The organism is Salegentibacter sp. BLCTC, assembly GCF_015143665.1.
GTDB lineage: Bacteria > Bacteroidota > Bacteroidia > Flavobacteriales > Flavobacteriaceae > Salegentibacter > Salegentibacter maritimus.
Window position 1 is genome coordinate 1 of the sequence record NZ_WYEW01000001.1, and the last position, 230,686, is coordinate 230,686.

General features: G+C 35.3%; 202 protein-coding genes, 3 tRNA genes and 2 pseudogenes (1 of these 207 cut by a window edge). 97 read left to right on the forward strand and 110 right to left on the reverse strand.

Annotation, left to right across the window (positions count from 1 at the left end; translation table 11 throughout):
* Nucleotides 1–249: 249 nt before the first annotated feature.
* Complete coding sequence (locus GUB10_RS00005; protein ID WP_193709402.1) at nucleotides 250–582, reverse strand: hypothetical protein; 333 nt, start codon at nucleotides 580–582, stop codon at nucleotides 250–252.
* A gap of 245 nt (nucleotides 583–827) precedes the next feature.
* Between GUB10_RS00005 and GUB10_RS00010 the strand changes: the two genes are divergently transcribed.
* Complete coding sequence (locus tag GUB10_RS00010) at nucleotides 828–1,121, forward strand: hypothetical protein (protein ID WP_193709403.1); 294 nt, start codon at nucleotides 828–830, stop codon at nucleotides 1,119–1,121.
* A 120-nt stretch (nucleotides 1,122–1,241) separates the two neighbouring features.
* Here GUB10_RS00010 and GUB10_RS00015 read toward each other — a convergent pair whose 3' ends face one another.
* From GUB10_RS00015 to GUB10_RS00055, 9 genes are all read right to left on the reverse strand, one after another.
* Nucleotides 1,242–1,919, reverse strand: a complete 678-nt coding sequence (locus tag GUB10_RS00015) for a hypothetical protein (protein ID WP_193709404.1) — start codon at nucleotides 1,917–1,919, stop codon at nucleotides 1,242–1,244.
* Complete coding sequence (locus GUB10_RS00020; protein ID WP_193709405.1) at nucleotides 1,916–2,398, reverse strand: hypothetical protein; 483 nt, start codon at nucleotides 2,396–2,398, stop codon at nucleotides 1,916–1,918. The genes GUB10_RS00015 and GUB10_RS00020 overlap by 4 nt, the downstream gene beginning before the upstream one ends.
* Nucleotides 2,399–2,498: 100 nt before the next feature.
* Complete coding sequence (locus GUB10_RS00025) at nucleotides 2,499–3,065, reverse strand: GNAT family N-acetyltransferase (protein ID WP_193709406.1); 567 nt, start codon at nucleotides 3,063–3,065, stop codon at nucleotides 2,499–2,501.
* Nucleotides 3,066–3,234: 169 nt separating this feature from the next.
* Nucleotides 3,235–4,422: a PD-(D/E)XK nuclease family protein gene (locus GUB10_RS00030; protein WP_193709407.1), complete on the reverse strand. Its 1,188-nt coding sequence runs from the start codon at nucleotides 4,420–4,422 to the stop codon at nucleotides 3,235–3,237.
* A 167-nt stretch (nucleotides 4,423–4,589) separates the two neighbouring features.
* Nucleotides 4,590–5,354 carry a hypothetical protein gene (locus tag GUB10_RS00035; RefSeq protein WP_027885614.1) on the reverse strand — a complete coding sequence of 255 codons (765 nt, stop codon included), beginning with the start codon at nucleotides 5,352–5,354 and terminating at the stop codon, nucleotides 4,590–4,592.
* Between the two features lie 217 nt (nucleotides 5,355–5,571).
* A complete protein-coding gene (locus GUB10_RS00040) occupies nucleotides 5,572–6,321 on the reverse strand; it encodes a hypothetical protein (RefSeq protein ID WP_193709408.1) in 750 nt (249 codons plus the stop codon).
* 57 nt (nucleotides 6,322–6,378) lie between these two features.
* On the reverse strand, nucleotides 6,379–7,557 hold the full coding sequence (gene xerA, locus GUB10_RS00045; protein ID WP_193709409.1) for a site-specific tyrosine recombinase/integron integrase: 1,179 nt from the start codon (nucleotides 7,555–7,557) through the stop codon (nucleotides 6,379–6,381).
* Between the two features lie 67 nt (nucleotides 7,558–7,624).
* Nucleotides 7,625–8,050, reverse strand: a complete 426-nt coding sequence (locus tag GUB10_RS00050; protein WP_193709410.1) for a DUF4268 domain-containing protein — start codon at nucleotides 8,048–8,050, stop codon at nucleotides 7,625–7,627.
* Between the two features lie 122 nt (nucleotides 8,051–8,172).
* Nucleotides 8,173–8,841, reverse strand: a complete 669-nt coding sequence (locus GUB10_RS00055) for a ZIP family metal transporter (RefSeq protein WP_193709411.1) — start codon at nucleotides 8,839–8,841, stop codon at nucleotides 8,173–8,175.
* Between the two features lie 126 nt (nucleotides 8,842–8,967).
* Here GUB10_RS00055 and GUB10_RS00060 point away from each other — a divergent pair, with 126 nt between their 5' ends.
* Nucleotides 8,968–10,125: a class I SAM-dependent RNA methyltransferase gene (locus tag GUB10_RS00060; RefSeq protein WP_193709412.1), complete on the forward strand. Its 1,158-nt coding sequence runs from the start codon at nucleotides 8,968–8,970 to the stop codon at nucleotides 10,123–10,125.
* A gap of 514 nt (nucleotides 10,126–10,639) precedes the next feature.
* Here the strand turns inward: GUB10_RS00060 and GUB10_RS00065 are convergent.
* From GUB10_RS00065 to rlmD, 3 genes are read right to left on the reverse strand one after another with little or no spacing between them, the layout of a single operon-like run.
* Nucleotides 10,640–11,344 (reverse strand): DUF6048 family protein, encoded by a 705-nt coding sequence (locus tag GUB10_RS00065; RefSeq protein WP_193709413.1) that lies wholly within the window; start codon nucleotides 11,342–11,344, stop codon nucleotides 10,640–10,642.
* On the reverse strand, nucleotides 11,310–11,837 hold the full coding sequence (locus GUB10_RS00070) for a DUF6452 family protein (RefSeq protein WP_193709414.1): 528 nt from the start codon (nucleotides 11,835–11,837) through the stop codon (nucleotides 11,310–11,312). Before GUB10_RS00070 ends, GUB10_RS00065 begins: the two co-directional genes overlap by 35 nt.
* Entirely contained in the window at nucleotides 11,838–13,247 is a 1,410-nt protein-coding gene (rlmD, locus tag GUB10_RS00075; protein ID WP_193709773.1) for a 23S rRNA (uracil(1939)-C(5))-methyltransferase RlmD, read from the reverse strand. It lies immediately after the preceding gene.
* Nucleotides 13,248–13,426: 179 nt separating this feature from the next.
* On the opposite strand from rlmD, the gene rocD reads away from it, so the two are divergent.
* Entirely contained in the window at nucleotides 13,427–14,707 is a 1,281-nt protein-coding gene (gene rocD, locus GUB10_RS00080) for an ornithine--oxo-acid transaminase (protein ID WP_193709415.1), read from the forward strand.
* 367 nt (nucleotides 14,708–15,074) lie between these two features.
* On the opposite strand, the gene GUB10_RS00085 is transcribed toward rocD, so the two are convergent.
* The 4 genes from GUB10_RS00085 to GUB10_RS00100 form a co-directional block, all read right to left on the reverse strand.
* Nucleotides 15,075–15,821: an NYN domain-containing protein gene (locus tag GUB10_RS00085; RefSeq protein ID WP_193709416.1), complete on the reverse strand. Its 747-nt coding sequence runs from the start codon at nucleotides 15,819–15,821 to the stop codon at nucleotides 15,075–15,077.
* Nucleotides 15,822–16,245: 424 nt separating this feature from the next.
* Entirely contained in the window at nucleotides 16,246–17,394 is a 1,149-nt protein-coding gene (locus tag GUB10_RS00090) for a hypothetical protein (RefSeq protein WP_193709417.1), read from the reverse strand.
* A gap of 101 nt (nucleotides 17,395–17,495) precedes the next feature.
* Complete coding sequence (locus GUB10_RS00095; protein ID WP_193709418.1) at nucleotides 17,496–18,377, reverse strand: cation diffusion facilitator family transporter; 882 nt, start codon at nucleotides 18,375–18,377, stop codon at nucleotides 17,496–17,498.
* Nucleotides 18,378–18,470: 93 nt separating this feature from the next.
* The gene (locus GUB10_RS00100; protein WP_193709419.1) at nucleotides 18,471–19,301 is read right to left on the reverse strand and encodes a DUF1853 family protein; all 831 of its coding nucleotides are present in this window, start codon (nucleotides 19,299–19,301) and stop codon (nucleotides 18,471–18,473) included.
* A 291-nt stretch (nucleotides 19,302–19,592) separates the two neighbouring features.
* On the opposite strand from GUB10_RS00100, the gene hemN reads away from it, so the two are divergent.
* Nucleotides 19,593–20,948, forward strand: a complete 1,356-nt coding sequence (gene hemN, locus GUB10_RS00105) for an oxygen-independent coproporphyrinogen III oxidase (protein ID WP_193709420.1) — start codon at nucleotides 19,593–19,595, stop codon at nucleotides 20,946–20,948.
* Nucleotides 20,949–21,170: 222 nt separating this feature from the next.
* Here hemN and GUB10_RS16010 read toward each other — a convergent pair whose 3' ends face one another.
* The 10 genes from GUB10_RS16010 to nhaA form a co-directional block, all read right to left on the reverse strand.
* Nucleotides 21,171–21,308, reverse strand: coding sequence for a hypothetical protein (locus GUB10_RS16010; RefSeq protein ID WP_255527994.1), 138 nt, complete (start codon nucleotides 21,306–21,308; stop codon nucleotides 21,171–21,173).
* 17 nt (nucleotides 21,309–21,325) lie between these two features.
* Nucleotides 21,326–22,027 carry a sulfite exporter TauE/SafE family protein gene (locus GUB10_RS00115; RefSeq protein WP_193709422.1) on the reverse strand — a complete coding sequence of 234 codons (702 nt, stop codon included), beginning with the start codon at nucleotides 22,025–22,027 and terminating at the stop codon, nucleotides 21,326–21,328.
* Nucleotides 22,028–22,474: a FixH family protein gene (locus GUB10_RS00120; RefSeq protein WP_193709423.1), complete on the reverse strand. Its 447-nt coding sequence runs from the start codon at nucleotides 22,472–22,474 to the stop codon at nucleotides 22,028–22,030. It lies immediately after the preceding gene.
* Between the two features lie 12 nt (nucleotides 22,475–22,486).
* Complete coding sequence (gene ccoG / locus GUB10_RS00125) at nucleotides 22,487–23,902, reverse strand: cytochrome c oxidase accessory protein CcoG (protein ID WP_193709424.1); 1,416 nt, start codon at nucleotides 23,900–23,902, stop codon at nucleotides 22,487–22,489.
* Nucleotides 23,903–23,926: 24 nt separating this feature from the next.
* Nucleotides 23,927–24,808 (reverse strand): cbb3-type cytochrome c oxidase N-terminal domain-containing protein, encoded by an 882-nt coding sequence (locus tag GUB10_RS00130; protein WP_193709425.1) that lies wholly within the window; start codon nucleotides 24,806–24,808, stop codon nucleotides 23,927–23,929.
* A gap of 2 nt (nucleotides 24,809–24,810) precedes the next feature.
* Nucleotides 24,811–24,993 (reverse strand): CcoQ/FixQ family Cbb3-type cytochrome c oxidase assembly chaperone, encoded by a 183-nt coding sequence (locus GUB10_RS00135; RefSeq protein ID WP_193709426.1) that lies wholly within the window; start codon nucleotides 24,991–24,993, stop codon nucleotides 24,811–24,813.
* Nucleotides 24,994–24,995: 2 nt separating this feature from the next.
* Nucleotides 24,996–27,197: a cytochrome-c oxidase, cbb3-type subunit I gene (gene ccoN, locus GUB10_RS00140; protein WP_193709427.1), complete on the reverse strand. Its 2,202-nt coding sequence runs from the start codon at nucleotides 27,195–27,197 to the stop codon at nucleotides 24,996–24,998.
* A 2-nt stretch (nucleotides 27,198–27,199) separates the two neighbouring features.
* Entirely contained in the window at nucleotides 27,200–27,394 is a 195-nt protein-coding gene (gene ccoS, locus GUB10_RS00145) for a cbb3-type cytochrome oxidase assembly protein CcoS (protein WP_193709428.1), read from the reverse strand.
* A gap of 69 nt (nucleotides 27,395–27,463) precedes the next feature.
* The gene (locus tag GUB10_RS00150; protein ID WP_193709429.1) at nucleotides 27,464–29,857 is read right to left on the reverse strand and encodes a heavy metal translocating P-type ATPase metal-binding domain-containing protein; all 2,394 of its coding nucleotides are present in this window, start codon (nucleotides 29,855–29,857) and stop codon (nucleotides 27,464–27,466) included.
* Between the two features lie 72 nt (nucleotides 29,858–29,929).
* Complete coding sequence (nhaA, locus tag GUB10_RS00155; protein ID WP_193709430.1) at nucleotides 29,930–31,255, reverse strand: Na+/H+ antiporter NhaA; 1,326 nt, start codon at nucleotides 31,253–31,255, stop codon at nucleotides 29,930–29,932.
* 277 nt (nucleotides 31,256–31,532) lie between these two features.
* Here nhaA and corA point away from each other — a divergent pair, with 277 nt between their 5' ends.
* Together corA and GUB10_RS00165 are read left to right on the forward strand one after the other, a co-directional pair.
* On the forward strand, nucleotides 31,533–32,609 hold the full coding sequence (corA, locus tag GUB10_RS00160; protein ID WP_193709431.1) for a magnesium/cobalt transporter CorA: 1,077 nt from the start codon (nucleotides 31,533–31,535) through the stop codon (nucleotides 32,607–32,609).
* Nucleotides 32,610–32,622: 13 nt separating this feature from the next.
* A complete protein-coding gene (locus GUB10_RS00165) occupies nucleotides 32,623–33,744 on the forward strand; it encodes a lactonase family protein (protein ID WP_193709432.1) in 1,122 nt (373 codons plus the stop codon).
* Nucleotides 33,745–33,977: 233 nt separating this feature from the next.
* On the opposite strand, the gene GUB10_RS00170 is transcribed toward GUB10_RS00165, so the two are convergent.
* From GUB10_RS00170 to GUB10_RS00195, 6 genes are all read right to left on the reverse strand, one after another.
* Nucleotides 33,978–34,898, reverse strand: a complete 921-nt coding sequence (locus GUB10_RS00170) for a succinylglutamate desuccinylase/aspartoacylase family protein (protein ID WP_193709433.1) — start codon at nucleotides 34,896–34,898, stop codon at nucleotides 33,978–33,980.
* A gap of 107 nt (nucleotides 34,899–35,005) precedes the next feature.
* Entirely contained in the window at nucleotides 35,006–36,055 is a 1,050-nt protein-coding gene (locus GUB10_RS00175; RefSeq protein ID WP_193709434.1) for a glutathione synthetase, read from the reverse strand.
* Nucleotides 36,052–37,899 carry a flavohemoglobin expression-modulating QEGLA motif protein gene (locus tag GUB10_RS00180; RefSeq protein ID WP_193709435.1) on the reverse strand — a complete coding sequence of 616 codons (1,848 nt, stop codon included), beginning with the start codon at nucleotides 37,897–37,899 and terminating at the stop codon, nucleotides 36,052–36,054. The genes GUB10_RS00175 and GUB10_RS00180 overlap by 4 nt, the downstream gene beginning before the upstream one ends.
* A gap of 345 nt (nucleotides 37,900–38,244) precedes the next feature.
* A complete protein-coding gene (locus GUB10_RS00185; protein WP_193709436.1) occupies nucleotides 38,245–39,306 on the reverse strand; it encodes an endonuclease/exonuclease/phosphatase family protein in 1,062 nt (353 codons plus the stop codon).
* Between the two features lie 294 nt (nucleotides 39,307–39,600).
* On the reverse strand, nucleotides 39,601–40,911 hold the full coding sequence (locus GUB10_RS00190) for a mechanosensitive ion channel family protein (protein WP_193709437.1): 1,311 nt from the start codon (nucleotides 40,909–40,911) through the stop codon (nucleotides 39,601–39,603).
* Between the two features lie 3 nt (nucleotides 40,912–40,914).
* Entirely contained in the window at nucleotides 40,915–41,199 is a 285-nt protein-coding gene (locus GUB10_RS00195; protein ID WP_193709438.1) for a DUF3817 domain-containing protein, read from the reverse strand.
* A 154-nt stretch (nucleotides 41,200–41,353) separates the two neighbouring features.
* On the opposite strand from GUB10_RS00195, the gene galE reads away from it, so the two are divergent.
* The gene (gene galE / locus GUB10_RS00200; RefSeq protein ID WP_193709439.1) at nucleotides 41,354–42,391 is read left to right on the forward strand and encodes a UDP-glucose 4-epimerase GalE; all 1,038 of its coding nucleotides are present in this window, start codon (nucleotides 41,354–41,356) and stop codon (nucleotides 42,389–42,391) included.
* Between the two features lie 70 nt (nucleotides 42,392–42,461).
* On the opposite strand, the gene GUB10_RS00205 is transcribed toward galE, so the two are convergent.
* The 4 genes from GUB10_RS00205 to GUB10_RS00220 form a co-directional block, all read right to left on the reverse strand.
* On the reverse strand, nucleotides 42,462–42,620 hold the full coding sequence (locus GUB10_RS00205; protein ID WP_193709774.1) for a YqaE/Pmp3 family membrane protein: 159 nt from the start codon (nucleotides 42,618–42,620) through the stop codon (nucleotides 42,462–42,464).
* Between the two features lie 89 nt (nucleotides 42,621–42,709).
* Nucleotides 42,710–43,486, reverse strand: coding sequence for a DUF1206 domain-containing protein (locus tag GUB10_RS00210; protein WP_193709440.1), 777 nt, complete (start codon nucleotides 43,484–43,486; stop codon nucleotides 42,710–42,712).
* A gap of 77 nt (nucleotides 43,487–43,563) precedes the next feature.
* Entirely contained in the window at nucleotides 43,564–44,181 is a 618-nt protein-coding gene (locus GUB10_RS00215) for a YqaA family protein (protein ID WP_193709775.1), read from the reverse strand.
* Nucleotides 44,182–44,365: 184 nt separating this feature from the next.
* Complete coding sequence (locus tag GUB10_RS00220; protein ID WP_193709441.1) at nucleotides 44,366–44,740, reverse strand: hypothetical protein; 375 nt, start codon at nucleotides 44,738–44,740, stop codon at nucleotides 44,366–44,368.
* A 282-nt stretch (nucleotides 44,741–45,022) separates the two neighbouring features.
* Here GUB10_RS00220 and GUB10_RS00225 point away from each other — a divergent pair, with 282 nt between their 5' ends.
* The 8 genes from GUB10_RS00225 to cysM all read left to right on the forward strand — a co-directional run bounded on the left by GUB10_RS00225 (nucleotide 45,023) and on the right by cysM (nucleotide 53,398).
* Entirely contained in the window at nucleotides 45,023–45,733 is a 711-nt protein-coding gene (locus GUB10_RS00225) for an SDR family oxidoreductase (RefSeq protein ID WP_193709442.1), read from the forward strand.
* Nucleotides 45,734–45,930: 197 nt separating this feature from the next.
* Nucleotides 45,931–46,263, forward strand: a complete 333-nt coding sequence (locus tag GUB10_RS00230) for a helix-turn-helix transcriptional regulator (RefSeq protein WP_193709443.1) — start codon at nucleotides 45,931–45,933, stop codon at nucleotides 46,261–46,263.
* A 173-nt stretch (nucleotides 46,264–46,436) separates the two neighbouring features.
* Nucleotides 46,437–47,486 (forward strand): ACR3 family arsenite efflux transporter, encoded by a 1,050-nt coding sequence (gene arsB, locus GUB10_RS00235; protein WP_193709444.1) that lies wholly within the window; start codon nucleotides 46,437–46,439, stop codon nucleotides 47,484–47,486.
* Nucleotides 47,486–48,544 (forward strand): ArsO family NAD(P)H-dependent flavin-containing monooxygenase, encoded by a 1,059-nt coding sequence (locus GUB10_RS00240; protein ID WP_193709445.1) that lies wholly within the window; start codon nucleotides 47,486–47,488, stop codon nucleotides 48,542–48,544. Before arsB ends, GUB10_RS00240 begins: the two co-directional genes overlap by 1 nt.
* Nucleotides 48,545–48,764: 220 nt before the next feature.
* The gene (locus GUB10_RS00245; RefSeq protein WP_227740259.1) at nucleotides 48,765–51,008 is read left to right on the forward strand and encodes an FUSC family membrane protein; all 2,244 of its coding nucleotides are present in this window, start codon (nucleotides 48,765–48,767) and stop codon (nucleotides 51,006–51,008) included.
* Complete coding sequence (locus GUB10_RS00250) at nucleotides 51,009–51,521, forward strand: DUF6155 family protein (protein ID WP_193709446.1); 513 nt, start codon at nucleotides 51,009–51,011, stop codon at nucleotides 51,519–51,521.
* Nucleotides 51,522–51,725: 204 nt separating this feature from the next.
* Complete coding sequence (gene epsC, locus GUB10_RS00255; RefSeq protein ID WP_193709447.1) at nucleotides 51,726–52,514, forward strand: serine O-acetyltransferase EpsC; 789 nt, start codon at nucleotides 51,726–51,728, stop codon at nucleotides 52,512–52,514.
* Complete coding sequence (gene cysM / locus GUB10_RS00260) at nucleotides 52,514–53,398, forward strand: cysteine synthase CysM (protein ID WP_193709448.1); 885 nt, start codon at nucleotides 52,514–52,516, stop codon at nucleotides 53,396–53,398. The genes epsC and cysM overlap by 1 nt, the downstream gene beginning before the upstream one ends.
* A 157-nt stretch (nucleotides 53,399–53,555) precedes the next feature.
* On the opposite strand, the gene GUB10_RS00265 is transcribed toward cysM, so the two are convergent.
* The gene (locus GUB10_RS00265) at nucleotides 53,556–54,119 is read right to left on the reverse strand and encodes a hypothetical protein (protein ID WP_193709449.1); all 564 of its coding nucleotides are present in this window, start codon (nucleotides 54,117–54,119) and stop codon (nucleotides 53,556–53,558) included.
* 118 nt (nucleotides 54,120–54,237) lie between these two features.
* Complete coding sequence (locus GUB10_RS00270) at nucleotides 54,238–54,933, reverse strand: Crp/Fnr family transcriptional regulator (protein ID WP_193709450.1); 696 nt, start codon at nucleotides 54,931–54,933, stop codon at nucleotides 54,238–54,240.
* Between the two features lie 160 nt (nucleotides 54,934–55,093).
* Between GUB10_RS00270 and GUB10_RS00275 the strand changes: the two genes are divergently transcribed.
* Entirely contained in the window at nucleotides 55,094–56,608 is a 1,515-nt protein-coding gene (locus GUB10_RS00275; protein WP_193709451.1) for a DEAD/DEAH box helicase, read from the forward strand.
* Nucleotides 56,609–56,784: 176 nt separating this feature from the next.
* On the opposite strand, the gene GUB10_RS00280 is transcribed toward GUB10_RS00275, so the two are convergent.
* Nucleotides 56,785–59,082, reverse strand: a complete 2,298-nt coding sequence (locus tag GUB10_RS00280) for a penicillin-binding protein 1A (RefSeq protein ID WP_193709452.1) — start codon at nucleotides 59,080–59,082, stop codon at nucleotides 56,785–56,787.
* 885 nt (nucleotides 59,083–59,967) lie between these two features.
* Here GUB10_RS00280 and GUB10_RS00285 point away from each other — a divergent pair.
* The 3 genes from GUB10_RS00285 to GUB10_RS00295 all read left to right on the forward strand — a co-directional run bounded on the left by GUB10_RS00285 (nucleotide 59,968) and on the right by GUB10_RS00295 (nucleotide 62,290).
* Nucleotides 59,968–60,825 carry an SdiA-regulated domain-containing protein gene (locus GUB10_RS00285; RefSeq protein WP_193709453.1) on the forward strand — a complete coding sequence of 286 codons (858 nt, stop codon included), beginning with the start codon at nucleotides 59,968–59,970 and terminating at the stop codon, nucleotides 60,823–60,825.
* A gap of 5 nt (nucleotides 60,826–60,830) precedes the next feature.
* A complete protein-coding gene (locus GUB10_RS00290; RefSeq protein ID WP_193709454.1) occupies nucleotides 60,831–61,541 on the forward strand; it encodes a TVP38/TMEM64 family protein in 711 nt (236 codons plus the stop codon).
* 296 nt (nucleotides 61,542–61,837) lie between these two features.
* The gene (locus tag GUB10_RS00295) at nucleotides 61,838–62,290 is read left to right on the forward strand and encodes a cold-shock protein (protein WP_193709455.1); all 453 of its coding nucleotides are present in this window, start codon (nucleotides 61,838–61,840) and stop codon (nucleotides 62,288–62,290) included.
* A 188-nt stretch (nucleotides 62,291–62,478) separates the two neighbouring features.
* On the opposite strand, the gene GUB10_RS00300 is transcribed toward GUB10_RS00295, so the two are convergent.
* Both GUB10_RS00300 and GUB10_RS15915 read right to left on the reverse strand, forming a co-directional pair.
* Nucleotides 62,479–63,408, reverse strand: a complete 930-nt coding sequence (locus GUB10_RS00300; protein WP_227740260.1) for a PorP/SprF family type IX secretion system membrane protein — start codon at nucleotides 63,406–63,408, stop codon at nucleotides 62,479–62,481.
* A 62-nt stretch (nucleotides 63,409–63,470) separates the two neighbouring features.
* Entirely contained in the window at nucleotides 63,471–68,381 is a 4,911-nt protein-coding gene (locus GUB10_RS15915; protein WP_227740261.1) for a gliding motility-associated C-terminal domain-containing protein, read from the reverse strand.
* Between the two features lie 314 nt (nucleotides 68,382–68,695).
* On the opposite strand from GUB10_RS15915, the gene GUB10_RS00310 reads away from it, so the two are divergent.
* The gene (locus GUB10_RS00310) at nucleotides 68,696–69,829 is read left to right on the forward strand and encodes a hypothetical protein (RefSeq protein WP_193709456.1); all 1,134 of its coding nucleotides are present in this window, start codon (nucleotides 68,696–68,698) and stop codon (nucleotides 69,827–69,829) included.
* Nucleotides 69,830–69,838: 9 nt separating this feature from the next.
* Nucleotides 69,839–70,495 (forward strand): hypothetical protein, encoded by a 657-nt coding sequence (locus GUB10_RS00315; protein ID WP_193709457.1) that lies wholly within the window; start codon nucleotides 69,839–69,841, stop codon nucleotides 70,493–70,495.
* A 161-nt stretch (nucleotides 70,496–70,656) separates the two neighbouring features.
* Here GUB10_RS00315 and GUB10_RS00320 read toward each other — a convergent pair whose 3' ends face one another.
* The 8 genes from GUB10_RS00320 to GUB10_RS00355 all read right to left on the reverse strand — a co-directional run bounded on the left by GUB10_RS00320 (nucleotide 70,657) and on the right by GUB10_RS00355 (nucleotide 76,061).
* Nucleotides 70,657–71,064: a hypothetical protein gene (locus GUB10_RS00320; protein WP_193709458.1), complete on the reverse strand. Its 408-nt coding sequence runs from the start codon at nucleotides 71,062–71,064 to the stop codon at nucleotides 70,657–70,659.
* A gap of 45 nt (nucleotides 71,065–71,109) precedes the next feature.
* Nucleotides 71,110–72,015 (reverse strand): hypothetical protein, encoded by a 906-nt coding sequence (locus GUB10_RS00325; protein ID WP_193709459.1) that lies wholly within the window; start codon nucleotides 72,013–72,015, stop codon nucleotides 71,110–71,112.
* Between the two features lie 54 nt (nucleotides 72,016–72,069).
* Complete coding sequence (locus tag GUB10_RS00330; protein ID WP_193709460.1) at nucleotides 72,070–72,453, reverse strand: hypothetical protein; 384 nt, start codon at nucleotides 72,451–72,453, stop codon at nucleotides 72,070–72,072.
* Nucleotides 72,454–72,462: 9 nt separating this feature from the next.
* Nucleotides 72,463–73,068 (reverse strand): SIMPL domain-containing protein, encoded by a 606-nt coding sequence (locus tag GUB10_RS00335; RefSeq protein WP_193709461.1) that lies wholly within the window; start codon nucleotides 73,066–73,068, stop codon nucleotides 72,463–72,465.
* Between the two features lie 10 nt (nucleotides 73,069–73,078).
* Nucleotides 73,079–73,405 carry a DUF4870 domain-containing protein gene (locus GUB10_RS00340; protein WP_193709462.1) on the reverse strand — a complete coding sequence of 109 codons (327 nt, stop codon included), beginning with the start codon at nucleotides 73,403–73,405 and terminating at the stop codon, nucleotides 73,079–73,081.
* A 177-nt stretch (nucleotides 73,406–73,582) separates the two neighbouring features.
* Nucleotides 73,583–74,689: a YCF48-related protein gene (locus GUB10_RS00345; protein ID WP_193709463.1), complete on the reverse strand. Its 1,107-nt coding sequence runs from the start codon at nucleotides 74,687–74,689 to the stop codon at nucleotides 73,583–73,585.
* A gap of 73 nt (nucleotides 74,690–74,762) precedes the next feature.
* Nucleotides 74,763–75,338, reverse strand: a complete 576-nt coding sequence (locus GUB10_RS00350) for a hypothetical protein (RefSeq protein WP_193709464.1) — start codon at nucleotides 75,336–75,338, stop codon at nucleotides 74,763–74,765.
* Between the two features lie 177 nt (nucleotides 75,339–75,515).
* Nucleotides 75,516–76,061 carry a hypothetical protein gene (locus tag GUB10_RS00355; protein WP_193709465.1) on the reverse strand — a complete coding sequence of 182 codons (546 nt, stop codon included), beginning with the start codon at nucleotides 76,059–76,061 and terminating at the stop codon, nucleotides 75,516–75,518.
* Nucleotides 76,062–76,304: 243 nt separating this feature from the next.
* Here GUB10_RS00355 and GUB10_RS00360 point away from each other — a divergent pair, with 243 nt between their 5' ends.
* The 4 genes and pseudogenes from GUB10_RS00360 to GUB10_RS00375 all read left to right on the forward strand — a co-directional run.
* On the forward strand, nucleotides 76,305–76,757 hold the full coding sequence (locus tag GUB10_RS00360; protein ID WP_193709466.1) for a DUF1569 domain-containing protein: 453 nt from the start codon (nucleotides 76,305–76,307) through the stop codon (nucleotides 76,755–76,757).
* A 179-nt stretch (nucleotides 76,758–76,936) separates the two neighbouring features.
* The gene (locus tag GUB10_RS00365; RefSeq protein ID WP_193709467.1) at nucleotides 76,937–77,632 is read left to right on the forward strand and encodes a hypothetical protein; all 696 of its coding nucleotides are present in this window, start codon (nucleotides 76,937–76,939) and stop codon (nucleotides 77,630–77,632) included.
* A gap of 219 nt (nucleotides 77,633–77,851) precedes the next feature.
* On the forward strand, nucleotides 77,852–78,760 hold the full coding sequence (locus GUB10_RS00370; RefSeq protein ID WP_227740262.1) for a polysaccharide deacetylase family protein: 909 nt from the start codon (nucleotides 77,852–77,854) through the stop codon (nucleotides 78,758–78,760).
* A 27-nt stretch (nucleotides 78,761–78,787) separates the two neighbouring features.
* Nucleotides 78,788–78,901: pseudogene (locus GUB10_RS00375) on the forward strand (transposase); the annotation flags it as partial.
* Nucleotides 78,902–79,034: 133 nt separating this feature from the next.
* Here GUB10_RS00375 and GUB10_RS00380 read toward each other — a convergent pair.
* The 3 genes from GUB10_RS00380 to GUB10_RS00390 all read right to left on the reverse strand — a co-directional run bounded on the left by GUB10_RS00380 (nucleotide 79,035) and on the right by GUB10_RS00390 (nucleotide 80,757).
* Nucleotides 79,035–79,109: transfer RNA gene (locus tag GUB10_RS00380), tRNA-Pro, on the reverse strand.
* Between the two features lie 180 nt (nucleotides 79,110–79,289).
* Nucleotides 79,290–79,372, reverse strand: a tRNA-Ser gene (locus tag GUB10_RS00385).
* Between the two features lie 146 nt (nucleotides 79,373–79,518).
* Nucleotides 79,519–80,757, reverse strand: coding sequence for an NAD(P)/FAD-dependent oxidoreductase (locus GUB10_RS00390; protein ID WP_193709469.1), 1,239 nt, complete (start codon nucleotides 80,755–80,757; stop codon nucleotides 79,519–79,521).
* Between the two features lie 120 nt (nucleotides 80,758–80,877).
* Between GUB10_RS00390 and hutH the strand changes: the two genes are divergently transcribed.
* The 17 genes from hutH (at nucleotide 80,878) to GUB10_RS00475 (ending at nucleotide 98,156) form a co-directional block, all read left to right on the forward strand.
* Nucleotides 80,878–82,410: a histidine ammonia-lyase gene (gene hutH, locus GUB10_RS00395; protein ID WP_193709470.1), complete on the forward strand. Its 1,533-nt coding sequence runs from the start codon at nucleotides 80,878–80,880 to the stop codon at nucleotides 82,408–82,410.
* A gap of 46 nt (nucleotides 82,411–82,456) precedes the next feature.
* A complete protein-coding gene (fabG, locus tag GUB10_RS00400) occupies nucleotides 82,457–83,188 on the forward strand; it encodes a 3-oxoacyl-ACP reductase FabG (protein ID WP_193709471.1) in 732 nt (243 codons plus the stop codon).
* A gap of 3 nt (nucleotides 83,189–83,191) precedes the next feature.
* Nucleotides 83,192–84,070, forward strand: a complete 879-nt coding sequence (locus tag GUB10_RS00405) for a lipid A biosynthesis acyltransferase (RefSeq protein WP_193709472.1) — start codon at nucleotides 83,192–83,194, stop codon at nucleotides 84,068–84,070.
* 11 nt (nucleotides 84,071–84,081) lie between these two features.
* Nucleotides 84,082–84,531, forward strand: coding sequence for a hypothetical protein (locus GUB10_RS00410; RefSeq protein WP_193709473.1), 450 nt, complete (start codon nucleotides 84,082–84,084; stop codon nucleotides 84,529–84,531).
* 2 nt (nucleotides 84,532–84,533) lie between these two features.
* A complete protein-coding gene (locus GUB10_RS00415) occupies nucleotides 84,534–84,953 on the forward strand; it encodes a thioesterase family protein (protein WP_193709474.1) in 420 nt (139 codons plus the stop codon).
* Nucleotides 84,953–86,092: a beta-ketoacyl synthase N-terminal-like domain-containing protein gene (locus GUB10_RS00420; protein ID WP_193709475.1), complete on the forward strand. Its 1,140-nt coding sequence runs from the start codon at nucleotides 84,953–84,955 to the stop codon at nucleotides 86,090–86,092. Before GUB10_RS00415 ends, GUB10_RS00420 begins: the two co-directional genes overlap by 1 nt.
* The gene (locus tag GUB10_RS00425) at nucleotides 86,093–86,713 is read left to right on the forward strand and encodes a hypothetical protein (RefSeq protein WP_193709476.1); all 621 of its coding nucleotides are present in this window, start codon (nucleotides 86,093–86,095) and stop codon (nucleotides 86,711–86,713) included. It abuts the gene before it with no gap.
* Nucleotides 86,688–86,945: a phosphopantetheine-binding protein gene (locus GUB10_RS00430; RefSeq protein ID WP_193709477.1), complete on the forward strand. Its 258-nt coding sequence runs from the start codon at nucleotides 86,688–86,690 to the stop codon at nucleotides 86,943–86,945. Before GUB10_RS00425 ends, GUB10_RS00430 begins: the two co-directional genes overlap by 26 nt.
* Before the next feature lie 3 nt (nucleotides 86,946–86,948).
* Nucleotides 86,949–88,139, forward strand: coding sequence for a beta-ketoacyl-[acyl-carrier-protein] synthase family protein (locus GUB10_RS00435; protein WP_193709478.1), 1,191 nt, complete (start codon nucleotides 86,949–86,951; stop codon nucleotides 88,137–88,139).
* Nucleotides 88,129–89,187: a beta-ketoacyl synthase N-terminal-like domain-containing protein gene (locus GUB10_RS00440; RefSeq protein ID WP_193709479.1), complete on the forward strand. Its 1,059-nt coding sequence runs from the start codon at nucleotides 88,129–88,131 to the stop codon at nucleotides 89,185–89,187. Before GUB10_RS00435 ends, GUB10_RS00440 begins: the two co-directional genes overlap by 11 nt.
* 193 nt (nucleotides 89,188–89,380) lie before the next feature.
* Nucleotides 89,381–89,947 (forward strand): polysaccharide deacetylase family protein, encoded by a 567-nt coding sequence (locus tag GUB10_RS00445; RefSeq protein ID WP_370591064.1) that lies wholly within the window; start codon nucleotides 89,381–89,383, stop codon nucleotides 89,945–89,947.
* Entirely contained in the window at nucleotides 89,934–90,554 is a 621-nt protein-coding gene (locus GUB10_RS00450; protein ID WP_193709481.1) for an outer membrane lipoprotein carrier protein LolA, read from the forward strand. Before GUB10_RS00445 ends, GUB10_RS00450 begins: the two co-directional genes overlap by 14 nt.
* 67 nt (nucleotides 90,555–90,621) lie before the next feature.
* A complete protein-coding gene (locus GUB10_RS00455; protein WP_193709482.1) occupies nucleotides 90,622–90,993 on the forward strand; it encodes a hydroxymyristoyl-ACP dehydratase in 372 nt (123 codons plus the stop codon).
* A gap of 59 nt (nucleotides 90,994–91,052) precedes the next feature.
* Nucleotides 91,053–92,252: a DUF2062 domain-containing protein gene (locus GUB10_RS00460; protein WP_193709483.1), complete on the forward strand. Its 1,200-nt coding sequence runs from the start codon at nucleotides 91,053–91,055 to the stop codon at nucleotides 92,250–92,252.
* Complete coding sequence (locus GUB10_RS00465; RefSeq protein WP_193709484.1) at nucleotides 92,253–95,228, forward strand: MMPL family transporter; 2,976 nt, start codon at nucleotides 92,253–92,255, stop codon at nucleotides 95,226–95,228.
* The gene (locus GUB10_RS00470; RefSeq protein ID WP_370591065.1) at nucleotides 95,229–96,899 is read left to right on the forward strand and encodes a C45 family autoproteolytic acyltransferase/hydolase; all 1,671 of its coding nucleotides are present in this window, start codon (nucleotides 95,229–95,231) and stop codon (nucleotides 96,897–96,899) included.
* Complete coding sequence (locus GUB10_RS00475) at nucleotides 96,900–98,156, forward strand: phenylacetate--CoA ligase family protein (RefSeq protein WP_193709485.1); 1,257 nt, start codon at nucleotides 96,900–96,902, stop codon at nucleotides 98,154–98,156. It abuts the gene before it with no gap.
* Nucleotides 98,157–98,159: 3 nt separating this feature from the next.
* Here GUB10_RS00475 and GUB10_RS00480 read toward each other — a convergent pair whose 3' ends face one another.
* Nucleotides 98,160–98,909, reverse strand: a complete 750-nt coding sequence (locus GUB10_RS00480) for a C40 family peptidase (protein ID WP_193709486.1) — start codon at nucleotides 98,907–98,909, stop codon at nucleotides 98,160–98,162.
* A gap of 18 nt (nucleotides 98,910–98,927) precedes the next feature.
* On the reverse strand, nucleotides 98,928–100,109 hold the full coding sequence (locus tag GUB10_RS00485; RefSeq protein ID WP_193709780.1) for an acetyl-CoA C-acyltransferase: 1,182 nt from the start codon (nucleotides 100,107–100,109) through the stop codon (nucleotides 98,928–98,930).
* A 115-nt stretch (nucleotides 100,110–100,224) separates the two neighbouring features.
* On the opposite strand from GUB10_RS00485, the gene GUB10_RS00490 reads away from it, so the two are divergent.
* Entirely contained in the window at nucleotides 100,225–102,270 is a 2,046-nt protein-coding gene (locus tag GUB10_RS00490) for an HD family phosphohydrolase (RefSeq protein ID WP_193709487.1), read from the forward strand.
* Between the two features lie 4 nt (nucleotides 102,271–102,274).
* Here the strand turns inward: GUB10_RS00490 and GUB10_RS00495 are convergent, their stop codons facing one another.
* Nucleotides 102,275–102,724 carry a transcription elongation factor gene (locus GUB10_RS00495; RefSeq protein WP_193709488.1) on the reverse strand — a complete coding sequence of 150 codons (450 nt, stop codon included), beginning with the start codon at nucleotides 102,722–102,724 and terminating at the stop codon, nucleotides 102,275–102,277.
* 191 nt (nucleotides 102,725–102,915) lie between these two features.
* Between GUB10_RS00495 and GUB10_RS00500 the strand changes: the two genes are divergently transcribed.
* Both GUB10_RS00500 and GUB10_RS00505 read left to right on the forward strand, forming a co-directional pair.
* Nucleotides 102,916–103,569, forward strand: coding sequence for a hypothetical protein (locus tag GUB10_RS00500; protein ID WP_193709489.1), 654 nt, complete (start codon nucleotides 102,916–102,918; stop codon nucleotides 103,567–103,569).
* Between the two features lie 2 nt (nucleotides 103,570–103,571).
* Complete coding sequence (locus GUB10_RS00505; protein ID WP_193709490.1) at nucleotides 103,572–104,300, forward strand: DUF3307 domain-containing protein; 729 nt, start codon at nucleotides 103,572–103,574, stop codon at nucleotides 104,298–104,300.
* On the opposite strand, the gene GUB10_RS00510 is transcribed toward GUB10_RS00505, so the two are convergent.
* Nucleotides 104,280–104,684: a glyoxalase gene (locus GUB10_RS00510; protein WP_193709491.1), complete on the reverse strand. Its 405-nt coding sequence runs from the start codon at nucleotides 104,682–104,684 to the stop codon at nucleotides 104,280–104,282. The genes GUB10_RS00505 and GUB10_RS00510 overlap by 21 nt on opposite strands.
* Before the next feature lie 189 nt (nucleotides 104,685–104,873).
* Between GUB10_RS00510 and GUB10_RS00515 the strand changes: the two genes are divergently transcribed.
* The 4 genes from GUB10_RS00515 to GUB10_RS00530 all read left to right on the forward strand — a co-directional run bounded on the left by GUB10_RS00515 (nucleotide 104,874) and on the right by GUB10_RS00530 (nucleotide 108,052).
* Nucleotides 104,874–106,232 carry an NAD-dependent succinate-semialdehyde dehydrogenase gene (locus GUB10_RS00515; RefSeq protein ID WP_193709492.1) on the forward strand — a complete coding sequence of 453 codons (1,359 nt, stop codon included), beginning with the start codon at nucleotides 104,874–104,876 and terminating at the stop codon, nucleotides 106,230–106,232.
* Between the two features lie 7 nt (nucleotides 106,233–106,239).
* Nucleotides 106,240–107,115, forward strand: coding sequence for a DUF72 domain-containing protein (locus tag GUB10_RS00520; RefSeq protein ID WP_193709493.1), 876 nt, complete (start codon nucleotides 106,240–106,242; stop codon nucleotides 107,113–107,115).
* Between the two features lies 1 nt (nucleotide 107,116).
* Complete coding sequence (locus GUB10_RS00525) at nucleotides 107,117–107,530, forward strand: NUDIX hydrolase (protein ID WP_193709494.1); 414 nt, start codon at nucleotides 107,117–107,119, stop codon at nucleotides 107,528–107,530.
* Between the two features lie 126 nt (nucleotides 107,531–107,656).
* A complete protein-coding gene (locus tag GUB10_RS00530; protein WP_193709495.1) occupies nucleotides 107,657–108,052 on the forward strand; it encodes an acyl-CoA thioesterase in 396 nt (131 codons plus the stop codon).
* Here GUB10_RS00530 and GUB10_RS00535 read toward each other — a convergent pair.
* From GUB10_RS00535 to tsaD, 6 genes are read right to left on the reverse strand one after another with little or no spacing between them, the layout of a single operon-like run.
* Nucleotides 108,049–109,227: a class I SAM-dependent methyltransferase gene (locus GUB10_RS00535; RefSeq protein WP_193709496.1), complete on the reverse strand. Its 1,179-nt coding sequence runs from the start codon at nucleotides 109,225–109,227 to the stop codon at nucleotides 108,049–108,051. The genes GUB10_RS00530 and GUB10_RS00535 overlap by 4 nt on opposite strands.
* Nucleotides 109,228–109,237: 10 nt before the next feature.
* Nucleotides 109,238–110,326 carry an AI-2E family transporter gene (locus GUB10_RS00540; RefSeq protein WP_193709497.1) on the reverse strand — a complete coding sequence of 363 codons (1,089 nt, stop codon included), beginning with the start codon at nucleotides 110,324–110,326 and terminating at the stop codon, nucleotides 109,238–109,240.
* 12 nt (nucleotides 110,327–110,338) lie between these two features.
* Nucleotides 110,339–110,860 carry a TrmH family RNA methyltransferase gene (locus GUB10_RS00545; protein ID WP_193709498.1) on the reverse strand — a complete coding sequence of 174 codons (522 nt, stop codon included), beginning with the start codon at nucleotides 110,858–110,860 and terminating at the stop codon, nucleotides 110,339–110,341.
* The gene (locus GUB10_RS00550; RefSeq protein WP_193709499.1) at nucleotides 110,860–111,513 is read right to left on the reverse strand and encodes a DUF4159 domain-containing protein; all 654 of its coding nucleotides are present in this window, start codon (nucleotides 111,511–111,513) and stop codon (nucleotides 110,860–110,862) included. The genes GUB10_RS00545 and GUB10_RS00550 overlap by 1 nt, the downstream gene beginning before the upstream one ends.
* A 36-nt stretch (nucleotides 111,514–111,549) precedes the next feature.
* Entirely contained in the window at nucleotides 111,550–112,260 is a 711-nt protein-coding gene (locus tag GUB10_RS00555; RefSeq protein ID WP_193709500.1) for a 16S rRNA (uracil(1498)-N(3))-methyltransferase, read from the reverse strand.
* Between the two features lie 3 nt (nucleotides 112,261–112,263).
* On the reverse strand, nucleotides 112,264–113,286 hold the full coding sequence (gene tsaD, locus GUB10_RS00560) for a tRNA (adenosine(37)-N6)-threonylcarbamoyltransferase complex transferase subunit TsaD (protein WP_193709501.1): 1,023 nt from the start codon (nucleotides 113,284–113,286) through the stop codon (nucleotides 112,264–112,266).
* Nucleotides 113,287–113,379: 93 nt separating this feature from the next.
* On the opposite strand from tsaD, the gene GUB10_RS00565 reads away from it, so the two are divergent.
* From GUB10_RS00565 to GUB10_RS00575, 3 genes are all read left to right on the forward strand, one after another.
* A complete protein-coding gene (locus tag GUB10_RS00565; RefSeq protein WP_370591066.1) occupies nucleotides 113,380–117,786 on the forward strand; it encodes a translocation/assembly module TamB domain-containing protein in 4,407 nt (1,468 codons plus the stop codon).
* Between the two features lie 77 nt (nucleotides 117,787–117,863).
* On the forward strand, nucleotides 117,864–118,850 hold the full coding sequence (pfkA, locus tag GUB10_RS00570) for a 6-phosphofructokinase (protein ID WP_193709502.1): 987 nt from the start codon (nucleotides 117,864–117,866) through the stop codon (nucleotides 118,848–118,850).
* A 3-nt stretch (nucleotides 118,851–118,853) separates the two neighbouring features.
* Nucleotides 118,854–119,219 (forward strand): methylglyoxal synthase, encoded by a 366-nt coding sequence (locus GUB10_RS00575; RefSeq protein WP_057483150.1) that lies wholly within the window; start codon nucleotides 118,854–118,856, stop codon nucleotides 119,217–119,219.
* A gap of 294 nt (nucleotides 119,220–119,513) precedes the next feature.
* Here GUB10_RS00575 and GUB10_RS00580 read toward each other — a convergent pair whose 3' ends face one another.
* Both GUB10_RS00580 and GUB10_RS00585 read right to left on the reverse strand, forming a co-directional pair.
* Nucleotides 119,514–119,897 (reverse strand): Rid family detoxifying hydrolase, encoded by a 384-nt coding sequence (locus GUB10_RS00580; protein WP_193709503.1) that lies wholly within the window; start codon nucleotides 119,895–119,897, stop codon nucleotides 119,514–119,516.
* Between the two features lie 19 nt (nucleotides 119,898–119,916).
* Nucleotides 119,917–122,646, reverse strand: coding sequence for a putative LPS assembly protein LptD (locus tag GUB10_RS00585; protein ID WP_193709504.1), 2,730 nt, complete (start codon nucleotides 122,644–122,646; stop codon nucleotides 119,917–119,919).
* Nucleotides 122,647–122,784: 138 nt separating this feature from the next.
* Between GUB10_RS00585 and GUB10_RS00590 the strand changes: the two genes are divergently transcribed.
* From GUB10_RS00590 to bshA, 7 genes are all read left to right on the forward strand, one after another.
* Nucleotides 122,785–123,897, forward strand: a complete 1,113-nt coding sequence (locus tag GUB10_RS00590) for an N-acetylmuramoyl-L-alanine amidase (RefSeq protein WP_193709505.1) — start codon at nucleotides 122,785–122,787, stop codon at nucleotides 123,895–123,897.
* Nucleotides 123,898–123,956: 59 nt separating this feature from the next.
* Nucleotides 123,957–124,913 carry an MlaD family protein gene (locus GUB10_RS00595; protein ID WP_193709506.1) on the forward strand — a complete coding sequence of 319 codons (957 nt, stop codon included), beginning with the start codon at nucleotides 123,957–123,959 and terminating at the stop codon, nucleotides 124,911–124,913.
* A gap of 6 nt (nucleotides 124,914–124,919) precedes the next feature.
* Nucleotides 124,920–126,260, forward strand: a complete 1,341-nt coding sequence (locus tag GUB10_RS00600) for a (Fe-S)-binding protein (protein ID WP_193709507.1) — start codon at nucleotides 124,920–124,922, stop codon at nucleotides 126,258–126,260.
* Nucleotides 126,261–126,347: 87 nt separating this feature from the next.
* Nucleotides 126,348–127,139, forward strand: coding sequence for a (Fe-S)-binding protein (locus GUB10_RS00605; protein ID WP_193709508.1), 792 nt, complete (start codon nucleotides 126,348–126,350; stop codon nucleotides 127,137–127,139).
* 295 nt (nucleotides 127,140–127,434) lie between these two features.
* The gene (locus GUB10_RS00610) at nucleotides 127,435–127,920 is read left to right on the forward strand and encodes an ABC transporter ATPase (RefSeq protein ID WP_193709509.1); all 486 of its coding nucleotides are present in this window, start codon (nucleotides 127,435–127,437) and stop codon (nucleotides 127,918–127,920) included.
* Nucleotides 127,920–130,847 carry a glycoside hydrolase family 3 N-terminal domain-containing protein gene (locus GUB10_RS00615; RefSeq protein ID WP_193709510.1) on the forward strand — a complete coding sequence of 976 codons (2,928 nt, stop codon included), beginning with the start codon at nucleotides 127,920–127,922 and terminating at the stop codon, nucleotides 130,845–130,847. The genes GUB10_RS00610 and GUB10_RS00615 overlap by 1 nt, the downstream gene beginning before the upstream one ends.
* A 209-nt stretch (nucleotides 130,848–131,056) precedes the next feature.
* Nucleotides 131,057–132,193 carry an N-acetyl-alpha-D-glucosaminyl L-malate synthase BshA gene (gene bshA / locus GUB10_RS00620; protein ID WP_193709511.1) on the forward strand — a complete coding sequence of 379 codons (1,137 nt, stop codon included), beginning with the start codon at nucleotides 131,057–131,059 and terminating at the stop codon, nucleotides 132,191–132,193.
* 105 nt (nucleotides 132,194–132,298) lie between these two features.
* Here the strand turns inward: bshA and GUB10_RS00625 are convergent, their stop codons facing one another.
* Entirely contained in the window at nucleotides 132,299–132,802 is a 504-nt protein-coding gene (locus GUB10_RS00625; protein WP_193709512.1) for a hypothetical protein, read from the reverse strand.
* A 140-nt stretch (nucleotides 132,803–132,942) separates the two neighbouring features.
* Between GUB10_RS00625 and GUB10_RS00630 the strand changes: the two genes are divergently transcribed.
* Nucleotides 132,943–135,861, forward strand: a complete 2,919-nt coding sequence (locus GUB10_RS00630) for an FAD-binding and (Fe-S)-binding domain-containing protein (RefSeq protein WP_193709513.1) — start codon at nucleotides 132,943–132,945, stop codon at nucleotides 135,859–135,861.
* Here the strand turns inward: GUB10_RS00630 and GUB10_RS00635 are convergent.
* Nucleotides 135,858–136,655 carry a UDP-2,3-diacylglucosamine diphosphatase gene (locus tag GUB10_RS00635; RefSeq protein ID WP_193709514.1) on the reverse strand — a complete coding sequence of 266 codons (798 nt, stop codon included), beginning with the start codon at nucleotides 136,653–136,655 and terminating at the stop codon, nucleotides 135,858–135,860. The genes GUB10_RS00630 and GUB10_RS00635 overlap by 4 nt on opposite strands.
* 175 nt (nucleotides 136,656–136,830) lie before the next feature.
* Here GUB10_RS00635 and aroC point away from each other — a divergent pair, with 175 nt between their 5' ends.
* Together aroC and GUB10_RS00645 are read left to right on the forward strand one after the other, a co-directional pair.
* Nucleotides 136,831–137,895: a chorismate synthase gene (gene aroC / locus GUB10_RS00640; protein ID WP_193709515.1), complete on the forward strand. Its 1,065-nt coding sequence runs from the start codon at nucleotides 136,831–136,833 to the stop codon at nucleotides 137,893–137,895.
* Between the two features lie 28 nt (nucleotides 137,896–137,923).
* The gene (locus GUB10_RS00645) at nucleotides 137,924–139,270 is read left to right on the forward strand and encodes a dicarboxylate/amino acid:cation symporter (protein WP_193709516.1); all 1,347 of its coding nucleotides are present in this window, start codon (nucleotides 137,924–137,926) and stop codon (nucleotides 139,268–139,270) included.
* Here GUB10_RS00645 and GUB10_RS00650 read toward each other — a convergent pair.
* Both GUB10_RS00650 and GUB10_RS00655 read right to left on the reverse strand, forming a co-directional pair.
* Nucleotides 139,267–139,680, reverse strand: a complete 414-nt coding sequence (locus GUB10_RS00650; protein ID WP_193709517.1) for a thiol-disulfide oxidoreductase DCC family protein — start codon at nucleotides 139,678–139,680, stop codon at nucleotides 139,267–139,269. The two genes, GUB10_RS00645 and GUB10_RS00650, sit on opposite strands and share 4 nt — an antisense overlap.
* Before the next feature lies 1 nt (nucleotide 139,681).
* On the reverse strand, nucleotides 139,682–141,868 hold the full coding sequence (locus GUB10_RS00655) for a DNA mismatch repair protein MutS (RefSeq protein ID WP_193709518.1): 2,187 nt from the start codon (nucleotides 141,866–141,868) through the stop codon (nucleotides 139,682–139,684).
* Between the two features lie 46 nt (nucleotides 141,869–141,914).
* Here GUB10_RS00655 and GUB10_RS00660 point away from each other — a divergent pair, with 46 nt between their 5' ends.
* Nucleotides 141,915–142,580 (forward strand): uracil-DNA glycosylase, encoded by a 666-nt coding sequence (locus GUB10_RS00660; protein ID WP_193709519.1) that lies wholly within the window; start codon nucleotides 141,915–141,917, stop codon nucleotides 142,578–142,580.
* Between the two features lie 2 nt (nucleotides 142,581–142,582).
* Here the strand turns inward: GUB10_RS00660 and GUB10_RS00665 are convergent, their stop codons facing one another.
* From GUB10_RS00665 to ppk1, 3 genes are read right to left on the reverse strand one after another with little or no spacing between them, the layout of a single operon-like run.
* Nucleotides 142,583–143,131 (reverse strand): hypothetical protein, encoded by a 549-nt coding sequence (locus tag GUB10_RS00665; RefSeq protein WP_227740263.1) that lies wholly within the window; start codon nucleotides 143,129–143,131, stop codon nucleotides 142,583–142,585.
* Between the two features lie 59 nt (nucleotides 143,132–143,190).
* On the reverse strand, nucleotides 143,191–144,042 hold the full coding sequence (locus GUB10_RS00670) for a substrate-binding domain-containing protein (protein ID WP_193709520.1): 852 nt from the start codon (nucleotides 144,040–144,042) through the stop codon (nucleotides 143,191–143,193).
* Entirely contained in the window at nucleotides 144,039–146,093 is a 2,055-nt protein-coding gene (gene ppk1, locus GUB10_RS00675) for a polyphosphate kinase 1 (RefSeq protein ID WP_193709521.1), read from the reverse strand. Before ppk1 ends, GUB10_RS00670 begins: the two co-directional genes overlap by 4 nt.
* 352 nt (nucleotides 146,094–146,445) lie before the next feature.
* On the opposite strand from ppk1, the gene GUB10_RS00680 reads away from it, so the two are divergent.
* Nucleotides 146,446–148,023, forward strand: coding sequence for a hypothetical protein (locus GUB10_RS00680; RefSeq protein ID WP_193709522.1), 1,578 nt, complete (start codon nucleotides 146,446–146,448; stop codon nucleotides 148,021–148,023).
* 150 nt (nucleotides 148,024–148,173) lie between these two features.
* Here the strand turns inward: GUB10_RS00680 and GUB10_RS00685 are convergent, their stop codons facing one another.
* The 4 genes from GUB10_RS00685 to GUB10_RS00700 are packed head-to-tail and all read right to left on the reverse strand — an operon-like array spanning nucleotide 148,174 to nucleotide 151,307.
* Nucleotides 148,174–149,043, reverse strand: coding sequence for a nucleoside phosphorylase (locus GUB10_RS00685; protein ID WP_193709523.1), 870 nt, complete (start codon nucleotides 149,041–149,043; stop codon nucleotides 148,174–148,176).
* Nucleotide 149,044: 1 nt separating this feature from the next.
* Complete coding sequence (locus GUB10_RS00690; RefSeq protein ID WP_193709524.1) at nucleotides 149,045–149,977, reverse strand: DUF1835 domain-containing protein; 933 nt, start codon at nucleotides 149,975–149,977, stop codon at nucleotides 149,045–149,047.
* A 25-nt stretch (nucleotides 149,978–150,002) separates the two neighbouring features.
* Nucleotides 150,003–150,353, reverse strand: a complete 351-nt coding sequence (locus tag GUB10_RS00695; RefSeq protein WP_193709525.1) for a translation initiation factor — start codon at nucleotides 150,351–150,353, stop codon at nucleotides 150,003–150,005.
* Nucleotides 150,354–150,356: 3 nt separating this feature from the next.
* Entirely contained in the window at nucleotides 150,357–151,307 is a 951-nt protein-coding gene (locus tag GUB10_RS00700) for an isopenicillin N synthase family oxygenase (RefSeq protein WP_193709782.1), read from the reverse strand.
* Nucleotides 151,308–151,451: 144 nt separating this feature from the next.
* On the opposite strand from GUB10_RS00700, the gene GUB10_RS00705 reads away from it, so the two are divergent.
* The 8 genes and pseudogenes from GUB10_RS00705 (at nucleotide 151,452) to GUB10_RS00735 (ending at nucleotide 159,651) form a co-directional block, all read left to right on the forward strand.
* Nucleotides 151,452–153,440 carry a thiamine pyrophosphate-dependent enzyme gene (locus GUB10_RS00705; RefSeq protein ID WP_227740264.1) on the forward strand — a complete coding sequence of 663 codons (1,989 nt, stop codon included), beginning with the start codon at nucleotides 151,452–151,454 and terminating at the stop codon, nucleotides 153,438–153,440.
* Between the two features lie 129 nt (nucleotides 153,441–153,569).
* Nucleotides 153,570–153,731, forward strand: a complete 162-nt coding sequence (locus tag GUB10_RS00710) for a DUF1328 domain-containing protein (RefSeq protein WP_070055250.1) — start codon at nucleotides 153,570–153,572, stop codon at nucleotides 153,729–153,731.
* Between the two features lie 106 nt (nucleotides 153,732–153,837).
* Nucleotides 153,838–154,317 carry a lipocalin family protein gene (locus tag GUB10_RS00715; RefSeq protein WP_193709527.1) on the forward strand — a complete coding sequence of 160 codons (480 nt, stop codon included), beginning with the start codon at nucleotides 153,838–153,840 and terminating at the stop codon, nucleotides 154,315–154,317.
* 15 nt (nucleotides 154,318–154,332) lie between these two features.
* The gene (locus GUB10_RS00720; RefSeq protein WP_193709528.1) at nucleotides 154,333–155,031 is read left to right on the forward strand and encodes an OmpA family protein; all 699 of its coding nucleotides are present in this window, start codon (nucleotides 154,333–154,335) and stop codon (nucleotides 155,029–155,031) included.
* A 363-nt stretch (nucleotides 155,032–155,394) separates the two neighbouring features.
* Nucleotides 155,395–155,599, forward strand: a pseudogene (locus tag GUB10_RS15920) (3-oxoacyl-[acyl-carrier-protein] synthase III C-terminal domain-containing protein); the annotation flags it as partial.
* The gene (locus GUB10_RS00725; protein WP_193709529.1) at nucleotides 155,593–156,387 is read left to right on the forward strand and encodes an SDR family oxidoreductase; all 795 of its coding nucleotides are present in this window, start codon (nucleotides 155,593–155,595) and stop codon (nucleotides 156,385–156,387) included. The pseudogene GUB10_RS15920 and the gene GUB10_RS00725, both read left to right, overlap by 7 nt.
* Nucleotides 156,388–156,635: 248 nt before the next feature.
* Nucleotides 156,636–157,352 (forward strand): hypothetical protein, encoded by a 717-nt coding sequence (locus GUB10_RS00730; RefSeq protein ID WP_193709530.1) that lies wholly within the window; start codon nucleotides 156,636–156,638, stop codon nucleotides 157,350–157,352.
* 274 nt (nucleotides 157,353–157,626) lie between these two features.
* Nucleotides 157,627–159,651 carry an aconitate hydratase gene (locus tag GUB10_RS00735; RefSeq protein WP_193709531.1) on the forward strand — a complete coding sequence of 675 codons (2,025 nt, stop codon included), beginning with the start codon at nucleotides 157,627–157,629 and terminating at the stop codon, nucleotides 159,649–159,651.
* A gap of 96 nt (nucleotides 159,652–159,747) precedes the next feature.
* Here the strand turns inward: GUB10_RS00735 and GUB10_RS00740 are convergent, their stop codons facing one another.
* On the reverse strand, nucleotides 159,748–160,053 hold the full coding sequence (locus GUB10_RS00740; protein ID WP_193709532.1) for an HPF/RaiA family ribosome-associated protein: 306 nt from the start codon (nucleotides 160,051–160,053) through the stop codon (nucleotides 159,748–159,750).
* 277 nt (nucleotides 160,054–160,330) lie between these two features.
* On the opposite strand from GUB10_RS00740, the gene GUB10_RS00745 reads away from it, so the two are divergent.
* Nucleotides 160,331–160,825, forward strand: coding sequence for a DUF4251 domain-containing protein (locus GUB10_RS00745; RefSeq protein WP_193709533.1), 495 nt, complete (start codon nucleotides 160,331–160,333; stop codon nucleotides 160,823–160,825).
* 488 nt (nucleotides 160,826–161,313) lie between these two features.
* On the opposite strand, the gene GUB10_RS00750 is transcribed toward GUB10_RS00745, so the two are convergent.
* Genes GUB10_RS00750 through GUB10_RS00765 form a run of 4 tightly spaced genes read right to left on the reverse strand, consistent with a single transcriptional unit; the run spans nucleotide 161,314 to nucleotide 167,701 of the window.
* On the reverse strand, nucleotides 161,314–163,026 hold the full coding sequence (locus tag GUB10_RS00750) for a hypothetical protein (RefSeq protein ID WP_193709534.1): 1,713 nt from the start codon (nucleotides 163,024–163,026) through the stop codon (nucleotides 161,314–161,316).
* Nucleotides 163,027–163,041: 15 nt separating this feature from the next.
* Complete coding sequence (locus GUB10_RS00755) at nucleotides 163,042–164,199, reverse strand: DUF4249 domain-containing protein (protein WP_193709535.1); 1,158 nt, start codon at nucleotides 164,197–164,199, stop codon at nucleotides 163,042–163,044.
* Nucleotides 164,200–164,213: 14 nt separating this feature from the next.
* On the reverse strand, nucleotides 164,214–166,967 hold the full coding sequence (locus tag GUB10_RS00760; RefSeq protein ID WP_193709536.1) for a TonB-dependent receptor domain-containing protein: 2,754 nt from the start codon (nucleotides 166,965–166,967) through the stop codon (nucleotides 164,214–164,216).
* The gene (locus tag GUB10_RS00765) at nucleotides 166,964–167,701 is read right to left on the reverse strand and encodes a hypothetical protein (protein ID WP_193709537.1); all 738 of its coding nucleotides are present in this window, start codon (nucleotides 167,699–167,701) and stop codon (nucleotides 166,964–166,966) included. Before GUB10_RS00765 ends, GUB10_RS00760 begins: the two co-directional genes overlap by 4 nt.
* A 277-nt stretch (nucleotides 167,702–167,978) precedes the next feature.
* Between GUB10_RS00765 and deoC the strand changes: the two genes are divergently transcribed.
* From deoC to mgrA, 3 genes are all read left to right on the forward strand, one after another.
* Nucleotides 167,979–168,629 (forward strand): deoxyribose-phosphate aldolase, encoded by a 651-nt coding sequence (gene deoC, locus GUB10_RS00770; protein WP_193709538.1) that lies wholly within the window; start codon nucleotides 167,979–167,981, stop codon nucleotides 168,627–168,629.
* A 1-nt stretch (nucleotide 168,630) separates the two neighbouring features.
* A complete protein-coding gene (gene deoD, locus GUB10_RS00775) occupies nucleotides 168,631–169,329 on the forward strand; it encodes a purine-nucleoside phosphorylase (protein ID WP_193709539.1) in 699 nt (232 codons plus the stop codon).
* Nucleotides 169,330–169,580: 251 nt separating this feature from the next.
* Nucleotides 169,581–170,576 carry an L-glyceraldehyde 3-phosphate reductase gene (gene mgrA, locus GUB10_RS00780; RefSeq protein WP_193709540.1) on the forward strand — a complete coding sequence of 332 codons (996 nt, stop codon included), beginning with the start codon at nucleotides 169,581–169,583 and terminating at the stop codon, nucleotides 170,574–170,576.
* Nucleotides 170,577–170,694: 118 nt separating this feature from the next.
* Here the strand turns inward: mgrA and GUB10_RS00785 are convergent, their stop codons facing one another.
* From GUB10_RS00785 to GUB10_RS00800, 4 genes are all read right to left on the reverse strand, one after another.
* Nucleotides 170,695–171,666 carry a type I phosphomannose isomerase catalytic subunit gene (locus GUB10_RS00785; protein ID WP_193709541.1) on the reverse strand — a complete coding sequence of 324 codons (972 nt, stop codon included), beginning with the start codon at nucleotides 171,664–171,666 and terminating at the stop codon, nucleotides 170,695–170,697.
* Nucleotides 171,667–171,764: 98 nt separating this feature from the next.
* Nucleotides 171,765–173,405, reverse strand: a complete 1,641-nt coding sequence (locus tag GUB10_RS00790; protein ID WP_193709542.1) for a glycosyltransferase family 39 protein — start codon at nucleotides 173,403–173,405, stop codon at nucleotides 171,765–171,767.
* Complete coding sequence (locus GUB10_RS00795; protein WP_193709543.1) at nucleotides 173,389–174,018, reverse strand: lipid-A-disaccharide synthase N-terminal domain-containing protein; 630 nt, start codon at nucleotides 174,016–174,018, stop codon at nucleotides 173,389–173,391. The genes GUB10_RS00790 and GUB10_RS00795 overlap by 17 nt, the downstream gene beginning before the upstream one ends.
* Entirely contained in the window at nucleotides 174,011–174,727 is a 717-nt protein-coding gene (locus tag GUB10_RS00800) for a glycosyltransferase (protein WP_193709544.1), read from the reverse strand. Before GUB10_RS00800 ends, GUB10_RS00795 begins: the two co-directional genes overlap by 8 nt.
* A 290-nt stretch (nucleotides 174,728–175,017) precedes the next feature.
* Between GUB10_RS00800 and GUB10_RS00805 the strand changes: the two genes are divergently transcribed.
* The 3 genes from GUB10_RS00805 to GUB10_RS00815 all read left to right on the forward strand — a co-directional run bounded on the left by GUB10_RS00805 (nucleotide 175,018) and on the right by GUB10_RS00815 (nucleotide 177,981).
* Nucleotides 175,018–175,091 (forward strand) — tRNA-Arg (locus GUB10_RS00805).
* Between the two features lie 383 nt (nucleotides 175,092–175,474).
* Entirely contained in the window at nucleotides 175,475–177,271 is a 1,797-nt protein-coding gene (locus tag GUB10_RS00810; RefSeq protein ID WP_193709545.1) for a hypothetical protein, read from the forward strand.
* Nucleotides 177,272–177,369: 98 nt separating this feature from the next.
* Nucleotides 177,370–177,981 (forward strand): thioredoxin family protein, encoded by a 612-nt coding sequence (locus tag GUB10_RS00815; protein ID WP_193709546.1) that lies wholly within the window; start codon nucleotides 177,370–177,372, stop codon nucleotides 177,979–177,981.
* Nucleotides 177,982–178,141: 160 nt separating this feature from the next.
* Here the strand turns inward: GUB10_RS00815 and GUB10_RS00820 are convergent, their stop codons facing one another.
* Nucleotides 178,142–178,603, reverse strand: a complete 462-nt coding sequence (locus GUB10_RS00820; protein WP_193709547.1) for a universal stress protein — start codon at nucleotides 178,601–178,603, stop codon at nucleotides 178,142–178,144.
* 87 nt (nucleotides 178,604–178,690) lie between these two features.
* Nucleotides 178,691–179,308, reverse strand: a complete 618-nt coding sequence (locus tag GUB10_RS00825; RefSeq protein ID WP_193709548.1) for a hypothetical protein — start codon at nucleotides 179,306–179,308, stop codon at nucleotides 178,691–178,693.
* 267 nt (nucleotides 179,309–179,575) lie between these two features.
* Here GUB10_RS00825 and upp point away from each other — a divergent pair, with 267 nt between their 5' ends.
* Together upp and GUB10_RS00835 are read left to right on the forward strand one after the other, a co-directional pair.
* Nucleotides 179,576–180,235, forward strand: a complete 660-nt coding sequence (gene upp, locus GUB10_RS00830) for a uracil phosphoribosyltransferase (RefSeq protein ID WP_193709549.1) — start codon at nucleotides 179,576–179,578, stop codon at nucleotides 180,233–180,235.
* A 78-nt stretch (nucleotides 180,236–180,313) separates the two neighbouring features.
* Nucleotides 180,314–181,327 carry a zinc-binding alcohol dehydrogenase family protein gene (locus GUB10_RS00835; RefSeq protein WP_193709550.1) on the forward strand — a complete coding sequence of 338 codons (1,014 nt, stop codon included), beginning with the start codon at nucleotides 180,314–180,316 and terminating at the stop codon, nucleotides 181,325–181,327.
* A 77-nt stretch (nucleotides 181,328–181,404) separates the two neighbouring features.
* Here GUB10_RS00835 and GUB10_RS00840 read toward each other — a convergent pair whose 3' ends face one another.
* A complete protein-coding gene (locus GUB10_RS00840) occupies nucleotides 181,405–183,675 on the reverse strand; it encodes a BamA/TamA family outer membrane protein (RefSeq protein WP_193709551.1) in 2,271 nt (756 codons plus the stop codon).
* A gap of 94 nt (nucleotides 183,676–183,769) precedes the next feature.
* Nucleotides 183,770–188,755 carry a translocation/assembly module TamB domain-containing protein gene (locus tag GUB10_RS00845; protein WP_193709552.1) on the reverse strand — a complete coding sequence of 1,662 codons (4,986 nt, stop codon included), beginning with the start codon at nucleotides 188,753–188,755 and terminating at the stop codon, nucleotides 183,770–183,772.
* Between the two features lie 358 nt (nucleotides 188,756–189,113).
* Between GUB10_RS00845 and GUB10_RS00850 the strand changes: the two genes are divergently transcribed.
* Complete coding sequence (locus tag GUB10_RS00850; protein ID WP_193709553.1) at nucleotides 189,114–189,941, forward strand: OmpA family protein; 828 nt, start codon at nucleotides 189,114–189,116, stop codon at nucleotides 189,939–189,941.
* 518 nt (nucleotides 189,942–190,459) lie between these two features.
* Here the strand turns inward: GUB10_RS00850 and GUB10_RS00855 are convergent.
* Complete coding sequence (locus GUB10_RS00855) at nucleotides 190,460–190,876, reverse strand: DoxX family protein (protein ID WP_193709554.1); 417 nt, start codon at nucleotides 190,874–190,876, stop codon at nucleotides 190,460–190,462.
* 257 nt (nucleotides 190,877–191,133) lie between these two features.
* On the opposite strand from GUB10_RS00855, the gene GUB10_RS00860 reads away from it, so the two are divergent.
* The 7 genes from GUB10_RS00860 to GUB10_RS00890 all read left to right on the forward strand — a co-directional run bounded on the left by GUB10_RS00860 (nucleotide 191,134) and on the right by GUB10_RS00890 (nucleotide 200,584).
* Nucleotides 191,134–191,634 carry a DUF4402 domain-containing protein gene (locus GUB10_RS00860; RefSeq protein ID WP_193709555.1) on the forward strand — a complete coding sequence of 167 codons (501 nt, stop codon included), beginning with the start codon at nucleotides 191,134–191,136 and terminating at the stop codon, nucleotides 191,632–191,634.
* 176 nt (nucleotides 191,635–191,810) lie between these two features.
* Nucleotides 191,811–192,299 (forward strand): DUF4402 domain-containing protein, encoded by a 489-nt coding sequence (locus GUB10_RS00865; protein ID WP_193709556.1) that lies wholly within the window; start codon nucleotides 191,811–191,813, stop codon nucleotides 192,297–192,299.
* Nucleotides 192,300–192,390: 91 nt separating this feature from the next.
* Nucleotides 192,391–192,885 carry a DUF4402 domain-containing protein gene (locus GUB10_RS00870; protein ID WP_193709557.1) on the forward strand — a complete coding sequence of 165 codons (495 nt, stop codon included), beginning with the start codon at nucleotides 192,391–192,393 and terminating at the stop codon, nucleotides 192,883–192,885.
* An 83-nt stretch (nucleotides 192,886–192,968) separates the two neighbouring features.
* A complete protein-coding gene (locus tag GUB10_RS00875) occupies nucleotides 192,969–193,787 on the forward strand; it encodes a molecular chaperone (protein WP_193709558.1) in 819 nt (272 codons plus the stop codon).
* A gap of 11 nt (nucleotides 193,788–193,798) precedes the next feature.
* Nucleotides 193,799–197,470, forward strand: coding sequence for a T9SS type A sorting domain-containing protein (locus GUB10_RS00880; protein WP_193709559.1), 3,672 nt, complete (start codon nucleotides 193,799–193,801; stop codon nucleotides 197,468–197,470).
* A 9-nt stretch (nucleotides 197,471–197,479) separates the two neighbouring features.
* Complete coding sequence (locus GUB10_RS00885; RefSeq protein WP_193709560.1) at nucleotides 197,480–197,998, forward strand: DUF4402 domain-containing protein; 519 nt, start codon at nucleotides 197,480–197,482, stop codon at nucleotides 197,996–197,998.
* Nucleotides 197,999–198,016: 18 nt separating this feature from the next.
* Complete coding sequence (locus GUB10_RS00890) at nucleotides 198,017–200,584, forward strand: hypothetical protein (protein WP_193709561.1); 2,568 nt, start codon at nucleotides 198,017–198,019, stop codon at nucleotides 200,582–200,584.
* Nucleotides 200,585–200,593: 9 nt separating this feature from the next.
* Here GUB10_RS00890 and GUB10_RS00895 read toward each other — a convergent pair whose 3' ends face one another.
* Entirely contained in the window at nucleotides 200,594–201,091 is a 498-nt protein-coding gene (locus GUB10_RS00895; protein WP_193709562.1) for a GreA/GreB family elongation factor, read from the reverse strand.
* A 135-nt stretch (nucleotides 201,092–201,226) separates the two neighbouring features.
* Here GUB10_RS00895 and GUB10_RS00900 point away from each other — a divergent pair, with 135 nt between their 5' ends.
* Nucleotides 201,227–203,038 (forward strand): SLC13 family permease, encoded by a 1,812-nt coding sequence (locus GUB10_RS00900; RefSeq protein ID WP_193709563.1) that lies wholly within the window; start codon nucleotides 201,227–201,229, stop codon nucleotides 203,036–203,038.
* Nucleotides 203,039–203,161: 123 nt separating this feature from the next.
* Nucleotides 203,162–204,427, forward strand: a complete 1,266-nt coding sequence (locus tag GUB10_RS00905) for a glycosyltransferase (protein ID WP_193709564.1) — start codon at nucleotides 203,162–203,164, stop codon at nucleotides 204,425–204,427.
* Nucleotides 204,428–204,482: 55 nt separating this feature from the next.
* Here the strand turns inward: GUB10_RS00905 and GUB10_RS00910 are convergent, their stop codons facing one another.
* The gene (locus GUB10_RS00910) at nucleotides 204,483–205,820 is read right to left on the reverse strand and encodes an aspartate kinase (RefSeq protein WP_193709565.1); all 1,338 of its coding nucleotides are present in this window, start codon (nucleotides 205,818–205,820) and stop codon (nucleotides 204,483–204,485) included.
* Between the two features lie 130 nt (nucleotides 205,821–205,950).
* Between GUB10_RS00910 and GUB10_RS00915 the strand changes: the two genes are divergently transcribed.
* A complete protein-coding gene (locus GUB10_RS00915) occupies nucleotides 205,951–206,595 on the forward strand; it encodes a hypothetical protein (protein WP_193709566.1) in 645 nt (214 codons plus the stop codon).
* A 31-nt stretch (nucleotides 206,596–206,626) separates the two neighbouring features.
* Here the strand turns inward: GUB10_RS00915 and GUB10_RS00920 are convergent, their stop codons facing one another.
* The 4 genes from GUB10_RS00920 to GUB10_RS00935 form a co-directional block, all read right to left on the reverse strand.
* Nucleotides 206,627–207,499, reverse strand: coding sequence for a hypothetical protein (locus GUB10_RS00920; RefSeq protein WP_193709567.1), 873 nt, complete (start codon nucleotides 207,497–207,499; stop codon nucleotides 206,627–206,629).
* A 270-nt stretch (nucleotides 207,500–207,769) separates the two neighbouring features.
* Nucleotides 207,770–208,840, reverse strand: coding sequence for a transporter substrate-binding domain-containing protein (locus GUB10_RS00925; protein WP_193709568.1), 1,071 nt, complete (start codon nucleotides 208,838–208,840; stop codon nucleotides 207,770–207,772).
* Nucleotides 208,837–209,238 carry a 3D domain-containing protein gene (locus GUB10_RS00930; protein WP_193709569.1) on the reverse strand — a complete coding sequence of 134 codons (402 nt, stop codon included), beginning with the start codon at nucleotides 209,236–209,238 and terminating at the stop codon, nucleotides 208,837–208,839. The genes GUB10_RS00925 and GUB10_RS00930 overlap by 4 nt, the downstream gene beginning before the upstream one ends.
* Nucleotides 209,239–209,324: 86 nt before the next feature.
* The gene (locus GUB10_RS00935) at nucleotides 209,325–210,791 is read right to left on the reverse strand and encodes a Gfo/Idh/MocA family protein (protein ID WP_193709570.1); all 1,467 of its coding nucleotides are present in this window, start codon (nucleotides 210,789–210,791) and stop codon (nucleotides 209,325–209,327) included.
* A 283-nt stretch (nucleotides 210,792–211,074) separates the two neighbouring features.
* Here GUB10_RS00935 and GUB10_RS00940 point away from each other — a divergent pair, with 283 nt between their 5' ends.
* Together GUB10_RS00940 and GUB10_RS00945 are read left to right on the forward strand one after the other, a co-directional pair.
* Complete coding sequence (locus GUB10_RS00940) at nucleotides 211,075–211,506, forward strand: peptidylprolyl isomerase (protein ID WP_193709571.1); 432 nt, start codon at nucleotides 211,075–211,077, stop codon at nucleotides 211,504–211,506.
* A gap of 149 nt (nucleotides 211,507–211,655) precedes the next feature.
* On the forward strand, nucleotides 211,656–212,069 hold the full coding sequence (locus tag GUB10_RS00945) for an OsmC family protein (protein ID WP_193709572.1): 414 nt from the start codon (nucleotides 211,656–211,658) through the stop codon (nucleotides 212,067–212,069).
* Nucleotides 212,070–212,334: 265 nt separating this feature from the next.
* Here the strand turns inward: GUB10_RS00945 and GUB10_RS00950 are convergent, their stop codons facing one another.
* From GUB10_RS00950 to GUB10_RS00960, 3 genes are read right to left on the reverse strand one after another with little or no spacing between them, the layout of a single operon-like run.
* On the reverse strand, nucleotides 212,335–213,027 hold the full coding sequence (locus GUB10_RS00950; RefSeq protein WP_193709573.1) for an N-formylglutamate amidohydrolase: 693 nt from the start codon (nucleotides 213,025–213,027) through the stop codon (nucleotides 212,335–212,337).
* Nucleotides 213,024–214,244 carry a glutamate-cysteine ligase family protein gene (locus GUB10_RS00955; RefSeq protein WP_193709574.1) on the reverse strand — a complete coding sequence of 407 codons (1,221 nt, stop codon included), beginning with the start codon at nucleotides 214,242–214,244 and terminating at the stop codon, nucleotides 213,024–213,026. The genes GUB10_RS00950 and GUB10_RS00955 overlap by 4 nt, the downstream gene beginning before the upstream one ends.
* A 2-nt stretch (nucleotides 214,245–214,246) precedes the next feature.
* Nucleotides 214,247–215,698, reverse strand: a complete 1,452-nt coding sequence (locus GUB10_RS00960; protein WP_193709575.1) for a RimK family protein — start codon at nucleotides 215,696–215,698, stop codon at nucleotides 214,247–214,249.
* 171 nt (nucleotides 215,699–215,869) lie between these two features.
* Here GUB10_RS00960 and GUB10_RS00965 point away from each other — a divergent pair, with 171 nt between their 5' ends.
* Complete coding sequence (locus GUB10_RS00965; protein WP_193709576.1) at nucleotides 215,870–217,159, forward strand: dipeptidase; 1,290 nt, start codon at nucleotides 215,870–215,872, stop codon at nucleotides 217,157–217,159.
* A 79-nt stretch (nucleotides 217,160–217,238) separates the two neighbouring features.
* Here GUB10_RS00965 and GUB10_RS00970 read toward each other — a convergent pair whose 3' ends face one another.
* The 6 genes from GUB10_RS00970 to GUB10_RS00995 all read right to left on the reverse strand — a co-directional run bounded on the left by GUB10_RS00970 (nucleotide 217,239) and on the right by GUB10_RS00995 (nucleotide 223,836).
* Nucleotides 217,239–217,787: a type 1 glutamine amidotransferase domain-containing protein gene (locus GUB10_RS00970; protein WP_193709577.1), complete on the reverse strand. Its 549-nt coding sequence runs from the start codon at nucleotides 217,785–217,787 to the stop codon at nucleotides 217,239–217,241.
* 127 nt (nucleotides 217,788–217,914) lie between these two features.
* Nucleotides 217,915–218,925, reverse strand: coding sequence for a YihY/virulence factor BrkB family protein (locus tag GUB10_RS00975; protein ID WP_193709578.1), 1,011 nt, complete (start codon nucleotides 218,923–218,925; stop codon nucleotides 217,915–217,917).
* Nucleotides 218,922–219,470, reverse strand: a complete 549-nt coding sequence (locus tag GUB10_RS00980; protein ID WP_227740265.1) for a DinB family protein — start codon at nucleotides 219,468–219,470, stop codon at nucleotides 218,922–218,924. The genes GUB10_RS00975 and GUB10_RS00980 overlap by 4 nt, the downstream gene beginning before the upstream one ends.
* On the reverse strand, nucleotides 219,448–222,021 hold the full coding sequence (locus GUB10_RS00985) for a phosphoenolpyruvate carboxylase (RefSeq protein WP_193709579.1): 2,574 nt from the start codon (nucleotides 222,019–222,021) through the stop codon (nucleotides 219,448–219,450). The genes GUB10_RS00980 and GUB10_RS00985 overlap by 23 nt, the downstream gene beginning before the upstream one ends.
* Before the next feature lie 96 nt (nucleotides 222,022–222,117).
* A complete protein-coding gene (locus GUB10_RS00990; RefSeq protein ID WP_037314044.1) occupies nucleotides 222,118–222,597 on the reverse strand; it encodes an Lrp/AsnC family transcriptional regulator in 480 nt (159 codons plus the stop codon).
* A 75-nt stretch (nucleotides 222,598–222,672) separates the two neighbouring features.
* Entirely contained in the window at nucleotides 222,673–223,836 is a 1,164-nt protein-coding gene (locus GUB10_RS00995; protein WP_193709580.1) for a M14 metallopeptidase family protein, read from the reverse strand.
* A gap of 278 nt (nucleotides 223,837–224,114) precedes the next feature.
* Here GUB10_RS00995 and GUB10_RS01000 point away from each other — a divergent pair, with 278 nt between their 5' ends.
* Nucleotides 224,115–224,525, forward strand: coding sequence for a helix-turn-helix domain-containing protein (locus GUB10_RS01000; RefSeq protein WP_193709581.1), 411 nt, complete (start codon nucleotides 224,115–224,117; stop codon nucleotides 224,523–224,525).
* Nucleotides 224,526–224,573: 48 nt separating this feature from the next.
* Nucleotides 224,574–224,948 (forward strand): DNA topoisomerase IV, encoded by a 375-nt coding sequence (locus GUB10_RS01005; RefSeq protein WP_193709582.1) that lies wholly within the window; start codon nucleotides 224,574–224,576, stop codon nucleotides 224,946–224,948.
* Between the two features lie 106 nt (nucleotides 224,949–225,054).
* Here GUB10_RS01005 and mscL read toward each other — a convergent pair whose 3' ends face one another.
* The 5 genes from mscL to GUB10_RS01030 form a co-directional block, all read right to left on the reverse strand.
* Nucleotides 225,055–225,510 carry a large-conductance mechanosensitive channel protein MscL gene (gene mscL / locus GUB10_RS01010; RefSeq protein WP_193709583.1) on the reverse strand — a complete coding sequence of 152 codons (456 nt, stop codon included), beginning with the start codon at nucleotides 225,508–225,510 and terminating at the stop codon, nucleotides 225,055–225,057.
* Nucleotides 225,510–228,158 carry a DNA gyrase/topoisomerase IV subunit A gene (locus GUB10_RS01015; RefSeq protein WP_193709584.1) on the reverse strand — a complete coding sequence of 883 codons (2,649 nt, stop codon included), beginning with the start codon at nucleotides 228,156–228,158 and terminating at the stop codon, nucleotides 225,510–225,512. Before GUB10_RS01015 ends, mscL begins: the two co-directional genes overlap by 1 nt.
* The gene (locus tag GUB10_RS01020) at nucleotides 228,158–228,640 is read right to left on the reverse strand and encodes a hypothetical protein (RefSeq protein ID WP_193709585.1); all 483 of its coding nucleotides are present in this window, start codon (nucleotides 228,638–228,640) and stop codon (nucleotides 228,158–228,160) included. The genes GUB10_RS01015 and GUB10_RS01020 overlap by 1 nt, the downstream gene beginning before the upstream one ends.
* The gene (locus GUB10_RS01025; protein WP_193709586.1) at nucleotides 228,637–230,499 is read right to left on the reverse strand and encodes a DNA topoisomerase IV subunit B; all 1,863 of its coding nucleotides are present in this window, start codon (nucleotides 230,497–230,499) and stop codon (nucleotides 228,637–228,639) included. Before GUB10_RS01025 ends, GUB10_RS01020 begins: the two co-directional genes overlap by 4 nt.
* 118 nt (nucleotides 230,500–230,617) lie before the next feature.
* A protein-coding gene (locus tag GUB10_RS01030; RefSeq protein WP_193709587.1) for a response regulator crosses the window boundary here: on the reverse strand, nucleotides 230,618–230,686 show its end. It continues 360 nt past the right edge of the window; only the last 69 of its 429 coding nucleotides appear in the window; the start codon falls outside the window, past its right edge; its stop codon occupies nucleotides 230,618–230,620.

Genomic DNA, 230,686 nt, shown 5'->3' on the forward strand with positions numbered 1-230,686 from the left:
CATAAGTGGATTCGTAAAATTCAATTGCTGGTTTTGGAGTATCGCAACTGCAAGCAAAACCTTTAATTGAAAATAATAATATTAGTAGTAAGTATTTTGTTCTCATATTAGGGCTAACGTCTCGTATAAAAACTGTGCGAGCTGGCGCGCGTGATTGTCCGCAGGACAGTCCGCTAAGCAAGCGAGCACGGAATTTCGGATTGAGACAGTTTTTAGCATTGTTTTTATATGTTGTTGTACGTAGTTTTACTACCAGAAGTAAAAAATCAAATAAAATAAAAGAGCAAAACTTACAATGGGATATACCCAACTTAAAATTATATTATAGATTTTATGTTTATCCGTTACCGGTTCTTTTTTATAGCGTTCAATTATCTTTTTATGTCGCTGGTCATAAGTGAAATAAAAATAATTGACCATTAAGAAAAAAGTCGGAAGAATTACTCCTTCATAATCCGCAAAACTATATTTAAACCCAAAAAGATAATAAGTAATAAATTCTCTAATAACTATAAAATTGAGCATTTGTAATGCCGCAAGATATATTACAGTAGCATAAAGAGGCGGAGCAACTTCATCCATATTTTTATAACTGGAATAATACGAATATTGCCTATAAAACAAATAATTATACCACATAGTTTACCTTTTATAGTTGATGCTCAGCTTTATTAAATTCCTTTAATTCCAATTCTGTCAAAATATTTTTATATCGAAGTCGGCAGTTTCAAAACTCTAAAGTATTCTTCTAAGGATGTTATAAATTACGTACAACGGTTTGTGTATGATTAGTAGCGTAAAAACAGAAATAACTTAATAAATAAGAAATGAACAAATTACAAATTAAATTAGAAAGACTAGAATTGATGTTAGTTGAAGATGGTTATAATACAAGCAATATTGTTTTACAAACCTTAATAGAAGCACAGAAAGAAGCTATTAATTATACACCTTGTTGTACACAGTTAAAAGATAAAGAAACACCAAGTTTTGAAGATTGGTTAATAACTATGCAGATACAGAAAAAAGGTAGACTTTACTTTGCAAAAGATGGAATAGAGCAAGATTTTAACGCTTTACATCGTAGGTATGTACAGACGTTGCAAGAACAATACTTTTAATTGCATACAACGGTCTAGTATAAGAATAGTAGCGGATTTACACGCACTAACTTTTCGGTTAAGCACAGACCATTTTTATATTTACTTACTTTTGTTTTAGCGACTAAACCGCTATTATTTTTATACATTGTTGCCAGTAGTTTTTTCTTTCAAGGTCATTAAATCGACTTCTTTTCCGTCATATTTTATTGTTAAATGGCGACATAATTTATTCGCTGGATTTTCGACAACTGAAACTTCTTCCAAATCCATTTTATGAATTTCTCGAACACATAATTGACCTTTATACATTTTCCCTTTCATATGCTCACAGTCTTCATAATCTTTTTTGCAAATACTACATTTTGTTTCTCTAAAAATTCCTCCGACACTTGCAAACATCATTTTTGGAAATAATAATTTTTCGTATAAATCTAACCTCTGAATATATCCATTTAGATACTCGCCATTTGTAGGGTGATTTCTAGCCACAATAGAAATATTATTTTGAGCAGTGACTAAACTAGCCCAAGCAGCTTCCATTTCATTATTTTTCAGACTAATTAAAAAAGATAATTCTAGTTTGATTGTTTCAGCACTTATTATCAAACATAAAATTAGGTTCAATTCTGGTTCTGAATAATTCTCCAAATTTTTAGTCTTAAGACTTTCAGCTTTTTCACAAAAGTTATCTAACTTATCAATCTCCTTTTTTTGTAATTCAATATCACGAACAAATATTGCAAGGTTTTGGGATTTTTCAATAACCTCATTAAACTCCTCAAAAAGCTCTTTTACTTCTATTGATTGAATTATCATTTTTTAAGCTTATTAATAACCTTTTCTAGTTCTGCTATTCCTTCAACATTTCCCTCGTAATTTATTTTCTGAAACTGCTTTTTCTTCTTGTCTTCTAGGACAATATCGAATTTCACTTTTTTATCTTTTGTAGTACCTTTAAATATGTCGTATAAATAACTTGATAAGATGTTAAATGTAATTCCTATTAAATGAGGGTTTTCAGTTAGAATTGTTGCTCCAATTAAAATCGTAGGACCAAACCAATCTGCACTTTTTCTTGCTCGCAAAAGAGGTTTGTCTTTTGTTAGATAATCAATTTGTTGCTTACCTTCAAATACTTTTCTTAAATCTGTTGTAGTTTCAGAGTAGATAAAGTCTTTAGAATTTTCAGCATTATCAATATTTTCTGGTATAAACAATAAACCAGTTGTTTCAACAATCTGAAATTTGTTGAATAAGTCTGATAGTTCGTTATATTCTTTTATTTCGTAGTTCAATGTATTTTTAAATTACTGGCAACGGTCTCGATTATCGCAAGTTGCGGGAGTAGGGACGCGGACTTGTCGGATTAATTATTTTCTATCCTGGTCTCTAAAATTACACTTTTTCCGGATTACCCGTTATTTGCGATGAATCGTTGTTAGCTGCTGGCCTATATAGTTCGAATATTCTATTATCCTCATTGTCTTTATCAAATCGTTCTTTGTTCAATTGAAATTGATTATTAATTAAAAGACTGATTGAACTTTTATTTTGGTTTTGAGTAAAGGCTTCTATTTTCTCAAGGTTTAATTTTCGAAATCCAAAATTCAGAACCGCAATCATGGATTCATTCATAATTCCTTTTCGCTGATATTTTGGATCTAAATCATACCCGATTTCTGCAACTTTTCTATCCTCTGAGAAATTCCACAAAGAGATCGAGCCTATCATTCTCGTTTCATTTTTCAGAGTAATGCACCAGTAAATTAACTCATTGTTGGATATTTTCAAATTTGTGTTTAGAATAAATTCGAGCGCTTTTTTCTGAGTGTCAGCCTTTTTTCTCTTGACAAATTGATTTACAATTTCATCAGAGCGCAAATACAAGACAGTTTCCCAATCAGATTCTTTGAGTTTTTTCAGAACTAATCTTTCCGTTTTTATAATGGGAAATGGGTTCATATTTAGTTGATTACATTGAATTAGGCTTGCAGCTAACGGTCTTGTATAACAATCAGTTGCGGGTTAGTTAAAAACTAAGATAGCTAAAATTCCCGACTTTTATGCTTGCGCGGTTGTGTCCGCAGGACACAAAGCCGCAATTGTTGTTATACGTTGTTGCCAGCTGGCTTTATTCTAAATGTTGTTGGAATTCAGCTTTATGCTTTAACAATTCAGTTTCTACTTTTTTGACAATCTCTGTGATTTTCGACCACTCTCTGTTCAATATTTTCAAGACATCATCTTTATCAACTCCAATTAAATCATCCGTTTCAAATTTCCAAGAGAGCATAAAATGAACGAGCCATTTACTTCCGCGAGGTTTTTTATGACCGTCGATATTTGTCATTGCCTTTTTAAAAATCTCTTGGATTTCTGGTTCGCTTGGCGGGACAACTGTTTTAAAAACAGCTTTTTTCTTTACCCAATAATAATCTATCTCGAAAAGGAAATTTTCTTTTTCGGGCCAGCCTTTTCCTTTATTCGGTATAATTTCCTGAAGTGCAGGCGTTGTAAATCGAGCGTAGCCTTTATGTTTTGAACCCATTACCCACCCACTATTTTCAATCTTTTCTACAAAAATCGGATATATTTCTGAAGCAATATCTGACTTATGCTCAAAAACAAAATCAATGAGTTCTCGATGGTTTTTATAAATTTTATCAGCCAATTCGTTCAGCTCATCGTTTTTCATAAGTTCTCTTTTTATTGTGGTTAAATAGTCCGAAATGTATTGGTAAACACTCTTATTAAGTGATTTACCGTGGATTTTTAAAATTCTATCTGATTGTTCAATTACTTCTTGATACGAATAGATTGCGTAATGTTCCCTTTCCGCCTGTACAGTTGGTAATTCGCCTGTTGGTGTTAGGTAAACAAAGACTTTTTTTCTTGATTTAAAATTAGCTTTTACGATTTCTCGGTATTTAGCGAGTTGGTTTGAATGGTCTTTACTGTCAATTTTGTTCTCAATACAAATTACCAAAGTATCGAATATTAAAAGTAGGTCAATATTTTTCCACTCTCGTCTTAATTCTACATTATTGAAATTGAGTTCTTCGATGTCAAACTCATCAAGTTCGGTAGCGATTTCTGAAGTAGAAATTCCACGCAGAAATTTGGTCAAAAATAATTTTCCAAGTCCGTGATTTGCATTAGGGTCAAGTAACCAACCTAAAAAATTCGAGTGTCTGATTTCGGTTCTCGCAACACTCAAGATTTGAAATATATTTGGTGTTTTTAACCCAAGTTCGAGTTTGTCGAAGTCTATATCATTCAACAAATTTCGGTATTTTTCTCTTACTTCTATTTCTGTCACGGTCTTTTTTTTAGCTTGCTGGCAACGGTCTCGGCTATGAGTAGTTGCGTGTGTAAGTTACAAACTTTGCAAGTACACACCAAACTGAAAATCCGCGAGGATTTTCAGAAGTAGGCGAAAACAAGCAATTACTTATAGCCATTGTTGTGCAACGTTTTTTATTTTCTTTACCACGAATGAAAGTAATACATAAAACTTCCATCGTTTTTTAAATATAGTGTAAATCTTTCTCCTTCTGAATACATATGAGCAACAGTCGCAACAGAATTATATTCCATTGGATTTTCGGTAAAATGTAATTCGGTTAAATTTCTGTCCGACAGTCCAGTAATTGACTTCTGCCAAATTGTGTTTCCGTTTTTATCTTTACTCGCAAGTATTGTTTTATCATCAGCTTTTGAAACAACTAAAGTTCCAAATTCAGTTTCCTGGGTTTTGATTGGTTTTAATTCCGATTTTTCTGTGTAGTCAACTCCGTAAAAAGGTCCGTCATCAAAAGTTGCTGTCATTTTCGGCAAATAATCCACATTTTCGACTTGCGAATAGAAGTCAGCACGCAAAAAGTCAATCTTTTCAGCGATTGATTTTTTTAGAAATTCGGTTGAATCAATTTCTCTAATTTTTAAATAGATTTCTGAAATTTTATTGAAATAATTTGTGTCAATATTTTGATTGCAATTCGGATGATATTCAGCTAATTGGTAAACAATCATCGGAATTATAAAGTTAGTCTTAATTTCAGATTTGCCTCTGTCTTTGGCAAAATCCATTTTGGATAATCCTTCAAGTTCAGATTCTGGCCATTTTATAATTTCCATTTTGTCCAAACCAAAAAAGTCGAGATACTTTATTTCATAACAGTCTTGAGCATCTTGACCGAATAAAGTCAGATTTATAGCTAAAAATAATATTGTTAAAATTCGATTTTTCATTTTTTGGTCAAATGTTGCACAACGGTCTTGTATATGGCTCGTAGCGTGCAAATTAGAAAATTATTTTCGGTTGAGCACAAGCCAAATTTTTAAATTTTACTATTTATCTTTTTTTATTGGAAATCGTCAAAATTAAAAATTTGGCGACTTTCCAAAAATGCCTTAACTTCGATTAAGCAACTCACTAGCTATGAGCCATATACATTGTTGGCAGCAGTTATTTTGGTAAATATCTACTTAAAAATAAATTAAGTACATATTCAACTATTTCATTTTCAGTATTCAATTCGTTCAGCTTAACATTGTCGATTTCTATATTCAGAAAGTGGTCAAAAAAATCTTTTAATATACTTGGTGATTTCACAAACATTGAGATTTGTAATCCTAAAATCATTTTCATTCCCGTTTCTAGATCTTTTATTCTCAATTGAGTTTTCGGTCGTTGTTTACAAAACTCTAGATATGAAATAAAAATGTCTTGTGTTTTAATAATCTCCTGATAAAAAATTGAATTGTCCTCAAGAATTTCTGAAGGCAATAATTCTCTTAAAGCTGAAGTATATGATTTGTAAGGTGCTGTCTTTTTTAGCGATATTTTTTCTGCAATATGCATTCCGTGACAAGTCGCAAGGTTAAGATGAAGTTTGTTTTTACAAGCAGAATTTATTTTAATCAAGTAAGTTTCTAATTCGGTCCATTTAATCAGTTCATAGTTGCCAAACTGCATTTCTTCATTTCCTCCGTGAGCCTCAATATGAATTATAATCTCATCTTCTCCTTTTGTATTCTTTAATATACTTTCTAATTCATTTAGAAATTCAATTTTAGATTCAGTAAAGACGTAGTTATGTTCGATTTCTTTTTGTTCTGATAGAATATTTTTCTCGATAATATTTCGATACAATTTTTCGCCAGTCAATTCATCACTCGGTCTTAAACTCTCAATTATGTAAATTTTATTAATCAATTCGGTTCGTTCGGTTTAATTGCTGCCAACTCGTTATATCCTTCACAATATACTTATTTAATCAGAAATATTTCGGGATAAACGCAGGTTTTCATCACTTTTATCAGAATTTGATATGGCTTTTAAACTCACATCTAACGGACTCTTAATCTTCATTAGGTCTTTCTGGGTAACATGCGTATAAATCATAGTGGTTTCTGGTTTAGAATGTCCTAGTAAACTCTGTATATGCCGTAAATCTATTCCGTTTTCTAACATATGGGTGGCAAACGAATGCCGTAAAGTATGTGGCGTTACCCTTTTCTTAATATGAGCCAATTTGCAAGCATGATGTAAGGCCGCTCTTATACTCGAAGAACTGTAAGGACCGCCCTGCGGACTCTCTACAAAATAAGTTCGGGGCCGGTAGGTGCCCAGGTAGTTTAAAAGTAGCGGAATAAAACTTTCGGCCATAATTACTACCCGGTCTTTTCGGCCTTTTCCTGAACGTATGGTAATTTGTCTACGGTCTATATCTATATCTTTTTGCTGTAGGTTAATAGATTCCCCAACTCTAAGCCCCGAAGAATATAACAAGGCAAAAACTGCCCGGTGCTTTAAATTTCTTGTGGCTCTTAAAAGGTCTATCACTTCTTCTTTAGAAAGCACTACCGGTAAATATTTGCTTTTTCTAGGACTCGAAATTTGCTCAGCTTCTAATTCGGGAAAACGATGTAAGGTGGCAAAATGCTTTAAAGCACTTACACATTGCCGGTGTGTACTAATAGCGTAATTTTTCCCGGCAATTTCTTTTTCAATAAAAAGCTCAATGCTACGATTGGTAATGGTATCTAAATTGTCTTTTTGAAATTCTAGAAACCGTTGTACAAAGGTGTTGTAGGTTTTTAAGGTGCTTTTGCTTAATCGCTGTCCCAGCAAGTAATTCTTAAATTCCTCCAGGATATCCAATTGTTGGGCATTTAAATTTGAACTCTTTTCCTCAGGCGCTGCTATTGCCGTTACTTTAAGATTTTTTAAGGCCGAATAATCTATAATAGACCCTATTTTTTTTAAATTATAATAAATACGTTTTTTATTGTTGACCGAATATGGTAAATAAAAGCAAGAGTAGGTGCGGGACCAGCGCATGCCTTCCATATTTTTAATGAACTCATTGAGCTCAAAATCAAATTTGTAAGTGATTCCAATTTGTAGTTCGTCTCTATGGTGAAACGGAAAAAGCCTAATAGTTCTCATAAGTCTATTTTAAACAAATAAGAAACTAAATTAGTTGGGTGAAAACCCTAAAAATTATGAAGAAAACTTAGCGAAAAAGGTCTTTATATTCCATAAAAAAGTCCTCCATTTTCTCCATGCTATCATTTAAGAACTTCATAGCTTCAGGCCATTGGTTTCGGTTATGTATGCTAACATTATCTAGTTGCACATATACCCGGGAAACAACTTTTCCTTCCGGAAGTTCATAGGCTTCGTCAAAAATTGCTTCAGGTAAATATTCAGAAAGTAGAATGTTTTTTAAGGAGAGTAGCTTTTCGAAATAATAGGCTCTAATTAGCGGGTCTTCATCCAAAACATCTATAGAAACCTGGGCCAATTTTCGGTTAAAAGTAAATTTTAGCTGAAGTTCTTTTATGCCGGTATTATAAAGTACCCATTTTCTTCGGAAAACAATACCAAAACTGGTCCAGAACTGTTGCCTTAATTTTTTACTTTCAGCTTTGCTAAACATAGTATACCAATTTAATTTTGTACAGTCGCATAGAAAGCGAAGTTGCTTTTTTGTTCTATGAGCAAGGAAATAGAGCGGAAAATGAACGAGTTTGAATGCGGCATTAGATTGTTAATTTGGTATTAGATAAAATAAGCCAGTAAAATACCACCAACAATTACCGCAAGTTTAGAAATATTGAATTTATGGTTTTTGGAGGCTTCAAATAGAATGGTGGTAGAAACGTGTAAAAAAATACCAATTACCAGGGCATTAATGTAAACTGAAAGGTCCTTAAATACACTAAATTCAGATTTAAAAAAGCTTCCTAAAGGTGTCATTAAAGCAAAAATTGCCAGGAATACACCAACTTTTATCTTGCTTAAGTTAGAATGAATCAGGAAAACTGAAAGTATTGTGGCCACCGGGATTTTGTGTATTACAACGCCGTGTAGTATATGGTCGCCTTCATCCATAGGGAAACCTTCTAAAAAGGCATGAATGCTTAAACTTATTAAAAGTAGTATTGGGAATTTATTCATAGACTCCTGGTGGTGTAAGTGCCCGTGTTCTACCCCTTTTGATACAAATTCCAGGATAATTTGTAATAGTAGCCCCAGCATGATAAAGATTCCCACTTCGTTTGTGCCGTTTAAATAAACCTCGGGCAACAATTCAAAAACAGTAACGGCCAATAAATAGGCACCACTAAAACTAAGTAGTAATTTAAACCCCGTAGAAGAGGAGGGATTTAAGAAAGTAGCAATAAGGTATCCGGCAAGAACAGAAACAAGGGGTAAAATATAGATCATTAATTACGTAAAAATATTATTAGAAAACCTAAGTCGTAAAAGCTTTTAGAATATTTCAGTATCCAAAGCCGGCAATACTATTATTCAGCAAAATTACCCTATTTTTGTGGACTGTAAAAAACCAATATGGAAAATAATTTTAAAATGATCGCTAAGACCATGTATGGTTTTGAGCCGGTTTTGGCTAAAGAACTTCTGGCTCTTGGCGCGATGGATATAAAAGAAGGAACCAGAAATGTAAGTTTTGTGGGAGATACCGGGTTTATGTATAAAGCCAATCTTTGCCTTAGAACTGCTATAAAAATCCTGAAACCTTACCGGAGTTTTAAAATATATTCTGAAGAAGATCTTTATAAGCAAATCTATGAGTTGCCCTGGGAGGATTTTATGGACGTAGACGATAGCCTGGCAATAGACGCTACGGTACATTCCGATACGTTTACACATTCTAAATATATTTCCCTTAAAACAAAAGATGCTATTGTAGATCGTTTTCGCGATAAGTTTGGCAGGAGACCCAATGTAGACCTGGATTTCCCAACTTTGCGGCTTAATATTCATATTGAAAAGAATTTTTGTAATGTTTCTTTTGATTCCTCTGGGCAGTCGCTTCATAAACGTGGATATAAATCGGCTACCAATATTGCCCCTATAAACGAAGTTTTAGCTGCCGGCCTGTTATTGCTTTCCGGTTGGGATGGGCAATCTGATTTTATGGATCCTATGTGTGGTAGTGGTACTATTTTAATTGAAGCCGCTATGATTGCCTGTAATATTCCTCCTAATTTAAACCGAAAGGAATTTGCGTTTGAACGTTGGAAAGATTGGGATGAAGATTTATTTGAAAAAATAGAAGCTTCGGTATTAAAAAAAATGCGGGAATTTCATTTTAATATCAAAGGTTACGATACTTCGCCATCGGCAGTACATAAAGCCATAGATAATATTGAAAATGCAAATCTATCTGAATTTATAAAAGTAGAAAGGCAGGATTTCTTTGCTTCACAAAAGGAAGGTGAGCGGCATTTGCATATGTTGTTTAATCCGCCTTATGGAGAACGATTGGAAATAGATATGCCAAAATTTTATAAAGAAATAGGAGATACCTTAAAGCAATCTTACCCGGGGACTGATGCCTGGTTTATAACTTCTAATCTTGAAGCAATAAAACACGTTGGCCTAAGGCCTTCCCGAAAAATAAAACTTTATAATGGAGCTTTAGAATCGAAATTGGTAAAATATCAGATCTACCAGGGATCAAAAAAGGCAAAGTTCCAGGAATAGGATTCGGGAATCGGGAGTGATTGATTCGTTGCTTTGATGGGGAGATTGCTTCGGTTGTACCTCCTTCGCAATGACTTTGTTTCAAAAGGAATTGTCTTTGCGAGACCCAATACAAAATTTGAAAAACGCTGGTATTGACGTTTCAAAGCAGCGCTTTGGAATCTTTTTCCGCAGTATAAGTTTTGTTTTACGTGAAAAAATCTAGAAGCCTTGGAAAGATTTTAGCAAAACAAAACTGGTTTTCAGCTTTGCTGAAAAATACCTTGGAAAAAGCGCCTTTTGTTTCGTTTTCTTTGAGCGAGCAAAGAAAATGAAAGTTAGAATGCTTAAAGTCTTTTGTTAAGTTGCTGTTATTTAGATATTTAGTAAATAACGTTAATGATAGCGACACCGCAGCCCGGCAATCTCGCCCCGTCTTTGCGAGGAGCGCAGCAACGCGGCAATCTGTTGTTGGTTTTCGATCTGTCGATTCAAGTTTGTAAAACCAGTTAATGCAGTTTAATTTTCAATTCCCCTATTTCTTATAAAAAGGAATTAGATAACTAATAGTGTATCCATAACCAACTCCAATATTACTATCGTCGTAAGTACGGTTAAAACCGGGTATAGCCAGGTTATCAAAATTATTTGGGGCAGACTGAAACAACCTGCGCTTTAATTGAACATTAACCGAGAGGTATAAATTATTCAATACTTCAACCTTAATCCCTGCAATTAACTCTATCCAGCTAGCGGTTAGACCGGAATATTCAATATTATCGGTTCTAATATCAGGTTCAAAAAAAGGATTAGTGGTGTAGATTTGGTATTCTTCAATTTCCTGGGTAAAAGTGGCAAAACCATAGCGCGCACCTACAAAAATAAGATTCTGCATTCCAGTCCAGTTTTCGTAAGCATTGTAATCGGCTCCCAGTTTTATATAGCTTCCTCGGGAAGTTAGTCGAATATTGTCTTCTTCATAACCTATACTCTCATTACCCAATTCGGCTGCAGCATAGTAATTTTTATAAACCCTGTAATCTCCAAGAATTTCAAAACCTGAATAATCTTCCTGAAAAGCCGTTCTTGCCAGTTTACTAAGATCTGTGCCCACGCGTAATCCAAATTTTTCGCGCTTGGCAAGGCTATCCTGTACTGTTGTTTCCTGGCTAAATAGGGGAGAAGCCAAAAACAGAAAGAAAAGACTAATAAAATATACTAATATGTGCTTGTGTTTCATCTTCAATGTTGGGTTCTTCAATAATATAAGAATCAATCCATTGTCCCTCTTCACCGCCTTCAATGGTTAGCTTTAAACTATTATAAATTACTTTATAAGCACAGGCGCGGTTTATATATACCTCTTCGGTGCCGTAAGTAAATGTTAAGGTGTCGGTATTTGGCGTAAATTCATCATCTTCCTCTTCTTCGTTATCCGAATCAAAAATAGTGAAGGAATAGGTAGTGGCGTTTTGGTTTGTCCTTAAGGGAATTACAATACTATCCTGATTTATTCGTCTGTACAGGGTCTTAACAGAGTTGTTTACAATAGACCTGATGCTTAAATTGGTGGGCCTGGCAGGTTCATCACGATCACTTGCATCATAAAACCGCATGACCATCATTGGGGTGGTTTGCGTTGCTTCAGCGCATATATCGTCTCTTTGGCAGCTTGAAAAAAGCATTAGCAATCCACCGATTAAAAAGAGGTTTTTAAGATATTTTGTATTCATTTATTTTCTTTCTAAACAAACAACATTTTCTACGTGATGTGTTTGTGGAAACATATCTACTGGCTGTACTTTAGTTACTTTGTAATATTCGTCTAGCAAAGAGAGGTCTCGCGCCTGGGTAGCCGAATTACAACTCACATAAACAATACGCTCTGGCAATATACCAATTATTTGAGCAACTACATCTTTATGCATACCGTCCCGGGGAGGGTCGGTAATAATAACATCGGGCTGGCCATGTGTATTGATAAAAGATTCAGAAAAAACCTTTTTCATATCGCCTACAAAAAACTGGGCGTTGTTAATCTGGTTTCGTTCCGCATTTTCTTTAGCGTCTATAATAGCTTCCGGTACCACTTCAACACCTATTACTTTCTTTGCCTTTTTCGCCACAAATTGTGCAATGGTTCCTGTCCCGGTATAGAGATCATAAACAATTTCGTCTCCCTGTAAATTGGCGAAATCGCGGGTTATTTTATAAAGTTCGTAGGCCTGTGCCGAATTGGTTTGGTAAAAAGACTTGGCGTTTATTTTAAACTGAAGTCCTTCCATTTGCTCAAAAATATGATCGCGGCCTTTATAGCAAATTACTTCCTGGTCGTAAATAGTATCGTTGCCTTTTTCATTGATCACGTACTGAAGCGAAGTGATCTCGGGAAACATTTCTGCTACCGCCTCTAATAGTAATTCACGCTTTTCCCTGTCTTCATAAAAAAACTGGATTAAAACCATAAGCTCACCGGTAGAGGAGGTCCTAATCATTAAAGTTCTTAAGAGGCCTTCCTGTCTACGGGCATTAAAGAAACTAAGCTTATTATCGGTTGCGAATTCTTTTACAAAGTTTCTTATAGCATTACTGGGATCTTCCTGTAGATGGCATTTTTTAATATCCAGAATTTTATCCCACATTCCCGGAATATGAAATCCCAGGGCATTCTTATTGTCAAAATCCTGTCCGCTGTTTATCTCCTCGGGGGTTAACCAGCGGCTATCGCTAAAAGAAAACTCCATTTTATTACGGTAAAAATAGATTTCATTACTTCCTAAAATGGGAGTAACTTCAGGTAGGTCAACTTTCCCAACACGAATAAGATTATTTAAAACTTCGTCCTGCTTATATTCCAGTTGATATTTATACTCCATATTTTGCCATTTACAGCCTCCACAAGTTCCAAAGTGCTGGCAAACAGGTTCTGTACGTTTATCTGAATATTGATGAAAATTTACAGCTGTTCCCTGGTAGTATGATTTTCTTTTTTTTGTAGTTTTAATATCGGCTATATCGCCGGGTACTACATTATCTATAAAGATTATTCGGCCATCTGGAGAGTTCCCGATTCCTTTTCCTTTTCCACCGGCACCGGTAACTTCAACGGCCTCAAATACCTTGTTTTTATTCCTTCTTCCCATAGCGCAAAAATAAGATAATTGTAAAGATTTATTCCCTGAGTTGCTTAAAATTTCGGCAAACATTTAGTAATTTGCCAAAACTTGAATTTTGGATGATTTCTCTCCCTTGCTGCCTGAGTTTTTAAATAATTGGGAGCAAAAGAAGGAATTGTGAAAATTAACAGTTAAAAATTAAATGAATGCCATTAACAGAAATTAAATCCTCAGAAGAAGCTATTAACCTGGAAGATAAACATGGTGCCCATAATTACCATCCGCTTCCTGCTGTTTTAAGTAAAGGGGAAGGAGTTCATGTTTGGGACGTAGAAGGAAAAAAATACTACGATTTCCTTTCTGCGTATTCCGCGGTAAACCAGGGCCATTGTCATCCTAAAATTGTAAATGCTATGTATGAGCAAGCCTCGAAATTAGCACTTACTTCCCGGGCTTTCCATAACGATGTGCTTGGTGCTTATGAGAAATATGCCACCGATTATTTTAAATTCGATAAACTTTTGCCCATGAATACAGGGGCAGAAGCTGTTGAAACCGCTATAAAAATTGCCAGAAAATGGGCCTATGAAAAGAAAGGGGTAAAAGAAACAGATGCACAAATTATTGTTTGTGAAAATAATTTCCACGGAAGAACCACCACCATAATTTCTTTTTCGAACGATGAAGGCGCCCGTAAAAATTTTGGGCCATATACCCCCGGGTTTATTAAAGTAGCTTATGACGATCCTGATGCACTGGAAAAAGCCATCACAGATAATGATAATATTGCCGGCTTTTTAGTAGAACCCATTCAAGGGGAAGCAGGAGTTTATACCCCGGCAGATGATTATATGAAAAAAGCCAAAGAAATTTGTAATAAGCATAACGTTCTTTTTATGGCAGATGAGATCCAGACAGGAATCGCCAGAACAGGTTCTTTACTGGCTGTTTGTGGAAATTGTACTTGCGAAGGCCATTGTGAACGCCAGGAGACTTATACCAGGCCAGATATTCTAATTTTAGGAAAAGCACTTTCTGGAGGTAACTACCCGGTATCTGCAGTACTGGCCGATGATGAGGTAATGAATGTAATTCAGCCCGGTCAACACGGCTCTACTTTTGGAGGAAACCCTGTAGCTGCTGCTACAGCCGTTGCCGCTTTAGATGTTGTGCGAGATGAAAAACTGGCCCTTAATGCCCGTAAACTTGGAAATCTTTTTAGAAGATTAATGAACGATTATATTCAGGATTCTAATATTGTAGAATTGGTAAGAGGTCGTGGGCTATTAAATGCCATTGTTATTAATGACTCAGAAGAAAGTTCTACCGCCTGGGATATTTGTATGGCTTTAAAAGAAAACGGACTTTTAGCTAAACCAACTCACGGGAATATAATTCGTTTTGCGCCACCACTGGTAATGAACGAAGAACAGCTTAAAGATTGTGTAGATATTATTATTTCTACATTAAAGGAATTTGAAAAATAATTTTCTCTAAAATGCATAAAGAAAGAGGCTGTCTGAAAAGTCTATTCTCGTCAAGCTGAACTTGTTTCAGCTTCTAACATGTTTTTAATTACCAACATGTTAGATCCCCGATAAAGAATCGGGGCAGGCTCTGGAATAAATTCAAGATGAGAGTTTTAAAACCTTTTCAGACAGCTTCTTTTATGTTTTAAATAGCTTGTAAAAGCTAATAATTTTTGGAAAATGAACTCTTTTTAAGCTTTATCCCGAATTTCTCTCGTAGTATGATAAAAGGCTTTTAGAACTTTTTAATGCAATTGTTTCTTATTCGATAATAGAGATTTTTATGGCTACTTATCGGCACTTTGAGCTGCAAAGGGTTAATTCCTTAAGCCTCTTTATTTTTAACGTAAATAAGTTTAAACTTACTGTTTTGGTTGGTTCGTGATTCAATTTCAAATTTGTCTATAGAATGAATCATGGGGGTTAGTTTTTGAAAGCCGTAATTACGAGAATCAAAATTGGGTTGCTTTTTCTGGAGTAAACTTCCTACATCTCCCAAAAAAGCCCAGCCATCTTCATCGGCCACGTCTGAAATAGTTTGTGATATAAACCGAATAACCTTAGGTGTGATCTTGTCAACATTTTTCTTTTTGGAAGCTTTTCCACCCTTACCGTTATTTTGATCGCTATCTTCTTTATCTGTATTCTTTAAAATTTCAATATAAATGAATCTGTCGCATGCTACAATAAATGGTTCAGGGGTTTTCTTTTCGCCAATACCAATCACATTTTTGCCTGCTTCGCGCAGCCTTGTTGCCAATCTTGTAAAATCGCTATCACTGGAAACCAGGCAGAACCCATCTACTTTATCTGAATATAAAATATCCATCGCATCAATGATCATGGCCGAATCTGTTGCGTTTTTTCCCTGAGTATAGCCGTATTGTTGAATAGGATTAATAGCATTTTCTAGCAGTACATTTTTCCATTTTGCTAAATGGGGTTTCGTCCAGTCACCGTAAATTCGCTTAATCGTTGGATTGCCGTATTTGGCAATTTCTTCCATCATTTCTTTAATATAGGCCGAAGGGATATTATCGCCATCAATTAGTACCGCGAGGTTAGTTTCCATAGAGTTTTATTTGAGGTAAATATACTTGTTTTACTCGATAATCGAGGTTTATCCCAATCGTTTTCGGGACTTCGAGGCTAGTCTCGAAATAATTAAATATTTTCATTTAATTGCTACCTGGCTTGCCCCGATTTAATTTATATAAAAAAAAGGCTGTCTGAAAAGTTTATTCTCGTCAAACTGAACTTGTTTCAGCTTCTAACATGTTTTTAATTACCAACATGTTAGATCCCCGATAAAGAATAGGGGCAGGCTCTGAAATAAATTCAAGATGACGGTTTTAAAACCTTTTCAGACAGCTTCTTCCTTAATTGACTTACTTTATTGGCAACGCCAAAGGGTATAATACCCCGAGGCTTGCCTCGAAATTAAAAATTTGTTTCCAACGAATGCCTCGTGGGCTTGCCCCGAGGTAGTTTACTAATTAAAATCTATAAAGTGCATTCATTTTTGAATTCTTATCTGGCATTTGTGCTTCCGGTATAAGAAACACATGTCCACCTTGTTTTAGAACTTCCCTGGCACCCCAATTCATCAATGAATAAATTCCTTCTTGTTGTGCGTCATCAATAGTAACGTTCATATTATCGGAATTATAGGTACCCCAAATTTCACTTCGGTTTTCCAGAAACAGGCTGTCTACTTTTCCCTGTTGAATTGCAGGAAGAATATCGGTAACTGAAGCTCCGGTATTGTTCAGTTCATTAAATTTTTTAATTCTTTCCTTCTTGATCTTTTCCAGTTCAGGTTCTAAAACCTGTACGGCTTTCTCGTGTAATCCAAGCATATCACTCTCTGATGGGTTACCCGGAATCACTGTTTTGATTAGATGCTTATAGGTATTCACTTTTTCGTAAATAGGAAATAAATAATCTTGGGTAGCCACTACCAACGGAACGCTTTCACTATTTAACACCGTTTCCAGACCTTTGTCTATAGCTCTAAAATATTTGTTGATTTCTTCTTTGCGTACTTCATCACTGGTACCTCCATGCCCGTGGAAAATGGTGTTTTCCCCGCCTGAATTTTGTGTTTTAAAATCCAGGTGTTTCTGTTTATAATCAAAACCTACCCTTTCTTCCAATTTGGAAGGAACAAGATCGTCTACCACAACTTTACCTATACTATATCTGGTTGCTTCATAAAGCGCTACATCTTCCAACTGAAGTGCCAGCACATAAAAGCGGCTGTCTTCATTAAACATGGGAACCAGTGGTTTTATATAAAACTCTTCTGAAATATAAGTATGCGCATCAAAATTTACGGGAAGGGTGTATTTTTCAAAGAAATCTTCTGCCGCAAAAATTGCCAGACCGTCGCTTTGGTGTCGCCAAAAAGATTTTTCATTGAGTAAAGCTTTAATAGGTTCTCCTATTTTTTCAATCTTACCTTCGGGTACCGCTTTTTCTTTTAGTTTTGTAGCGACTTCTTCCCAAAGGGATTTTAGATGTGTTTTATTTTTTTCTTCCAAAACTTCCTTGCCTGCACGTTGGGTAGGAATAAAAATAGAGACACAGGTAGTGTCTTTTACGTTGGTTAATTGCTCCAAATCCTTTTCATTTATCAAACTCATAATATCATTATTTTGGTTAATTACTAATGAATATAAGTTGATTTTAATGGATCCCAATAGGGTTTAGCAGCGCTTTAACGCTAAATCTTTCTTAAAGAATTTTATTCATATTCCACATTTGGTTCTACGTGAATAAGAACATCAAAAATTTCGGGAAGGTGGGTGAGAAGCTCGTTTTTTACCCGGTGGGCAATATCATGTCCCTCTTTAACACTAATGTGTGCATTTACAATAATATGAAGGTCTACATGGTAAATCATTCCTGTTTTACGCACATAGCATTTTTCGGTATCTAAAACTCCGGGCACCTTAATACTTACTTTACGAATATCGGCAATCATATCATCATACATATGTTCGTCCATAATTTCTCCCAGGGCGGGCCTTAGAATAAGATAAGCGTTATAAATAATAAAGCCAGAGGCAAATAGAGCCGCCCAATCGTCTGCGGTTTCATAGCCCTTTCCCATAAAAAGAGCTATAGAAATGCCTATAAAGGCCATTAAAGAAGTAATTGCATCGCTACGATGGTGCCAGGCATCAGCCTTTAAAGAAGTGCTTTTGGTTTCGGTTCCTTTTTTAGAGACCTTTCTATAAAAATATTCTTTAATAATTACAATTGCTCCCAGTACTATAAGCGTATAGGGTTCCGGTACTTTATGCGGAGTTTTTATATGCTGAATGCTCTCGTAAGCAATTACAGTTGCTGAAACTATTAAAAAACCTACCACGGCAAAAGTCATAAGGGGTTCAGCTTTTCCGTGACCATAGGGGTGATTTTCATCGGGTGGTTTACTGGAATATTTGAGCCCCAATAAAACCAGAAACGATGAGAATACATCAGTGGTAGATTCTATGGCGTCGGCAATAAGGGCATAGGAGTTTCCAAATATTCCGGTTACAAATTTAGCGACGGCCAGTACAGCATTTCCTAAAATGCTGAGCCAGGATGCTTTTATCGCTTCATTTGTGTTTTGGTTCATAGAGAGCATTTTATTAGAAATGTAAATTTAAAAGTAATAATATGATTTCCCGGAATAATTGAACTTTAAAAATGTTTAGAAAGCCGTTTATGTTTACCACCAAACTACAAACAAACGCTCATAATTGTTCCCCGGTTTTTTTACCCATAATAATGGTGCTTTTTTATTACTAAGCACTATTTCTATCTGTTTTATTATTTCTGAATGGCTAAACCAGGTTGTGCCGTGTTTTGGTAATATAGGCCAATCTTGTTTTTTAGGGGCATAATAATTAAAATCTCGATAAGCAGAGGTATTAAAATCTTTAAAATGCAACCAGGTACCGGTTATACAGCTATTGTTTACTTCCGGAAGTTGTTTAAATTGAAATTCCCTGGGAATAAAAAGATTTGCCTTAAAACAAGTTTGTTGAATAATTTCTTCTGATTTTAAACTTAAATCTCCCAAAAGATTTTCTGTTTCGGGGCTAAACAGCAAAGGAAACTGTTTTTCCTTTAGCTTTTCAATTTTTTGCAAAAGACTGTCTTTTCGGTTTGGGCCAATCCAACGCTCAGCTTCTATGGAAAAAGAAGGATCGTAAATATAGAATTTGTAAACCATTTCTATGTGATACACATACTTTTGGGTAAGCTCTTTTAGTAGAAAATCGAGTTCCCCCAGGGTGATTTTGTCCCGACTTACCTGAATGTTCCCGGCCAGTAATTTATAAGTTGGGTTCTGCTGAATAATCCATTCAAAAAATCGCTCAACACGTTTACCCATCACAAAATTTTCTGCAAGGGAAGGCAGTTGTGCTATTGTAGGTTTTTGTTGAGAGGCATTTACTTTGGGTAATTGAAACTGTTGTATTTCCTGAAAATCTTTTTCCCATAAAGGAGGCGTATTTAAGAAACCTTCAAATTGTTTTGTGATACGATTTTGCATTATAAAAATTCAGATTAACTGCTTTCAACAATCGAAAATAGACATTTACTAAAGCTGTAACCAATAATATTTAAAAAGGTTTATATACTAGACGCTGTAAGTTTAAACTATTAAAAATCCCCCAAACTTCTTGTCGTTATTACTAATATAGACCTTTATTGATATGAAGCTCAGTATTTATGAGTATACTTCATTGAAATAACACTATTTGAATAAGATTTATAAGAACCTGATCTCCCTCATATTAATTAAAAAGTAACTGAAATATTTTTGTAAAAAATTACATTGTCTATGTCGTTGAACCTAATAAGTAAATATAATGTGCCGGGACCAAGGTACACAAGTTATCCTACCGTTCCTTACTGGGAAGACAATAGCTTTTCTATGACTGCCTGGAAAGAAAGTTTAAAGCGTAGTTTTAGCGAGAATAAAGAAGTTAGCCTGTACATTCATTTACCTTTTTGTGAGAGTTTATGTACTTTTTGCGGCTGTAACAAGCGAATTACAAAAAAGCACGAAGTAGAGTCTCCTTATATTGAAACCCTTTTACGAGAGTGGGACCTTTATCTGGAAATTCTTGGAGAAAAGCCCACAATTAGAGAGGTACACCTTGGCGGGGGGACTCCCACTTTTTTTGCTCCTGAAAATCTTAAGTTCTTATTAAATATGATTTTCCGAAAAGCCAATCGGGATTGTGATACCGAATTAAGTTTTGAAGGCCACCCCAACAATACAACTAAAGCACATTTAGAAATGTTTTCAAAATTGGGTTTTAAACGTGTAAGTTATGGGGTGCAGGATTATAGCGAAAAGGTGCAAAAGGCAATTCATAGAATCCAACCCTTTGAAAATGTAAAAAAAACTACAGAAGAGGCGCGGAAAGCCGGTTTCACCTCTGTGGGGCACGATATTATTTTTGGTTTACCCTTCCAAACCAAGAAAGATATTATTGAAACCATAGAAAAAACAAAATTGCTAATGCCAGATCGTATTGCTTTTTATAGCTATGCACATGTACCCTGGATAAAAGGAAATGGGCAACGCGGCTTTAAAGATTCAGACCTTCCAGTTGCAGATGTAAAGCGCGAGATGTATGAAATAGGCAAGCAAATGCTGGAAGACGCCGGTTATGTAGAAATTGGGATGGATCATTTTGCATTAAAAACAGATTCTCTTTATAAAGCTTTACAAGAAAAAAAATTACATAGAAACTTTATGGGTTATACCACATCTTCGGGGGCTTCCATGATTGGTCTAGGCGTTTCGGCCATAAGTGATAGTTGGTATGGCTTTGCACAAAATGAGAAATCGGTAGAAGCTTATCAAAGTCGTATCGCTGAAGGAATTATCCCTGTTTTTCGCGGTCATATTTTAAGTGAGAAGGATTTGGTGATACGAAAGCACATTCTAAATTTAATGTGCCATTTGGAAACCAATTGGGTGTCTTCTGATGATTATTTTGAAGAATTACCTGAGGTGCTTGCTAAATTGCGGGAAATGGAAGCCGACGGACTCGTAAACTTTTTTGATAAGGGATTAAGGCTTCCAGAAAAAGGGAGACCATTTGTGCGTAACCTTTGTATGGCTTTTGATTTAAAAATGCAGGACAGAAAGCCTGATACACAACTTTTTTCAATGACGGTTTAGCTAAGCTATAGATTCTAAATTATCTCCTGGTAAGCCCAGGAGGTATTAAATTTCGATATTTAAAAAAGTCCGATAGGAAGATTCCCTATCGGTTTTTTATTGTCTTTTAAATTATGAGATAAGGCTTTATTGGCACCGCCAAAGGGTGTAATACTCCGAGGCTTGCCTCGAATTTAAAAAATTGTTTCCAACGAATGCCTCGTGGGCTTGCCCCGAGGTAGTTTACTCTTTATCCTTTCTTTCGCTGTTCATCATTTTTAAAACAATGAGTACCAGGCCGACGCAAACAACGCCAAAAATAGCAATAAGGAAACTTCCCATTTCCCAATTTACCAATGCAATTTTGTTTAATAATGTCATAATTAGTGTGTTTTTGGTTAGTGGCAACTTTGTGTTGCAGTAATTTCCGGAGTTATTTCCATAGGGGAGAGGTAAGGAATCCCAAGCCCCATTCCTCTAAGAATAAACAGCAGGCCCATAAGAATTACAAAAGCAGGAACCGCTTTTCTAATTTTAGATCTAATATTAAGATTTATAAAATTCCCCAAATAGATGGCGGTGGTCATTAACGGGATTGTTCCAAGCCCAAAGAGAGCCATATACAAGCTGCCTTCCAGGGCAGTCCCCGAAGCCATAGCACCAAAAACTGCCATATAAACCAGTCCGCAGGGGAGAAAGCCGTTTAGAAAACCAATGGTATAAAAAGTGTCTGGTGATTTTTGCTTTAATTGTTTACCAAGATTGCTTTTTATTTTTGAGACAATTTTAAAAATTTGTTTTGATCCATTATACCTGGAAAACTTTTTATAGGGGAGAAGGATCACCAAAATCATTAAAGCTCCTACCAGGATAGAAAGTTGCTGCTGAAGCCCAAAAAGGCTAAAGCTTTTGCCAAGTAACCCGAATAAAAGCCCAATAATAGCATACGAACTTAGACGGCCAAAATGATATAGGGAAATTTGCCCAAGCTTTTTAGCATTGTTTTTATGATCTACCGGCAATAAAAATGCTATAGGACCACACATTCCTACGCAATGAAAACTTCCCAGAAGTCCAAATATTAGTGCCGAGATTAACATTTAATAAACTATTTCGTTTTTATATAAATACGGTGTATTCTCGTATTCCCAATGAATGTTAATGTTCCATCTGCCATCTACTAACTGCTCATCTTTAATAAAAATTTGATAAGATGTTAGTTTTAATGGTATATTAAAATCTAATTTTTGATTAGACGGTCGATAAAAATGAAGGTTTCCTGAGATTTTTGAAAGTTCCAGGTTTTTAGGAAACTCTATAAGCCAACCCCCTTTAACCCTTCTGTCCTTAATGTTTTCTTCTAGCGAAAAAGCATTGGTTTCGGCATCAATTTCCTCCTGATAATGTAGTTCTTCCTGATAATATTCTTCAGTCACCAGGTCGTGATCAAACTTCGAATCGGTAAGCATGTTTATCACTAAATACATAATGAAACTAATAAAAAGTGCCATACCAATAACAATTCCTGTTCCCCAATTAAATTTCATAAATTCCTTTTTTTAGTTAAAACTACGCGGTCCCATAAACATAGTGCTGGTAGTTTCTATTAAACGATCACCGCTGTAAATACCAATTTTTAATTTTTCCTTTTCATCTTCCAAAGCAGCAGTGTGAATTTCTATAAACAAGGTACCTTCAGTTAATTCCTGTCCGGGTACTGTAATATTTGATTGTTTTACCGGTTTTATTTCCCCCTGGTGCGATAATAACTTAAACTCGATATTCTCAAAATCGGCTGTTGTTTTATTCACTAGTTTATAGGTAAAAACATTGCTCACAATATTATCGGCCTTTTTTTCATATAACTGTCCCGGTAACCTTAATATTCTGGCTTCAACCTCACTTCTAATAAATAACATTCCCACCAGGACAGCGGTTAGAATTCCCAAAACTATGCTATAGCCTTTTAATCTTGGGGTAAATTTAAATTTGGCCTTTTTTTCAATATTTTCCTCACTGGCATATCTAATTAAGCCTTTAGGCAGATCTACCGCCTCCATCATATCGTCACAGGCATCTATACATGCAGTACAGTTTATACACTCCAGTTGGGTACCGTTTCTAATATCTATTCCTGTAGGACAAACCTGTACGCATTGAAAACAGTCTATGCAATCACCTTTTCCGGTGGCAGCCCTATCTTCATGCTTTTTAAACTTTGCCCTGCCTTTTTCTTTTTCTCCACGCTTATGGTCATAGGCAACAACTATAGATTTATTATCCAGCAATACACCTTGAAGCCTACCGTAGGGACAGGCAATAACACAAACCTGCTCTCTAAACCAGGCAAAGACAAAATAGAAAACCGCAGTAAATATTAATAGCGATATAAAAGTGCTTAAATGGTTAAATGGGCCATCGGTTATATACTGTATAAGACGGTCACTTCCCATTAAATAGGCTAAAAAAACATTTGCTATTAGAAATGAAATTATAAAGAACAGGAACCATTTTAGGCCACGTTTTCTTATTTTTTCAGCATTCCATTTTTGTTTTTCTAAACGTATTTGTTTTCCGCGATCTCCTTCAATCCAGTATTCAATCCTGCGGAATACCATTTCCATAAAAATGGTTTGTGGACAAAGCCAACCGCAAAAAATCCTACCAAAGGCGACGGTAAAAAGAATGATAAAAACCACTCCAAGTACCATCATTATTACGAAAATATGAAAGTCTTGTGGCCAGAAAGGAAATCCAAAAATATTGAAACGCCTTTCCAGGATATTGAACATTAAAAACTGATTGCCGTTTATTTTTACAAACGGGGCGGCAAAAAGAAATATGAGTAATACATAACTTACATATTTTCTATACTCGTAAAACTTACCTGATGGCTTTTTAGGAAAAACCCATAGTCTTTTACCCTCGTTGTCTGCCGTGGCTATTTTATCCCTGAATTTTTCTTTATTTTCCAAAACCTTTGTGTATAACTATTTTACTTATTCTGTTTCAGGCTCCCAAACCTCACCCTCTGGTGCTTTTGCATCGGGAGGGTTGGTTCCTTCCAGGCTTATAACATAACTGGAAACCTGGGCAATTTCCTGGGCACTCAATTCAGATTTCCAGGCAACCATTCCTTTTCCGTCACGGCCTCCTTCAGATACTGTTTGAAAAACATTGCTAATACCACCTCCCAATATCCAATGTTTATCGGTAAGGTTTGGACCAATACTACCACCACCATCGGCTTTATGGCAGGCCATACAGCTGGTCATAAATATTTGTTCTCCTGCTTCAAGATCAGAAGCCTCGGTTAAAAGTTCTACCGAAGAAGCATCTATAAGGTCTGGGTTCGCTTTTTTATAAGCTTCAATTTCCTCTTTTGCCTGGGCTACCTCGGCAAGGTATTCTTCTGTTTGAGTTTCTCCATCAAAAATGTGGTAATATCCCATGTAAACAAATGCGAAAATGATACTCACGTAAAAGCCATATAGCCACCAGGAAGGAAGATCGTTGTCCAGTTCTTTGATACCATCGTAATTATGGTCCAGAAGAATTTCATCTTCTTTTTCCATAGGTTTCTGGTTCAGCATCTTTTTATATAATCTCTTTATACCCGAAAATTGCTTTTCTGAATTTTCAGCTTTAAGATTTTTATAGCGTTCCTGTGCATCTGGCTTTAAACTGCGGAAAACCATATTCTCCAAAGCCGTAATTGAAACTTCTATAGCGATAGCAATTACCAGTACAATGGCAAGAATGCCCCAAATAACCGGATATTGTTGAAATGCCCAGTCGGTTTCTGCCTCTATGGTTAATTCTATTAAAACCAAGGCAAGGATTAAGAATCCAGCTATTCTTAAATATGAGTTAGTTTTCATAATTATTTAATTTCCTGGTTAGTGTCTAGTGGTAATTGGCTTACCTCTTCAATATCTTTCTTTTTTGCGGTAATTACCCATAGGAAAAGCACTACAAAGAAGATGAAGAATATAAGCAAAGAGATAAGCGGATATATCATAACCCCGTCTATGCTTTCCATATGGCCTTTTACAAATTTAAACATGCTTAATTGTTTTTAGTATTTGAAACTTCTACATCTTTAGCTTTAATATCTGTGCCCAGTCTTTGCAGATATGCGATAAGCGCTACAATTTCTCGATTTCGCATTTCTACGAATTCTTTCCCATTTTTAGCGGCGAATTCTTTTTCGGCTTCATAGGTTTCAACAAAATCGGGATCTGCATAAAGGTTTTTCTCTATTTGAGTTCCCTGCTCAGTCATCCATTGTTGCGCATTGTCAATTTCCTCTTGGGTATAGGGTACACCAAGGCTACGTAGGGCTTCCATTTTCGATTCGGTGTCGCCTTTGTCCAGCTCGTCTGTGATTAGCCATTTATAAGCCGGCATAATAGAACCTGCTGAGGTACTTTGCGGATCGTACATGTGGTTTAGGTGCCAGTTATCAGAATATTTGCCACCAACCCTCATAAGGTCTGGCCCGGTACGTTTACTACCCCATAAGAAAGGATAATCATACACATACTCTCCGGCTTTTGAGTATTCGCCGTAACGTTCAACTTCGCTTCTAAATGGTCTAATCATTTGCGAGTGGCAGGACACACAACCTTCTCGTATGTAAATATCCCTACCTTCGAGTTCTAGTGGGGTATAGGGTTTTACGCTCGAGATTACCGGTACATATTCATCTACCATTAATGAAGGCACAATTTGTACTATACCACCAATTAAAATTGCGATTGTGGCAAATATGGTAAGTTTTACAGGTCTTCTTTCCAACCAAGAGTGGTAAGCTTCTCCTGCGGTTCTCTTACGAGTTACTTTTTGTAGTGGTGCAGCTTCTGCTAATTCATCTTCAACTTCACTTCCCTGTCTAACGGTTTTTACTATGTTATAAAGTAAAATAAAAGCTCCCACAATATATAATGTACCTCCAATGGCACGCATCCAGTACATTGGAATAATTGAGGTTACTGTTTCTAAAAAGTTTCCGTAGGTAAGTGTCCCGTCTGGATTAAATTGTTTCCACATAGAAGCCTGTACAAAGCCTGCTACGTACATTGGCAACGCATAAATAATAATACCAAGTGTTCCTATCCAGAAATGGGTATTTGCCAATTTGGTAGAATATAGTTTTGTTTTAAATAACCTAGGTACAAGCCAGTAAACCATACCAAAAGTAAGGAAACCATTCCAGGCAAGTGCTCCCACGTGAACGTGTGCAATAATCCAGTCACTAAAGTGTGCAATGGCGTTTACGTTTTTAAGAGAAAGCATTGGCCCCTCAAAAGTTGCCATCCCGTAGCCGGTAATCGCTACTACAAAAAACTTAAGTACGGGGTTTGTTCGCACTTTATCCCATGCACCACGCAGGGTTAAAAGTCCGTTTATCATACCACCCCAGGATGGGAACAATAGCATTACAGAAAAGGCTACCCCAAGGTTTTGAGCCCAGTCTGGTAAAGTTGAATACAATAAATGGTGTGGACCTGCCCAGATATAGATAAATATAAGCGACCAAAAGTGTATAATAGAAAGCCTATAGGAGTATACTGGCCTATTAGCTGCTTTTGGTACAAAATAATACATTAAGCCCAGAAAAGGCGTTGTAAGGAAAAATGCCACTGCATTGTGTCCATACCACCACTGTACTAAAGCATCCTGAACCCCAGAATAAAAAGAATAACTTTTTAATGCAGTAACAGGTATTTCAATATTGTTTACAATGTGCAATACAGCAACGGTTACGAATGTAGCAAGGTAAAACCAAATGGCCACGTATAAGTGACGTTGTCTTCTTTTAATCATGGTTCCAATAAGGTTAGCTCCAAAAGCAACCCAAACCAAAGCAATTGCAATATCTATTGGCCATTCTAATTCAGCATACTCTTTAGAACTGGTGAAACCCATAGGTAAGGTAATGGCCGCTGCTACAATTATGGCCTGCCACCCCCAAAAGTTGAAATTACTTAAAAAATCGCTATACATTCTGGCTTTGAGCAAACGTTGGGTAGAATAATATACCCCAGCAAAAATTGCGTTTCCAACAAAGGCAAAAATCACCGCATTGGTATGTAATGGCCTTAAACGACCAAAGCTTAACCATGGAATACCATCGGTTATGTTAGGGAATAAAAACATAAATGCGAGCAAAAGCCCTACACTCATACCCACTATACCCCAAAAAAGGGTAGCCATAGTAAACTTTTTTACGATTTTATTATCGTAATGAAACTGTTCTACTTCCATAGTTAATTAGATTTCTTGTTTTTGGTGGAACTGGATTTACTTGATTTTGGTTTTACTAATTCATCGTCAAATAACATTCTTACTGAGGGTGTGTAGACATCGTCATATTGTCCTTTTTTTACTGAAAAAATAAAAGCGACAAAGAAGATGAGGGCTACCAATACACTTAAAGCCAGTAAGAGGTAAATGATATTCATGTTAATTCAATTATTTAGCAAACTTAAAAATGTGTTAAAGTCTAAAATATGATTTAAATCAGGTTTAGCCTAATACCGTCTTAATTTTTTTCCCGCCAGGTTGGTTGCCAATGTTGCAAAAGCCACTATGCTAATTGAACTTAAAGGCATTAATATAGCAGCAATAACGGGCATTAAATTACCGGTTACAGCAAAAGCAAGGCCTATTGCATTATAACATAAACTTAATACAAAGCTCCATTTTATGATTTTTATTCCTTTTGCCGAAAGTTGAAAATATTTGCTTAATTGAGGAAGATTTAAAGCTTCTAAAATGCCATCACAAGCCGGGGAGAAAACGTTAATATTTTCTGAAATAGCAATCCCAACATTGCTTTGTGCCAGTGCGCCGGCGTCGTTGAGTCCGTCGCCTATCATCATAACCAATTTGCCTTCTTCCTGAAGTTTTTTAATAAAAGCAAGTTTATCGTCCGGTTTTTGGTTAAAGTAGAATCTGGTCGTTAAAGGCAACATTTTTTCAAGCCTTTCCTTTTCACCATCATTATCTCCCGAAAGAATAAACAACTTTTTGGTTTGGCCCAGTTCTTTAAAGAGTTGGGCGAGGCCTTCTCGATAAGAGTTTTTAAAAACATAACAACCTTTATATTCTTCGTTGCTACTAATATGAACGCTTGTTTTATTAAGTTCTTTGGTTTTTGTGGTAAAATCCCTTACAAAAGTCTCAGAGCCAATCTTTATCCTGTTGCCGTTAGTTTCGGCACTAATTCCTTGCCCTGTATATTCCTGAAATTCATCTAAACCCTGTATATTATTTTTATCCAGAATTTGATATAATTGTCTGCTTAAAGGGTGGCTGGAAGCTCTTAAACTGCTACTTAATAAGCTTTGTTCTTCGGTGTTTAATTTTAAGCCTTCATAGAAAATCTCTGTTTTATTGTTTGAGGTAATTGTTCCCGTTTTATCAAAAACTACACAATCTATCTTGGCTATCTGTTCAATAACACTCGCTTCCTTTAAGTAAAATTTATTCCTTCCGAAGATACGAAGCAAATTCCCCAGCGTAAATGGAGTGGCAAGAGCTATAGCACAGGGGCAGGCAATAATTAATACCGCCGTGAACACATTTAAAGCTTTTGACGGATCGTAGATTAACCAAAACAAAGTAGCTGTAAAGGCAATACTTAAAACGCCGGTGGTAAAGCGCTTACTTATTTGATTGATGAGTGTTTGAAATTCGCTGTTTTTATCTTTAGCAAATACTTCATTACTCCAAAGTTTTGTAAGGTAACTTTGGTCTATGGCTTTTATGGCTTCAATTTCCAGAACGCCTCCCTGTTGTCTACCACCGGCATAGAGTGTTTCTCCAGATTCTTTTCTAACAACTTCGGCCTCTCCTGTTACAAAACTGTAGTCTATATTTGCCTGGCCCTTTATTAAAACCGCATCTATTGGTATTAATTCGCCATTTCTTATTAAAATACGATCACCGGCTTTTATTTTATAAACCTGTATTTGCTCTTCTAGGCTTTCATTGGAGTTGTTTTTTGTTAAGCGCGTAACGGCCATGGGAAAATAAGATTTATAATCCCTTTCAAAAGATAGGTATGAATAAGTTTTTTGCTGAAAAAACTTTCCTAAAAGTAAGAAGAAGACCAAGCCCGTAAGGCTATCAAAAAAACCGGTTCCCAGGTCTAAAAGGATCTCTGTAGTACTTCGTATAAAAAGCACGGCAATTCCAAGGGCAATAGGTACGTCTATGTTTAGTATTTTAGCTCTTAATCCTTTATAGGCCGAAACAAAATAACCTGAGCCCGAATAAAAAACCACTGGTAGGGAAAAAGCAAACATTAGCCAGCGAAACAAATGTTTAAATTGCTCAAGCCAAAACTCTTTTACTTCAAAATATTCGGGAAAAGAAAGAAACATCACATTCCCAAAAGCAAAACCGGCAACTCCAAGTTTATAGATTAGACTTCTATCTACTTTATGATCTTTTTCATCGTAATCTTTTAGCGAAATATAAGGTTCATAACCAATTTTACTAAGAAGATAAACCAGTTCCTTGAGGTTTATCTTTTCGGGAGAGAAACTTATACGTACAGTTTTTTTTGGAAAATCTACTTGAGCCGATTTAACCCCGTTGTTTAGTTTTCCAAGATTTTCTAAGACCCAAATACACGAGCTACAGTGCATAGAGGGTACCAGGAAATTTACAATTTGTGTATTGCCTTCATTAAATTCTAATAACTTTTCAGCTATTTCCTTATTGTCAAGAAAATCGAATTTACCTTCTGAAGTCACCGGAGAGATCCCCGGTTTTTCCTGAAGATCATAATAATAAGTAAGATCGCTTTCGTTTAAGATTTCATAAACAGTTTTACAACCATGGCAACAGAAATCTTTTTCCTGAAAAACAAGGTGCTCATTTTTACATGCTTCACCACAGTGAAAACAGTTTTTCATACAAACCGAATTTTAATTGCAAATTTCGTGAAATTACGACCATTTAATATGACCGGAATCAGGTTTAACTAACTAATTGCTATTGCTAACTTTTCGTAAGTAAAAATAACCAATTATTCCGGCAAGTAAAGAAGCCAATAAGATTCCAATTTTTGCCTGAGACATGTAACTTTCGTTTTCAAAAGCAAGGTCGGTAATAAATAAGGACATAGTGAAGCCAATGGCCGCTAAACAGGCAACACCATATACATGCTTCCATTTTACCTTTTGGGGCAGTGCTGCAATTTTAAGCCAAACCATAAGTTTTGAGAATAAAATTATTCCGGTTAATTTTCCTAAAATAAGTCCGCTAACAACGCCAATCAATACAGGACTTAAAACAACATCAAAAGAGGTGTCTCCAAGGCTAACTCCTGCATTGGCAAATGCAAATACAGGAAGGATTATAAAACTTACAAACGGGTGAAGTGCGTGTTCCAGCCGTTGTAGAGGGGGAGTGGCATCTTCGGTTAATGAAGAGAATTTTTCTATAGTGTAAGTAATATGTTCTTCAGCTTCTTTAGGATCTTTTTTTCTATTCCTGAATTCCTGCTGAATTTCGTAGCCTAGAAGTTTAGCTTTTCTAAGGAATAGTGGGGTATTAATTTTTTTTGTGTTGGGAATTGCGAAGGCGGCCAGAACGGCAGCTATAGTGGCATGTACTCCTGAAAGTAAAATTGCCAGCCATAAACCTCCAATTCCCATAACTGCATAAAAAAAGGTATTTCTAATGCCAATTAAATTGGCTGCGGCAAGAATTAAGAGAAAAATCCCTGCAATTCCCAGACTTTGCAAGGAGATATCTGAGGTATAAAAAAATGCAATTACCAGAACAGCCCCCAGGTCGTCTACAATGGCAATAGCAGTTAAAAAAACCTTTAACGGTAAAGGAACCCGGTCTCCCAAAAGATAAAGTATTCCCAGTGCAAAAGCAATATCTGTAGCCATAGGAATTCCCCAACCCGATACAGAATCTAGGCCCATATTAAAGTAATAAAAGATAAGTGCAGGAAAAATCATGCCTCCAATTGCGGCTCCTATAGGCAGCATAGATTTTTTTATGCTTGAAAGTTCACCTTGTAAAATTTCCCGTTTTAGTTCAAGTCCAACCACAAAGAAAAAGATAGACATAAGTCCGTCGTTAATCCAGTGCAGTAAATTTTTTCTTATCACAAAATCGTTTATTCCCAAATGAATGTACTGTTTCCATAAGCTATGGTAGGCATCAGCAAAAGGGGAATTAGCTACTATCATGGCTAGTAAGGCCGAAAAAATAAGCAATAAACCTACCGATGTTTTTTTCTCAATAAAATTCTTAATTGGGAGTATAAGATAAATGTCCAGAGGTGATTTTTTCATAGTAAACAGTTGCTAAAAATAGATGTAGAATACTTGATAATAAAGCTATTACCATTTTAGGAATGTAGATATGATAAAACTCAGTTTTTGGGTTATTCCTAAAGTATAAAAATCATGAATCCTAACTTATTTTTTGAAACTACTAAAAACAAAACATTACCCGGTCATTCTGGTTTAATAGTTTAGAGCTTAGCTCGAAATAAAAAAATATTTCCGTTTAATGCCTGTTGGCTTGCCATATGGTAATTTATTACCTTTAGGGCTATAAAGTTTAAATATGGTAAAAAAGCTAACCCAAAGTTTACGCAGGCCTAAAATGAAGTCGGTTAACCAACCTCCCGGAACAGTTACTTATGTAGGAAGAAAAGAGTCTGGTGAAACCAAGCTGGAAGTAATAGATTACAATAAAAATAATTTCGAGAAACTTACATCTTCCACTACCGAAGATGCTTTTAAATTTGAGGCAGAAGACCGTATTACCTGGTTTAATATAGATGGACTAAGCAATACCGAAGAAATTGAAAAGCTTGGTAAGTATTACGAACTGCATCCATTAATTATTGAAGATATAGTAAATACCACACAACGACCAAAGATAGATGAATATGAAGATTATCTATTTATAGTTGCAAAAATGCTATATCACCAGGATGGAAAATTAGTACATGAGCATATAAGTTTTGTTCTAGGCAGTAACTATGTATTAACATTCCAGGAAGCCGGTGGAGATGTATTTGATGGGGTTAGGGGAAGGCTTGAAAAATCGTACGGGCGTATTAGAAGTAATGGCTCTGATTATCTTGTATTTGCGCTTTTGGATGCTATAGTAGACCATTATTTTCTGGTAGTAGATGAGTTGAGCGAGAAAGTTGAAAGCCTTGAAGAACAATTATTTGAAAGTAAACCGGGCGATGATATCACTGCTGAAATTCAGGATCTTAAACGATCTATTTTAAGAGTTAGGCGAGCGGTTTTTCCCCTAAAAGAAGTTATATTTAGGCTTCAAAAAATGGAAAATGAGCTTATAAAAAGCCGCACTAGAAACTATATAGACGATCTACACGATCATATACTACAGGTTTCAGAAAACATAGATCTCTATAGGGAAATGGCCTGGGGACTTATGGATATGTATATGACCACCCTTAGCAATAAGATGAACGAGGTGATGAAAGTTTTAACCATTATGGCCTCTATTTTTATTCCCCTTACTTTTATTGCAGGAATTTACGGGATGAACTTTCAACACATGCCAGAGTTGCAATGGGAGTACAGTTACTATGTGCTTTGGGGGGTGATGGTTGTGATTTTCCTCTTAATGATTTTTTATTTCAAGCGAAAAAAATGGTTATAACTCAAATAATAATATGAAAAAAATTACTTTAATTGGCCTTGCTTTGTCCTTTACGTTAAGTTGTACGGCGCAAAAAACAGAAAACCCGGTTTACATTGGTACTTATACCAAAAAGGAGGGGCATGTAGATGGAAAGGCCAAAGGAATATATTTGGCAATGCAAGACCCTGAAAACGGAAGTTTACAACCCCAAAAAACAGTTGCCGAAATTACGAATCCTAGTTTTGTGAAAGTCTCAAAAGATGGTGAAAACCTGTATGCCGTAAGTGAATTGGGAAGCGGGAATATAGATTCGGTATTTATTTATTCGTATAAAAGAAAGGAAGACAACAGCCTGGAAGAAATAGGAAAAATTTCTACCGAAGCTTTTGCGCCCTGCCATATTGAGATAGACAAAACCGGAGAGTATGTTTTTGTATCGAATTATTTAGGAGGTGTTGTGATGCTTTATAAAAGAGATGAAAACGGAAATCTTTTAAAACAGCAAAAGCTGGAGTTAGAGAACCCAAAAGAATCTCATGCACATTCGGTTTCAATTTCTTCCGACAATAAAACAGCTTATATATCAGATCTTGGGAACGATAAAATATGGATTTATAACTTTAATGAAAAGGAGGGGAAACTAAGTCCTAAAGAGCAGTCATTTGTTGAGTTAGAAGAAGGTTCGGGACCAAGACATTTCGATATTTCTAAAGACAATAATTTTGCCTTTTCGCTGAATGAGATAAATTCTAGCATTAGTGTTTTTAAAATACAAAAAGAGGGTAAACTTGAATTAATACAGAGTATTTCAAATTTGCCTGAAACCTTCAACGGAAATAATTCGGGCGCAGATATTCACGTACATCCTTCCGGAAAATATGTCTATGCTTCTAATCGCGGCCATAATAGCATTGCGGCTTTTAAAATTAACCCAAATTCAGGAAAAATAAGCGTAATTGGCCATTACCCAACCAAAGGGGATACGCCAAGAAATTTTGGGATTTCCCCAGATGGAAAATTCCTGTATGCTGCCAACCAGGACACTTCAACTATTAGCAGTTTTAAGGTGAATATGGAAACCGGCGAACTGGAAGAACACCTACTGCCTGTTGAGGTTATGTCTCCCGTTTGCGTAGAGTTTGCTGAAGATTAATCATTACAAAAAAAAGCTGTCTGAAAAGTCTATTCTCGTCAAGCTGAACTTGTTTCAGCTTCTAAGATGTTTTAATTACCAACACGTTAGATCCCCGATAAAGAATCGGGGCAGGCTCTGAAATAAATTCAGAATGACGATTTTTAAGAACTTTTCAGACAGTCTCCTTTTAATTCTAAATGCATATATTTTGAAATGAATTCAGATTGATTTAAAGTTAAAATAGGTTTCAATTATTTTACATCCACTTCTTCTATTACAAAAAAGCCATCGTTGCCCTGTGCCTGGTACAGGGGCATAAAAATTCTGGCTTCCCATTTACTTTTAACTTCCTCACCGTTTTGTATCGCCAACACTTCTCCTTTTTCAATTTTTTGAAAATTTTCATAGCCCGGTTGCATTTTAAAAGAATCTGAATCTTTTAAACCGTGCCTATGTATCAGCTCAAAAGTTTTTTGTTCCGGGGCATTCTTTTTAGCAAAACGATCTACACATTCGGGATAGGTTTCAATTTTGGATAAATCCAGCTTACAGGCTTCTTTTAAAGCAAGCCAAATTACTCCCTCGTGATTTTCAACCGAAGTTTTATCTTCATGCTGCCCGGCTTCAAAAACAAAGCCCGTCATCCCTATTCGGCTTAGATAATGATCTATATCCCCGGTTATAATATCACTAAACCCGCGTACTATAAAAGTTGGGAAGTTATGTGCCCAGGCGTCATTGTCGTTCACTTCCTGTACAGAAACATAGGGCAAACTTGGCGATGAGGTAGTATGGCAATCCAGAAAATATCGTTTAGTATACTTCTTTTGCGGGTATTGATTTAAAATCTCAATGATTTCCCACATTTCTTTTTGTTCATGGGTACGCTTCTTTTTTTGTTTGATGTTTTCTTCGGTCCAAACCCTGTTTAAGTGCTCATCTATATAACGTTTGTTTTGATTTAAAGCTTTATGGTTTCCGGAAACTCCAACCAGGGTTCCTTGAATTGTGGGATTTGTCTTTTTTAATTGTTTAAAAACTTCTTCCAGAGCCTTTACACCACTGGGTTCATTGCCGTGGATTCCCGCGGTAACAAAAAGTAAAGGTCCTTCTTTATTACTGCTATATTCTCCAATTATCCTGGGAATATTTTTATTTGGTTTGTTGCTCATAACACGTGGCTTTTTATTGGCACCGCCAAAGGATAAATTACCCCCGAGGCTTGCCTATAAATTAAAAATTTGTTTTTACCGAATGCCTTCTCGGCTTGCCCCGAGACTTATTCCATACAGGCAATTTCCCTGTTGGTAAATTGATGTCCATAAAGGTTTTTGTACTCAACTTTGCGTTCTATCGCCTCAATTACTACATCTGAGAATTCCGGTAATCCTATATCTTTAAAATGTTCCATCCCACCGGGACTTAACACATTAATTTCAATCAATTTATCTTTTACAACATCAAGGCCCACAAAGAAAAGTCCGTCGCGAATTAGTTTTGGGGCAGTAAGATCTACAATTCGTTGCATCTCGGGGGTAAGGTCACTGCTATCGGCAGTGGCGCCCAGGGCAAAATTACTTCTAAATTCACCTTCCCCACTTACTCGCCTAATAATAGCTTGTTTACCATCTTTAACCATTACACGGCCGTTCATTAAAATTATTCTCACATCACCATCTTTGACGGCCGGCAAAAATTCCTGGGCAATAACATATCCCTTCTGGCTAATTGTTTCAATTATCTGATTAATGTTTTTTTCGTTTTCATCTACCAGAAAAACATTTTGCCCACCTGAGCCTTCCAGTGGTTTTAAAACAATTTTTTTATTGTTATTTTCCCAGAACGCCAGGATATCCTCTTTTTTTCGGGTAATAAGCGAGTTGGGTTTAATTTCTGCCGGAAGCTCTTCAAAGTATAACTTATCGATAAATGCATTAGAAAGAGCATAAGCATCGTTTAGTACCAATACCCCTTGCTGTTGCATCATTCTTCCAAAGGCAACCCCGGCTTGTTCTGCCCACTTTCGACCAGATTCTTCTTCGGTGGGATTATTTCTAATAAATAATACATCTAAAGTCTTTGCTGTGATCTTTCTTTTTCTGGCTTTAGAGCTTTGTAAAGCTTCCAGAAATTTTTTTGGCGATTTGGTTTTGGTATTCTTGGGTACCTGCGTGCTGTTTATGCTTATAGGCGCATCGTGGTGAAAATTAAAATCTCCCACTCCCATAGCATATACTTCGTGACCTCTGGAATGGGCCATAGTCATTAACATTACGGAAGTTCCGCAACTTTCGGTTTCAATATCGTTTAATACAAAGCAAATTTTCATTGGGTTATCATTTTTGAAAGGGGAAGTCCCTCCCTGATTAGGTTTAATTTATTGGTAATATTTTCGGTTAATAAATAACTGGGGCGCAACGCGCTTGTTTTTAATACTTTCCTTTCGGTTAGTTCTTCAATAATTTTGGTATGTTCTAATCCAAATTTTCCTGCTAGTAAAGGCTCATATTCTCCGCCATTTTGTAAATAATCACGGAGTTGTACCAAACCTTTTAAATAAATTATATCCTTTAGAAATCCGCCTCCCTGCATAATCCTGGAAGTAATATTAAAAGCCCTGGATGCAGAGAATCCGTAATCCATTTTTAATAGTCTAAATAACTGTGGAAATTCTGCTCCCTCAATTAAAGCAGAGCCCGCTATTACACGTCCGGCCAGTGTTCTAAGTCTGTTTGCTGTTAATCCATCTACTAAATACTCAGACATTACGGCCAGGCCTTCCTGTAGCGGATCATAATCGGCAAGACCACTACTTAAAAGTTGCAAAGGCTGCCGGGTTCCGTTGTAATGGGTAAGCACATGGGTACCAACTTCGTGCTGAATTAAGGCCATTGCTTCGGTTTTATTCATTTTATAATCTGCCGGAACATAAAGCTCACCATTATTAACCATCATAATGTTCACATCTTTGCGAATATGAACTTTACTTTTAAAGTTTTCATCCTGTTCGGCGAAATAATCGAATTCTCTACGAGCCAAACTACTAAAGCCTTTGGCATCAATAAACTCGGCATTTTCATCTTCTTCTGTTTCATTAAGCTCTCTTAAAATTGTTCCTGCTTCTTCGCTTAATTTCGGACTTAAGCCTTTGTAAAGTCTAATACTGTTATAGAAAAAATTTGATGTACCTCGTTCGCTTAACATGGTAATTTGCTGATCCAGTTCTTCTCGTTTTTCCCTAAAAATATGGGACATAGCAGGATCGTCTATTTCTTCAATTTTTAAATTATAGAGTTCTCTTTTTAATAGATCGGGATCTATGGGAAGCAACCTATAATGGTAATCCAAAACTTTTTCGTACTTGCTTTCAAAAAACGTGTTTTTTATATCCTGAATATTAGCCGGTGAAATAAGCCATAGAAACTGGTAAGAACGTTCTATTTTTGCCAGGGCTTTGTCTACCTCAAAAACTTTTTCTTTTAAGTGTTTTCTCCCCAATGCAAGATAACTGCCTACACCGCTGGTAGTTTGTACACGCACATAATCGTAGATGGCTTTGTGAATACAGGTTATAAGGTAGTCCTTAAACTGCCTTAAAAAGACAGGATAAATTTTGTTGTCTTTATCGCGGAAAACAGGTGGAATTTCGAGGCCTACAACTACAGCACCTGATTTTTTTGCCTCTTCAATACTCAAAATTTCCTGATCGCCTTCTTTTTGTCTATTTGGGGTGTCTTTTATTTCAGCTTTTAAGTATAATCCACTAAAAACCTGATTGATATCATTAAGCTCTTTTTGTAAAACTTTTATAGAGGTAGGGAGCTTTTCAGCCGGAGCCTTTATGGTAAAACAATCATTGGGCTCACCCGTATAGATTTCAAAAATCATATAAGATTTAAAATCTGTTGAAAGTTTATCTGCTAAAGCATAAATAAGTTTTCGATAGGCCTCAAAAAACTTATCTCCAATTAAAAGATAGGAAGCTTCACTAACAACTATTCGTTCGGTACCTTCATCATCCGGTCTTTTTCTGTATACTATCAGGTAAGGTAAATTGTCTTCTATATGTATTAAACCTCCTCCCGGAAGTGAAGCACTTAGTTTGCCATCTTCTTCCAGGATTGTTAAAATTTTTTTAATCGATTTTTCCGATAAATCAGATATATTCAGCATTTTGGTTTTCTTCTAAAAGTTTACTCGTTAATCGAGATTTATGCTTCGAGGTTTAGCCCGAAATCAAAAAATCTTTTCATTTAATGCCTCGTTGGCTTGCCATGAGGTAATTTACTTGTTCTATGTTACTAGAAAACCACTTTTATGTAGCACTAAATTGAACATATAAGTGGTTAAACTTGAAATAAATTTAGAAAGAAAACCAGTGAATATTAATTTGTAAACCTACTTTGGGTTTTATTTAAGAGATATATAGAAAATTACTTAAAAGCCTTTAAAATTAGCCGAAAGCACTTATTTGAGATAGAATGCCTGATGAAATTTGTTAGTAGGCGAAAATATATTTCACTTTTCCTTTGATTTTTCAACCTGATTACGGGCGCTTTTAATTTCCTCTTTCGTGGCAGGTTTTGGTTTTTGTGCTGCGGCTTTTTCGGGTTCTAGATTGAGTTCTATATATAAAGGCAAATGATCTGAATCTATTTTGCTTCCCAGTTTAAAATCGGATACTCTAAATTCTTCGGTTACAAAAACGTGATCTAAAGACCAGCGCATCCAAAAACTGTTAGCATCGAAAGTGTTATAAAAACCTCGGCCAATCCTGGTATTTAATAATCCGCCAACCTTTTGAAAGAGGGCAGTAGTTGAAGACCAGGCTACATCGTTAAAATCTCCGGCTACTACAACCGGTAATTTAGAGTCTCTGGCCATGAGGGCTACTTTCATCATCTCTGCATCCCTATCGGTAGAAGAAGGGTTATGCTGCGGCATGGGAGGGGTAGGATGGATGGCGTGAAACATTATTTCTTTACCCGATCTTAATTCCAGGACGCTATGAATAGAAGGAATACTATCATCTACTAAATATCGCAGTTGGGGATTTTTGAGTGCTAATTTTGAATAAAGTAACATCCCATAAGTATTATCCAATGGCGCTTCAACTTTATAGGGATAAGAAGCAGTGATGTTAGAAAGATCATTTTTCCATCGGCTATTTGTTTCGGTAAAAAGCAATATATCGGGATTTTGCTTTTTGATATCGGCAATTATCAAATCGGGATTTTCGTTTTCCTGCAACACATTGGCCGAATAAAGGCTAAATTTATTACTGGTATTTTCTGAGGAAACCTGTCCAACCTCGTAGTTTTTATGGGGAAAGTAGGGATATATTTTCACCACCTGAAAAGTAAAACAGGCTATAAGCACCCCCATAAAGATATAGTCTTCAATTCTCTTAACCTCAAACCTAATAAAATAGGCAGCGATTGCGGTAAGGGTAAGCAGGCTTAATTGAATGTGTAAATAATCAAAGATTCTTATCCACCAATAGTCGGCTGCAATTAATGGAACTAAGGTCATTACTACTGCGATACTCCCAAAAACCTGAAGAAATCCTTTTAAAGTCATATTACTTTATTGGTATCGCCAAAGAGTATACCCGAGGCTTACATCGAAATTAAAAATTTGTTTCCAACTAATGCCTCGTTGTTTTGCCTTTGGAATTTTACTAATATTTTGATGAAAAATATGATAAGTTAAATAAAATTAAGCATTTTGATTTCTTTTTAGCCAATAATTGAGAATTAATGCTTAAAAGCTTGCCGATGGATAAAAATCTTTCCATCTAAGGCGTTTGATTTGCCACAAAATAATTTATACGCTATTTGAAATTTAAATAGACTTAGATTGATGCGGGCTAAACTATTTTTTCGCCTTGTTGGTAGATCCACTTTCAATTTGCTTATTTAAATAATCTCTTAAATCATCACCTGATGGAGCCTCAAACAATTGAAGATCAAAAAATGATACCGCGGCTATTACATGATCAAAGATGTCGGCAGTGATATACTCGAAATTTTCCCAGCGTTTATCACGGCTAAAGCATAAAATTTCTACAGGAATACCGTGTTCGGTTGGTTGTAGGTGCCGTACAATAATGTACATTTCTTTATGAACCGCAGAATGATTGTTTAAATAAGTATCTATATATTTTCTAAAAATACCCAAATTGGTTTGGTTTCTTCCGTTTAATGGTAAGCTGGTATCAATTTGGTGACTAGCGTTGTATTCATTAATTTCATCCTGCCTGTCTTTAAGATAAGTAGAAATTAACTGGATTTTTTTATACTTTTCAATGTCTTCAGCGGTAATAAATTTAACCGAATTCTGCTTAATAAAAATCGCCCTCTTAATTCTTCTTCCCGGAGATTCCTGCATACCACGCCAGTTCTGAAAAGATTCAGAAATGAGGCTATAGGTAGGGATAGAGGTAAATGTATTGTCAAAATTCTGAACCCTAACCGTAGCGAGGGTTATTTCGGTTACGGTACCATCGGCTCCATATTTACTAAAAGTTATCCAGTCGCCAATTCTAACAATATCGTTTACACTAACCTGAATGGAAGCTACAAAGCCCAGGATAGTATCTTTAAAAATCAACAACAAAATTGCTGAGGCAGCACCAAGGGAGATAATAAAATTAATAACATCTTTGTCGGTGATTTCAGCTACAATAAAAAGTATTGCAAACAACCAAACAATAATCATCACTACCTGAATATAACTTTCAACAGGTTTGTCGTGAAAAGATTCTAAAGTTCTTAAATAGGCTTTTGTCCCCCTTAAAATGCTTCTTATAATCCAAACAATAAGAAGTATTATATAGATGTCTACTACAAAATAGAACGACTTAATGGCCAGTGGGAAGTCTACCAGGATAAAAGGTACGGTAATGTATACAATGAATATAGGAAGGATTTGCCCTATATATTTTGGAAAATTGGTTTTTATAAGAAAATCGTCAAAAGAGGTTGTGGTTTTATTACTGAAACTTTTAAAAGCTTCTATCACAAAATTCTTTATCAGGTAATTAACCCCAAAAATTATTAAAATAAGAATCAGGATATTTAATAGCAGGTTAAGGTAAAGAGCTACCGTAGTATTTACCCCCTGATTAATTAAGAAATTTTCAAAAAGACAGATAAGATTCTTAAATCCTTCTTCTAGATCCATAGTTTAGAGATATTTTTTTTCAACATAAAAAGGACCAAATGGAACCAGGGAACAACCCAGTATCACAAATAGTTCTTTAAAGTTCCAGTTTAGGGGTTTAAATAACCAAACAGCACCTATAACATAGGCAATAAAAAGTACCCCATGGGCCATTCCTACTTGTTGTACCATTGCTGGCATATCCCAAATATATTTTAGCGGCATGGCGATAAATAACAACAATAAAAATGAAAGTCCTTCCAGGATACTTACATACTTAAAAACCTTTTTTTGCTTTTCTAGAGACATAGTTTAAAATTTAGATTGCAAAGATAGTTTTTATAGAGAATCTGGTAATTTATAATGGCTTTTTCCTTGAAATATTTAGCGGTTAATTTATATTCTATAAGAAGGATTAGCAAATTGAATTTTATTAATTTGCATTTTAATTAAAACAAAAGAAATGAGCTCAAAAATATTGGTAACCGGCGGACTTGGTTTTATAGGTTCACATACCGTGGTGGCACTTCAGGAAAAAGGTCACGAAGTGGTGATTATAGATAACTTGTCTAATTCTTCTATAGATGTGCTTGCCGGAATCACTAAAATAACCCAAAAAACACCGGCTTTTGAAAATATTGACCTTCGGAATAAAAATGAGGTAAAAGAATTTTTTGAAAAGTACCCGGATATTGAAGGGGTTATTCATTTTGCTGCTTCCAAAGCCGTGGGAGAAAGTGTTGAAAATCCATTGCTTTACTACGAAAATAACCTTTCGAGCTTAATCTATTTACTCCAGGAATTACAACAAAAAGAAAGTGCCTATTTTATTTTTAGTTCTTCCTGTACCGTTTATGGACAGGCCGATGAATTACCAATTACCGAAAATGCTCCGGTTAAAAAGGCCGAATCTCCTTACGGAAATACCAAGCAAATAGGAGAGGAGATAATTACCGATACGGCTAAAATCAATAAAAACTTTAAAGCGATTTCACTTCGGTATTTTAACCCTATTGGGGCTCATCCATCGGCTGAAATTGGAGAACTGCCCATTGGTACCCCACAAAACCTTATTCCTTTTATTACGCAAACTGCTATTGGAAAAAGAAAAGAACTTTCGGTATTTGGTGACGATTATCCAACCCCCGATGGAACTTGTATAAGAGATTATATTCATGTAATAGACCTGGCCAAAGCGCATGTTGTGGCTTTAGAACGTCTTCAGCAAAATAAAGAAAAAAGCAACTTTGAAGTTTTTAATCTTGGAACCGGGAAAGGAAGCTCGGTGCTGGAAGTTATTAATTCATTTGAGCGCTCTACCGGAGAAAAATTACCTTACAAAATAGTGGGTAGGCGCGAAGGAGATATCGTAGCAGCTTATGCTGATACACAAAAGGCCAATAAAGAATTGGGTTGGAAAACCGAAAAACATTTAGATGAAGCTCTAAAAAGTGCCTGGGAATGGCAAAAAGAAGTGGTGAAAAGAGAGGAGAATAATTAATTTAACTGATGTATACATAAAAGAGAGGCTGTCAAAATTTAAAACAGCCTTTCTTTGTATTTATAAATACCTACCGTGTACCATTCACAATAAAAGCGTGAATTACCCCCGGAACCCAGCCCAGGGCAGTTAGTAAAAGACTTATTAGAAATGTGACCCCTAAACCATGTTTAAGAAATACAGATAGTGGTGGTAATAGGATATTTAAAATAATGGTTAACATAATTATATTTTTTTGGTTATTACTATCGAAATTACATAGAAATACCAGTCTAATAATTAGATTTAACGAGTTCTTGGTAGGGGTTTAACAAAACATCAGGCTTTAAATTTTCTATATCTGGCCAGCATAAATACATAAATGCTGTAGCATACAAAGCCCGCAGCAACTATGCCCATTAACCACGAGCCATATTGCGATTCCTGTAAGAATGAAAACGCATCAGTAGTACCTTTCATATTAGAGGTATTTGATGCCAGCGCAGCTTTAACAAAAATATAGGCAAGTATACAAAATATGATGCCCCGGGCAATTAACCCAAGATAGCCGGTATTTTTAATGGTTTTTCTTTTCTTTTCGTCACTAATAGAATCATAACCAAAATCCTGTAAAAATTCTTTTGTTTTGGCTTTTTTAAATTGAAAGATACCTGCAATAGCCAGCCCAATACCAATTACAGCAAATACAATTACACCGGCAGTACCCGAAAGTCCCGAACTGGAATTGCCGCTACCAGAAGAAGCAGCATTAATTAAAGTCATAAATGCATAAACAGATAAACCAAGGTAAAGTATAGCACTTATAAAATATGCCAGTCTTTTCGCTTTAGCTTTTTTATCATCACCAATATTTTCTGGATCTTTTAAAGATTGGATAAATCTCCATACCGAATAACATAAAAGTCCAAGACCAAGTAGAATTAGTAAAGCATTTCCAAAGGGCTGCTTTTCCAAAAATTCAATTATCTGTAATTTACTGGACTTTTGCCCGCCCATATTAAAAGCAGCCAAAAAGGTAAGTACTCCTGTGATGCCATACACAGAAGCTTTAGCAACATAGCCAACACGGGCTACATTTTTTAGTTTAGAATCCATATTAAAATTTTAAGGTTAGTTCCTTAAAATTAGTTTTTTGGAATTTAACAGCAGTATTCTTGGGAAAAGTTTAGTGTTTACACCATTTCAAAAATTACCAGGGCATACAAATAAAAACGCACAAACCTAAGTAAACCAAACAATAAATAACTCGGGAATGGAAATTTTATAATACCTGCTGCAATACTTGTCATGGCAAAGGGAATAGGTAGTAATGCTCCTACAATAATTAAAAAGCCACCCCATTTTCTGGTATTTTTAATATGTTGAGCCATTTTCACTTCTATTGCTTCGTGAACAGCCGGGATTTTGGTCATCCATCTTCCCATAAAATAGGAGATCACACCGCCTAAATAAGATACAAGGGCTAATAATGAAAGATATAAAATAGGACTGGCCGATTTACCTGACCAAGCAATAAATAGTTCAGGGGGAATTAAACCAAGCAGGGATTCTGAAGCAAAGAAAACACTAATAATACCCAAAGGGGAATAAGTCTCGGTTACCGTAACCAACATGTCCTCAATATCAAGAACAAACCTATCTATAGCCCAAAGTGCAGCTATAAACAAAACGATTGGTAAAATTGCTTTCTTTATGCTATTCCAAACAAAACTGTAAAAACCGGTATAACTATAATACTGGTGTAACAAGCGTATGCGCGACTTCTTTTTAGATTTCGCATCTTTCTTCATCAAATTCTCCTTTAGCAATTTACTCACTAAGTAAGTTTATAAAACTTCGATATTGTATCAAAAAACTATATTACTCTACTTAATGTCCCGGAACAAACCCGAGATGGTTTCTTATTGAGGTATTCAATAAGATTTGCCCGATACCTTTCAAATATCAGGCCGTAATATTCATAAAAGTTACGATCTAATTCTCTTCTGCATATTCATTGAATGCGTTTACGTATTCACGCAACTCAATTTCATTTACACGATTTGAGGGGTCGGCCATTAGAGAAAGTAAATAATCCAGACTTTCCTGTCCGGTTGTTTCTTCCTGTACCGGTGCTTCCTCTCCTTCTTCTACCGCCTCATCACCAGGAATGGCAATATTAAAAGAATCGTAAGCCTCTACGTGTTCAAAGGTTAACCTAATTACTTTTGCTAATAAAGGCTGCCCTTCTTCTACTACAAGGGGTCTTAAGTCTTTGAGGTCGCTTATCAACGTGTTGGTGATTATTCCGTTGCGCATTAAATCACGCTGAATCTTGTTTAGTAATTTTTGGGCTTTTATATTGTTCAAGAGAAAATAAGTTAATCAGGTTATACTATTTTTTGCAAATGTACTGCTTTCGTCGTTTTATGAAACATTTTTGGAAAAAAATAAGTAGAAATTCAGATAAATATATTTGGAATTATACGACTGCTAATTTAAATAGATGGTTCTTATGGTTTTGATAAACAGATTTTTATATGTTGTTAGTTTAAAGCTTGGTTTAATATTAACAATATCTTAGTCCTTAAGATTTCAGCAAAATAGCATTGTTTAGTAGATTTAACTCAATCAAAAAAAATAAGAAATACTATGAATTCATTAAAAGGAAAAGTGGCATTTATAACCGGTGGAAGTAAAGGTATAGGTTATGGAGTAGCCCAGGCGTTGTTAGATTTAGGGATGAAGGTAGCTATTACAAGCAGATCTAAAGAGGCTGCTGAAAAGGCTGCTAAAGATTTAAGTGCAACCGATGCCTTGGGACTCGAAGCCGATGTAAGAAATTACGAAAGTCAGGAAAATGCAGTAAAAGCAGCTATAGATAAATTTGGACAAATAGATGTGATGGTAGCCAATGCCGGAATTGGGCATTTTGGTTCCATAAGCGAGTTATCGCCAAAACAATGGCAGGAGACGATAGACACCAATCTTACCGGTGTATTTTACAGTGTTAAAGCTAGTTTAGAAGCTCTAGAAAAATCTAAAGGATACCTTATTACTATTTCCAGCTTAGCCGGAACTAATTTTTTTGCAGGAGGAGCTGCTTATAATGCCAGTAAATTTGGCCTAACAGGATTTACACAAGCGGTGATGCTAGATCTTAGGCAAAAAGGAGTGAATGTAAGCACCATAATGCCCGGATCTGTAGCTACTCATTTTAACAATCATACGCCAAATGCTGAAGATGCCTGGAAGATACAACCTGAAGATATTGGCGAGTTAGTAGTAGATCTTTTAAAAATGAATAAGCGTACGCTACCGAGTAAGATAGAGGTAAGACCATCGCAGCCACCAAAAAAATAATTTTTTATTAAGTTATATTAAGAGGCTGTTTTAAAAGGTTATTTTATCCGTTATTCTGAATTTATTTCAAAATCTAAGTTGTCTTATTGAAGAAATCATAGACACAGAAAGAAATTTGGCTTAACGACAATTAAACTTTCCAAACAGCCTCTTTTTTTATCGGTTCATTTATCGTAATATTGCAATAAAAAATTTATATGGGGCTTACAAAATCTGAAATGTTTACAAGGTCGCAAAACGAACTGGCTGGTATCGCTAAAGTACTGGGCCATCCCGCTCGGATTGCAATTTTGCAAGAAATAATAAAATCTAAATCCTGTATTTGCGGTGATTTGGTGCAGGAAGTAGGGCTGGCGCAACCTACCATTTCCCAACATCTAAAGGAATTAAAGAATATTGGGCTAATAAAGGGTGATATAGAAGGTACGCGCGTGTGCTATTGTATTAATACTAAAAAATGGGAAGAGGTGAAGCAGCTTTTTCATAGTTTTTTTGATACGCATATTCCAATGAATGATGATTGCTGCTAATTCACTTAAACTAAATAAGCATTATTATTCTTTCTAAAAATTTTAAATTTTCCTACCAGGTAAATTACCTCTGGGCAAGCCCAGGAGGCATCCGTTGGAAACAAATTTTAATTTCGTGGCAAGCCTCGGGGCATTACACCCATTGGCGGTGCCAATAAAAATTCTATCTGTTTATGACTCAAAAGAAAATGGGTTTTCTCGATAAATATCTAAGTTTATGGATTTTTCTGGCCATGTTTATAGGGGTGGCTATTGGTTATTATGTTCCGCAAAGCGCCGGTGTTATAAATTCGTATAGTGTAGGTGCTACCAATATTCCTATCGCCATTGGATTAATTTTAATGATGTATCCCCCTTTGGCTAAAGTAAATTATAAGTATTTGCCGGGCATTTTTAAGAATATAAAGATCCTTGGTATTTCCTTATTACTTAATTGGATAATAGGGCCTTTATTGATGTTTTTTCTAGCTATCATTTTTCTTCAGGCTCATCCTGAATATATGGTTGGGCTTATTCTAATTGGGTTGGCACGTTGTATTGCGATGGTTTTAGTATGGAATGATCTTGCTGAAGGTAGTAGCGAATATGGCGCCGGTTTGGTGGCTTTAAATAGTATTTTCCAAATATTCTTCTATAGTTTTTATGCCTGGGTTTTTATTACTGTTTTACCACCCTATTTTGGGTTTGAAGCTGCCATTGTAGATATTTCAATAGGGACCATTGCAGAAAGCGTTGCTATTTACCTTGGTATTCCTTTTCTGGCAGGCTATTTAAGTAGGGTGTTTTTGGTTAGGGCCAAAGGCGAAGACTGGTATAAAAACAAATTTCTTCCGGCAGTTTCACCACTTACCCTTATCGCATTACTATTCACCATTTTGGTTATGTTTGGTTTAAAAGGAGAAACCATAGTAAATATTCCGGTAGATATTGTTTTAATAGCTATTCCTTTAGTGATTTATTTCGTCTCAATGTTTTTTATAAGTTTCTTTATTTCGAAATATTTTGGAGCTGGTTATAAACAAAATGCCTCCATTTCTTTTACGGCAACAGGTAATAATTTTGAACTTGCTATTGCTGTAGCTATTGCGGTCTTCGGAATAAACAGTGGGCAGGCCTTTGCAGGTGTGATTGGGCCCTTAATTGAAGTTCCTGTTTTAATAGGCCTGGTTAGCGTGGCATTTTGGCTGAAACAGAAATATTATCCGAAAGAAAAATTAGGCTAATGGCTGAAATCTATGATGTAATAATAATTGGAGGTGGGCAAAGCGCACTTGCCTGTGCTTATTACGCGAGAAGAACAAGCCTGAATTACCTAGTACTTGACGGGCAGGAAACTTGCGGCGGGGCCTGGCAAAAAACCTGGGATTCTTTAAGTTTATTTTCCCCGGCAGAGCACGCTTCGCTTCCGGGTTGGTTAATGCCAAAAGCTAAAGATAAGTTTCCCGATAAAAACCATGTAATTAACTATTTGTGTGCGTATGAAGAACGTTACGATTTTCCAATTAAAAGGCCTGTAAACGTCACAAATGTCGAAAAAGAATTGGCTGTATTCAGGCTTAAAACTTCGGAAGGGGAATTTTTTTCAAAGGCAGTAATTTCGGCTACCGGAACCTGGAATGTACCTTATATACCCAAAATTGAGGGAATGGAAACTTTCCGCGGAAAACAAATTCATTCATCTCAATATAGAAATACAGATAAATTAGAGCATAAGAAGGTACTTGTTGTTGGGGAAGGAAACTCTGGCGCCCAAATTTTAGCCGAAGTTTCTAAAGTGGCACAGACCAGTTGGGCCACTTTAAAAGAACCTGAATTTTTACCAGACGATGTAGACGGTAGCGTGCTTTTTAATGTGGCCACAGCTAAATATAAAGCTGAAAAAGAAGGGAGGGAATTTAATCCCAAAAATTATAATCTTGGCGATATTGTTATGCTTCCTGCCGTTAAGCAAGCCAGGGAAAGAGGAGTACTTGTAAGTAAAGGTAAGTTAAGCGGATTTACGCAAGATGGGGTGATTTGGGAAGATGGAACACAGCAAGTGTTTGATATTATTATTTGGTGTACCGGTTTTCACTATGCTACTAATCATTTAAAAAATATTGCCCATTTGGATGAGAAGGGGAAAATTAAAACTGAAGGGACAAAAGCCAAACAAACAGAAGGACTTTGGCTGGTAGGTTATGGTAGATGGACGGGGTATGCCAGCGCTACTTTAATTGGGGTTGGTAGAAGCGCCCGGGCTACAGTAAAAGAGCTAACCGAATATTTAAAGGGTCTTTAATTTATACCTATACAATAAGTTGAACAACCTAAAAATTTACTGTATTATCGAAATTTCATGCTTTGGCGGTGCCAATAAAAAAGGATTTTTTTTAGGAGGCAATGAACTAAAGATATTGTTCTAATCAGGCTTCTATTATGGAGTAAATGTTATGATTTCTTAAAGAAGTGCGAAAAAACCTATAATACACCGTAACTTTACCGATAAAAAAGCATCAAATTTGCCCAATATTATTCCCAATTACTGGCAGGAATTCCTGAAATACCTTAGAAGTACCGACTTTTCTAAAGCTATGGTGCTTACCTTGTCTATTGGTTTGCCGGTAGGGGTTTCTATTTGGTTGGGGAATTCTGAAATAGGTTCGGTATTGGCAATGGGAGCTTTATTAAGTTCGCCCAGTGATATCCCCGGTAGCTTTAGGCATCGCAATTTTGGAGTTATTATAGCAGCCTTGCTGGCGGGAATAGTTTCGATAATTATGACCTATGCATCAGCTTATCTCTGGCTGGTTTTTCCGCTTTTGGGACTTTTAATGTTCGGGATAGCTTATTTGGCTGTTTATGGATTTAGGGCTTCCCTGGTTGCTTTTGCCGGACTATTTGCCATAGTGTTAAGTTTTGCCAATATTTCTACTGAAATTCTTCCCTGGGAACGCGGACTTCTTATTACTGCCGGTGGAATTTTCTATTTATTATTGAGTAATCTTTGGACTCTTATAAACCCTAAACAGCATACAGAACAACTTTTGGCCGAATGCCTCGAGCTAACTGCGCAATACCTTAAAACCAGGGCACATTTGCTTACTGAAACAGGGGAGCGCGAAAAACTTCAGAAAGAATTATTCTTGCTACAAAGCGATCTTAACGAGAAACACGAAAGCCTTAGAAACCTTCTAATAAATGCGAGGCGGGCTTCCGGAAATTCTAATTATGCACGTAAGAGATTGCTTATTTTTATAGAATTGGTAGATATCCTGGAATTGGCCATGGCCAACCCCGTAGACTATAGTAAAATGGATGAAGTTCTAGGGGAAGACCGGGAACTGCTGCATCGATTTAAAAAATTAATTAAGAAGATTGCTTTTCAACTGGATGAAATTTCTATTGTTATAGAAAAGAAAAAAGAAGCTAGCTCCAAAGAAATTAGGGCGTATTTAAAAGGGATAGAGGAGAACTTTAAGGAAGTTCGTGGGCTTATTGCTTCCGATAATACCGAAAAGGCCTTTTTGCTTCAAAATCTATTTGATTATTTAGAAAAGCAGGGACAAAAAATTAATACCATTATTAGGGTATTGCATAATTTAGATACCCGGGAAACTACTTTGTTAAAAAATAAAGAAGTTTCGCAGTTTATTACCCCACAGGATTATGACCCCAAACTTCTAATTGAAAATTTTAATTTTGGCTCGCCAATTTTTAAACATTCATTAAGGCTTGCTATCGTTGTTTTAGTAGGTTTTGGTATTGGACTATATTTTTCTTTTGAAAATGCTTATTGGATAATTCTCACTATAGTGGTAATTATGCGCCCAAATTACGGGCTTACCAAAGATCGTTCTAAACAGCGAATTCTAGGAACGCTAATAGGTGCCGTTATTGCCCTGGGAATTGTTTTGGTAATTAAAAACCAGGTTGTGTACGGTGTTTTAGGCCTGTTTTCGTTAACCCTTGCATTTTCCTTATTGCAGCGTAATTATCGTACTGCGGCTGTTTTTATAACCTTAAGTATTATCTTTATTTACTCCCTTTTAAAACCCGATGTTTTTAGTGTGATTCAATTTAGGGTGATAGACACTGTTTTGGGGGCCGGCCTGGCTGCGTTGGGGAATATTCTTCTTTGGCCTGCCTGGGAATCACAACATATTAAAAGTGTGATTGCCGAAAGTATAAGGGCCAATAAAACTTACCTGCAAGAAATTGATGCTTTTTATCATAAAAAAGGCAGTTTGCCAACTTCCTATAAGCTTTCCAGAAAAAAAGCATTTCTGGAAATGGGTAATTTAAGTGCCTCTTTTCAAAGAATGACGCAGGAGCCAAAATTTAGACAAAAAGAATTAGGGCAACTTTATAAAATTGTAGGTTTAAACCAAACCTTCCTTTCTGCACTGGCCTCGCTAGGAACTTTTATTCAAAACCATAAGACTACGGCTGCTTCAAAAAATTTCGAGATTTTTGTTTTTCATATTAGCACCAATTTGGAAAATGCCAAAATGGGCCTTGAAGATATCAGGCAACTACAGGATGTTGATCCTACCCGAACTCAAAAAGCAGCTTCAGAGTTGTTTAAAACCTATAAAAAACTACTTCTAGAAAGAGAAAACCAGTTAAAAGAAGAATCGGGAAAAGGTCAAAAAGAGGTGCAGTTAAAATTACAGGAAGCGCAATTAGTTAGCAGTCAATTACAATGGCTGTTGGAGATTTCAGAGAACCTTCAAAAAACTATAGCGAAAACAAAATTCAGCTAAATGAGTAAACGCCAGTTAAAAAAATACCTTCAGGATTTACCAAAAGAAGAATTGGAAGAACAAATTATAGACCTTTATGAGCGTTTTAAACCCGTAAAGGTTTTTTACGACTTTGTTTTTAATCCACGAGAAGAAGAACTTATACGGAAGGCTAAATTAAAAATATCTAAAGAATATTTTCCGGAAACCAGGCGTAAACCTAAAGCCCGTAGATCTATAGCTCAAAAAGAAATAAAGCATTTTCAGCAGCTTGGTGTAGAAGCACATCTAACAGCAGACCTTATGCTTTTTAATATTGAAATTGCCCAAACCTATGCTGATGAAAAAAATAATTTGAAAGAAGCTTTCTGTAAAAGTATGTTTAAATCTTTTGAAGAAGCGGTAAAGTTTATTTTAAAAGAAGGTATCCTGCCTGAATTTAAGCTTAGGATCTTAAAGATTGCTGCCGAAGCCGAAAGACAAAAATGGCCTAATTCCTACAGGTTTGAAAAGATAGAAATGCAATTTCAATAAATACCTTTTATAACTGACTTTTATATTTGAGTGGATATTTAGAGAGAGGCTTTTATAAGTAGAAGAGAACTTAATATTTTTATTTCGTATAGAAATTAAATAGGCTCATTGAAAGCATTTATAATAAATTAGGTAGAATTTGATTTGCTATTGTTTACTTTTGGAATAAAACGAAAAGTACCTTTCTAAAAATTGCAGTTTTAAATGAGCCAGAGTGAAGTTATAGAGAAAATAAAGGCACAAAAAAATTTACCAAATTTAAAATTCAGTATTAAGGAAAAAACTGAAGCCTTTACCAATAACCTATTTTACACGTTGTTTGATGAAGAAACACCTGTAAAAGAAAATATCAAAAAGTTAGGAGAAGATTTTGAAGAACTTGCAGATTTGGTGTGCTGGGAGCCAGATACCCCCTGTAGGGATATTTGGCAGGAATATTTAGATAGATTGCCCGAAATTTTAAAAAAACTGCATAAAGATGCCAGGGCAATTTCAGAGAATGATCCTGCAGCAAATTCCATAGAAGAAGTTATTCTTTCTTATCCCGGTTTTTTCGCTATAGCTATTTATCGTTTTAGCCATGAGTTTTATAAATTCGGTCTTCCACTTGTGCCACGTTTAATGGCCGAGTGTGCACATGCCCTTACCGGAACAGATATTAACCCGGGAGCGCATATTGGTACACCTTTCTTTATAGATCATGCCACAGGAGTGGTAATAGGTGAAACAGCGGTTATAGAAGATAATGTAAAGATCTACCAGGGAGTAACCCTGGGAGCACTTTATGTAGATCGCAATTTGAAAGATGTAAAAAGGCATCCTACCATAGAAAAAAATGTTACAATTTATGCGAATGCCACTATTTTAGGAGGGGAAACAATTATAGGGGCCAATAGTGTGATAGGAGGAAATGTATGGTTAACGGCTTCTGTGCCTAAAAACTCCATGGTTTCACATAATCCACAAATCAATATAAAAAATACGAATAGATAATGAATAATTCTATATTAGATTTAATAGGAAATACACCTTTGGTGAAAGCCCAAACTTTAGTTGAAAACCCAAAGGTGGAACTCTACTTTAAGCTTGAAGGTCAAAACCCGGGAGGAAGTGTAAAGGATCGTGCAGCCTATAATATGATTAAAAGTGCATTAGATAGGGGAGACATAACCCGGGAAACTAAACTTATTGAAGCCACAAGCGGAAATACCGGTATAGCCCTTGCTATGGTAGCTAGGATATTTAAATTAGATATTGAATTGGTAATGCCCGAAAACTCTACCATAGAACGTGTACAAACTATGCGTGCATATGGAGCTAAGGTTACACTTACAGATGCCGAAGGGGGTATTGAAGGAGCCAGGGATTATGCAGAAACTAAAATGGCCGAAGGTGATTATTTTATGATCAATCAGTTTAGTAATAATGATAATTGGCAGGCCCATTATCATACTACCGGACCAGAAATTTGGAACGATACCCGGCATAAAATATCGCATTTTGTTTCTTCTATGGGAACCACCGGAACCATTATGGGAACTTCTACCTATTTAAAGGAAAAGAATAATGAAATTCAAATTGTTGGGGTGCAACCAACCGATAACTCCAGAATTCCCGGAATTAGAAAATGGCCCGAAGCCTATCTTCCTAAAATTTTTGTACCTACAAAAGTAGACCGAATACTGGAGGTAAGTGAGGAGGAAGCTGTTGCAATGACTAAAAAACTGGCCGAAGAAGAAGGGATTTTTGCCGGTATGAGTAGTGGAGGTGCCGCTGCTGCCGCTCTTAGACTATGTAATGAATTAGAGGAAGGTGTTGTTGTTAGTATAGTTTGCGATCGTGGGGACCGTTATTTATCGTCTCATATTTTTGATTAAAATAAATACTCCGGAAATTGAAAAAAAATTTCCGGAGTGAATATAGAACCTATTTAAGTGGCTTTGTTGGCAAAACCAATGGGTATAATACCCTGCTGCTTGCCTCGAAATTGAAATTTGTTTCAATAAATTTCTTTTGAACTTACCCCGAGGTGTTTTACTCTAAAGTAGCTACAGCATAACCTTTGGCGTCTCTAGTAACATTCATTTTTACATTTTTCTTGTTTTTACCATTTTCAAGTTTCACTTTATAATATTCTTTATCAATAGTCCATCCAGACTTTGTAAATGCCAAATGTTTGGTTCCTACAATACTGTAACCTTCATTAGCTCTTAAGATTTTTACAAGGGTTCTATTTGGTAAATTAACGTCTACAAAGCGTTGGTTACTGGAAATAACCTCACCATTTCTATTATAATTTACTTTTAGTTTACCTTTATTGGTAATAAAACTTACGGTATATTTATCGTAGCCTTTATCCTGATTGGCCTCAATAAAATCTTCAATGCTAAAATTTTCTCTTGCATATTTTAAAGGGTTAGCATGAAATTGTCCAACGTAGTCTTCACTAACCTGAAATGTTAGTGTATTTGATGTTTCATCAATTTCCAGAGACTTTGGATTAAAATCCATCCTTAATTCGTCTAGCTTAATTATGCCTTGTGAATACACCATTCCCACAATGGTGAAACACAATAGGCTTAAGATTAACTTTTTCATAATATTTTATTTTAGAGATTAATAAATAATTATATGCCAAAAGTAATCTTCTCTTAAGCCCAATAAAACTACCTAAGTAGCAGTATTTCAAGCTTTAATAGTTTTTAACGGTTGTTTATTAATTAGTTGCTTTCTTTAAAAGTAGTGGTAAGTTAATTACTTCCATTTTTTTTCGGCTTATTTTCAAAATACCTTCCTTTTTAAAATTTTGGAAATGCCTGTTAACTACAGCTCTTGTAGAGCCTATTAAATTTGCTATTTCGTCGTTAGAAAGATCATGTATATACTCTAGCTTTTGAGATTCATGATTCAGGTTTTTTAAAATTAACCTTGCAAGACGTGCCGGAATTTCGAAAAAAGTATGATTAATAGCATAGTCTTCTACGCGTAGAAGCTGTTTCCCTATGTATGTTAGCAGTTTTTCATTAAGCTCGGGATATAATTTTAACCATTTTTGCATGGTAAAGGTAGGGGTCGTTAACATATGTACTTCCTCTAAAGACTCGTAATAAATTTTATGATTACAATTATCAACTAAAGAAATTACATCAAAAAAATCGTTTTGTTTCAGTAAAAACAGGGTAAACTCCCTACCAGTTTCTTTGTTGGTTTGATATACCTTTAAACGTCCTGAAATTATAATATGAAATTTATGCTTTAAATTTTTGCAGTTGCTGCAAGTGCGTGCCGGCCAAATCTCCTTTACAAAGTTAGAGGCGATTTCAGCCAGAGTTTCCTGCTTAAAATCATTAAAAAGAAGGTTATTACCTATAACATCTAAGCCACTCCTGTTTGTACTACCTTTCTTATTCATAATCAAGCAGTTTGAAAAAAAAATGAGTCAACCGGGGAGAGTAGAAATAAGTTCTAAATTTAATAAATTCTTCCCTTTTAATTCGTATTTGTTTCCTAAATATTTCTTTAAACCTAAGAAATCAGCTATTTTTGCAAACTTGCAGATTTGAACAAAAATTATGGCGGTGGAAACCTTTGGAATAGAAGATAAGAAAGTAGATAAACAACTTTATGACTATCAACAAAAAGATATAGACAAAATCTTTGGTGTGATAGATAAGCATCCTGAACATTATAACCTTCTTTATCAGTTGCCTACAGGCGGTGGTAAAACGGTTATATTTTCACAAATGGTGCGGGAATATATTCAACGAACTCAAAAAAAAGTACTTATTCTTACCCATAGAATCGAGTTGTGTAAACAAACCTCTAATATGCTAGATGGGTTTGGGGTACGTAACAAGATTATTAATTCTAAGGTAAAGGAATTACCAGACCAGGAAAATTACATGTGCTTTGTAGCCATGGTAGAAACCCTGAACAATCGTCTACACGACGAGAAATTGGAGATTCAGGACATTGGTTTGGTAATTATAGATGAAGCCCATTATAATTCATTTAGAAAACTATTCAAATTTTTTGAAAAATGCTTTATACTTGGAGTTACGGCTACACCACTTAGCTCCAATATTAAGTTGCCTATGAAAGATAATTACCGCGAATTAATTGTAGGTGATTCTATAGGCTCTCTTATTGAAAAAGGCTTTTTGGCCCGGGCAAATACCTTTAGTTACAACGTAGGCCTTACGAGTTTAAAGGTAGGAATGAATGGAGATTATACCGTAAAATCTTCTGAAGAATTGTATTCTAACATTTCTATGCAGGAAAAGTTGTTAAACGCCTATTACGAGCGTTCCCGCGGTAAGAAAACACTTATTTTTAATAATGGTATCAATACGTCAATAGAGGTCTATGAAACCTTTAGAAATGCAGGTTTGCCTATTCGGCACCTGGATAACACCACTAGTAAACAGGATAGAAAGGATATTTTAAAATGGTTTAAACATACGCCTGACGCTATTGTAACCTCCGTTAGTATTCTTACTACCGGTTTTGATGAACCTACGGTAGAAACTATAGTTTTGAATAGGGCTACAAAATCATTAACCCTTTATTTTCAAATGATTGGTAGAGGATCAAGGGTCTTACCGGGAAAATCTGAATTTAACGTGATAGATTTAGGTAATAACCTCGCAAGATTTGGCGAATGGAGTGCCCCGGTAGACTGGAAACAAATTTTTAGAGCCCCAGATTTCTATTTTGAAAATTTATTGAGTGATGAAGAAATAGAGCGGGAATTTAAATATGTAATGCCTCCCGAAATACGAGAGCAATTTTCTAAATCCGAAAATGTAGATTTTGATGTGGAAGAAGCTTATGATGAGGTTATAAAAAAAGGATTAAAATCGAAGGCGGTTTTAGAATGGTCTATGGAGCAACACGTAAAAATGTGCGTAGAAAATTCTGAAGATGTTTTTGATGCTCGAATTTTGGCCAAAGAACTAAAAGACGATATTGCTTCAAGAATTAAACAATACTCTTATTGTATTAGTAAAAGTACCAAGAATTATCGCGATTGGCTGGAAGAGGATTACTCGAGAAAACTGAGAATGGCCATCAATAAAGAATTTTAGAAGCAAATTACCTCTCCTGGTAAGCTTCAAATGATTAAATCTCGAATATGGAGTGCATGTGCATTATTAATTAAACAATATTTTAAATAAATTGTTTAATTAATAATGCCTTTTTTACAATTTATATCAGCTATGGACCTTTTATAGTACTTTAGTAAGTTTGTTTTCTATAGTATCTAGTCTTTATCTTTCCCACCAAAAAGGCGCTTAAAGAAGCCTTTCTTTTTCTCTTTTTTCTCCTCTTTTTCAGGTTTATCCTTATCGCTTCCACCAAATAAACGTTTAAAAAAACCGTCTCTTTTTACAGGATCGCAATCCAACATTTCACTAATTTCAGAAGAGATAGGAGCAAACCGGGCTTTTGTGATATCGTTAAAGCTGGTATCCATATTCATTTTTTGCATGAGTTTAGCAAAAATTGGTAATGCCGAATTTGCTCCCTGGCCAATATAGGTGTTTCTGAAGCCTATTCTATGGTCGTCGGCACCAACCCAGGTAACTGCAAGTAGGTTGGGGGTAATACCCACAAACCAGCCATCTTTATTGTTTTGTGTAGTACCTGTCTTGCCCGCAATATCATTACTTAATCCGTAAGTGGTTCTTAGCCTGGTGGCCGTTCCCTGGTTTACCGTAGCTTTCATCATGTCTATCATGATTTTTCGGTTGGTCTCGGAAATAGATGGGGCCTCTGAAATTTCAGGCTTAAATTCAGCTAAAATGTTTCCCTGGTCATCTTCAATTCTGGAGATATAAAAAGGCTTACTCGTTTTTCCATTATTCACAAATGGCGTATAAGCCCTGGTTAACTCGGTTAGACTTAAAGAAGCCGTTCCCAATGCGATTGATGGAACTTTGGGGAGTTCAGAATTTATACCCATAGCTTTTGCCTGGTTCACTACCGCTTGAATTCCTGTCTCCATAAGTACTTTAACGGCAATAGTGTTCATGGACTTACTTAGCGCTTCCTTTAAGTTATAATTTATATGCGGATCTTCTTCATCACCTCCTGAATTAGAAGGAGTCCAGCCATTGGCATAACTTACTTCTCTTGCCGAAAAGTAGGTGCATGGATCCATCCCGTTCTCAAGGGCTGCGGTGTAAACAAACGGCTTGAATGTAGAGCCTACCTGGCGCTTACTTTGTGAAACATGATCGTATTTAAAATATCTAAAGTCTATGCCGCCAACCCAGGCCTGTACCGCACCGGTTTGTGGTGTAACGGCCAGCATCCCTGCGTTTAGGAATTTTAAATAATGTGCTACACTGTCTTTAGTGCTAATATTTCTAGTTTCAACTTTATCGTAATCAAAAAGTTCTATTGATTTTTTTCTATTTAAAATTTCCAGAATTTGGTTCTCACTTTTGCCTTCCGTGGCCAGTTTTTTCCAGGCCGAGGTTTTCTTAAGGGCTTCTTTTACTATGTTTTGATTTGTTAACCAGGGGGCACTCTTTCCCCAGGCTTCTTCGTGCTGTTTTTGAAGAGCCCGCAAATGTTCTTTTAAAGCCTCTTCGGCCAAACTTTGCATTTTATAATTTAAGGTGGTGTGTATACTTAAACCATCTCTATAAATATTAAACTTTTTACCATCCTTGTTTTTTAATGTATCCAGGATTTTACTCAAGTCTTTTCTTATTTGCGCCCTAAAATAGGGAGCCAATCCTTTATCGTGACCATAGTTTTTGTAATTAAGAACCAATGCTTTTTGCTTTGCTTCATTTACTTCGGCCTCTGTTAAATAGCCATACTTTCCCATTTGTTCTAAAACAACATCCCTTCGCAACCGACTTCTTTCAGGAAAAATTCTTGGATTATAAGAATGGGATGCTTTTAATGTGCCTACTAAAACGGCGGCTTCTTCAAGATTGATTTCTGAGGTATGTTTCCCGAAGAATTTCATAGAAGCACTCTCTATTCCGTAGGTATTATCACTAAAAGGTACCGTATTGAAATAAAGTTTGAGAATATCTTCTTTTGAATAGATATCTTCCAGCCTTTTTGCGATAATGGCTTCCTGAAATTTATTGACAACAATTCCAAGCGGTCCATAATCTTTTCTTCCGTAGATATTTTTTGCCAATTGAAGGCTAATAGTACTACCACCACCGGAAGAATCGTCCTGAAGTAGAATAGATTTAAAAAGCACCCTTAGAAGACTGCGGTTATCAATTCCGTTGTGTTCAAAAAAGCGTGCGTCTTCAGTTGCGACCAGTGCGTTAATTAAATGACTGGGAAGTTCTTCAAATGTAATGGGTTGCCGGTCAAAAACATAAAATTTCCCAATAAGTTCACCATTATCGGCCAGAACCTCTGTAGCCCTGTTTTGTCTGAGTTCTTTTAATTCGGTAGAGGAAGGGAGTTCACCCCAGGCTCCAAAATAAATGCTGGCAAAAAATATTATAAAAACGCTAAAAAGACTTACCAGAGTTATGAAAGCCCATTTAAGCCAGGGTTTCCTTTTAATTTTATTGAGCATAGTAAATTTTATTGTTACAAATAAACAAATACCATATAAAAAGGGTTTCCTATTTAAAGATTTTTTAAGTTTTAAAAGTGCAGGTTTTCAGGTGTATCTAAAATTGGCTATAAAAAAGCCGGTTACAAATTACATTGTGCCGGCTAAGGAATAATACATTTCATAAAGAATTTATTTTAAGATCAACACATAGGTTGATGGTTTAAATGCCAGTTGTTTCTTGTAAAATTTTCCTGAAATTTAATATTTGGCTTTTTCCCATATAACTGGCAATCTCTTACGCTTCCAAAATTTCGGTTGATATATCCGTGGATTTTCATAATGTTAAGTTTTTTTAGTAACGACGTTTTATATCCCAATTACTACGATGGTTTGATTTTAACTGATTTAAAAAAGGACGATTGTTTTGAAAGGTTTTCATAATTTCTAGGTTTTAGGATTATCTTAAATAGCGTCTTTTACTATTCCAGTTTTTCTTGGTACTATTTTTTTCCTGATTAAAGAATGCTCTGCTAATGGTTTCTGAAGTTTTCATAATTTCTAGGTTTTAGGATTATCTTAAATAACGTCTTTTACTATTCCAGTTTTTCTTAGTACTATTTCTTTCCTGATTAAAGAATGCTCTGCTAATGGTTTCTGAAGTTTTCATAATTTCTATAATTTAAATGTTATACCTAATAGACTGTTAGTAATCTTATTTGTTACAGTACTATGTTATAAATAGTACTAAATTAACTTGTTTTTAACAAATTAGGGGGTTTTTGACGGGTTTTGGACTTGCTTTTTAAGCTAATTTTTAAATTCGTCTGTTAATAATATTTAATTATACAGGCAAAGCTTAGGAATAAACTTACTTTAGGATCTTATTCTAGAAACCTTATGAAAATGAATAGAATAATTTTGGGGATTATAGCTGCAATTTTTATTGTAGCCGGACTTATATACTGGATCTTTAAGGACAATAGTTATATTTCTTTTGATGATGCTAATAAAACCTATTCTATTGAAAAGAAGTGGGAATTACCACCCATTCTAGAAGAAATTTCAGGTATCAGTTATTTAGGAAATAATGAAATGGCTTGTATCCAGGATGAAGATGGTACCATCTTTATTTTTAATTTGGAAACCTCAAAAATTACATCGCGAATTGAATTTGGAGAACCTGGCGATTACGAAGATATTGCTGTTCTGGAAGATACGGCTTATGTACTTAGAAGCGATGCCAAAATTATTGAGGTTAAAAATTTTAGGAGTAAAAGTTTTAAAACGAATAGTTATCAGGTATCGGGATTAGATATAAATGATGTGGAAAGTTTGGAAATAGATAGAGTAAATAATCGTTTGCTCTTTGCTGTAAAAGAATATAATAATCGTAAAGCTATTAAGGAAATTTATGCCTTTAATCTTTCTACTAAAACTGTAGAAGAGCAAACTTTTGTAAGCCTGGATGGTGAAGCTAAAATCTATAAAGATTTAGTAGGGGGGAAGGCATCACAGGTAATTAGGCCCTCTGCCATAAGGTTTCATCCAAAAACGGGAGAATTATATGTTTTAGAAGGAAATCAACCAAAACTTATTATCCTCCAAAAAATTGGAACAGAAAGTAATATTCATATTTTAGACACAGAGACTTTTCCGCAACCCGAGGCTTTAGATTTTGATGAAAAAAACCGCTTGTATATTTCTAACGAAAGCCGAAGACAGCCTGCAAATATTTTAAGAGTTAAACTAAATACCAAATAAGGTTTATGGCCGATTCTATAGAGACCACGTCAGTTAAGAAAAGTAAAGCACCCCTAATAGTATCAGGAACTATAATAATTGCCCTTGTTGCGGCTTATTTTTTTATTCCCGGAGTTAAAGATTTTTTTTCAGAAGCCTGGAGTGTTTTAACCAGTAATGATGAAGAAAGAATAACCAATTGGGTTTCAGAATTTGGATGGCTGGGACCAACAGTTCTTATTTTGGCCATGGTGGCACAAATGTTTTTAATAGTAATTCCATCGGTTGCGTTAATGGTAGTCTCTATTCTGGCTTACGGACCTATCTTTGGAAGCTTAATTATTTTTGCTGCAATTTTTTCGGCCTCCAGTGTAGGTTACTTTATAGGAAGGTATTTTGGTCCTGTGATCGTAAAGAAATTAATTGGCCCAAAGAATGAAAATAAAATAGAAGATTTTATTGAAGATTATGGCTTTTGGGCAGTTATTGTAACCAGGATAAATCCGTTTCTTTCTAACGATGCCATTAGTTTTGTAGGTGGCATTCTTAAAATGGGCTACTGGCGTTTTATTGGAGCCACACTGGTTGGAATCGCACCATTAACTATTTTTATAGCCATTATAGGAAAAAGTACAAGTGGTTTAAAAACCGGTCTACTCTGGGGGTCTATTGTAAGCTTAATAATTTTTATTTTATATGTTTGGTGGGATAAAAATAAACGAGGGAATAAAAATTAGGTCAAGTATTTAAATTTATAAATTATTTACCCGGTAACCCAAATTTAATGCTGAGAGGTTTATCTTGAGACCTGAAAAATCTACTAAATGGTCACCTGGCTTTAGCATAAAATAATTTATCTCCTTCAAATTAAGTATTTTAATTTCTATCACTTATCTTTGTAAAAGTTTAAGCTGTATCCTAACAGGGATTCTTAACTTTCTTTACATATAGATGGTTATTAGCCTTGCCACTACCGGTAATCTCTTCAGGTAATTCCAAGCTTACTCACCTAATTATTAATTAAACATAACTAATGGGCAAATCGCAGCAGACATTTAGTAAAACTGAAAAAGAAAAAAAGAAAATAAAAAAAAGAAAGGAGAAGGAGCTTAGAAAGCAGGAGCGAAAAGAAAACTCAAATAAAGGAGGTAGCTTTGAGGATATGATCGCTTATGTAGATGCAGATGGTAATCTTACTGATACACCACCAGATCCTTCCCAAAAGGTTGAAGTTGAAGCCGAAAGTATAGAAATTGGTATTCCTAAGAAAGAAGATTTACCAGAGGAAGATCCTGTAAGAAATGGAAAGGTCTCCTTTTTTGACCATTCTAAAGGTTTTGGATTTATAATCGACTCAGAAAATAACGAAAAGTATTTTGTTCACGTTACCGGATTAATCGATGAGATTAATGAAAATGATAAGGTAAGCTTTGAACTTGAAAAAGGAATGAAAGGTATGAATGCTGTACGAGTAAAACAGCAGTAGACCTATAGTAACAATAAGGTTTGGTAATGCATATTGCTAAACCTTTTTATTTTTCCCAATCTTTAATAAAAGTTTTAGGCTTTGTGGTGGAATAAATACGAAGTGCTACAGTGTTTATTTTTACATTCAGGAGATTGTAGTTTTTTAGAATTAAAAATTAAGATCAGCTTGATAACGAGCCATTAAAATTAGTTTAGAAACTTATAGGCTACGATAATACCGTGATTATTTCCTAGTATCCCCTTTATTAGGGCGAAGTTATAGTAGTAAACAAACTTAAAATTTTGTAAGGCATAAATTCCACCTAGAAAATTTATAGAATGGCTACTTCTATATCCAGTGCCAATTTCAAACTTATTTTTAAAATTTACGGCAATATTCGCATCTATTTGTAATGGTGCTCCATTTTCATATTTTAAAAGTGCGCTAGGTTTAATCATAATTTCCTGAAATCTATTAGTGAAAAAACGATATCCGAAATAACCATAAAACGGATTACTCAGGTTCAAATCATTTCTTGATGCTAGTTTATCGCCTAAAATATTGGGAGCTGAAACTCCCAGATAAAAGTTTGCCCTATTGTATAGAATACCCACTCCCATTGTGGGAATATTGGCATGTATGTTTTCATCAAACTTAGGATCATTGGTAATGCCCAAATCCAATAAATTTTCATTAAACTGTTGCACGCCAGCGGTAATACCAAAGGACAATACATTCTGATCGTATATTTGCCAATAAGGCCGATTATTCTCCACATCGAAAAATATTTTATAAGAATAGGCCACAAATGCTCTTGTACTGGTGGTTACCCCTATTTTATCGTGCAAAACTGCTGCTCCCAAACCCATTTTATTGTTGTTAATGGGTGTATGGAAACTAAAACTAAGTGTTGTTGGGCTCCCTTCTATATTATTTAAATACCCATAATTGCTTATAGACGCTTCAGGGCTTTCAACAATTCCGGAATAAGCAGGATTTAATATAAAAGGATTGTAATTATATTCCGGGAATAAAGCGGTTTGTTGTGCACTAGAAATATAGGTGCATATAAAAACAATAAAACAAGTGGTTATGGCCGTTTTATATTTTTTAGTCATGTAAACTTTCTGAGCCATTTATTTCTATTTAGTTATTTGAATAGTAACAATCATTTTTCTTAAAAATCCATAGAGGATCTTTAACGCTTTAAGACTAGAAAGCCTTTTAATTTTTTAAGTCGATGGTTTTTAGTGATATTTTCAATGGTAAAGAAATACGTTCCTGAAGGTAAGTTGCTACCTCCAAGTTTGGTTGATTTGTTAGCTATTCCCCTAAAAACATTGTTTTGATTATTATAACCTTGAATACGGAATACAATATCTCCCCAGCGATTATATATGGAAACTATATTGTTAGGATGATTCTCTATTCCCCCAATAACCCAATAGTCGTTAATACCATCATCGTTAGGTGAAAAGCCATATTTTGTTTCGCTTACAATAATATTAGTAGTTTCTGTGGTGAAGCTTATTTCTGTACATCCTGTAGCATTACCAATAGCATTAAAAGGAGTAACCGAAACATAGATTGTGGTGTTTTCAGGGAAGTCGGTTGTAGGGCTAAAACTAGTTGCTGTAAGCTCGGTATTATTTACCAGATCATTTCCCCCTGGAGTTGTCCCGATATTTATATAATATCCATCGGCATTTGGTACAGCATCCCAGCTAATATTTTCACTGATGCTAACCTCGGTTGCACCGTCTAGCGGACTGGTAATTGTAGTACACTCCGGAACGCTCGGATTTGCGAAGCTCTCTGTGGTAAAACTTATTTCTGTACATCCTGTAGCATTTCCTACCGCATTATAAGGAGTAACCGAAACATAGATTGTGGTATTTTCAGGGAAGTCGGTTGTAGGGCTATAAGTTGTTGTTGTGAGCTCAGCATTATTTACCAGGTCATTTCCCCCTGTAGTTGTCCCGATATTTATATAATATCCATCGGCATTTGGTACAGCATCCCAGCTAATATTTTCACTGATGCTAACCTCGGTTGCACCGTCTAGCGGACTGGTAATTATAGTACAATCCGGAACGCTCGGATTTGCGAAGCTCTCTGTGGTAAAACTTATTTCTGGACATCCTGTGGCATTGCCAATAGCATTATAAGGAGTAACCGAAACATAGATTGTGGTATTTTCAGGGAAGTCGGTTGTATAGCTATAATTTGTTGTTGTAAGATTGGTATTATTTACCAGGTCATTTCCTCCAGCAGTTGTCCCGATATTTACATAATATCCATCGGCATTTGGTACAGCATCCCAGCTAATATTTTCACTGATGCTAACCTCGGTTGCACCGTCTACCGGACTGGTAATTGTAGAACAATTTGGAATGCTCGGATTTGCGAAGCTCTCTGTGGTGAAGCTTATTTCTGTACATCCTGTAGCATTACCAATAGCATTATAAGGAGTAACCGAAACATAAATTGTAGTATTTTCAGGGAAATCGGTTGTAGGGTTATAATTTGTTGTTGTAAGATCGGTATTATTTACCAGATCATTTCCTCCTGGAGTTGTCCCGATATTCACATAATATCCATCGGCATTTGGTACAGCATCCCAGCTAATATTTTCACTGATGCTAACATCGGTTGCACCGTCTACCGGACTGCTAATTGTAGTACAATTTGGAATACTTGGTGTTGCGAAACTTTCTGTGGTAAAACTTATTTCTGTACATCCCTTAGCACTTCCTACCACATTATAAGGAGTAACCGAAACGTAGATAGTGGTATTTTCAGGGAAATGGGTTGTATGGCTATAAGTTGTTGTTGTAAGCTCGGCATTGTTTACCAGGTCATTTCCCCCTGCAGTTGTCCCGATATTTATATAATATCCATCGGCATTTGGTACAGCATCCCAGCTAATATTTTCACTGATGCTAACCTCGGTTGCACCGTCTAGCGGACTGGTAATTGTAGTACAATTTGGAATACTTGGTGTTGTGAAGCTCTCTGTGGTAAAACTTATTTCTGCACATCCTGTGGCACTTCCTACCGCATTATAAGGAGTAACCGAAACATAGATAGTGGTATTTTCAGGGAAGTCGGTTGTATGGCTATAACTTGTTGTTGTAAGATCGGTATTATTTACCAGATCATTTCCTCCTGGAGTTGTCCCGATATTCACATAATATCCATCGGCATTTGGTACAGCATCCCAGCTAATATTTTCACTGATGCTAACATCGGTTGCACCATCTACCGGACTGCTAATTGTAGTACAATTTGGAATACTTGGTGTTGCTAAGTTTTCTGTCGTAAAACTTATTTCTGTACATCCTGCGGCACTTCCTACCGCATTATAAGGAGTAACCGAAACATAGATTGTGGTGTTTTCAGGGAAATCGGTTGTAGGGCTATAAGTTGTTGTTGTAAGCTCGGTATTATTTACCAGATCATTTCCCCCTGTAGTTGTCCCGATATTTACATAATATTCATCGGCATTTGCTACAGCATCCCAGCTAATATTTTCAGTGATGCTAACATCGGTTGCACCGTCTAGCGGACTGGTAATTGAAGTACAATTTGGAATAGTAGCAATAGTTTCTGTGGTAAAACTAAATTCTTTACAGCCACTGGCTGTCCCTTCAGCATTGTACGGTAGTATGTTAACATAAATTACCGTATTAGAAGGTAAGTCTGAGGGGATATCGTAAGAGTTATTATTTCCACCGGTAATATTTATATTATTTACAATATCGGTATTTCCTGCACTGGTGCCAACACTTAGATAATAACCATCTGCACCATTTACACGAGTCCATTCTATGTGAGTACTCACAGCCACATCTGCAGCCGATGGTGCTGGCAAACTAAGTTCGTTACATTCAGGAATTGTAATATTGCCTCCGGTGGTAAAGGATTGAATAGTACATCCAGAGTTTAATGGTCCATCAGAGAAATATGGTACCACAATAACATTATAGGTAGTATTAGGAGCCAGATTATTGCTGAAATTGTAATTACTTGTTTTTCCTACATCAATATTGTTTAAAAGGTTATTGGCCTCAGCATTGGTTCCTACACTTAATAGGTAACCACAAGCGCCAAAATCATCTTTCCATTCAAGTCCTGTATTTATAGGGACACCGGTTTCATCATTGGCCGGATTAACCACACTTGTACATGATTTGTTTGTACCCCGAACATCTACAGTAATATCATTTCGTATTAAAAGTAGGTTCTTTCCGTTGGTTCCGGGGGGATTACCATTTTCAAATGGCACCAAATCACTTGTGATTTCACAATGGTATACACCATTATCACATTCGGATACATTATATAAAATTAAATTAGGCTCATTTGGTGCATCGGGAATTGCTGTACCATTTTTAAACCATTGATAGTGATTTTGATTTCCTCTAACTGTAGTATTCAATGTAATAGTGTCATTAACATTGGGAGTATACGATTCTACTGAATTTACTTTTGCTTGTGGAGAGTAGGTATATTTTCTAAAAAGGACAATGGAAGGTATTTTGGTCCAATATGTACTCAATAATTGTACATAGGCATTATGTTCATCTTCAAAATCTCCAAAATGAAAGTGGTTGTTATCAAATTTTAATTCAAAATAATTGGTTTTTCCATCTAAGGCCAATGAAGCAAAATCTGGAATTTTCCCCGACAAGAGATTATAACTTACATCCAGTTCGTCTGAAGCTCTTAAAGCCCCGTTTGTTTGCCAAATGTCGTGATATTGATCTATAATATTGGTTCCGGTAAAGAGGTTGTGGTGTAAAACCAGATTCCCTAGTGAACTATTTTTAGTAATATTAAGTGATTCAATTTGATTGTTGGAAGCATCTAGAGAGCTTAAGGCAATATTCTGTGTTATATCCAGACCCGTACCGGTAAAAAGATTATTACCTATATTAAGATTTTGCAATTCCCTGTTTTGAGTAACATCAAGATTGGCGATCTCATTATTTGAAAGTGCTAGCCTTCTTAGAAGTATATTTTGCCTAACATCAATGTCTGACAACATATTATAAGATGCTGTTAATTCTTCTAAAACTTTATTTTTGGTAACATCTAGTGATGTAAGTTGGTTATTCTGAATATTAATATCGGTTAGTAAACTATTTTGGCTTACATCTATATTGGTCATGTCATTTGAACTTGCCACTAAAACTTTTAATTGTGAGTTTTTTGTGATATCGATATTTGTGGGGGAGGAGCCACTTTTATTTTGAATATATAAAGTCTCCAGCATAGCGGCATTTTCAAAAGAAATAGCATTAATTAAATGATTGCTTATTCGTATGTCCTTAAGCGAATTTGTTTGTGGTAACTGTATTGTTTGGGTGTTTGTAGTTTGGAGTCTTAGCTGTTCTAAAGCAAGAAAATTAGAAACGTTTACATTGGTAATATTTCCGCCCTGGCAGCTTAGCGTTTTTAAGCTGTTTTGGTTGTTTGGGAGTAGGGCATTAATTGTTAATGAATTATTGAAGTTGGTGCTCAAAAAAAGATGTTCTAGGTTATCATAGTCTGAAAAATCTACATTGATATTAGAACGTAGTAGCATATATATATCCCTAACGGTATTTGTATTGGGATATATGACGCTAGATAGATTAAAGAAGTTATATATTTCTATTTCTTCTAAAAGAGTGTTTGAAGAAAGGTCTATAGTAGTGATAGGCGCATTGTTGGTATTGCCATTAGAGCGCGCAATAATTATTTTAAGTTGGGTATTTGCAGAAAGATCTAGATTTGCGAGGGCCATATTACCGCTAAACCTCAATTCTTCTAAATCAGTTAATGTACTTAATGGTAAAGTTGCAAATTGATTTCCGTTAAGGTCTAATGAAAGGATATTTACAAAAGCCTCAAGTCCTGAGAAATCTGTGATGTTGTTCACAGAGACATCTAATGTTGTAACATTAGTAGCATCTGAATTTAAAATATCTCCGGTAGTTCCATTTGTATCTATACCTTCGGCAATTAAAAAAGCTTCGAAATTGGCATCGGGCACAGGCGTAGTTTGTGCAGTCAACATTGTATTAATTATAAGTACAAAAACGGAGCTGAAAATATATTTCATCAAAACAAAACTTATTCAATTCAAATGGTTATTGTTAATTCTAAAAATGTTGAATGGCTTAAACCTTTATTTAGTGCCTAAATGATTGATGTAAAAGTCAACATTAAAAAGAAAATGAGGTCTATTGAAAACGCTACATAGTATCTACTTTATGATTTTTGTATATACATACTATCTACAATTATTTTTAAGTACTGATAAACAGTTCTTTGAAATTAGATACACGATGGAAAAAGAGACCATTTTAATTGCGTTAAGCCTGATTCTTTTCTATTAGTTTCTATTTTTGTAGATACAACGCAGCATATCATTAAATGAGGATTTTTATATTTCTAGCCCTTTTATTATCTGGAACGCTTAGCAGAGCGCAAAATATTTTGGAAAGCACAAGGCAGGCACTCGATTCTGTAGAGTTGCTTCAAATGCAAAATAAGACGCAGGAAGCAATTGAAAGCTTAAAGAATACGATTTATAGAACCAATTCGGCTGACGATCTTGCCTATCTATATGCTTATCAAAGCGGCCTTTACGTTTCCAGAGATAGCCTTTTAATGGGGAAGAAACTATTGGATCTTAGTTTTGAAGCTGCGGAAAAGGCAAAAAATAATACTTCTAAAGCTGTAGCCTATAGGGCCAAAGCTTATCTAAACTATCACCTTAATTTGCCCGATGATGTGGTGAAAGATGCTCTAACAGGCTTGCAGTATCTAGAGGGGAATAATACCGATTTAACAACAAAATACTATCTAAATTATCTTTTATATAGCACCTACAGTAGGTGGGGGGATGAAGAAAAGATGGAAAAATACATCTTAAAATGTAAGAAATATGCTATTGAAGCAAGAGATATCAATTTACAGGTAAATGTAAATAACGGAATGTCCAGTATGTACCTGGCACGTTATAGAGAAACCAGGAAAAAAAAATTGTTAGATAGCACTTTTCAATATCTAAGAAAATCATTTGAACTTCAGCAATCTAACCCAAAAGAAGTAAGTGGCGATACATTTGTAATCACCTGTATCAATATTGCAAATTTTTATCTTGAATGGTCTAGCGAACCCATGGAAGTTCGTAAGGAGAAAGCATTTTATTACCTCAAATTTGCCGAAGATAAACTTGAAAAAGATGAAGCTTCTTCAGAAAAATGGATCAATGTACTTGGTATAAAGAGTGGCTTTGCCAAAAAAGAGGGAAATGTAGGGCTTGCAGAACAGTATCTTTTGCAGGGCTTGACTTTACTAATGAACGATAAAGGAAATTATTTTAAGCTGGAATACAGGGTAAACAAGGAGCTTGCAGCTATCGCCTTAAAAAGAAATGACTTAAAATCGGCTTTAAATTACCAGGAAAGGGCAGAAGAACTATTGAAGAAGTCTTTTGACGAACAGCAGTTGCTAAATGCTCAAAAGTTGGAAATACAATTTGAAACAGAAAAGAAAGATTAGCAGCTAAAATTGCTGAAGGAACGCGAAACATTTCAAAAAAGACAAAATTATCTCTATGGTGGCATTGCGATTGCATTGCTTTTTGGGCTTGTATTTATGTTTGTATCTTATCATTTTAAGTTAAAGTATTCTATTGAACGTGAAGAAAAACTGAAACGGGAAAAAGAAGAAAGCGAACATAGGGCAAATTTGAAGCTAAAATTTGAAAAGGAAGAGCAGTCCAGATTAAAGGCCGAACAGGAACTTTTAAATATTAAGCAGCAACAGTTAGAAAAAGAATCATTGGCAAACTCTTTACTTATCGAGTACAAAAACGATATGTTGCAACAAATAAAATCGAATATTCAGGAAGGTGATACAAAAAAAATACAAAAGTTACTAAAGGAAGAAATGCTTTTGGCTGCTGATTTTGAAAATATTAAAACACAAATACAAAAAGTTCATCCCGATTTTTTTAATCAGTTAAATGCATTGGCTGTAAAGAAACTAACACCCTTAGATCTAAAATATTGTACCTATCTGTACTTAAAAATGACTACAAAGCAGATTGCACAAGCCTTACATATAGAACCTCAAAGCGTTAGGATGTTTAAATATCGTTTAAAACAAAAATTTGGTTTGAGTAAAGATATTGACCTGGATGATTTTTTGGCTAACTTAACTTAAAAGTAAAGCTCTAATTATATTCCTTTTCAAAGTGCCGTGTCCTAATTTAGAATCATTTAGCATATATTTTATTATTCAATATCAGGAGACCAATGGGGATCCAGGGATTTATGATGCCCTTCGGGGCATTTTCCATATTCAGAAGTCGTGGTGTGCCAGTGTTAACTACAATAAAATTTATTACACATAGCACAAAAACCAGCCATATCATAGAACTGCTGCCTAATTTTAATAGAGTTGTAGGGTTTGGTAAAAGCATCAATTATGGCTTTTTTCCGATTCAAATCAATTGGATCTCCAATATACCCATTACTACCACCTGGCCCGGTGTATAGTAAGTAATTTAAGCTGAAATCTCGATATTTTTCATAAAGCTCATAGTCCTTAATATTCCAGTTAACAGCATCCTTTGGATAAGCATTTGGCTCAACAATCTCAATTTTAGCAGCCGTATTACCACATTTTGAACACTTAAGATCCCGGCAGGTTGATTTGATTTCATCCTTTTTATTCCTTTTATCCTTTAAAGGATTGTGAATCAATTTAAATGTGCTCCAAAATCTACTCATATTAATCTATCGACTAAAACTATATTAAAAAATTAGCTGGTCTTTTTATAGCCATTTTGCTTCAACTCCCATTTCAATAAGTTCAGCTATAATATTGTCTTTTGCATAGCACAATGTAACTTTTTTTAAATCTGGGAAGTGTTTTAAATCATCAATGCTTGTAATGTTCCAATAGTCTTCATAACCTTCGCATTCCAAACAGGTATTCAAGTAAATTTCATTACCACCATCCTGATATATTTCGGTAATTTCACCGGCAAACCTCATGGGAATTGGGAGCTTTTTTAAGTAGTCTAATGCTTCAGGGATTGGTTCAAATCGTTCTTCTTCAGTATTTATTGATCGCTTTTTATACCATCTAATAAACTCATAGATGTCAAATTTGGGTAAAAGGAGTTCTCTTTCATACATCAAAATTTGGAGAATGCAAAGCTTAAAGTTAAAGTCGGTAAAATTGATTTCGGGTTCGTTTAGAGGTTGTATTTTGTACTTATTTTCCGGTATTTTAAAATATTTATTATACCAAATATTCACAGCAAAAGCCTTGTTATCATCGGGGAGTTGTAGTTTGCCCACATTCCAAAAGCCTTGCAAATAATTTTTTTCAATAGTTTCCTGTTCTTCAATAACAAACAATTTGTTATTAAGAAACAATGTGCCCTTAAAAAGCTTTTTTGGTGCATTTTTTAATCTTTTGCTATTTGAGTAGATACATTGAATGCTATGTATAGAGCCTAGCGATTCTAATGCCTTTATTCCCAGAGAATCCCAAACATAGGTTTTCTTAAAAGTATATTTTTCATCGGTCACCACTTGGTTGGGCTTCCCAAAAAGTCTTTTTAGTTTATTTATTTGAATAGGATATTCAATAGAAACCCCGTTGATTTCTAAATCTTGCTGTGTACAATAAATACATATATTTTTATCTTTTTTGCTAAAAATGTTTATCATTTTGGCTTTTTTAGAACACGGTTTGTGAAATGAGGTTGCCTTTATAAGGAATGATTATATTTTGGAACCTTTATAATTTTTTCTTACCAGGACATTAAACTCTTTTTTTACTTTATTAAAAGGGTATTGCTGAGCATTCGCCATTGCTTTAAGCTTATTATTCACAATTCTTTTTTGCTTAATTATTCTATTGGCAATAACAATTAACCAAATAGCTAATACTAAAAGTATAACAATAGCAATAACAACCAGAATGTTTGTTGGTAACCTATTCTTTATACTACGCATAATGCCTGCAGCCGGCAACAGAATAATAAGGGGGATCTTTACTGAATTACTAAATTTATTATACCGCTCGTATTCGATTAGGAGAACCTCCATTTCTTCTTCTTTGAAATTGGGTAAATACTGAAGCTCTATTTTTTTATTTCTATGCATCACGGATTTCTAATTTATGGTAAAACGTACTACAATACGATAGGTACGGTCTTCTTTTGTGTAGAATGCTGAGTCTGGTCTTTCTTCATAATTATAATCGGAAACTACTAGTATTTTACCAATCTTTTGCCCTATTACATTAGCTATTACCTCTGCATTTCTATTTGCATCTTCTAAAGCTTTGCTAATTATATCTGATTTATTTGTGAGAGGTTTGTAAATAACCTTTTCATGCAGCTTATAACTCCACGAGTCTATCTTTCCTAAAGACTGAATTTTTTCTATTTCATTTTCATCGGTTGTTTCTACCACATAGTCAGTATGTTGTCTGTTTTCAGAACCTTCATTTTTAGCGGTGTTGCCAATTTGAACCTGATTTCTGTCTAAGCCTAGTTGATCTAATTTTTGTAAAAAAATCGTTTTCCTATTTTCTAATGCAAGCTCGGCATCATTTCCATAGGTGGTTGTGTTGCTTATTCTAATGGTTGCTTCATAATGCTTCACGTCTCTTTGGTATGTAGTTTGTCCGGCAGCTTCTATATATTGTGGGTTTGTTTGCGCCGAAGCAATAAATACTGTAAACAAAAGAATGAATGATAAATGCATATTTTTCATAATAAATGATTTAAAAGTTAAATTTTCCTTCAAAATAGGTTCCTATGATTGGGACGGGTTTTAAAGCTTCGTTATTGGCTGTGATAATTCCTAAAATGATAAATATAAGTGGGACTAGTCCTAATAAAAACAATATAACACCCGAAGAAGAAAAAACATTTGCGATAAACCCAAGTATTATATTTAGAATAACGCCAAAAATGAAGATGCCCATACTTTGCCCAAGATGATACGAAGCGAGTTCACTTTTTGAATCCTGGTTCTTGTTGGAAAAGTAAGCAATGGTCCAACCTATAATGGTAAGGTAAGATACAATTGAAATAGTTTTTACACTCATAATTAATTGTTTTTAAGTTTTTATAGCGAATTTAAAGGTTTGCCAATCTTCTTGTTATTTTGGTTAGCTACACTGTGTCTACAAGTTTATATATATAGTTTACATAACATCTGCATAATCTAATATTGCCTTATACTGGAGGCTGTAAGCTTTCATATTCAATAAAAAAATTAGACCCTACTTGCCGGATGTTTTGTACAAGTTATTCCTATCTAGAATGAAAATATTGTTTTCTAAAGCATCAATTGCATAAGAATCGCCTATGAACAGAACATCTTTATCTGTTTTTGTTAGAAAAGGGGAGACTTTCTTTCTGTTTTCATCTATTTCATAGACAAATTCAGCCCTATTTTTAGAAAATGATTTGGAGGTAGTGATTAGGGCTTTTTTGTTAGTAAAAGTAATATCTGTAATATTTGGGTTTTCCGGAACTGCAATTTTGTTCCAGTTCTTTCCAGCATTATGGGTGTAAAGAAGTGTACCATTTACCCCTCCTACAAAACCCCTATTTGCATTTTTGAATGCAATGGAGTTTAATGCTACTGTTTTGAGAATCAGTTCCCAGTTAGAACCTCCATTTTTTGTTACAAAATATTCTCCACGAGATGTTACAATACTTAATTCTTCACCGGAACTTATATGAAAATCTGTTATGGCTTCACTATTTTTTAATGCTTCGCTATTATTGAAAATTTCCCAACTTTTTCCTCCATTATTTGTTTTTAATATAACGGGCTTATTGTTGCGCTCTCCTGCAATAAAGCCAATTTTATGGTCAAGAAAACGAATTTTATAGAAGTCAGTTTTTGAAAGAGAATTTTTATCTTCAAAAAGAAATTCTGAATTATAAACACTCCAGTTTTTTCCTAAATCTTTACTTTTGAATATATATTTACTCTCACCAACAATAAAAATGGTGTGACCGGAAAATGCAACTGAATGAAAGGTATTTGCGAATTTTGAAAAACGAAATTCCTGCCAGGAACCACCACCATCTTGAGTAACTCTAGCCCTTAATCCTGTTCCTCCAACCAAAACACCAATATCCTCTGTTTTAAATTTAAAGCTGTTATAAAAGTGAAATCCTGTTTTTTCTACACTGTTAATTATAGAAACATTCTGTTTACTAACTTTATTTGTAAAACTATATTTCTCCCGGTTAATAGTATTAAGGCTACTAAATTCTATTTCGGGAGCTTCTTCTATATTGATGTAATTATTTTCTGAACACGAAAAGAGAGTTGCTATTAATGCTATGAATAGAATAATATAATTTTTGGCCATGCTTTATAAATCCTGACTAAAATAATTGGTGTAATTTGATAATTGGAGACTGGTAAGACATCCTTAAGACGATTTACTTTTTATGCTTCCTTAATAGCTCCTGTAAAGATACCTTTGAGCTTTTGAGGTTATCATTTAAATTTAAAAAGGGTTCTATCGTAAAGTTAATAGTATCATTGGCACTAAAGACCCAATAATTACCCTGAAGCCGGCCATTTTTACTTTTTATATTGTGCCCTGGAATATGATTTATGTAGAATTCATTTTTTTTAGAATTGTACCAAATTCCCATAATGGACAAATCGTTTGTACTCTTGTATTTTAGTGTAAGATATGGCCTTATTAAAACCTTATGGGGTTGTGTTGTCATTTTTACAGGAGTAAATTTTAGATCTTTTACAAGAAAATTATCTAATGCTTTTGACCAGGGTGTCTTATTTTGTTTCCAGTTATAAAGACTATCCCATTGCTTTAAAACAAGGGCTTCATCATTTTTTGATTGAATTAATGCAAATAGGTTTTCCTGAAAAATTTCTATTTTTTGCTCCTGGGGAAAAATACGAACTTCAGTTTTATCGGCTGCAATCCGTTCGTTTTCTATGCTAAAGAAAGAACTTAATATAAAAAAAAGTAATTTTATTTCTTCCATAGTTTTAAGTTTTACGATTTCTGTTTTTCTAATAACACCTTAGGCAAAACTAAACAGAATGCTCTCCCTTACTTTTCTTTTACATTACCAAATCGTCTACAACCGTAGAAATAATATATACAAAGCGTTTACATTTTTAATATTTGTTGAAAGGTTAGCGATAAATATTATGACTAATCAATCGTTTCTTTTTAGCACAGTCTCAATATAGTTATGAGTGGTTAAATACTCTTTCTTAAGATCTCTAAGGTATTCTATTATTTTGTTTTGATTGGGATAATTTGGGTTCAAACAGTCTTTAAATGAATTATCAGTAACAATTAAAATTAAATACCAACGGCCGGTTCGGGATGTATGGGCATCTTCAAGAATTGTGCTATTTCCTTTTGATTTAAGACCGGCATCGATAGCAATCGGAATCAAATTAATTGTTTTAGAAACTCTTTCCCTTTCGTAGAATGAAAGGAAATAGGTATTGTTATCAATAGAAACCGGAATATTTGATTCAACATTAATAAACCCTAAATCATACTTTGCATTAATGAATTTATAAAACTCATCAGAATATTTTGGGTCCTCAAAAACGAAACCATATTTACGAGGAAGGTCTCTTTTGAATTTTTTTGCTTTAACTAATTTATCTTTTTCAATATTAGGTGCTACCCTTATTGGAATACAGGAAAACATGAAAAATGAAATAATGATGGCTATAAGCTGACGCATTGTTATTGTTTTAAGCTATAAACAAATATAGTCATCTAATGACTCCACGAAATTCTAACAGTTAATAAGAACAATGTTAAATCTGTCTCATATGGAAATCCTGTGCTGGTTTGCAGCTTTTAGTAAATTAGGTTCACCAGGCTTCGACTGTTTTTATATTAAAAAAGAACCAAAAACTTCTTGGCATATGATAAGTCTAAACTAGACATAACCAAGTAAATTAGATTAAATAGAATTGAATAAATGAAAACAATTTTTAACAAGAATATTCGGGAAGAACTAATCGATAGAATTGAGAAAATAAGTGAAGATCATAAGGCTGAATGGGGTAAAATGAATTCTATCCAAATGCTTAAGCACAATACGTATTGGAACAAATGGATTCTTGGAAAAGAAAATCATACCTATAAACAGACCTTTTTAGGAAAAATTTTTGGAAAAATAGCTTTAAACAAAATGATAAAAGATGAAAAGTCTTTTGACAAAAATATTCCCACTTCCGAGCAGTTTAAGGTTAAGGAATTGACTGGCAAAATCGAACCTGAAAAGTCACACTGGATCTCATTAATTAAGGAATACGAAAATTTCAACAACTCTGACTTTATCCACGATTTTTTTGGCAGAATGACAAAAGAGCAAATAGGAATATTAGTTTACAAACACACCGACCATCATTTAAGGCAATTTGGAATATAAAAAAAGCTAATGCACAAAAAAATATAACTACAATTATGTTATATTCGACTAAATCTACAGCAAAATCGGGATTGGCTTTACCGATTTTGTTTTGGAATTACTTACAGATGTGCTTCTTAAAAATATTAATTTTAAATCCCTAAGTGCCAATTATACGAGACCTCGCATAATAATAGAAAATGAACAAACTCTTAACAATTTTACTTCCAATTTTTCTATTTCTGTCCTGTAAAAAGGACAAGCAATCAGAATTGCAGTTTTATTCAGAAAACCAAACTTCATTCTTCAGTTTGAGAAATGGAGACTGGACAAAGAACTCTTGGATTAGAAAACCTGAAAATCTAAAAATGGTTCACGAATCATTTAAAAAAATTGGATATAGCAAACTTGAAAACCTGATTTTGAATTATGAAAACGAATTTTTAATTCAGGATATTTATATAAAACGAAACTTTGAGGATCTAATCGATAGTTTGGAATTGATCTATGATATGCCTGAAATTCAAGAAGAATATTACGCTGAATTTTGGAATCGTAGGAGGGCAGAGAATAATGATTCAATTGTTTATGTGATTATTCAAGAGATTAATTCAACGAAATCTGATAAAAACCAACTGAATTATGAAAATCACTTTGTAAATGACACTTTAGTTGATCTTTTAAAAATTGAGTTAAACAGGGATAATCTGAATTTAAAAAAAGCGGAATCCGATTTTTATACATTAGTAAAATATGGACTTAATCAGTCGGGTTATAACCTACTTTATGAGCGATCAGAATATTCGAAATTTGAATTAGACCGAGAAGAACTAAAAAAGGAATTGACAAAAGCGGCGGAATTTAAAGAACCTTGGCTTATTGACAATGAAAAATAAAGTATTTTAAGTAACTATGTATAAATGTAATTAAACCATAATCCACTATCTCAGTAGCTAAATTAGGAGAGGCTGTCTCAGTATATTGGGAATTGTCAGGTTTTAAGTTTAACTGATAAACATTAAATTTAATTACAGAAAGGCTATCTATAATAACCTTTCAAATATTTAAAAAACTAAATGAACATAAAACATATTCGAATAATAGTTTTAATCTTTATGAGCTTTCCCATTCATGCTCAAACTAATATTTCTATAACTATTGATGATGTTCCAAATACGAGAAGTTTTAAAAAGAACAATTATCAATCCGTTTTGTTACAAAAATTAGATTCACTAAGAATACCAATTGCTATTTTTATAAATGAAAAATTAATTTATAAGACTGACTCAGTAAATAAGAACTTTGAATTATTAAACAATTGGATTCAACGAGATTATGTAACCGCCGGAAATCATTCTTTCAGTCATTCAAGATATTCAGAAATAGGATATCCTTTTTTCAAGCTTGATATTGAGAAAGGGGAGGGCATAACAAGGGAGTTGACTAAAGTATACAACAAACCACTTCAATATTTCCGATTTCCTTACAATGATTTAGGTAAAGATACCACTCAACACAAACAGATTGATGCGTTTTTAAAAAAGAAAAAATACATTTCTACACCTTTTACAGTAGAGAGTTCTGATTGGATGTTTAATTATGTATACGAACACTATCTAGAAAAATCTGATTTTAAATCAGCTGCACAAATAGGAAAATTATATGTCAATAAAACATTAGAGTATTTCCAATTTTTTGATTCTCTTTCTACTCGTCTTTATGGTAGAAAAATCAATCAGATTTATTTATGTCACGACAACTTAATAAATGAAAATTATCTACCTGAAATAATTGATAAGCTCAAAAAACAGGGAAACAATCTCGTCACTCTTGAAAAGTCACTTGAAGATAAAGTTTATGAGCAAGAATCACATTACTATAAGAAAGGAGGAATATCCTGGCTTTATAGGTGGATTTCTACAGAAAATGAAAGAATGTATTGGATGAAAAATGAACCAAATATGGATAGAATCATTAATTTATATAATAGACTGGTGAACCAGGCTAATGCAAACAACAAATGAAATATATGGTGTTAAAGCTGATAATGCACCAATGCCTCTACAGAATCATTAAATGCCAAAATAAAAGCCTTTAGAGCACAATTAAGAGGAGTAAGAAATACCGAGTTCTTCCTATTTAGACTCGAAAAATTATTTGCTTAAAAAAGCAAAAACCCAGAAAATGTTCTTGATCCTTCTTCTTATTTCGACTTGAAAAATTATTTGCTTAAAAACAAAAAAAACACTGAAAATCAATAGATTAACAGTGTTTTTATATCCTTTTAAAGAAGTTTTGTCGGGGTGGCAGGATTCGAACCTGCGGCCTCCTGCTCCCAAAGCAGGCGCGATAACCGGGCTACGCTACACCCCGAGTATTTGTTAATCGCGCTCGGCGCGATAACCGGAGAAATATCTAAATATTTTCCTGAATGAAATTTTAGCCTTTCCGATCCAAAATACTCTTTAAAAGCAATCCGGGAGACGGAGGAAGATTATCCCTATCTTTTCGGTTAGAAAAGGAGAATAATAATCCGCAGACTAAAAAATCTTGCGGAGAGACCGGGATTCGAACCCGGGCATCCAAAAAGGATGACAGCTTAGCAGGCTGCTGCATTACCACTCTGCCACCTCTCCATTGTTAATGAACTTGCAAACGATTTTGCGGTTGCAAATGTAGCTTTTACTTACATACCTTCCAAACTTTTTAAGCTTAAAGAATGCAATAAATTTAAGGCTTCTTTTTAATCGCTTTGACATCAGAATTTTAAGCCTGGAAAAAATTACATATTTACACTCTCGCTATCTATTAAAAAGGCAATATTTTGAATTATTCGTTTGTGATTTCTTACAAATGGATTCTCCTTATCCCAAACATACCCGGCCAAAACAGCGCAAATTTGTTCTTTTATTTCAGTCCTGGGCGTTTCATGAAAAAATAATTTTTGCAAATTTCCGGTATACCATTCTTTTACATACGTACTAAAGACAGAAATTCCGTTTTCCATATATTTAGCATAGTCTTGCTCCCAATTAACTTTTTCCCCCGCCATTTCAAGTTTTACTAATTTTGCGGCTTTAAGCCCAGACTCTGTAGCAAAAGCAACCCCCGATGAAAATATAGGGTCTAGAAACTCGGCACTATTTCCGGTTAAAGCATAGTTTTTTCCGTATATTTTTTTTACTCCTTTAGCAATGTTAGGTAACTTTATCGGCTCAAATAAGAACGGGTAGTCGTTAAAACGAGTTTTATAATAATCCAGTTTTTTAAACATTGCTGTAAAAGCTTCAGAATTATTATCGCTGAAACTTGAAAACCAATTGTTATTTCCAACAAAGCCCAGACTTGTATTTCCGTTAGAAAAGGGAATATACCAAAACCAGGTTTTCGTATCTAAAACTTCAAAAGTAATAAGTTCACCTTCCTTGCCTTTTGGCCTGTTTGTTTCTTTAATATGGGTAAAGATGGAAGAATTTCCGGTAATTTTCGGAGACGAGTTTAAATTTAACTGATTGGCCAACACCCGGCCGTTTCCACTCGCATCAATAATGAAGTTGGCTTTAATTTCAATTTCTTTCTCCTGGTTTGCAAGTATTTTAGTTAAAACTGTTTTCTCTTTAAAATCAACCTGTTGTACTTCGGCATTAAAATAAATCTTTACACCTTTTCGTTGAACTTCATCAGCTAAAACCATATCAAAGTCGGCTCTTGGAGCTTGCCAGGTCCAATTCCAACCCTCACCAAATTTTTCAGAAAAATCAAATTCTCCAACTCTACCAGCTTTTATAAATCGGGCACCATATTTTTTTTGAAAACCTGCTGCTTTAAGGGCCTCTAATAATCCGGCCTCTTTAAAGTTTTCCATGCTTTTTGGCAATAGGCTCTCACCAATGCTAAAACGAGGAAAGGAATTTTTTTCTACTACCAAACAGTCTATACCATTATTTTCTAAATATCCTGCTGCAACCATTCCCGATGGGCCGGCACCAATAATTAAAACCTGTGCTTGAAGCTTTTCCATTTTTTAAGATTTGCCAACTGAAACTCTTTTTGTTTTTCGAATTCCAATTCTAAAAGCATCCATTTAAAATACGGCATAAATATAGTACATTTGTTAAGATTCCTAATAGTTACGCAGCTTATGCTCCATATTGATAATACGCTTAACCTTGATGATTTTGAAAAGGTTTTATTTGAAAATGTTGAAATTCAGTCTTCTTCAAAAAATATTGAAACAATTGATGCCAGTTTTAACTTCCTAAAGGAGTTTTCTAAGAATAAGGTTATTTATGGTGTTAATACGGGTTTTGGGCCTATGGCACAATATAAAATTAATGATAAAGACCGAATTCAACTTCAGTATAACTTGATAAGAAGTCACGCTTCAGGATCTGGAAAGCCTATGGATCCTTTATATGTGAAATCACTAATGCTAGCCCGCCTAAATACCCTTTCCCTGGGTAAATCGGGCGTGCATAAGTCTGTAACAAGACTTATGCAGCAACTTATTAATAGAAATATTACACCTTTAATTTTTGAACATGGTGGAGTAGGGGCGTCAGGTGATTTAGTGCAACTGGCACATTTGGCCCTGGTTTTAATTGGGGAAGGAGAAGTTTTTTATAAAGGTAAACGTAAGGATACTGCTGAAGTTTTTAAAATCGAGAACCTTGAACCTATTAAAGTCAAAATAAGGGAGGGCCTGGCTTTAATGAATGGAACTTCAGCCATGACAGGTATTGGAATTGTAAATATTATATATGCCAGGCGACTGCTAAACTGGTCGGTTTTTTGTTCTGCAGCAATCAATGAAATTGTACAGGCCTATGACGATCACCTGTCTGAAGAGCTTAATGCGGCCAAAAATCATCTTGGTCAGCAACAGATTGCACATAAAATGCGCGATCATTTAAAAGATAGCAAGCTTACCCGCGATCGCAACCGGCATTTATATACTGATACGGCCGATAAAAACACGTATTTTAAAGAAAAGGTCCAGGAGTATTACAGCCTGCGTTGTGTTCCACAAATTTTAGGGCCGGCGTACGATACTATAGAATACACAGCAAAAATCCTAATTGAAGAGGTAAACTCAGCTAACGATAATCCTATTATAGATGTAGAAAACAAACATGTGTATCACGGTGGAAATTTCCACGGAGATTATGTGGCGCTGGAAATGGATAAGTTAAAGTTGGTAGTTACTAAAATATCTATGCTGGCCGAAAGGCAGCTAAATTACCTGCTAAACAACAAACTAAACGATATTTTACCTCCTTTTGTAAACCTTGGAAAACTAGGACTTAATTTTGGCCTTCAGGGAGCGCAATTTACAGCGGTTTCTACCACAGCCGAAAACCAAACACTTTCCAACTCTATGTACATTCATAGTATTCCCAATAATAACGATAACCAGGATATTGTGAGTATGGGAACTAATGCAGCAAATATTACCAAAACAGTTATTGATAATGCTTTTGAAGTTCTTTCGGTAGAAATAATCACTATTGTTCAGGCTTTACGTTATTTAAATTTTGACACAAAACTTTCTTCTAAAACCAAAATTATTTTAGAAGAGTTGAATCATATAATCCCTGAAATAAAAGCAGATACCCCTGGCTATAGAATAAATAAAATGGTAAAAGAATATCTTAAAAATAACAAAGTATACTAAGCTAAGTTTAAGCTTGAACCAAGCTTTGCCCAGAAACAAAAACCTTATGAAATACGCTCTTGTTACCGGTGCTTCCCGCGGAATTGGAAAAGCAATAGCCATAGAACTGGCCAGAGAATTAAAGTATAATATTTTATTGAATTTTAATTCGAACCTGGAGGCTGCTATGGCTACAAAGGCATTGGTGGAAGCAGAAAAAGTACATTGCGAATTACTTCAATTTGATGTTGCTGATGCGAAATCGAGTGAAAATAGAATCGTGGAATTCCAAAAAAATAATCCCGATGCAGAAATTGAAGTTATTGTAAATAATGCCGGAATAACCCGCGACGGACTTTTTATGTGGATGAAACCTGAAGATTGGCATTCGGTAATAAATACAAGCTTAAACGGTTTTTATAATGTTACCCAACCATTGTTAACAGCTATGTTGAAGAAGCGTTACGGAAGAATTATAAATATTGTATCTCTTTCGGGTGTAAAAGGAAATTCGGGTCAGGTAAATTATTCGGCGGCAAAAGGAGCATTAGTCGCAGCAACTAAAGCTTTAGCCCAGGAAATAGGAAAAAGAAAAGTTACCGTAAATGCGGTAGCTCCCGGCTTTGTGAATTCAGAAATGACCGCCAATTTTGATGAAAAAGAGCTTAAAAAGCTAATTCCATTAAATAGGTTTGGAGAAGCCGAAGAAGTAGCAAATTTGGTAAGTTTCCTGGCGTCTAAAAAAGCATCCTATATTACCGGTGAAGTCATTAATATAAATGGCGGGCTTTATTCTTAAATTATGGCAAACTGGAAAGGACAATCCCGCGGATCTGTACTGGGTTTAAAGATTTATGTTTTTATCATTAAAACTTTTGGCCTTTATGTGTCCTATTTTGTGCTTCTATTTGTAGCCCTTTATTTTGTGTTTTTTGCTTTTAACGCTACCAAAAGCGTTTATTTTTTATTTAGAAAACACCTTGGTTATTCTAAAATTGGGGCTGTTTTTAATATCTATAAAAGTTATTTTACTTTCGGAAGAATTCAGTTGGACCGGGTGGCTATAGCTTCTGGATTAAAACATAAGTACACCTTTGAATTTGACGGAATTCAACATATTCAGAATTTATTAAACCAAAAAAGAGGCGGGATTTTGCTTACCGCACATATCGGTAATTTCAATCTGGCCAAACATTTTTTCGATAAGAAACACGATCATAATATTATAAACCTGGTGGTAACCGATTTGGAGCATGAGGAAATCAAAAATTATCTGGAGTCGGTTACCGGGAAATCGACCATTAAACTTATTGTTTTACAAGACGATTTATCCCATATTTTTAAAATGAACCAGGCACTTAAAAACAACGAATTACTTGTTTTTGCTGCTGACCGGTACACCCCGAAGGCCAAAACCTATACTGAATATTTTATGGGGCAAGCCGTGCAATTTCCCCAGGGACCTTTTAAACTGGCTGCTCGTAATAATATTCCTGTGCTATTTGTGCATATAATGAGAGAACAAAATTTTCATTATCATTTTTATGCCAGGCCTTATAATCCTGAGAAAAATGATGCGAAAAATTTATTAAAGGCTTATATTGAAAACCTGGAAATAATGGTGAAAAAATATCCGCACCAGTGGTATAATTATTACGATTATTGGAACGATTTCATTTAAATTAATTTACTATGGAAGAAAATTTACTAAAAGAACCTATTTTAGAATTGGATAAAATTTTGCAGTTAATTCCGCAAAAGCCACCTTTTGTGATGGTAGATAGTTTATTGGAGTATAATGATAAAATGGGAACTACGGGTTTCACCATTCCCACAGATAACATTTTGGTTGAAAACGGTATTTTTTCTGAACCCGGGTTGATAGAACACATGGCACAAAGTATGTCTCTTTGGAGGGGATATCAGGGGTTTTTAAGCGGTCTTGATAAACCCAAAACCGGATTTATTGGTTCGATTAAAGCTGTAGAGATTATGGATTTGCCAAAATCGGGTAGTAAACTCATTACCCACGTAGAAATATTGCATGAAATAATGAATGTAACTTCGGTGGGTGCGCGAACCCTGGATGAAAACGGAAAGCTTATAGCAACCTCTGAGATGAAAACTGTTACGGTAGATTAGTTATGCTAGAGAAATCCCTTACCTCTATTACAAAACTTAAAGTTAGGTTTCACGAGTGCGACCCTTTGCAAATTGTTTGGCACGGCAATTACTTTAAATATTTTGAAGAAGCTCGGGAAGACTTTGGTAGGGAACACGGTATTTCTTACCTGGATGCCAAAGCCAAAGGCTATTCCACTCCCATTGTAAAATCTTTTTGTGAGCATAAATTACCTTTAAAATACAGCGATTCTTTTAGGGTAGAAACCACTTTTAAAAATTCTGAAGCAGCCAAAATTAATTTTTTGTATAAAATTTATAAGGGAGAGCAATTAATTTGTACGGGGGAAACCCTACAGGTTTTTCTAGATGAAAAAGGGGAGTTAGTCCTAAATAATCCGCCGTTTTTCTTAGATTGGAAAAAGAAAATGAACTTGCCTTAATGAAGAAACTCTACTTGCTAGAAGATGCAATTATCTCGCCCATGGGATTTTCTACCCAGGAAAATATAAAGGCGATTCGGGAAGAACGTTCGGGATTGAGCCTACAGCATAAGCCTAAGATTACAAACGCTGCTTTTTATGCCGCAATTATAGACGAATCACAATTAAACAATGCTTTCGCTGATATTGGAGACATAAAGGAATATACCAAACTTGAAAAAATGATGCTGCTTGCAGTGCAGCAGGTCCTGGCTAAAAATCCAGGCCTGGATTTAACCACAACAGCCTTAATAATCACCACCACTAAAGGAAATATAAATCTGCTAAAAGATCCCGGTAGTTTCTCTGAAAGTCGCATAAAGCTTAGCGAATTGGCAAAAACTATTGGCCAATTTTTCGGATTCACTCAAGAAGTAATTATAATTTCTAATGCGTGTATTTCCGGTGGGCTGGGCCTTGCTGTGGCAAAACGATTAGGAAATACAGAAGAAATTAAAAATGCCATAGTGCTTGGCGGTGATTTGGTGAGCGATTTTGTGGTTGCCGGTTTTAATTCGTTTCAGGCTTTAAGTCCCAAACCTTGTAAGCCATTTTCCAAAGATCGCGACGGAATTAGCCTTGGCGAGGCAGCAGCAGCTATGCTAGTGAGTACAGAAAAACCAAAAACATCTGAAAATATTGCATTAATTGGCGATGCTACGGCAAATGATGCCAACCATATTTCGGGACCATCCAGAACCGGGGAAGGTTTGTATCAAAGCATTCAAAAAGCCTTAAAAGAGGCTTCAATTTCTGCAAGCGACATAGATTTTTTATCGGCGCACGGCACAGCCACTATTTATAACGACGAAATGGAAAGCCAGGCTTTTCATAGATCTGCTTTACAAGATACCCCAGTGCACAGTTTAAAAGCTTATTACGGGCACAGTCTGGGGGCCTCGGCCTTAATAGAAAGTATTGTCACTAAACATGCTATGCTGAAAAATGAATTATATAGCTCTAAAAATTTTGGTGAGTTAGGTGTTTCCTGGCCTTTGAATGTAGTTAAGGAGTATAGAAAGAAAGAAATTAAATACGCCCTAAAAACAGCTTCGGGATTTGGAGGCTGCAATTTGGCTTTGGTTTTTAAAAAGGAATAAATGCAACAGGATTTCTACATAAAAGATTGGGTTAAAATAAAAAGCGGAAAGGTTTTCAATTCTAAAAATGAAATTTTCTCCTCTTCAGAGAAAGACCTCAACACCTTTTTAAAATCTATTTATGACTTTTTAGAACTGAAATATCCTAAATTCCACAAAATGGATAATCTATCGAAATTGGGAATTTTGGGAACAGAAATTCTTTTTAGAGGGAAGGAAATTTCAACAGATACTGCACTTATTTTTTCAAATAACGCGTCCAGCCTTGATATTGATAGGAAATTCCACGAAAGTATTTCAGGTTTTGCTTCCCCTGCACTTTTTGTTTATACGCTACCCAATATTGTTTTAGGAGAAATTAGTATAAAATTTAAACTGCAGAGCGAAAATGCATTTTTTGTTTCAGATAGTTTTGATGCTGAATTACTTAAGAATTATTCTGAAAGTTTATTGACTTCAGGAAAGGCACCCGAAGTGCTTTGTGGTTGGTTAGACTTGGAAAATGAGGAATATGATGTATTTTTGTGCCTGGTTTCTCGGGAAATAAATATTCCTTTTTCCGAAGAAAATCTCAAAAAAATATATTTTGCTGAAAATGAAAAACCTACAGGCCGAACTTAAAGAAAGTATTATCGAGCAGCTTAACCTGGAAGATATGGAACCGGGCGATATTAAAAACGATGAAGCGCTTTTTGGTGACGGATTAGGACTGGATTCTATAGATGCCTTAGAACTTATTGTGCTTTTGGAAAAAGATTATGGAATAAAACTTACAAATCCTGCTCAAAGTCGTGAAATCTTTAAGTCTGTAAATAGTATGGCAGAATTTATTGAAGCTAACCGAACCAAATAATATATGAATAAAGGGGTTGCCGTAACCGGAATGGGGATTATTTCTGCTATTGGCAACAATATAGAGGAGAATTATAGGTCGCTGCTAGCTTCGAACAGCGGTATTGGTTGTTCTGAATTTTTAAAAACTACCCATACAAATATACCGGTGGCAGAGATTAAAATCGCTAACGAAACCCTTTCAAAACACTTAAATTTACCTAAAAATCATAATTTTACACGTGCTGCATTACTGGGTAGTTTGGCTGCCAAAGAAGCCATTGAGCAGGCAGGGATAAAAATTGATGATGAAACAGGTTTTATCTCGGGAACCAGTGTAGGTGGTATGGATGCCACCGAAAATCATTTTGAAGAATTTGTTGCCGGTAAAGCCGAAAATAAACGTTTTATCCGCTCACAGCACCCGGGTTTTACTACTGAAAAAATGGCCGAATACTTTGGAATTACAGGTTTTGTAAGTACCATTAGTACCGCTTGTTCATCGGGTGCCAACGCAATTATGCTGGGGGCCAGGATGATTAAAGCAGGTAAATTAAAACGGGTAATTGTTGGTGGCACCGATTGTCTAACAAAGTTTACTTTAAATGGCTTTAATGCTCTAATGATTCTATCCAATAATCCGTGCCGGGCTTTTGATGAGCATCGCAATGGGCTCAACCTGGGGGAAGGTGCGGCCTATTTGGTTCTGGAAGCCGAAGATATACTAAATGGGAAGCCTGTTTTAGGTAGGCTTAAAGGTTATGGCAATGCTAATGATGCGTTTCATCAAACCGCTTCTTCCGAAAGTGGGGATGGTGCCTATTTAGCGATGCAGGAAGCGATAAAATCGGCTAGGATTACTCCAGGGGAAATAGATTACATCAATGCGCATGGTACCGCTACTAAAAATAATGATCTATCTGAGAGTAGGGCGATACAACGAATCTTTGAGGCTGGTATTCCAGATTTTAGTTCAACCAAAGCTTTTACTGGCCACAGCCTTGCCGCCGCCGGGGCTTTAGAGGCCGTTTATAGCTTGTTAAGCCTGAGCAAGCAGGAAATATATCCAAATCTTAATTTCTCACAAGCAATGCCTGAAACCGGGCTAAAACCGGTTACAGAAGTAAAGCAAAAGAAACTAAATCTTGTTTTGTCAAATTCTTTTGGGTTTGGTGGCAATTGTACCTCTTTAATTTTTGCTAAAGATGAAGCCTAAAATTTATATAAACGGTATTAGCAGTATTACGGCTCAAAGCACAGATAAAGAAGAAAGCCCGGTTTCTTATTATACATCTATATTTCCGGCAATTTCACCAAATTATAAGGACTATATAAAACCAATGGCTTTAAGGCGAATGTCTAAAGCTATAAAAATGGGGATAAGTACAGCAAAGATGGCTTTACAGGAAGCTGAAATTGAAAATCCTGATGCCATTATCACAGGCACCGGGGAGGGCTGCAAACAAGACACCGAAAAGTTTCTTGAAAATTTAATAGACCAGGATGAGCAATTAGTAACCCCAACTTCGTTTATTCAATCTACCCATAATACTGTTGGAGGTCAAATTGCTTTAAATCTTGGATGTAAAAATTACAATCTAACCTATACGCAAAATTCGGCTTCTTTAGAAAGTGCTTTGTTTGATACCTATTTACAGTTTTTGGAAACCTCAGGAAAGAAATCGGTGTTGGTTGGGGGAGTAGACGAGCTTTCAGAGAAAATAACAGGCTTTAGAAACCTGGACGGCCAGTTAAAAACGGGTAAAATTCATAATTTAGATTTGTTCAAAGAAGCTTCTGCCGGCACCATCACTTCAGAAGGAGCACATTTTTTTATACTTTCAACAGAAAAAAGCGGCAATTGCTATGCAGAATTTAAGGATATTTCTATAAAAAATTCAATTGAACCAGAACAAATAAATGCCGAAGTTGAAAATTTCCTTCATAAAAATAACCTTGGGATAGATGCTATAGACGCCATAGTTTTAGGTAAGAATGGGGATAACAGATACGATTATTATTATAGCATTCTTCAGGACAGCCTGTTTAAAAACACCCTGCAGTTGGGTTATAAGCATTTGGTGGGCGATTATGATACAGCCTCGGGATTTGCAGTATATTTGGCCTGTAAAAATTTAAAAAGCGGAAGTATTTCTTCGGTAATGAAACTAAATACGCTTAGGCCGGGAAAAATAAAGAATATTCTAATATACAATCAGTATCTTGGACGTGATCACAGTTTAATTTTACTAAGTGCGGTTTAGAATTATAAACACAATAATTATTCTCTTGTTGTTTGCAGGTTTGGTGTTAGCTTTTTTTGGGCTCGCATCATTTATATATGTGTTGGCTTTTATAGTTTTTTACCTTCTCTTTTTATTAACGGTGTCTACCAATGTTCGGTTTAATTTTTTTGTGAAATCGTTTAATGAAAATCCAGGTTTAAATAAGAAACAAGTGGCGATTACTTTTGATGATGGCCCGGTTGAAATTACCCTGGAAATACTAAAAGTTCTTGCTAAATATAAGTGTAGGGCCGGCTTTTTTTGTATTGGAAAAAATATAGCAGCACAGCCTAAAATATTTAAAGAGATCATTAAAGCGGGTCATCTTGTTGGTAACCATACCTATACCCATACCCGTAAAATGGGGGCATTAAGTGTTTTCAGAATGATTTGGGAAATACAGGAGTGCAATAAAATAGCCGAAGAAACTGCTGGGATAAAGATGAATTTGTTCAGGCCTCCTTTTGGGATAGTTAGTCCCAAAACCCAAAAAGCGCTTCAAGAAACCGGTTTGCAATCGGTAGGTTGGAGTATAAGATCTTTTGATGCGGTGCTTTCTTCAGAAGAAATTATTTTAAACAGGATTAAAAAAAGAATAAAACCCGGGGCGGTAATTCTTTTGCACGATAATAATGCTAAAACCGTTAAAATACTGGAACAGTTGTTGGTATTTTTGGAACAAAATAATTACGAGGTTGTAAGACCCGATAAATTACTGAAAATTAATGCGTATTCTTAATCTCTTATTGCTGTTTTGTAGCTTTAACTTGTTTGCACAACAAGAACTTTCTAAAGCCGAAATTGATCAATTTCGGGAAGATGTAACTGCTAAAGCTAATGAGCGGGAGACTTTACAGGCTAATTTTGTACAGACAAAGAAAATGGAGATGATCACAGATGAAACTGTGAGTCATGGAAAGATATTTTATCAAAAACCCGACAAACTAAAGTGGGAATATAAAGAGCCACAAGATTATGTTATTTTATTGGTCGGTAATGAATTGCACATTAATGATGCCGGTGATAAAAGTGTAAGAAATACTACTTCAAATAAACTATTTGGTAAAATAGCGAAATTAATAACCGGAAGTATTAACGGTAACTTACTTGATGATACTGAAAATTTCAATTTTTCTTATCTTAAAGAGAATAATTATATAATCACTTCTATTGTTCCTAAAGACAGTCATTTAAAACAAATGTTCGCCGAAATACAAATGAAGTTTAACAGAGAGAATTTAGTTGAAAAAGTAAGTTTGATTGAAGAATCTGGCGACGCAACAGTTATTGAATTCAAGAAAATGGAATTAAATAAAAAAATTCCCACCTCTGTATTTCAACCTTAAATCTTGTATAATCTGAAAACCTCAATTTTCTTTATACCTTAGCAATACATCAACAACCAACCATAATATGTTATTAAAAGATTTTTATTCTGTATTGGGTACAAAGCAGGAAGGCAAAAAAAATATTACCCAGATTGAAATTAATAAAAAACACGCTATTTACAGCGGGCATTTTCCCGGAAGACCGGTGACCCCGGGTGTTATATTAATGCAATTATTTAAGGAAGAGGTAGAGCGCAATTGTGGCTGTACATTGGAATTTAAAAAAGGGAGTAATATAAAATTTATGGCTGTGGTAGACCCCAATAAAGACGCTGTATTAAACCTGGAATCTGAAATTGAAGAAACTAATGGGGAAATAAAACTTAAAGGAATAGCCAGGAATTTAGAGGGTATATCTTTAAAAATAAATTCTTTTTACAAAAAGCTTGAATCTTAGCGGTTTAGCGTATTGCCCTTTACTTTTTAATTATACTTTTGCAAAAAAGCCACTTTAGTTTGAACCAAACACCTATTTATCAATCCAGATTTGAAGCTTTAAATTGCTGTATTCTAATTCCTACCTACAATAACGAGAAAACTCTAGGTGGTGTTCTACAGGATTTACTTCTATATACCGCCAATATTTTGGTGGTTAATGATGGTTCTACAGATGCTACGAGGGATATTCTTAAAGATTTTCAGGAAATTAATGTCCATCACTTTCAAGAAAATAAAGGAAAGGGCGAGGCTTTAAAACACGGATTCAAAGTAGCTGAAGATCTAGGTTATAAATATGCCATCACCATAGATTCTGATGGACAGCATTATCCAGATGATTTGGACATTTTTCTTACCCAATTAGAAGAAAAAAAAGAAGGTACAGAGATTTTACTGGTGGGTGATCGTAATATGGGACAGGATGGAATTCCCGGAAAAAGTACTACCGGCAATAAATTTTCTAATTTTTGGTTTTTGGTGGTCACCGGTACCCAACTTACCGATACGCAAAGTGGCTACAGGCTTTATCCGTTAAAGGTGGTAAATAATATAAAGCTTTATACCAATAAATTTGAATTGGAAATAGAGATTATTGTCAAGGCTGCCTGGAGAAAAGTAAAAGTAAGAAACGTGCCCATAAAAGTTTTCTATGAAGAAAACCGGGTTACACACTTTAGGCCGTTTTGGGACATTACCAGGATAACGATATTGTACATTTGGTTTGTGTTGGTGAGTTTTTTTTATATACATCCGCGTGATACTTACCAGGATTTTAGAAAGAAAGGCTATAAACGTTTTTGGAAAGAAAACATTATTAAAAGTCAGGAGCCGGCCCATAAAAAGGCGGCAGCCATTGCACTTGGTGTTTTTGTAGGAATCTTACCGTTTTGGGGGCTACATACGCTTTTGGTATTTAGTTTAGCGGCTATGTTTAAATTGAATAAAGTAGTTGCTTTTCTTTTTAGCAATATTAGTATTCCGCCGCTTATTCCTTTTATAATTTACGCAAGTTATCAGTCAGGTTCTTTGCTTACAGGACGTGGTTTTGCCTGGCAATTAAAACCTGAAAATTTTGATTCTACATCCGATATATTCTTTGGCCTTTGGCAATATATAATAGGAAGCTTCGCCCTTGCGGGAATTGCAGCTTTACTACTGTGGATTGTGTTTTATTTCTTATTTTCGGTAACGAACCAAAAACAGGTTATAAAACCTTAAATGCACACTTTCTTTCTTAAACTTTATTATTTTTTTCGAAGGCAAAAAGCAGTTGGTTTTTTCCTTTTGGCACTTTTTGTAGGTGTCAATGGCTATTTTGCCAGTAAAATTACATTAGAAGAAGATGTTACTAAATTAATTCCCACCGGCGAAAAGCAGGATGTTCTTAGGGAAGTATTAGAGCATACCGAGTTTTCAGACAAACTAATTATTGCTGTTTCTTCAGAAGAAAAAGATCCGGAGGAACTTACCCGGTATGCAAATCAATTAACCGATTCCCTGCATAGCCAAATACCGGGATATTTCACCAAAATTCAGGGAAAAGTACCGGAAGCAGGGGTTTTGGAGGTCTACGATTTTGTATACCAAAACCTACCTTTGTTTTTAAATGAAAAAAATTATGCTGAAATAGAAAATAGGCTGGAGGTAGATAGTATCCAGGACCGACTGGAAAAATCCTATAAAAATCTTATTTCCCCAACCGGCTTTGTTACCAAGAATTTTATCTTTAAAGATCCACTTTCCATAACCAATTTGGGGCTGGAAAAGCTTAGAGAACTACAGGTAGATACCAATTTTAAGATCTATAATAATTATTTGATTACTAAAAATGAACAACATTTATTGTTGTTTATTACTCCCAAATATCCCTCCTCCGAAACTAAAAATAACCAGATTTTTATTCAGGAACTCGATAAAATAATCTCCAACTTAAATAAAAATCCAAAAGTAAATGCGCAATATTTTGGTGGGGTTTTATACGCTATTGCCAATGCAAATCAAATTAAAAAGGATATTCAAATAACATTAAGTATTGCTTTTAGTATCCTTTTTTTATTACTAATTGTGTTTTACAGAAAGTTTTATGTACCGTTACTTCTCTTTATTCCAAGCGTTTTAGGAGCTTTATTGGCTATAGGTGTTTTATACTTAACAAAGTCTTCGGTTTCAGCTATTTCTTTGGGAATTGGTGCCATTCTTTTAGGAATAAGCCTGGATTATGCGCTTCATATTCTTACGCATTTTAGGAATAATGCCAATGTGAAAGTACTTTATAAAGAGGTAGCAAAGCCTATCTTAATGAGTAGTTTTACCACGGCAATTGCTTTTTTATGTCTCCTTTTTCTTAAGAGTGAAGCTTTAAACGATCTGGGTATTTTTGCCGCTGTAAGTGTTGTAACGGCTTCGGTTTTTGCACTTCTGTTAATTCCACATTTTTACCGGGCACCTAAAGATCCTAAGAAAATAAGATCTAATTGGTTAGATAAAATTGCTTCATATAGATTTTATGAACGAAAATTTTTTGTGGCCGGGGTAGTGCTTTTATTTATAGGCGGACTTTTCTTTTTTAATTCTGTTAGGTTTAATGAAGATCTTTCTCAGCTTAATTATGAGCCGAAAAACATAAAAGAAGTCGAAGAGAATATTAAAAATATCTCTAAAAAAGCAGCCAATACTACCTATTTGGTTTCTTATGGAAAGGATATTGAAGAGGCCCTGGAACAAAATAACGAGCTCTACAGAGAGCTACAATTATTAAAAAATACAAATAAGATAGAAAACTTCAGTAGTATTGGTGGGGTAGTGCTTTCTACACAATCCCAAAACGAAAAAATTGAAACCTGGCGGGATTTTTGGACAAAAACTAAAAAGGAAAAATTAAAAGAAAACCTACTAAAAGAATCGGCTAAACTTGGTTTTAAGCAAGAAAGCTTTAATAGGTTTTACGAGCAACTGGATAAAGATTTTAGCGGAATTTTTCTCGATGATTACCGCAATGTAAAAACACTTTATTTAGACGATTTTATAAATAGAAGTCCCGGATTCTCTACCGTAACCAGTACGCTTAGTTTTAATGAAATGCAGTCCGGGGTATTGGAACAATTAGAAAAAAAAGGCAATGTAATAGCAATAGACCGAAAACAAATGAACCAGGATTTTTTGGGGAATTTGAAAAATGAATTTAACCGACTGATCTTATTCTCGGTAATTGCGGTTTTTATTGTTTTATTGTTCTTTTATCGTAGCCTGTTGCTTAGCTTGCTAACACTTTTGCCCATTGCCGTTACCTGGGTAATTGCTTTGGGACTTATGGCGATTTTCGAAATTCAGTTTAATGTTCTCAACATTATAATTTCTACCTTTATTTTTGGTCTGGGCTTGGATTATAGCATTTTTATAACCAATGCCTGCCTTAAAGAATACGAAACCGGGAAAAAGGCATTAGCAACCTATCAGGCATCCATTCTACTATCGGTTTTAACCACCTTATTGGGAATAGGCGCATTGATATTTGCTAAACATCCTGCGCTACAGTCGGTTTCTATAGTTTCAGTAATTGGCATTATAACTGCTATGATTGTAGCTTTTGTATTCCAAACAAAATTATTCCAAATCCTTCTCTTTAAAAGAAGGGAAAATGGCCGTGCGGCTTTGGGTTTTCGCGCCTTTTTTAAAAGAAATACCTCTAAAGAAAGGCTATATTTTAAACAGAAATTGTTGGCAAACTATCGTTATAAATCGGTGTATAAAAATGCAAAAAATGAATTTTCAAAGCAAAGGGAACGCTTTTTAATAACTTCAGAATTTGTAGAACCCGGTGAACATGTATTTTTGCAGAACACCTATTTAGGCTTGTTACCTTTGTTTCTATTTCTAAAAAACCAACATACTTTTTTTCAGGTTTTTGACTCAGATAAAGAAAACTTAAAGATTTCAAAAAATAGCTTTAGCGCAAGCAGTGAAAATTTAAAGTTTCAGAAGAATATTCCTTCACAATTTACTGGTATTTCAGTATTTATAATTACCAAAAATCCGGAAGCAATTATTGCTGAAACCTTAAGGGAGGCTATTAAAAAAAATGCTGAAAAAGTGATTATTTTAACTTCTGATTATAACAGCAGATGGCTAATAGACCATAATTTTGAAATTATTTACCGACAAAATAATATCCTGATTTTAAAAAGAATGTCTTAAGTGAATTTATTTTTTAGTAAAATATCGGTTTTAATTGCAGTTTTATTGCTTTTTAATTCCTGCGGAATAAAACCCTCTATGGAACATAGACCCGATATTTTGGGAATTGAAACCATAGATACTACGCGAACAAAGCTCAGTAAAACTCATTATAAAATTGGGAAAAATTCACTGTACAGGAATAAACATGGTATTTGGGAATTATACATTGAAGGCGATGCCCTGGAACGTGGTGTGATTGGTGGAAGTTTAACGAGGGAATTAATGCATAAACAGGAAACGGCTTTTATGGAAAAGATCTATGAGCTGGTTCCCAATACCGGGTATCGAAATTTTCTTAAAAAAACCGTGGCCTGGTTTAATCGTAAATTGTATTTGCACGTACCGGAAGAATACAAACAGGAAATATACGGGACCTCGTTATTTGGCCTGGAAAAATATGATGATTTTGCGCCGGCTTATATTAGAATGCTTTATTTTCATGGTGCCCACGATATTGGCCATGCCTTGCAGGATTTAATGTTGGTTGGTTGTACCTCGTTTGCCGCCTGGGATAATAAAACCGAAGATGGCCAATTACTCTTAGGTAGGAACTTCGATTTTTATGCGGGAGATGAGTTTGCAGAAGAAAAAATTGCAGCCTTTGTAAACCCCGATAATGGACATAGGTTTATGATGTACACCTGGGCCGGGATGATTGGTTCGGTAAGTGGTTTAAATGAAAAAGGAATAAGTGTTACACTTAACGCTGGAAAAAGTAAAATTCCTTTACAGGCTAAAACGCCAATTAGCCTGGTTGCCCGTGAAATTTTGCAATATGCCTCTTCTACTGAAGAAGCCATTGCAATTGCCAAAAAACGAGAGGTATTCGTATCTGAATCTATTATGGTGGGAAGTGCCAAAGAACAGAAGGCAATTCTAATTGAAGTAGCCCCGGGAAAATTAGGTGTTTATGAAGTTGAAAACTCAAACAAGTTAATTTGTAGTAATCATTTTCAAAGTGAAGCCTACGCTGAAGATAGCCGAAATTTAAAAGCCAAAACTGAAAGTCATTCGCAATACCGGTTTGATAAAATGCAGGAACTGCTTGCTGAAAAAGACAAATTAAATCCGCAAAAAGCCGCCGATATATTACGAAACAAAGAGGGGTTGGATGGAGTTAGCTTAGGTTTTGGCAACGAAAAAGCTATCAATCAATTATTAGCGCATCACGGAATTATTTTTAAGCCTGAAGAAAAAAAGGTTTGGGTATCGGCAAATCCTTATCAGTTGGGCACTTTTGTGGCATACGATCTTGATAGTGCCTTTAAAAAGTTTGAAGAAGGAAATGTTACAAAAAGTGTAATGCTCAATGAACAAAACATTGGCGCAGACCCATTTTTAAATTCAGAAGCTTATAAAGACTATGAAAAATATCGAAAATTAAGTCAGGAGTTAACGCATGCGATTTCTAAGGGAAAAGAGATTTCAGAGGCAAAAATCAAAACCCTAAAATCCTTAAATCCTCACTTTTGGGAGGTCTATAAAATTTCCGGAGATTATTATTTTCAGCAACAGGACTATAAAAAAGCAGTGATAAATTTCAAGCAGGCGAAAAGGAGGGAAGTAACTACTTTACCAGATGAAGAATATCTGGATAAAATGATTAAAAAATCTTATCGAAAAATCTAAATGACCAATTTTTACGATATAAATAAAAATAAGGAGTTGCTAGTACAGCAGTTAGAATACACTGCTAAAAATTCTCCTTTTTATAAAGCGCAATTTAAGAAAAACAATATAGATATAGGTCAGGTTAATTCTTATCGGGAATTCAGAAAAATACCAATTACTACCAAAGAGGATTTACAGAATTATAACGACGAATTTATTGCGGTTAAAAAAGATGAAATTATAGATTATGTAACTACTTCGGGTACCCTGGGGAATCCGGTTAGTTTTGCTTTAAACGACGCCGACTTAGAGCGGCTGGCCGAAAACGAACGCCTGTCTTTTGAAATGGTAGGAGTCACGAAATCTAGCGTCGTGCAACTTACTACGACTCTAGACCGCAGGTTTATGGCCGGGATGGCTTACTTTTTGGGTTTACGAAAACTGGGTGCCGGGATTGTAAGAACCGGCAGTGGTCTGCCGGGTTTGCAATGGGAATCTATAGAAAGGTTTAAACCTGATTTTCTTATTGCAGTTCCTTCATTTCTGCTGAAAATGATCGATTTTGCTATTGAAAACGGAATTGATTATAAAAATTCCTCAATTATAGCTGCTGTATGTATTGGCGAACCTTTGCGAAATCCAGATTTTAGTCTAAATTCTTTAGGTCGAAAAATAAAAGATTTATGGGATATAGAATTATTTTCTACCTATGCCAGCACTGAAATGGCAACTGCATTTACCGAGTGTAACCAACATAAGGCTAATCATAGTTTATCAAGTTTAATTTTTACTGAAGTTTTAGATGAAAATCAAAATCCGGTAAAACCCGGTGAAATTGGAGAATTAGTGGTAACGCCTTTGCAAACCCAAACAATGCCGTTAGTGAGATTTGCAACAGGAGATATGGTGAAGTTTTATAGAGAAAATTGTGATTGTGGGGGAAAGTCAATGAGAATTAGCACTCCTGTTGGGCGTAAAAAGCAAATGATAAAACTGAAAGGAACTACGCTTTATCCACAGCAAATAATCAATTTACTTACGGCTTTTGAAACTCTAAAAATATTTGTTATCGAAGCGAGTTTAAATGAAAATCAAAATGATAAACTCCTGATAAGAATCCCGAATGACTTTGTAGAGATTGACAGGCTTCAGGAGCATTTACAGTCGGGCTTAAAAATAAAAATACCTTTAGAAAGAACTTCCGTAGAAAAACTTGAAAAGCTAAAGTTTCCAAAAGAAAGCAGAAAGCCAAAAATTTTCTATGACAATCGCTAAGTTTTAAATAATCTTTTTGATAACGCGAAGTTGGTGGGTATGTCTTTTTAAATCGGCATTAAAAATTCCGGAATGATCAATTCTATCAATTCTTACTTTTCCGTCTACGTGAATAATATAATTATCGTTCATCATAATTCCCACGTGGTCTATTACTCCATCCTTATCATCAAAAAAAGCAAGATCCCCGGCTTCACTTTCTTCAATAAAACTAAGCGGTTCGCCTTGTTTAGCCTGATCGGCCGAATTTCTATTTAATTGGTAGCCGTTTAACTTGTAAACCATTTGTGTAAGTCCGCTGCAATCAATACCCAGGGGCGATTTACCTCCCCAGGCATAGGGGCTGTTTAAATACAAAAGGGCTGTTTTTACAATCTCATTTTTAGGATTTTTACAGCTAATAAAATTTCCTTCAAAATCATGACTTAATAAACCTGTAGCGTTAAGTGATGCTCCCAGTGGAATTGTGATAAGATGTCCATTTTGATCGGTTAAAAAATCAAACAAATCAGAGGAATATTTGGGCGTAGACTGTTGTAATTGCAGGTAAATTTCTTCAGGAATTTTAAGCAATTGACTATTGGAGATCCAGGCCTCAAAATTATCGAATGCAACACGAATCCTGCTCCATTGAGCACGTTCTTCAAGTATTTTAAAATGTTCTCCATAAAGAACCTGAGAGACCATTTCGCTCTGATTGGATGTGGTTTCGCGAAGTGGTACAATGCTTAAGGGGCAAATTCCGTATTGCATTCAATAAAAAATATATAATTATGAGTTTCGCTCTATTACCATTGCAGATGCACCGCCACCGCCATTACAAATTGCGGCTGCACCTAATTTTGCATCATTATGCTGCAATACATTTAATAAGGTAATAAGAATTCTTACTCCGCTGCAACCCAATGGGTGACCTAAAGATACGGCACCACCATGTACATTGGTGATCTCGTCACTAATGCCTAAAATCTTCATATTGGCAAGGCCAACCACAGAAAAAGCTTCATTAAACTCAAAGAAATCTATGTCGTTTTGAGTAACCCCGGCATTTTTAAGCGCTAGAGGCAAAGCCTTGGCAGGTGCAGTAGTGAACCATTTTGGTTCCTGGGCTGCATCGGCAAAACCTTTGATGCTGGCCAGAATTTCAACACCTAACTCTTCTGCTTTTGCACGGCTCATTAAAACTACAGCACCCGCACCATCATTAATGGTAGAAGCATTTGCGGCAGTTACCGTACCATCTTTACTAAACGCAGGACGAAGTGAACTTATTTTGTCCATTCTCACATTTTTGAACTCTTCATCTTCTTTTATCACTAAAGGATCTCCTTTTCGCTGCGGAACTTCAACCGGTACCACTTCGTTGTCGAATTTCCCATCGGCCCAGGCTTTAGCAGAACGCTCGTAAGATTTAATAGCGAAAGCATCCTGATCTTCTCTGGAAAAATTGTGTTCGGTAGCACAAAGATCGGCACAAACTCCCATAGCACTATGGTCGTAAGCATCTACCAGGCCATCTTTTTGCATCCCATCTTCCATTTTTGCCGGACCAAATTTTTGTCCTTTTCTATGGTATAAATAATGTGGAATTAAACTCATATTTTCCATACCGCCGGCAACCACTATAGAAGTTTGTCCCAGCATAATAGATTGTGCTCCCTGCATAACGGCTTTCATTCCGCTGGCACATACCTTATTTACAGTAGTACAGGGAACAGAATCTGGAATTCCGGCTTTTAAAGCTGCCTGTCTTGCAGGTGCCTGGCCAACACCGGCCTGCACCACATTTCCCATTAAAACCTCCTGTACAAGTTCTGGTTTTAAATCAATTTTATTTAGAGCTCCTTTGATGGCAACAGCCCCCAAATCGGTAGCTTCTACGGTAGATAAGCTACCCAAAAAACTCCCTATGGGAGTCCTTGCGGCGCTTACAATTACTACTTCGTTATTCATCATTTATGTTTTAGTTATTTCTTCTTTTGCGAATTTAGTGATTTTATAAGGAACTTAACAAGAGTGCTTCTTTGGCCGCTATTTTTTAGTACATTTGAGCAGTAGCACGATTTATATGAAGAAATTCGTAAATAACCTGTATAAGAACCAGGCACTATTTTACAAGGTATTTTTATTTGCGCTTACTGCAGTGCTCATTGTTTACCTGCTTCCAAAAGGAGGAAATTTTAAATATGAAATCCCTAAAGGGAAGCCATGGCAGTATGAAAATCTTTACGCGCCTTTCGATTTTGCCATTTTAAAGTCGGAAGAAGAGATTAAGCAGGAAAGACAACAAATAAGAAATAACCACACACCATATTTTCAATTTAATCAGAAAATTCCCAAAGAAGCTACAGTAAAAACACCTGAAGTAGTCTATGAGGTGTTCTCTGATAGCTTACTAAATAACAGGGAGATACAAGTTGTAGATTTTGTTAGAACTACGCTTGAAGAAGTGTATGAATACGGTTTGTTGCAAACTAATAACCGGGTAGAAGATAACCAGTTGGTATATTTAAGAAAAGGGAATGAGGCATTTGAAATTCCCTATAAAAATATCCTTAAACAAGATCAGGTTCGCAGTTTTTTAAACACCAAAATAAATGACTCCAACCTTTTAAATTTTGAGAACGAATTACTGGAGGTGTTTTTTAGTTTAATAGAGCCTAACGTAAGTTTTGATAGTGAATTTACTCAAAAAGAATTACAAAGTAAACTAGATAATATTTCTTATACCCGTGGTAATATCGAGCAGGGCAGCAGGGTAATAGCAAGGGGAGAAGTGGTAGAAGGCAATAAATATAATATTTTAAGATCGCTTAAAAATGAATATGAATCGCAGGTTTGGAGTGAAAGTAATTACAAATGGATTCTAGTTGGCTATAGTGTTTTAGTGGCCCTGGCGCTCTTAATGTTATTATTATTTATTAGAAAATATCGGCAGGATATTTTTGAGAATAATGTGAAGGTTACATTTATCTTTTTCAATATTCTCTTTATGGTATTGCTTACCACAATAGTGGTGAATTTTAATATAGATTATGTTTATGTAGTGCCATTATGTATTTTACCGCTTACTCTAAAAGCTTTTTTTGACGCCCGTTTAGGAATGTTTACTCATGTGATTACGGTGTTATTACTTGGTTTTATAGTTCCTAATAGTTACGAATATATGTTTTTGCAAATTATTGCGGGAATTGTAACTATTCTCACTGTTTCTGAACTATACAAAAGGGCAAATCTTTTTATATCGGTTGGGCAAATTACCCTGGTTTATATTATTTCATATTTTGCTTTTACGGTTATACAGGAAGGAAATATTGCCGATGTAGAGGCAGAAGTTTTACTAACTTTTTTACTTGGAGGTCTTGCCACGCTATTTGTACAGCCGCTAATTTATATCTATGAAAAAATATTTGGAATGGTCTCAGATATGTCTTTATTAGAACTTTCAGATACCAATTCAAAATTATTAAAAGAGCTTTCAGAAAAAGCGCCCGGAACTTTTCATCACTCTTTGAATGTGGCCAACCTGGCTGAAGCCGCCGCCAATGAGATTAACGCCAATGCTATGTTAGTAAGGGTAGGTGCGCTTTATCATGATATTGGCAAAATGAAAAACCCCACTTATTTTTCTGAGAACCAAACTTCGGCAGTAAATTCGCATGACGAATTGGCGCCTAAAGAGAGTGCCCAAATTATTACAGACCACGTAATTAATGGTATTGAGATAGCTAAAAAACATAATCTTCCAGATCGGGTAATAGATTTTATAAGAACCCACCACGGCACTACTACTGTTTACTTCTTTTATATGAAAGAGAAAGAACAAAATGAAAATGCGGTGGCAGAAGATTTTAGGTATCCCGGGCCAATTCCTTTTAGTAAGGAAACCGCGATATTAATGATGTGTGATAGTGTAGAGGCCGCCAGTAAAAGTTTAAAGGAACCAACTGCCGGAGTAATAGATAATTTTGTGGAAAAGATTATCAGTAAACAAATGAAAGAAGAACAATTCTTAAATGCCAATATAACTTTTAAGGAAATACAAGTGGTGAAAAAAATCCTTAAACGTAAGCTTAAGAATATTTTTCACCTTAGGGTAGAATATCCGGAATAGGCAATTAGCCTACCGCGGTAATTTTTACTTCATTACCGTTAAACTTAAAAGTGTCGCCTTGTTTTTTACCTTCCATTTCCTGGTAGATTGGAGCTTCTGTAGATATTGCATATACACTACTCCCATCTTCCATAGAAATTTCACCAATAGGAACCGAAATAAAATAATAGTTCCCGCTAGTTTCAATAACACTACCAAAACTAATTTTCTCGCTGTAAAGCTCGGGGTCTATACGGCTTAAACTTTCTTTCATTTCCCTGGCATTACTTAAACGCCTGGCATTTTTTTCGAAGTCGCTAAGTAATTCCCCCTTATTATCTTCATCATAATCTGTTTTAACATCATTGGCTTCCATAGATTCTTTAATAAGATCCATTTCCTTTTGATACCTTTCTATTTGCTTATTTACAATATCCAAACAGTTAAAATAGAGTTCTTTTTTATTACTTACCATATCTTTTTTTTTGTTGATTTATTTTAAAATTAAATAACCTAAAAAGGCTAAAAGAACATTTAGCAAAAGTTTAATATCCAACCAAAATTAATTTATAAGTATTTAGACTTATAATCATGTATTATAAGTTTTAAGGCTTATATTAAGTTATTATAAGTTTGTAGGCTAATATTTTTTATTATATTTGAAATATGGTAGCCGTAATTACAGCCGATTTAGTAGATTCTTCCAGTTATTCAGATTCTTTTTTAGATGAAGTCTTAAAAAGTCTAAAGTCAGAATTTGAAAACCTACAGCTGGAATATGGCCAAAATGAAATTGATTTTGAAATATATCGGGGTGATAGCTTTCAGGGTGTGGTTTTAAGGTACGAAGACTCATTAAGGATAGCTTTAAGAATAAAAAGCCTTATAAATAAAGTAAAGTTTAAAAATCAAAATTCTACAAATATTTTGGCCGATGTAAAAATAGCCATTGGTATTGGCAATTTTGAGTACAAAGGTGATTCTATAGCAGCTTCTAATGGGCAGGCTTTTCAGCTATCGGGAAGAACCTTAGATGCCATGAAAAACGATTCCAGGAGAATTAGATTAAAAACACCTCTTGAAAACTTAAATGCCGAGTTTGAAGCAAGTTTGTTCTTGTTGGATATGATAATGGAAAAATGGAGCCAGGCTTCGGCTGAAGTGGTTTATTTTCTTTTAAAAGGACTAAAAGAAACAGAGATAGCTACTGTGCTTAAGATTAGCCAGCCGGCCGTAAACCAGCGTAAAAAGGCTTGTGGTTGGGAAGCAATTTCGGCCTTATTAAAACGTTTTGAGACTGTAACCGCACATAGTTTTTAATTATGGAAGAAACTACATTAATCTTACTGCAATTGCTTTTGGCGCATATTTTAACCGATTTTGTTTTGCAGCCCACTAGCCTCGTAAAGCAAAAGCGAGATAAAAAAGCAAGTTCCTGGTTTTTATATTTTCATTCGTTTTTAGCCGGTTTCCTAACCTATGTATTGCTTCAAAAATGGGAGTTATGGTATATACCTATTGTAATTAGCTTAACTCATTTCTTTATCGACTTGTGGAAACTTCAACACAAAAAAGATACATTAAAACTGTTTCTTTTAGATCAATTATGGCATATTTTAATCATAATATTAGTTTGGCTCTACCTTGTTGGAGGTTATTCAGAATTAATTCCTTTTATCGCGAAGTTATTTTCTTCACAACAGTTTTTAGTGATTATTATCTCATATTTACTGGTTGTATTTCCTACAGGTTTTTTAATAGGCAAAGCTACCCGCCGCTGGCATATTGAACTTGAACCTAATAGCAAAAATCATAGTCTGGAGGCTGCAGGAAGGTACATAGGTATTTTTGAAAGGATATTAGTGCTTACCTTTATTTTAACTCAAAATTTTTCAGCGATAGGTTTTCTTATTGCAGCAAAATCTATCTTACGCTTTAGCGATAAAACAGATGCGAGCGCGAGAAAACAAACCGAATATGTGCTTATAGGTACTTTAATGAGTTTTGCAATTACCATAATTATAGGACTGCTAGTACGCTACTTCTTCTAAAAGCTGAATGTTGCTTTGTATGCGCTCTTTTACAATATTCATCATTCGTTTGTTTAAGGCAGAAGAGTTTTTTATATAAGTAGCATATTCCTCTAAAGTAAATTGCCCAATAATAATACCTTTCAAGCTATTCCTAAATTTTATATCCTTTTGTATGGCGTTTTCAATATAAATAAAACGTTGCTCCAGTTTTAGTTCATAAAATTTATTCTTATGCTTTTTTATATAATTTCTAAAAACTTCCAACAACAAGTCATTTTGAAGTTTAATAACAGGTCGTAAAGTTTTATTCTGAAATTGCTCGTCTAGACTCATGTTTTCTGAAACTCTGGCCGAAGGAATTTCTGGCCTAAGTGCTACTAATTGAAGGTCACGTGGTATCATAAGAACTAAGTTTTCTTAAATTTAATAAACTTTAAATCTCAAAAGTCAGGCCCCTTTATTTACTTGTAAACTACTTATAAACATTGTACACGTTAAAATCGTCTTAATCGGCCTGTCTAAGCCTATTCTTATTTTTATATTTAAAAGAAAGCCTTAATCAACCAAGTTTTAAAAATCTTTAATTATAAAATGATAATTTCAAGAAACCCCTACACAGGTGAAGAAATTTCGAAACATCAAGAATTAAGTGATACCGAAATTGAAAATTGTATACAAAACGCACATACCAGATTTCATCTCTGGAAACAGACTTCTTTTGCAGAGCGCAGTAATTTAATGATGAAAGCAGCAAAAGAACTTAAGGACAATTCCCAGGAATATGCCGAAGCTATTACAAAAGAAATGGGGAAACCTATTACCCAGGCTATTGCCGAAATAGAGAAGTGCGCATGGGTTTGTGAATATTATGCCGAAAATGCGGCCACACAATTAAAAGACGAAACAATAAAAACCGATGCTAAAAAATCATATGTTTCTCATGAACCATTAGGTGTTGTCCTGGCAGTGATGCCCTGGAATTATCCATTTTGGCAGGTATTTAGATTTGCGGCACCGGCGCTAATGGCCGGAAATGTGGCCATTTTAAAACATGCCAGTAATGTAATGATCTCTGCTGGAAATATTCAAAAAGTATTTGAAAAAGCAGGTTTTCCGAAAGATTGCTTTCAAAATCTTATAGTGGGCAGTAAAAAAGTTGAAAATATAATTCGTAATAAAAGAGTAAAGGCTGTAACCTTAACCGGAAGTGGTCCTGCCGGAAGTAGTGTAGCATCTATTGCCGGAGAAGAAATCAAAAAATCGGTTTTGGAACTCGGGGGTAGTAATGCGCTGGTGATATTTAAAGATGCCAATATAACTAAAAGTGTTAAAACCTGTGTACAAGCTCGTTTTCAAAATACAGGTCAGAGTTGTATTGCCGGAAAACGTTTATTGTTGCATAAAGATATCGCCGAAGAATTTCTTGATGAATTTACCAAACAGGTGCGCGAGTTGAAAAGTGGCGATCCGATGGATAAAGAAACTTTTATAGGGGTAATGGCTAAAGAAACCCTGGCAGAAGACCTGGAAGACCAGGTAAAAGATTCTGTAAAAAAGGGGGCAAAAATCATTTTAGGAGGAAAACGTGATGGAGCTTATTTCGAACCTACTATTTTAACCGAAGTAAAGAAAGGTATGCCGGTTTTTGATGAAGAAACCTTTGGCCCGGTAATTTCGATAACCGAATTTAAGAATGATGAGGAAGCAATAGAGCTTGTTAATTCTTCGAATTTTGGATTGGGAGTTTCAATTTTTACTGAAGATGAAAACTTTGCCATTAAAATGGTCCCCAAATTTGAAGATGGGGCCGTTTTCGTGAACGAGTTGGTTAAAAGTGATCCCAGACTTCCCTTTGGAGGTACTAAAATTTCCGGCTATGGAAGAGAGTTATCACATCACGGAATCAAAGAATTTATCAATAGAAAAACCGTTTATTTTAATAAATATTAGTGTTAGCATGAAATTTGGAAAAGTAGAAAACCCCGAGGATATAGACTTTAATTTACCCGAAACCCATGTAGATACCATTCAAACATTAAACAAAGAAGGAGACAAAGAAGGTTTTAAAGATGTAAGAATTGGTTGTGCTAAATGGAATAGAAAAGATCTCAAAAATTTCTATCCCAGGGGTACCAAAGATGAGTTAATGTATTACTCTTCCCAGTTTAATAGTATAGAATTCAATGGTTCTTTTTATAGAATGTACCCGGAGGAGCAATTTAAAAAATGGTATGAAAAGGCTGAAGATGATTTTAAATTCTTTCCAAAAGTACCCAGGCTTATTAGTCATTTAAAGCGATTAAATGAAACCAGGGAACTAACAGACGATTTTATAAAAAACCTACTTCAGTTGAAGGAGAAATTAGGAATGGTTTTCTTGCAAATGCCAGAAAATTTTTCACCAAAGTTTATAGAAAGACTGGATAGTTTTTTCGCTTATTGGCCAAAAGAAATTCCTCTTTCCGCTGAAGTTAGACACGAAAATTGGTATGCAGATGAGACAGTTGCTAACGAATTTTATGATGTGCTAAAATCACGGGATATAGCACATATTATTACAGATACCGCGGGAAGGCGGGATCTTATTCACATGCGGTTAAGCAATACTACAGCCTTTATTAGATACAACGGAGCTAATCATGGCTCAGATTATACCAGATTAGACGATTGGGTGGTTAAGTTGGAAGAGTGGCAAAAAGAGGGCTTGCAAAATGTTTACTTTTTTGTGCATCAAAATGTAGAAGAAGCTTCCCCATTACTTTCAGCATATTTTATAGAGAAATTCAATAAAAGATTTAAAACAGATATACAAATACCTAACACTTTAAAATAAAATGAAACAGCAAGAAGTAGCAGTAACCGTAGATAGCGTAGTTTTTTGTAACGCCAATAATAAGTTTAAGGTTTTACTCATAAAAAGAAGAAACGATCCTTTTGAGGGCCGGTGGGCATTACCTGGAGGATTTATTGATGAAAATGAAGATTTGATTACAGCAGCAAAACGAGAACTGAAGGAAGAAACAGGAGTGATTGTGAACACTATGGAGCAGGTGAGAGCTTTTGGAAAGCCGGGCCGCGATCCCAGGGGTAGAACTATTTCTATAGCTTTTGTGAGCAGGATTTTTGAGGAAGCAAAACTTAAGGCCGGTGATGATGCTGCAGAAGCCTCCTGGGTAAATATAGATCATTTGCCTCAGCTTGCATTTGATCACGCTGAAATTATTGAAGCCGCCAAAAACTACTTATAGTTTTTTTAATTTTATAGCCTTATTTTTTGTAAAAACAATAAAATACAAGGTACATATTAGGAAGCCGGTAAAACTTTAAAAAGCTTTTACCGGCTCATTTTTAATAGCTATTTTTAAAAGAAAAAAATGAGATTTCATACTAGAAAATGGATTAAACCAGAAGATTTAAACCCAAACGGTACTTTGTTTGGAGGTAAACTATTAGCATGGATAGATGAAGAATGCGCTCTATATAGTATTATTCAATTAGAAAACTCTAAATGTGTTACCAAGTATATGAGTGAAATTAATTTTCAGAATTCAGCTAGACAGGGCGACATTGTAGAAATAGGAATAGAAGTACTAAAATTTGGAACTTCTTCTTTAACATTAAAATGTGAGGTTAGAAACAAAATGACCCGTTCTACAATAATTACTATAGACAAGGTAATTATGGTTACTTTAGATGAAGACGGTAAACCAACACCTCACGGCAAAACTAAGGTAGAATTTGTGAAAGACAGGCTTCAGGATAGAGCTTAAATCTTCTCACAAAACAGTACGATTTTGTCGTTATTTATGTTGGTGGTGAAAAATACATAATTTTTACCGCCATCTTTTATTTTAAATTTTTTTCTAAGTAAAGCCACGCTTTCTGGGAAATTTCTAAGACTAATATTGGCCTGATAATCCTTAAATTTTTTCTTTAGCGAAGATGGTTTATATATCTGTAAATCAAGTATTTTAAATTTTCTTCCAGGAAAATTAATTTGCCTATCTGAAGTATATAAATGTGAATTGGGATGAAGTTTTGAAATATGGGTTTTTACAGCAAGCTCTTCAAATAAACCGCTTTTCATTATGGCCGCATTAGGTTCATAGAGAAAGCTTTGTGGTTGTGAGTAACTAATTCCAATTTTAGTACTATTAAAAGTTCCGGTAAATTCTTCTGTTTTGTTTTTTGTGAAATTCAATGTTTTTATTTTCGGCGAAGAAGTTGTCTCTTTCGTTAAAAGCCATAATAATTCTTTCACTTCATTATCTACGGCTATAATATGAATTTCTTTTACAAATTTTAATTCTGAAATACCTGCTTGTAAATCGAGTAGTGGGGAGGTTTTAATAAGAATTACGTCTGATTTACTAAAGAGTAAATCGAGGTTCTCTGGAATGTTGGGCAAACAATCTGCTAGTTTAAACACCTTGCCGCCGTGGTTATCCCGCCGGGAAGAATCTGCATAGATACCATCGAATTTTAAATTACTCCTCTGAAGAAAATCTATACTATTTTGGTTTATAAAGTGAATATTTTTACAGCCCAAATGTTTCAGGTTGTGTATGGCAATTTCTGATAATTGTGGGTTTATTTCACAATGAAATACTTCTTTAAAGTTTTTGGCAAAATAAAAATCGTCTATTCCCAGTCCGCCGGTTAAATCTATTAAACACTCACCATTTAAAAGCGAAGCTTTATAGTTTGCAGTTATTTCAGAAGAAGTTTGCTCTATATTTACCTTTGGAGGATAAAATATATTGGTTTCCTTAAACCAGTTGGGCAGTTTTTTCTTTGCTTTTTGTAATCCTGTTAGTTGTTGCGCCAATTCCGAAGAAGAAATTTGTGGAAAAGGGCTTTTACGTAGCGCTAATTCCGCCGGTGTTTTTTTTAGGTTTTCCCTTAAAAACTTCTGTACTTCGGGATCTAGTAAAGCTCTATTCAAAAGAAAAGGTTTAAAGGTCGCGAGTAAGTCGTTTTACGATCTTGTACTCACTTAAAGATTCTTTAGCAATTACTTTTAAAGCTGTATAAAAAGGAACGGCCACTACCATTCCGGCAATTCCAAATATAATTCCGGCTATTAAAATAATAAGAAAAATTTCTAATGGATGCGATTTTACGCTGGCACCAAAAATCATTGGCTGTGAGATCATATTATCTATAAGCTGGCAAATAGCATAGCCTAACATAATATACCCCAATTTTGGTAAAATAATTAATTGAAAATCTGCGCCCAGGTTACTTGAAATTACAAAAAGAGCCATTAAAATCCCGGCAAACAGCGGCCCTAAATAGGGAACCAGGTTAAGAAAGGCACAAATAAAAGCGATCGCTATGGGATTGTTGATTTCAAAAACACTAAGCAGAATAGCGTAGAGTACGAATAAAACCGTAATCTGCAATGTTAGTCCTACAAAATATCTGGATAATAGGATTTTAATTTTATTGAAGACACGCTGAAATTTTTGCTCATCTCCGCGGTTAGCAAAAACCAGTATACTATTTAGCATTAACTTACTGTCTTTAAGCAGAAAGAAGGAGATAAAAAGTATAGAGAACAACGCGATTAAAGTTGCCCCCAAAATGCTAAAAACATTGTTTAAAAGCCGTGGAACGGCACTAATATCAAAGTTCCTAATAAATTCACTTTGTTTAAGGCCTTCCACTAAGTTAATTTCTTCTACGCCCAAATAATTGTTTACCTGGTTGTTAAGCTCGTTAAGGTCGCTTCTAAAAGCTTCCATGTCTATACGACTTAAATACTGACTTTGCTCAATAACAATGGGTACAAAAACGAGTATGATACCGGCAAAAATAGCGAGCACTAGAATAAGCACCAGAACCACTGAAAGTCGGTTTGGAATTTTTAGGCGCTGTTTTAAAAAAATAACCACCGGGCGACCTACCAGCGAAATTACCGCTGCGATGGCAATGTACACCAGCACCGATTGGATTTCATATAAAAAATAGAGTAAAAGAATAATGCCAACCATTATTCCCGCAGCCCTTAAAATTCCTAATGTAATTGATTTTGAATTCACGTGGTAAATATATTATTTCTTACTGAATGCAGATATTGTTTTCGATATTTCATATAAGGCTATTCCTGCGGCCTGGGCAACATTCATACTGCTGTTTTGACCAAACATATTGATGTGTAGGTGTTTATCTGAAATTTTCAGCAGCTCATTATTTATTCCTGAAGCTTCATTTCCCAGTATCAGAATAATATTTTTCTTAGCTCTTTTATACTTAAAACTATTTATAGGTTTACTCACTGAAGTAATTTCCAGGGAAATTATTTCAGCATTTGCCTTAGATTGTTTAATAAAACCAAGAACATCTTCTGTAAACTCATGTTGTACTGTTTTGTGTGTATTTCTGGAGGTTTTTTGAAGCCTTCTACTGTTAAGCTTTGGTTCAATACCCGAAAAAATGATTTTTTCAATATTAAATGCATCGGCAAGCCTAAAGATGCTACCAATATTTGCTTCTCCCGAAATACTGTCAAGTACCAGGCTTATAGGAAAATTTTCCTTAGTAAACTTTTCGTCGAAATGAGAGAGTTGTTCCATTAATTTTCAAAAACGTATTTTAAAATGTTTGCTCCCATTTGTAATGCTTTTAACCGCACCTCTTCAGGATCATTATGAACTTGTTGGCTTTCCCAGCCATCACCAAGATCACTTTCTACTGTAAATAACAAGATTAACCTATCTTCATTGAAAATTCCAAAAGCCTGTGGCGGTTTATTATCGTGCTCATGAATTTTAGGTAAACCACCGGGAAAGTTATAGGCACTAGAAAATATTGGGTGACTTGCTGGTAACTCTTCCAGTTTTTTTTCAGGAAAAATTTTCGCCAATTCTTTTTCCAAATATTGCTGCATCCCATAATTATCGTCTATATGCAGAAAACCACCGCTTAAAAGGTAATTTCTAAGGTTCATGGCTTCTTCCTCATTAAAAATCACATTCCCATGCCCGGTCATATGCACAAAAGGATATTGAAAGATGTCTGAACTTGCCGGAGTAACAGTAACGGGTTTGGGGTTTATACCGGTGCCAACATTATTATTGGAAAATGTAATTAAATTGGGGAGAGATGTTGGGTTAGCATACCAGTCGCCCCCTCCATTATACTTTAAAACTGCAATTTCCTGTGCTTTTGTAGATTGGAAAAAAACAAGGAATATGAAAATTGGAGTATATTTTTTAAAACTCAACATATTTGTAAAAGTATCAATAAAAATGAGTTGTAAAAATTAATCCTGATTAATAAGTGCAATAGTATGGCAGGCTACAATAGCCGCAGTCTCGGTTCTTAATCGGCTTTCGCCTAAACTTACAGGAAGCCATTGTTTTTCTAGAGCCTGTTTTATTTCTTTAGCGGAAAAATCGCCTTCAGGACCAATAAGTATGGTGATTTTTTCTTTGGGTTTAGCCTTGTTTTTTAAAGAAACACGGGGAATATCCTCTTCACAATGCGCAATAAATTTTTGCCCTTCAGATTCAAGATTAATATACTCTGAAAAACTAATCACTTCGTTAAGTACAGGTAATCTATAATGCAAAGATTGTTTCATCGCACTTTGTAATACACGTTCGTAACGATCTGGTTTTATAGTTTTCCTTTCACTATGATCACAAATTATAGGCGTTATTTCGTCTATACCAATTTCTGTAGCTTTCTCCAGGAACCATTCATACCTGTCATTCATTTTTGTAGGTGCTACAACCAGGTGCAGGTGATGAGTTTTAACAGGTGCTTCTTCGAGCTTATTGATTTTTGCCAAACACTGTTTTGGATTGGCTTCAATTATTTCACAGGTAAATAAAAAACCTTTTCCATTAGTTACCTTTAAAATATCGCCTTCGCTTTTACGCAAAACTTTTGCTATATGCCGACTTTCATCTTTTGGAAAAACAATTTGCTTATCGTTTTTTTTAATATTTGGGGTGTAGAAAAGTTGCATAGCCTAAAATTTATAGCGTGCCTGGGCCGTGGTGGAAAAATCGGAAAAATCCCGGTTCAAATATTTATAATGGCCAGCTATGGCAATCATTGCCGCATTATCTGTTGTATATTCAAACTTAGGGATAAAACAATTCCAGCCATATTTTTTTTCGGCTTCAACCAGGGCATTTCTAATACCACTATTTGCCGAAACACCACCGGCAATCGCAATTTGATTGATTCCGGTTTGTTTTACCGCTTTTTTAAGTTTATCCATTAAAATTCTTACAATAGAAAACTGAATAGAAGCGCAAATATCTTTTAAATTTTCATCAATAAAATCTGGATTTTCTTTGGTTTGTTTCTGCACAAAATAGAGTACCGAGGTTTTAAACCCGCTAAAACTAAAATTTAAATCAGGTACTTTTGGATTAGGAAAAGGAAAGGCTTTTGGATTCCCTTCCTTTGCATATTTATCTATTAAGGGGCCACCGGGATAGGGAAGCCCTAAAATTTTGGCGCTTTTATCAAAAGCTTCGCCAACAGCATCATCTGTAGTTTCCCCAATTACTTCCATCTCGAAATAATTAGAAACTTTCACAATTTGAGTATGCCCGCCACTTATGGTTAAAGCCAGAAAAGGGAAATCTGGCTTTTTATAGTTTTCTTCCTCTATAAAGTGTGCCAAAATATGCGCCTGCATATGGTTTACCTCAATAAGCGGAACTCCTAAGCCCAGGGATAAAGATTTAGCGAAAGAGGTTCCAACAAGTAATGAACCCATTAGTCCCGGCCCACGTGTAAATGCAATTGCAGATATATCTTTTTTGCCGATATTTGCCCTGGCTATGGCCTGGTGAATCACGGGAACTATGTTTTGCTGGTGTGCCCTGGAAGCAAGTTCCGGTACCACGCCTCCGTATTGTTGGTGTACTTCTTGAGTAGCAACAATGTTAGATAGTATTTTTCCGTTATGTATTACAGCTGCTGCTGTATCGTCGCAGGAAGACTCGATCCCTAATATGTAAATATTTTGTGAAGCCATTAAGAAATAAGGGGCATAGAAATTGTTAATATTGTGTACAAAGTTAAAATATAAAAGCGTATCAAAAAATTCTGGAAAATATTAACTAGAACAGTGGTTGCGCTGCTTTTGCTTTTTGTCATTATTTTGATAATCTTCTCTATTCCTGCCGTACAAACAGGAGTAGCCAACCGTATTACTGCATCTATCAACGAAAAAAACAATGTTGATATTTCTATAGACCGGGTAAGCTTAACCTATTTTGGCAAAGTGAAAATTAACGGAATTTATATTGAAGACCATCATAAAGATACCTTAATTTTTTCTGAAGAATTGCGCACTTCGCTCCCCGGTGTTTCTAACCTGCTTAGCAATAATCCAAATTTAGGAAATACTTATTTGGAGGGTTTAAAGCTTAAAATGCGTCGATATAAAGGAGAGGACAGGGATAATCTTGGGAAATTTATCCAAAAACTGAGTAAGAAACCTTCTGGAGATTCTATTCCATTTCAGTTGTTTATGGATAGGGTTGAAATTTCTGATGCTCATTATAGTTTTATCAATGAAGATAGTGACAATCCTGAATTTGTAAGTCTTGATAGTTTAAATATTTACGCAAAAGACTTAAAGATAAAAGGTCCGGAGATTAGTGTAATCATTGAAAGATTAAAAGCAAAGGAAAAACGCGGATTAAATATAGATAATCTAAGCACGCGTTTCTTATATAGCCCTAAACAAATGGTTTTTGATGACCTTATGATTCAAACACCCCAGTCTTTAGTTAACGCTGATCTTGAGTTTAATTATAAAATTGAAGATTTTTCTGATTTTGAAAACAAGGTGCAAATAACCGGTACTTTTACTGAAAGTGTAGTTTCCAGTACAGATTTAAGGGCTTTTTATAACGAATTTGGAAAGAATCAGTTGATCCAATTAGATACCGATTTTATAGGTACACTAAATAACTTCCAGCTTCCCAATGTTCGGTTAACCGGTATGGACCGTAGTACACTTCGTGGAAATGTTAACATTCAAGGTGCCTTTTCCAAGAATGGGGAAGATTTTGAGCTCACCGGGGATTTTTCAAATTTCACCACGAATTATTACGATCTGGTTAATTTACTGCCAGGGGACTTAAGGGGGAAGCTTCCTGAAACCTTGCGTGAATTTGGCAACTTGAGGATGCAAGGTAATGCTATTGTTACTAATGCTAATTTGGATGCCGATGTGCGTATAAATACACAACTGGGCTCGGCTGAAGCAGATGTTGTTTTACGCGGATTTAATAATTCACAAGACGTAATCTATACAGGAAAACTTATTTTTAAGGAGGTTAATATTGGAAAACTTGCCAATAACGCAAACCTTGGAAAAACAAGTTTTAACCTGGATATAGATGGAACCGGCTTTAACGCCGAGACCCTGGATGCTGAGCTAAAAGGACAAATATCCAAACTACAATTTAATAATTATACCTACCAGGGAATTAGGGTGATAGGTAATCTTAGAAACCCTGTTTTTAATGGTTTATTAATGGCCAACGACCCTAATTTAAAAATGGAGTTTAACGGTTTGGCAGACCTTTCTGAAGATATCAATAATTACGATTTTGAAGCTTCTGTTGGATATGCGAATTTAAACGCCCTAAACTTTGTTACCCGCGATAGCCTCTCTATTTTTAAAGGAGATGTTATTATGAATATGAAGGGTACAAGTATAGATGATGCCTTTGGTGAAATATTGTTGCTTAATACTTCCTACCAGAATCAAAACGATCTTTATTATTTTGATAATTTCAGTATTACTTCCAGTTTTGAAGGGCCCGAAAGAACCTTAAGTATAAATTCGCATGATGTGATTAGTGGTGAAATTAAAGGAGATTTTATTCTTTCTGAAATAAGGCCTTTAATTGAAAACTCTTTGGGGAGTATTTATACTAATTATAAGCCCCGCACCATCACTAATAATCAATACCTGGAATTTGATTTTGATATTTATAATAAAATTGTTGAAGTATTTTACCCGGAAATAAACCTGGCACCAAATACCTTTATTCGCGGCCACCTGGCTTCAGATGAATCTGAATTTAAAGTAAACTTTCGTTCTCCTAAAATAGATCTCTTTGGAAATATGATGGAGACGGTAAACTTAAATGTAGATAATACCAACCCTATTTACAATACTTATTTTGAAGCTGATAGTGTTTCAACCGGATTATATAATTTTTCAGAATTCAGTTTTATTAATGTAACCCAAAGGGATACTCTTTTTATTAGATCTGAATTCCAGGGAGGCAGAAATAATGAAGATGTTTTTAATGTAAACCTCTTTCATACTATTAATGAGAATAACAAATCGGTAATAGGAATTCAGCGATCAGACCTTACTTTTAAAAATAATACCTGGTACTTGAATGAAGAGGGCAATAAAAGTAATAAGATTGTTTTCGATCTTGATTTTAAGGACATTACAATAGATTCTTTGGTGATGAGTCATAAGAACGAAGAGATTAGGTTAAGTGGGGAAATGCGGGATACTACCTATAAAGATTTCAAAATGGAATTTGAAAATGTAGATATAGGTAAGCTTACGCCACATATAGATAGCCTTCGTCTTGCCGGAACTTTAAATGGTAAACTCGATTTATTACAGGAAGATGGAGCCTATTATCCAAATACAGCTTTAAATATAGATTCCTTAGATATTAATGATAACCTTTTGGGAAATTTTGTTCTAAATGTAGAAGGAAATGAAACGCTTACTAATTACGATGTAAATGCCAATTTAAAAAAAGATGGCCACGTATCCTTAAATGCCATTGGAAATATAGATGTTAGTGAAAGTGAACCCACAATCGACCTGGGGGTCACATTAGAGGATTTAAACCTGGCTGCTTTTAGTCCTTTAGGGCGTGACGTGATTAGTGATATAAGGGGAGTAGCCACGGGAGATGCAAAAGTTACCGGAAATTATAAAAATCCAGATTTTTCAGGAAGTCTTAGTTTGGACAACGCCGGTTTACGAATTCCTTACCTAAATGTTGATCTTGCTTTTAATGATGCGGCGAAGGTTAATTTAAATGAACAGCAGTTTATTTTTGACGATGTAGAGATTGAAGACACTAAATACCAAACAACGGGTACTCTTAATGGTAGTATAGGACATGAAAATTTTAAGGAATGGAACCTGGATTTAAATATAGATACCAATAGGCTTTTGGTTCTGGATACCGAAGGTGATGAGGATGCACTTTACTATGGAACTGCTTTTATTAGCGGAGACGCCAGTATTGCCGGTCCTACAGACCAGTTGGTGATAGATGTTACGGCAAGCACAGAGCGTGGTACGGTTTTTAAAATACCTCTAAGCGATACAGAGTCTGTTGGCGATAACTCATATATTCACTTTTTAAGTCCAGAGGAAAAGGCTGCCAGAGAAGCAGGGCAGACTATAGAATTGCCAGAGGTAACCGGGCTTGAGCTTATTTTTGACCTGGATATTACCAATGATGCTGAAGTTGAAGTAGTGGTAGATCAAACCAGTGGAAGTACCTTAAAAGGTCGCGGCTCCGGAAATTTATTATTGGAAATTAATACCAATGGCAAGTTTAATATGTGGGGGGACTTTGTGGTTTACGAAGGAGTGTATAACTTTAAATACGCCGGACTTGTTCAAAAAGTTTTCAATGTAGAATCTGAGGGGAGTATTAATTGGAATGGTGATCCAACCGAGGCGCAATTAGATGTAAGTGCTATTTATGCCCTTAACGCAAACCCTGCAGTATTGTTAGAAAATCCTTCTATTAACAGGAAAATTCCTGTAGAGGTTATTATTAACCTACAAGGTGAAATAATGCAGCCCGATATTACTTTCGATATCGATTTTCCTAATGCCAGTTCTGTAGTTCGATCAGAATTAGAGTATAGAATGGATGACCGTTCAAGCAAGGAACTCCAGGCCTTATTCCTGGTTACCCAGGGTGCATTTTATAGTGAATTTGGCTTAAGGCAAAATGCTATTACTGGAACACTTGCCGAAAGGGCTTCCAGTATTGTTAATGATATTTTTGCGGGGGATGATGGTAAATTTCAGGTAGGCGTAAATTATGTACAGGGAGATCGTACACCCGATCAACAAACTGTAGATAGGTTTGGTCTCACCCTTTCTACTCAAATTAGTGATAGAGTTATTATAAATGGGCAGGTAGGGGTTCCTATTGGTAGAGTAACCGAATCTATTATAGTTGGCGACCTGGAAATAGATTTCCTTTTAAATGAAGACGGAACCTTAAGGGCCAAGGTTTTTAACCGGGAGAATAATATTCAGTTTATTGGGGAAGAAATCGGGTTTACACAAGGTATTGGATTGTCGTATTCGGTAGATTTTGACACATTTAAGGAGTTGCTTCGAAAAATTGCCAGTACAGAAATTGAGGCTCTAAATGAAGAAATGAAACCAGATTCAGAAACACGTCCTGTAACCCCTGATTACATAAGATTTCCCGACGAAAATTCAAATTAAAAAGAAGCTTTAAAACTTCTTCTTTTTCTTTTAAGATTTCTCCTTAGTTTGTAATTTTAGACAAGAAATAGAAAGATATGACAAAAAAGATAAAACGAATTGGAGTAATGACTTCGGGTGGCGATGCTCCTGGGATGAATGCTGCAATTAGGGCAGTGGTTAGAGCCTGTGCTTATTATCACATAGATTGTGTAGGATTTATGAAGGGCTTTCAGGGAATGATAGATGGCGATTATGTAGAGCTTAATGCCCGTAGTGTTCGCAATATTATTAACCTTGGAGGTACAATACTTAAATCGGCCAGATCTGAAGAGTTTAGAACTAAAGAAGGTCGGGAAAAGGCTGCTAAGCATTTAAAAAAGGCTGAAGTTGACGTTATGATTCTTATTGGTGGTGATGGTACTTTTAAAGGCGGCCAAATATTTAGCGCAGAGCATAACATTCCAATTATTGGTGTCCCCGGAACTATAGATAACGATATTTTTGGAACCCATTATACCATAGGCTATGATACTGCTTTAAATACGGTAATTGACGCTGTAGATAAAATTAGAGATACCGCGAGCTCACATAACAGGTTGTTTTTTGTGGAAGTAATGGGGCGTGATGCCGGTTTTATAGCCTTAAATAGTGGAATTGGAGCCGGTGCTGAAGAAATTCTTATTCCGGAGGAAGATCTTGGTTTAGATCGTTTACTAAATTCCCTGGAGCGTAGTAGGCGTTCGGGAAAAACTTCCAGTATAGTTGTAGTTTCAGAAGGAGATAAAATTGGTAAAAACGTTTTTGAACTGGCAGACTATGTAAAAGAGAATTTACCCTATTATGATGCAAAAGTAACCGTGTTGGGTCATATACAGCGGGGAGGTAGCCCCACTTGTTTTGATCGTGTTTTAGCGAGCAGGTTATGCGTAAAGGCGGTTGAGCTGGCGTTAGACGGGCAACAAGATATTATGGTAGGTATGCTAAATAATGAGGTACAGGCTATTGAATTAAACAAAACTTTACAATCTAAACCAACTATTAATAAAGATTTGCTTCGCATTTCTGATATTTTATCTGTATAAAAAATGAAAACAGTAGCAATTATTGCCCATAACGGTAAGAAGGCAGAAATGGTTCAGTTTTTAAATAACCATAGAGAATCGCTTCAGGCCAAGAATATAAAACTTATTGCCACCGGAACTACCGGTGCAAAAACCGAAAGCGCAGGTTTTGAGGTAGAAAAATTACTTTCAGGACCTCTGGGGGGAGATGCGCAAATAGCTTCCCGAATTGCAGAAGGAAAAGTAGATATGGTAATTTTCTTTAGAGACCCGTTAGACAAGCATCCGCACGAGCCCGATATTTTTATGCTAATGCGCTTATGCGATGTTCACGATATTCCACTAGCAACCAATCCGGCAAGTGCCAGGTTATTAATGCAGGCGTTTTAGATATTATTTTTTCTTAGACAGTTTTGCGATTTTTAAGCTTTGAAAATATCTGACCTAAAGCCTTAGGCATTTAATAGAAATAAGCTTAGTGCTGTTTTTTTCTATAGACAGAACTCAATATACTATCAAGAGATAATTGAGGTCTATTTATCTTAAAATGAAAAACCAGCGTTTTTTTAAAAAGCTCTAAAATAAAATACCTCGTGGCAAGACAACGAGGTATTTTATTATTATGAGTGAAGCCTCACAGTCACGATAATTATCGGTTACCGGGTAAAGCTGTTTATTTTAATTTTACTCTTTTACTGCTATAGCACTAATTTCTACGTTTACAAACTTAGGCAAGTTAGCAACCTCTACAGTTTCCCTGGCAGGGGCAGTTTCAGCATTAAAATAGTTGGCGTAAATCTCATTGATTTTAGCGAAATTATTCATATCGCTTATAAAAATGGAAGTTTTAATTACGTTTTCAAAATCCATTCCGGCTTCAGCGAGAATTGCTTTAAGATTTTCCATCACCCTAATTGTTTCCTTTTGAAGTTCTTCGGTTTCCAATTCACCTGTTTCAGGATTAAGTGCTATTTGTCCTGAAATAAAAAGCATATTTCCGGTTAATACGGCTTGATTATAAGGGCCAATAGGAGCAGGGGCCTGGTTGGTCTTAATTATTTTTTTCATTGTTTGTACTATTTAAAATTTATAATCTTCGATCTGGTTCATTACGTTTATCGTATTTAATATCACTTAAAATAGCCGATTTAATTCCAATAAAGAAATACCAGGATCTACGCTCACTAAAAGGAACCCAGTTAAAACTTAACCTCCAGGTATTTAAATCTCGTTGAAACCTTAGCTGTGTATAAGTAAAACCTAAATCTTTTAAATCGTAACCAGAGGAGGCGCCTACCATCCATTTTGGAGAGAGCTCAACATCTCCCGAAAACATAATAGAATGTGAGGTAATCTCGTTTTGGCGTGCAGAATTATTATAGGTCATGGTATAAGACATTCTTAAATCCCATGGAATTTTATAATTATACCAGTTGTCATTTCGTTCGGGACGATCTTCATCGGCAAATGGGTCTTCCTCTTCGTCATAAAATTTTCCGTCAAGGTCGGTTCCTTTTCCAAAAAGGTCATCACGCCTACCACCACCTCTATAGGTGTCATTATCTATATCGTCCTGATTTTCATCTTCGCCTTCATCTTCAAAATCCTTGCTGGAAAAAGAATACCCAAAACTTACATTGGCGTTGGTAAACCTAAATAAACTTCCACCATTATTAATATTTAATTTATTTGTTCTTTGATTATTATTGTCCAGTGCATAAATATCCATATTTCCCGCAACGTTGATATCCAGTTTATCTCTTACAATGGGAATGCTTCCACGTAGAGCAATAGGTGAGAGTCTTGGTTGCCCTTTTTCTGCAGAAAGGTTATATGCTGTACTCATGCTGAAATTATTCAGCAAAGATATTTTTTCGGGTTCTGTAGCAGTACTGTCTTTAGAACGCACTTTGGCTTCCAGGGTATTACTAATACTTAATCCCAGTGAACTGGAGAACCGGTTGCCGGGAGCTCCATACAATGTTCCACTAAACCTGGAATAATCTACCATATTGGTTTCTAGTGGGTTTGCAGGGTTAATCCGTTCATAAGTATCATAATATTGATCGAATGCAGGGTTTACATTATAACTCACCGAAGGGCGCATAACGTGCCTAATTGCCTGTATTTTTTTGTCTTTTCCGAAGTTTTTTAAACCATATAACGTGGTACCAATGCTGGCTCCAAAATTATAAGTTCGGTAAGAATCAAACCCATTTATAGTATCTATAACCACTTCATCATTAAATTCGTCGTACGACTGTTCAAAAGTTTTAAAAACCCAATTCTCTTCGTAATTAGCATTAGCACTAACACTTAGGTAATTAAATAATTTAAAGTTAGTGGAAACAGGAATAGAGTGTTGGGCACCATAATTGGCATCTTTAAACATTTCGGGTTTGAAGAATAGAGAGTCGGTAGTTCTAATTTGGTTCTCCCCCCGTAAATTATATTGAAAGTTAATATTTTCTATCAATCCCTTTTTAGATCCGGTTTTTGGAGCAAATGGGTAAATACGTGTCATACTTGCCTGTAAGGTAGGTAAACTCATATTTATAGTTTGTGTTCTTGTATTTTGGCTATGTCTGGCAGCGATACTTAAATTCACCTGCGGATCACCTGGGAAAGTTTTACTGTAGGATACCGATGAACTTAAAGAATTGGTTAAGAAATTCCCTGTATTCATTTGGTTTACAGAATTTTGGTAGTAAGTGCTACTTCCTAAATTCACAGATGCATTAAACCTGGAATTTGGATTTGCTTTGGCATCCTGATTGTGCGACCATTGTATATTATATTCTGTTCTTTCTGAATAATCGGGAAAACCACGTTCACTTTGATATTGATTTTCGTAGCGTATCCTAACATTTCCGCGGTAGCGATAACGCTTGGCATAATTACTTTCCAGTCTTACTGCATAACTTCCATTTGTATAATAGTCTCCCAGGGTAAGCAGGTCTACATAATCACTTATGGCAAAATAATATCCCCCGTTTTGCAGAAAATAACCACGCTGGCTATCCCCAAAACTGGGAATAATAAAACCAGAGGTCTCTTCTTCGGTTAAGGGAAAGTAGCCAAAAGGTAATCCCAAAGGGGTAGGAACATCGGCTAGGTACATATTTACAAGGCCGGCTACAATTTTTTTGTCCGGGACAAATTTTATACGTCTTGCATAGAAAAAATAGTCGGGGTTTTCTAAGTCTTCATCGGTGGTAAAACGCACATTTTGCATAAAATACACCGAATCGTTCTCACGTTTGGTGACTTCTCCTTTCACATTAAAACTAGCCTGTTGTGTTCTTGAGTTATATACCAGCGCTCTTTCGGTATCAAAATTAAAGCGAATAGAATCTGGTTCTACGGTTTGATTGCCCTGAACAAAAACCGGTTTTTGAGAATATGCCCCGGTAGAATCGGGAATTCCGTATGCGTAGACTTCATTTTTATCGTTATCTATAATAATTAGGCCTGCGTTAATTTGCATATCGCCATAGATAATTTGGGCTTCATTATAGAGAAACATCCTATTTTCCTTTTGGCTAATGCGCATATAATCTTTAGCCTCATATTTAACGGCATCGGTAATAAGCTGATTTCCTTTTTGTGGAGGTTGTAAGGAATCGCCCAAAATACTATCGGTGGCCTTGATGGTTTGTGCCAGCGGTAATGAATCGCCAACGGTAACAATAGTGTCCCTTTCCTTGGCATCTAAGTTTATTTCGGTATTGTTTCCTATTTCCTGGGCGTTTAAACAAACGAAAGGAAGCAGTATAAATATACAGCAAAAAAGTATGTTAGGTATGTTTGTTTGCAATGCTCTAAGTGCTATTTTTGTAAAGAATGGCTTGCTTTTTGCAAATTCAAAATTACATATATTTTTTCAGCTTAGATTTGAGAATCACTGAAAAAAAGTAATTAAAATAATCAGCACAAATTTAGCGTTACCTTTTTTATGAGAACGAACCTACTTAAACTTTTCGTATTTTTTATATTTTTTCTTGGCAACTCGCAGCATTTACTTGCTATAAACGATACTCCTAGAGATCGTTTTGTAGTTGTTCTTGATGCCGGTCATGGCGGCAAAGATCCGGGTAATACGGGAAATGGCTTTAAGGAAAAGGATATTGCACTTAATATTATTTTAAAAATTGGGGAAGCTTTGGAAAAAAAGGGAGGGATTGAAGTAATTTATACCCGGGATACTGATGTTTTTATCCCTTTAGCTAAAAGAGCCAGAATAGCCAACGAGGCCGATGCCGATCTTTTTGTTTCTGTACATTGTAATGCCCACAACTCCCAGGCCTATGGTACCGAAACTTTTGTATTGGGTTTGCATAAAACCAAAGAAAACTTCGAGGTTGCTAAAAAAGAGAACTCAGTAATCTTTTTAGAGGAAGATTATGAGGTGACCTATGGAGGGTTTAATCCTAATTCTCCCGAATCTTATATAGGAATGGCTTTAATGCAGGAGGAATACCTAAATCAAAGTATACTTTTGGCTGATTTTATCCAGAAAAATTTTACCCATAATTTAAAAAGAAAAGACAGGGGAGTGAAGCAAGCGGGTTTTTTGGTTTTAAAAAACGCTGTGATGCCGAGTGTACTTATAGAAACCGGTTTCCTTACCAATAATCACGAAGGTCCATATTTAAATAGTACTTCAGGTCAAAATAAAATGGCGGCTGCTATTGTAGAAGCTATAGATAAGTATGCCAATAGTATAAATTTATCCAGCTTGCAAAATATAGGTAACTCCTCTATATCCAACTCTAATAATCAGGACGAATTACAGGACGAAGTTTATGAGGGTATAACATTTAAAATTCAATTGGCTGCAGGTTCCAAAAAATTAGAAACCAAAGCATATAACTTTAAAGGCTTACAAAACGTAGAACGCTCCAGGGAAAATGGCTTATACAAATATTATTATGGGGCCACCTCTAACTATACCAGAATTAACGAACTTCATGATAAAGCAAAGCAAAATGGATATCCTTCAAGTTATATTGTAGCTTTTAAAGGTGGGGATAAGATTACAGTTAATGAGGCGTTAAAAACAAAGTAAAATAAGGCTTCTTTTCTATTTTTATTTCTAAATTTGTTTTTATCTTAAAAAAATAGCTTTTGAAATTTACACGTGAAGTAAAAACTGCATTATTAGCAATAATTGCTATCCTCCTACTTATTTTTGGTTATAGTTTCTTAAAAGGTAAGAATCTACTGGAATCCAGTAGAACTTTTCATGCGGTTTATAACGATGTGGAAGGTCTATCACCTTCTTCGGCTGTAACTATAAACGGTTTAAAGGTTGGGCAAGTCACAAAAATTAACTTCCTGGATTCTAAAGGAACCCTTGTTGTAAGCTTTACGGTAGAAAACGACTTTCAGTTTTCCAGGAATAGTACCGCTCAAATTTATGGAGGTAATATTATTGGGGGGAAATCTTTAGCCATAATTCCAGACTACAAAAAGGGGGAGATGGCTAAATCTGGAGATACCTTAAATAGCGAAATTGAAGAAGGTATAATGGAGCTGGTTAATGACAGGTTAACACCGCTTCAGGAAAAGGTTGAAAATACGATAGTTAGTGCAGACTCCCTGGTAACTGCAGTGAATAAAATTTTAAACGACAGTACACGGTACAATATTAGAAATACTTTTAAAGACCTTAATGCTACCGTAGCTTCATTTAAAGTTACTGCCAATACCTTAGAGGGTATTATTGGTGGAAACTCAGATAATATTAATAGGACTTTTACCAATCTTGATGAAATAACTACCAATTTCAATACTTTTTCAGATAGTTTAACCCAAATGGATATTGGTAAGATTACCAAAGATTTGGAAAAAGTAGTAGCTGATTTTGAGAGTATCTCAGATAAATTAAATAATAAAGAAGGTACTGCAGGTAAATTGATTAATGATGATGCCGTTTATAACAACCTGGATAATGCCACAAAACAGCTAGAACAATTACTGCAAGACGTAAAACTGAATCCTAAACGATATGTCCATTTTTCTGTTTTTGGAAAAAATCCTGAGCCTTATCAGGAGCCTAAAGAAAAGGATTCTATAAAATAAACCATCATGCAAATTATTGCCCAGATCTTATTTTTACTTGCCCTTGTAGCCGGAATCGGATTTTTTATTAGAAATATTCGTAAGTTAATTAGGAATATTAAGTTAGGCAGGGAAGTAGATAGAAGCGACAATAAAGGGGAGCGCTTTGCTAAAATGGCCAGGGTAGCTTTTGGTCAGAGCAAAATGGTGAAAAAACCAATATCAGGTTTTCTTCATGTAATTGTTTATGTAGGTTTTATAATTATAAACATTGAAGTTGTTGAAATTATAATAGATGGATTATTCGGTACACACCGTGTACTTTCATTTATGGGAGGTTTTTATAACATTTTAATTGGCTCTTTTGAAATACTGGCCTTATTAGTCCTTATTGGTGTAATTGTTTTTTGGATAAGACGAAACCTTCTTAATATTTATCGTTTTCTGAGCAGAGAATTAAAAGGTTGGCCCAAGAATGATGCTAATTATATTCTATATTTTGAAATGGTACTTATGGTACTTTTTCTGGTAATGAATGCTACAGATTATCAGCTTCAATTAAATGCTGCGCCACATTACGCCAGCGAAGCCGGAATTACAGGAGCTTTTCCAATTAGTCAATTTTTGCTGCCTATTTTTGAAGGAATGAGTAATGCTACACTCATTATTATTGAGAGAACAGCCTGGTGGTTACATATTTTGGGGATTCTTTTCTTCCTTAATTACCTATACTATTCAAAGCATTTACATATTCTACTTGCTTTTCCAAATGTTTATTTATCAAAACTTCGTCCCCAGGGAGAGATGGATAATTTGCAATCTGTTACCGACGAAGTTAAGCTCATGATGGATCCCGACGCCGATCCTTTTGCAGCTCCAGCTGAAGAAGAAACTAGCGCTGAACCGGAGAAATTCGGTGCTTCAGATGTCTTTGATCTTAATCAGGTACAGCTACTAAATTCCTACACCTGTACAGAATGTGGAAGATGTACTGCCGAATGCCCTGCAAACCAAACCGGTAAAAAACTTTCTCCGCGAAAAATTATGATGGATACCCGGGATAGGCTGGAAGAAGTAGGCGATATTATTAATAAAAAAGGGAAATACGAAGATAACGGTAAGCAATTACTGGACGATTTTATATTGCGTGAAGAGTTATGGGCCTGTACCAGTTGCAATGCCTGTGTAGAAGCCTGCCCAATAGGTATAGATCCTTTATCTATTATTTTAGACATGCGTAGGTATTTAGTTATGGAAGAAAGTGCTGCTCCTAACGAGCTAGCTATTGCCATGACCAATATTGAAAACAACGGTGCTCCCTGGCCTTATAATCAACAGGACAGATTGAATTGGGCCAAAGAGAATTAATAGCTGAAAGAACCGGAAATTTTAAAAACAATTTTTTGAATATTTAGGATAAGAAAAAGTTCTAAGAAAAATTAAAAACATTTAGATATGGCAGAAGCATTAAAAGTACCTACAATGGCCGAGTATATGGCAGCGGGTAAAAAACCTGAAGTATTATTTTGGGTGGGCTGTGCCGGTAGTTTTGATGATAGGGCAAAGAAAATAACTAAAGCTTTTGTAAAACTTTTACATGCAGCAGGGGTAGATTTTGCCGTCTTGGGAACAGAAGAGAGTTGTACCGGAGACCCTGCAAAGCGGGCGGGTAACGAATTTCTTTTTCAAATGCAGGCTGCAACAAATATAGAGGTTCTTAATGGTTACGAAATAGAAAAAGTAGTAACCGCTTGTCCTCACTGCTTTAATACAATAAAAAATGAGTATCCGGCCCTGGGTGGTAATTACGAAGTAATGCACCATACGCAATTTTTAAAAGCTCTTTTAAATGAAGGGAAGTTAAAAGTTGAGGGTGGAAAATTTAAAGGCAAACGTATCACATTTCATGACCCTTGTTATTTAGGGCGTGCCAACGGCGAATATGAAGCTCCACGTGATCTACTTCGAAAGCTGGAAGTAGAACTCGTAGAAATGCGTAAGTGTAAATCTAACGGACTCTGTTGCGGTGCCGGTGGTGGCCAAATGTTTAAAGAGCCGGAACCTGGTAACAAAGATGTAAATATAGAAAGAACCGAGCAGGCTATGGAAGTAAAACCTGAAGTTATTGCTGCTGGTTGTCCCTTTTGTAATACCATGATGACAGATGGGGTAAAAGGGAAAAATAAAGAAGATAGTGTAGCAGTAATGGATGTCGCAGAACTTATTGCTAACGCTCAGGATTTATAGTTAATATTTCCAACAAATAGCTTTGTTCAATTAAGTTAAGCGTTTTAATAGCTGCTGAGCAATATTATACCTCTATTTAGTCTTGCTTACCTTATAGTTTAGACGTCATAATTTTATAAAGTACCTGACGAAAAACAGGGACGCTATTAGATGAATATTTACTTTAATATCCATAAAAGGCCGGCATTGTTTAATCTCAATTATCGAGTAAAAAAATCAAACGTTAAAAGGCATAACTATATTTGAGACATAAGCTAAATCAATTAGTTTTGTGAAAATATAATTTTAGCAATTTATGTTAGTACCATTCGAAAATCTAACCGATTCTTCAAGGGTTTGGATCTACCAGGCAAACCGATCTTTCACCAATGAAGAATTAGAAGAAATACAATCCCGTTTAGACCAATTTGTTACACAATGGACGGCCCATGGAGCCGAATTAAAAGCGGGCTACCTAATTAAATACAAACGTTTTATTGTTCTGGCGCTAGATCAGCAAATAAATGCTGCTTCCGGTTGTTCTATAGATGCTTCTGTGCATTTCATTCAACAATTGGAGAAAGATTATAACGTAGATCTTTTAGATAAAATGAATGTCTCCTATAAACAAGGTGAATTTGTGGCCTATAAAAGCTTATCAGATTTTAGGAAAATGGCCAAACAAAAGGCAGTTTCTCCTAAAACAATAGTCTTTAATAATTTGGTAAACAATAAAGCTGAATTTCTTTCAGATTGGGAAGTTCCTGCTGCAGAAAGTTGGCATAAGCGTTTTCTTAATTGATGAAACCTACATCTAGCCCGAAAATCTTACTTACCACCTGTTTTATTTTTGTCTTCTCTGTGCTATCGGCGCAAAATAATCCTTTGTTCACCACAGATGTGGAGGCTCAAAAAAAATGGGTAGATAGCGTATATAACTCATTGAGCCTTCAGGAGAAAATTGGTCAATTATTTATGATAAGTGTTTCTTCCGGAAGTGGTGAAACTTATATTGAACAAGCCAGGAAATATGTCGAAGAAGGAAATATTGGCGGGGTTATTTTTTCTAAAGGTGGGCCTTTAAGACAGGCTAAATTAACAAATGAGTTTCAGGAAATTGCCAAAACCCCACTGCTTATTGGGATGGATGCCGAATGGGGCCTGGCCATGCGCCTTGATTCTACTTTTGCGCTTCCCTGGAATATGACCCTGGGTGCTATTCAGAATAATAAATTAATTGAAGATGCCGGAGCTTCGATTTCCCGTAATACCAGGCGTTTAGGTGTACACATTAATTTTGCCCCGGTGGTAGATATTAATACCAATTCCAAAAATCCGATTATTGGAAACCGAAGTTTTGGAGAAAATAAAATAAATGTAGCTGAAAAATCCCTTGCTTTTATGCGAGGAATGCATCAGGAAGGGATTTTATCAAGTGCCAAACATTTCCCGGGTCACGGAGATACAGATGCAGATTCCCATAAAATATTACCTACAATTCCTTATTCCAAAGAACGATTGGAGAATATAGAGTTGTACCCTTATTACCCTTTAATTGCACACGGCCTATCCAGTGTAATGGTAGGGCATTTAAACGTGCCGGCGCTTCAGGAAAATAGGAATACGCCATCTTCACTTTCAAAAGCAATAATAACAGATCTTTTAAAAGATCAAATGAATTTTAACGGACTTGTTTTTACCGATGCTTTAAATATGAAAGGTCTTACAAGCAATACCGAACCGGGAGATGCCGAATTAAGGGCCTTTTTAGCCGGTAATGATATGCTTTTAATGCCAGAAAGACTTGAAGTGGCATCAGAAGTATTAATTAATGCTTTTAAGAATAATATTATCACCTCTGAAAGATTGGCACATTCGGTTAAAAAGATACTTCAGGCAAAGTATAAAGTCGGCTTATCTGAGAAAAAAATGGTTCAGGAAAACTTTCTTTCAGAAGAACTCAATACCGTAAGGGATGAAGCTTTACTTGAAAGACTTTTTGAGAACGCTTTAAGCCTAATAAAAAACAACAAAGGTATTTTACCTGTTAAAGAACTTGCCAATACCAGGATTGCCTATGTTAATTTTGGGGATGCCAACGGAAGTCCTTTTTTAAAAGAGCTTAGGAAATATGCAAATGTAGATTGGGTTTCAGCAGTTCACCTCAATGACTTGCAAAATAAACTTACTAGCTATGATTTGGTTATTTTAGGTTATCATAAATCTAATAATAATCCCTGGGCTTCTTATAAATTTTCGGCAGCAGAGCTACATTGGATTCACCAAATAGCCAAAAAAAATAAAACAATCCTTAGCCTGTTTTCGAGTCCGTATGCTTTAAGCGATTTTAGAGGTTTACAGGAATTGGAAGGTATTTTGGTAAACTATCAAAATCACCCGGTAGCACAGCAAAAAGCTGCGCAGTTAATATTTGGAGCCATTGGGGCAAAAGGAAAACTTCCCGTAAGTATTGGCGATAATTTTCCCGAAGGAACCGGTTACCATACAAAAAGTATCCAAAGACTTTCTTATGGTTTACCGGAAAGTGTTGGTTTAAACTCTAACGAATTAAGCAGAATAGACGATATTATAACGGAAGCCATTGATAAAAAAATGACGCCCGGAGCCCAAATTTTAATAGCAAGAAAAGGAAAGGTTGTTTATAATAAAAACTTTGGATATCACACTTACAATAAAAAAACTCCGGTTTCAGACACTTCAATTTACGATCTGGCTTCTTTAACAAAGATACTGGCAACCCTGCCCTTAATTATGGAACAGGAAGAAAATGGAATTGTGAGTTTTGATACAAAATTAGAGGAGATGATGCCTGTCTTTAAAAATTCTAATAAAGCCAATATTAGATTGCAGGATATGTTAATGCATTATGCCAGGTTAAAATCATGGATTCCCTTTCATATAAATACCATAGATAGAAAAACCAGGTTACCCTCTAAAGAATATTTTCAAAAAACGCCTTCTGCTAATTTTAGCACAAAAGTGGCTAATGAGATGTACCTTAGAAATGATATGAAAGATAGTATCATTACTATTATAAGGGATAGTGAGCTAGAAAGAAGATTGGATTACAAATACAGTGATCTACCTTTCCATATTCTTAAATATTATTTAGAAGGCTATTATAATAAATCTTTACATGAACTTACCCAGGAGAAAATCTATAAACCATTGGGAGCTACACATACCGGGTATTTGCCAACAACCAAATTTCCTTTGGAACAAATAGTTCCTACCGAGATAGATAAACTTTGGCGAAGACAGCTCATTCAAGGGGTAGTACATGACCAGGGGGCAGCTCTACAGGGAGGTGTTGGTGGACACGCAGGCCTATTTAGCAATGCCAACGATGTTGCCAAAATAATGCATGTTTTTTTGAATAAAGGGATTTATGGCGGCACAGAATATTTTAAGGCTGAAACCATTTCTAAATTTAATACCTGTTATTATTGTGATCAGGATGTAAGGCGTGGCGTTGGTTTCGACAAACCACAACTGGGAACCTCAGGCCCAACCTGTAATTGTCTTTCTATGGAAAGTTTTGGGCATAGTGGTTTTACCGGTACATTTGCCTGGGCAGACCCTGAAGAAGAAATTGTTTATGTATTTTTGTCTAATAGAACCTTTCCCGATGCGACTAATAGAACATTAATAAGGGAAGATGTAAGATCAAGAATACAGAAAGTGATTTATGAGGCTATAGATTTCTAAGAGATAAATTTTTAAAGTCTAAAGATCCTCGAAAAGTCTTCAAGCTTTGTTTAACTTAATGTCAAAACCAATCGGCTTTGTAAAATATCTCATTTGCCGAATAAACCATCTCAAAATTTAATTTTGGGTTGATTTCATAGAAGAATTATTTTTGTTTCGAAGCAGGCTTCGGGGCATTTAAATCTCGATAATCGAGCAAATTATACTTAATGAAAATAGCCATTGTTTGTTATCCTACCTTTGGTGGTAGTGGAGTGGTAGCTACAGAGCTAGGGTTGGCCCTTGCTAAACGCGGTCACGAAATACATTTTGTTACCTACAGTCAACCTGTTCGTTTAGACCAGTTGTCGGGCAATGTACGATTCCATGAAGTACACGTTCCAGAATACCCGCTTTTCCATTACCAACCTTACGAACTCGCTTTAAGCAGTAAACTGGTAAATGTGGTAAAACAATTCAATATAGAGCTGTTGCATGTGCATTATGCTATTCCGCATGCCTATGCCGGATATATGGCTAAAAAAATGCTTGCAGAAGAAGGCATTAACCTACCTATGGTTACCACGCTTCATGGTACAGATATTACGTTGGTAGGGAATCATCCGTTCTATAAGCCGGCGGTAACCTTTAGCATTAACAATAGTGATGTGGTAACTTCAGTATCTAATAGTTTAAAAGAAGACACCTTAAAATTCTTTAAAATTAAAAATGAAATAAAGGTTGTACCAAACTTTATAGACTGTAGTAAATATGATAAAAAAGAATTCACAGATTGCCAGCGGGAAATGATGGCCGAGAAAAAGGAAAAAATAATTACCCATATTAGTAACTTTAGAAAAGTTAAGCGAATAGATGATGTAATTAAAATCTTTTACAAGATCCAGAAGAGGATTGACGCTAAGCTAATGATGGTAGGGGAAGGCCCCGAAAAAGAAGCGGCTGAAGATTTGGTAGACGAACTAAATATTTCAGACAAAGTGATGTTTTTAGGGCAAAGCCATGAAATAGATAAAATTCTATGCTTTTCAGATTTATTTTTATTGCCTTCAGAAAAAGAGAGCTTTGGGCTTTCGGCTTTAGAAGCTATGGTTAATGGTGTTGCTGTTGTCTCTACAAATACCGGAGGTTTGCCAGAGGTTAATATAGATGGCGTTTCAGGTTATTTAAGTAATGTGGGCGATGTGGAAGAAATGGCTTCCAGGTCTTTAAAAATCCTGGAGAATGATGAAACCCTGGAAAGCTTTAAACAAGGAGCCCGCAAAGTTGCCGAAAAATTTGATATACAAAATATAGTGCCACTTTATGAAGATATTTATAAGAAGGCCTTACAACAAACTGTGGTATAAAAAAAGAGGCCGATTTAAATCGGCCTCTTTTTGATTTCTATCCTTTTGTGTAAAGTGCCTCCTGGTAAACCAGAGAGGTGTTAAATATATTCTATCCAGTAAATACTAGAATTGGTACCTTACCCCAAGTGCTATATCGGGAGAGAAAGGATTTAAAACATCATTATCACTGTATAAACCAAATTCTGGTCTAAAATCTAGAGAAAGTAGTAAAGGAATATCAAAGTTATATTCTAAACCAATGTCCCCTGCAAGAAAAAGGTAAGTTCCATCGTCACCATCTCTGTCATTAAAACGGGTATCATCAACTCCTAAAAGTCCGGCACCGGCACCTACATACCAGTTAAATCCTCCTTCTATATTCCAAACCCACTGGTAAAGTCCGGTAAGTTTAAAAGCATCATAAGCGCTGTTATCTCTCCAACCTAAATCCAATTCTAAACGATTGTTGTTAGTTCCCAGTGCTCGTTGATAAGAAATTTCAGCACCTACACCGTCACCACCACCAAATCTAAGACCTATTGCGTTATCAGAAATACTTTGCGCTTCAGCTTGATTATAAAACGTGGCACCGATTACAAAAACGGCAAGTAAAATTAATTTTTTCATGATTAGCTTTTTTTAATATCGTGGGCAAATTTAAATGTTAAAACAAGATATAAAACGAATCATACGCCAATCTATTGTTAATATTGCTTAAAAATCTGTTAAGTGACTTTGGGAGAATTTCTCTATTTTTATCCACAATTATGAAAGCAAAACTTCACCAATTAGCGCAGGAAATTGAGGGTCAGTTATATGACGATAAAATGTGGCGCTCAATGTATGCAACCGATGCCTCTGTATATCGCGAAATACCTTTAGCTGTATGTTACCCAAAGAACGAAGAGGATTTAAAAACACTTATAAAATTTGCAAGAAACAATAGTACTTCACTAATTCCAAGAACTGCGGGAACCTCTCTGGCAGGACAATGTGTAGGTGACGGAATTGTAGTAGATGTCTCTAAACATTTTACACGAATTTTTCAGGTAGATGAGCAAGCTAAAACGGTAAGTTTGCAACCCGGGGTAATTCGCGACGATTTAAATAGGTATTTAAATCAATTTAATTTGTTTTTTGGCCCCAATACATCAACTTCCAACCGTTGTATGATTGGGGGTATGGTAGGAAACAATTCTAGTGGCACCACCTCTATTAAGTATGGCACAACTAGGGAAAAACTGGTTTCCTTAAAGACAATTTTAAGCGATGGTACCGAAGCTGAGTTTAGGGATATTTCAAAGGAAGAGTTTCAGGAAAAGTTAAAGTTAAAGAACCTGGAAGGTGATATTTACCGAAAGATAAATGAACAACTATCTTCTGAGGAAAATAAAAAAGAACTTATAGCTAAATTCCCTCCTAAGAGCTTACATAGAAGAAATACCGGTTACGCCATAGACGAATTGCTCTATGCCAATGTTTTTTCTGAAGATTCTAACGAGCCATTAAACCTTTGCAAATTGCTTTGCGGAAGTGAAGGTACTTTAGCCTTTACAACCGAAATCACCCTGAAGCTAGATGAGCTTCAACCGCCTCAATCGGCGATGATTGCAGCACACTTTGATAGCATAGAGAATTGTATGCAAGCCGTTGTTCCGGTTATGAAGCACTCGCTGTTTACATGTGAAATGATGGATAAAACCATCTTAGATTGCACAAAACAAAACTTAAAATATAAGGAAAACCGGTTTTTTATTGAAGGTGATCCAAAGGCGATATTAATGCTGGAAATTAGGGCAAATACCGCTGAAGAAGTATTACAGCAAAGCCAGCAGGTTTTAGATACGCTAAAAAATGCCAAATTAAGTTATGCTTACCCCATTTTAATGGGCGAGCAGATAGAATTGGCGATGGAATTAAGAAAAGCCGGCCTCGGACTTCTGGGTAATATCGTAGGAGATAAAAAAGCCGTAGCCTGTATAGAAGATACCGCAGTCGCAATTCCCTATTTGGCCGATTATATCTCAGAATTCGCCCAAATTATGAATAGCTATGGCCAGGATGCCGTGTATTACGCACACGCCGGTGCCGGAGAAATTCATCTACGTCCAATTTTAAATTTAAAGAAATCGGAAGATGTAAAACTCTTTAGAAGTATTACTACCGATGTGGCTAAACTGGTAAAAAAATACAATGGTTCTTTAAGTGGCGAACACGGAGATGGTAGGGTAAGGGCTGAATTTATTGAAATGATGATTGGTTCGCATAACTACGAATTACTTCGCGATATTAAATTCACTTTTGACCCGCATAATATTTTTAACCCGGGAAAAATAACAGATACCGCTCCTATGGATACTTCCCTGAGATATGAAGTAGATAGGAAGGAACCCGAGATTTCTACGCTTATGGATTTTTCGGAAGCGGAGGGTATTTTAAAACTTTCTGAAAAATGTAATGGTAGTGGCGATTGTAGAAAATCGGTTGAAGCGGGAGGTACAATGTGCCCAAGTTATCGTGCTACCAAAGATGAAAAAGATACCACGCGTGCCCGGGCAAATACATTACGGGAATTTTTAACTAATTCAGATAAAAACAATAGGTTTAACCACGAGGAAATAAAAAACGCTTTCGATCTTTGCATTAGTTGTAAGGGCTGTAAAAGCGAATGTCCTTCCAGTGTAGATGTAGCTGCTTTAAAAGCCGAATTTCAGTATCAATATCAAAAAGAGAATGGTAAGAGCTTTAGGAATAAAGCATTTGCCAATAATGCTAAAATGAATGCTTTGGCGTCTAAAACACCGGGACTTGCCAACTTTTTCTTCAAAAATGGGATAACATCAGGTTTAGCTAAAAAAATAATGGGGGTCGCCCCGGAAAGAAGTCTACCTGTTTTGGCTAAAACAAGCCTCTCAAATTATTATTTAAAAAATAAAGAACGCTTTCAAATTAAAAACCCAATTAAAACTGTTTATGTCTTTAATGATGAGTTTACAAATTTTCTGGATTCAGAAATAGGAATTGATGCGTTGGAGCTACTTTACAAGCTTAATTACAGGATAGAAATTATAAAGCACGAAGAAAGTGGCAGGAGTCATATTTCAAAAGGATTTTTAGAAGAAGCAAAGGTTTTTGCCAACAAAAACATAGCTATTTTTAAAGATCTAATATCTGAAAATACGCCATTAATTGGTGTTGAGCCATCGGCTATTTTAACTTTTCGGGATGAATATTTGAGACTGGCCAATGATAAAGAGGAAGCGGAAAAATTGGCAGGCAATACTTTTATCATCGAAGAATTTCTAAAAAAGGAAATTTCTCTGGGTAATATACGTTCAGAGCAGTTTACTTCAGAAGAAAAAACGATAAAAATACATGGACATTGCCACCAAAAAGCATTGTCTAATACTGCGGTGAGTTTTGATATACTTAATCTTCCAAAAAACTTTAAAGTGAGTATAATCCCATCAGGATGTTGTGGGATGGCAGGTTCTTTCGGTTATGAGAAAGAACATTATGAGGTAAGTATGAGTATAGGGGAGCAAAGCTTATTCCCCGCAGTGAGAAAAGCCGATCAACAAACGCTAATTTCAGCTAACGGAACAAGTTGTAGGCATCAGATATTTGATGGAACAAAACGCCAGGCAAAGCACCCGGTGAGTATTTTAAAGGAGGCTTTGGTTTAATCTCTCTTCAAAATAGTTACAGCCGCTACCAGATGTTTTGGTAGCGGTTTTAAATTTTTGAAATAGGTAAGGTTCCATTTTTCATTTTCGTACTCAAGTGCACTAAGATTTTCTACCCAATCGCCCGAGTTTAAATATAGGCAGGTTCCTTTTTTGGTAGTTTTTCTTATAATTTTAGGTTGGTGAATATGGCCGCATATCACATATTTGTATCCTTGCTCAATAGCCAGATCTGAGACTGTTTTTTCAAAACTAGCTATAAATTTCCCGGCATTTTTAACACTGTTTTTAATCTTTTTAGAGAGAGAATATTTCTTTTTACCCATCTTTAGTAGAATATGGTTCAATAATCGGTTCACTAAAATCAATAAATCGTAACCCCAGCCACCAAGTTTAGCGATCCATTTTGCATTTTGAATTCCGGCATCAAAAACATCACCGTGAAAAAACCAGGCTTCCTTCCCATCTAAGTTTAAAACTAATTTATCGGTAATTTGTAGTTTTCCAATTTGTGTATCACTAAATTTTCTTAAAAACTCGTCGTGATTCCCCGTGATATAGACAACCTCTGTTCCCTGACTATTAAGATCAATAATCTTTTTAATTACTTCTAAATGTGATTTTGGGAAGTAACTTTTTCTAAATTGCCAAATGTCAATAAAATCTCCGTTAAGAATAAGTTTTTTAGGTTGAATGCTTTCCAGGTATTCGCAAAGCTCTGCCGCATGAGCACCAAAAGTACCCAAATGAACATCTGATATTACTACTATTTCTGGTTTTCTCTTTTTAAGCAATGTGATGTATATCTTTGCATACAAATAACCAAAAAACAGTAGTTTATTAGCTTCAATTAATTTTATAGAATATTTACCAAATCATTAATATGTGAGTTATTTGTTATGTTAATATTAATGAAGATACATTTTTAAATATTGGCTGAAAAAATTACATTTGTTCAAAATCAAAAAAATGGCAGGAAATTCCTTCGGAAAACTATTTAAACTTACCACATTTGGAGAGTCTCACGGAGAGGCAATTGGCGGAATTATAGACGGATGTCCTGCGGGAATTCAGTTAGATACAGAAAAAATACAAACTGAACTTAACAGAAGAAAGCCTGGACAATCGGCTATTGTAACACAAAGAAAGGAACCAGATACCGTAGAGTTCTATTCCGGGATTTTTGAAGGAAAAACTACGGGTACTCCTATTGGCTTTGTTATTAAAAATGCCAATCAAAAATCTAAAGACTATTCGCATATAAAAGATACATATCGTCCCAGTCACGCCGATTATACCTATGATGAAAAATATGGCGTACGTGACTATAGGGGAGGCGGCAGGTCTTCGGCGCGGGAAACTGCTTGTAGGGTAGTGGCCGGTGCTATAGCAAAACAATTTTTGCATGGCCTGGAATTTACCGCTTATACAGCTTCGGTAGGAAAAATAGGCTTGGAAAAAGATATAAAAGACCTTGATTTATCCCTTATTGAAACCAATGCGGTGCGATGTCCTGATCCTGATTCAGCAGCGAAAATGGAGGCTTATATAAAAGAGATTAAAAAAGACGGCGATACTGTTGGAGGAACCGTACAATGTGTGATTAAAAACGTTCCAAAAGGATTGGGAGAACCTGTTTTTGACAAGCTTCATGCAGAGCTGGGTAAAGCAATGCTTTCTATAAATGCCGTTAAGGGCTTCGAATATGGTAGCGGGTTCGAAGGTACCACCATGAAAGGTAGCGAACATAACGATCTCTTTAATGAAGACGGAAGTACCCAAACGAACCTAAGTGGTGGAATACAGGGCGGAATTTCTAACGGGATGGATATTTATTTTAATGTAGCTTTTAAACCCGTGGCTACTATTATGCAAAAACAAGAAACTATAAACAAACAAGGAGAAAATGTTGAGATGCAGGGAAGAGGAAGACACGATCCCTGTGTGGTACCAAGAGCTGTGCCTATTGTAGAAGCTATGGCAGCACTGGTAATAGCCGATTATTTCCTTCAGAATAAAAGTTCAAAAATTTAATCGATTTAAATCCTGAAATTTATATCCCATGAAGAAACTTGCACTGCACTGGCAGATTTTATTAGGAATGGCAGCAGGGGTTGTATTTGCTCTAATTCTTACCAATTTTAATTGGGGAGCACAGTTTATTGAAGACTGGATAAAACCTTTTGGTAATATTTTTATAAATGCCCTTAAACTTATTGCAGTGCCGCTTATTTTGGCCTCTTTAATAAAAGGAATTTCCGATCTCAAAGATATTTCAAAGCTTTCTAAAATGGGAGCACGTACTATTGGTATTTATATTTTTACCACGATAATAGCGGTTTCTATAGGTCTAACTATGGTGAACCTTATTAAACCGGGAAATGCCATTACTGCCGAAACCCAACAGGATTTAATTACAAGTTACGAAGGAGACGCATCTGGTATAAAAGCCAACGCCGATAAACAAAGAGAATCTGGCCCTTTACAGGCTCTAGAAGATATTGTGCCCAATAATATTTTTGCCGCTGCAGGTGATAATGCTAATATGCTACAGGTTATTTTCTTCGCAATTTTCTTTGGTATAGGACTTATACTTATCCCCGAAAAAACAGCAAAACCGGTAAAGGATTTTTTTGATGGTTTTAATGAAGTAATTTTAAAAATGATTGATTTAATAATGCTAACGGCCCCTTATGGTGTATTTGCATTATTAGCCGCTTTGGTAGTAGAGTCACCAAGCACCGATTTATTTGCAGCCCTTGCCATGTATGGTGTTACTGTACTTTCTGGATTGGCCTTAATGATTGGTTTTTATATTTTACTTGTATGGATAGTTACCAAAAACAAACCCTCTTTTTTTATTAATGGTATTTCCCCTGCCCAATTGCTGGCTTTTTCTACCAGTTCCAGTGCAGCTACACTACCGGTTACTATGGAAAGGGTAGAGGAGCATATGGGGGTTAGCCCCGAGGTTTCCAGTTTTGTGCTACCTATTGGTGCCACTATAAATATGGATGGTACAAGTCTTTACCAGGCCGTTGCTGCAGTTTTTATTGCACAGGCGTTTGGAATGGATCTTAGCTTTGCTGCACAACTTGGAATTATTGCAACAGCTACATTAGCTTCTATTGGTTCTGCAGCCGTGCCCGGAGCAGGAATGGTAATGTTGGTAATTGTACTGGCACAAGCCGGAATCCCGGAAGCAGGACTAGCACTTATTTTTGCCGTAGACCGGCCTCTGGATATGTGCCGAACCACCGTAAATGTTACGGGAGATGCTGCGGTTTCACTTATGGTAGCAAAATCTGTAAATAAAATGGGACCACCTAATGTAAAAGAATGGGATGATAACTATCACCCAAAGAGTAAAGAAGCTAAGGCCAATGTAGAGGAAGAGGAAAAAGTTTAATCAAGAAACTTAGCCTTTAATTCGGGGGTTGGTATCATGCAAGATTCTTTTTTGCCATACCATTTGTAGCGATTATTTGCTATAAAATTGTAAATACTGTCTCGTAGGCCTTCGGGTATAAAGAGCAGATTTTTAAGAAAAGAATAGCCGCCGGAAAGTTCCCTTGAAATTTCGAGGGCAGCGGTAGATTTTCTGTAATAAGCCACTCCCGGATCAATTAAGATTATAGAATCCAGTTCTTCAGGATCCATTCCTCGTTCTGCAACCAGTTTTTTACCCAGTTCACTTTGCAAAGAGGCAAAGCGAAATATATCTTTTTTATCGTGTTTGATTATAAAAGTAACTGCCCCGTTACATAAGTTACAGACGCCATCAAAAAGGATGATTTTTTTATCTTTTGGTAATTCCATATTATTTCTTTTTCATTGCCTGTACTAACTCCAGTTTATCTACATCTACTTGCGTAGTAAACATCCCATAGTTAACCGTGGCTTTTCCTTTTTCTATTTTATCCAGGGTTCCTACAGAACGGCTATCTTTTAATCTAACCCTATCACCAATTTTAGGATCTACCTTTGGCTTGTTGGCTTCCTGTCTCTCTTTCTCTGAAATCTTGGCCTTTTCCTCTTTTTTCTTCTTCCTTATAACCGAAACCTTTTTCTTTACTTCCTGCTGTACTTTCTTCTCTTTCTCCTTCTGTATTTTTCGCTGTTTAGCCGATTCTTTTTTTCGTTTAGAGTTTTCTATTTCCACAAATTTCAGAAATTCGCCAATAAGCTCTTTTTTCTTTTTATTCTGAAAATATTTCTCACTTAATTCGTTCACTTTTTGCCCCATGTAAATAAGTCGCTGGTTACTATCATATAATTCCTGATAGCTTTCCAGTTTTTGCTGAATCCTGGAGTTGGTTTCTTCAAGCTTATCTTTTTCCTGAGCAGCCTTTAGCTCTTTTGTTTTTAAAGAATCTGTTGTTTTTTGAAGTTTTGAACGTTCTTTTTGCAGCTTGGCAATACTTCTGTCAAACCTTATTTTACCTTTTTCTACCTTTTTTCGGGAGCGGTTAATAAGACTATATGGAATTCCATTTTTTTGGGCTACTTCAAAAGTAAACGAACTGCCGGCCTCACCAACCTGAAGTTTAAAAATTGGCTCTAAACTACTGGAATCAAAAAGCATATTGGCATTGCTCATATTTGGCATTTCATTGGCCAGCTTCTTTAAATTGGCGTAATGCGTAGTTAAAATACCAAAAGATTCCTTTTCGTAGAAAACTTCAAGAAAAGTTTCAGCCAGGGCACCACCAAGTTCAGGGTCACTTCCTGTTCCAAATTCATCGATTAAAAAAAGGGTCCTATCATCGCATTTCCGAAGAAAATAATTCATATTTTTCAATCGGTAGCTATACGTGCTCAGATGGTTTTCAATAGATTGGTTGTCTCCAATATCGGTAAGTATTTTTTCAAAAAGACACATTCTACTGTATTCGTGCACCGGTATTAAAATTCCGCTTTGCAACATAACCTGTAACAGGCCTACAGTTTTTAAAGTAATACTTTTTCCTCCTGCATTAGGACCGGAAATAACAATAATTCTATTATCTTTTGAAAGCTCAATACTTTGCGGAAAAGTTTTATCCCCTTTTTTCTTATTGCTTAAATAGAGTAGTGGATGATAGGCATCCTTAAGCTGAATTTCCCGCTCTTTTGTGATTTTTGGAAGTAAACCATTAATCTTTTCAGCATATTTGGCTTTGGCGGCAATAACATCTATTTCACAAAGTAACTCCTGATAATCTATTAAAAGAGGTTTAAAGGGCCTTATTTTATTAGTTAATTCCTTTAGAATTCTCTTTATTTCCTCTTTTTCTTCATACTCAAGATTATTGAGTTCACGGGTATACTGGTAGGTGGCTTCCGGCTGAATGTAAACAATACTTCCGGTTTTGGAATTTCCCAATATTCCACCTTTAACTTTACGCCGGTGCATAGCACTTACGGCCAAAACCCTTACATTTTCTACCACACTCTCCCTAATTTCATCCAAATATCCATAAGAATGATAGGTGCTAAGCGCTTTTGAAAAACTTGAATTAATTTGCCCTTTAACCGAGTTAATAGATCGTCTAAGCGACTGTAATAAAGGAGAGGCATCATCCTTTAATTCCCCAAATTTATCGATTACACGTCCAATATTTTCTACAATCTCTGTTGTATATTCTATTTCTGAAGTAGTCTTGTATAAACTAGGGTAATATTCTTCAAATTTTCGAAAAAATTTAATATGCGTATTTACAGTTTCAGAAAGGTTAGATATTTTCCTGAAACTTCCTACCTCCAAAATAGAATCTTCAATTTCTAAAGTACGAAGTTCATTTTTTATAGTTTCGAAACCGTGATTTGGTATTCTGCTTTCCCTGGTTTTAGAGCTAACATATTCGTTGGTTTGGTGAAGTCCAAAAATAGTCGCGTTTCCCGTTTTATACGGTTTAAGTTTTAAAGCTTTTTCCTTGCCCGGTCCTGTAATGCACAAGTCTGAAATTTGTTGGCAAACAACAGGAAACTCAAGGTCTATAAGGCTTTTTGGTGCAATTTTAATCATAAATAAATTTCCCTACTTTTGAGGCTCTGCAAATTTACTTAATAAAATGAAGGTAGCGATACACCCCAGCTGGAAAAAAGAACTGGCCCAGGAATTTGAAAAGGACTATTTTAAGAATCTTACAAATTTTGTAAGGGAGGAGTATACTAGTAATACCTGTTATCCAAAAGGAAAAGATATCTTCGCTGCTTTTGATCGTGCTACGTTTACCAGTACAAAAGTGGTTATCTTAGGCCAGGATCCTTATCACGGGCCTGGGCAGGCGAACGGGCTCTCTTTTTCGGTTAACGAAGGAATTCCTTTTCCACCTTCTTTGCAAAATATATTTAAGGAAATAGAGAACGATCTGGGCAAACCTGTTCCAAATTCGGGAAATCTTGAACGCTGGGCTAATCAGGGCGTTTTGTTGTTGAATGCAACACTTACTGTTAGGGCCCAACAGGCAGGCTCTCATCAGAAAAAGGGCTGGGAGCTGTTTACCGATAAGGTTATTGAAATTATTTCGGCAGAAAAAGAAAATGTAGTTTTTATGCTTTGGGGGGGATATGCCAAAAAGAAAGGAGCCAAAATTGACTCCTCAAAACATCTTATTTTAACCAGCGGTCATCCTTCACCCTTAAGTGCAAATCGAGGTTACTGGTTTGGTAATAAACATTTTAGCAAAGCAAATACTTATTTGAAGCAAAAGGGAAAAGAACCAATAGATTGGTAAGCTTAAAAGCGGAATCCAACATTTACATTAAATTGACCTACAATGGTAGGTGCATTATCATTGAATAGGTTTCTACCAATACCTGCACCGAGATCCAGGAAAAATCCGCCGCTGGCAACAAATTTACCCCCCACACCAAAACCAAGGGCGAAATCGGTATAATTTTCATATTCATAATAACCGTTTCCGTTTGGTTCACTAATATAGGTTTCATCATATTCTCCGTTGGAAAGCATTCCGAAACCGTGAACATAAAATCCGCGGGCATAATTATCGCCAAAGAAATATTTGTATTTTCCGGTTAAGGATAAATCTTTGGTAAAAGCATCGGCCACATCTTCGCTATCTTTATCTAAAGCCTGAATGAATACTTCTACACCCCAACTGGAATTCTTATCCAAAATTCGTTCATAGTTAAGATCCAGAGCTCCAAAAGCAATCAGGTTTAAGGCACCAATGCTTATTTCATTTTGGGCTATATATATCCCTTTTATCGGGAGTGTTATTGGTAATGGATGAATCTTCTTGCGCGAAAGTGAAGCCTGAGACAAGCAAGAAAAGTGATAAAAATAATTTTTTCATTTAATGGGGGATGAGATATAAATAATGGCTACAAATTATGAATAAATTCAGAAACGGGCATTTTTTTTGAGATTAAATTAAGCTCAAGCAATTTATCCTGAACTTTTTCTATCTCGTTTTCAGATAATTGCTCCTGGCTCCAGGATGTAATTTCCAACCATTTTTTAATATCCTCTAGTTTTTGATCATATTTTTCAGCCAATTTTTCGGCAATCTTGGGAAGATCTTTAAAGCGGTTGGTTTCGTCATTTAATACTTCCAACATGGTTCTTAATCGTTCCGGTTCATTTTTTAAAGATTCGTTTCTGGCGGCAATAACAAAACAGGACCAGGGAGTTGGACAATCTGCCAATCTTCTAAAAATTCGTTTATCTACCAATGGTTTTGTGGTAAAATGTTCCCACATAAAATATTGTGCTTTATCTTCGCTTAAAGCTTTTACCGCACCGTCCAGGTCTTTTACTATCTCAAATTGAAGGTTCTTAGTGTCCCACTCGTGGTTTTGTGCGTTTACATAAGCCATAAGATGTGATCCGCTGCCATTTCTACTAATTGCAGCTTTAGTGTTCTTAAGTTCTTCAACCGATTTATATTTAGAGGCTGCAGCTACGTGAATTCCCCAAATTAAAGGAGTACCAATATAAGTTTGTATAATTTTACTATTATTTCCGGCATGGATATCTTTTATAATTCCTTCAGTTAATATTACAGCGACATCAATTTCACCCGAGCGTAAAGCCTGGTTCATTGCACCAGTGCCTCCGGGGAAATCTTTCCAAATTACATTTAAACCCTTAGCTTCAAAGAGCTTTTCTTCTATACATAAATGCCATGGAAGGTTAAAATGTTCTGGTACCCCACCTACTTTTATCGTTTTCATAAACTGTGTTTTTCCTTTAAATAATTGTAAATCTCATATTGTGAACGCACCGATTTTTCATTTTCTCCTTTTTGCACATATTCATTCTTTTCATCTACATCCTGAATTCTTGCTTTTACGTTATCTTTTAATTGAATATCTAAAATCTCTTTAAATTCCTGTGCTATTTCTTTGTCTAAAATAGGGGAGAGCACCTCAATTCTACGTGAAAGGTTTCTGGACATCCAATCGGCACTGCCATAATACATTTTTCCGTCCCCTCCATTTTCAAAAATATAAATTCTACCGTGCTCCAAAAACCTGTCTACAATACTAGTAATATAAATATTTTCACTTAAACCTTTTATTCCCGGAATTAAACAGCTAAAACCCCTTACAAGCAATCTTATTTCTACACCTGCATTACTGGCTTTGTAAAGTAAATCGATCATTTCAGGATCTTCTAGACTGTTCATCTTGGCGGTAATCTTTGCTTTTTTTCCTTCCCGGGCATTATCAATTTCGTTATAGATAAGTTTTATAAATTCCTGTCGTGTAGAAAAAGGGGAGATCAACAAGTTTTTTTCCCTAGGAATAATAAGCTCTCCCTCCAATACTTTGAACAAGCGCGATAATTCCTTAGCAATTTGTTTATTAGAAGTGAAAATAGCATGATCGCAGTATATTTTAGAGGTTTCACTGTTAAAATTACCGGTGCCTATATATGAATAATTAATAAGCTTATCATCTTCCATACGTTGAACCAGCATAATTTTGGAATGTACTTTAATCTTAGGGTAGGAGTATATTACTTTAGCTCCCTTTTTTTCAAATTTACGTCCCCATACTATATTGTTTTCCTCATCGAACCTGGCTTTTGCTTCTACAAATACGGTCACTTTTTTCTTATTCTCTAAAGCTTTTAATAGCAAACTGGTTAACCTGGATTCATCGGCAACACGATATAAGGAAATTTTAATGGCTATAACCTTTTTGTCGTTTACAGCTTGTTCCAGGAAATTTTCTACATATGAAAAAGACATATATGGGAAATGAACTGCCTGGTCTTTTTTAGAAATTGTCTCAAAATAATTCCTGGAATTAGCTAAAACTTTATGCTCAATTTCCGGTAGTTCTCTAAAGTGTAAATCAGGATTTTTAGTAGGATCGGGGAACGAGAAAAAATCATTAAAATTATGATATTTCCCACCCGGCATCATATCTATTTTTCCAAGATTTAGAAGTTTTCTAAGCCTTTTATGCAAAAAATCGGGCATTTCGGCATCATAAAGCAACCTGGTTGGTTGCCCATCGCTTCTTTGTCCCAGCGAATCATAAATCTTTTCGGCTAATGCACCCTCATAAATATCATCAATATATAACTCGGCATCACGTGAAAGTTTAATTTCATAAACACCTTCTATTTCTTGATCCTGAAACAAGCTGTTTATTTGACTTCTAATAATTTCATCAAGGAAAGTAATAGAGTTCTTTTGGCCGTCGCCTTGTAACTTAACAAACCTACCGCATTTACCTACAGGTATATTAACAATTCCTAGTTTTTCTTTATTGATAAAGTTTACCACAAAATACAGCTCGGCATTTTCTAAAAAGAGCTCATTTTTTCTTGAAATATCTATTATTTGTGGTTTAATATGAGTTACTATCTCTTGCTGAAAATAATTTGCAACAAATTCTCTTTGCAAATCATTAAAATGACCGGCATCCAAAAGATATATATTATTCCTGGCGAGTTCGGGTAAAATTTGTTTTTGGTAAATCTCCCCAAATTTCTGTTGTTGTAGTTTAACTTCTTCAAGAATTTCCCTGGTTATTTTAGAAGGTTTCAAAGCGAGTTTTTTTCGAATACTTTTTTCTACTCGCTTCATTTGCCTAAGTTGGGCCACCCGTACCCTAAAATATTCATCCAGGTTAGAAGAGAAAATAGCTAAAAAACGAATCCGCTCGTAAAGCGGATTGATCTTATCTTCAGCCTCTTGTAAAACTCTTGCATTAAAACTAAGCCAATTAAGGTCTCTATGCCTTAATGGAATTTCCTGTGGTTCCTGCATTATTGATTTCTGGTTTAATCAAAAATACAAATAAGGCTAGAGCATTGTTTTTAATATTGTGTTAAAAACAGTTGCCTACCCCGGTTTCTATTGTATCAACTTCAAATACTAATAAATCTTAGAAATTTAGAAAAATAGATGGTTTAACATGAATAATCTTTCTAAAATTATGGGTTTTCCTCCATTTTAAAAGCAAAGCCTACTAACTACTTTTAATACATCGAATTAAAACTTATTCTAAACTTTTTTATTCGATTCCCTACCAATTGCCCCACACTAAATTTTATGATTAAACACTAATCCAGGTTATTCTGGAACTATTTAACCAATTTATTAACCAAAATTTTAAATTATGAGAAAACTAAAACATTATTTTATGTGCCTGGCGGTATTATCGCTTATCATGGTATCATGTAGTAAAGACGAGAACCCGGCAGTTGCAGATGGTTCAGATGAAGTTGCAACTCTTTCTTTTGGCGCTATAGTTAACGACATGCTTAAAAAGCCGGCTACCAAACAGGCTATGGAAGAAATACCGGAGTGCTCTGATGAAGCCCCAGCTTATGTGCATGTAGTACTTACCGGACCAGAAGATGTTGGTAGTATGGAAAATCCGCTAATGGTAGAAATAAATCCTACACCCGGTGACTATGATGGGGATGGAGAAGATGAATACTTTACAGAATATTCTTCAGATCTGGAGCTTGTTCCGGGGTCTTATAGCCTGGAGTATTTTGCAGTATATGACGAGAATGATAACTTAATTTGGATAGCACCGGCAGCAGGCAGTGAAATGGAAGATTGGGTAGATATGGCGTTGCCCATGGACATCGAGCTAGGTGCCGGGGTTAAAAAATATGTAGACGTAACTGTACTGTGCTTTGACGACCGTATGGTAAACCTATATGGATACCTATTCTTTGATTTAGAGGGGGTTGAGGCCATAGAGCTGTGTATTTTTGGTAACTGGTGTGATGAAAGCGGAAGACATTATGTAGCCGATTATTCTGTAAATATTTGGGCAGGAACCGACAATACTGGCAGTGTTTTGTATACCGGAGAAAACGATGTACTAACCAATGATGCCGGTGAAGAATATTCCGATCCTTTATGTATCTTTTTACCAGATAGTGCAGAACAGGATGATTACTATATTGAAATTTCAATAGACGGTGAAATTGTTCGCCAGGGTACGTTTACTGATAGTGATGTAAAAGAATTATTTGATGGAGAAGATGCCGTAGATTATTACCATTTCTTTGCTGGTTGTAGTTCAGCTGATACTCCAGATATTTTTCAGGATAATGGTAATGGAGGTCCACCACCTGTTATAGATGAAGATACCGAGATTTATATTTACTTTGATTCTTCAGGATCCATGAATAGTACCTTAGCACCTTTACAAACAATGAGAAATACACTGCTAAAAGATGCGTTATTACCACTTTATGGAAATGATGAAGACGAATACGATGCCAAAGTACGTGTGATTGAGAATGGTACAGAACGTACCTTCAATATGCTTAATATTGAAGGCGATACTCCCGATGGTAATGTTATTGCCATAGTATTCCAGGATGAGGCAGAAACCGTTTACCATAGTGGTCAGGCTATATGGGATGAAAACTCAACACGAACTCCTACATTCGATAGCGATATGTCAACCTTTCGTGGAAGATTAGCTTCATTTCCAATGAACTACTACCGTGGCATAATCTTCCAGGTAAATACAACCGGCCACCCGGCATTTGATAACTTTGAAGAGCTGGTTCATGCTGTAGAAGATGGTACCGGAAATTATAGTGGAGCCAATGGTTTATCAGACAGGAATGAATTGGCGTATGTGTATGAAATAAACGGAGGAGATACGGCTCAATATTATACCGATCTCCTAGTGCAAACTTTGCAAGATTTAGGCTATGATTTATAGGTTAAATTAGTTACTATTTAATTATGGTTAGGGAAAACCGCTTCATCATAGATATGGAGCGGTTTTTATTTTATCACTAATAAAGCTTACACCCGGAGTTTTAAGTAGAAATAAAGAAACCCAATACTTAGATTTACCTGGTATTTAAATTTACTTTACTAATTGATCTAGAGTGTATTTAATTAAATCGTCTACTGATTTTTTAGGCTCTCTTGAGAAAGTCCCTGCCGCTCGATTAGCTATAACTGCGTTCATGGAAATTGCTTCATGACCTAATAATTTGGATAAACCATAAATGGCTGAAGTTTCCATCTCTAAATTTGTGATCTTTTGATTGTTAAAAGAAAATGAAGTTAATTTCCGGTTCATTTTATCATCCTGCAATGCCAAACGTAAAACTCTACCTTGAGGACCATAAAAGCCAATATTAGTACCCGTAATACCTTTGTGTAAACCCTTACCTTTCATTTTATCAATTAAATCTTTACTTCCGCCTACCACATAAGGTGCAGCTTTTTTAGGAAGCCAATTTAAATGTTTAATAAACGCTTCAGCAAACTCCAGATCCTGAATATGTTCGCTACCGTAGAAATGCAAAAGACCATCAAAACCTATGGCACTTTCACTTATTATAAATTCATCTACAGGAATTCCTTCCTGTATGGAACCGGTAGTACCAATTCTTATAATATCTAAACTCTTAACCTCTTTTTTCAGCTCTCTGGTTTCAAAATCTATATTTACCAGGGCATCTAATTCATTCAAGACAATATCTATATTATCTGGGCCAATACCTGTAGAAATTACGCTTATACGTTTCCCTTTATAATATCCGGTTTGGGTATAAAATTCCCGTTTTTTAACCTTGAATTCAACCTTATCAAAATGTCGGGTAACTCTTTCTACCCGGTCTGGATCTCCTACCGTAATCACGGTATTTGCAAGATGTTTGGGCAATAAGTTTAAATGGTAGATACTACCATCGGGGTTTTGGATTAATTCTGAAGCTTTAATTGGCATATTATAGTTTTAAAACTTTGTGTGAATCTGAGTCATATAAAAAATCATAAATCTTTGCTCCGCCGTAATATTCATCGTTTATAAGGTCTCGATAAAAATTCTTTTTCTTCGCCAACGCATCAAGGCCATCCTGGGTTAATTTAAGTTTCTCGTTTTCCAGCGTATAGAACATACTTAATTTATTTAATACTCTTTCCATTTGGGAATCACTATACCCATAATAACCCTGATATTGTAAGGCGTACCCCAATAATTGGTTTATAGAGGTTATATGTTGTTGCTCTACTAATTTAAGCACATTTCTTTCTAGCGAATTAATACCGGTCCTGCTATTGGGAAAGCGTTCAATATGTGCTCTAATACAACTGGATAGATATTCAAAGTTAGAACTTTTCTTAATCTGCTGCTTGAGCTTAATAGGGTTATTGCTACAGTACAATTCCCATATTAAACTAGCTATTTCCAAATCCTCTTTATCAAGCTCTATTTTATGGGTAAAATGGTTTAATAAATGTTTTAGAGGTAATTGAGATAGTGGTAAAAGCTCTTCCTCTCCTTTTTGTCTTTTGCTGCAAACCAGATAGAATGGAACATTTGGTTTATTTTCAAGATAGAAGCTTATAGCGGCCAACATGTTGATATGACAAAAAAGATCAAATTCAAACCAGAGTACAACGTGATCATAATCCTGAGCAGCTTTCATTTTGTTTAGCTGAGAGACAAATCGATTTTGGTAATTTTCAGAAGAAATATCATAGGCCTTTTTTAAAAATTTCTGACGTAAATTAATAAATTTATTAGAACCTACTTCTTTAGTGCACGGGCCTTCGCACAATAATTCGCGCCACACAATAGTTTCACCCGAAAGGCCAAGTTCTTTAACTTGTTCAGCTAAACTATCTCCATTAATTATATGTAGGGCTTTATCTAACATAGGAAAAATATAAGTTGGGCAGAAATCAACCTCCAACCCTTTTTACATTGTAACCATCCTTCTTTAAAATCTCCATCACCTTCTCACGATCATCCCCTTGTATAATAATCTCACCATCTTTAGCCGAACCACCCACTCCGCATTTTTTCTTTAATTTCTTTCCAAGTACCACTAAATCTTCATTAGAGCCTTCAAAACCTTTAATAATAGTTACTGTTTTACCTCCACGACCTTTATTGCTAAAATGTGCCTCTAAATATTGGTCCTGGGGCGCTAAAGTTTCTTGAGTTTCATTTTGTTCGTTGCCATCAAAATCATCATTTGTAGAATAAACAAAACCACCCAGATCTTCGAGTCCTAGTTTTTTCTTGGGCATAATTTATTTTTTTAGAAGTCCTATTTCTACCAGCCGTTGATGTAGAAAGTCTCCGGCAGTAATGTCTTCATATTGTTTCGGGTTCTCTTCATCTATACATTGCTCGAGGCAATCCAGCGGCATTTCGCTTCTTGGATGCATAAAAAACGGAATAGAGTACCTTGGATTGCTCCATTCTTCTTTAGGCGGATTTACCACCCTATGAATTGTAGAACGCAGCTTATTATTGGTATGCCTTTCTAACATATCACCAACATTAATAACCAGTTCATCTTCTTGGGGCAAGGCATCAATCCACTCACCGTCTTTTCTTAACACCTGCAGTCCTCCTGTAGAAGCTCCCATAAGTAGAGTGATAAGGTTTATATCTCCATGTGCACCTGCTCTTACAGCTCCTTTAGGTTCTTCGGTAATTGGAGGATAGTGAATTGGCCTTAAAATACTATTGCCATTGCTGGCCCAATAGTCAAAATAATGTTCATCCAGCCCAATATATAAGGCTAAAGCGCGTAAAACGTAAATTCCGGTTTTTTCCAGCATTCGGTAAGCTTCCATTCCTACCTTGTTAAAATCCTGAAGTTCTGTGACCTGAATATTTTCAGGATATTCTTCAGTGAGGTTGGCATCTTTATCTGGCTCCTGACCAAAATGCCAGAATTCTTTCAGATCACCTTCTTTTTTACCTTTAGCGTGTTCTTTGCCAAACGAGATATATCCTCGTTGACCTGCCAGGCCTTCTATTTCATATTTTTTCTTTACTTCCAGGGGAAGTGCGAAAAAACTTTTTACTTCTTTATATAAATTTTCCTCAAGCGCACTGTCAAGGAAATGGTTTTTTAAAGCTACAAAACCAATTTCCTCGTAAGCTTTACCAATTTCATCTACAAATTTTTGCTTTCGTTTCGCATCGCCCGAAATAAAATCGGCCAAATCTACGCTAGGAATATTATTCATTGCCATAATATGCTTTGTTTTAGGTAGTATTACAAACAAAGTTAAATAAAATTACGGGAGTCCCCGAGGCTTTTTATATTTCTTAGCATTTATAATTTTGGTTACATTTGAGAAACAAACAATTGTATGCATCGAAATTCTACAATGAATTCAATCATAAAATTTGATAGAAAAAATCTTTCTTCAGTTCAACTCTTAGATTTATATGCCGCACTTCTAAAGCCCCGATTAATTGAGGAGAAAATGCTTATTTTACTTAGACAGGGAAAAATATCGAAATGGTTTAGTGGTATAGGCCAGGAGGCTATTTCGGTGGGAGTGACAAAAGCTCTAAACCCCGATGAGTATATTTTACCAATGCACCGTAACCTTGGCGTATTTACTAGTAGAAATGTTCCTTTAGACAGGCTTTTTTCCCAATGGCAGGGAAAACAAAACGGGTTTACAAAAGGCCGTGACCGAAGCTTTCATTTTGGTACCCAGGAATATAAGATTGTTGGAATGATCTCGCATTTAGGGCCTCAATTAGGAGTTGCCGATGGTATTGCCCTGGCGCATAAACTAAAAAACGAACACAAACTTACAGCAGTTTTTACCGGAGAAGGGGGGACTAGTGAAGGTGATTTTCATGAAGCGCTTAATATTGCTTCGGTTTGGGATTTACCGGTTATGTTTTGCATAGAAAATAACGGCTACGGACTTTCAACACCTACCACAGAACAATATAGATGTAATCACCTTGCAGATCGTGCCAAAGGTTATGGAATGCAATCTTATATCATTGATGGTAACAATATTATTGATGTTTACAGTAAAGTTTCTGAAATAGCTAAAAGCATTAGGGAAAATCCACGTCCTGTTTTATTGGAGTTTAAAACTTTTAGAATGCGTGGCCACGAAGAAGCCAGTGGAACCAAATACGTACCTGAAGATTTAATGCAGTTCTGGGCACAAAAAGATCCTGTAAACAACTTCCAACAGTTTTTAAAAGAGGAAAAGATTCTAACTGAAGACCAAGAGTCTCAGTTGATCAATACAATTAAAGCTGAGATAGATAGCAACCTAAAGAAAGCTAACGAAGAAACCCCGGTGGAATTCGACGAAACCAACGAATTAAATGATGTTTTTCAAAAGTTTGTTTATCAATCAGTTAAACATAATAAGAAAACAGAAAATATTAGATTTATAGATGCCATAGCGCAGGCTGTAAGACAATCTATGCAGCGACATAACTCACTTGTGTTAATGGGCCAGGATATCGCAGAATATGGCGGTGTTTTTAAAATTACCGAAGGACTTTTAAAAGAATTTGGCAAAGATCGCGTAAGAAATACCCCTATATGCGAATCGGCTGTAGTTGGCACTGCCATGGGCCTGTCTATTAGTGGCATGAAAGCCATGGTAGAAATGCAATTTGGGGATTTTGTTAGTTCCGGCTTTAATCCTATTGTAAATTACCTGGCCAAAAGTAACTATAGATGGAACCAAAATGCCGATGTAGTGATAAGAATGCCCTGTGGAGCAGGAGTAGGGGCAGGCCCTTTTCATAGCCAAACCAATGAAGCCTGGTTTACCAAGGTTCCGGGGTTAAAAGTTATTTATCCGGCTTTTCCATACGACGCTAAGGGACTTTTAAACACCGCGTTTAATGACCCGAATCCCGTCTTATTTTTTGAACATAAATTATTATATAGAAGCATTAGGCAGGAAGTTCCGTTAGATTATTACACATTAGCATTTGAAAAAGCTTCTGTAATAAGAGAAGGGAAAAGTATCACTATTATAACCTATGGAGCCTGTGTTCATTGGGCTTTAGAGGCTATAGAGGATATGCAATTAAATGAGGTTAATTTAATTGACTTAAGGAGTCTTCAGCCTTTAGATAAGGAAACTATTATAAGAGGTGCAAAAAAGACCGGAAAAGTTTTAGTACTTACTGAAGATTCAATGTTTGGAAGCTTAGCTTCAGAAATTTCTGCAATTATTTCAGAAACCTGTTTTGAATATTTAGATGCTCCGGTTATGCGCCTGGGTAGTGCTGAAATGCCTATACCTTTTGCTACAGCATTGGAAGAAGGCTATCTTCCGAAGAAAAAATTAAAAGAAAAGATACAGCAATTAATAGACTATTAATAATATTAAGCTGATAATTGAATGATTTTAAGAATCCTTAACAAGCGCGCTGTTAAAGTATTAATAATCTTTTGTCTCGGTTCTACACCTGCTGTAATTTAGTTTATAACTAATCAAAAATCTAATATTATGATACGTTTAATCGTTATTTTCTTAATTATTGCTCTGGTAGCTGCTATCTTTGGCTTTGGGGGAATTGCAGAAGGTTTTGCTGATATTGCTAAAATTATATTCTATATTTTCCTTGTATTGCTTGTAATCTCTCTGGTAAGCCGATTATTTAGAAGATAAAAACATTTTAAAAAATAACTAAAAATCCAATGTATTGTGTCAGATGTTCATCGGCAAACATTGGGTTTTTACATAAATACCTAATAAACTACTTAAACAACTAATAATGAAGAAGCTATTTATACTTGGTTTTGTAGCCGCACTTTTTGTGGCTTGTGGCCCTAGCAAAACCGCGAAAGAAGCTAGAAAAACTTTTGATGGAAATTGGACACTTACCAGCGTAACTTACCCAAACAGTTCGGGTGAGTTTGATGTAACCTTACTAAATGATGCGAATGCCTCTTGCTTTGAAAATAGTACATGGAACTTTGTTTCCAACAATAATAGAGGGGCATACTCCGTTCAGGGTAGTAATTGCAGCCAGGGACAACGTTATTTTGTTTGGTCTATAGACGAAGAAAATACACCTGAAGGAGTTTATGATTTTTTATTAAAGCCAACGGATGAAGATTATAAATCTACCACTGGAAACCAGGGGTTCCGTATGAATTTAAAATCACTTTCAGAAAACCAAATGACGTGGGAGCAATCTGTAATGTTAGAAGGTTCTCCCTTTGTGATTAGAATGAATTTTTCTAAACTTTAAATAAATTATTATACTATGAAAACGACAATAAATAGAATATTCGCCATTCTCTTTGCTTCAACCCTGCTCTTTAGCTGTGAGGCTACTAAGAATGCAAATAATAAGCAAAAAGGAGCTGTAATTGGCTCAACCGGTGGTGCCGTGATTGGTGGTGTTATAGGAAACAATACCGGCGATGGCAATACGGCATTAGGTGCCATTATTGGTGGTGTTGTAGGTGGAGCTGCCGGAGCCATTATTGGTGATAGAATGGATAAACAAGCCAAAGAAATAGAAGAGGAAATCCCAGGGGCTGAAGTAGAACGTGTAGGAGAAGGTATAAATGTTACTTTTGATGAGAAAAGTGGAGTTTATTTTGATACCGAAAAGTATAATATTAATGCAAAGTCGCAGGCAACATTAAATAAACTTGCCGATATCTTTAAAGAATATCCTGACTCTAATATACTCGTAGAAGGACATACCGATAATACAGGGAGTGAATCTTACAACCTTACCCTTTCAAAAAATAGAGCTCAGGCGGTAACCAACTATCTGGTGAATAACGGTCTAAGCAGTGGTAGGTTTGAAACAAAATGGTATGGAGAATCACAGCCAAAATACGATAATTCAACTACCGAAGGTCGTGCTAAAAACCGCAGGGTAGAGCTAGCAATTGTGGCTAACGAAGAACTTAAAGAAGAAGCGCGAAGAAAAGCTGCTGAACAGAATTAAGCTTTTTAAGTTCCCAAACAACTATTAAATCCCGGAAAAGTCCGGGATTTTTTTATGCTTTTCTTTCAGCTAAGAACCATACTTATCAATAATGAAATTTTTAATTTAATTAGGTTAAAAAAAGAAATAACTAAAAGCTTTTACAACAGCTGCCACAAACAATCATCAAATACTCTGGAAAATGAAATGGGCATTTCGACACCGTTCAATTATTTAGAAAGAAAATATAAAAAATGTAAGCCTTAAAAAGTATTGCCCCAATAATGTTCCCGCAATACAGGGAATATTCTTCTCATTGATTTAAATCTTGATGATAGAGTATATCATCTTATACATTATTGATGTGGAAAGAAAATTATGTAAACAGTTGAAAATCTTTTTGGTAACTTAGGGGAGAATATAGATGAAACCCGTAAAGTGCTTCTCGGCAATATGGGAATATAAGCATTGCAAAAATATTGTATATGCTAGAGTGACTTATAAGAAACAGCCAAAAGCAGGTGAACAGGGCTTTATGTTGAGTTTTGCACCTGGATTTTCGGCACAAAGAATTTTATTGGAATGGTAACAGATTTTAAAGATCTTAATTATTGGGCTATTATTTTAGGAGGTAGTACTGGCCTTGGTTTTGCCACTGCCCGAAAATTAGCCCATCACGGGATGAATATTATCATTATTCATAGAGATAGGAGTGCTGATATTGTTGAAATTGAAGAAGCCTTTGAAGATATTAGAGAACAGGATGTAAAATTTGAAAGTTTTAATGTTGATGCTACTAATGCTGAAAAAAGAGGGAAGCTTATTAAAGAGATTTCCGAAATACTTGGTGAAGAAGGTAAAGTACGAACTTTAGTGCATAGTATTTCTAAGGGAAATCTTAAACCAATGACAGGTGAAGAGCCTACCCTTGGAAATATAGACTTCCAAATTACCATAGATGCAATGGCTATAAGCCTTTACGATTGGACTAAAGCTATTTTCAATTCAGGACTTTTTGCAAAAGATGCCAGGATTATTTCCTTTACCAGTGAGGGGAATAAAAAGGCCTGGGCTAATTATGCAGCTGTTTCAGCGGCTAAAGTTGCCCTGGAGGCCATCACCCGAAGCATTGCCCTGGAATTTGCGCCTCACGGGATTAAAGCAAATTGTATTCAGGCAGGCGTTACCGTTACACGATCTTTTCAAATGATTCCCGGTAACGAAACCTTGCGAGTTCACGCCTTAAAGCACAATCCCTTTAAAAGGCTTACAATCCCAAAAGATGTTGCTAACGTTGTTTATTTATTGAGTAAGGACGAAGCTAGTTGGATTACCGGAACTATTTTACCTGTAAATGGAGGGGAACATTTAAAATAAACTCCTGGGCGAATTATCACAACATGCTAAAAACGTTTTTGGCATCAATTAACATTTGTAAAAATGAAAAGAGAATCCCATTTGTAACTTATTTAGGTGAAAATCTGCCAATTCCATTTAACCTTTTTCATATTGGGAATTTTTCTGCTTTTGCCGTCTCGTTAAATATGTCCTAAAACCAGATTTCTTCATTGTAAAAGCCTTGCCTTATTTGTATCTTGAAGCAACTAATTTAAAACGATTTGATTATGAAGACTGTTGATAAGATGGAAGTGTTGCACAGCCAAAGCGCCGAATTTATTGAAAAAGGTGAAAAAGGTAAATTTTTAAAATTAATCCCCGATACTTTTATTATCAAGGGAGAGGAAAAAGATGGTGCTTTTAATCAGGGGTATGCTATTAGACATATTAATAGACAGGATATTTTGCTTATTGATGTGGTTGAAGAGTCTACGAAAGAAGCTGTAAAAAAACTGATAAACGATGGCTATAAAATAAAAGGAATCTTAATTACCTGCGATGCTATTTTAAAAGATGCATATGCAGACTTAAAAACGATTTCTGAAGATGCCGGTGGTGCCCCAATTTTTGCACATGCGCGTAACAACTTTAAGGACAGTTTCAAAACAAAAGACATCACTGAAAGAAAAGGAGTTCTAAAGGATTTTGGTTTAAAAGTATTTGATCTTCCCGGCAATGGAGGTGCATCTGTGGTTATTTATTCTGAAATTAACGACGGAATGTTATTTCCGGGGGAAGATGCTGAAGGCTCTCCTTATAATTCAGATTTAAATACTTTTAAAAGGCCAAAAATGGATAAATCCAACGACGATTTCGGCTTAGCTGGAAGCTGGAGTGCTTTTGATGAAGAGTTCGCTTACTTATTTCCAAGAAAAGGAAAGCCCGGGTTTAATATTGAAGAAGGTCAACAAACAGATATTTTAAATGCCTTAAGTAAAAATTAATAATAATGTCGTCTCAAAAATAATCCGTAAAATATTTCGCAACACGAGTTCAGAATATTTGAAAGCTTATTTTTCACACGACTTTTTTTGAAAACAGCCATAAATAGGGAAGGAGTGCCTTCTGTAGTTATGGCTGTTTTTATTTACTATTCATTTATAATTAAATAAGTTAGTTCGCACCTATTAAACTTTAGATTTAAGATATAAGATATTGTTAAACGGGCTAACTATTCCTTTAAAATGTAATATTTTAAAGCATAAAAATTAACCAACTATGTCTCAATTAAACGTAACACAAAAACTAATTAAGGAGCATTTACTGAAAGGTGAAATGACTCCCGGAAAGGAAATTGGAATAAAAATAGACCAGGCTTTACTGCAGGATGCAACCGGAACATTGGTACAATTAGAACTGGAAGCCATGGGATTGGATAAAGCACAAACAGAAGTTGCGGTGCAATATGTAGACCACAACCTACTGCAAACTGATTTTAAAAACGCCGATGACCACTTATTCCTGCTTTCAGCCGCGCAAAAATTCGGACTTTGGTATAGCAGACCGGGAAATGGAGTAAGCCACCCTGTACATATGGAACGCTTTGGGAAACCTGGAAAAACAATGGTAGGCTCAGATAGTCACACTCCCGCAGCAGGATCTTTAGGGATGCTGGCCATTGGTACCGGCGGACTGGATGTTGCGGCAGCCATTGCAGGGCAGCCTTATTTTGTGAAAATGCCCAAAGTTTGGGGAGTTAAACTTACCGGGAATTTACCAGATTGGGTGAGTGCAAAAGATGTGATTTTAGAAATGTTACGACGTCATGATGTAAAAGGCGGAGTAGGAAAAGTGATAGAATATTATGGAGATGGCCTTAAGAACTTAAGTGCAATGGATAGGCACGTAATCGCCAATATGGGCGCCGAACTGGGCGCTACTACTACAGTTTTTCCAAGCGATGAGGAAACGAAAAGGTTTCTGAAATCTCAAAAAAGAGAACACGATTGGAGAGAACTAATTGCCGATGAGGGCTGTGAATACGATTTACACGAAGAAATTATTTTAGATGAACTTGTACCATTAATAGCATTGCCTACAAGTCCGGGAAATGTAGTTCCTGTAAGTGAAGTGGCAGGAAAACCCATTAGCCAGGTTGTTATTGGTTCATCAGCCAATCCGGGATTACGCGATTTCTGGATTGCGGGAGCTATGGTAGAAGATAAAGCGGTGAGTAGCGATGTATCTTTTGATATTAATCCAACTTCCCGACAAATAATTCAGAATATGATAGAGAATAAGGCCTTTGCTAATTTGATTAAGGCCGGTGCCCGTTTTCACCAATCGGGTTGTATGGGTTGTATAGGAATGGGCCAGGCTCCTGCATCGGGTACCATTAGTTTACGTACCATGCCCAGAAATTTTCCTGATAGATCGGGAACTAAAGACGATCAGGTTCATTTGTGTAGTCCTGAAACAGCTGCAGCTTCAGCACTAACAGGAAAAATTACCGATCCCAGGGATATGGAAAAGCTTTACAATATGAAATACCCTAAATTTGAATATCCCGAATTTCATATTATTAAGGAAGATATGCTGGTCGCACCACCGGAAGATGGTTCTAAGGTAGAACTTCAAAAAGGACCAAATATTAAATCGCTACCATACATTGAACCAATGCAAGATCATTATAGTGTTCCTGTGATGCTTAAAATGGGTGATAATATTTCTACCGATGAAATTTTAAAAGCAGGGGCAGAGGTGCTGCCTTTTAGAAGTAATCTTCCTGAAATAAGCAAATTTTCGTATACAGTTATTGACGAAACTTTCTATGATCGTGCAATGAAAGCCAAAGGAGAACATGGTGGGCATATTGTAGTGGCAAAAGATAATTATGCACAAGGCTCCAGTAGAGAGCATGCGGCTATTGCCCCAAAATATTTAGGGCAAGTGGCAGTAATAGCTAATAGTTACGCCAGAATTGCCTGGCAGAACTTAGTAAACTTTGGAATTTTGCCTTTAGAGTTTATTGATATTTCAGATTATGAGAAAATTGAACAAGGCGATCAGGTAGTTTTTAAAAATCTTAGGGAAGACATTAAAAACCGAAATAATATTAAGGTGATTGTAAAAAAAGCCAATGGTGAGAAATTAAATTTTGAAACAAAGCATAGTATGAGCGATAGGCAAATTAAAGTACTATTAAAAGGCGGGATTATTAATGAATTTAAAGAACGTATTGAAGCCAACGAACTTGGTGAAGGGCAGGCCCTGGACGCAGAAGAGGCTGATACGAACAAATGAAGATTTCTATTTAACTATTGAAAAATCAGAGGGTAAAAAAAAGGCTATTTGAATAGTTTTCAAATAGCCTGTCCTACATTGAACTGCAAAACCTAATTAATTAGCGTGTGTTTTCATTTGGCTTTTTTTCTTGGCCAATTGCCTATCAAGGTCTCTTACTGTCTCAGCGGTAGCAGCTTCAAAAGAATTTTCGTTAGATTCTGCAAAAATTTGTGGGCCGGGCACACTTAATTTCACATTACATATATAGCCGTTAGGATCTTGACCTTCCTGCTTTTTGAAGTAAACCTCGGCTTTCACAATAAAATCGTATTTTACTTCTAGTTTATCTAATTTCTTTTGTGCGAATTCCTGTAAACTTTCACTTTTTTCTAGTTTTACAAACTGATATATTGCTTCCATAAATTATAATATTTTAGACTACCAAGAAACCCATTATCCATCGATTATACAAACAATTAAGTGATTCTTAGCAAAGCTTTAAGAATCCTTTTAAAACCAAATTATTTATACAATAACTCTAATTTTGCCAGCATTATTTATCATAGATTTAAACTTAAGTAATTGATAAATAGCTGCTCTATAGCATTCTGTAGTCTAATGAATAATTTAAAACTCTTTTAAGATAAAATTGAAGCAAAAGCTTGTAACTTAGGCTAACACATTGATATTAAACATAATGAAACGATATTCACATTATTTATTAATTATTTTACTGATATTTTTTGAAAGTTGCGGTACTAGTATAGATGCTACAAAAGTGGAAAAAACAAAGCAATTGGTAGAAAGTCGCGATTTTGAAATTGAACACGATTGGGTTAATCCTATGGGCGGAGGTAGAATTAACCTTATAGGAAATCCGAATTTTATAAGGTTTAAAAAAGATTCGGTAAACTTATTTCTACCGTTTTTTGGTGAACGTTTTGCCGGTGGCGGCTATAATGATGAAGGTGGAATAAAATATAATGGACCACTAAATGATTTAGAAATTAGAACAGATTCTAAGAATACACAAATCATTGAGTTTTCGGCCAGACAAAATACCGAGAACCTTAATTTTACAATCAATATTTATCCCGAAGGAAAAGTTGATACCAAAGTGAATAGTAGCTATCGATCTTTTATCTCATATCAGGGCGAAATAGGGGAACTTAAAGAGAAAGATAGAAAATGAAAAACATATAGATGCAATAAGTGCATTGAGTCCTGTTTAAAAACTCTATTTTACATAATATAAATTATAGTGCAAATATATATTTGTATTATGTAAATAAATAAAATTTGTTAGTGACATTTTAAAATTGAGATCTGGCTATTCTATTTTAAAATAGCACCAGCATCTTATACCCATTTGGCTTTACCAAAAACATTTTTTTATCTAATATTTAAGATAAAACTTTAGTTGTTTTTCGTAAATTATTGATTATGAGATTCAATGGTATCACATATTTAATTATCACCAGTATTTTATTAGTGGTTGTTACTGTATTGGTATATTTTAATATCGATTTTCCTTTAATTTTTTACTTGACTATTGCAGGTCAGGCATTATTAATTTTCACTGTTTATAAGGTGCTAACTGATAGTTTTAAAACTGATAAAACCTTTGAAGATTGTTACGAAGATTACACTCACAAAGAGGAATAATCTTTAAGGTAACTTTTATTCAGCTACTTTAAAAACTTTTTTTAATGATACGGGCTTACCTTTACCTGTAAATCCTTCTACAATAATTTCAAAATCTCCCATCATGTCTGAAGTATAGAAACTTACTTCTTTATCTTTTTTAGCCAAATTAAAGGATGGTTCCCACAATAATTGATATCTGTAATCCGGGATTCGAATTAAATCTTCATTACCATAATTCGGATTATAATACTTTTTAGTATTTTGAGCTGTAATAATATTTGTTGCTTCCATAAAATCTTCTTTAAACACTTGAGGGAAATCACCTTCTTTAGTTTCCACCACTACCACACCTTCATAGACCGCTGGACCAAAAAAATACTTACTCCTTAATAGTCCAATAGTTTTAATGCGTTCAGCTTCAAAAGAAATTAATTTATCATGATCCTGAACCACTACCCCATCAACAATCAATAAGGCAGGTAATGTAAATTCTCCATTGGCATTTTTATTTCTTACCATAATATTATACGAACCGTCGGCCTTTTTCTTAACCCTACCAAACTCTATAACTTCAACAAAAGTTTCAATAATACTTGAAAACCTTGTGTAATCATCTAAATTATACTTAAGCAGCTCCTGATTAAAAAAATAACCTTCAGGCTCAGGGAAAAACGTTCTATCTGATTTTATAGCGGCATAGGCATTTTCAATCTGATTATTTGTACTTTTTTCTATAATATAATCTTTGAGACCTGTTTGAATCACCGGTTTACTAAAATCTAAAAAAGAGAGATCTGGTTGAGGAGTCGGTAATAACTCTATTTTATAATCATTTTGAAAATAATCTTTTAATTGCAGCAATAACTCATTAGTTCTAAGATTGTTATTAATTATAAAACTAAACTCGTTCTTGCTGTCTATAGAAACGATATTTACCTGGCTTTCCTCCCCAGGAAAGGAAATTATTATTTCTTTAGATTTAAACTCTAAGTTATCCTGGCTACTAACCTTTCCTTTAATAAGTACTCCTCTTATTTCGGGAAAGATTAAATCTTTAGGTGTTTCCCATTTTATAGCTTTATACAAATTATTAAAATTTGTGCTGCCTAGTAACTTCGGTTTATTAAAACTATCTATTCTTCTTACCGAAACAGAAAGATTTGCAAATACATCTGTTTTATTTTCAAAGTTCAAAATAACTTTTTCCCGGGTGGAATATAAATTTTTATTCGAGTTCAGTCCCAAATCAGTAATTCCTTCTTTTTTAAGCTCTCCTGAACTAGAAACGGGAATATCTTTGACAATAATACCTTCATTATCCTTTTGGTAAGGGTTTAAAATATGAATGTCCTGCTGAAAGTAATTATTTTCAGCGTTTAGCATCCAGGATGTATAAGCCAGAATTTTATATCCTCCAGATTTCAAGTCAGAAGGAATGAAAAAATCTGAATAAGATTGACCTTGCTTCAAATTTAATTGATGCTTAAATACTACCTCTTTATCTGAATTTACTAATAATACCCATCCAACCTTACTTAGGCTACTAAGCATTTGGGTTTCTGCATTAACTGCATAAAACTTGTAAAGTAATTTTTCCCCACTAAATAATAAACTGCTATTAAGATGAAGGTAAACCTGTTCTGCAGGAATTTCTTTTTGAAAGAATTCTTCATTTAGGACGCTTTGCGCATAAGACGATTTAAGCCAAATGCAAGCTATAAATACTATAAAAATCTTTTTAAACATTCTTTTACTTTGTAATTAATCTTCCCAAAATTCTGGTTTCTTATTAGATCCAAAAACTGTACAGTCCACACATCGGGTTGGTACCACCATAAATGCTCCCGTTGGTGTTACTCCAGACCATCTTACAATACCTTGCTCTAATTGAGCTATTAAGGTTGAAGTGCTAGGAGTAGTGACTTCACACTGCGCAAACGATACAAACCTTGGCTTTATACTATTAGCATCATAAAAATCTTCGTAATTGAAGTAAACTCTTTTTGTGGATACCGATGAAATGTCAAAGTATCCAATTACTTTTTCTTCTGGTTTATTAATATTCGAAATATTCCCGGCAAAAAAACCAGGCTGACTTTGAGTAAAAACATTTTCTAAACCCGATAATTCCTCTAAAATCTCATAATAAGTATAAGCCTCTCTACTTATTACGTATTGTTTTACAAGAATACTGTACCTATTAGATAAGATTGGGCTATCTGAACTTATAAATTTTATAAGTAAATTATTTACAACGTCTTCTGAAAGAGAGTTGGTATTTGCAAGTATGATTTCCTGAGATTTATTTGTTTGATAGCAAGTATATTCTTCTTTTTGTTTAGGTACTTCTATGGGCTCCTCATTAACAATAATTAAATCTTTTACTTTCTTATAATTTGAATTGAATTTAAAAGTCTCTACATATTCATACCTGTAATAATTGGCAGTTTGGTCAATATTTTGGTTATTTAATGTGATTGCTACTCCATTTTCACCACCATAATCAATTCTATTGGCTTGTAATTTACCAATCTTACTATTTCCAGGAAGTTGCATAGATTGCGACTTATATTCTTTATTGTTTACAAGAATATTCAATTCGTACTCTATTGCCGGTTGCGCTGCAAAACTATCTAATGATATATATACTCCAGGTTCGGCTTCCTCAAAAACATATTCTTTATTACCGCTTAGGCTCACATTGGCACCCGTTAATGGTTTGGGACCTGTACTATCTATAGCAAATACCTTCGATAGCCTGATTTCATGGTGTTTAACCTCATTAGTTACAGTACCTTCTATTACTAGGGCCTCCTCAAAACCATCAGATTCTAGTGGAATTTCCTCAATACAGGATAATATTACCATTAAAGGGATAACAATAAAAAAACGCTTTTTATACTTTAGAATATATCTCATCAACTTCATTACTATTAAAATCTAAAATTATAGGTTATTGTAGGTATCGGAATAGAAAAAATTGAGCTTTGATAAGCTTTTACTTCACCATTGTCAGTGACAAAAAATACAGCATAAGGATTATTTCTTCCCAAAACATTATATACAGAAATATTCCAGAAGCTATGGGCAAACTTTTGAATCTTATGGTTTCCTTCTACATTAAAACTTAAATCTAACCTGTAATAATCCGGTATTCTAAATTGGTTTCTGTCACTATACAATACATACTCTGAATTATTAAAGTTATATTTTCCTATTGGATAAGTAACTGGCCTTCCCGTTTGGTAAATGAAATTGGCTGAAAAACTAAAGCGCTTTGTGAGTTTATAGTTCAATATTGCACTAAAATCGTGTGGCTTATCAAAATTACTAGGGAAAAAATTCCCGTTATTCACGGTTTCTTCCTGATAATTTCCTGCTAATTTTATGAAAGACCGGGAGTAGGTATACCCCAAGTGTCCATTTAATCTTCCTTTGTTTTTTCGAACTAAAAATTCTACTCCATAGGCTTCACCTTCACCTTGTAAAACTTCAGTTTCAATATTTTCATTTAAAAACAAGTTAGCACCAATTTTATAGTCTAAAATATTATCTGATTGTTTATAATAAGTTTCCAGGCTAAGTTCATAAGTATTATTCTCTAAATTTTTAAAAAAACCCAAACCAAATTGGTTGGCTTTTTGTGGTTTTATATATAAATCTGAAAGCTTGTAAGTATCTGTTGGAGCAGCTGTAGTATTGTTAGATAGGGTGTGAATATATTGATAGGTATTATTATAACTTAATTTTGTAGAAAATGTTGGGGTTATAAAATAACGGCCAGAGACTCTAAACTCGGGTCCATTGTAGGTTTCTATTATTTCTCCCTTATCATAATTTTCTACTCCGGTAGCAGTATTGCTATTTAAGGGTAAATTCTCTTCGTACATAGTAATTTGAGCTGGACCAAACACACTATAAAAGGAATATCTAAGGCCTGCATTTAACAAAAGTTTTTCAGTTACTTCAAAGCTATCTTCTATATAAATAGCAGCTTCTAAAGCTCTCTCGTCTGGAATACTAAGACTTTCTATTAAAGACTCTGTACTTGTAGCCTTAATTTCTCCAGGAGATACCTTATAATATTTCCCACTTATACCGTAATTTATGGTATGAGAATTATTATGAAAATATTTCATCTTCAATTTGACTTCAGACTCATTGATGCTGTAACCAGATTTAAAATCGTTGTTAAAATCACTTTCATAATCTAAATTAAAATCATAATTACTATTTGTTAGCACTATTTCTCCCTGATGCTTTTCATTAAAATATTTGCGATAGGAAAGGGTTAACATTTTATTTGTATAATTAAATAAGGAATCTGAAGTAATACTAAAAACATCGTTACTGTAGTACCCACTAATATTTAGCTCATCTGTATTACCAAATTTATGATTGTATTTGGCTACTACATCATAAAATGAAGCTTGACTATCTTTTAGGGACTCTTCTTCCAGTAGCTTTAAAATCCAATCTGAATAAGTGCCTCTTGCCCCTATTAGTAAACTGGATTTATCTTCAACGATGGGTATTTCCAGGCTTAAATTACCTGTTACCGGTCCTATAGACACCTCTCCGGCAAAATCCTTTTTATTTGCATCTTTAGTGTTTATATCAAAAACTGACGATAAGCGGCCTCCGTACTCTGCTGGGATACTTCCTTTGTAAATACTTACATCTCCTGTTGTAAAGGGATTTAATCCCGAAAATATCCCGAAGAAATGGGTTGGGTTGTATATTACTCCTTCATCTAATAGTATTAGATTCTGGTCTGTTTTGCCACCCCTTACATTATAGCCACTGGCTCCCTCTCCTGCTGTAGTAATACCTGGTAAGGTAGTAGCGACTTTTAAAATATCTCTTTCACCCAAAACCAGTGGAATATTCTTAATTTGCGCTACATCAATTTTTTCTACTCCGGTAAGTGCTGTTCTAATATTATCTCTCGCATTGGCTTCAACCAGCACCTCCCCGAGTTCCTCAAAACTTTCTTCCAGTTCTAGATTTAAAATTCCATCATTATAAACTACAAGACGCTTTTTTACTTTCTCTACTCCAAGAGCTTGTGTTTCAAAAATATTTATTCCCTTAGAAAGCCATATTTCGTAATTACCATCAAAATCTGTAATTGTTCCCTTGTTTTGGTTAGGTATCAAAATATTTAATCCAGAAATTGGTTCTCCTTTTTTTGAAATAATCCTGCCTTTTAGTTTGTAGGTGCTTTTATTAGATTGTCTATTTTCTTTTCCGATTAAAATAGTTTCAACCACATCAGTTTGCTCTTGATTTTGGCTATAAAATACAGGATCTACATTTTTATTTTCTACTCCATTATTGCCTTTCTTCGTTTTTATATTTAAAAAGCCCTGTGGTAATCTATCATAAATAATGCTACCTTGAGTTAAAATAATACGATCTCCTTTAATAAAGTAATTGATATTAGTAGTTTTAAATAAGTCTTCTAATATCTCCGTTAGTTTGGTGTTGGCATAGTCGCCAGAAAATTTAGACAATCCAAACCAATCTTCATCATAAAAGAATTGATAATTGGTTTTCTTCTCAATCTCGATTAAAATTTCGGGTATTTGCTTATTGTCAAAATTAAGTGATATTCCAGGATCTATTGTTTGTGCATTAGAAAGAAAGAAAGACATTAAAATAAAAAGGAGTAGATATTTTCTCATTCTTTAATTTGGTTTGTGGTAGAAGAAATAAGAGTGTTTATTTCGTTGGCCAGATTCTTCATAAAAACATCAGGAGAATTCCGCCTTTGCCTTCTGTATTTCCTGTAAAAAGATTTTATCTTATTTTTATGTAATTGGAGCTCAGTTAAAAGATCCTTACTATTATTCAACTCGAAGTATTTGTTTTTGAACTGAAAGATATAATTGGAGCCTACCGATTTAAATTCGCTATAGGCAATCTGCTTGTCTCTTTTTTCCATCCTGCTCTTGAGATGTTTTTTGAAGACTTTGAATGCTCCTTCTTCGTTTATAACTTCATAAAAACCTTCTATATCTGAATTTTCACTTGATTTTAAATATCGAAAACGGGTCTCATTGATCTTAAACTGTTCTACTTTATTATCAATAAGTTGAAAAATATAATTTTTTAAGTTCTGTTGGAGATTAACCAATAATACGTCGTTGTAGATATTATATTTTAAGGGAATGTCGTAATAGGTTTGACCGCCATAAGTAATGCTTCCCTTTTGAAACTCATTTGTTTCAAAAAACTTATGTAAATCATTAATTACCCTATCGGTTTCTACATACTCTATTCCCTGGAATAGCCTGGTATTCTGTACTTCCAAATTTTGATCATGCCAGGCATAAATTTTTTCTTTCGAATATGCTTGAGAAAAAGTAGAATAAAGGAAAACAAAATAGAAGAAGAAAAAAAGGTAATTTTTATGCATTATTAGAATTTATAAAAAAATATCTCATCCCGATACGCGAAATATTTAGATTATAGCTGAATTTAAATCAAGTTTAAAAATAATTTAGTTTCTAAAGATAAATAGATGTTTAATTTTTTTTGTAAAATACAATAATAAAACAAAAAAAGATGCAAAATGAAATTTTTATTATCAAAAAATAACAAAATTCATTAAATATACATACCCCAAAACCTGAGAACAATCATAAATTACATCTACCAGAAAGTTATAAATTTGTAAATCCTAAAATAGTATAATGCAACTAAATCAATATATAGATCATACCCTCTTAAAGCCTACAGCAAAGCCTGAAGATATTGAAAAGCTATGTATGGAGGCTGTGGCAAATCAATTTATCGCTATTTGTATTCCTCCCTCCTACCTAAAACTGGCTAAATCTATTTTGAAAACCTCTAATGTAAAGATAGCTACGGTAGTAGGTTTTCCACTAGGTGCTATGACTACAGATGCTAAAGTGTTTGAAGCCCAAGATGCGATTGCCAAAGGAGCCGATGAAATTGATATGGTGATTAATATTGGCATTTTAAAAACCGGAAATACGGAATATATTTGGAACGAAATTGCTGAAATTAAAAAAGCTATAGGTTCTAAAATTCTAAAAGTAATTATTGAAACTTGTTATTTAAACGATGCTGAAAAAAAAGCTGCCTGTTTAGCTGCTTTAAAAGGCAGGGCAGATTTTGTGAAGACTTCTACTGGTTTCGGTACCGCTGGGGCTACTTTTGAAGATGTACAGCTTATGAAGCAAATTGCAGGCGACAAAATGAAAGTAAAAGCCTCAGGTGGAATTAAAGATCGAGAAACTGCTATAAAATATATAGAATTAGGGGTGTCCAGGCTGGGAACATCTTCAGGTGTTAATTTAGTAATTTCAGAAAAAAACTAGAATGAGCGTACATATAGAGGCTAAAAAAGGTGAGATTTCAGAAAAAATATTACTTCCGGGAGATCCATTAAGAGCTAAATGGATTGCGGAAAATTTCCTTGAAAATGCTGTTTGTTACAATAAAGTTCGGGGTATGTTTGGATATACCGGCACCTTTAAAGGCGAAAGAATCTCTGTACAGGCAACGGGAATGGGTATTCCCTCTGCATTGATTTATGCAACAGAATTAATTACAGAATACGGAGCAAAAAAACTAATTCGGGTGGGTTCTGCCGGCTCCTACCAAAAAAATCTAAAAGTGAATGATGTTGTTCTGGTAATGTCTGCATCTTCTAATTCCAGCTTTAATAAAGCAAGATTTGAATACGCCGATTTCGCGCCTACGGCAGACGCTCAATTGTTTTTAAATGCAGTTAAATACGCTAAAGATAATAATATACCGGTTAGATCAGGTAATGTGTTGTCGTCTGATGTATTTTATGAAGAAAATAAGCTAACCTATAAAAAATGGGCAGATTATGGTGTTTTGTGTGTAGAAATGGAAAGCGCCGGACTTTACACTGTTGCGGCAAAACATAAGGTACAGGCACTTTCGGTGCTCACTATTTCTGATTCTTTGGTTACCGGAGAACATTTACCGGCAAAAGAAAGGGAACAAAGCTTTAGCAGAATGGTAGACATAGCCCTTGGTAGTTTTTAAGCTGGTTAAATTTTCAAGTAACTAAATCAACGGATTTTATAAAGCTTATCTTATAAATGGGGTTTTACTTTGCACAAACAACTTTTGTTCAAAATAAAGTTAAAAGTATATTTAAACTGAAAATTCTTAATTTTAATGTCATTTAAAAATAGGTTTGCAATTTTAGGTTGAGTTACCTACCTCGAGTGGCATATATAGATAAACAGCCAGAACTAAATTGCAAAGCCTTAAATCATTAATAATTAAAGCTTATGAATCAGTATAAAGCTGCTGAAGACCGTTATGAAAAAATGCAATACCGCCGTTGCGGAAAAAGCGGCATCAAACTTCCCCTACTCTCTTTGGGTTTATGGCATAATTTCGGAGATAAAGACAATTTTCAAAACTCCAGAAAGCTTTTAAGAACCGGTTTTGATAATGGAATTACACATTTTGATTTAGCTAATAATTATGGCCCACCCTACGGTTCTGCCGAAAAAAACTTCGGTAAAATATTCGCTGAAGATTTTAAACAATACCGCGATGAGTTAATTATTTCCACCAAAGCAGGTTGGGATATGTGGCCCGGGCCATATGGCGATTTTGGCTCCAGAAAATATCTTATTGCCAGCCTAGACCAATCGCTACAAAGAATGGGCTTAGACTATGTAGATATATTCTATCATCACCGCCCAGATCCCGATACACCTTTGGAAGAAACTATGGGGGCTTTAGATCAAATTGTAAGGCAGGGTAAGGCACTTTATGTAGGGATTTCTCAATATTCTGCAAAGGATACAGCCAGGGCTTCCAAAATTCTTAAAGATCAAGGAACGCCTTTTCTTATTCATCAACCAAGGTATAATATGATGGATCGTTGGGTAGAAGATGGATTATTAAATACACTACAACGGGAAGGAATTGGCAGTATAGTATTTTCTCCACTAGAACAAGGCATACTAACCAATAAATATTTAAATGGAATTCCAAAAGATAGCCGGGCAGCAACCCAGGGAAGTTATTTAGATGAATCGCATATCACTCCCGAAATAATAGATAAAGTACAAAAGTTGAACGAAGTAGCCCAAGCCAGAAAGCAAACTTTAGCGCAAATGGCGGTTGCCTGGTTACTAAAAGATAAAAGGGTAACTTCTGTATTGGTTGGAGCCAGTAAAGTTGAGCAGTTACAAGAGAATATTAATACTTTGGAAAATCTGGAATTCAATAAAAATGAATTGGATGAAATAGAAAAAATCCTGCAGAATTAACTAACAGGATTTTATTGATATCGCCAAAGGGTAAAACCCCGAGGTAGTTTCCTAGAGGCTTTCTGAGAAACTCTTAAATATTATGTATATATAAGAAACCTTACTCAGAGAGCCTTTTTTATTTAATATACACTTCTAAAAGTTCACAATTTTTAGCTGAAATTTCTACCTGTTTATTTTCGGCAGGAATAAGCATGGTTTCTCCCTGCTTAATATTTTCTGAATTACCGTTTACTGAAATTTCTCCACTCCCACCAACACACATATAAATAACAAAAGAATCCAGGTTACTGTAATCTTTCTGAATATTACCTTTTACAGGTAAATAATTAGTTGTAAAATATTTACAGCTCGCAACTTCAGAAGAAGTATTGGCAGCTCTTGTATAGTTAAGTTTAAAATCGTCTTTCTTTTCAAAATCTATAGCATCTATAGCTAATGCTGTATGGAGTTCTCTAGAATTACCCTCATCATCTGTACGATCCCAATCGTAAATTCTATAAGTTACATCAGAAGTTTGCTGGATTTCGGCCAAAAGCACCCCTGCTCCTATTGCGTGAACTTTACCCGTATTAATAAAGAAACTATCTCCTTTTTTTACTTCTTCAAAGTTTAGCAATTCTACGATCTTACCTTCTTCTAACCTGGAAATATAATCTTCTTTAGAAATGCTTTCCTTAAAGCCTACATTAATTTTTGCTCCCTTATCGGCCTGCATAATATACCACATTTCGGTTTTTCCAAAAGAATTATGGCGTTGTTGGGCAAGCTCATCATTAGGATGCAATTGTACTGAAAGCTCTGTTTTTGCATCTATAAACTTAATTAACAAAGGAAAATCGTTATCAAATTCTTTGTAAATTTTTTCACCTACAATTTTAGCTTTGTAATCATTTAAAAGGTCTTTTAAAGAAGAACCTTTAAGCTTTCCATTGGCTACTACAGATATATCTCCCGGTACGCCAGAAATTTCCCAACTTTCGCCCAGGTTGCTCTGTGTTGTTTCTTTATTAAGATTGTTTTTTAATTTGTTACCACCCCATATTTTTTCTTTTAGAATTGGGGTAAATTTAATTGGATAATCGAGCATTATTTGGTTAGTTTAAAATCGCCTCAATATACTGAAATATTGGCGTGTTAAAAAATATAGTGACTTCTTTAGATTAGTATAACCCAAAAATAATAGGCTTATTGTGAAGGTAGCAAATCTATATTTTGCTTTTCTATTAAATACAATTCGCGGTATAACCTTCGTTTATGTTTGGTGCCCACAGGGTTCATATCTACACTGTCTATTTTTGTAGTTTTATAAAGCTTAAAAACCTGCTGTAAACTATCACTTAAGCGAGCTTCGGTTAATACTAAAAATTTATTGCCTTCCGGAATCTTCACCTCCCCTTCCTGGGTTAACACGGTAATAGGTTTTCCATAGTCCCAGATTATTTCAGGAGCAAATGTATTGAATTCATATACTTTTGCATTATATTTTTTTAGATGACTATCTATAGTTGAGGCACTATTGTACGCCGGGTTTATATTTATCTTATCTGCCATTGGTAAACCAAACCACACAACGCTTATCAAGAAAAAAATGCTTAAGTAGAATACGGGTTTTATCTTTTTCAATAGTAAATATCTAAACATTAGAAACCCAATACTAAAAAGGAAAATTGAACTTAGTATGTACCAGTAAAGAATATTCTGCATAAAAGATTCGAAATAAAAATATGCGGCAATAGGAAAAATGCAACCTACCAAAGCAAAAATTCCAAAGTGAACATAGATTACAGTAGCTTCTTTATTTTTTATACTTCTCCAATTATAAAATAGATATTCTATATAAAAAGCGGTATTCATCGCCATTGGAATAAGTACAGGAAGAAGGTACCGGGATTTTTTTTCTGGAATTACAGACAGAAGAAAAACCGAAGCCAGCGTCCATAATAAAGTAAATTTATAAGCCTTCTTATTGCTAACTTTATCTTTTAAATAAGGATAAAGCAAGGCTACAAAAGCAGGAATAGTCCATAATCCGCTTTGTATAACAAAACTCCAATAATAATAAAATGGCCTAACGTTATAGTTTAGCCATCTTCCAGTTTCCTGGCTGGTAATTTCAGAAACTGCATGGGTATCAAACATATAAACATAAAGATTCCACCAACCACCAAATATTAAAGCGGTAGCGGTTAAAAGCACTAAAGCCTTCCAACGTTCTTTAGTTCCCTTAAATTTATAAATAACCCCATAAGCGATTAAAAAAGGAAGAAATAAGGCATAAATAGAAACCGGGCCCTTACTCAAAATAGAGCAAGCTATAAAAAGGCCGCTAATGGTGGCGAGGAGATACCAGTTTTTTGTAGTATTATATAATTTATACAGAAAGAATATAGCTAGCATCATAAAGCTATGCGTGTGAATATCCCATTGTCCATCCCTACTGGAATAGACAATATAAAATGAAGTAGCAGCAATTAATCCTGCCAAAAAGGATAATTGAATATTCTTAGAAATTTTTAATAGGAATTTGTAAATAAACACTACTAATACTAAACCCATAATGGCAGAAGGAAGCCTTAAACCAAAGAGCCCTTCCATTCCAAATATAGACATAGAAATAGCAGTAAGCCAGGTTGGCAACGGTGGTTTTTCATAACGTGGCTCGGCATTCATGGTGGTAAAGATCCAGTTATTATCCTGCAGCATTTCCCGGGCGGTTATAAAATTTCGCGCTTCCATTATATTGATATAGATCGCATCCAGGTTTACAAAAAATACGGCAATACAAACCAGAATTAGGAGCACTAGATACTTATTCTCTAACTTCATTATGATGAATTATAATATTTCTAATATACATTAAGATCCCAAATAGATGCCCAATAAGTAAAACAGGATCTTTTCTAAAAATCGCATAAATTAAAATTAAAGAAGAGCCTGCAAGGCTTAGCCACCAAAAACCCAGTGGCAAGGTAGATTTTTTTTGTTTTTCTGAATAAAACCATTGGTACAAAAATCGCAGGGTAAAAATTATTTGCGCGATAATACCTAGAATCAGCAACCACGGCGAAATAGCCTCATTTTGAAATAGTTTTTGAAGATCGTATTCATTATTAAAAAAACTATAAGCCACTAATATTATGGGGAAAGCAAAAATTAAAAACCTTATAAACCTGTGAAGTTTAACCCATTGCCCCTGAAACTGTAAGTTTCTAATATAAACGAAGTACGTAATACTTTGGCCAAGCATAATTGCAAAATCACTTCTGGCATATCCATAAACAAATAAAAGGAAGGCTCCTAATAGGCTTAATTCCCAAAAAAGAATTGGTGTAAGAACCTTTTTTTGTTTTTCAGAAAGTATCCATTGCATAATCATCCTTGAGGAAAACAGGAGCTGGGCAATAAATCCTATCACATAAACCGGTAGCGAACTATCCATGTTTCGCTTTTATACTATAGTCTATATAAGATTTTTTTATCCAAACATAGGCAAAGCAATCTATTAAAGGACCCAGGAACCTATTTTTAAAATTATATTTTGAATAGCCTTCCATCCTGGGATAGTGGTTTATTACCACTTCTTTAATTTCTTTTTGCTGTAACAATATCATGGCCGGTAAGAAGCGTTGTAAACCCCTAAACATAGGGATCTTTTTAGCGTAAGCTGTATGCATAATTTTTAATGGACAACCCGTGTCGTGAATATTGTCTTTAGTGAAAAATATTCTTACGGCATTACCGGTTTTAGAAGAAAAACGCTTTATTAAAGTATCCTTTCTGTTTTTTCGCCACCCGGTCACCAAACCATAATCCTCAATATAAGGCAAGAGCAATTCAAAATCTTCAGGATGGGTTTGTAAGTCAGCATCCAGGTATCCAAGTAAACGGGTTTTAGTGTTATCGAATGCGGCTTTTAAGGCAGCACCTTTTCCGTAATTTTTATCAAACAAAAGACAACTAAAATCTTTATTCTCCAGACAAAATTTTTCTATAAACGAAGCGCTACCGTCGCTAGAGCCATCGTCTACTAATAATACACATGACTTAAGGGAAGCAGATTTTAAATACTTTTTTAAATATTCAAAAAGCCTGGGTAGACTTTCTTTTTCATTGTAAACCGGGACAATAATCGTAAACTGAAACTCCATACACAATTAGAGACTGTAATTAAGGTTTGCTGATAAAAAGCGCAATTTTAAAACCCGATTTATTAATTCTGTATACTGAGGCATAAAGCAGGTTATAGTTTCTAGTTGGACTCTTTAAAATTTTATCGGAGCTAAATTAATGATATAATTTAGAAATACTTTCAAAATAGAAATTAAGTTAAAGAAAGATTAAAACCGACCTGAAAATAAGTTTCAAGAAAAAAAATAATTTTTAATTGAAATAAGCTTGTTTTATTTAAAAAGAGGCTTATCTTTGCAACCGCAAAAACGGTCGCGTAGCTCAGCTGGATAGAGCACCTGCCTTCTAAGCAGGCGGTCCCAGGTTCGAATCCTGGCGCGATCACAACAAAAAACCTCGCAAATTGCGGGGTTTTTTGTTTTAATAGTAAAAACCAGATTTTAAATTAATCTCAGTTTCTAAAACTATCTAAAATTGCAGCCAGCCTATAGAAAAATATAGCTTCTTGCCTAACCTACTATACTAAATTCTATTGGCTATTATTTTAGATTAAATTAGACTCCACAAAATTTATTTTTTTTAAAAATTCCCACCTATTTATTCTGAGCTAAATTTATTCTACGTGTGCTTAAGAATATATGCATGATAGTCAATAAATTAAATTTCTATTCAGAAAGGGAATTTTTAGAAATAAATCAATCTATGATTATGCTCATATATTAGGAATAAAAAGTTAAACACCTTTATGGGCTTAAAATTTAATTCTAATGCAGATATCATTACCACATAATTTTCACATTCCCGTTATGGGTTTGGCGTATTCCATAGATTCTCCAATTAAAGTAGCTTGCTACGGCATTAATTCGGCTATTTCTATAATTGAAGATAATTTATTGGAAACTATGCGAAAGCATTACTCGCAAAAATATGGTGAAAATTATACCCCAATTAGTACCAAAGAAACCGACTACCGTGTTAAACGTATCACCAATTATCTAAATTTGGTACAACGCACGGTAAATACAGAGTTTGAAAGGATAAAGAATTCAACTTTTGATTTTAGTTCAGACCTTACTAAATATTTTGAAATGCTTCCTGATACAGGTGAGTTAAAAAAAATGTTTCATAGGTTTTTACAAACAGAAAATCTTTCAGAAAGAGATAAATTAGAACAGCAGTTAAAAGAGAAAATGGTACCCGGCGCTGTAGAGGTTAATATAATGACCAAAGTAGATAAAGACAATCCGGGTAAAGACAAAGCCATAGCTCCAAACAGTTCTGATGCACTAACTGCTTTAAGAGCTTATGCGACTAGCGAATTAAAGAACTCTGCCATTATTTTTTCTGCAGGCTTAAACCCCAGGTTGTTTAGTTATATGGAAGAATTTAAAGAGTTTGATGCCACCGGCTGGGGTAAATTTGATAAAAAAGTTGTTATAAAAGTTAGTGATTATCGCTCGGCACTTATTCAGGGGAAATACTTAGCTAAAAAAGGAATTTGGGTAAGTGAATTCAGAATAGAGTCTGGTTTAAACTGTGGAGGTCATGTTTTTGCCACTCAGGGATTATTAATGGGGCCCATCTTGAATGAATTTAAAGAGAAAAAGGAGGAGTTAAAAGAAAGCCTCTTCAGTTTATATAACCCCGCAATTATAGCTAAAGGACAGGAAGGTTTTTCTGAACCGCACCCTATTAAGATTACGGTTCAGGGCGGAATTGGTACTTCAGAAGAGAACAATTTATTGTTTACGCATTACAAGGTAGACAGTACAGGCTGGGGAACGCCATTTTTACTTTGTCCTGAAGCCACAACAGTAGATGATGAAACCCTTAGCTTATTGCTTAATTCTAAAGAGAAAGATGTTATTAGAAGCCAATCTTCGCCATTAGGAGTAGGATTTAACTACCTAAAAGGAACCAGCGCAGAAACCGAAAGGTTAAATAGAATTCAAAAAGGTGCTCCGGGAAGCCCCTGTACCGAAAAGTTCCTGATTTCGAATACTGAATTCACAAAAGAACCTATTTGTACCGCTTCTAAAAAATATCAGAAACTAAAACTGAAACAATTAGAGGAAAGCAACCTGCCCGAGAACGAATATCAACAACAGCGTGAAGATGTACTTAGCAAAGAATGCCTTTGTGTTGGATTGAGTAATGCGGCTCCATTAAATTACAAAGTTCCATTCCTAAAAAAACAACAAGCAGTAACTATTTGCCCAAGCCCTAATATTGCCAATTTTTCTAAGCTTTCTACTTTAAAAGAAATGACCGATCATATTTATGGGCGTACCGGGCTTATTAAGAAAAGCAACAGACCTCATATGTTTGTGAAAGAATTAGATTTATACATAGATTATCTTGCAGAACAGGTTCAAAGAACCCCAAACCCAGATAAACGTACCCTAAAAAATTGGAAAGCATTTTGTAGCAATATTTTAGAAGGAATAGCTTATTACCGAAAGCTTTTAAAAAATAAAGTAGTGGAAAATACCCCCGAATTTAATAAGGCACTTGATAATGCTGAAAACACTATTTTAAAAACAAAGTCTTATTTATTTGAATAACTAAATAAAGAGATAAATATCAGTTATTTTTTAGAAAACCGGAATAAGATTTAAATGTTGATCGTGTAAAATTCCGAATAATATTAAAATCAGTAAGAATGAAAAAACTAATTCAAGATTCCCTGGATAAGGCAATTTCCTATGAAAAATATAATGAGCTTTTTGAAAGGCTAGTAAACCAGGGAAAAACGACCGGTGAAATTACACCAGATAAAATAAATTACACTAAACTTAATTATTCACGAAGTAAACGTCTTGATAAGACCATTAAGCTATCGGAAGAACAGATAGCATCTTTTAAAGATTTAAGCTCTAAACAAACCTGGTTGGTAATCACAGAACCCTGGTGTGGAGATGCGGCTCAAAGTTTGCCCTATTTTAATAAAATAGCAAGCATTTCAGATAACATTGATTTGAAAATTGTGTTACGTGATGAGCACTTAGAACTTATGGACTCTTTTTTAACCTATGGATCCCGCTCAATTCCAAAGTTGATTATTATAGATCAAAACTTGGAAGTAATTGCACATTGGGGGCCGCGTTCTAAAGCCGCTACAAAACTGGTAGATGATTATGTGCAAGAATATGATATAATTGACGATCAGCTTAAAACAAATCTTCAATTATGGTATAATAAGAATAAAGGAGAAGCTATAGTTTGTGAACTGCAGGAACTTATTTGCAGCCAAAAGCCTTCAGAAGTTTTTTAGAATAATTTCGCGCATAAGAACGAAAAGGCTGTCTAAGAAATTTAAAAGTATTAACTATAATAAATTAATATTCAGGTAAATAAATTTCTAGACAGCTTTTTTATTTGATATATCGTTATTAAATACTCTTGGGGCTATTCTGTGGTGTTTATTATTTAGCCTATTTCTTTTTAATGGGCACCATAAAAACAGGAACCTTGGTTTTTTCCAATACATTTGATGCTACGGTTCCCATTAAAAGTTTTTCAAAAACCGAATGACTATGAGTACCCATAACCAACAAATCGGCATTCCATGTTTTTGAATATTCTAAAATTGCAGTAGCGGCATCCCCTTCAGCCAAATGTGTTTCTACACTTTTATCTTCCAGGTGTTTTGCTGCGGTTTCTAAAAAATCTTCCACTACTCCACGCATTTCCTGAGCAATATCCATATTTACCGCCATTTCATCGTAACCGGAATAACCCATAAAAGTAGGATAATCTATTCCATAGTAACTTATATTTGCCATCACGTGTAGTAAACAAACTTTGGCATCTAGCTGCCTGGCGAGTTTATAGCCGGCTTCAGCAACTTTTTCAGAAACCGGATGGTAATCTATAGCAATTAATATACGCTTCATAAGATTCAATTTCTTATAAAGTTATTAAATGAATTCTAAAACCTAAAATTAATACTGAAAAAATCTAAGGGTCTTTTTTGTAAAGGCTTATTCTTTAACTACTATTAAACTAGCCTTTGCGCCGGATAAGAGGTTCCATTCTTTTGAAGCTACAAGATTACCATTTTCTTCCAAAACTTTTAACTGTGCAGTATTTGGCCCCGAAGATCCCTGGTTTATAGCTTCAAATTCTATATTATTAAATCCGCTTTCAAGGCTAACCAGGACAGGACGATAACCACCGCCTAGTACTACGCGCTCAATAAATTTTCCGTTTACATAAATATTTACCTGGTCTCCATCTACAAATTGATGGTCTCTACAATATAATTCTACGAACTTCCCGGTAGTTTTAAAATCTCCTAAGTATTGATCTTCTCTATATTTTTCAAGCGCCTCTTTATCCTTTGTCCATCTTTCTTTAACAGCATCTCCTGCTGTTTTTAAATTATTTGGTTTCTCCCTAAAATCTATTGCTTTTGGTTTCTCTCTAAGATATTTACTTTCTTTAGTAGGTTCTTCTGCCCTAAGAATAGGAAAACCAGAAGATGTTTTTTCTGGTTCGGCTTTTAATATACCTCCGGTATTATTAGTAGCCGGAAGGTCTATTTGTCCAAAACTTAGTGATGATACAAAAAGAAATAAAAAAGTATATATAAGCTTCATAGAATGAATTCTTTAAACTTTAATTATCAAAAATACAGCCAAATTAGATTAAAGAAAAATCTTTTCTCAATATTAAGAAAATGCAGCTATAACAGTTTATGCATTCGTTAAACATTTACTTACCTTTACTGGTTGTTGCAAGGTAAAAATCGGAATTATAAATTCAAATTGGCTTCCTTACACAAAGTGATTATTTTAGAAAAATAGATAAAAAATCTTTCGTGTACGCAATGAATCTCAATTATAGAGTAAAAACTAAAAAATATTATGCAGGTAAATCATCTTCTTGAAGAAAACTCAATAGCCGGTAAATTTGTAGCAGAGCTTAGAGATGTAAACGTTCAAAAAGACCGAATGCGGTTTCGTAGAAATATAGAGCGGTTGGGAGAAGTGCTGGGCTACGAACTAAGTAAGCAGCTTAGTTTTTCGGAAAAAAATATTACAACCCCATTAGGAAATTCAAAAATTCAATTACCGGAAAGCGATGTGGTGATTTGCTCTATTTTAAGGGCCGGTCTTCCTCTTCATAACGGATTATTAAATTATTTCGACGATGCTGAAAACTCTTTTATTTCTGCTTATCGGCATCACCCCAATAACGATGAGCATTTTGAAATTGTAGTAGAATACCTGGCCTCACCTTCTCTGGAGGGCAAAACCCTTATCCTTGCCGATCCTATGCTGGCCACAGGTAAATCTTTTGTGAATGTAATGAAAGCTTTAAAGCAAATGGGCACTCCAAAGGAAATTCATTTGGTAGCTGTTATTGGTGCTGAAGAAGGTATAGCTCTGTTAGAAAAAGAATTCCCAAAAGATTCAAGACTTTGGATAGCTACTATTGACAAAGAGCTTAATGATCACGGATATATTTTACCCGGTTTGGGCGATGCAGGAGACCTTTGTTATGGCGGAAAAATGCAACACTAATCTTTTGTAGTCTTCTTAAGTGGCAGATGCCCTTATGTTCACCTTGGAAATTAGATAGAAAATTTTAAAATAAAGTTTATGAAAGCCGTCGGTATAAAAAAATCATACCCAATAGACCATAAGAACAGTTTTATAGAATTTCAAACCGATGAACCGAAACCCGAAGATTTAGATCTTTTGGTAAGAATTAAATCAGTTTCCGTTAATCCGGTAGACTATAAAATTAGACAAAACGCTGCTATAGAAAAGGAATTGAATCAGCCAAAGATACTTGGCTGGGATGCTTCCGGGATTGTTGAACGAGTTGGAAATAAGGTTACAAAATTTCAACAGGGCGATGAAGTTTTTTATGCCGGTGAAATAGACCGGCCAGGTTGTAATGCAGAATTTCAGTTGGTAAATGAAAACATTACTGCGCATAAACCTAAGAATGTTTCTTTTGAAGAGGCTGCTGCCCTACCCCTAACTTCACTTACAGCCTGGGAATGTATTTTTGAACGTTTAAAAATTGAAGAAAACTCGGGAGAAAATCAGGATATTCTTATTATTGGCGGCGCCGGTGGCGTTGGTTCTATAACCATTCAACTTTTAAAAAAACTAACAAAATTTAATGTTATTGCCACTGCTTCCCGCAACGAAACCGCAAACTGGTGTAAAAACATGGGAGCTGATGTAATTGTAAACCATAAAAATTTGGTGGAACAAATGAAGGCTAAAGGGCATGAAGAGGTAGATTATATTCTAAACTTTGCCGATACCGATATGCATTGGAATGCAATGGCAGAACTTATAAAACCGCAAGGAAATATTTGTGCTATTGTGGAAACCAAAAATCCGGTAGACATAAACAAACTGAAAAATAAAAGCGCGGCTTTTCACTGGGAATTTATGTTTACCCGAACAAAGTTCAAAACATCAGATATGGCTCGTCAGCACCAAATTTTACAAAAGATTTCGAAGCTTTTGGAAGAAGGAACCATCACTACAACTCTTCATAAAACTTTTAGCAAGCTAAGCCCGGAAACATTTAAAGAAGTTCATAGCCTACAGGAGTCAGGGAAATCGATTGGTAAGAATGTAATTTCATTTTAAGAAGAAAACTTCAGGATTCAGGCTGCTTTGAACGCCAATACACTAGATCTAAAAACGAATTTAGAATGATGGGGGCATTAAAAAGGATAGCCAATAGCAAAGTTTAACACAGGATTTGCGTAATCAAATTCCCAACGCTCGCCTTCTTTTAGACTAGGATCGTGCAGTGGTGCCGCGAGATCTACCCGAATCACGAAACTTTGAATATCTACCCTTAGTCCAAAACCGGTACCAATCCCCAATTCATTCATAAAATCTTTACTAAATTTCCCGCCTTCTAGAGTACTATTTTCACCTGTATACCAAACATTGCCGGCATCGGCAAAAACAGCCCCATATAAATATGGGAAAAGCGGAAAACGATATTCTAAATTTGCCTCAAGTCTTATATTTCCGGCCTGGTCGAAAAAAGCACCATCTTCCCCGGGCGGTGTGTAGGTTCCGGGGCCCAAAGAGCGAGTATTGAAGGCCCTTACGCTATATGGTCCCCCGGCAAAATATTGTTTGGTAAATGGTAAAACATCAGAATTTCCGTAAGGCAAACCATAACCGGCAAACAACCTTGATGCTATTTTTGAATCCCGGCCTGTTTTTAAATGATATCTAAAATCAATATCGGCCTTTGCATATTGTGCATATTTTAAACCTAAAAATGTTTGGGGATCTTCTTCGCTATGGCCGCTAATTGCATCTACTAAATTTCCGGCAATATCAAGGGTTGAATTAAGAAAAAACTGATGTCTTTTATTTTCATCTATATGCCCATTGTAAGTAAAAGAATAGGTTAACCCGGCAATAAATTCTTGATTAAAACTGTTTTGTAAAAAAGGATTATCCTCAAGAATTTTTTCAAACTCTTCACTGGTTTTTCCCAGGTTTACATAGTTTACAGATACAGGATTAAACTCGTGGGTAACATATCTATTAGCATTCCAGATATAACCAAACCTGGCCGATACCGAACCAAGCCTGAAAAGTTGACTTCTATTAAGATAATCAAAGCCTAAACTGGCTTTGGTTTTAGGGATGGAATAAGAAAAATAGTTTTTATCAAATTTTATTGGAAATAGCATTCGTGGAAAAATCAAATCGCCTTCTAATCCTATTTGAATACTGTTTAAACCTGCCTGGGTGCCTCCACCTACCTGAAATTCATACCCGAAATCTCCGGTAATATTTAAAACTTCACCTCCTTTAAAAAGATTTCTATTGGTATAACCTAAAGCCAGGCTTGGCCCGGTAAAACCGTTAGATTTTGTTACTGCCCTAACTTCTGCCCGTAGAGATCGTTTGTTTAAAGGAGACAAATAAATATTGGTTTCCAAAACGCCAAGGCTATCTGTAGAAAGGCTATCTATTTCCCGGTAATTGATATTCACAAATTTGTAAGCACCTATGTTCCCCAACCTTCTCGCAGTATTTCTAGAGGTTTCTGGATCGTAAAGTTGACCTTCCTCAATTAGCAAATAAGGGTCTAAGTGCTTAGGTTTAAAGAAAAGCTCTTTTTGAAAAAAGTTCTTTTCAGCATAGCGTGTTTTAGCTGTAGAACTATCGGTTCCAACCTCGTATTTAGGGTATACGTTAACGCTCTTAATTTTATAAGGAATAATACTTTGAGTTGGCACATCTTTTTTTAACCTCAGAAATAAATCAAATTTTTTTTGCGCATATTGATTGGTATCGGCTTCAAATATTAAAAACCCTGAATTAAAATTATAATATCCCCTGGCCTTTAATTCCCTATCAATTCTTTCCCTTTCCAGTTTCATTGCAGAAAGATCAAATCGCATTCCTTTTTCAATAGGTGAGTTTTTTAAACTAGTACTTATCTCCTTATAAATTTGAAGACTATCTGAATCTAACTTATATTTTTCTAGCAAATACGGTGTGGGAACTTCAACAGCATAAGCCACTTGCATCTCCTTTTTCTCTTCATTTTTATTGGTTGTAGAAACTATTGAACTATAAAAGAAACCCCGGTTTTGAAGCCTGTTCTTAATTAAATCTTCGGTTCGAACAGGCTCTACATCACTGGCATACACCGGCTCCTCGCCAATTTTCTTATTTAGAAACTTATTGATAAAGCCCGGTTTCTCCCGTTGCGCTTTATAATAAAAATATAAGCCCGGTTGCATTCCTAAAAAAGAGCTGTTAGGCTCCGGACTTAAAACAGACTCCAATTCGGCTTTCAACGAAGACTTATTTTTAATTATGGTATCACTTTCTAGTGTAATTTCAGCACCAGTATATAGCAATTCTCCCTCGGGAATAAATTTCTTTACGTTACAAGCCTGAAACAGCAAAGACATTAAACAGATGCTAATAATATTTTTAAAATGAATTTTCATTTATACCTAATTTCTATCTCGTATTTTAAATTTACTATACCCCAATATACTATCGCTAAAGCTTCGCTACTTTTCAGTTGAAAATCAATAGAATTTATTCCTTTTTATCTTCGATTGTAATTTCTTCCTCTTCTTTTAAAAAGAAATTATCCCATAATTCCTGAAATTCGTTGAATTCACGGGTGAAAATAAAAGCAATTCCGCTAACAATGAGTTGCCCATCTATAACATTTTCAAACTCATTTCTTCTAAAACCTTTTAATCTAAAACGACCATTTTCGGTTAGTAAATACTCAATACTTACATTTCCAATTAGTGGGCTGGTTTCTTCTCCAGGCCTGTTGCCGCCCTGCACGTCAACTTCGCTACCCACACTTACAATTAAACGGTCATCGAGTAAAGACTTTTGTGCTTCTATATCTACCTGTGTGCGTTGTGTTGCCGTATTTCCCTGGTAATCGGTATAGCTGTCTACGCCAAAATTAAGCTGCACCCCGGTATCACCCAGTAATTTATCGGAAAACATATTTAATTGATCGGCCAGAGCCTGGTTTAGGTTATCGCGTGCAATAGAAAGGTTTCCACCACTATCGCCTGCATTATTAGATGAAGGATAAAAGCGATTAAGCACCAATAAAGAAAAAACCTGTTTGTTAAGTTCAGCTTCCTGGCTATTTAATTGTTGTAACCTGCCATAGACTTCTCCCCCACCTGCACCTCTTTCTTCTTCAGGCATTTGTAAACCAAAAGATAATTCTGGTTGCATTAATTCGCCGCCTACATTTAGATAAACCAAAAATGGCAAATCTCTTCTAAATTGATCACTTCCGGCTCCCTGTACTGCCATAAGCGATGCAGGAGAGGTCTCCACTTTATAAATTGCACTAACATCTAAATTAGCATCAAATGGATCTCCTGCCCAGGTAATTCGGCTGCCTTCGGCTATTTCAAATCTTCTTTTCACTAAATTATAAAGGCTCATTTCGTAATGTCCGCCATTCATTATATAACGGCCAGAAAGTGACATTCTTCCATTAGGTGAAATATTAAAGTTTAGCTCACCTTCCCCTTTCACTCTAAAATTATCACCGGTTTGTTCATTTATAATGATGTTAAACGCCGCCTTTTCATTAATATTAATTCGGGTATTGATATTATATCCGGTAAGTGTGGCCGATTCCTCCTCTTCATTTGCAGTTAAAATATCATCGGGATTTTCACGATTGGTAAAAATTACTATCCCATCCCGTTGCTGCATTGCCAGTTCTTCTTCGGGCATTACATATGTAAAATCGGTGTTAGCACCTATACTCAGGTCCATATCCAAATTAGGTACATTAAGATCTCCGGTAAGGCTGGCATCAGCATCAAAAGTGGCCGTACCGTAAAACAATTCATTGTCTTCTTTTGTTGAATTGAGGGCCTGAAAATTCCTTGCCTTAAAATTAAGGTCAAATTCAGGGTTAAGAAGATTCTCTAAAAGAACTTCACCGTTTACTACAAATGAGTTTGCATCTTTATCCTCTACTTTAAATTCACTAAAATAAATTCCTTTATTATCAAATTTCAATGTTTCCGACGGGAATTTAAACGGGGCATTAAGCAGGGCCAGTTTTATTTGCGCTTCATCAAAATAAAGTTCACCATTATATTTTGGATTTGTGGTTGTACCGCCAAGACTTAAATTTCCCGAAAGACTTCCTTCTCCATTGGTTATTGCTCCCATAGAAAGACCTTCCAGGGTTTTCATACTAATTTTATCGATATCCATTTTCATATCTACCACGGTGGTAGAATCTAGCGCCTGGATATCCCCATTCATATTAAGATTTACATTATCTCCTTTTATAGCCAGGCCAACATCATAAAAGAAATCGGCTTTTGGAGTAGAGTTTAAACTTAATGTCCCCATAGGAACTTCTAAAACATTAAGTTGATTAATTTCCAGTCCCGCTAAAATTCCAATTTTATGTAATGGATCTTCAAAAACCAGGTGCCCATTTAAGCTACCAGTAGCAAGCTCTTCTTCTGAATTCAGGTAATTAAGGAAAAGCCCCAAATCAAAATTAATGAACTCTAAGCCAATATGGTTCTTGTCTGAGAATGCAAGTTTATCACTTAAGTTTAATTCCTGATCCTTATTGCTTAATCTAAAATTATTAGCCTTTATTTCACTATCAAAAACAAGTAGTTCATTGTTAGCAGGAATGTTCCATGCTTTTTTGTTCAGAATTAAATCCTTAGGGTTTATGTGTAACTTAAGATTGTTTTGAGGTTTTGTGATTTCTGAAGATATATTAAATAATTGTTCTTCGCCCTGGATAGAAGTGATATCAAGAAATAGCTTATCTTCCGAAAGGCTTCCACTAATGTTAGTTTCTTGAATAGCTATGGGCCCGGAGTTAATTGAATTAAACCCGAAATTAAAATCGAAATTTTCGGCATCTGAATTTAATTTGAATTCAAGGCTGTCAATTTCACTATCATAATAATTTATATAAGGTAAGCTAACCAGGGCATCAAGCTTCTTCTCTTTTTCATTAAAATTGGCCTCAATATTCACAGTATCCAATTGTTCTAGATTAGCCAGGAAAACTTCACCCAAAACAGGCGCATTCGTAATGCTGGCACGTAATTTTAATTTTACCGGATCTTGGAGTGTATCCACGGTTTTTTCTTCATTAAAATAAGACTCATAATGTCTATTCAAAGCTGCAATAAGATCTGCAGGGTCTGCATTAGATTTTAAGTCTAATTCCAGTATTTTATTAGTAATCTGCACCGAAGTGGAATCTGGCAGAACAAAAGCCCGGGCATTCAAATTTCCCGGAAGATATGTGTTATTATCATAAACAACCACTGCCTCGGTAACATCGGCATAGGTTTTATATTCCTTAGCATTCCCTTCAAAGGCCGCATTTAACTTGAGTCCTAACCTAATATCCCGGGACGCAATGCCTAATTCCTGCAATCTTGCCCCTTTAAGATCCAGAGTAAGGTCGGCTTTTGGATTTACAGAATCTAATTCTACCTGCGAATTAAGCTCTAATTCTAGGTTTTCATCTTTATAACTTGAAGCTATATCACCATTTCCATCTATGATTTCTCCGGAAATTTTAAGGTCTTCTATTATATAATTATTGTAAGAAAAGGATTGTATGTTTGCGTCTAGGTTGGCGTTTAATGTATTCACGCTACTTCCGCTTCCAAAAGCTTTTAACTCCAGATTTAAAACACCCAGGCTTTCATTTTTCAAAAGGTTTCCAAGCTCAAGTTCCTCAGAGGTTAGTTTTCCTTTAAATGCAATCTCTTCATTATTACTAAAGTTTCCGTCTACACGAATATTCCCGTTAGAAGTTTGCAAAAATGCTTTTGTAGACAAGTCTTTCAGGTTTCCATTGAGGTTTCCGCCTAGTTGAATATTTTCAGGAATTTGTATACCAAGATCTTTTTCGCTTATAAAACCGGTAAGATCGGTTTTTTTAGATTCTGCCCTAAAATTAGGAATATCAAAGCCTATTTCATTGGTATTATTGGCATTATAAATAGTCCCGTTAGCAAAAAATGAAGTGTTTTTCCAATTAAGCTTAGTTCTGGATATCCCAATAGCAGAGAGTTTACCGGAGGCTTTAAGATTCCCATAAAGCTTATTAGAGGCCAATTCTTTTACGTAAGGATTGGATTTTAAACCCGGCTGAAAACGAAAAACTTCACGTATGTCTACTAAAAACTTTGGTAAATCGACCGAAATTTTTGCTGTTTCGTAATTAGCAATCAACTCTTTAACCGAATTATATTGCAACCCGATATTACCGGCCAATTGATTTCCATTTAAGGCCATTTCAAGATCGGAAAGGCTTGCATATGTATCTTCAAAGTTTAGATTAAACTGAAGTTTATTTAAATTTAGCCCTGAAGCTTCCTTAAAATTTAAAGCAGCTACTTCTACTCCTGCTTTCTTGTTTTTAAGGAATATGTTATTTGAACTAAAATTTAAGGAATCCAAAACCAGGGCGTCAGCTTTAAATTCTCCCAATTTTGGTTGTGCCTGGTCAACCAAATAACTTAGCTTATTATTAGCAAACTTTATTTCATCTACATTTACTTGCCATTCTGGCCAGCTAAAAGGAGTTGCTTCGGTTATACTATCTTGCGCACTTCCCAGATCTTTCATACTAAGTTTTATTTCAGAATTTTGGAGTGCGATTGTATTGATCTTAACATCCTGTTTTTTAAGATCAATCAAAGGAGCTTCGGCTAAAAAATCCTGTATATTTAGGTTGGCGTTAATTCCATCGGGAGCAGCATTATAATTCAACAAAACATTTTCCAGCTTTAGGTTATCTACCACCAAATATGGCATGGGCGCAGGCTCTTCGTTTTCTGTTGCGGGAAAAGCTTTATTTTGGGAATAGGTTATTGTTGTATTCCTAATACCGGCATTTTCAACCCGAAAATCCATTTTTTCAAGATCGGTTTTTTCAAATTCCAGGAAAAGTTCGCCCAGGGATAATCTGGTATCAATGCCCATAACGTCGTCCTTAAAATTAATATCGAAATCCTTTAAGTTTATATTTCCAATATTAATTTCCTGGGAAGCTGAAGTGTCTTTTGAAGTTTGGTTAGCATTGGCCTGCTGAGTAGTATCGCTTGCAAAAGCTTGCATTAAAAACTCGTAATTAAATCCGTTAAGGCTGTCATTTCTAACAACATTAGCTTTTAGACCATTCCAATCTAAATTGTCTATGCTTATGGCGTTTCCTTTTATAATTGGCCAAATAGGAATATCAGCTTCTATAGATTTCGAGTAAATTAGAGTGTCTCCTTTTTTGTCTTCAAGGTAAAGACCATCTAGTTGAATATCTCCGGAAAAGGTAATAAAAAGTTTATCTATAGAAATCTCAGTATCAGTCTTAGCAGTAATATTATTAATCACCTGATTTTTGATGACATCCTGCCCCCACGGACTTCTAATAAAAAGCAATAAAAGCAGTATAAAAATAAAAAGCCCCGCAAAGAATTTTACGAGGATCTTAAAAATACGATATCTACCTTTCTTTTCCTTTTGTCTCTTTTCCAAATCCTAATATCACTTAGTATATCAAATTTATTCTATTGATAAGATAAATTAAACTTTTTATGCTTAAGATTTAGTTAATATAAAGGCGGCTGTGCTTAACTTTAATTCTTGCTCCCTCATAAAAGTTGTGGTTTTATTGCACAGTTTTTGTCATATTTCTACAAAAGAAAAAGTTAAAACGATTTTCTACAAAAACCTTCAAAAGCCCCCTTTATTCTTCAAAAGTATCTGAAAATCAACAAACAAAAATTATTAATATTATTCACAAAGACTAAGTTTACAGGTTTTGGTATAGTTCTGGCTCATTTTTGAGCGCCTAAAAAATTTAAAAGGCCTAATTAAAAAATCCGAAATAATTATGAAAAGAACAATCACAGTTACAGTATTAGCTGCAGCCATGTTAAGCTCGTGTGTATCCAAGAAAAAGTATGTTGCTTTAGAGAGCGAATTAGACGACACCAGAAGCTCGCTGCAAAAAACACAGGTGGAAAAAGAGGAAATAGAAGATAAATATGCTCGTATAGAAGCGCGAGTGGCAGATTATAACGCAAAAATTAATTCTTTGCGTGAGGAAAATGATAGTAAGATGGAAATGAACGATCTTACTGTTATGTCTAATAATAATAAGGAAAAAATGAGGGCTACCATTGCTAAAATGGACCCCGAAAAAGTAGCAGAAGCTAAAACTTTAGAAGACTCTATTAATTTAGCTGTTTCCCATAACCTAAAAAGCAATATCTCAGAAGGATCTGATGACGAAGATATTGATATTACTGTAGATGAAACGGTTGTTATGATTAATGTTTCTGATAAATTATTATTTGGAAGCGGTAGTTACAGAGTTTCAAGAAACGCACAACCTTTATTGAAAAAGCTTGCCGAAGTAATTAACTCAGAGCCTGCAATGGAAGTTATGATTGAGGGTCACACCGACGATCGTACTATGGTAGAAGGATCTTACATCCAGGATAACTGGGATCTTAGTGTAAGAAGGGCAACTTCTATAGTTCGAATACTTCAGGATAAATATGATGTCGCACCAGAAAAACTTATTGCGGCAGGTAGAAGTAGTTACCAACCTTTAGTAGATAATACTAATAATGAAAACAGAGCCAAAAACAGAAGGACCAGAATTGTAATTATTCCTAATCTGGACAAATTCTTTGCGATGCTGGAGTCCGAATAAACTAATAATTTCAAAGACTTAAAATAAACGGCCTGAAAAGTCAATTCTTTTCAGGCCGTTTTTATTTAACCAGATTTCAACCTGATATTTTACTTAAGTTTCCTTTTACTTATTAATAAAAAAGCAAATTATGTGTAAATAAGAAAAAGTATAATTCTGACGCTAAAGATAAATAGGGTCTAGTAAATTAAAAAAACTACCGGTTGAATTAAAAAGGAACTTCTAATTAAAATAACTATCAGTAAGATACTGATAAAAAATGAGATAAATAATCTAGTTTAAATAATAACTTTAAAAATCCTCCTGCAATTATAGTTAATTTTAGGAGGATTTTTTTATAAATTTTATGTTGTACTTCAACTGTGATAAGAATTAGGAAATTTATCCTTAGAACTTAAACCTTTAGATAAATTCGTCAATTCGAGTGAAATTTGTATCGAAAATAAGAATCTTTCACTTAGTTCTCAATACGATTTTTCGTAACTCAAAATCACTCGAACTGACGTTTCAAAGTAGTTTTAGTCTTTCTTTAAAAGGTGATAATCCAGGGAAAATTTACCGGCACCGGTAAAAAAAAGTAAAAGAAAGCCCGCCATATATAATAGAGGTAACTCCTGGCTACCAAAACCATCTGTCCAGTGTACAATAATGGCAGCTACAGCCATGGTTAGAATTAATGGAATTGCAGCAAAACGTGTTGCCCATCCAAGAATAATAAGGATTGCACACACAAATTCTGCAAAAACGGCAAACGTAAAAGTAACAGTTTCACCAACGCCTATAGGATCTGCAAAAGCAATCTCACCCTCTCCAAAGAACTTAAGAAGCTTAGGCACTCCGTGGGTAAGCATTAAACCTCCAATAAATAGCCTAAATAATAAAAGTCCGAAATCAGTATTTTGAAGATTAAGACTTGTAGTGTAAACGTTTTTCATAGTTTTCTAGATTAAATTTTAAAACCCCTAATTTACTTATATTCTTTTCACAACCTAAATATTTTATGCTAAGCTATAGGCACTCTGCTCATTCGTGAATGTTCTAATCTAAAATGAAAAATGGTGATTCTCAAAAAGCAAAGCTGACGTTTCAGAACAAAAACATGTATTTCGTCGATTTTTAGTGTATTTCATCGATGTAATTTGGAATTAATTTATATCTTTGAATTACGAAAATCAAATTACGCAGCTTAACGATGTTACGATTCTATACCATAGCTTTTATTTTTTCTGTGTTTGCAGTAAGTCCATTGTTTTCCCAGGCTTCTGCATCGGCAAATTTTTCTGCATCGGCAACAATTATACAACCGATTGGAATTAACACCACCAGTCATATGCAGTTTGCCAATATTGACGCGAAAAATGGCGGATCAGTAACTCTAACTCCCGAAAACACCAGAATTACTAATGGGGACCTTGAACTTGCTGAAGGTGGGACCGTTTCAGCAGCTACTTTTGAAGTTACCGGGCAAAACGGATTTGCTTTCGCTATTAGCTTACCTAAAGGAAGTCATCGTCTATCCAATGGTTCTGAAAGTATGCTCCTACAAGATTTTACTACAAATTATGACGGATCTTCATTGTCAGGAGAAAGTAAAACGATTAAAATTGGGGCAAGTTTAATAGTAAACCCAAATCAAAAACCTGGCGACTACAAAACCAACGGGGATATACAGGTTACCGTAAATTACAATTAAAGAATCTTTAATTAAATCTATCTTTTCCATTTTAGTTTTAAGGAAAATTCATTGAAACGTGCATTTCAACGATTTTTTTATTTTGATTATCGAAAATGTTTCTTTCCTATAAGGGTTTACCCCCATATTTGCACTGTTAAACATTTGAACCCAAATCAAAATTAAATCAAACTAAAATGAAAAAAATTACTTTTATCCTACTTGCTCTTATTTCTGGAACTGTATTTGCCCAGTCAGATGAAGCAACTGGAACTGCTAACGCTGCCGCAGAAATTATCAGCCCTATTAAAATTACAGATGGATCTGACTTAAATTTTGGTCGTATTATTGGTAATGCTGCCGGAGGTACTGTTACAATATCTACTGCTGGTGTTAGATCTACTGATAATGATGATTTATTAGCACCCAGCACTACAGTGCAAGCTGCATCTTTTGATGTTACAGCTGCTGAGACATATAACTACTCTGTAACTATTCCTGGAATTAGTTTAACTGGTAATGGAGACGCAATGCCTGTTACCTTTGAAAGTAGTTTAGGAAATACAGGTGTGGTAGGTACAGGTGCTGCACAAACTTTAAATGTAGGTGGTGAACTTACAGTAAACCCCGCCCAAGCTGAAGGAACTTATACAGGAACTATTAGTGTAACTGTAGCTTACGAATAATAATTTTTATTCTACATATAAATAAAACGCCGCCCGCTGTGGCGGCGTTTTTTAGTTTTAATTAGATGGTATAAGCATTATTAAATCTCTTATGAAAAATTATATTTTTCTTTTGTTTATTGGCTTATTCGGACTTAGCGTATCTGCGCAAAACTCTGCATCTGCCAACGTGAACAGTAGGGCAACGGTAATAGACCCTATTAAAATTGATAAAACTGTAGATCTGGATTTTGGCAATATTATTAGTGCCTACAATCCGGGGCAGGTAATTTTATCTCCCGATGGTTCGCGTGTGGCATACGGAGTACAAATTTCTAATGCTATTCCTGGTACGGTAAACCCCGCAGAGGCCGTAGTTACACACGGTAATAATAATTATGCCATTACCCTACCTGAACAATTTACGCTGTATAATCAGGAAAACCCAAACCAAGTACTGGTTATAGATAGGTTTACGGTGCAACCACAGGAAGGTAATATTGTAGATATTATAAAAATAGGTGCTACTTTAAACCTCGAGGCTAATCAAACTTCAGGATTTTACACAAATTCAACAGGCTTTAATGTAACCGTTTCTTACAATTAAACTTGATAAATTGCTTTAAGGTGTAAGTTCTTATTTATTATCTTTGAAATCAAAGAATTAATATTAAATCCAGCCCCACGGATATGATAAAAAAACTACTTAGTCCACTACTCCTTTTTTTCATTTTTATTTTTTCAGGATTTGCAAGCTATGCACAGGGAGATCTTATGATTATGCCCAAACGCCTGGTTTTTGATGGCTCACAGCGCTCTCAGGAAATAAATCTTGCCAATACCGGAAGCGACACTGCTGTGTATGCTATTTCGTTTGTAAACTACAAAATGACCGAAACCGGTGATTTTGAACAAGTTGAAAAACCTGAAAAAGGTCAGCTTTTTGCTGAAGATTTTCTAAGATATTTTCCAAGACGCGTATCTCTTGGTCCCAATGAATCCCAAACAATACGTGTTCAACTTACCCGAACCGGAAATTTAGAACAGGGAGAATATCGTTCACATATGTATTTTCGCGCAGTGGAAGAACAAACGGCCCTTGGTGCCGATGAAGCTGAAGAGAGTGATGGGATTTCCATTAATATTAAAACTGTATTTGGAATTAGTATTCCCATTATTATTAGAGAAGGAGACTCTAATACAAAAATTGAATTAACAGATCTTTCGCTAAATACCGAAGGAGAAAGTCCCAGACTTTCCCTTGTAATAAACCGTACCGGAAATATGTCTGTATATGGAAACCTTAGTGTTACCTATATTGCGCCCAATGGCACTGAAACAGAAGTGGGTATGGTAAAAGGAATTTCGGTATATACCCCAAATACTAAAAGGAGCTTTAGTTTTCAATTAAGAAACGCTGAGGGTATAGATTTAAGCACCGGAAAACTAAAAATTTCTTATGCTGAAGATCAGGGAGATACTTTAGCCACTAGCGAAATAAAATTATAGTTTTTTAGGGTATGAAAAAAAACTACTCCAAACCCTCTATCTTATTAAAAATCACCATTGTAGTGATAGGTTTGTTGTTTTTTGATTTTTCATTTGCCCAAAATATAACTTCTACTGAAGATGGCAACTGGCACCAAATAGTATGGAGCCCCTCTCAACTTCCCCAACCCGCCAATGATGTAACTATATCAAATTCAATAATAATTGAACAGGATAAAGTTGTTGAAATAAATAATTTAGACATTAGAAGGAGCGGTTCGTTGACCATTAATGGTACTTTAATAGTCAATGGAAATATAAATATGGACAATAATGGCTCCTATTTTGAAATGGGGGCTAGTTCACGCGTAATTATTTTTGGAGATTTTTCAGCATCAAATAAAGTAAACGTATCTATATCAAGCTACCTAATTATCCATGGCAACTTTACCAAAAAAGGAAATGAAGGCAAAGGGAATTTTGATGTAGAAAATGGAAATATTTACATTTATGGAGATGTAGATGGCTGGCCAAACTTTGGAAGTTGTGATACAGGAGAAGATTATACCGGCACCCCTCAGGAAAGCGGTTCTTGTGATTATGGTAACGAAGATGATTTTGCAAACAATCCAGATATTCCGGATGATATCATTGAACTAAGCAATTGCTACGACCTAAAGGTAGACGATCAATTTATTTCTATAGGTGAAAATGCAGTATTTACTGCTTCAGATAAAGAACTTCAAGATGTGGCTTCTTATCAATGGCAAACTAAAAATAGGGATGGAAAGTGGATAGATCTTGCTGGAGAAAATCAATTTCAACTAGAAATCCCAAATGTTCAGTTAGAAGATACAAACGCAATATATAGGGTTATTGTTCGTGGAAATAGCAACAAGTGTAGAATATCTATTTCTAATGCTGCCTTGATAAAAATAAAGAACCCCATAATAATTAATTCACAGCCTAAAAGTAATACAACTTGCCAGGGTACTGCGGTAAACTTTTATGTAGATGCCTCTGGACAAAACCTATCTTATCAATGGGAAAGAAATGATGGTGGTGATTCAGAAAATTATTTTGCTATAAAGGACAATACTTATTTTCAAAATTCGCAAACTTCCAATTTAACTGTAAATGCTCAGGGAACCTGGTTAAATAATATACGTTTTAGAGTTGTTATTAAAGATGAATATGGAAACGAAATAACTTCTGATTTTGCGACTCTAAAAGTAAATGAAAGCCCAGGAGGTGTTTATACACAGCCTAAAAATCAGGTTGTTTGTGAAGGTCATAATATTTCTTTCCAAACCTATACATCAAACGATCTACGCCAATGGCAGGTAAGTGAAGACGATGGAAACTCCTGGAGCAATCTAACCAACAATGATTTTTATAAAAATGTAAACTCCGAACGCTTAGATATCACAAATGCCCCTGCCAGTTTTAATGATAATCTATATCGTGTAGAGATTTCCAATGAAAACTGTAGAGTATATTCAATCCCGGCTACATTAAAGGTAGATCCAGACCCAATTACAAAACAACCACAGGATGTTACTGCAGAATTTGGTAGCAACGCCTTCATTGAAGCAGGAGTTACCGGTAATAACCTAACTTTTCAGTGGCAGACCTTTAGTAGCAACTGGTACGATATTGAGGATGGTAGCCATTATGCAGGTACAAAAACCAAATTGCTGGAACTTATTACAGTTGGTTATTGGCCAGAAGATGGTTCGCTCTATAGATTATTGGTAACCAATGAAAATGGCTGTATCGCCATCTCAGATACCGCAGTTTTGAATATAGGTGAAGATCTATGTAAAACAAAAAACACCTGGACAGGTATTGAAAATTCAAACTGGAATAATACCAATAATTGGAGCTGTAATAGCCTACCTACCCTGGAAACCGATGTATTAATTCCAGAAAATATAACTTCCGGAAATTACCCTGAAATAACTGCGGGCGCTAATGCTTTAGCCAGGAACTTAAGTATAGAAAACAATGCATCAGTTATAGTGACCGATAATTGGTTGCGTATTGCCGGAGATTTAACAAACAAGGGTATTTTAGCTACTGAATCCGGTAGCATTTCTTTTGAAGGGACTTCAACTCAAATTATTCCTGTAAATGCTTTTGAAAATAATCGAATTCAAAACCTACAAATAAATAATACTTCGAGAGTAACTTCAGAAGCAATTATCGAAGTGACCGGAACGCTAAAGGTTGAAAACGGGCATTTTTATACCGGGAATCAACTCACATTAATTTCAAATGAGATCCAAACAGCCCTTATTGATGGTAGCGGAAATGGCGAGGTAATTGGGCAAGTAAGCATGCAACGTTATTTGGATAAAGCTTTTGGTTATAAATATTTTAGTACTCCTTTTAAAAATACTGTGGTGGGAGATTTTGGGTCTTTTATGAATTTTACCGATCCAGTAACTGGTTTCCCAAATTTCTACCGTTATAACGAAAACCGAAGGGTAGAAAACCTAAACCTTGATGCCAGCGGATGGGAATCATATGCAAATACCACAAATACACTTAATACTGCAGAAGGCTATGCACTTAATTTAGGCAAAAATACAGCCTCTCAAACTATAGAATTAACCGGTGAGGTAAACAATGGTAGTGTTTCGGTACGCCAGCTAGAAAATAATCACCGAAAATATACCCGCGGTTTCCATTTAGTGGGCAACCCCTACCCCTCTCCTATAGATTGGGATGCTCCCCAGGGCTGGATAAGAAATAATATTGATAACGGTATTTACTTTTTTACTGCTAGTGATACCAACCAATATACCGGTACTTACACCGCTTATGTAAATGATATTTCTACAGGAAATATTAACACTCCTAACATTATTCCTTCTATGCAGGGCTTTTTTATTAAAGTGAGCGATTCTGATACTCAAGAGAAAGTAATTGGAAGCTTCGGGATGGATAACAGGGTGCGTACAAACAATTTTGGCCAGCAATTCTATAGGTCTCAAATTAACAGCCAGAAATCCCTAATTCGCCTGGAAGCCGGTTTTAAGGGCGCTAAGGATAGAGATGCTATGATTGTCTATTTTTCTCCTTATGCCACTTCGAATTTTGAAAAGGAAATGGATGCACATAAATTGATGAATACCGACCCCAGGGTACCAAGCCTCTACAATATAAGTCAGGACAGGAAAGAACTGGCTATTAATGCTATTTCTTACCCTGAAACTAAAAGTTACAAAAAAATTCCTTTGGGAATTAAAGCCGATGAAAATGGAGAAATGACTATTGGGCTTGCCCGCATTGAAGGTTTAAATCTTAATTTCAATATTTATTTAATAGATCATTTAAAGGGTATTGGACAAAACCTCAGTAAAAAGCCCGTATATAATTTCAATATCAAAAAAGGAACGCATAATTCTCGTTTTGAATTAATGTTTTCTGAAGAAGAAGTTACAAGTCCTGCAATTGCTTTTAACGAACCTTTTGATGTAAAGGTTCAAAATGGAACTGTAGTGGTTCACCTTAATTTAGATGAAAATCAAAAAGGCATTTTAAAAGCAACGACCATTACAGGACAAATTCTACAAATAAAAGAAGCTTCAGGAACCAATGAGGTAATTTTTGAGGGTATTACCAGTAATGGCGTGTATATTATTAACCTACAGGTTGGTAAAGCTCTTTACGCAAAAAAAATAGTCATAAAAAAATAAGTAGGGCCCATGCAAAATAGAAGATTTTATAATCATACATTTTTGTTTTTACTGCTTATATTTTCAGTATTAGAAATTAAGGCCCAGGAAAATCCGCCAATTCCAATAGAGGTTGAAGTAAGGACATCCAGAAACCTCAATTTTGGTTCTTTTACCGCAGGAAGTGCAGGAGGAAATGTTACGGTAAGCTACGACGACCAACGTACCGTAGATGGTGATATTTTTGAGCTTAATTTTGGACAACCGGTTTCAGCAGCTTTATTTGATGTGTATGCCAATCCCGGTACCATTATCCAAATTGAAGATATGGGGCCTTTTATTCTGGAAAATCAGGATACCGGCCTGCAAATTCAACTCTTAATTAATAGTTTTAGTACCGGTCATAGAACCTTTGTGACCCAGGCTCCCAATGCACAAGTACCTAATGAGGTTTTTGTAGGTGGCACCTTGCGTATTCCGTCAGATAATTCCGGAAACCTACCCGGAACCTACTTTGGCACATTTACCCTTAATTTTATTCATCAATAGATAAGAAAGCTTCGCTTAATGCAAACACTCTTCTGCTCTTTTTCTGTTGGATTTTATAAAAAATTGCTTTCTGTAATAATATTCGCCTTTATTTCTGTACCAATTATTGCTCAGGAAGATTACCCCGGGTATGACGAATTAAGCGTAGAAATGATTGTTCCCAATCTTGGCACTATAGAAATACCAATCGCTATTAAAGGGCAGGATGCCTTTATTCCGGTTAAAGAACTTTTTGATTATTTAAAGATTAAAAATGAAGAAACCGAAGATGGTATAAAAGGCTTTGTTATTCATCCAGATTCGTCTTATAGTATTAATGTGTCCCGCAATAATATAATTTATAAGGACAGGGAGTTTACGCTTAATGAAGGGCAGTACATTAAAACGCCTTTAAACCTTTATTTAAAATCCAATCTCTTTGGCGAAATTTTCGGTTTAGATACAGAATTTTCTTTTAGGAGTCTTTCGGTCACTATGAAAACCGAAAAAGAGCTGCCGGTAATAAAGCAAATGCGACTTAAAAAGTTACGAAAAAATTTGAATCGTGTAAAGGGTATTGTTAAACCAGACACCACCATAGGCAGAAAATATCCTTTTTTTAAAGCAGGAACTTTAGATTGGGGAGTGGTCACAACGCAACAAAGTGAATTTGAAAATGACAATCGATTAACATTTGGCTTAGGAACCATGTTTTTAGGAGGAGAAACCAACCTGATGCTTAATTATTCCACGAGGGTTCCGTTTGATTCCAGGAATCAGTTCTACCAGTGGCGCTACGTAAATAATGAAAGCAAGTTATTTAAACAAGTTACTGCGGGAAGGATTTTTACCCGTGCTACCTCTTCTCTATTTGCACCCGTAAGTGGTGTACAGGTAACCAATAGCCCTTTCCAAAATAGAAGATCTTTTGGTACTTATACCCTTAACGATTATACCAATCCCAGGTGGACTGTAGAGCTTTATGTAAATAATATTCTTGTAGAATTTACCGAGGCTGATGCTTCGGGGTTTTACACTTTTAATGTGCCCCTAATGTACGGTAACACTGCGGTAAGGTTAAAATTTTATGGCCCCTACGGGCAGGAGCGCGTAGAAGAGCGTATCATTAATATTCCTTATAATTTTGTTCCAAAAAATGAATTAGAATATACACTAAGTGCAGGAATTGTTGAAAATGAAGACTTAAACCGATTTTCCCGAATTAATTTTAATTACGGACTAAGCAATGCCATTACCATAGGAGGTGGAGCAGAATACCTAAGTGGCCTAAGTTCTGGGGAAGTTATGCCATTTGTAAATTCTTCTATTAGGTTTGCTTCTAATTTTCTCTTTACGGGAGAATATATGCACGGTGTTAAAGGAGAAGGACTTTTAAGCTATAGAACCCCGGGAAATCTTCAAGTAGATCTTAATTATATTAAATACCACGAAGATCAAACCGCAATTAACTTTAATTACCTTGAAGAGCGTAAAATAAGTTTTTCTGCCCCCATTAGAGCTAAAAACTTTTCTATGTTTAGCAGGTTTAGTGTTAACCAAATTATTATGCCCACTACCCAGTTTACTACGGCGCAGTTGTTGTTATCTGGAGCAATAATGGGCATTAGCACTAATCTCACAACCTATGGAATATATAACGACCGGGTAAAAGAACCAACTATTTATACTTCGATTTCGCAAAATTACCGACTTCCGCACAATTTTTTGTTCTCACCGCAGGTACAATACGATTTTAGCCGAAATCAGTTTAATAATATTATTGCAGAATTAGAACGTCCGGTTTTTAAACAGGGTTTTATCAATATAGCTTACGAGCATAATCTCTTACGAAACGCCAATATTTTTGAATTCGGTTTAAGGTATGCTTTTAACTTTGCGCAAACCTCTATGACTTCAAGATTGGGGAATAGAAATAATTCTTTTGTGCAATCTGCGCGTGGAAGTTTAATCTTAGACGATAATACAGGTTATGTTATGGCCAACAACCGCACCGCTATGTCCAGGGCCGCTGTAAGCATTATGCCTTTCCTCGATTTTAATACAAACGGCAAGAGAGATCCTATGGAGCCATTGGTAAGCGGTATGGAAATAAAGAATACTTCGGGTAAATTAACATATAACGAAGATGAAACAATACTCCGAATTACCGAACTGCAACCTTATATAGATTTATTATTGGAGATTAATCCTAACAGCCTTGACAATATTGCCTGGAAAGTAAAAAACGAAAAAATAAAAGTACATACTATACCTAATCAATTTCAGGAAATTGAAGTACCGGTAGAAGTTTTGGGAGAAGTTGCCGGCATGGTTTACTTAAAAAAAGGAAATAGTATTAATGGGCAGGGCAGAATTATAGTGAATATTTTAAATAAAAGCGGAAAGTTGGTCAAGGAAATTTTAACCGAAGCTGATGGATATTTTACCTACCTGGGATTAAAACCGGGTGCTTATACCGCTGAAATTGATCCTAACCAAATGAAAAAACTTGGTTATACTGCGGGGAAAGCCATAGAATTTGAAATAAGAGTAGATAAATACGGTGATATTGTAGATACACTGGAATTTATTATTACAACCGATTAATTCAGCATATTATTTATAGGTTATTTTAAGAATTTCCAGTTTCCGGGATTCTTTACCCAGCAAAAAGTCTATTTTATCTCCAACTCTTTTTCCGGTAACCGCTTTGGCAATGGGTGCTATAAATGCAATTTTTTGTTTTTTAACATCGGCTTCATCAACTCCTACAATTTGGAATTCCTGTTTACGTCCGTCCTGCTTTAAAACTACCCAAGCTCCAAAACGAACTTCATCTTTAGGTTGATCTGTTAACTCTAAAAGCCTTGCATTGGTAATTCTTTCTCTTAGTAACTTAAGCTTACCGTCTATCACCGCTTTTGCCCTTCTTCGTTCGGTTTCATTTTCAATATTAATCCCGGCTCGATCTGCTATAAGACTCCCCTCTTCTTCCTTTAGTTCTTTTAGACCATTTGGGGTCACATAATTTGTTTGTCCGGAAGGTAACGCAGCTCTTGGCGGTATAATAGGTGCTTCTTCCTGATCGTCCTCTTTTACAAAACCTCTGCTCATAAGTGTATTTTAAGGTATAAAATAACAATTATAGAAATGAGGTGAAAATTATCTTTCTATATAAAATCATAAATATTTTAGTAGAAGCCGGCATGCATTATCTATTAGCGTATTTTTATTTTATAAATTTAAATAATGAGTCTGGAGATAGCCATATTGTTTTTTATTATTGTAGTAGTGATAATTTTGTTTGCCCTGGAAGTATTTCCTATAGATAAAATTGCCTTCTTTATTCTTGCAACACTTCTACTCACAAATCTGGTTAGCCCGGAAGAAGCTATCTCGGGTTTTTCAAGTCCTGCAACCATAACTGTTCTCGCTCTAATGATTATTGCCATAGGCCTGGAAGCTAATGGAGTTATAGATTGGCTGGCAGGCGGACTTAAAAATTTAAGAATCCTACCGGTTTTTCTAATGGTACCGGCTTTTATGCTTATTGCGGGTAGTATTTCGGCATTTATTAATACTACAGCAGTGGTTATTGTATTTATTAAAATTATCACCGAATTATCTGCACGATACAATATTCCCAGTTCAAAACTACTTTTACCAATTTCTTTCGCCGGAATTATAGGAGGAAGCTGTACCCTTATGGGTACGTCTACTAACCTTATTGTTAACGCCGTCGCTGTAGAACGCGGTATAGAAAGGTTTAGCTTTTTTGAATTTACCTGGTATGGTGTCATCTTCATGATAATTACTATAATTATGGTAAGTCTTCTAATTAAATTTCTTCCCAGGTCTGGGAAGAATAAGATTAGTGAAGATTATAATTTAGACGAATATATTACCAAAGTAATTATCCAAAAGGATTCCGGTTCTATAGGAAAAAGTATTCAGGAAAGCTTTTTATATGATAATGACGATATTGAAGTTTTAAGATTAAAACGCAACGGCATTATTAACGATTGGCCCGGGAAATTTACTACCCTTAAAGAAGGAGACCAACTACTATTACGCTGTAATCTTGAAAATTTACTAAAATTAAAGGATTCAGAAGGTTTTACGGTTATTAAAGAGGGAGATAAAAGAAAACTGGCAGACCCCATTATCGATTCTGAAGAGTTAGAAGAAAATGTACAGGTAGTAGAAATTTTAATGCTACCCAATTCCCCACTTATCGGAAAAAATATTAAAACCGTTGGATGGTACGACCTACATGGGGCAGTACCGCTGGCAATTAGAAAACGTAGGAATTTTAGAAATCCTAAAAGAAGAATTTTTAACCGCGGAAAAGATGAAATTGAATTAAGGGTTGGAGACCGCCTACTGGTAGAGGTTACCGAAAGTGCTTTAGATGAATTGCGAAAAATTGAAAATATTACAATACTCGAGCAACACAAAAATATTGAAGTAACTACAAAAACCAAGCGATTCCTTTCGCTATCTATTTTATTAGTGGTTATTGCACTTTCGGCATTTTCTATTTTTCCTATTTTAAAAAGTGCGATAATAGGTTGTTTTCTAATGATTTTTACCAAATGTATAGACCTGGGAAAAATCTATGCCCAGGTAAACTGGCAAATTATTTTCTTGTTGGCAGGAATGATTCCTTTAGGCGTGGCAATGAATAATACCGGAGCCGACCAATGGATATCAGATCAATTACTCCTGGTGTTTGAGAATCAAACCGATACTGTAATTATAGGCATTCTCTTTCTTGTTACTATGATATTAAGCGGGTTTATCTCCAATAATGCTACAGCAATTATTATAACCCCCATTGCTATAAGTATTGCAGCCAGTCTACAAATGGATCCCAAACCCTTTATCTTATCGGTGCTTTTTGCTTCTAATTTTAGTTTTTTCACGCCGGTTGGCTACCAAACCAATACCATAATTTACGGTATGGGTATTTATAGGTTTAGGCATTTTTTTATTATTGGTGGGCTGGTATCTTTAGTGCTTTGGGTAACCGCTTCCCTACTGCTTTCTACCAGTTTTTAATTAGGAATCCGGTCTAATTTCAGGTATTTTTGAAAAAACTTTATCTCGAATCTATTTGATAATTCCATATTTAAATGTTTGTATACCTAAGTTCAAACCTGGATTAATTTCTATAAATTTTCTATGAGCTTACCTAAAAACCGTCTACTTGTTATTGGCTGTGTTTGGCCCGAACCTAATTCTTCTGCCGCCGGTAGCCGAATGTTACAATTACTGCAATTTTTTCTTGGCGAAAAATATGAGATCACTTTTGTAAGCACAGCGGCCCGTAGTGAGTTTGCCATAGATCTGGAAAAGATGAATATCGCTTCTGAAGTGATTAGAATGAACCATCCCTCTTTTGACGAATTATTAAAGCAAATTCAGCCTAATTTTGTGCTCTTTGATAGGTTTATGACCGAAGAACAATTTGGATGGCGGGTAGATGAAAACTGCCCTGAAGCCATAAAAATACTCGATACAGAAGATCTTCATTTTCTAAGAAAATCCAGAATAGAAGCTTTCAAAAAAAATATACCTGCCGAGAATATTTATTTTGATGCCGACATTACCAAAAGGGAAATCGCCAGTATCTACAGGTGCGATCTTAGCCTTATCATTTCTGAAGCTGAAATGGAATTGTTGCAAAATAAATTTGAAATAAACCCTCGCCTACTTTATTACCTTCCTTTTATGCTGAATTCTATTTCGGAGGAAGAAGCACTGAATTTGCCAAACTATCAAGAGCGTAACAATTTTATAAGTATCGGTAATTTCCTGCACGAACCAAATTGGAATGCGGTGCTATATCTAAAGGAAGAAATATGGCCATTAATACGTAAGGAATTACCGGAAGCAAAACTTATTGTTTACGGGGCTTATCCATCGCAAAAAGTATGGAACCTTCATAATGAAAAAGAAGGATTTATTGTAAAAGGACGCGCAGAAACTGCTGAAACTGTTATGCAACAGGCAAAAGTATGCCTGGCCCCCATAAGATTTGGTGCCGGATTAAAAGGGAAACTAGTTATGGCGATGCAATCTGGTACTCCTTCGGTTACAACTACTATGGGAGCTGAAGGAATTAACGGAGCTTTAAACTGGAATGGATTTATTGTCAATAAACCTGAACTTTTTGCCGCAGAAGCCGTGCGTTTGTATACAGATGAAAAACTTTGGGCAGAAGCGGTACAAAATGGCCATGCCATAATTAACTCACGATTTAAAAAAGAAAAACATCAACAAAAATTTGCTACAAAGTTAGCAGGGCTTATTCAAGATAAAGATGTTAATAGAAAAAGGAATTTTGTGGGTAAAATGTTGCAATACCACAAACATAGAAGTACTTATTTTATGGCTAAATTTATAGAAGAAAAGGAGAAAAATAAAAAAACCGCCGGCCATAATTAGCCTCCCGGCGGTTTTTATTACACAAAAGGAACAGTTTCCTGTTCATCAACAGAAATCAAACAAATTGAGGCGTTTCTTGATGTTCAAATAACTTTTGATTTAACCCCTGTAGGGTTTGTATTTTATGTTTAGAAGCTACCAATAAAGAAATATTATTATTACTACCCCCATAAGAAATCATTCGAACAGGAATATCATTTAATAATTCAAACAAACGGCTGGTACTTTTATCTTCAATAAGGCCTTCTCCCACAATACAAATAATACTATGTTCTTTTTCTACGGTAATTTCTCCATAATCATTCAACTCTTCCAGAATTTGATCTAAATTTCTATCAGAATCTATGGTTAATGAAATTGCAATTTCAGAAGTGGTAATCATATCTATTGCAGTCTCATATTTATCAAAAACCTCAAAGATCTTTTTAAGAAAACCATGCGCCATTAACATCCTGTTAGATTTAATTTTAATGGCGGTAATCCCGTCTTTCGCCGAAATAGCCTTAAGTCCGCGAGAATGTATTTCGTCTGAAATTCTCGTTCCAGGAAGATCGGGTGTAAATGTATTTTTTAAGAATAACGGGATTTGCCTTTTTATAACCGGCGAAATAGTTTGAGGATGCAAAATCTTAGCTCCAAAATAAGCTAGCTCTGAGGCCTCTTCAAAACTTAATTCGGCGATGGCATGCGTATTCTCTACATATCTTGGGTCGTTATTATGAAACCCGTCAATATCTGTCCAAATTTGAACTTCATCAGCCTTTACAGCTGCTGCCAAAATAGTTGCACTATAATCGCTACCACCTCTTTTTAAAGTATTAATACTATTATTTGAATCTATTCTTACAAAGCCCTGAGTAATATAAACCTCAGTGGGTTCCAACTGTGATATGCTTTTTTGAAAAAGTTCCCCAACGAACTCAGTATCCGGGTTTTCCAGATTTGAAACGTGCATAAAGTCTTTGGCATTCAAAAAGTTATTCTGTATTCCTTGCTGAGTAAGAAAAGTAGAAAAAATATAGGTGAGCATTGTTTCACCTGTAGTGACTACTTCTGCGTAAACACCTTCTGAATACTCATTTAGAGTTAGGCTCTTTAAGGTAGTTAAAACATCGTTTACAAAACTCCTGGCATCTGCATTTAAAGTCGCATCGTTTATAAGCGCGTCAATCGTTTCTTCATGCTTATTTTTTAATTCAGAAATAATAGTTGCTATAGCTGAATGATCTTTAACCTTAATAAGGTCGGTTATCTCTACCAACTTATTAGTTACACCAGACATTGCCGAAAGAACAAGTAGCTTCTTCCCTTCGCGACCCGTCAGAATATTTTTTACATTTTTTATACTCTCAACTGAGCCTACAGACGTTCCCCCAAATTTTAATACCTTCATCTTTAAGTGTTTTTAAAATTATTTTAGATCATGCTAAAATAACTTCGTGCATAAATAGAATTTAAGCCTGCTGTGGCAAAATATATCTATCAATTTATATACATTTGCACAAAATGTTTAATATTTAACAATGAAAACAATAACCACCTGTGTTCACGATATTATTAGGCATCAGCCCTTTCTTGACGATGCTATTGCACGAGACATTATAAACTTTAGTGGACTTGCTGAAGACATTCAGCCGCAGGTAGAAAAGGAAATGCGTAAACCTGTAAAGCAAGGTTCTATTATTATGGCATTACGTCGTTACGCACCCCACCGAACCAAAGTTAATATGCAACACTTAAGGGAATTGGGAGATATTGTGGTTAGATCTGGTATTACAGAATATACCTTTTTAAATTCTAACAGCATTATTGCCAATAAAGCAAAACTTCTGGATGCGGTTAAGGATCAAAGTGGGGTATACCTAAATTATTCAAGTAACTACCAGGAAAGTAATATTTTGGTATCGTCCAGCCTTACAAACCTGGTTGAAGACTGTTTTAGGAGTGAAAGACGTGTTTCGGTAAAGGAAGAGTTATCGTCTATAACCATTGCCCTCCCTAAAAATAGTTCACAGTTTGTAGGCCTCTACTTTTATCTCTTTAAGCTTTTAGCTTATGAAGGAATACCGATTTTTGAAATGATTTCAACTTCAAATTATTTTGCGCTATTCCTGGAAAAGGAATATGTAAATCAAGCTTTTTTATTGATTAATGAAATAAAGAAGTAGCACGTCTCTCCTATTAAAAAACTATCTAAACTTATTTAAGTTGATACCACCATACAGCATTTTGATGGTTCATAGGTAAAATAAGCTGATTTTCATTGGTATCGAAAAAGATATCTCCGGCACTTTTTTCTGAAGTTAGGACTTCGGTTAGGTCGCCGTTTTTTCCTGCCAGGTATATTTTCCCACTTGCCCAATCAGATAGGTAAAAGGCTTCTTGCCCTACCGGTTGTATACCGTCTAGATTTCCTATTCCATTTTTAGAAATCTTTGTTATCTCACGGGTATCTATATCTATTTTTAAAAAATTACCATTTTCGTTCTCTCCCCACGCGGCCGCATAAAGATACTTATCCTGTGCAAAAAGCCCGTTAACATACTCCAGCCTTTTGCTATTTAAATACTCAATGATTTCTCCTTCTTTCGCCTCCGGAATCACTAAATCTAAAGCTTTACCGGGCATTAAATAAATAGCACTTTTACCTGAATCAGAAATAAAGATATTTCCCGTTTCATCTACAGTTATATCATTTAGTGATTTGGCACCTTCAACGGGAATTCTTCTAAGAATGCTTTCATTAGGAATACTAATTTCAACAAGTTCGGTATTATTGGTAACATAAAGTGTATCTTCCTTTACCAATAAACCTTTCGGGTCTCTCAATCCGGTTATCCATTTTAGGTCTATAATTTCTCCTACAGCCGAAACTCTGGAAATAAAACCATCTCCATCTTTTCTATCGGCCATATTTGAAATATAAAATTCATTTGTATTAACATCAAAAACCACTGATTCCGGATGACTAAAACCTTCCTGTTTTTTAATTAAACTGGCCTCAGTACTTTGCGCATAAATGCCAATACTCAGAAAAAGGGCTATTAAAAGCAATTTAAGTTGTGCGTTCATCCTGTTAATTTTTAATTTCAGAACCAGAAATTTAAAAAATATAAATTTAAGGTTTTAGCTAAAATACTGCTAAATATTTACCAATATTTAATTTCAAAAAGACTTTTGAATTAATTTAGTTATTTCAATAATATAATTATGAAAAATATTATAAGAGCTATTTTAGCCGGTTGGGGCGCCAAAAAGTTGGGCGGTGGTTGCGGGTGTTTTGGAATTATAGTAGCCTTCATAATACTTTGGATAATTCTCGGGTATTTGGGATTAGGGTAATTACTCGTATTTACTCATAATACTATTCCATTCCATAGTTTTTAAAACACTAATAAGTATCGGGTTTATCTCATCTACCAGCTCTGAATCTTTTGGAAAACTATAAGCATAATAATCTTTTTTTAGCGTTTTAGGTAAAATTTCTATTTCATCTTCCAGGCCGCTTCTTTTAATTTCATATCTCAAAATAGGCTCATCGTATACAAACAGTTTTGTTTCTTCATTTTCTAAACGCTTAATACCTTGTTTTTCATTGGCTACCTTAGAATGGTCTATATTATAAAGACTTAGCAACTCTTGTGCACTACTGCTTTCTACGCTGGTTATATTAAATTTTGAAAGGTCCTGTACCGAATTTATTTCATCGTTCATGGTTTGTACTGTTAAAGATGAAGCAATTCCTGCAGTTAAACTTGAAATTATTATTATAGCCATAAACATCCATATTAGCGCAATTACACGTCCGCCGGTGGTTCTGGGAGATTTATCGCCATAGCCAACGGTAGTCATTGTTACTGCACTCCACCAAAACCCCTGAAGTATTCCCTTTGTACCTGTTCCAAATTCTTCGGCGTTCTTCTTTCTCTCAAAAATCCATACCAAAAAGCCAAAAACAAAGATCACGGCAAGTAGAATTAGGATTGCAGATATAAAATTCCAACTAAATAAATTTGCCAGGTAATTGAATATTTGAGACTCACTTCTTTTAGCCACCCCTGTATGGGAAATAAAATAAGGCTGGGAGAAGTCCATTCGTTTCATACGGCTATCGGTAACCGTTACCGGGTTAATACTGAAATCTACTTCTTTGTTTTCTATGCCGTTCAAGAGTTCTGCCAGCGAACTATATTCTTTAAACTCATAATCCATCCCCATCTCTTCATTTATCAATTCCCAGGAATCTATACTTAAACCGGCATATTGTCCATTCTCTTGCATTACAAATGGCGGAGTTGGTATTATTCCAATAAGTATTTTTTTAGAAAGTTCTAGGCTATCTGCCGGTTGCTGGGCATTAAAACTTAAACTTGAAATTAAGAGACTAAATAGAAAGAAGTACTTTTTAATCATTTAAAATTATCTTTTTCTGTTTTTGTATTATTTGAAATTGAGTCGAGTAAAACCTCATAATAGATTTTTAATTTCTTCCGACCAAAATTCCTGGCTTTTTTTACATCTTCCCCCATATAAATATCTATTTTATTTTTCCAGCGATAATGCATTTTATCTTTCACAAGAAAGATACTGTCAAAACCTTCAATTTTAACCTTAGTGTTGTGATCCAAGCCTTTTTTAATTAAATCCCTGGAAACTGCAATGGCTTTTAAACCGGGCCTTAGGGTATCACCCCATGCGGTTATGTTGGCACCGCCCGCCCCTGTTTGCCAGCTCAAAGAATTATATGCTGAAGCGGTAACCTCTAATGTATCCCAAACTATAGTTGTTTCTTTCGAATTTTCACTATTCATTTTACAAGCTAAAAAGCTGAAGTAAAATATAAGCATGCATATAAATACTCCAACTTTCATAACTTATAATTTTTATAATTAAAATTCTAACTTAATTTCCAACCATCGCGGTAATCTCTACGTACAAACTGGTTTGCTTCATCAAAATTCGTTACCCTCATATTTTCTGAATCCCATAGCATTTTTATATCCCTTCCAGGATATTCAAAATAACTATCTCCGTTGGCACGTTTTTTCTCGTTTCTAACATCGTAGCCTCTAATAGCCAAATTAGCAATAAGCAAGGTTTCGGTTAAAGGCCCTGCAATTTCAAATGGAGAACTCAATTCCATTTTTCCATAACCGGCAATAGCTCCTTCTACCCATTGTGCGTAATGTCCTTCCTCTCCTCCAGGTACTCGTTTGTATGTTTCTGCCACGTTTACTTCATCGGTTTTTGAAGTAGGTAACAAGCGAGGGTTTCTACCATAAGTACCGCACATAAGCTTACCTTTATCCCCAATAAATAAAACGCCATTTCCACCGTCTCCAAAAGTTTCATTTGGTCCAAGCTCTTCCGGTCTTTTAGGTTTAATTCCGCCGTCCATCCAATGAATGGTCACGTCTTCAGTTGTTTTTTCCGTTTTTGGAAAAGTCATGATTGCATGGCTGGATGGTGGGCAACTTTCGGGGAAATAACCTCTTTTAAATTCATCTACATATACGCTTCCAACACTACACTGAACATCTTTTGGATGTCCAAGGCCCAAAACCCTATAGGGCACTTCAATTAAATGACAGCCCATATCGCCTAAAGCTCCGGTACCATAATCCCACCAACCGCGCCAGTTAAATGGCACCAAGCCTTCTCTATACTTCTTATAAGGTGCGGTGTTTAACCACAAATCCCAATCCAAATCTTTGGCAACTTTGGTATTTTTATCTTTTGGCCAGGGAATTCCCTGGGGCCAAACCGGGCGATCTGTCCAAACATAAACTGTCTTTACATTTCCAATAAGACCGGCATCTATCCATTCCTGAACTTTTCTAACACCGTCACCAGAAGCCCCCTGATTTCCCATTTGTGTTACCACTTTATATTTTTGAGCTGCTTCGGTTAATTGCCTGGCCTCATAAATATCATGGGTTAAAGGTTTTTGCACATATACCGGTTTTCCTAGTTCCATAGCAGCCATAGCCTGCACGGCATGGCCATGGTCTGGGGTAGAAATTGAAACCGCATCTATATGCTTTGCTTCTTTGTCTAACATTTCACGAAAATCGGTATAAAAATTTGCTTTGGGGAACCTTGCTATAGATTTTGCAGCCCTACTCTTATCTACATCACATAGAAAGCCAATTTCGGCCTTTCCAGATTTGTAAAAACTATAAATATCACTCTCTCCTTTTCCACCCACACCAATTCCTGCAACTACTAATTTATCACTAGGAGCTGTAAAGCCGGGACCACCCATTACGTGTCTGGGGATAATACTAATTCCAGCTGTAGCTAAGGCTGTAGTTTTTATAAAACTCCTTCTGGAATTGGGTTTTGGGGATTCTTTTTTCTTCATATTTAATGGAAATTTTTAATTATACCAGGTTCTACTTAATCTAAAATTTTATAAAAGTTAAGTTAATAAATGTATTTACTTATTATGAAAAATCCAATTTTAATATTAATACCTTGTCTCTGAAGACCTAAGAATTCAAAAATAGCAAAACCAAAATGTTAATATTTTTTTAAGATTTTGGGATTATAAGTCCTATAGTTTGGTAGCGGATCTAATAACTGTACCTTTGCCAACTTTAAAGGGCTGCATTCGCATGTCCATGATAATTTTGAAAAACAACATTATGAGTCAAGTAAAAGCAAATGATACGGTAAAGGTACATTACACAGGTAAACTAACTGACGGGCAGGTTTTTGACAGCTCTGTAGAAAGAGGTGAGCCTATAGAGTTTACTATGGGACAGGGACAGTTAATTCCCGGTTTTGAGAAAGGCCTTATCGATATGAAAGTGAACGAAAAGAAAACTATAAATATACCAAAAGAAGAAGCTTACGGAGAGCCAAGAGAAGAGCTTATACAAGAAGTTCAAAAAAGTCAGCTGCCCGAAGAAATTAAGCCTGAAGTAGGTATGGGACTTGTTTCTAAAAGCCCTGATGGTCAGGAAATGAATCTTGTGGTTAGAGACGTAAAAGAAGACACTATTGTGGTAGATGGAAATCACCCACTTGCAGGTAAAGACCTGGTATTTGATCTGGAAGTAGTAGAGATCAAATAAGTTTTTATAACCTATTTTTTTAAGCCCGAAGCCTCCAGGTTTCGGGCTTTTTGTTTTTAAACTTTTAAGTATACGGGTTAATGTTTTTATAATAGTTTGAGACTGGCAGGAATGATTTTTATCTTAGGTGTTAATCAAAAAATGTTATTATGAAAAGAAATGGAACCGCAATCTGGAAAGGAAATTTAAAAGAAGGACACGGTACAATTAGTACTGAAAGTGGTATTTTAGATAATACACAGTATTCCTTTAAAACCCGATTTGAAAACGGCAAAGGCACCAATCCTGAAGAGCTTATCGGCGCGGCACATTCCGGGTGCTTTACCATGCAGCTTTCGGCAAATTTAACAGAAGAAGGTTTTGAACCCGATACGCTAGAAACCAAAGCTGAGGTTACTTTTGAAGATGGCAACGTTACAAAATCACATCTTATTCTTAAAGCAAAGGTAAAAGATATTGAAAGAGAAAAATTTGCAAATATTGCAAATGACGCAAAAGAGAATTGCCCAATTTCTAAATTGCTGGATACCGAAATTACCTTAGAATTTGAGTTGACCCAGTAAACTACCTCTGGGTAAACCTACGAGGCATTCGTTAAAAACATTTTTTTAATTTCGAGGCAAGCCCTGGGATATTAAGCCTTTGGTGCTGCCAATAAATTTCAGAAAAAACCTTAAAATAAGGTAAATAGACTATAGGAGGTTGTCTAAAATGTGTACACTTCGTCATTCTGAATTTATTCCTGAATCTAAGCTAATGATTACCAAATCATATTAGAAGCTGAAACATGTTCAGCTTGACGGAATAAAGTTTTAGACAATCTCTTATTTATTTATAATTAATAAATGCTTCTTTTAAAGCAAAAAATATTTGCTTTTTAATAGCTGGGTTCATTTGGTTATTAATTATAAAGCTTTGGTTCACTTCCAATTCAATTCCCATATAATCTTCAGGAAACTTCTTTCGTAAAAAGGTGGTAAAACCATCGGCTTTTCCTAAATAAGGATAATTGAACCTGATTTTTAAATGAGGATTTTGTTCATTTAAGTATTGTTTGAAATTTTTACAGAAGTGCTTTTCCATCTTTCTTGATGAATCATAAAGCAAGCCAATACCCGTATTTCTTATTTCTTCATTTAAATATGGAGTAAAAGTGTGAACAGAAAGATGTAGCACCTTCTCCCTTTTTTCTATTAAACGTGAAATTTGTGTTTCTACTGAATTTCGATAAGGAAAATAATATGTATCTAAAACTTCTAACTTCTCCCGGCGAGGTAATTTTTTAGTGAATTCTGAAAATAATTGAGGATGTTTTATAGACCTATTTACTTCTACCAAAAGCCTCCCCGTTTCCTGAACCTGCCTAAAATAAGCCAGTTCTTCCAATGTTTTAAATAGTTCTAACGCACCGGGATCATATCCACGATGAGAGTTTAAAATCATTCCTGCCTTAAGAAATAACCCCAGATATTTTCTGGGAATGTTATTGTATGCATGCTCACAGGTTAATACTAGTTTCACGGCTTAAAAAAATTATTCTCCTCCAGGCAATCGGCTAATTTAAGATAAACCTTTTTAATATTTTCAGTAGAAAAATTTCCTTCCAAAGCCATTAAAATTCGGGTAGAAAGACTCCCATTGTTCAACAAAAATTGAATATTTTCCTGATGTTTACCCGAAAGTTTATTTCTTATTTTTGAAAATAGGATTTTCCATATTTCAAATACTCCAACTTCGCTATGCAGGCCAAATATTCCAAGAAAGTCTAGATTTTCTATTTTGGTATTTTCGGCATCTTTAATAACCGAATCGAAAATTTTAAAAAGCTCGTCTTCATGCCATTTCTTTTGGTCTTCTAATGAGATTAAATCGCCATTTACCAATAGCTTTAAAGATTCAATAATCAAAATGGCTATGGCCATATCGGCTTTAGGACATTCCTGAATATCTATAACTCTAATCTCTATCGCATTCCTATCAAAGCGGGCAATAGAACCACGAGAATTCAAAAAATGATGATCTAAAATATTTTCAGTATCATAAGGTTTAATCGCCTTATTAATTGGTTCAAATATAATTTTAGAATAGGCTTCTTTAGAAAAAACCTGCTCGGGAATAACTTTTCCCGTCATTAGAGGAATCTCTTTTTGGTTGGTTTTATATACCTGCATGCGGGCATCTTTAAAACCCGTATCATGCCCTTCAAAAATGGGCGAGCTGGCACTCAAAGCCGGAATAATAGGTAAAAGCAAACGAACGGCCGCATGGAGTTTTTCAAATTCAGTATCGTTAAAAAAAGGAAGGTTAATATGCATACTTTGCACATTACTCCAGCCGTGGCCACTACAATCAAAAATTCGATTATAGAGCGCATAAATTTGATTATAATGGTGTTTCCAGAGCTGGGTTTCTGCTTTTGGGTTCATTAAAGGATGTGCAGCCGTTGGTAACAAACGGGTATTATTTTCTTTTAATAGTAGGTTAACTTCCTTTATGTTTTCAGCAAAAAGAAGGTCTAAATTTTCTAAATCTGTTGTGGGACCGTTGGTTTTTAACTCCACTACGTGGGCTACCAACTCGTTGCTCCATTCAATTTTTCCATTTGCTATATCGGAAGTGATTTCCCCTTTTTTTTGAATAAAAAGTTGATCTACAATTGGGTTCACTTTAAAATTAGAAGCATTAATAAGCATGTATTCCAGCTCAATTCCAAAAACTTCAAAAAGATGATACCTCATATTTATTTCTTTAAAAGCCGGTTTTTTAAAGCCGATAAAATCTCTATATAAATTTGTTCACCATAATAAATATCTTCTACTCCAAAATCTATGTTAGGATTATCATTAATTTCAATAACCAGCGGTTTGCCGCCTACCTCCTTAATATCTATGCCATAAAGCCCTTTTCCCATTAATTTGGCCGACCTTAAAGCAACATTTATAATTTTTTTTGGAACTTTTTCAATAGGCAGGCAATCTGCATTTCCATCCATATCATTTTTTTGCTTTGCTTCCCAATTATAAATTTGCCAATGTCCTTTCGCCATATAATAACGACAGGCATAAAAAGCTTTATTATCTAAAATGCCTATTCGCCAATCGTATTCTGAAGGAATAAATTCCTGGGCAATAATCAACTCTGACTTCTTTAGCATCGCTGTTACCAATTCCTGAAACTCTACAACAGTATTTGCTTTTTTAACCCCAAATGAAAAGGTAGAATCGGGTGATTTCAATACTACCGGAAGCCCCGTTACTTCCAAAACCTTATCTATATTTTCTTTATGAATTATAATAGTTTTTGGCGTTGGTATATTCGCATTATTTAAAGCTTCAGCCATATACACCTTGTTACAGCATTTAAGGATAGCATTTGGATAGTCTATGATCGCAATGCCTTCTTGCTGGGCTTTTCTGGCAAATGCGTATGCCTCATTATTTACTTCGGTACTTTGCCGAATAAACAAGGCATCAAAAGCCGATAATCTTGAAAGGTCTGTTGGAGAAATAATTTCTACATAAAAATTGAGTTTCTCGGCTACTTCTATAAATTTTTTAATGGCTTTAGCATTACTTGGTGGTGCAATATCGTCCTTTTGTACCAGGATAGCCAGGTCAAACTCCGATGTGGTTTTCTTAGGTGTATCGTACCTTTTCTTTGCAAAATACTGAGCTGCAAATTGATGCATACTTTCTATATGTTCCGGCGGAATTTCAGCTTCAGAAATAGCTTTAATACTTTTAATATTCCATTTGGTGGTAAAATTAAATCTCACCCTTAAAAAAGGAATTTGAAAATGTTTATGAAACATCGCGCTTAAATCTTTATATTTTCGTGCGAGGTTTTGTCCAAAATATATACTTAGGGTAAACTCCTGCGATTTGATACCTTTTAAGCTAATTTGAATTAAATCATCAAATTCTTCGGAAACAATTTTTACCAGCTTCGGTGCCCGCAGGTCTACAATATTTTTTACGGTTGGAGTCGCCAAATGGCCTCTGGCCTCAGCCAAAAGTGATACATAATAGCCCTTAGATTGGTAGGAATAGTCCTTACATAAATTAAAAATCCTTGCGTTTTTAAGTTTAGCAAAATCTGGATGGGTAAGGTAAGTCTGAGCTGAAATAATAGCTATATTATCTAGCGTTAATTTCCAATCTTCAGGTTTATTAACAATAATATATTTATTCATTAATTAGATGATAATACCACCAAATGTACACGAAAAACAAATATCTTTTACATTATTCTTTACTCATATAAGTATTCTTTAAGCTATTTTTTTTTCTAAACCTGGTACCTGGATTTAATACCTTAATTTTTATTAGTAATTTCAAGGCCTCACAAAACTGAAAAATCATTTATGAAACTAAATCTTTTTAGCCTTGCACTAGTATTTTCGGCTAACCTTGCAGTTGCTCAACAAGATAATGAAGAAGCATTATTAAAAAAAGCAAAAGAAATTCACGAAAACGTAATAACCATAGATACGCATGCCGATATCAATATTAATAACTTTACCGAGGAAAAAAATTACACCATGAATTTAGGAAGCCAGGTAACACTTCCTAAAATGGACGCCGGTGGTCTAGACGTGGCATGGTTTATAGTGTATACCGGCCAGGATGAGCTCTCAGAACAAGGTTTTAAAAGTGCCCATGAAAACGCTATGGGCAAGTTCGACGCTATTCATAAATTGGTCAACGATTTTGCACCAGAACAAATAGGCCTAGCAACTAACGCACAAGAAGTACGTGATTTGGTTGCTGAAGGCAAGAAAGTAGCTATGATTGGTGTTGAAAATGGCTACCCCATAGGTAATAATATTGAAAATGTAGAAAAGTTTTACGATTTAGGTGCCAGGTATATGTCGCTTTCGCACCAGGGCCACAGCCAGCTAAGCGATTCTAATACCGGAGAGGCGAACGATGAATGGCTGCATAACGGACTTAGTAAATTAGGGGAAGAAGTAATTGCAGAAATGAATCGCCTGGGAATGATGGTAGATGTATCTCACCCTTCAAAGGAAGCAATTAAGCAAATGTTTAAACTTTCTAAAGCACCGCTTATCGCCTCCCACTCCTCTGCCCGTAAATTATGTAACCACAGTCGTAATTTAGACGACGAGCTTTTATTGTTATTTAAAGAACACGGTGGCGTGGTACAAACTGTTGCCTTTAAAAATTATGTGGATATTGAGAAAAATAAAGCTTTTAATGCGGCACGTGCTAAAACTTTTGAAGAGGAAGCAAAAAAAGAAAATTTTAAAGTTTTAGACAGCGAGGCTATAAGTAATTTAAGTTCTACCGAAAAAGATGCTTATTACGCAAAAGAAGAAAAAGTAAAGCTGGCTGCTGCTGAGGCAATGGAGTTATTAAAACCCGAAATAGCACCTGTAGGAGTCTCAGATTTTGTTGATCATATAGATTATATGGTAGATTTAATAGGCATTGAGCACGTAGGAATAAGCTCAGATTTTGATGGTGGTGGTGGTATTGACGGCTGGGAAGATGCTTCAGAAACCTTAAATATTACCATGGAATTGGTAAAACGTGGATATACCGAAGAAGAAATAGCCAAACTTTGGGGAGAAAACTTACTTAGGGTTATGAATGAAGTTGATGCCGTTGCGGCAGAACTTCAAAAAGGATAAATTCTTCCTTTTCTAAAACTAAAAAATCCTGCCCGGTTAAATATCCAGGCAGGATTTTAATTTTTATCTAAAATCTAGATTATGCGTGTTGCAGCTCGTGTTTTCCTTCTTTAATCTCTTCAATCATCTTCGCATTAAATGCCGGAAGATCGTCTGGATTTCTTGAGGTTACAAAAGCTTCATCTACAACTACTTCTTTATCTACCCAAAGGGCTCCTGCGTTTTCCAGGTCTTTCTTAATTGAATTGAAAGAAGTCATTGTACGGCCTTCCACAACCTCTGCATTAATTAAGGTCCATGCTGCGTGGCAAATAGCGCCTACTGGCTTACTTTGCTTAAAAAAGTCTCTAACGAAAACAAGGGCATCTTCGTTTCTTCTTAATTGATCTGGGTTTATCACTCCACCTGGAAGCACCAAGGCATTGTATTCTTTAGCACTCGCTTCTTTTACAGTGCGGTCTACTTCTATTTCACCAGACCAGTTTGTGCCTTCCCAGCCTTTAATCTTACCTTTTTCAAGGCTAATAACATCTACTTTAAAACCTTCGTTTTCCAAAGCCTCTTTTGGAGAAAATAATTCACTTTTTTCAAATCCGTTAGTGGCTAAAATTGCAATTCTTTTTTCCATAATTCTATCTTTTTTTGGTTTAGCACGAAGGTAAAATAAGCTTAAAAGACAGTATATTAAGGTGATTATAAAAAGAGGGCGCTCTAAAGTTAAACTTTATTAATTCTCTTAAAATTTGTAAAATGAACTATGTTTTGCGTTTAGAATTCTCATTCTTTTTAGATTGTTCCTTCCAATCAAGTTTGTTTTTAAGAGTGGCTATAATATCTTTTTCTTCTTCTAAATGGGTACGTTTATCACTTAATTTTTCCAATTCCTGATAAATTGCCGGCTCCCCAAATTTATTGGGTACTACCCTTTCTTTTTTCAGGATAGCATATTGTACGGTAAATTCTGCTCCAAAAAATAAAATAAGGCAGGTATAGTAAACCCATAATAAAATAAGAACTACCGAAGAAGCTCCACCATAGACCGAAGCCGGTTCACTTTGCCCAAAATAAAAACTTATAAGTGCTTCGGCCAATAAAAATAAGATAGTAGTCACAGCCGCACCTAAATAAGTAATTTTCCATCGTAATTTTATATCAGGAAGTAATTTAAAGATAGCTGCGAATAAAGTAGTAATGACCAGGAATGAGATGCTAAAATTAGCCAACTCAACCATAAACTCGGTTATGTTTGGCGCGTATCTTTCAATTTCGTCTTTGAGAACCCTAATTAAAGCTGAAATCACAAGAGATAGCAAGAGTAAAAGCCCGATAACCATTACCATTCCAAAAGAAATCAACCGATCTAACAAGATCCCCAGAAAATCTGTTTTTTTGGCTGCTACGTTCCAAATATTATTCATGGCTATTTTAAGCTGAAAAAATACTCCGGTAGCACCAAAGAGCAGCATTCCCACGCCAAAAATAATGGCCCAGGTAGAATCACTGGAAAGTGCAGCGTTAGCAATCATATTTTCTATAGCCTCTGCCGGCTCTTTTCCTATAAAATTGCTGATTTCTGAAGTTAGCCTTCCCTGAACAGCCTCCTGCCCAAAGAAATAACCTGCTGTGGTCACTACAATAATTAATAAAGAAGGTAATGAAAACAAAGCATAATAAGCTATAGTAGCACTGCGCGCGTAGGGTTCGTTACGCATCCAGCTTATATAAGCCTGTTTAAAAAGCGACCATGAGGTTTTAAAAAACTTCATATAATTTGATAATTATCCTTAAAAAGCTCAATATGATGTTTGGTATGGCCTGCCACAATAAAGCCTAAGGCACGGCAGCTAGTAGCACTTCCGCCTACAAAACCCTTACTTGTAAGCATTTCTTCCGAAAAGCTTTCATAAAGGCCAATCCCCGCATCTCTTACCGCAATAAATTCATTTTTAAAAGATTGTATATCCCTGTTTTTTACTGAGCTTGCTGTTACATAAGCATTATGATCAAAACCGGGTAACTCTACACCGGGATCTCTTGCCAGTGTAAGCGATCTATATTGAAAAATTCTTTCAACATCTATTAAATGCTGAATTACTTCGGCCACGCTCCATTTTCCTTTTGCATAACTATAAGTTAAGTCTTCAGGCTTCAATTTTTCTAAAAAGCTAAGAAACTCTTGCTTGTTTTCCAAAAGTAAAATCCCCAGCGCTACATGACCGGGGATTTTCTTTAAATACCTATTATAGTACGCATCGTACTCATTGGAATTTAAATTATTTGCTATCATATTAAGCAGAATTTCTACTGGCATTTATGTTTCCGTAAAGGGAACGTGTTACCATTTTTTCATAAACTTCCAGCATTTCTTCTGCACTTTTCCCTTGTTCCTGTAATTCCTGAACTTTTCTAAGTGCATGTTGTTGTATAGTTAACAATGGTAGTACAATACGCTCTCTTGCTTCAATAGAAGCTTTTCCGGCCGGTTGGTTCTCCATAAGTTCCTCATAACCGGTTATTTTCAACAACATTGCGTGAGTACGTTTATATTCGGTATAAATAATCTTCCAAAAATCTCCAAACTCTTTATCTTTCTCCATATAGGCCGTTAGCGCAAAGAAAGATTTAGTAAGACTCATCATAGAGTTTTCCAGTAAAGTTTTAAAGAAAACCGAATTTTCATAAAGTGCTTTCACTTTATCAAATTCTCCTGCTTTTTCATACTGCTCTAAAGCAGTTCCCACTCCAAAGAACCCAGGGACATTTTGTTTTAACTGGCTCCAGCTTCCCACAAATGGTATAGCCCTAAGATCGTCTAAATTAAGCTTTGCCGATTTATTCCTTTTGGATGGACGGCTACCAATATTGGTTTTAGCATAATATTTTAGCGTACTCATCTTCTCCAGGTAAGGAATAAACTTTTCGTGCTGTTTAAAATCGGTATATGTTTTATAACTTATTTCAGCCAGATTTGTCATGGTTTCCCGGTCTTCATCGGTCAACTGGTTTTTATCTTCACTAAAAATTTCATTAGAAACACCAGAACTTAGCAATTGTTCCAAATTATACCTACAGGATTCCCTGGTTCCAAAGTTAGAGCTAATGGTTTGCCCCTGTACGGTTAATTGAATTTCTTCATTTTCAATTCCAGAACCTAAAGAAGCGTAAAATTGGTGAGTTTTTCCACCACCACGTGCCGGTGGTCCACCTCTACCGTCAAAGAACACTACTTTAATATCATATTTTCTGGAAACTTCTGTAAGCATTTCTTTAGCTTTATAAATACTCCAGTTTGCCATTAAATATCCGCCATCTTTAGTACCATCACTAAAGCCAAGCATAATGGTTTGTTTGTTCCCCCTTCTTTCCAAATGCTGTCTGTAAACAGGGTTTTGGTAAAGGGTTTCCATCACGTTTGGAGAAGCTTTTAAATCGGGTACAGTCTCGAACAACGGAATAATATCTACTGTTGGTTTATCCCATCCGCAAAGCCTTAAAAACGCAAATGGTTCTAAAATACTTTGTGGTACTTCACTATGGCTAATTATATACCTATTGGCTCCGTTTTCTCCATTTTTCTGCTGAATCTCCTGCATCGCGTAAATAGATGAAAGTGTAGATTTGGTAATTCCATCATCATACTTTTCAGGATCAATATTTCCTTCAACCTTAGTCAGTATATCAATTTGCTCTTCGTTAGAAAGGGAAGCATAATTTTCAGGGAAGATTTCGGGATGGGTCTTAATCACTTCTTCCAAAACTTCGGCGTGCTTGCCCGAATCCTGGCGAATGTCTAGGGTGGCAAAATGATAACCAAAAATATTTACTTTATTGATAAGGTCGTTAATTTCTTCAACAAATAAGCCCTGGTGCCTGGTTTCTACAATATCCTTTATTTTATACAATCTGGCTTTAAAATCTTCCAGTGACATTTTGATCTTGCCAGATCGAGAAATTGCACTTTGGTAAAGCGCAGTCTCCATTTCGGCAATAATTACATCAACTTCATTAAAAGTTACTCTTCTTTTAAGCTTTCTTAAATCACGGTAATAATTTAATAAAATAGTGCTTCGTAATCTTTGGGCTACTTTTAAGGTTATTTCAGTAGTCACAAAAGGGTTTCCATCGCGGTCTCCCCCCGGCCAGAAGCCCAAATTAATCACTTGATTACCCAGGTCTTCTCCTTCAAAAATATTTTGCTGGATATAATTATAGATCTTACTTACACTTTGGTAGAATACATTTTCAAAATACCAAATAAGGCTAACAGCTTCATCATAAGGAGTTGGTTTTTCTTTTTTAAAGAAAGGAGTCTTTCCTAACTGTGCCAACAATTTCTTGATAAGGCTAAGATCATTTTTTTGAATTGCTTTATCTAAATCGGTAATAATACCTAATACAGCTCCCGGATAAAACTGCGTAGGGTGTGCAGTTAGGGTTGGTCTCACATTAAAACGTTTAAGGTATTCTCGTAACTCTGGTGTTTTACCTTTGTCTTCGGCTTCCTCTTTTACATTTCTAAGGGTTCCGCGACCATCCATATTATTTACTATAGGAAAAGAAGCATCTTCAATAGCATCAAAAAGCACTACCTGTCTTTCTATATACTGAATAAATCTAAACAGAAGGCTTATTTGATCTTTTTCGGAAGGATTGTCCTGGTATTTACTGAAAAAACTTTCAATAATCTCTGAAGGATTTTTGTTCTCCTTAAAGCCTGCTTCACATAATTCCTGAAAAAGAGGCAGCAGGGATCCTGTTTTACTAATATCGTCAAAGGGCAGCGTTAAAAATATACTGTTATAAACCTGATATTTTGAAAGTACGCTCTCATTGAAACGCTCTAGTCTTGGTTCTCTGTGCATAATAAATTTTAGTTGATTAAGGTTATTTCTAATAATGTTAAAAAAAAACCCTTTAAACAAGTAGCCTAAAGGGTTTTATATTAAGTTTAGGGCTACTTACATATCCTGAAAAATAGAATGCATTAAACGTTTTTTATCGTTTAAGCTTTCCTCTAAAGAAATCATTGTTTCTGTTCTGTAAACACCTTCAATATCATCTAATTGGAAAATAACTTCCTTAGCATGTTGGGTGTTACGAGCTCTAATTTTACAGAATACGTTAAATTTGCCTGTAGTGACGTGGGCTACGGTAACAAAAGGAATTTCATTAATACGTTCTAGCACAAACTTAGTTTGTGAAGTATTCTTTAGGAATACGCCAACGTAGGCTATAAAGGCATAACCCAGTTTTTTATAATCAAGGGTAAGAGAAGAACCCTTTATAATTCCTGCTTCTTCCATTTTTTTCACCCTTACGTGTACGGTTCCGGCCGATATTAAAAGCTTCTTAGCAATATCGGTAAATGGGGTCCTTGTGTTCTCAATTAACATATCGAGAATCTGATGATCTGTTTCGTCTAATTTAAACTTGGCCATTTTTTAAACTTCTTTGTTTATATGAAATTCAAAATTAATACAAAATCCTTGAATTATTACTAAAGTTTTTGAGAATTATCCACATTTAAGAGCCAATTCTACCCCATTTAAGACTATTTTATTAACTATAACGTTTTCGGTGAGTTTAGATTTATTGTTAATCGCAACTTTTTTCTTTTCACAATGAACTTCTTTGTGCGCAAATTTTTCTATTTTATAAGCAATTTTTTCAATTTCAGGCACAAAAATCAACTTCCCGTCCGTTAATTGCTCTTTGTACTGAATCGCAATGTCCACTATCCCATTTTCTGTATTGGCTTCTCTTAAAATAATATCGTTGAATAGTTTTTCATTCTCCGGTATTTCCTGGTATTTACGATAGTCTATATTTTCAAAACTAGCATCGCTTATTGATTTTAAAACCGAAATCAATGCCAAAAACACATATTTCCGGGTTTCTTCCCGCTCATAATCATTCGGAAAGTGACCCGCCTCAAAAAGTATAGTGGGTGTTTGAGTACTCTGAAAAGTATCTCCCGTACAATTTATATTAAAAGCATCATCATACCTCCCTATTCTACCGGGCAGTAACTCAGAAAGATCTTCCGCTATTTTGGCAATTAGCTGCATACTTTTAACTCGAGATGGATAAATTTGCCTGTCTTTATCCATTGAAGGCGTTAAAAATGATAAAACAGCAGGATTGGGTTTATTTCCAGCACTAAATATAGTTCGCTGATCGTGTAGATTAAGACAAAAATCTGGTTTGAAATTTTTAAAAACCTGTTTAAGTACTTTACTTTCCGGCTCACTCAAATTTTGAGCGTCCCTATTAAGATCTATTTTATTTGCATTAACGCGGGTATAAGCTTCAGCACCATCAGGATTTAACATAGGGAGAATACATAGACTACAATTATGTAAAATTTCCCGCACAAAACCTTTGTCTTTATACATACCTATATATTTAAGGAGGTCAAAAACAGCCTTAGTGGTTGTAGCTTCATTTCCGTGCATTTGTGACCAGGCCATAACTTTTATGGGTCCGCTACCAAATTGAATACTATAAATAGGCTTACCCAAAACCGATGCCCCAATTTCCTTTAAAGTAAATTCTTCCCCTAAATCATGCAGTAAAATTTCTATATCAGATAAACATATATGCCTACCAAAAAGCTCCTTGTTTTTAAATGAATTATAATCATTAAAGAGGTCTATAATAAATCTTGATTTTTCCATGTTTACAAAAGTAAACAAACCAAATTTCACAATTGTAAACAGTTAAAATTACTTTTGTGAGTTACAAGTGTAAACACTAGTTCAGGCTCGCAAACCATGGTCATGGAATAAATCCAAGACAGATACGATTAACATTTAGTAGATTGTTTTTTAGTGTTTTACACATATTTATTTAAAACAAAGATTTAATAATAATCTACTGGTTACATTTGTAATTTGGTTGCTAAAATCAGTTTGATTACATTTGTAAACCATAACTAAACCTCATGTAATTTACAATGGTAAACACAGAAGACTTCTCCAAAAGGCTGCATAAAATACTCGAATACTACGAGCTATCTGCTGCCGGTTTTGCCGACAAAATAGAAGTTGGTCGTTCCTCTATTTCGCATATTTTGTCTGGCAGAAATAAACCGAGTTTAGACTTTGTAATGAAGGTTATTAAATCCTTTCCGGAGGTAGAATTATATTGGCTTTTAAATGGAAAAGGAAGCTTCCCTCCCAATAATGAATATTTAGCTTCAACTGAAGCAAAAGAGCAAGTAAATGCAAACGCAACTTTACCCGAACAAAAAATTCAGGAGAAAAACGAAGCTCCATTCACTTTAGCGCAGCAAGGCAAAAATAAACCTATTCGAAAAATTGTTATTTTTTATGAAGATGGGAGCTTTGAAGCCTTTGAAAATTGATAATTCAAGTAAAATAAGCTTATTTTGCATTACAAAGAAATTGCAATAATGAAAAAGCTCTTACCTCTATTAAGTTTTATTTTTGTTTTCACAGGCTGTTTTGAACCGGAAAGAAATTGTGCCGATTACAGAACCGGTACTTTTGAATTTAAAACCTATTTAAATGGTGATTTAGTTACTTCCACTTTTATTAGAAACGATTCTATTGAAATCGATAAATTTCAGGGCAAATCTGACACCTCATCGGTAAGATGGATAAACGATTGCGAGTATATACTTAAGAACCTCAACCCTGAGAGTATGGCCGAGGAAAAACCTATTCATATGAAGATATTAACCACTAATAAAGATGGCTACACTTTTGAATACGGTATTGTGGGCCAGGATAAAAAACAACGTGGATCTGTAGAACGGGTTAAATAATTAACTCATTTTACCAAAGAAGCATTCAGTGGAATTATTTTTTGGATTTTGAAACAATCCCCGTGCTCCCGATAACAATCGGGATGAACCCTAACTATGGAGTGGACTACTCTTTTTTCGAAAAATTCTTTTTAAGCAATTGATTTTGCTCTTCCATTAACTGGTTCATCTTCGCTAAAAGCTCAATATCTTTTGGGGTAACTTCTCGTTTATCTTTAGGATTTTCGGCTTTGGCCCTAAACCTATTCATAAATTTAATTACAAGGAATATTGTAAAACCAATAATAAGAAAGTCCAGAAAAGCTTCAATTAAAGCTCCATAACCTATTGCCACTTCCTCTATAGCCGATACACCTTCTGCTTCTGGAGTGCCAGGTCGCAGCACCCATTTTTTATCGGCGAAATCAATTCCATTGGTTAAAAGGCTTAGCGGTGGCATCACCACCTCTTTTACCAGGGTATTTACAACAGAGTTAAAGGCAGTACCTATTATGATACCTACTGCCATATCTACCATATTTCCTTTTATGGCAAACTCTTTAAATTCTTTTATTATACCCATTATTCGTCAAATAAGGTCCCCTGGCTTTCAGAAGACTCCCCTTTGTTTTCCTTTTTTCTAATATTGTTAATTTTTATTTTTTCGTCTGAAACGGCTTCATCATAAATTACCTCAATCTCTTCCGCCGGGGTTTCTTCTTCCTCTTCATAAGGTAAAGGATCTAATGGATTTATCTGTTTTACTTTTTCCGTAGTTAACTGGTTTCCAAGAGCCTTAATCCCTTTTATTGAAATAAACTCTTCAATATTAATTTCTTCGTTAGGACGCTGATCTTTACCTCGTTGTTTGGCAAATACAATCTCTGCCTGGGGATAAAAATCAGTAGAAACCAATTCCAAATAAGAGTTTTCATGATCACTAATAAACTTCTCTTCCTTCTCCGGATTTTCAATTAAAAAACGTTTCACATAAAAGCGTTCTTTTTCCGGTTCCCAGTAAATTGCCGAAATAGGTTTTTTAGGCATCCATTTTTCTAAAACTACCATTTCTTCATCAAAACGAGTGGTTAGTTCAGGAGTTATAGTTTTTGCAGTACCATCCTGAGTAATGATTAAAATTCTATCTTCTCCTTTAAATTCTCCCAAAAGCTCACCCCGTTCATCTACGTTTAACCTTTTTACCGTTTCATCAAACCAAATTTTTCTGGGTTTTAGAGTAGACACCCCTTCTTCTTTAAGTTCTATACGTTTTACTGCATATTTGGTAACAATATTTCCTTTTACGTTTCTGCCTTTAATAAGCATATCGGCAAAGTCTACATCAAATTTCAACTTTTTTATGCTGCCCACCTGTCTTAAAAAGATCGTAACTACTTCGGCCTCACCGTTAGGGTTTGCTGTAAAATAATGAACTTTTGAGTCCTTTTTTCCCTGAGTTAAATCATATTCTCTATCTCTGGTTACAGAAGTTACCGCAAAACGTTTAATGTAAGACGCACCACCTTTACCATCACGGTAAATCATATTATAAATGGTACGCTTATCTTTTTTCTTAAAAATGGCAACATGAATAATATCTTTTCCTATAAAAGTTTTGGTATCCACCTTAGTGACCATCATCTTACCATCGGCAGTAAAACAAATAATATCATCTATATCACTACAGTCGGTTACATATTCGTCTTTTTTAAGCGCAGTACCAATAAAACCTTCTTTACGGTTTACATAAAGTTTAGAGTTTCTAATCACCACCTTAGTGGCTTCAATATCATCAAAAATACGAAGCTCGGTTTTTCTGTCTTTTTCCTGTCCGTAATCTTTTTTAAGTTTAGTAAAATAGGCTACGGCATAATCTACTAGATTATCCAGATGATGTTTCACCCTGGCAATCTCATCTTCCAGTGCCTCTATTTTTTGCTGTGCCTTATCTAAATCGAATTTTGAAATTCGTTTAATTCTAATCTCGGTAAGCTTAGTAATATCTTCCCTGGTTACGGCACGTTTTAAATGTTTTATATGTGGTTTTAATCCTTCGTCTATCGCGTTAATAACTCCATCCCAGGTTTCCTCTTCTTCAATTTCTCTATAGATTCGTTTTTCGATAAATATTCGTTCTAAAGATGAAAAGTGCCATTGCTCTTCCAGTTCTTCGAGCGTGATCTCTAACTCCTTTTTTAACAGGTGAAGGGTATGATCTGTAGAGCTTCTCAATATTTCTGAAACGCCAAGGAAAATTGGTTTGTTATCTATAATTACACAACCAAGTGGCGCAACCGAGTTTTCACAATACGTAAATGCGTAAAGAGCATCTATAGTTTTATCTGGAGAGATATTGTTTGGTAAATGGATAAGGATCTCTACTTCTGCAGCAGTGTTATCTTCAATCTTCTTGATCTTAATTTTACCTTTATCGTTTGCCTTTAAAATAGAATCTATAAGACTTGTGGTAGTGGTTCCAAAGGGAATTTCAGTAATAGCCAAGGTATTTTTATCATACTGGCTAATTTTAGCCCTAATTCTAACCCGTCCACCGCGTTTTCCATCATTATAATTAGAGATATCGGCAATACCACCGGTTGGAAAATCTGGGAATAAAGTAAATTTTTTACCCTTTAAATGCTTTATAGAAGCATCTATAAGTTCATTAAAATTATGCGGAAGTATACGCGTGCTTAAACCAACTGCAATTCCTTCGGCTCCCTGTGCCAGTAACATAGGAAACTTTACCGGTAAATTAACCGGCTCTTTCTTTCTACCATCATAAGAAAGTTGCCACTCGGTTAGCTTCGGGTTAAATAGCACTTCCAGGGCAAATTTAGATAATCTAGCCTCGATATATCGAGGTGCTGCAGATCGGTCTCCGGTTAAAATATTACCCCAGTTCCCCTGCGTATCTATAAGAATATCCTTCTGGCCCATTTGCACCATGGCATCACCAATACTGGCATCACCGTGTGGGTGGTATTGCATGGTATGCCCAACAATATTGGCCACTTTGTTATAACGCCCATCGTCCAAATCTTTCATGGAGTGCATGATACGGCGTTGCACTGGTTTAAAACCGTCTTCCATTGCGGGCACTGCACGTTCCAGAATCACATAAGAAGCATAATCAAGAAACCAGTCTTTATACATCCCGGTAACTTTTATAAGTTCTTCTTTTGGTTGCTCTAAATGTTCGTCTTTAGCTTCTCCCTGGTTGTCTTCCATTAAGCTGTAGTTTTTTGATTTTCCACTATTTTCTGCATTGAAGCTACCATGCCTCGCTTCTTCTTTTTAGTAAGAAAAGTAGTGTTAAAAGTATATTTCTTGTAACCGCGTCTTCTACGCGAACTTATATATATTGTAACTGCGGAATAAAAAAAGTAATCGCTAAACCTAAATTTCCCTAATTTTCTTTTTGGAAATTCTGCTTTCTTTACTCGATATTCCATAAATTTTGAAAAGAAAACCCCATTATTCTTTAAGTTAAGTGTCTCCCCATCACTGTCAAATTCAAAACTCTGACCTACCTTATGCACATACAAACCAAGTATGAGTACTACAATATTGGGTACATAATGACTAAACTTAACCGGCTCGTCGGTACCCATTAGCTCTATATTTACAAAAATATTGGTCACGAACACCGCCACCAAAACAATGTAAATAGAGGGAATTATTTTTACTTCGTTTCTATTGGTGAACCTCATAGGCCTAACTCTTCAATAAGATCAAGTTCAACTTTAAGGTTGTCTATAATAAACTCCTGCCTGTCGGGTGTGTTTTTTCCCATATAGAAATTAAGCATTTCGTCTATAGACTTTTCTTTATCTAACATCACCGGGTCTAAACGAATATCTTCTCCAATAAAATGTTGGAATTCATCGGGAGAAATTTCACCCAAACCTTTAAATCGGGTTATTTCTACTTTTCCACTTAACTTATCTACCGCATTTCTCCTTTCGGTTTCACTATAGCAATAAATAGTTTCTTTTTTATTTCGCACCCTAAATAGCGGTGTTTGCAAAATATATAAATGGTTTTCTTTAATTAACTCAGGAAAAAATTGAAGGAAAAAAGTAATAAGTAATAATCTAATATGCATTCCATCTACATCGGCATCAGTAGCTATCACTATATTGTTATACCTAAGATCTTCCAGGGATTCTTCAATATTTAGTGCGGCCTGTAGTAAATTAAACTCTTCATTCTCATAAACAATTTTTTTACTTAGTCCATAGCTATTTAAAGGTTTCCCTTTTAAACTGAAAACAGCCTGAGTATTTACATCGCGGGATTTGGTAATAGAACCACTGGCCGAATCTCCCTCGGTAATAAACAAGGTAGTTTCTAAATAGCGTTCTTTTTTACTATCTCCAAGATGAATGCGGCAGTCACGTAATTTTTTATTGTGTAAGCTGGCTTTTTTCGCTCTGTCTTTTGCTAATTTTCTAATTCCCGAAAGGTCTTTACGCTCTCTTTCGGCCTGTAAAATTTTTCGCTGAAGCCTATCTGCAGTCTCCTGATTTTTATGTAGGTAGTTGTCGAGCTGTGTTTTTATAAAATCGTTAATATAGGTACGTACAGTGGGCATATCTCCGCCCATATCTGTAGAACCTAATTTTGTTTTAGTCTGACTTTCAAAAACAGGCTCCATTACTTTAATGCTTATCGCCGCAACTATAGATTTTCTAATATCGCTTGCATCGTAATTTTTGCCAAAGAATTCACGTACAGTTCTCACAATAGCCTCCCTAAAAGCTGCCAAATGTGTCCCTCCCTGAGAGGTATTTTGTCCATTTACAAAAGAATGGTATTCTTCGCTATATTGAGCCTTACTGTGTGTAATGGCAACTTCAATATCATCGCCTCGTAAATGAACAATTTCATATAAGCGTTCATCTTCATGAATACTGTCCTTTAAGAGGTCTTTAAGTCCGTTTTCTGAATAAAACTTTTCACCATTAAAAATTATGCTTAGCCCGGGGTTCAGGTACACATAATTCTTAAGCATCTTTTCTATATATTCATTTCTGAATTTAAAGTTTTTAAAAATAGTCTCATCGGGCACAAAAGTTACCTTAGTTCCTCTACGGCGGGAAGTCTCATCAAGATGTTCTTCATCTTTTAATTCTCCTTGTTCAAACTCGGCTGCCCGAGATTGACCATTTCTGGAAGATTCTACCCTAAAATAAGATGAAAGTGCATTTACGGCTTTTGTACCAACACCATTTAAACCTACAGATTTTTTAAAGGCACGGGAATCATATTTACCTCCCGTATTCATTTTTGAAACAACATCAACCACCTTCCCTAGCGGGATACCACGACCATAGTCCCTAACAATAACACGCTGATTTTGAACTGAGATCTCTATAGTTTTTCCAGATCCCATTACAAATTCATCTATACTATTATCCAGCACCTCCTTCAAGAGAATATAAATTCCATCGTCTGCACTGGAACCGTCCCCCAGCTTACCAATGTACATTCCGGGACGCATTCTAATATGTTCTTTCCAGTCTAAAGACCGTATATTATCTTCAGTATACTTTGTTTCCTGGCTCATAAGTAATTCATGGAGTTGTGCTGCTAATATAAGGCATAGCCCAAAAAGTTAAAACAAACCCGGGCTATTTTAATTAACAAAGATTTAAAATTAATGTTAACTATAATTTAAGTGATAACTATTTTGAAGGACGTTTTACCAAATTAACCCAAAACTCTTCAATTTTTGCGACGGCTTTTATAAAATC

Bases quoted from the DNA above. Each gene is read 5' to 3' on its own strand.
- GUB10_RS00905 (WP_193709564.1), top strand. From the start codon at position 203,162: ATGAGCTTACCTAAAAACCGTCTACTTGTTATTGGCTGTGTTTGGCCC.
- arsB (WP_193709444.1), top strand. From the start codon at position 46,437: ATGACTCAAAAGAAAATGGGTTTTCTCGATAAATATCTAAGTTTATGG.
- GUB10_RS00990 (WP_037314044.1), bottom strand. From the start codon at position 222,597: ATGGCCAAGTTTAAATTAGACGAAACAGATCATCAGATTCTCGATATG.
- GUB10_RS00580 (WP_193709503.1), bottom strand. From the start codon at position 119,897: ATGAAAAAAATAATTAAGACCAACCAGGCCCCTGCTCCTATTGGCCCT.
- GUB10_RS00500 (WP_193709489.1), top strand. From the start codon at position 102,916: ATGGTAGCCGTAATTACAGCCGATTTAGTAGATTCTTCCAGTTATTCA.
- GUB10_RS00890 (WP_193709561.1), top strand. From the start codon at position 198,017: ATGCAAACACTCTTCTGCTCTTTTTCTGTTGGATTTTATAAAAAATTG.
- GUB10_RS00510 (WP_193709491.1), bottom strand. From the start codon at position 104,684: ATGATACCACGTGACCTTCAATTAGTAGCACTTAGGCCAGAAATTCCT.
- GUB10_RS00360 (WP_193709466.1), top strand. From the start codon at position 76,305: ATGAAAACAATTTTTAACAAGAATATTCGGGAAGAACTAATCGATAGA.
- GUB10_RS00065 (WP_193709413.1), bottom strand. From the start codon at position 11,344: ATGAAACACAAGCACATATTAGTATATTTTATTAGTCTTTTCTTTCTG.
- GUB10_RS00475 (WP_193709485.1), top strand. From the start codon at position 96,900: ATGACCAATTTTTACGATATAAATAAAAATAAGGAGTTGCTAGTACAG.
- GUB10_RS00310 (WP_193709456.1), top strand. From the start codon at position 68,696: ATGAGGATTTTTATATTTCTAGCCCTTTTATTATCTGGAACGCTTAGC.
- GUB10_RS01020 (WP_193709585.1), bottom strand. From the start codon at position 228,640: ATGAGGTTCACCAATAGAAACGAAGTAAAAATAATTCCCTCTATTTAC.
- GUB10_RS01015 (WP_193709584.1), bottom strand. From the start codon at position 228,158: ATGGAAGACAACCAGGGAGAAGCTAAAGACGAACATTTAGAGCAACCA.
- GUB10_RS16010 (WP_255527994.1), bottom strand. From the start codon at position 21,308: ATGACATTATTAAACAAAATTGCATTGGTAAATTGGGAAATGGGAAGT.
- GUB10_RS00900 (WP_193709563.1), top strand. From the start codon at position 201,227: ATGAGTCTGGAGATAGCCATATTGTTTTTTATTATTGTAGTAGTGATA.
- GUB10_RS00730 (WP_193709530.1), top strand. From the start codon at position 156,636: ATGAAGACTGTTGATAAGATGGAAGTGTTGCACAGCCAAAGCGCCGAA.
- GUB10_RS00230 (WP_193709443.1), top strand. From the start codon at position 45,931: ATGGGGCTTACAAAATCTGAAATGTTTACAAGGTCGCAAAACGAACTG.
- GUB10_RS00340 (WP_193709462.1), bottom strand. From the start codon at position 73,405: ATGAGTGTAAAAACTATTTCAATTGTATCTTACCTTACCATTATAGGT.
- GUB10_RS00270 (WP_193709450.1), bottom strand. From the start codon at position 54,933: ATGAATAAGAAAGGTAGTACAAACAGGAGTGGCTTAGATGTTATAGGT.
- deoD (WP_193709539.1), top strand. From the start codon at position 168,631: ATGAGCGTACATATAGAGGCTAAAAAAGGTGAGATTTCAGAAAAAATA.
- GUB10_RS00240 (WP_193709445.1), top strand. From the start codon at position 47,486: ATGGCTGAAATCTATGATGTAATAATAATTGGAGGTGGGCAAAGCGCA.
- GUB10_RS00925 (WP_193709568.1), bottom strand. From the start codon at position 208,840: ATGATTAAAAAGTACTTCTTTCTATTTAGTCTCTTAATTTCAAGTTTA.
- GUB10_RS00915 (WP_193709566.1), top strand. From the start codon at position 205,951: ATGAAAACAATAACCACCTGTGTTCACGATATTATTAGGCATCAGCCC.
- GUB10_RS00015 (WP_193709404.1), bottom strand. From the start codon at position 1,919: ATGATAATTCAATCAATAGAAGTAAAAGAGCTTTTTGAGGAGTTTAAT.
- GUB10_RS00945 (WP_193709572.1), top strand. From the start codon at position 211,656: ATGAAAAGAAATGGAACCGCAATCTGGAAAGGAAATTTAAAAGAAGGA.
- ppk1 (WP_193709521.1), bottom strand. From the start codon at position 146,093: ATGCAGGAACCACAGGAAATTCCATTAAGGCATAGAGACCTTAATTGG.
- upp (WP_193709549.1), top strand. From the start codon at position 179,576: ATGCAGGTAAATCATCTTCTTGAAGAAAACTCAATAGCCGGTAAATTT.
- mgrA (WP_193709540.1), top strand. From the start codon at position 169,581: ATGAATCAGTATAAAGCTGCTGAAGACCGTTATGAAAAAATGCAATAC.
- GUB10_RS00050 (WP_193709410.1), bottom strand. From the start codon at position 8,050: ATGTTTAGCAAAGCTGAAAGTAAAAAATTAAGGCAACAGTTCTGGACC.
- GUB10_RS00660 (WP_193709519.1), top strand. From the start codon at position 141,915: ATGAAGGTAGCGATACACCCCAGCTGGAAAAAAGAACTGGCCCAGGAA.
- GUB10_RS00930 (WP_193709569.1), bottom strand. From the start codon at position 209,238: ATGAATAGTGAAAATTCGAAAGAAACAACTATAGTTTGGGATACATTA.
- GUB10_RS00525 (WP_193709494.1), top strand. From the start codon at position 107,117: ATGAAACAGCAAGAAGTAGCAGTAACCGTAGATAGCGTAGTTTTTTGT.
- GUB10_RS00825 (WP_193709548.1), bottom strand. From the start codon at position 179,308: ATGAAGCTTATATATACTTTTTTATTTCTTTTTGTATCATCACTAAGT.
- GUB10_RS00250 (WP_193709446.1), top strand. From the start codon at position 51,009: ATGAGTAAACGCCAGTTAAAAAAATACCTTCAGGATTTACCAAAAGAA.
- GUB10_RS00760 (WP_193709536.1), bottom strand. From the start codon at position 166,967: ATGAGAAAATATCTACTCCTTTTTATTTTAATGTCTTTCTTTCTTTCT.
- GUB10_RS00695 (WP_193709525.1), bottom strand. From the start codon at position 150,353: ATGCCCAAGAAAAAACTAGGACTCGAAGATCTGGGTGGTTTTGTTTAT.
- GUB10_RS00895 (WP_193709562.1), bottom strand. From the start codon at position 201,091: ATGAGCAGAGGTTTTGTAAAAGAGGACGATCAGGAAGAAGCACCTATT.
- GUB10_RS00965 (WP_193709576.1), top strand. From the start codon at position 215,870: ATGAAACTAAATCTTTTTAGCCTTGCACTAGTATTTTCGGCTAACCTT.
- GUB10_RS00225 (WP_193709442.1), top strand. From the start codon at position 45,023: ATGAATTCATTAAAAGGAAAAGTGGCATTTATAACCGGTGGAAGTAAA.
- GUB10_RS00650 (WP_193709517.1), bottom strand. From the start codon at position 139,680: ATGGAATTACCAAAAGATAAAAAAATCATCCTTTTTGATGGCGTCTGT.
- GUB10_RS00435 (WP_193709478.1), top strand. From the start codon at position 86,949: ATGAATAAAGGGGTTGCCGTAACCGGAATGGGGATTATTTCTGCTATT.
- GUB10_RS00625 (WP_193709512.1), bottom strand. From the start codon at position 132,802: ATGAAAAAATTAATTTTACTTGCCGTTTTTGTAATCGGTGCCACGTTT.
- GUB10_RS00920 (WP_193709567.1), bottom strand. From the start codon at position 207,499: ATGAACGCACAACTTAAATTGCTTTTAATAGCCCTTTTTCTGAGTATT.
- GUB10_RS00755 (WP_193709535.1), bottom strand. From the start codon at position 164,199: ATGAGATATATTCTAAAGTATAAAAAGCGTTTTTTTATTGTTATCCCT.
- GUB10_RS00765 (WP_193709537.1), bottom strand. From the start codon at position 167,701: ATGCATAAAAATTACCTTTTTTTCTTCTTCTATTTTGTTTTCCTTTAT.
- GUB10_RS00655 (WP_193709518.1), bottom strand. From the start codon at position 141,868: ATGATTAAAATTGCACCAAAAAGCCTTATAGACCTTGAGTTTCCTGTT.
- GUB10_RS00985 (WP_193709579.1), bottom strand. From the start codon at position 222,021: ATGCACAGAGAACCAAGACTAGAGCGTTTCAATGAGAGCGTACTTTCA.
- GUB10_RS01000 (WP_193709581.1), top strand. From the start codon at position 224,115: ATGGTAAACACAGAAGACTTCTCCAAAAGGCTGCATAAAATACTCGAA.
- GUB10_RS00700 (WP_193709782.1), bottom strand. From the start codon at position 151,307: ATGAATAATATTCCTAGCGTAGATTTGGCCGATTTTATTTCGGGCGAT.
- GUB10_RS00725 (WP_193709529.1), top strand. From the start codon at position 155,593: ATGGTAACAGATTTTAAAGATCTTAATTATTGGGCTATTATTTTAGGA.
- GUB10_RS00070 (WP_193709414.1), bottom strand. From the start codon at position 11,837: ATGAATACAAAATATCTTAAAAACCTCTTTTTAATCGGTGGATTGCTA.
- GUB10_RS00885 (WP_193709560.1), top strand. From the start codon at position 197,480: ATGCAAAATAGAAGATTTTATAATCATACATTTTTGTTTTTACTGCTT.
- GUB10_RS00810 (WP_193709545.1), top strand. From the start codon at position 175,475: ATGCAGATATCATTACCACATAATTTTCACATTCCCGTTATGGGTTTG.
- GUB10_RS01005 (WP_193709582.1), top strand. From the start codon at position 224,574: ATGAAAAAGCTCTTACCTCTATTAAGTTTTATTTTTGTTTTCACAGGC.
- GUB10_RS00485 (WP_193709780.1), bottom strand. From the start codon at position 100,109: ATGAATAACGAAGTAGTAATTGTAAGCGCCGCAAGGACTCCCATAGGG.
- GUB10_RS00420 (WP_193709475.1), top strand. From the start codon at position 84,953: ATGAAGAAACTCTACTTGCTAGAAGATGCAATTATCTCGCCCATGGGA.
- GUB10_RS00705 (WP_227740264.1), top strand. From the start codon at position 151,452: ATGAATTCAATCATAAAATTTGATAGAAAAAATCTTTCTTCAGTTCAA.
- GUB10_RS00875 (WP_193709558.1), top strand. From the start codon at position 192,969: ATGATAAAAAAACTACTTAGTCCACTACTCCTTTTTTTCATTTTTATT.
- GUB10_RS00785 (WP_193709541.1), bottom strand. From the start codon at position 171,666: ATGCTCGATTATCCAATTAAATTTACCCCAATTCTAAAAGAAAAAATA.
- GUB10_RS00275 (WP_193709451.1), top strand. From the start codon at position 55,094: ATGGCGGTGGAAACCTTTGGAATAGAAGATAAGAAAGTAGATAAACAA.
- GUB10_RS00750 (WP_193709534.1), bottom strand. From the start codon at position 163,026: ATGTTTAAAAAGATTTTTATAGTATTTATAGCTTGCATTTGGCTTAAA.
- GUB10_RS00300 (WP_227740260.1), bottom strand. From the start codon at position 63,408: ATGGCTCAGAAAGTTTACATGACTAAAAAATATAAAACGGCCATAACC.
- GUB10_RS00955 (WP_193709574.1), bottom strand. From the start codon at position 214,244: ATGAGGTATCATCTTTTTGAAGTTTTTGGAATTGAGCTGGAATACATG.
- GUB10_RS00285 (WP_193709453.1), top strand. From the start codon at position 59,968: ATGAATAGAATAATTTTGGGGATTATAGCTGCAATTTTTATTGTAGCC.
- GUB10_RS00690 (WP_193709524.1), bottom strand. From the start codon at position 149,977: ATGTTAGATAAAGCCCTACATATAATTAATGGAGATAGTTTAGCTGAA.
- GUB10_RS00720 (WP_193709528.1), top strand. From the start codon at position 154,333: ATGAAAACGACAATAAATAGAATATTCGCCATTCTCTTTGCTTCAACC.
- GUB10_RS00060 (WP_193709412.1), top strand. From the start codon at position 8,968: ATGGAAAATAATTTTAAAATGATCGCTAAGACCATGTATGGTTTTGAG.
- GUB10_RS00005 (WP_193709402.1), bottom strand. From the start codon at position 582: ATGGATGAAGTTGCTCCGCCTCTTTATGCTACTGTAATATATCTTGCG.
- hutH (WP_193709470.1), top strand. From the start codon at position 80,878: ATGCTCCATATTGATAATACGCTTAACCTTGATGATTTTGAAAAGGTT.
- GUB10_RS00265 (WP_193709449.1), bottom strand. From the start codon at position 54,119: ATGAAAAAGTTAATCTTAAGCCTATTGTGTTTCACCATTGTGGGAATG.
- GUB10_RS00185 (WP_193709436.1), bottom strand. From the start codon at position 39,306: ATGACTTTAAAAGGATTTCTTCAGGTTTTTGGGAGTATCGCAGTAGTA.
- GUB10_RS00135 (WP_193709426.1), bottom strand. From the start codon at position 24,993: ATGTTTAAATTTGTAAAAGGCCATATGGAAAGCATAGACGGGGTTATG.
- epsC (WP_193709447.1), top strand. From the start codon at position 51,726: ATGAGCCAGAGTGAAGTTATAGAGAAAATAAAGGCACAAAAAAATTTA.
- GUB10_RS00335 (WP_193709461.1), bottom strand. From the start codon at position 73,068: ATGAAAAATATGCATTTATCATTCATTCTTTTGTTTACAGTATTTATT.
- GUB10_RS00630 (WP_193709513.1), top strand. From the start codon at position 132,943: ATGAAAGCAAAACTTCACCAATTAGCGCAGGAAATTGAGGGTCAGTTA.
- bshA (WP_193709511.1), top strand. From the start codon at position 131,057: ATGAAAATAGCCATTGTTTGTTATCCTACCTTTGGTGGTAGTGGAGTG.
- GUB10_RS00165 (WP_193709432.1), top strand. From the start codon at position 32,623: ATGAAAAAAATTACTTTAATTGGCCTTGCTTTGTCCTTTACGTTAAGT.
- GUB10_RS00320 (WP_193709458.1), bottom strand. From the start codon at position 71,064: ATGAGTAGATTTTGGAGCACATTTAAATTGATTCACAATCCTTTAAAG.
- GUB10_RS00960 (WP_193709575.1), bottom strand. From the start codon at position 215,698: ATGAATAAATATATTATTGTTAATAAACCTGAAGATTGGAAATTAACG.
- GUB10_RS00180 (WP_193709435.1), bottom strand. From the start codon at position 37,899: ATGCTGAATATATCTGATTTATCGGAAAAATCGATTAAAAAAATTTTA.
- corA (WP_193709431.1), top strand. From the start codon at position 31,533: ATGGTAAAAAAGCTAACCCAAAGTTTACGCAGGCCTAAAATGAAGTCG.
- GUB10_RS00010 (WP_193709403.1), top strand. From the start codon at position 828: ATGAACAAATTACAAATTAAATTAGAAAGACTAGAATTGATGTTAGTT.
- GUB10_RS00090 (WP_193709417.1), bottom strand. From the start codon at position 17,394: ATGAGTTTGATAAATGAAAAGGATTTGGAGCAATTAACCAACGTAAAA.
- GUB10_RS00590 (WP_193709505.1), top strand. From the start codon at position 122,785: ATGAGAACGAACCTACTTAAACTTTTCGTATTTTTTATATTTTTTCTT.
- GUB10_RS00715 (WP_193709527.1), top strand. From the start codon at position 153,838: ATGAAGAAGCTATTTATACTTGGTTTTGTAGCCGCACTTTTTGTGGCT.
- GUB10_RS00415 (WP_193709474.1), top strand. From the start codon at position 84,534: ATGCTAGAGAAATCCCTTACCTCTATTACAAAACTTAAAGTTAGGTTT.
- GUB10_RS00440 (WP_193709479.1), top strand. From the start codon at position 88,129: ATGAAGCCTAAAATTTATATAAACGGTATTAGCAGTATTACGGCTCAA.
- GUB10_RS00600 (WP_193709507.1), top strand. From the start codon at position 124,920: ATGCAAATTATTGCCCAGATCTTATTTTTACTTGCCCTTGTAGCCGGA.
- GUB10_RS00120 (WP_193709423.1), bottom strand. From the start codon at position 22,474: ATGAAATTTAATTGGGGAACAGGAATTGTTATTGGTATGGCACTTTTT.
- GUB10_RS00745 (WP_193709533.1), top strand. From the start codon at position 160,331: ATGAAACGATATTCACATTATTTATTAATTATTTTACTGATATTTTTT.
- GUB10_RS00055 (WP_193709411.1), bottom strand. From the start codon at position 8,841: ATGATCTATATTTTACCCCTTGTTTCTGTTCTTGCCGGATACCTTATT.
- GUB10_RS00370 (WP_227740262.1), top strand. From the start codon at position 77,852: ATGAGCTTTCCCATTCATGCTCAAACTAATATTTCTATAACTATTGAT.
- GUB10_RS00035 (WP_027885614.1), bottom strand. From the start codon at position 5,354: ATGAAAAATCGAATTTTAACAATATTATTTTTAGCTATAAATCTGACT.
- pfkA (WP_193709502.1), top strand. From the start codon at position 117,864: ATGACAAAAAAGATAAAACGAATTGGAGTAATGACTTCGGGTGGCGAT.
- GUB10_RS00295 (WP_193709455.1), top strand. From the start codon at position 61,838: ATGGGCAAATCGCAGCAGACATTTAGTAAAACTGAAAAAGAAAAAAAG.
- GUB10_RS15915 (WP_227740261.1), bottom strand. From the start codon at position 68,381: ATGAAATATATTTTCAGCTCCGTTTTTGTACTTATAATTAATACAATG.
- xerA (WP_193709409.1), bottom strand. From the start codon at position 7,557: ATGAGAACTATTAGGCTTTTTCCGTTTCACCATAGAGACGAACTACAA.
- GUB10_RS00215 (WP_193709775.1), bottom strand. From the start codon at position 44,181: ATGAAGAAAGATGCGAAATCTAAAAAGAAGTCGCGCATACGCTTGTTA.
- GUB10_RS00355 (WP_193709465.1), bottom strand. From the start codon at position 76,061: ATGCGTCAGCTTATAGCCATCATTATTTCATTTTTCATGTTTTCCTGT.
- GUB10_RS00855 (WP_193709554.1), bottom strand. From the start codon at position 190,876: ATGAAAAACGTTTACACTACAAGTCTTAATCTTCAAAATACTGATTTC.
- GUB10_RS00350 (WP_193709464.1), bottom strand. From the start codon at position 75,338: ATGGAAGAAATAAAATTACTTTTTTTTATATTAAGTTCTTTCTTTAGC.
- deoC (WP_193709538.1), top strand. From the start codon at position 167,979: ATGCAACTAAATCAATATATAGATCATACCCTCTTAAAGCCTACAGCA.
- GUB10_RS00330 (WP_193709460.1), bottom strand. From the start codon at position 72,453: ATGCATAGAAATAAAAAAATAGAGCTTCAGTATTTACCCAATTTCAAA.
- GUB10_RS00615 (WP_193709510.1), top strand. From the start codon at position 127,920: ATGAAACCTACATCTAGCCCGAAAATCTTACTTACCACCTGTTTTATT.
- GUB10_RS00210 (WP_193709440.1), bottom strand. From the start codon at position 43,486: ATGGATTCTAAACTAAAAAATGTAGCCCGTGTTGGCTATGTTGCTAAA.
- GUB10_RS00345 (WP_193709463.1), bottom strand. From the start codon at position 74,689: ATGGCCAAAAATTATATTATTCTATTCATAGCATTAATAGCAACTCTC.
- cysM (WP_193709448.1), top strand. From the start codon at position 52,514: ATGAATAATTCTATATTAGATTTAATAGGAAATACACCTTTGGTGAAA.
- GUB10_RS00940 (WP_193709571.1), top strand. From the start codon at position 211,075: ATGAGTCAAGTAAAAGCAAATGATACGGTAAAGGTACATTACACAGGT.
- GUB10_RS00480 (WP_193709486.1), bottom strand. From the start codon at position 98,909: ATGCAATACGGAATTTGCCCCTTAAGCATTGTACCACTTCGCGAAACC.
- GUB10_RS00280 (WP_193709452.1), bottom strand. From the start codon at position 59,082: ATGCTCAATAAAATTAAAAGGAAACCCTGGCTTAAATGGGCTTTCATA.
- GUB10_RS00850 (WP_193709553.1), top strand. From the start codon at position 189,114: ATGAAAAGAACAATCACAGTTACAGTATTAGCTGCAGCCATGTTAAGC.
- GUB10_RS00150 (WP_193709429.1), bottom strand. From the start codon at position 29,857: ATGAAAAACTGTTTTCACTGTGGTGAAGCATGTAAAAATGAGCACCTT.
- GUB10_RS00365 (WP_193709467.1), top strand. From the start codon at position 76,937: ATGAACAAACTCTTAACAATTTTACTTCCAATTTTTCTATTTCTGTCC.
- GUB10_RS00495 (WP_193709488.1), bottom strand. From the start codon at position 102,724: ATGGTAAGTAATAAAAAAGAACTCTATTTTAACTGTTTGGATATTGTA.
- GUB10_RS00860 (WP_193709555.1), top strand. From the start codon at position 191,134: ATGTTACGATTCTATACCATAGCTTTTATTTTTTCTGTGTTTGCAGTA.
- GUB10_RS00405 (WP_193709472.1), top strand. From the start codon at position 83,192: ATGGCAAACTGGAAAGGACAATCCCGCGGATCTGTACTGGGTTTAAAG.
- GUB10_RS00530 (WP_193709495.1), top strand. From the start codon at position 107,657: ATGAGATTTCATACTAGAAAATGGATTAAACCAGAAGATTTAAACCCA.
- GUB10_RS00975 (WP_193709578.1), bottom strand. From the start codon at position 218,925: ATGAAGTTTTTTAAAACCTCATGGTCGCTTTTTAAACAGGCTTATATA.
- GUB10_RS00290 (WP_193709454.1), top strand. From the start codon at position 60,831: ATGGCCGATTCTATAGAGACCACGTCAGTTAAGAAAAGTAAAGCACCC.
- GUB10_RS00545 (WP_193709498.1), bottom strand. From the start codon at position 110,860: ATGGAACAACTCTCTCATTTCGACGAAAAGTTTACTAAGGAAAATTTT.
- GUB10_RS00605 (WP_193709508.1), top strand. From the start codon at position 126,348: ATGGCAGAAGCATTAAAAGTACCTACAATGGCCGAGTATATGGCAGCG.
- GUB10_RS00550 (WP_193709499.1), bottom strand. From the start codon at position 111,513: ATGTTGAGTTTTAAAAAATATACTCCAATTTTCATATTCCTTGTTTTT.
- mscL (WP_193709583.1), bottom strand. From the start codon at position 225,510: ATGGGTATAATAAAAGAATTTAAAGAGTTTGCCATAAAAGGAAATATG.
- GUB10_RS00575 (WP_057483150.1), top strand. From the start codon at position 118,854: ATGAAAACAGTAGCAATTATTGCCCATAACGGTAAGAAGGCAGAAATG.
- GUB10_RS00870 (WP_193709557.1), top strand. From the start codon at position 192,391: ATGAAAAATTATATTTTTCTTTTGTTTATTGGCTTATTCGGACTTAGC.
- nhaA (WP_193709430.1), bottom strand. From the start codon at position 31,255: ATGAAAAAATCACCTCTGGACATTTATCTTATACTCCCAATTAAGAAT.
- GUB10_RS00610 (WP_193709509.1), top strand. From the start codon at position 127,435: ATGTTAGTACCATTCGAAAATCTAACCGATTCTTCAAGGGTTTGGATC.
- GUB10_RS00935 (WP_193709570.1), bottom strand. From the start codon at position 210,791: ATGAAGAAAAAAGAATCCCCAAAACCCAATTCCAGAAGGAGTTTTATA.
- GUB10_RS00710 (WP_070055250.1), top strand. From the start codon at position 153,570: ATGATACGTTTAATCGTTATTTTCTTAATTATTGCTCTGGTAGCTGCT.
- ccoS (WP_193709428.1), bottom strand. From the start codon at position 27,394: ATGAATATCATTTACCTCTTACTGGCTTTAAGTGTATTGGTAGCCCTC.
- GUB10_RS00910 (WP_193709565.1), bottom strand. From the start codon at position 205,820: ATGAAGGTATTAAAATTTGGGGGAACGTCTGTAGGCTCAGTTGAGAGT.
- GUB10_RS00840 (WP_193709551.1), bottom strand. From the start codon at position 183,675: ATGAAAATTCATTTTAAAAATATTATTAGCATCTGTTTAATGTCTTTG.
- GUB10_RS00555 (WP_193709500.1), bottom strand. From the start codon at position 112,260: ATGCAACTTTTCTACACCCCAAATATTAAAAAAAACGATAAGCAAATT.
- GUB10_RS00880 (WP_193709559.1), top strand. From the start codon at position 193,799: ATGAAAAAAAACTACTCCAAACCCTCTATCTTATTAAAAATCACCATT.
- GUB10_RS00490 (WP_193709487.1), top strand. From the start codon at position 100,225: ATGAAGAAATTCGTAAATAACCTGTATAAGAACCAGGCACTATTTTAC.
- ccoN (WP_193709427.1), bottom strand. From the start codon at position 27,197: ATGGAAGTAGAACAGTTTCATTACGATAATAAAATCGTAAAAAAGTTT.
- fabG (WP_193709471.1), top strand. From the start codon at position 82,457: ATGAAATACGCTCTTGTTACCGGTGCTTCCCGCGGAATTGGAAAAGCA.
- rocD (WP_193709415.1), top strand. From the start codon at position 13,427: ATGCCATTAACAGAAATTAAATCCTCAGAAGAAGCTATTAACCTGGAA.
- GUB10_RS00455 (WP_193709482.1), top strand. From the start codon at position 90,622: ATGTTATTAAAAGATTTTTATTCTGTATTGGGTACAAAGCAGGAAGGC.
- GUB10_RS00515 (WP_193709492.1), top strand. From the start codon at position 104,874: ATGATAATTTCAAGAAACCCCTACACAGGTGAAGAAATTTCGAAACAT.
- GUB10_RS00175 (WP_193709434.1), bottom strand. From the start codon at position 36,055: ATGAAAATTTGCTTTGTATTAAACGATATTGAAACCGAAAGTTGCGGA.
- GUB10_RS00130 (WP_193709425.1), bottom strand. From the start codon at position 24,808: ATGAAAACTAACTCATATTTAAGAATAGCTGGATTCTTAATCCTTGCC.
- tsaD (WP_193709501.1), bottom strand. From the start codon at position 113,286: ATGGCTTCACAAAATATTTACATATTAGGGATCGAGTCTTCCTGCGAC.
- GUB10_RS00815 (WP_193709546.1), top strand. From the start codon at position 177,370: ATGAAAAAACTAATTCAAGATTCCCTGGATAAGGCAATTTCCTATGAA.
- GUB10_RS00795 (WP_193709543.1), bottom strand. From the start codon at position 174,018: ATGGATAGTTCGCTACCGGTTTATGTGATAGGATTTATTGCCCAGCTC.
- GUB10_RS00680 (WP_193709522.1), top strand. From the start codon at position 146,446: ATGAGAAAACTAAAACATTATTTTATGTGCCTGGCGGTATTATCGCTT.
- GUB10_RS00325 (WP_193709459.1), bottom strand. From the start codon at position 72,015: ATGATAAACATTTTTAGCAAAAAAGATAAAAATATATGTATTTATTGT.
- GUB10_RS00390 (WP_193709469.1), bottom strand. From the start codon at position 80,757: ATGGAAAAGCTTCAAGCACAGGTTTTAATTATTGGTGCCGGCCCATCG.
- GUB10_RS00505 (WP_193709490.1), top strand. From the start codon at position 103,572: ATGGAAGAAACTACATTAATCTTACTGCAATTGCTTTTGGCGCATATT.
- GUB10_RS00170 (WP_193709433.1), bottom strand. From the start codon at position 34,898: ATGAGCAACAAACCAAATAAAAATATTCCCAGGATAATTGGAGAATAT.
- GUB10_RS00820 (WP_193709547.1), bottom strand. From the start codon at position 178,603: ATGAAGCGTATATTAATTGCTATAGATTACCATCCGGTTTCTGAAAAA.
- GUB10_RS01025 (WP_193709586.1), bottom strand. From the start codon at position 230,499: ATGAGCCAGGAAACAAAGTATACTGAAGATAATATACGGTCTTTAGAC.
- GUB10_RS00835 (WP_193709550.1), top strand. From the start codon at position 180,314: ATGAAAGCCGTCGGTATAAAAAAATCATACCCAATAGACCATAAGAAC.
- GUB10_RS00740 (WP_193709532.1), bottom strand. From the start codon at position 160,053: ATGGAAGCAATATATCAGTTTGTAAAACTAGAAAAAAGTGAAAGTTTA.
- GUB10_RS00430 (WP_193709477.1), top strand. From the start codon at position 86,688: ATGAAAAACCTACAGGCCGAACTTAAAGAAAGTATTATCGAGCAGCTT.
- GUB10_RS00095 (WP_193709418.1), bottom strand. From the start codon at position 18,377: ATGAACCAAAACACAAATGAAGCGATAAAAGCATCCTGGCTCAGCATT.
- GUB10_RS00790 (WP_193709542.1), bottom strand. From the start codon at position 173,405: ATGAAGTTAGAGAATAAGTATCTAGTGCTCCTAATTCTGGTTTGTATT.
- GUB10_RS00115 (WP_193709422.1), bottom strand. From the start codon at position 22,027: ATGTTAATCTCGGCACTAATATTTGGACTTCTGGGAAGTTTTCATTGC.
- GUB10_RS00025 (WP_193709406.1), bottom strand. From the start codon at position 3,065: ATGAACCCATTTCCCATTATAAAAACGGAAAGATTAGTTCTGAAAAAA.
- GUB10_RS00670 (WP_193709520.1), bottom strand. From the start codon at position 144,042: ATGAAAACGATAAAAGTAGGTGGGGTACCAGAACATTTTAACCTTCCA.
- GUB10_RS00450 (WP_193709481.1), top strand. From the start codon at position 89,934: ATGCGTATTCTTAATCTCTTATTGCTGTTTTGTAGCTTTAACTTGTTT.
- GUB10_RS00980 (WP_227740265.1), bottom strand. From the start codon at position 219,470: ATGCCAGTAGAAATTCTGCTTAATATGATAGCAAATAATTTAAATTCC.
- GUB10_RS00465 (WP_193709484.1), top strand. From the start codon at position 92,253: ATGCACACTTTCTTTCTTAAACTTTATTATTTTTTTCGAAGGCAAAAA.
- GUB10_RS00520 (WP_193709493.1), top strand. From the start codon at position 106,240: ATGAAATTTGGAAAAGTAGAAAACCCCGAGGATATAGACTTTAATTTA.
- aroC (WP_193709515.1), top strand. From the start codon at position 136,831: ATGGCAGGAAATTCCTTCGGAAAACTATTTAAACTTACCACATTTGGA.
- GUB10_RS00410 (WP_193709473.1), top strand. From the start codon at position 84,082: ATGGAAGAAAATTTACTAAAAGAACCTATTTTAGAATTGGATAAAATT.
- GUB10_RS00685 (WP_193709523.1), bottom strand. From the start codon at position 149,043: ATGCCAATTAAAGCTTCAGAATTAATCCAAAACCCCGATGGTAGTATC.
- GUB10_RS00195 (WP_193709438.1), bottom strand. From the start codon at position 41,199: ATGTCTCTAGAAAAGCAAAAAAAGGTTTTTAAGTATGTAAGTATCCTG.
- GUB10_RS00995 (WP_193709580.1), bottom strand. From the start codon at position 223,836: ATGGAAAAATCAAGATTTATTATAGACCTCTTTAATGATTATAATTCA.
- GUB10_RS00645 (WP_193709516.1), top strand. From the start codon at position 137,924: ATGAAGAAACTTGCACTGCACTGGCAGATTTTATTAGGAATGGCAGCA.
- hemN (WP_193709420.1), top strand. From the start codon at position 19,593: ATGTCGTTGAACCTAATAAGTAAATATAATGTGCCGGGACCAAGGTAC.
- GUB10_RS00865 (WP_193709556.1), top strand. From the start codon at position 191,811: ATGAAAAAAATTACTTTTATCCTACTTGCTCTTATTTCTGGAACTGTA.
- GUB10_RS00085 (WP_193709416.1), bottom strand. From the start codon at position 15,821: ATGGAAACTAACCTCGCGGTACTAATTGATGGCGATAATATCCCTTCG.
- GUB10_RS00100 (WP_193709419.1), bottom strand. From the start codon at position 19,301: ATGCAAAATCGTATCACAAAACAATTTGAAGGTTTCTTAAATACGCCT.
- GUB10_RS00735 (WP_193709531.1), top strand. From the start codon at position 157,627: ATGTCTCAATTAAACGTAACACAAAAACTAATTAAGGAGCATTTACTG.
- GUB10_RS00190 (WP_193709437.1), bottom strand. From the start codon at position 40,911: ATGGATCTAGAAGAAGGATTTAAGAATCTTATCTGTCTTTTTGAAAAT.
- galE (WP_193709439.1), top strand. From the start codon at position 41,354: ATGAGCTCAAAAATATTGGTAACCGGCGGACTTGGTTTTATAGGTTCA.
- GUB10_RS00970 (WP_193709577.1), bottom strand. From the start codon at position 217,787: ATGGAAAAAAGAATTGCAATTTTAGCCACTAACGGATTTGAAAAAAGT.
- GUB10_RS00425 (WP_193709476.1), top strand. From the start codon at position 86,093: ATGCAACAGGATTTCTACATAAAAGATTGGGTTAAAATAAAAAGCGGA.
- GUB10_RS00800 (WP_193709544.1), bottom strand. From the start codon at position 174,727: ATGGAGTTTCAGTTTACGATTATTGTCCCGGTTTACAATGAAAAAGAA.
- rlmD (WP_193709773.1), bottom strand. From the start codon at position 13,247: ATGGGAAGAAGGAATAAAAACAAGGTATTTGAGGCCGTTGAAGTTACC.